This window comes from Pseudomonas graminis (assembly GCF_013201545.1).
GTDB lineage: Bacteria > Pseudomonadota > Gammaproteobacteria > Pseudomonadales > Pseudomonadaceae > Aquipseudomonas.
This window is the reverse complement of the sequence record NZ_CP053746.1, coordinates 4,385,512-4,616,197: the sequence shown is the minus strand read 5'-3', so window position 1 is coordinate 4,616,197 and position 230,686 is coordinate 4,385,512. Positions and strand designations below refer to the sequence as shown.

186 protein-coding genes and 4 pseudogenes (2 of these 190 running past the window's edge) are annotated in these 230,686 nt (G+C 61.9%); 114 read left to right on the top strand and 76 right to left on the bottom strand.

Annotation, left to right across the window (positions count from 1 at the left end):
* The 4 genes from FX982_RS20705 to FX982_RS20690 form a co-directional block, all read left to right on the top strand.
* Window positions 1-751, top strand: the 3' portion of a protein-coding gene (locus FX982_RS20705) for an MFS transporter (RefSeq protein WP_172612331.1). 506 nt of this gene lie to the left of the window's left edge; only the last 751 of its 1,257 coding nucleotides appear in the window; its start codon lies beyond the left edge, outside the window; it ends in the stop codon at window positions 749-751.
* Between the two features lie 82 nt (window positions 752-833).
* The gene (locus FX982_RS20700) at window positions 834-2,129 is read left to right on the top strand and encodes a sensor histidine kinase (protein ID WP_172612330.1); all 1,296 of its coding nucleotides are present in this window, start codon (window positions 834-836) and stop codon (window positions 2,127-2,129) included.
* Window positions 2,130-2,723: 594 nt separating this feature from the next.
* Window positions 2,724-4,118, top strand: a complete 1,395-nt coding sequence (locus FX982_RS20695; protein WP_254074943.1) for an ATPase domain-containing protein — start codon at window positions 2,724-2,726, stop codon at window positions 4,116-4,118.
* 24 nt (window positions 4,119-4,142) lie between these two features.
* Window positions 4,143-4,505, top strand: a complete 363-nt coding sequence (locus FX982_RS20690) for a response regulator (protein ID WP_172612328.1) — start codon at window positions 4,143-4,145, stop codon at window positions 4,503-4,505.
* A 29-nt stretch (window positions 4,506-4,534) separates the two neighbouring features.
* Here the strand turns inward: FX982_RS20690 and FX982_RS20685 are convergent, their stop codons facing one another.
* The 10 genes from FX982_RS20685 to FX982_RS20640 all read right to left on the bottom strand — a co-directional run bounded on the left by FX982_RS20685 (window position 4,535) and on the right by FX982_RS20640 (window position 13,007).
* Window positions 4,535-5,209, bottom strand: coding sequence for a DUF3313 domain-containing protein (locus FX982_RS20685; protein ID WP_172612327.1), 675 nt, complete (start codon window positions 5,207-5,209; stop codon window positions 4,535-4,537).
* A 277-nt stretch (window positions 5,210-5,486) separates the two neighbouring features.
* Window positions 5,487-5,723, bottom strand: coding sequence for a hypothetical protein (locus FX982_RS20680; RefSeq protein WP_172612326.1), 237 nt, complete (start codon window positions 5,721-5,723; stop codon window positions 5,487-5,489).
* Between the two features lie 95 nt (window positions 5,724-5,818).
* On the bottom strand, window positions 5,819-6,610 hold the full coding sequence (locus FX982_RS20675; RefSeq protein WP_172612325.1) for an amino acid ABC transporter ATP-binding protein: 792 nt from the start codon (window positions 6,608-6,610) through the stop codon (window positions 5,819-5,821).
* The gene (gene ehuD, locus FX982_RS20670; protein WP_172612324.1) at window positions 6,603-7,253 is read right to left on the bottom strand and encodes an ectoine/hydroxyectoine ABC transporter permease subunit EhuD; all 651 of its coding nucleotides are present in this window, start codon (window positions 7,251-7,253) and stop codon (window positions 6,603-6,605) included. Before ehuD ends, FX982_RS20675 begins: the two co-directional genes overlap by 8 nt.
* Window positions 7,250-7,930: an ectoine/hydroxyectoine ABC transporter permease subunit EhuC gene (gene ehuC / locus FX982_RS20665; protein WP_172612323.1), complete on the bottom strand. Its 681-nt coding sequence runs from the start codon at window positions 7,928-7,930 to the stop codon at window positions 7,250-7,252. The genes ehuD and ehuC overlap by 4 nt, the downstream gene beginning before the upstream one ends.
* Window positions 7,931-8,246: 316 nt before the next feature.
* The gene (ehuB, locus tag FX982_RS20660) at window positions 8,247-9,119 is read right to left on the bottom strand and encodes an ectoine/hydroxyectoine ABC transporter substrate-binding protein EhuB (protein ID WP_172612322.1); all 873 of its coding nucleotides are present in this window, start codon (window positions 9,117-9,119) and stop codon (window positions 8,247-8,249) included.
* 63 nt (window positions 9,120-9,182) lie between these two features.
* The gene (locus tag FX982_RS20655) at window positions 9,183-10,157 is read right to left on the bottom strand and encodes an aliphatic sulfonate ABC transporter substrate-binding protein (RefSeq protein ID WP_172612321.1); all 975 of its coding nucleotides are present in this window, start codon (window positions 10,155-10,157) and stop codon (window positions 9,183-9,185) included.
* 180 nt (window positions 10,158-10,337) lie between these two features.
* On the bottom strand, window positions 10,338-10,859 hold the full coding sequence (msrA, locus tag FX982_RS20650; RefSeq protein WP_172612320.1) for a peptide-methionine (S)-S-oxide reductase MsrA: 522 nt from the start codon (window positions 10,857-10,859) through the stop codon (window positions 10,338-10,340).
* A gap of 118 nt (window positions 10,860-10,977) precedes the next feature.
* On the bottom strand, window positions 10,978-11,952 hold the full coding sequence (locus FX982_RS20645; protein WP_172612319.1) for a GlxA family transcriptional regulator: 975 nt from the start codon (window positions 11,950-11,952) through the stop codon (window positions 10,978-10,980).
* A 200-nt stretch (window positions 11,953-12,152) separates the two neighbouring features.
* Window positions 12,153-13,007 carry a sensor histidine kinase gene (locus FX982_RS20640; protein ID WP_172612318.1) on the bottom strand — a complete coding sequence of 285 codons (855 nt, stop codon included), beginning with the start codon at window positions 13,005-13,007 and terminating at the stop codon, window positions 12,153-12,155.
* 1,006 nt (window positions 13,008-14,013) lie between these two features.
* On the opposite strand from FX982_RS20640, the gene FX982_RS20635 reads away from it, so the two are divergent.
* The 4 genes from FX982_RS20635 to FX982_RS20620 are packed head-to-tail and all read left to right on the top strand — an operon-like array spanning window position 14,014 to window position 16,916.
* Window positions 14,014-14,679 (top strand): amino acid ABC transporter permease, encoded by a 666-nt coding sequence (locus FX982_RS20635; protein WP_122625491.1) that lies wholly within the window; start codon window positions 14,014-14,016, stop codon window positions 14,677-14,679.
* On the top strand, window positions 14,660-15,319 hold the full coding sequence (locus FX982_RS20630; RefSeq protein WP_172612317.1) for an amino acid ABC transporter permease: 660 nt from the start codon (window positions 14,660-14,662) through the stop codon (window positions 15,317-15,319). Before FX982_RS20635 ends, FX982_RS20630 begins: the two co-directional genes overlap by 20 nt.
* Window positions 15,316-16,077, top strand: coding sequence for an amino acid ABC transporter ATP-binding protein (locus FX982_RS20625; RefSeq protein ID WP_172612316.1), 762 nt, complete (start codon window positions 15,316-15,318; stop codon window positions 16,075-16,077). Before FX982_RS20630 ends, FX982_RS20625 begins: the two co-directional genes overlap by 4 nt.
* Window positions 16,071-16,916, top strand: coding sequence for a transporter substrate-binding domain-containing protein (locus FX982_RS20620; protein ID WP_172613125.1), 846 nt, complete (start codon window positions 16,071-16,073; stop codon window positions 16,914-16,916). Before FX982_RS20625 ends, FX982_RS20620 begins: the two co-directional genes overlap by 7 nt.
* A gap of 196 nt (window positions 16,917-17,112) precedes the next feature.
* Here the strand turns inward: FX982_RS20620 and FX982_RS20615 are convergent, their stop codons facing one another.
* A complete protein-coding gene (locus FX982_RS20615; RefSeq protein ID WP_172612315.1) occupies window positions 17,113-17,424 on the bottom strand; it encodes a cupin domain-containing protein in 312 nt (103 codons plus the stop codon).
* A gap of 305 nt (window positions 17,425-17,729) precedes the next feature.
* On the opposite strand from FX982_RS20615, the gene FX982_RS20610 reads away from it, so the two are divergent.
* Window positions 17,730-18,860 carry an alkene reductase gene (locus tag FX982_RS20610; RefSeq protein WP_172612314.1) on the top strand — a complete coding sequence of 377 codons (1,131 nt, stop codon included), beginning with the start codon at window positions 17,730-17,732 and terminating at the stop codon, window positions 18,858-18,860.
* A 584-nt stretch (window positions 18,861-19,444) separates the two neighbouring features.
* On the opposite strand, the gene FX982_RS20605 is transcribed toward FX982_RS20610, so the two are convergent.
* From FX982_RS20605 to proP, 3 genes are all read right to left on the bottom strand, one after another.
* Window positions 19,445-20,119, bottom strand: coding sequence for an HAD family hydrolase (locus FX982_RS20605; protein ID WP_172612313.1), 675 nt, complete (start codon window positions 20,117-20,119; stop codon window positions 19,445-19,447).
* 90 nt (window positions 20,120-20,209) lie between these two features.
* On the bottom strand, window positions 20,210-20,452 hold the full coding sequence (locus FX982_RS20600; RefSeq protein WP_122624111.1) for a hypothetical protein: 243 nt from the start codon (window positions 20,450-20,452) through the stop codon (window positions 20,210-20,212).
* Between the two features lie 236 nt (window positions 20,453-20,688).
* Window positions 20,689-22,191, bottom strand: a complete 1,503-nt coding sequence (gene proP / locus FX982_RS20595; RefSeq protein WP_122624110.1) for a glycine betaine/L-proline transporter ProP — start codon at window positions 22,189-22,191, stop codon at window positions 20,689-20,691.
* Between the two features lie 394 nt (window positions 22,192-22,585).
* Between proP and FX982_RS20590 the strand changes: the two genes are divergently transcribed.
* Window positions 22,586-23,182 carry a serine protease gene (locus FX982_RS20590; RefSeq protein WP_240356611.1) on the top strand — a complete coding sequence of 199 codons (597 nt, stop codon included), beginning with the start codon at window positions 22,586-22,588 and terminating at the stop codon, window positions 23,180-23,182.
* Here FX982_RS20590 and FX982_RS20585 read toward each other — a convergent pair whose 3' ends face one another.
* The 4 genes from FX982_RS20585 to FX982_RS20570 form a co-directional block, all read right to left on the bottom strand.
* Window positions 23,183-24,391 (bottom strand): HlyD family efflux transporter periplasmic adaptor subunit, encoded by a 1,209-nt coding sequence (locus FX982_RS20585; RefSeq protein ID WP_172612311.1) that lies wholly within the window; start codon window positions 24,389-24,391, stop codon window positions 23,183-23,185.
* The gene (locus tag FX982_RS20580) at window positions 24,388-26,547 is read right to left on the bottom strand and encodes a type I secretion system permease/ATPase (protein ID WP_172612310.1); all 2,160 of its coding nucleotides are present in this window, start codon (window positions 26,545-26,547) and stop codon (window positions 24,388-24,390) included. Before FX982_RS20580 ends, FX982_RS20585 begins: the two co-directional genes overlap by 4 nt.
* Complete coding sequence (locus FX982_RS20575; protein ID WP_438826343.1) at window positions 26,544-27,986, bottom strand: TolC family outer membrane protein; 1,443 nt, start codon at window positions 27,984-27,986, stop codon at window positions 26,544-26,546. The genes FX982_RS20580 and FX982_RS20575 overlap by 4 nt, the downstream gene beginning before the upstream one ends.
* 161 nt (window positions 27,987-28,147) lie before the next feature.
* Window positions 28,148-41,275 carry a BapA/Bap/LapF family large adhesin gene (locus FX982_RS20570; protein WP_172612308.1) on the bottom strand — a complete coding sequence of 4,376 codons (13,128 nt, stop codon included), beginning with the start codon at window positions 41,273-41,275 and terminating at the stop codon, window positions 28,148-28,150.
* 616 nt (window positions 41,276-41,891) lie between these two features.
* On the opposite strand from FX982_RS20570, the pseudogene FX982_RS24605 reads away from it, so the two are divergent.
* Window positions 41,892-42,072 (top strand): annotated as a pseudogene (locus FX982_RS24605) (helix-turn-helix domain-containing protein); the annotation flags it as partial.
* A gap of 361 nt (window positions 42,073-42,433) precedes the next feature.
* Here FX982_RS24605 and FX982_RS20560 read toward each other — a convergent pair.
* Entirely contained in the window at window positions 42,434-44,386 is a 1,953-nt protein-coding gene (locus tag FX982_RS20560; protein ID WP_172612306.1) for a putative bifunctional diguanylate cyclase/phosphodiesterase, read from the bottom strand.
* A gap of 378 nt (window positions 44,387-44,764) precedes the next feature.
* Here FX982_RS20560 and FX982_RS20555 point away from each other — a divergent pair, with 378 nt between their 5' ends.
* Both FX982_RS20555 and FX982_RS20550 read left to right on the top strand, forming a co-directional pair.
* The gene (locus FX982_RS20555; RefSeq protein WP_172612305.1) at window positions 44,765-45,292 is read left to right on the top strand and encodes a hypothetical protein; all 528 of its coding nucleotides are present in this window, start codon (window positions 44,765-44,767) and stop codon (window positions 45,290-45,292) included.
* Window positions 45,293-45,404: 112 nt separating this feature from the next.
* The gene (locus tag FX982_RS20550; protein ID WP_172612304.1) at window positions 45,405-45,677 is read left to right on the top strand and encodes a hypothetical protein; all 273 of its coding nucleotides are present in this window, start codon (window positions 45,405-45,407) and stop codon (window positions 45,675-45,677) included.
* A gap of 92 nt (window positions 45,678-45,769) precedes the next feature.
* Here the strand turns inward: FX982_RS20550 and FX982_RS20545 are convergent, their stop codons facing one another.
* Window positions 45,770-45,955, bottom strand: coding sequence for a general stress protein (locus FX982_RS20545; RefSeq protein ID WP_172612303.1), 186 nt, complete (start codon window positions 45,953-45,955; stop codon window positions 45,770-45,772).
* Window positions 45,956-46,373: 418 nt separating this feature from the next.
* On the opposite strand from FX982_RS20545, the gene FX982_RS20540 reads away from it, so the two are divergent.
* Both FX982_RS20540 and FX982_RS20535 read left to right on the top strand, forming a co-directional pair.
* Window positions 46,374-47,228, top strand: a complete 855-nt coding sequence (locus tag FX982_RS20540; protein ID WP_172612302.1) for an OBAP family protein — start codon at window positions 46,374-46,376, stop codon at window positions 47,226-47,228.
* A 91-nt stretch (window positions 47,229-47,319) separates the two neighbouring features.
* Complete coding sequence (locus tag FX982_RS20535; RefSeq protein WP_122536317.1) at window positions 47,320-47,544, top strand: DUF6555 family protein; 225 nt, start codon at window positions 47,320-47,322, stop codon at window positions 47,542-47,544.
* A gap of 449 nt (window positions 47,545-47,993) precedes the next feature.
* Here FX982_RS20535 and galE read toward each other — a convergent pair whose 3' ends face one another.
* Window positions 47,994-49,019, bottom strand: coding sequence for a UDP-glucose 4-epimerase GalE (gene galE, locus FX982_RS20530; RefSeq protein WP_172612301.1), 1,026 nt, complete (start codon window positions 49,017-49,019; stop codon window positions 47,994-47,996).
* A gap of 313 nt (window positions 49,020-49,332) precedes the next feature.
* Here galE and FX982_RS20525 point away from each other — a divergent pair, with 313 nt between their 5' ends.
* From FX982_RS20525 to FX982_RS20475, 11 genes and pseudogenes are all read left to right on the top strand, one after another.
* Window positions 49,333-50,514, top strand: a complete 1,182-nt coding sequence (locus FX982_RS20525) for a glycosyltransferase family 1 protein (RefSeq protein WP_172612300.1) — start codon at window positions 49,333-49,335, stop codon at window positions 50,512-50,514.
* A complete protein-coding gene (glf, locus tag FX982_RS20520; protein ID WP_172612299.1) occupies window positions 50,502-51,692 on the top strand; it encodes a UDP-galactopyranose mutase in 1,191 nt (396 codons plus the stop codon). Before FX982_RS20525 ends, glf begins: the two co-directional genes overlap by 13 nt.
* Entirely contained in the window at window positions 51,689-52,897 is a 1,209-nt protein-coding gene (locus FX982_RS20515) for a family 1 glycosylhydrolase (protein ID WP_172612298.1), read from the top strand. The genes glf and FX982_RS20515 overlap by 4 nt, the downstream gene beginning before the upstream one ends.
* Window positions 52,887-54,650: an ABC transporter ATP-binding protein gene (locus FX982_RS20510; protein ID WP_172612297.1), complete on the top strand. Its 1,764-nt coding sequence runs from the start codon at window positions 52,887-52,889 to the stop codon at window positions 54,648-54,650. Before FX982_RS20515 ends, FX982_RS20510 begins: the two co-directional genes overlap by 11 nt.
* 219 nt (window positions 54,651-54,869) lie before the next feature.
* Window positions 54,870-55,364 carry a CinA family protein gene (locus FX982_RS20505; protein WP_172612296.1) on the top strand — a complete coding sequence of 165 codons (495 nt, stop codon included), beginning with the start codon at window positions 54,870-54,872 and terminating at the stop codon, window positions 55,362-55,364.
* Between the two features lie 181 nt (window positions 55,365-55,545).
* The gene (locus FX982_RS20500) at window positions 55,546-56,895 is read left to right on the top strand and encodes an APC family permease (protein WP_172612295.1); all 1,350 of its coding nucleotides are present in this window, start codon (window positions 55,546-55,548) and stop codon (window positions 56,893-56,895) included.
* A 505-nt stretch (window positions 56,896-57,400) separates the two neighbouring features.
* Window positions 57,401-60,007: pseudogene (locus tag FX982_RS20495) on the top strand (type VI secretion system Vgr family protein); the annotation flags it as partial.
* A gap of 224 nt (window positions 60,008-60,231) precedes the next feature.
* Window positions 60,232-64,851 (top strand): RHS repeat-associated core domain-containing protein, encoded by a 4,620-nt coding sequence (locus FX982_RS20490; RefSeq protein WP_172612294.1) that lies wholly within the window; start codon window positions 60,232-60,234, stop codon window positions 64,849-64,851.
* Between the two features lie 5 nt (window positions 64,852-64,856).
* On the top strand, window positions 64,857-65,207 hold the full coding sequence (locus FX982_RS20485; protein ID WP_172612293.1) for a hypothetical protein: 351 nt from the start codon (window positions 64,857-64,859) through the stop codon (window positions 65,205-65,207).
* A 545-nt stretch (window positions 65,208-65,752) separates the two neighbouring features.
* Entirely contained in the window at window positions 65,753-66,103 is a 351-nt protein-coding gene (locus FX982_RS20480) for a hypothetical protein (RefSeq protein ID WP_172612292.1), read from the top strand.
* Between the two features lie 91 nt (window positions 66,104-66,194).
* On the top strand, window positions 66,195-66,509 hold the full coding sequence (locus FX982_RS20475) for a hypothetical protein (RefSeq protein ID WP_172612291.1): 315 nt from the start codon (window positions 66,195-66,197) through the stop codon (window positions 66,507-66,509).
* Between the two features lie 161 nt (window positions 66,510-66,670).
* Here FX982_RS20475 and FX982_RS20470 read toward each other — a convergent pair whose 3' ends face one another.
* Window positions 66,671-67,831, bottom strand: coding sequence for a cysteine desulfurase family protein (locus FX982_RS20470; RefSeq protein ID WP_172612290.1), 1,161 nt, complete (start codon window positions 67,829-67,831; stop codon window positions 66,671-66,673).
* Between the two features lie 206 nt (window positions 67,832-68,037).
* On the opposite strand from FX982_RS20470, the gene FX982_RS20465 reads away from it, so the two are divergent.
* Complete coding sequence (locus FX982_RS20465) at window positions 68,038-68,499, top strand: Lrp/AsnC family transcriptional regulator (protein WP_122536251.1); 462 nt, start codon at window positions 68,038-68,040, stop codon at window positions 68,497-68,499.
* Between the two features lie 111 nt (window positions 68,500-68,610).
* Here the strand turns inward: FX982_RS20465 and pcsA are convergent, their stop codons facing one another.
* Window positions 68,611-69,330 (bottom strand): phosphatidylcholine synthase, encoded by a 720-nt coding sequence (pcsA, locus tag FX982_RS20460; RefSeq protein WP_122536229.1) that lies wholly within the window; start codon window positions 69,328-69,330, stop codon window positions 68,611-68,613.
* A 287-nt stretch (window positions 69,331-69,617) separates the two neighbouring features.
* Between pcsA and FX982_RS20455 the strand changes: the two genes are divergently transcribed.
* Window positions 69,618-69,947 (top strand): hypothetical protein, encoded by a 330-nt coding sequence (locus tag FX982_RS20455; protein ID WP_122536230.1) that lies wholly within the window; start codon window positions 69,618-69,620, stop codon window positions 69,945-69,947.
* Between the two features lie 54 nt (window positions 69,948-70,001).
* Here the strand turns inward: FX982_RS20455 and FX982_RS20450 are convergent, their stop codons facing one another.
* Window positions 70,002-71,996 carry a peptidase U32 family protein gene (locus FX982_RS20450; protein WP_172612289.1) on the bottom strand — a complete coding sequence of 665 codons (1,995 nt, stop codon included), beginning with the start codon at window positions 71,994-71,996 and terminating at the stop codon, window positions 70,002-70,004.
* Between the two features lie 122 nt (window positions 71,997-72,118).
* Window positions 72,119-72,499 carry a RidA family protein gene (locus FX982_RS20445; protein ID WP_172612288.1) on the bottom strand — a complete coding sequence of 127 codons (381 nt, stop codon included), beginning with the start codon at window positions 72,497-72,499 and terminating at the stop codon, window positions 72,119-72,121.
* A 450-nt stretch (window positions 72,500-72,949) separates the two neighbouring features.
* Here FX982_RS20445 and FX982_RS20440 point away from each other — a divergent pair, with 450 nt between their 5' ends.
* Complete coding sequence (locus tag FX982_RS20440) at window positions 72,950-73,807, top strand: SDR family oxidoreductase (protein WP_172612287.1); 858 nt, start codon at window positions 72,950-72,952, stop codon at window positions 73,805-73,807.
* A gap of 97 nt (window positions 73,808-73,904) precedes the next feature.
* Here the strand turns inward: FX982_RS20440 and FX982_RS20435 are convergent, their stop codons facing one another.
* The 13 genes from FX982_RS20435 to FX982_RS20375 all read right to left on the bottom strand — a co-directional run bounded on the left by FX982_RS20435 (window position 73,905) and on the right by FX982_RS20375 (window position 84,624).
* Entirely contained in the window at window positions 73,905-74,747 is an 843-nt protein-coding gene (locus FX982_RS20435; RefSeq protein WP_172612286.1) for a DUF3618 domain-containing protein, read from the bottom strand.
* Window positions 74,744-75,175, bottom strand: coding sequence for a phage holin family protein (locus FX982_RS20430; RefSeq protein WP_172612285.1), 432 nt, complete (start codon window positions 75,173-75,175; stop codon window positions 74,744-74,746). The genes FX982_RS20435 and FX982_RS20430 overlap by 4 nt, the downstream gene beginning before the upstream one ends.
* The gene (locus FX982_RS20425; protein ID WP_172612284.1) at window positions 75,175-75,579 is read right to left on the bottom strand and encodes a hypothetical protein; all 405 of its coding nucleotides are present in this window, start codon (window positions 75,577-75,579) and stop codon (window positions 75,175-75,177) included. The genes FX982_RS20430 and FX982_RS20425 overlap by 1 nt, the downstream gene beginning before the upstream one ends.
* Window positions 75,576-75,932 carry a hypothetical protein gene (locus FX982_RS20420; RefSeq protein ID WP_172612283.1) on the bottom strand — a complete coding sequence of 119 codons (357 nt, stop codon included), beginning with the start codon at window positions 75,930-75,932 and terminating at the stop codon, window positions 75,576-75,578. Before FX982_RS20420 ends, FX982_RS20425 begins: the two co-directional genes overlap by 4 nt.
* Window positions 75,933-76,226: 294 nt before the next feature.
* The gene (locus tag FX982_RS20415; protein ID WP_172612282.1) at window positions 76,227-76,445 is read right to left on the bottom strand and encodes a PLD nuclease N-terminal domain-containing protein; all 219 of its coding nucleotides are present in this window, start codon (window positions 76,443-76,445) and stop codon (window positions 76,227-76,229) included.
* Between the two features lie 26 nt (window positions 76,446-76,471).
* Complete coding sequence (locus FX982_RS20410) at window positions 76,472-77,707, bottom strand: zinc-dependent alcohol dehydrogenase (RefSeq protein WP_172612281.1); 1,236 nt, start codon at window positions 77,705-77,707, stop codon at window positions 76,472-76,474.
* A 210-nt stretch (window positions 77,708-77,917) separates the two neighbouring features.
* Window positions 77,918-78,142, bottom strand: a complete 225-nt coding sequence (locus FX982_RS20405; RefSeq protein ID WP_172612280.1) for a DUF2188 domain-containing protein — start codon at window positions 78,140-78,142, stop codon at window positions 77,918-77,920.
* Window positions 78,143-78,162: 20 nt separating this feature from the next.
* Window positions 78,163-80,859, bottom strand: coding sequence for a DNA ligase D (gene ligD, locus FX982_RS20400; protein WP_172612279.1), 2,697 nt, complete (start codon window positions 80,857-80,859; stop codon window positions 78,163-78,165).
* Between the two features lie 75 nt (window positions 80,860-80,934).
* Window positions 80,935-81,177, bottom strand: coding sequence for a hypothetical protein (locus tag FX982_RS20395; protein ID WP_172612278.1), 243 nt, complete (start codon window positions 81,175-81,177; stop codon window positions 80,935-80,937).
* A gap of 142 nt (window positions 81,178-81,319) precedes the next feature.
* A complete protein-coding gene (locus FX982_RS20390) occupies window positions 81,320-81,835 on the bottom strand; it encodes a DUF4142 domain-containing protein (RefSeq protein ID WP_172612277.1) in 516 nt (171 codons plus the stop codon).
* 127 nt (window positions 81,836-81,962) lie between these two features.
* Complete coding sequence (locus FX982_RS20385) at window positions 81,963-82,286, bottom strand: hypothetical protein (protein WP_172612276.1); 324 nt, start codon at window positions 82,284-82,286, stop codon at window positions 81,963-81,965.
* Entirely contained in the window at window positions 82,286-83,272 is a 987-nt protein-coding gene (locus FX982_RS20380) for a methyltransferase (RefSeq protein WP_172612275.1), read from the bottom strand. The genes FX982_RS20385 and FX982_RS20380 overlap by 1 nt, the downstream gene beginning before the upstream one ends.
* Window positions 83,269-84,624: an iron-containing redox enzyme family protein gene (locus tag FX982_RS20375; protein ID WP_172612274.1), complete on the bottom strand. Its 1,356-nt coding sequence runs from the start codon at window positions 84,622-84,624 to the stop codon at window positions 83,269-83,271. The genes FX982_RS20380 and FX982_RS20375 overlap by 4 nt, the downstream gene beginning before the upstream one ends.
* A 368-nt stretch (window positions 84,625-84,992) precedes the next feature.
* Between FX982_RS20375 and FX982_RS20370 the strand changes: the two genes are divergently transcribed.
* The 6 genes from FX982_RS20370 to FX982_RS20345 all read left to right on the top strand — a co-directional run bounded on the left by FX982_RS20370 (window position 84,993) and on the right by FX982_RS20345 (window position 92,116).
* Window positions 84,993-86,921: a bifunctional sugar phosphate isomerase/epimerase/4-hydroxyphenylpyruvate dioxygenase family protein gene (locus tag FX982_RS20370; protein ID WP_172612273.1), complete on the top strand. Its 1,929-nt coding sequence runs from the start codon at window positions 84,993-84,995 to the stop codon at window positions 86,919-86,921.
* Window positions 86,922-87,009: 88 nt separating this feature from the next.
* Window positions 87,010-87,681, top strand: coding sequence for a TetR/AcrR family transcriptional regulator (locus tag FX982_RS20365; RefSeq protein WP_172612272.1), 672 nt, complete (start codon window positions 87,010-87,012; stop codon window positions 87,679-87,681).
* Window positions 87,682-87,730: 49 nt separating this feature from the next.
* Window positions 87,731-89,125 carry a DHA2 family efflux MFS transporter permease subunit gene (locus tag FX982_RS20360; protein ID WP_172612271.1) on the top strand — a complete coding sequence of 465 codons (1,395 nt, stop codon included), beginning with the start codon at window positions 87,731-87,733 and terminating at the stop codon, window positions 89,123-89,125.
* Between the two features lie 139 nt (window positions 89,126-89,264).
* Window positions 89,265-90,032: a 3-hydroxyacyl-CoA dehydrogenase gene (locus FX982_RS20355; protein ID WP_172612270.1), complete on the top strand. Its 768-nt coding sequence runs from the start codon at window positions 89,265-89,267 to the stop codon at window positions 90,030-90,032.
* 14 nt (window positions 90,033-90,046) lie between these two features.
* Window positions 90,047-91,258 (top strand): acetyl-CoA C-acyltransferase, encoded by a 1,212-nt coding sequence (locus FX982_RS20350; protein WP_172612269.1) that lies wholly within the window; start codon window positions 90,047-90,049, stop codon window positions 91,256-91,258.
* 84 nt (window positions 91,259-91,342) lie between these two features.
* The gene (locus FX982_RS20345) at window positions 91,343-92,116 is read left to right on the top strand and encodes an enoyl-CoA hydratase (protein ID WP_172612268.1); all 774 of its coding nucleotides are present in this window, start codon (window positions 91,343-91,345) and stop codon (window positions 92,114-92,116) included.
* A gap of 27 nt (window positions 92,117-92,143) precedes the next feature.
* Here the strand turns inward: FX982_RS20345 and arsH are convergent, their stop codons facing one another.
* Together arsH and FX982_RS20335 are read right to left on the bottom strand one after the other, a co-directional pair.
* Window positions 92,144-92,857, bottom strand: coding sequence for an arsenical resistance protein ArsH (arsH, locus tag FX982_RS20340; RefSeq protein ID WP_172612267.1), 714 nt, complete (start codon window positions 92,855-92,857; stop codon window positions 92,144-92,146).
* A gap of 44 nt (window positions 92,858-92,901) precedes the next feature.
* Entirely contained in the window at window positions 92,902-93,372 is a 471-nt protein-coding gene (locus tag FX982_RS20335; RefSeq protein WP_172612266.1) for an arsenate reductase ArsC, read from the bottom strand.
* 294 nt (window positions 93,373-93,666) lie between these two features.
* Between FX982_RS20335 and FX982_RS20330 the strand changes: the two genes are divergently transcribed.
* On the top strand, window positions 93,667-94,371 hold the full coding sequence (locus tag FX982_RS20330) for a YebC/PmpR family DNA-binding transcriptional regulator (protein ID WP_172612265.1): 705 nt from the start codon (window positions 93,667-93,669) through the stop codon (window positions 94,369-94,371).
* Window positions 94,372-94,640: 269 nt separating this feature from the next.
* Here FX982_RS20330 and FX982_RS20325 read toward each other — a convergent pair whose 3' ends face one another.
* Together FX982_RS20325 and FX982_RS20320 are read right to left on the bottom strand one after the other, a co-directional pair.
* On the bottom strand, window positions 94,641-95,924 hold the full coding sequence (locus tag FX982_RS20325) for a leucine-rich repeat-containing protein kinase family protein (protein ID WP_172612264.1): 1,284 nt from the start codon (window positions 95,922-95,924) through the stop codon (window positions 94,641-94,643).
* Between the two features lie 89 nt (window positions 95,925-96,013).
* The gene (locus FX982_RS20320; protein WP_122624928.1) at window positions 96,014-96,562 is read right to left on the bottom strand and encodes a TetR/AcrR family transcriptional regulator; all 549 of its coding nucleotides are present in this window, start codon (window positions 96,560-96,562) and stop codon (window positions 96,014-96,016) included.
* Window positions 96,563-96,667: 105 nt separating this feature from the next.
* Between FX982_RS20320 and FX982_RS20315 the strand changes: the two genes are divergently transcribed.
* Entirely contained in the window at window positions 96,668-97,873 is a 1,206-nt protein-coding gene (locus tag FX982_RS20315; RefSeq protein ID WP_172612263.1) for an MFS transporter, read from the top strand.
* A 6-nt stretch (window positions 97,874-97,879) separates the two neighbouring features.
* Here the strand turns inward: FX982_RS20315 and tspO are convergent, their stop codons facing one another.
* Window positions 97,880-98,320 carry a tryptophan-rich sensory protein TspO gene (gene tspO / locus FX982_RS20310; protein ID WP_172612262.1) on the bottom strand — a complete coding sequence of 147 codons (441 nt, stop codon included), beginning with the start codon at window positions 98,318-98,320 and terminating at the stop codon, window positions 97,880-97,882.
* 110 nt (window positions 98,321-98,430) lie between these two features.
* Entirely contained in the window at window positions 98,431-99,366 is a 936-nt protein-coding gene (locus FX982_RS20305) for an aromatic alcohol reductase (RefSeq protein WP_172612261.1), read from the bottom strand.
* 47 nt (window positions 99,367-99,413) lie between these two features.
* On the opposite strand from FX982_RS20305, the gene FX982_RS20300 reads away from it, so the two are divergent.
* Window positions 99,414-99,905, top strand: coding sequence for a winged helix-turn-helix transcriptional regulator (locus FX982_RS20300; RefSeq protein WP_172612260.1), 492 nt, complete (start codon window positions 99,414-99,416; stop codon window positions 99,903-99,905).
* On the opposite strand, the gene FX982_RS20295 is transcribed toward FX982_RS20300, so the two are convergent.
* The 5 genes from FX982_RS20295 to FX982_RS20275 form a co-directional block, all read right to left on the bottom strand.
* Window positions 99,880-100,128: a hypothetical protein gene (locus tag FX982_RS20295; protein ID WP_122535199.1), complete on the bottom strand. Its 249-nt coding sequence runs from the start codon at window positions 100,126-100,128 to the stop codon at window positions 99,880-99,882. The genes FX982_RS20300 and FX982_RS20295 overlap by 26 nt on opposite strands.
* Before the next feature lie 88 nt (window positions 100,129-100,216).
* Window positions 100,217-101,239: a sensor histidine kinase gene (locus FX982_RS20290; RefSeq protein WP_172612259.1), complete on the bottom strand. Its 1,023-nt coding sequence runs from the start codon at window positions 101,237-101,239 to the stop codon at window positions 100,217-100,219.
* A gap of 10 nt (window positions 101,240-101,249) precedes the next feature.
* The gene (locus tag FX982_RS20285; RefSeq protein ID WP_172612258.1) at window positions 101,250-102,734 is read right to left on the bottom strand and encodes an ATPase domain-containing protein; all 1,485 of its coding nucleotides are present in this window, start codon (window positions 102,732-102,734) and stop codon (window positions 101,250-101,252) included.
* On the bottom strand, window positions 102,731-103,228 hold the full coding sequence (locus FX982_RS24600; protein WP_254074837.1) for a hypothetical protein: 498 nt from the start codon (window positions 103,226-103,228) through the stop codon (window positions 102,731-102,733). The genes FX982_RS20285 and FX982_RS24600 overlap by 4 nt, the downstream gene beginning before the upstream one ends.
* Before the next feature lie 429 nt (window positions 103,229-103,657).
* Complete coding sequence (locus FX982_RS20275) at window positions 103,658-104,722, bottom strand: aldo/keto reductase (protein ID WP_172612257.1); 1,065 nt, start codon at window positions 104,720-104,722, stop codon at window positions 103,658-103,660.
* A gap of 156 nt (window positions 104,723-104,878) precedes the next feature.
* Between FX982_RS20275 and FX982_RS20270 the strand changes: the two genes are divergently transcribed.
* The gene (locus FX982_RS20270; RefSeq protein ID WP_172612256.1) at window positions 104,879-105,778 is read left to right on the top strand and encodes an AraC family transcriptional regulator; all 900 of its coding nucleotides are present in this window, start codon (window positions 104,879-104,881) and stop codon (window positions 105,776-105,778) included.
* A gap of 146 nt (window positions 105,779-105,924) precedes the next feature.
* Window positions 105,925-107,520 carry a lactate dehydrogenase gene (locus tag FX982_RS20265; protein WP_172612255.1) on the top strand — a complete coding sequence of 532 codons (1,596 nt, stop codon included), beginning with the start codon at window positions 105,925-105,927 and terminating at the stop codon, window positions 107,518-107,520.
* 58 nt (window positions 107,521-107,578) lie between these two features.
* On the opposite strand, the gene FX982_RS20260 is transcribed toward FX982_RS20265, so the two are convergent.
* The gene (locus tag FX982_RS20260; RefSeq protein WP_172612254.1) at window positions 107,579-108,325 is read right to left on the bottom strand and encodes an anti-sigma factor family protein; all 747 of its coding nucleotides are present in this window, start codon (window positions 108,323-108,325) and stop codon (window positions 107,579-107,581) included.
* Window positions 108,322-108,834: an RNA polymerase sigma factor gene (locus FX982_RS20255; protein WP_172612253.1), complete on the bottom strand. Its 513-nt coding sequence runs from the start codon at window positions 108,832-108,834 to the stop codon at window positions 108,322-108,324. Before FX982_RS20255 ends, FX982_RS20260 begins: the two co-directional genes overlap by 4 nt.
* Window positions 108,835-109,020: 186 nt before the next feature.
* Between FX982_RS20255 and FX982_RS20250 the strand changes: the two genes are divergently transcribed.
* Window positions 109,021-110,106 (top strand): catalase family peroxidase, encoded by a 1,086-nt coding sequence (locus FX982_RS20250; protein ID WP_172612252.1) that lies wholly within the window; start codon window positions 109,021-109,023, stop codon window positions 110,104-110,106.
* On the top strand, window positions 110,103-110,648 hold the full coding sequence (locus FX982_RS20245; protein ID WP_172612251.1) for a cytochrome b: 546 nt from the start codon (window positions 110,103-110,105) through the stop codon (window positions 110,646-110,648). Before FX982_RS20250 ends, FX982_RS20245 begins: the two co-directional genes overlap by 4 nt.
* Window positions 110,649-110,739: 91 nt before the next feature.
* On the opposite strand, the gene FX982_RS20240 is transcribed toward FX982_RS20245, so the two are convergent.
* From FX982_RS20240 to FX982_RS20230, 3 genes are all read right to left on the bottom strand, one after another.
* Window positions 110,740-111,828, bottom strand: a complete 1,089-nt coding sequence (locus FX982_RS20240) for a M14 family metallopeptidase (RefSeq protein WP_172613123.1) — start codon at window positions 111,826-111,828, stop codon at window positions 110,740-110,742.
* Between the two features lie 220 nt (window positions 111,829-112,048).
* Entirely contained in the window at window positions 112,049-112,588 is a 540-nt protein-coding gene (locus FX982_RS20235) for a DUF4880 domain-containing protein (protein WP_172612250.1), read from the bottom strand.
* Between the two features lie 437 nt (window positions 112,589-113,025).
* Window positions 113,026-113,493, bottom strand: coding sequence for an Lrp/AsnC family transcriptional regulator (locus FX982_RS20230; RefSeq protein WP_065990584.1), 468 nt, complete (start codon window positions 113,491-113,493; stop codon window positions 113,026-113,028).
* A gap of 211 nt (window positions 113,494-113,704) precedes the next feature.
* Between FX982_RS20230 and FX982_RS20225 the strand changes: the two genes are divergently transcribed.
* A complete protein-coding gene (locus tag FX982_RS20225; protein WP_172612249.1) occupies window positions 113,705-117,190 on the top strand; it encodes an indolepyruvate ferredoxin oxidoreductase family protein in 3,486 nt (1,161 codons plus the stop codon).
* 346 nt (window positions 117,191-117,536) lie between these two features.
* Here FX982_RS20225 and FX982_RS20220 read toward each other — a convergent pair whose 3' ends face one another.
* The 7 genes from FX982_RS20220 to FX982_RS20190 all read right to left on the bottom strand — a co-directional run bounded on the left by FX982_RS20220 (window position 117,537) and on the right by FX982_RS20190 (window position 126,405).
* The gene (locus FX982_RS20220) at window positions 117,537-119,513 is read right to left on the bottom strand and encodes an acetyl/propionyl/methylcrotonyl-CoA carboxylase subunit alpha (protein ID WP_172612248.1); all 1,977 of its coding nucleotides are present in this window, start codon (window positions 119,511-119,513) and stop codon (window positions 117,537-117,539) included.
* A complete protein-coding gene (locus tag FX982_RS20215; protein WP_172612247.1) occupies window positions 119,513-120,364 on the bottom strand; it encodes a gamma-carboxygeranoyl-CoA hydratase in 852 nt (283 codons plus the stop codon). The genes FX982_RS20220 and FX982_RS20215 overlap by 1 nt, the downstream gene beginning before the upstream one ends.
* Window positions 120,365-120,381: 17 nt before the next feature.
* Window positions 120,382-121,989 carry a carboxyl transferase domain-containing protein gene (locus tag FX982_RS20210; protein ID WP_172612246.1) on the bottom strand — a complete coding sequence of 536 codons (1,608 nt, stop codon included), beginning with the start codon at window positions 121,987-121,989 and terminating at the stop codon, window positions 120,382-120,384.
* 16 nt (window positions 121,990-122,005) lie between these two features.
* Window positions 122,006-123,169 (bottom strand): isovaleryl-CoA dehydrogenase, encoded by a 1,164-nt coding sequence (locus FX982_RS20205; RefSeq protein WP_172612245.1) that lies wholly within the window; start codon window positions 123,167-123,169, stop codon window positions 122,006-122,008.
* Between the two features lie 687 nt (window positions 123,170-123,856).
* Entirely contained in the window at window positions 123,857-124,756 is a 900-nt protein-coding gene (locus FX982_RS20200; protein ID WP_172612244.1) for a hydroxymethylglutaryl-CoA lyase, read from the bottom strand.
* A 54-nt stretch (window positions 124,757-124,810) separates the two neighbouring features.
* Window positions 124,811-125,191, bottom strand: coding sequence for a MerR family transcriptional regulator (locus FX982_RS20195; protein ID WP_172612243.1), 381 nt, complete (start codon window positions 125,189-125,191; stop codon window positions 124,811-124,813).
* Window positions 125,192-125,457: 266 nt separating this feature from the next.
* Window positions 125,458-126,405 carry a LysR family transcriptional regulator gene (locus tag FX982_RS20190; RefSeq protein WP_172612242.1) on the bottom strand — a complete coding sequence of 316 codons (948 nt, stop codon included), beginning with the start codon at window positions 126,403-126,405 and terminating at the stop codon, window positions 125,458-125,460.
* A 157-nt stretch (window positions 126,406-126,562) separates the two neighbouring features.
* On the opposite strand from FX982_RS20190, the gene FX982_RS20185 reads away from it, so the two are divergent.
* The gene (locus tag FX982_RS20185) at window positions 126,563-127,795 is read left to right on the top strand and encodes an acyl-CoA dehydrogenase (protein WP_172612241.1); all 1,233 of its coding nucleotides are present in this window, start codon (window positions 126,563-126,565) and stop codon (window positions 127,793-127,795) included.
* Window positions 127,796-128,049: 254 nt separating this feature from the next.
* Here FX982_RS20185 and FX982_RS20180 read toward each other — a convergent pair whose 3' ends face one another.
* Together FX982_RS20180 and xthA are read right to left on the bottom strand one after the other, a co-directional pair.
* Window positions 128,050-129,390, bottom strand: a complete 1,341-nt coding sequence (locus FX982_RS20180) for a substrate-binding domain-containing protein (RefSeq protein ID WP_172612240.1) — start codon at window positions 129,388-129,390, stop codon at window positions 128,050-128,052.
* Window positions 129,391-129,530: 140 nt separating this feature from the next.
* Window positions 129,531-130,343 (bottom strand): exodeoxyribonuclease III, encoded by an 813-nt coding sequence (gene xthA, locus FX982_RS20175; RefSeq protein WP_172612239.1) that lies wholly within the window; start codon window positions 130,341-130,343, stop codon window positions 129,531-129,533.
* A gap of 221 nt (window positions 130,344-130,564) precedes the next feature.
* On the opposite strand from xthA, the gene FX982_RS20170 reads away from it, so the two are divergent.
* The 10 genes and pseudogenes from FX982_RS20170 (at window position 130,565) to FX982_RS20125 (ending at window position 149,634) form a co-directional block, all read left to right on the top strand.
* Window positions 130,565-131,215, top strand: coding sequence for a GNAT family N-acetyltransferase (locus FX982_RS20170; protein WP_122624949.1), 651 nt, complete (start codon window positions 130,565-130,567; stop codon window positions 131,213-131,215).
* A gap of 66 nt (window positions 131,216-131,281) precedes the next feature.
* On the top strand, window positions 131,282-133,012 hold the full coding sequence (locus FX982_RS20165; protein ID WP_172612238.1) for an autotransporter assembly complex protein TamA: 1,731 nt from the start codon (window positions 131,282-131,284) through the stop codon (window positions 133,010-133,012).
* A gap of 5 nt (window positions 133,013-133,017) precedes the next feature.
* A complete protein-coding gene (locus tag FX982_RS20160) occupies window positions 133,018-136,701 on the top strand; it encodes a translocation/assembly module TamB domain-containing protein (RefSeq protein WP_172612237.1) in 3,684 nt (1,227 codons plus the stop codon).
* 103 nt (window positions 136,702-136,804) lie between these two features.
* Complete coding sequence (gene tpx / locus FX982_RS20155) at window positions 136,805-137,305, top strand: thiol peroxidase (RefSeq protein WP_172612236.1); 501 nt, start codon at window positions 136,805-136,807, stop codon at window positions 137,303-137,305.
* A gap of 197 nt (window positions 137,306-137,502) precedes the next feature.
* The gene (locus tag FX982_RS20150) at window positions 137,503-138,843 is read left to right on the top strand and encodes an MdtA/MuxA family multidrug efflux RND transporter periplasmic adaptor subunit (protein WP_172613122.1); all 1,341 of its coding nucleotides are present in this window, start codon (window positions 137,503-137,505) and stop codon (window positions 138,841-138,843) included.
* The gene (locus tag FX982_RS20145; protein WP_172612235.1) at window positions 138,840-141,935 is read left to right on the top strand and encodes an MdtB/MuxB family multidrug efflux RND transporter permease subunit; all 3,096 of its coding nucleotides are present in this window, start codon (window positions 138,840-138,842) and stop codon (window positions 141,933-141,935) included. Before FX982_RS20150 ends, FX982_RS20145 begins: the two co-directional genes overlap by 4 nt.
* A 94-nt stretch (window positions 141,936-142,029) precedes the next feature.
* Entirely contained in the window at window positions 142,030-145,137 is a 3,108-nt protein-coding gene (locus FX982_RS20140) for an efflux RND transporter permease subunit (RefSeq protein WP_172612234.1), read from the top strand.
* 8 nt (window positions 145,138-145,145) lie between these two features.
* Window positions 145,146-146,624: an efflux transporter outer membrane subunit gene (locus tag FX982_RS20135; RefSeq protein ID WP_172613121.1), complete on the top strand. Its 1,479-nt coding sequence runs from the start codon at window positions 145,146-145,148 to the stop codon at window positions 146,622-146,624.
* A gap of 125 nt (window positions 146,625-146,749) precedes the next feature.
* Window positions 146,750-148,840 (top strand): putative bifunctional diguanylate cyclase/phosphodiesterase, encoded by a 2,091-nt coding sequence (locus FX982_RS20130; protein WP_172612233.1) that lies wholly within the window; start codon window positions 146,750-146,752, stop codon window positions 148,838-148,840.
* Between the two features lie 48 nt (window positions 148,841-148,888).
* Window positions 148,889-149,634 (top strand): annotated as a pseudogene (locus tag FX982_RS20125) (SDR family oxidoreductase).
* A 174-nt stretch (window positions 149,635-149,808) separates the two neighbouring features.
* Here the strand turns inward: FX982_RS20125 and mapR are convergent.
* Window positions 149,809-151,245: a GntR family transcriptional regulator MpaR gene (gene mapR, locus FX982_RS20120; RefSeq protein ID WP_172612232.1), complete on the bottom strand. Its 1,437-nt coding sequence runs from the start codon at window positions 151,243-151,245 to the stop codon at window positions 149,809-149,811.
* Window positions 151,246-151,477: 232 nt separating this feature from the next.
* Between mapR and FX982_RS20115 the strand changes: the two genes are divergently transcribed.
* A complete protein-coding gene (locus tag FX982_RS20115) occupies window positions 151,478-152,023 on the top strand; it encodes an MgtC/SapB family protein (RefSeq protein WP_172612231.1) in 546 nt (181 codons plus the stop codon).
* A 197-nt stretch (window positions 152,024-152,220) separates the two neighbouring features.
* Here the strand turns inward: FX982_RS20115 and FX982_RS20110 are convergent, their stop codons facing one another.
* Window positions 152,221-152,397 carry a hypothetical protein gene (locus tag FX982_RS20110; protein WP_163022162.1) on the bottom strand — a complete coding sequence of 59 codons (177 nt, stop codon included), beginning with the start codon at window positions 152,395-152,397 and terminating at the stop codon, window positions 152,221-152,223.
* Window positions 152,398-152,736: 339 nt separating this feature from the next.
* On the opposite strand from FX982_RS20110, the gene FX982_RS20105 reads away from it, so the two are divergent.
* The 6 genes from FX982_RS20105 to FX982_RS20080 all read left to right on the top strand — a co-directional run bounded on the left by FX982_RS20105 (window position 152,737) and on the right by FX982_RS20080 (window position 164,770).
* Window positions 152,737-154,773 (top strand): alpha-1,4-glucan--maltose-1-phosphate maltosyltransferase, encoded by a 2,037-nt coding sequence (locus tag FX982_RS20105; protein WP_172612230.1) that lies wholly within the window; start codon window positions 152,737-152,739, stop codon window positions 154,771-154,773.
* Window positions 154,774-154,789: 16 nt separating this feature from the next.
* Entirely contained in the window at window positions 154,790-158,110 is a 3,321-nt protein-coding gene (gene treS, locus FX982_RS20100; RefSeq protein WP_172612229.1) for a maltose alpha-D-glucosyltransferase, read from the top strand.
* Window positions 158,111-158,112: 2 nt separating this feature from the next.
* On the top strand, window positions 158,113-160,362 hold the full coding sequence (gene glgB, locus FX982_RS20095) for a 1,4-alpha-glucan branching protein GlgB (protein WP_172612228.1): 2,250 nt from the start codon (window positions 158,113-158,115) through the stop codon (window positions 160,360-160,362).
* A gap of 426 nt (window positions 160,363-160,788) precedes the next feature.
* A complete protein-coding gene (locus tag FX982_RS20090) occupies window positions 160,789-161,472 on the top strand; it encodes a TIGR04211 family SH3 domain-containing protein (RefSeq protein ID WP_122535252.1) in 684 nt (227 codons plus the stop codon).
* Window positions 161,473-161,665: 193 nt separating this feature from the next.
* Window positions 161,666-163,393: a gamma-glutamyltransferase gene (gene ggt, locus FX982_RS20085; RefSeq protein ID WP_172612227.1), complete on the top strand. Its 1,728-nt coding sequence runs from the start codon at window positions 161,666-161,668 to the stop codon at window positions 163,391-163,393.
* Between the two features lie 192 nt (window positions 163,394-163,585).
* Window positions 163,586-164,770, top strand: coding sequence for a DUF1624 domain-containing protein (locus tag FX982_RS20080; protein ID WP_172612226.1), 1,185 nt, complete (start codon window positions 163,586-163,588; stop codon window positions 164,768-164,770).
* A gap of 37 nt (window positions 164,771-164,807) precedes the next feature.
* On the opposite strand, the gene FX982_RS20075 is transcribed toward FX982_RS20080, so the two are convergent.
* Complete coding sequence (locus FX982_RS20075) at window positions 164,808-165,950, bottom strand: MalY/PatB family protein (protein ID WP_172612225.1); 1,143 nt, start codon at window positions 165,948-165,950, stop codon at window positions 164,808-164,810.
* A 248-nt stretch (window positions 165,951-166,198) separates the two neighbouring features.
* Here FX982_RS20075 and FX982_RS24595 point away from each other — a divergent pair.
* From FX982_RS24595 to FX982_RS20005, 14 genes and pseudogenes are all read left to right on the top strand, one after another.
* A pseudogene (locus tag FX982_RS24595) lies at window positions 166,199-168,451 on the top strand (type VI secretion system Vgr family protein); the annotation flags it as partial.
* A gap of 1,910 nt (window positions 168,452-170,361) precedes the next feature.
* Window positions 170,362-170,859 (top strand): DUF2931 family protein, encoded by a 498-nt coding sequence (locus tag FX982_RS20065; RefSeq protein WP_241043551.1) that lies wholly within the window; start codon window positions 170,362-170,364, stop codon window positions 170,857-170,859.
* Window positions 170,860-171,097: 238 nt separating this feature from the next.
* The gene (locus FX982_RS20060; RefSeq protein WP_254074836.1) at window positions 171,098-171,595 is read left to right on the top strand and encodes a DUF2931 family protein; all 498 of its coding nucleotides are present in this window, start codon (window positions 171,098-171,100) and stop codon (window positions 171,593-171,595) included.
* A 118-nt stretch (window positions 171,596-171,713) separates the two neighbouring features.
* The gene (locus FX982_RS20055) at window positions 171,714-172,256 is read left to right on the top strand and encodes a hypothetical protein (protein WP_172612222.1); all 543 of its coding nucleotides are present in this window, start codon (window positions 171,714-171,716) and stop codon (window positions 172,254-172,256) included.
* 101 nt (window positions 172,257-172,357) lie between these two features.
* The gene (locus FX982_RS20050) at window positions 172,358-172,891 is read left to right on the top strand and encodes a DUF2931 family protein (protein ID WP_254074835.1); all 534 of its coding nucleotides are present in this window, start codon (window positions 172,358-172,360) and stop codon (window positions 172,889-172,891) included.
* 118 nt (window positions 172,892-173,009) lie between these two features.
* Window positions 173,010-173,555: a hypothetical protein gene (locus tag FX982_RS20045; RefSeq protein WP_172612220.1), complete on the top strand. Its 546-nt coding sequence runs from the start codon at window positions 173,010-173,012 to the stop codon at window positions 173,553-173,555.
* A 125-nt stretch (window positions 173,556-173,680) separates the two neighbouring features.
* Window positions 173,681-174,190 (top strand): DUF2931 family protein, encoded by a 510-nt coding sequence (locus FX982_RS20040; protein ID WP_254074941.1) that lies wholly within the window; start codon window positions 173,681-173,683, stop codon window positions 174,188-174,190.
* A 212-nt stretch (window positions 174,191-174,402) separates the two neighbouring features.
* Window positions 174,403-174,666: a PAAR domain-containing protein gene (locus FX982_RS20035; RefSeq protein WP_122624966.1), complete on the top strand. Its 264-nt coding sequence runs from the start codon at window positions 174,403-174,405 to the stop codon at window positions 174,664-174,666.
* Between the two features lie 355 nt (window positions 174,667-175,021).
* On the top strand, window positions 175,022-175,906 hold the full coding sequence (locus FX982_RS20030; RefSeq protein WP_172612218.1) for a manganese catalase family protein: 885 nt from the start codon (window positions 175,022-175,024) through the stop codon (window positions 175,904-175,906).
* Between the two features lie 77 nt (window positions 175,907-175,983).
* On the top strand, window positions 175,984-176,190 hold the full coding sequence (locus tag FX982_RS20025; RefSeq protein ID WP_172612217.1) for a hypothetical protein: 207 nt from the start codon (window positions 175,984-175,986) through the stop codon (window positions 176,188-176,190).
* Between the two features lie 271 nt (window positions 176,191-176,461).
* Entirely contained in the window at window positions 176,462-177,850 is a 1,389-nt protein-coding gene (locus FX982_RS20020; RefSeq protein ID WP_172612216.1) for an ATPase domain-containing protein, read from the top strand.
* An 80-nt stretch (window positions 177,851-177,930) separates the two neighbouring features.
* On the top strand, window positions 177,931-178,296 hold the full coding sequence (locus FX982_RS20015; RefSeq protein ID WP_172613120.1) for a response regulator: 366 nt from the start codon (window positions 177,931-177,933) through the stop codon (window positions 178,294-178,296).
* Window positions 178,297-178,383: 87 nt separating this feature from the next.
* Window positions 178,384-178,725 (top strand): hypothetical protein, encoded by a 342-nt coding sequence (locus FX982_RS20010; protein WP_172612215.1) that lies wholly within the window; start codon window positions 178,384-178,386, stop codon window positions 178,723-178,725.
* A 99-nt stretch (window positions 178,726-178,824) separates the two neighbouring features.
* Entirely contained in the window at window positions 178,825-178,998 is a 174-nt protein-coding gene (locus FX982_RS20005) for a hypothetical protein (RefSeq protein WP_172612214.1), read from the top strand.
* Window positions 178,999-179,025: 27 nt separating this feature from the next.
* On the opposite strand, the gene FX982_RS20000 is transcribed toward FX982_RS20005, so the two are convergent.
* From FX982_RS20000 to FX982_RS19990, 3 genes are all read right to left on the bottom strand, one after another.
* Window positions 179,026-179,871 (bottom strand): alpha/beta fold hydrolase, encoded by an 846-nt coding sequence (locus FX982_RS20000; protein ID WP_216843219.1) that lies wholly within the window; start codon window positions 179,869-179,871, stop codon window positions 179,026-179,028.
* A 258-nt stretch (window positions 179,872-180,129) separates the two neighbouring features.
* A complete protein-coding gene (locus FX982_RS19995) occupies window positions 180,130-180,498 on the bottom strand; it encodes a histone-like nucleoid-structuring protein, MvaT/MvaU family (protein WP_074883334.1) in 369 nt (122 codons plus the stop codon).
* Between the two features lie 204 nt (window positions 180,499-180,702).
* Window positions 180,703-181,668, bottom strand: a complete 966-nt coding sequence (locus FX982_RS19990) for a tyrosine-type recombinase/integrase (RefSeq protein WP_172612212.1) — start codon at window positions 181,666-181,668, stop codon at window positions 180,703-180,705.
* Window positions 181,669-181,848: 180 nt separating this feature from the next.
* Here FX982_RS19990 and FX982_RS19985 point away from each other — a divergent pair, with 180 nt between their 5' ends.
* From FX982_RS19985 to FX982_RS19970, 4 genes are all read left to right on the top strand, one after another.
* Entirely contained in the window at window positions 181,849-182,856 is a 1,008-nt protein-coding gene (locus FX982_RS19985; protein ID WP_172612211.1) for a DNA-binding protein, read from the top strand.
* Window positions 182,857-182,888: 32 nt separating this feature from the next.
* On the top strand, window positions 182,889-185,474 hold the full coding sequence (locus FX982_RS19980) for a bifunctional diguanylate cyclase/phosphodiesterase (RefSeq protein WP_172612210.1): 2,586 nt from the start codon (window positions 182,889-182,891) through the stop codon (window positions 185,472-185,474).
* 76 nt (window positions 185,475-185,550) lie between these two features.
* Complete coding sequence (locus tag FX982_RS19975) at window positions 185,551-186,906, top strand: MATE family efflux transporter (RefSeq protein ID WP_172612209.1); 1,356 nt, start codon at window positions 185,551-185,553, stop codon at window positions 186,904-186,906.
* A 55-nt stretch (window positions 186,907-186,961) separates the two neighbouring features.
* Window positions 186,962-187,612 carry a TetR/AcrR family transcriptional regulator gene (locus FX982_RS19970; protein WP_122537013.1) on the top strand — a complete coding sequence of 217 codons (651 nt, stop codon included), beginning with the start codon at window positions 186,962-186,964 and terminating at the stop codon, window positions 187,610-187,612.
* Between the two features lie 16 nt (window positions 187,613-187,628).
* On the opposite strand, the gene FX982_RS19965 is transcribed toward FX982_RS19970, so the two are convergent.
* The gene (locus FX982_RS19965; protein ID WP_438826342.1) at window positions 187,629-190,298 is read right to left on the bottom strand and encodes a glycoside hydrolase family 3 protein; all 2,670 of its coding nucleotides are present in this window, start codon (window positions 190,296-190,298) and stop codon (window positions 187,629-187,631) included.
* Window positions 190,299-190,369: 71 nt separating this feature from the next.
* Window positions 190,370-190,621, bottom strand: coding sequence for a hypothetical protein (locus FX982_RS19960; RefSeq protein WP_438826289.1), 252 nt, complete (start codon window positions 190,619-190,621; stop codon window positions 190,370-190,372).
* Between the two features lie 617 nt (window positions 190,622-191,238).
* Between FX982_RS19960 and gspE the strand changes: the two genes are divergently transcribed.
* The 12 genes from gspE to FX982_RS19900 all read left to right on the top strand — a co-directional run bounded on the left by gspE (window position 191,239) and on the right by FX982_RS19900 (window position 203,893).
* Window positions 191,239-192,957: a type II secretion system ATPase GspE gene (gspE, locus tag FX982_RS19955; protein ID WP_172612207.1), complete on the top strand. Its 1,719-nt coding sequence runs from the start codon at window positions 191,239-191,241 to the stop codon at window positions 192,955-192,957.
* Between the two features lies 1 nt (window position 192,958).
* On the top strand, window positions 192,959-194,173 hold the full coding sequence (gene gspF, locus FX982_RS19950; protein WP_172612206.1) for a type II secretion system inner membrane protein GspF: 1,215 nt from the start codon (window positions 192,959-192,961) through the stop codon (window positions 194,171-194,173).
* A 33-nt stretch (window positions 194,174-194,206) separates the two neighbouring features.
* Window positions 194,207-194,635 (top strand): type II secretion system major pseudopilin GspG, encoded by a 429-nt coding sequence (gene gspG, locus FX982_RS19945; RefSeq protein ID WP_122537017.1) that lies wholly within the window; start codon window positions 194,207-194,209, stop codon window positions 194,633-194,635.
* 9 nt (window positions 194,636-194,644) lie between these two features.
* A complete protein-coding gene (locus tag FX982_RS19940) occupies window positions 194,645-195,082 on the top strand; it encodes a GspH/FimT family pseudopilin (protein ID WP_172612205.1) in 438 nt (145 codons plus the stop codon).
* The gene (locus tag FX982_RS19935; RefSeq protein ID WP_172612204.1) at window positions 195,079-195,459 is read left to right on the top strand and encodes a type II secretion system protein; all 381 of its coding nucleotides are present in this window, start codon (window positions 195,079-195,081) and stop codon (window positions 195,457-195,459) included. The genes FX982_RS19940 and FX982_RS19935 overlap by 4 nt, the downstream gene beginning before the upstream one ends.
* Entirely contained in the window at window positions 195,456-196,100 is a 645-nt protein-coding gene (locus FX982_RS19930) for a prepilin-type N-terminal cleavage/methylation domain-containing protein (protein WP_172612203.1), read from the top strand. Before FX982_RS19935 ends, FX982_RS19930 begins: the two co-directional genes overlap by 4 nt.
* Entirely contained in the window at window positions 196,097-196,819 is a 723-nt protein-coding gene (locus FX982_RS19925) for a general secretion pathway protein GspK (RefSeq protein WP_172612202.1), read from the top strand. Before FX982_RS19930 ends, FX982_RS19925 begins: the two co-directional genes overlap by 4 nt.
* Window positions 196,816-197,871, top strand: coding sequence for a type II secretion system protein GspL (locus tag FX982_RS19920; protein ID WP_172612201.1), 1,056 nt, complete (start codon window positions 196,816-196,818; stop codon window positions 197,869-197,871). The genes FX982_RS19925 and FX982_RS19920 overlap by 4 nt, the downstream gene beginning before the upstream one ends.
* Entirely contained in the window at window positions 197,861-198,499 is a 639-nt protein-coding gene (gspM, locus tag FX982_RS19915; protein ID WP_172613118.1) for a type II secretion system protein GspM, read from the top strand. The genes FX982_RS19920 and gspM overlap by 11 nt, the downstream gene beginning before the upstream one ends.
* Entirely contained in the window at window positions 198,496-199,032 is a 537-nt protein-coding gene (locus tag FX982_RS19910; protein ID WP_254074834.1) for a general secretion pathway protein GspN, read from the top strand. The genes gspM and FX982_RS19910 overlap by 4 nt, the downstream gene beginning before the upstream one ends.
* On the top strand, window positions 199,016-201,370 hold the full coding sequence (gspD, locus tag FX982_RS19905; protein WP_172612200.1) for a type II secretion system secretin GspD: 2,355 nt from the start codon (window positions 199,016-199,018) through the stop codon (window positions 201,368-201,370). The genes FX982_RS19910 and gspD overlap by 17 nt, the downstream gene beginning before the upstream one ends.
* Before the next feature lie 150 nt (window positions 201,371-201,520).
* Window positions 201,521-203,893 carry a membrane-bound PQQ-dependent dehydrogenase, glucose/quinate/shikimate family gene (locus tag FX982_RS19900; RefSeq protein ID WP_172612199.1) on the top strand — a complete coding sequence of 791 codons (2,373 nt, stop codon included), beginning with the start codon at window positions 201,521-201,523 and terminating at the stop codon, window positions 203,891-203,893.
* A gap of 311 nt (window positions 203,894-204,204) precedes the next feature.
* Here the strand turns inward: FX982_RS19900 and FX982_RS19895 are convergent, their stop codons facing one another.
* Entirely contained in the window at window positions 204,205-205,095 is an 891-nt protein-coding gene (locus tag FX982_RS19895) for a LysR substrate-binding domain-containing protein (protein ID WP_122537025.1), read from the bottom strand.
* 222 nt (window positions 205,096-205,317) lie between these two features.
* On the opposite strand from FX982_RS19895, the gene FX982_RS19890 reads away from it, so the two are divergent.
* The 9 genes from FX982_RS19890 to FX982_RS19850 all read left to right on the top strand — a co-directional run bounded on the left by FX982_RS19890 (window position 205,318) and on the right by FX982_RS19850 (window position 213,707).
* The gene (locus FX982_RS19890) at window positions 205,318-206,394 is read left to right on the top strand and encodes an ABC transporter substrate-binding protein (RefSeq protein ID WP_254074833.1); all 1,077 of its coding nucleotides are present in this window, start codon (window positions 205,318-205,320) and stop codon (window positions 206,392-206,394) included.
* Window positions 206,395-206,496: 102 nt separating this feature from the next.
* Complete coding sequence (locus tag FX982_RS19885) at window positions 206,497-207,570, top strand: ABC transporter ATP-binding protein (RefSeq protein WP_122537026.1); 1,074 nt, start codon at window positions 206,497-206,499, stop codon at window positions 207,568-207,570.
* A complete protein-coding gene (locus FX982_RS19880) occupies window positions 207,557-208,429 on the top strand; it encodes an ABC transporter permease (RefSeq protein ID WP_172612198.1) in 873 nt (290 codons plus the stop codon). Before FX982_RS19885 ends, FX982_RS19880 begins: the two co-directional genes overlap by 14 nt.
* A gap of 6 nt (window positions 208,430-208,435) precedes the next feature.
* Window positions 208,436-209,233, top strand: coding sequence for an ABC transporter permease (locus FX982_RS19875; RefSeq protein ID WP_172612197.1), 798 nt, complete (start codon window positions 208,436-208,438; stop codon window positions 209,231-209,233).
* On the top strand, window positions 209,230-210,372 hold the full coding sequence (locus tag FX982_RS19870) for an NAD(P)/FAD-dependent oxidoreductase (protein WP_172612196.1): 1,143 nt from the start codon (window positions 209,230-209,232) through the stop codon (window positions 210,370-210,372). Before FX982_RS19875 ends, FX982_RS19870 begins: the two co-directional genes overlap by 4 nt.
* A complete protein-coding gene (locus tag FX982_RS19865; RefSeq protein WP_172612195.1) occupies window positions 210,362-210,745 on the top strand; it encodes a (2Fe-2S)-binding protein in 384 nt (127 codons plus the stop codon). The genes FX982_RS19870 and FX982_RS19865 overlap by 11 nt, the downstream gene beginning before the upstream one ends.
* Window positions 210,742-212,136, top strand: a complete 1,395-nt coding sequence (locus FX982_RS19860; RefSeq protein ID WP_172612194.1) for an NAD(P)/FAD-dependent oxidoreductase — start codon at window positions 210,742-210,744, stop codon at window positions 212,134-212,136. The genes FX982_RS19865 and FX982_RS19860 overlap by 4 nt, the downstream gene beginning before the upstream one ends.
* Before the next feature lie 22 nt (window positions 212,137-212,158).
* Window positions 212,159-213,319: an NAD(P)/FAD-dependent oxidoreductase gene (locus tag FX982_RS19855; RefSeq protein WP_254074832.1), complete on the top strand. Its 1,161-nt coding sequence runs from the start codon at window positions 212,159-212,161 to the stop codon at window positions 213,317-213,319.
* A gap of 37 nt (window positions 213,320-213,356) precedes the next feature.
* Window positions 213,357-213,707, top strand: a complete 351-nt coding sequence (locus FX982_RS19850) for a RidA family protein (RefSeq protein WP_438826341.1) — start codon at window positions 213,357-213,359, stop codon at window positions 213,705-213,707.
* 60 nt (window positions 213,708-213,767) lie between these two features.
* Here the strand turns inward: FX982_RS19850 and FX982_RS19845 are convergent, their stop codons facing one another.
* Window positions 213,768-214,010, bottom strand: a complete 243-nt coding sequence (locus FX982_RS19845) for a hypothetical protein (protein ID WP_172612191.1) — start codon at window positions 214,008-214,010, stop codon at window positions 213,768-213,770.
* A 302-nt stretch (window positions 214,011-214,312) separates the two neighbouring features.
* On the opposite strand from FX982_RS19845, the gene FX982_RS24585 reads away from it, so the two are divergent.
* On the top strand, window positions 214,313-214,855 hold the full coding sequence (locus FX982_RS24585; RefSeq protein WP_254074831.1) for an AAA family ATPase: 543 nt from the start codon (window positions 214,313-214,315) through the stop codon (window positions 214,853-214,855).
* Window positions 214,856-214,910: 55 nt separating this feature from the next.
* Here FX982_RS24585 and FX982_RS19840 read toward each other — a convergent pair whose 3' ends face one another.
* Window positions 214,911-215,465: a nucleotidyltransferase family protein gene (locus FX982_RS19840; protein ID WP_172612190.1), complete on the bottom strand. Its 555-nt coding sequence runs from the start codon at window positions 215,463-215,465 to the stop codon at window positions 214,911-214,913.
* Window positions 215,466-215,625: 160 nt separating this feature from the next.
* Between FX982_RS19840 and FX982_RS19835 the strand changes: the two genes are divergently transcribed.
* The 5 genes from FX982_RS19835 to FX982_RS19815 all read left to right on the top strand — a co-directional run bounded on the left by FX982_RS19835 (window position 215,626) and on the right by FX982_RS19815 (window position 221,729).
* Window positions 215,626-216,153: an AAA family ATPase gene (locus FX982_RS19835; protein ID WP_172613115.1), complete on the top strand. Its 528-nt coding sequence runs from the start codon at window positions 215,626-215,628 to the stop codon at window positions 216,151-216,153.
* A gap of 156 nt (window positions 216,154-216,309) precedes the next feature.
* Window positions 216,310-216,792 carry a (R)-mandelonitrile lyase gene (locus tag FX982_RS19830; protein ID WP_172612189.1) on the top strand — a complete coding sequence of 161 codons (483 nt, stop codon included), beginning with the start codon at window positions 216,310-216,312 and terminating at the stop codon, window positions 216,790-216,792.
* A 157-nt stretch (window positions 216,793-216,949) separates the two neighbouring features.
* Window positions 216,950-217,855, top strand: coding sequence for a LysR family transcriptional regulator (locus FX982_RS19825; protein WP_172613114.1), 906 nt, complete (start codon window positions 216,950-216,952; stop codon window positions 217,853-217,855).
* Between the two features lie 236 nt (window positions 217,856-218,091).
* Complete coding sequence (locus tag FX982_RS19820; protein WP_172612188.1) at window positions 218,092-219,285, top strand: MFS transporter; 1,194 nt, start codon at window positions 218,092-218,094, stop codon at window positions 219,283-219,285.
* Between the two features lie 71 nt (window positions 219,286-219,356).
* Complete coding sequence (locus FX982_RS19815; RefSeq protein ID WP_216843198.1) at window positions 219,357-221,729, top strand: pyrroloquinoline quinone-dependent dehydrogenase; 2,373 nt, start codon at window positions 219,357-219,359, stop codon at window positions 221,727-221,729.
* Between the two features lie 92 nt (window positions 221,730-221,821).
* On the opposite strand, the gene FX982_RS19810 is transcribed toward FX982_RS19815, so the two are convergent.
* Both FX982_RS19810 and FX982_RS19805 read right to left on the bottom strand, forming a co-directional pair.
* Window positions 221,822-222,091, bottom strand: coding sequence for a hypothetical protein (locus FX982_RS19810; RefSeq protein ID WP_172612186.1), 270 nt, complete (start codon window positions 222,089-222,091; stop codon window positions 221,822-221,824).
* Window positions 222,092-222,405: 314 nt separating this feature from the next.
* Window positions 222,406-222,930 carry a cyclophilin-like fold protein gene (locus tag FX982_RS19805; RefSeq protein WP_172612185.1) on the bottom strand — a complete coding sequence of 175 codons (525 nt, stop codon included), beginning with the start codon at window positions 222,928-222,930 and terminating at the stop codon, window positions 222,406-222,408.
* Window positions 222,931-223,502: 572 nt separating this feature from the next.
* Here FX982_RS19805 and FX982_RS19800 point away from each other — a divergent pair.
* The 8 genes from FX982_RS19800 to cheD form a co-directional block, all read left to right on the top strand.
* On the top strand, window positions 223,503-224,717 hold the full coding sequence (locus tag FX982_RS19800) for a methyl-accepting chemotaxis protein (protein WP_172612184.1): 1,215 nt from the start codon (window positions 223,503-223,505) through the stop codon (window positions 224,715-224,717).
* A 9-nt stretch (window positions 224,718-224,726) separates the two neighbouring features.
* Complete coding sequence (locus FX982_RS19795) at window positions 224,727-225,095, top strand: response regulator (protein ID WP_122537040.1); 369 nt, start codon at window positions 224,727-224,729, stop codon at window positions 225,093-225,095.
* Between the two features lie 23 nt (window positions 225,096-225,118).
* Window positions 225,119-225,406: an STAS domain-containing protein gene (locus tag FX982_RS19790; RefSeq protein WP_172612183.1), complete on the top strand. Its 288-nt coding sequence runs from the start codon at window positions 225,119-225,121 to the stop codon at window positions 225,404-225,406.
* A 68-nt stretch (window positions 225,407-225,474) separates the two neighbouring features.
* Complete coding sequence (locus FX982_RS19785) at window positions 225,475-227,529, top strand: chemotaxis protein CheA (protein WP_172612182.1); 2,055 nt, start codon at window positions 225,475-225,477, stop codon at window positions 227,527-227,529.
* A gap of 29 nt (window positions 227,530-227,558) precedes the next feature.
* Entirely contained in the window at window positions 227,559-229,217 is a 1,659-nt protein-coding gene (locus FX982_RS19780; RefSeq protein ID WP_172612181.1) for a methyl-accepting chemotaxis protein, read from the top strand.
* A gap of 36 nt (window positions 229,218-229,253) precedes the next feature.
* Window positions 229,254-229,793 (top strand): chemotaxis protein CheW, encoded by a 540-nt coding sequence (locus FX982_RS19775; RefSeq protein WP_172612180.1) that lies wholly within the window; start codon window positions 229,254-229,256, stop codon window positions 229,791-229,793.
* Between the two features lie 9 nt (window positions 229,794-229,802).
* Window positions 229,803-230,612 carry a CheR family methyltransferase gene (locus FX982_RS19770; protein WP_172612179.1) on the top strand — a complete coding sequence of 270 codons (810 nt, stop codon included), beginning with the start codon at window positions 229,803-229,805 and terminating at the stop codon, window positions 230,610-230,612.
* On the top strand, window positions 230,609-230,686 hold the 5' portion of the coding sequence (gene cheD / locus FX982_RS19765; protein WP_172612178.1) for a chemoreceptor glutamine deamidase CheD. The gene runs 456 nt beyond the window's last position; only the first 78 of its 534 coding nucleotides appear in the window; its start codon is at window positions 230,609-230,611; the stop codon falls past the right edge of the window. Before FX982_RS19770 ends, cheD begins: the two co-directional genes overlap by 4 nt.

Below are 230,686 nucleotides of genomic sequence, written 5' to 3'. Positions count from 1 at the left end.
GCCGCCGCTCATCGGCATCCGCAACACGTTCTTCCTGGCCGGGGGCGTGATCTTTCTGACCTTCCTTGCCACGCTGTTTCTGATGAAGGAGGCGCCTCGGTCCAAGCGTCAGACTGGCGTGGCGAAAGCCCCGGCGGTGCGGGCGTGGGACGTCATCACTGACAAGAAGCCGGTGCTGACCATGCTCGTAGTGGCCTGTCTGGTGATGTTCTCGATCATGTCGATCGAGCCGATCATCACCGTGTACCTGACCCAGTTGCACAGCGAAAACGTCACGCTGATGGCCGGGCTGGTGATGTCGGCGACCGCGCTGGCCAGCGTGTTGTCGGCCTCGCGCATTGGCAAGCTGGCCGACCGTATCGGCCACTGGAAAGTGGTCATTGGCTGTCTGACTGCGGCGGCTGTCTTGCTCATCCCCCAGGCCTTCGTCACTCATGCCTGGCAACTGGTGCTGCTGCGTTTTCTCATGGGCATTGCCTTGGGCGGTCTGTTGCCGTGCATTGCGGCGATCATCCGCCATTCGGTGCCCGACGCCGTGGCCGGACGCATGCTCGGCTATTCCACGTCCTGCCAGTACATCGGTCAGGTGCTGGGGCCGCTGAGCGGGGGGTACCTGGGCGGGCATTTCGGCATGCCGGTGGTCTTCATCGTCACCTGCCTGCTGATGGGCGGGTGCGCGGTCGGGATGTTGCTCATGCGGTCTGTGATTTCCAGTGGGACCGGCCTCAGCCCGAAAGAGGGTGGCATTTGACAAAACCATGACATCCCGCACCGGATAATCGCCGCCGGTGGGGCCACGCCCCGGAGTCGAGTACCGCCATGCACGGACCTTCATGGACATCAAACACAGCCTTAAACAACGGATTGTCATCGTATTTGCGTTGATGAGCGCGCTGGTCGCCGGGGTATTCGCCGCCGGCATCATCGCCACCGTGCACGTGGTTGAAAAGCGCCTGTCGATCATGAGCCTGAAGGGCAATATGCACCGTCTGCTGGCCGTGGACAGCGTCAACGATTGGCGCCACCGGCCGGAAAAAGACGAATTGTTCTACGCCGAAGAGGGCGTTGGCGACCTTGTCATGAGCGATGACCTCAAGGGCCTTCCCTTGGGATTTCAGGAGTTCTTTCGCGGCAAGAAAGCCTATTACGCCATGGTCTCGGAGGTGAACGGGCGCCATTACGTGTTGTTGCGAGATCAGCGCAAATTCCAGAAACGTGAACGGATTCTGTTCGGTGTCGTGCTGGTCGGCTTCTTCCTCAGCGTGCTGTTGGCGGTGCTGCTGGGGCGGCTGCTTGCGTCCCGGGTGATCACGCCGGTGTCGCGCCTGGCCGGTCAGGTGCGTCATCGCGATCAGTTGCTGGAGCTGGCGCCGGTACTCGCCAGCGACTACGCCAACGACGAAGTCGGCGCCCTGGCCAGGTCCTTCGACGAAACCCTGGGCCGGCTGCGGGCCGCGCTGAGCCGCGAGAAGCTGTTTACCAGCGACGTCAGCCATGAACTGCGCACGCCGCTCATGGTGCTGGCGACGTCCTGCGAATTGCTGATGGAATACCCGGCGCTGGACGACCGTTCCCGCACGCAGGTGAAGCGAATCGGCAAGGCGACGGCGGGTATGAACCAGTTGGTCGAAACCTTTCTGCTGCTGGCCCGTACCGAGGGCAAGAACACCCCCCAGGGTCAGCGTTCGACCCTGGTATTGATCGCCGATGAACTGGCGGACACCTGGCGCACGCCCATCGAAGCCAAGGGCTTGCGTTTTATCTATCAGCGTGACGACCGCGACCTTGATGTCTACAACGCGCCGTTGCTGCGTTCGGTCATGGGCAACCTGCTGCGCAACGCCTGGCATTACACCGATCAAGGCTTGATTCAGCTAACCCTGCGCAGCGATGGTTTCAGCGTCGAGGACAGCGGCATCGGCATTCCGCTGGAGAAGCAGCAGGCCATGTTTCAGCCCTTCGTGCGCGGCGACGAACAGCGCGGGGAGGGGCTGGGCCTGGGGTTGTCGTTGGTCCAGCGTATCTGTGCCAACCAGCACTGGACAGTCACGCTGACCAGCCGTGATGACGGCGGATGCTGTTTTACGGTGTTGTTGAAGCTGGATTCAACCGGGGGAAAGCCGGTATGAGCGCTTTCCATTTTCGTTGTGACGCCCGACGCCTTCCCGGCTAAAGCCGGTGCTACAGTCGAGGTCACCGCGAGTCCTGCACGTCGCGCACGACGCTGCTCACTCCACTGGTCCGACGAACCGCACGAATGCGCGGCACCACGCTCCAACGCCGTGCCTACCCCTACGGACCTGCAACCATGTGCCCGATCCGCCCATCATTCGATTGCGGGAGTGCTGACAATCAGCCTGCAGACCGCGACGACACCCCCGAATACCCGCTCTCCGGGCCCATCAAGCCTGATGACCCAGAACGTCGCACTGAGCAGTCTCAGGCGGAGACCGACGGTTGTGCCCCGGAACCTGAAGCCCATGTGGCTGATCGGTAATCACCCGTTCGGGTGGACTCGTTATCACGTCTGTCGGCGAATGTCGGTGCGACTGTCATGGAATTTGACCATTGCCCTTGGAAAGCTCCCTTAAAAACGGAAGAATGTGCGATTAGTCGCGCACTTAACTCGCAATATTCACGACGCCAATACCGTGGCGGAGGAAGCAAATTTGAATCAGCTAAAACGCCTTCAGAGCGGAATTGAAGGGCTTGATGAGCTGCTAATGGGCGGTTTCGTTGCCGGATCCTCGTACATCATTCAGGGGCGACCGGGCTCCGGCAAAACCATCCTGGCCAACCAGATCGGTTTCAATCACATCCGCAATGGCGGTCGCGTGCTGTTTGCAACCCTGCTTGCCGAGCCCCACGAACGGCTGTTTCAGTTCCTCTCCACCATGAGCTTCTTCGACAAGGACCGGGTTGGCGATCAGATCCAGTTCGTCAGTGCGTTCGACACCATGGAAAACGACGGCCTCGATGAAGTCGTCAAGCTGCTGCGCCGCGAGATCGTCCGCCAGAAGTCCACGGTGATGATCCTCGACGGGCTGCTCAATGCCCGCTCCAAAGCCGAATCCACGATCAACACCAAACGCTTCATCTCCGAGCTGCAGGGCCACGCCGCCTTCGCTGGTTGCACGGTGTTCTTCCTGACCAGCTCCCAGCTGGACGACGGCAGCCCCGAACACACGATGGTGGACGGCGTGCTGGAACTGGGTGAAGAACTGGTCGGCAACCGCTCCGTGCGCCGCATCAAGGCCCGCAAGACCCGTGGCAGCGGCGCCATTCCCGGCGCCCATGAATGCGAGATCACCGAAAACGGCCTGGTCGTCTACCCGCGCCTTGAAAGCACCATCACCCACTCGGCGCTCCGTGACAGCGCGGAATTCAGCGTTGTCCCCAGCGGGATCGACACGCTGGATCCGTTGATCGGCGGCGGACTGGTGGAATCATCCGTGACCTTGCTCCTCGGCCCGTCGGGCACGGGCAAGACCACGTTCGGCCTCAACTTTCTTGCGCGTGCTACGCCCGAGGAACCGGGGCTGTTGTTTGGCTTCTACGAATCGCCGCAGCGGCTGAGGGCGAAGGCGGCGGCGCTCGGGCTGGATTTCGAAGCGCTGGAACGCGCCGGTGCGCTGCACATTGCCTGGAGATCACCGACCGCCGAGTTGATCGACAAACTGGCCCTCGATCTGCTGAGGATCGTCGAGCAGCACGGCGTCAAGCGGGTGTTTCTCGACAGCCTCGGTGGCATGGCCCGGGCGTCGGCCGATCAATCCCGGATCCTGGACCTCTTCAGCGCCCTGATGAGCGAGCTTCGCGCCCGTGGCGTCACGGTGGTCTCGAGCTGGGAAATCCGTGGCCTGATCGGCGGCAAGATTGACGCGCCGGCCCCGGACATGTCGGGCATTGTCGACAACCTCATGCTGATTCGCTTCGCGCAATCAACAGCGGGGCTGACCCGGCAGCTGTCGATTCTGAAAATCCGCGATAACCCCTACGACCCGGCCCTGCTGGACGTCTTGATCGGCGAGCAGGGTTTGACTGTGAGAAAGGCTGCTTTCCATGCCCTCGACGATTCAGGCAATGCCACGGCGCTGCAGTCATCGCCGAGCCGATGATCGCTCGTTCGCGCGGAGGGTTGCATGACCACGATTCTGATTGTCGACGATGAATACCTCATCGCCGACATACTGAGCTTCGCGCTGGAAGATGAAGGCTACTTGACCGTCACTGCCGGCAGCGGGCAGAAGGCCCTGGGCATTCTCGAACGCGAACGTCCGCAGCTGATCATCACCGATTACATGATGCCGGGGATGAACGGCATCGAGCTCGCGGAGGCGGTGCGCGGGAATCAGGGGCTCGGGCAGATCCCCATTGTGCTCATGAGCGGTGCGCAGTCCCATCTGGGCATCGCCCGGCCCGACCTGTTCAGCAAGGTGTTCGACAAGCCGTTCGAGATCAGCGCCGTGCTGGAAGCGGTGCGCGCGCTGTTGTGTACTGGCTAGTGCGCGGTCGCGTGGGTCAGGCACCTGACTCAGTGCTTCGTCTTGAGGGTCTCGTAGCTCAGTCGCAGGTCTTTGGCCCAGCCGTCGAGCACCGGCTTGACAGCGTCCAGAGTCAGTTGCGTCTTTTCGTTTTCCAAGGGAGTGCCGCTGCCTTTGCGCACGACCTGGGCCAGCACCTTGTGGGTGTCGGCATCAAGAAACGCCGCCTCGGTGGCGATTGCCACGTCCTGATCCCGACCGCCGGCTGCGGTGTTCACGGCAGCCGCCACCAGCGCGAGGGGCACCACCTCGTAGGGCTTCAGGCCCTGGGTGCTGGTCGACACGGCGGTAATCGCCGGCCGCACGATAAGGGTGTCAGGCCCTGGCCCATTGACGACGCGCAAGTTCTTGCCGAGTTCGCGTTGCAGCGCGGTATCGAAGTAACGGGTGATCGACTGCAGGGTCTGCGCCGAGATCACCGCAGTCGGTTGGGGCCTGGGGTAAAACTGACTGGGTTCGATGTACACCTGGGTGTATTTGCTCAGCTTCACGTCCGGGTCGATCCAGCGCATGACAGGCGCGCCCGTCGCACTCTCCGCCGGCTTGAGGCGGCTGTAATCCTTGAGAAAGCCCGAATACTGACTGGGGTCCACCTGCGAGCTGGCGCAACCGCCGACCCCCAGCATGGCGCAACAGATCAGTGCCTTAAGCACCGGCATTTTCATGGTGTGACTCCCTTCGCTGTGTCCGTTAGATGGTGTCCGTCTGTGCACCTCGCGCCAGGGGCAGCAGGCAGCCCACGCCGGCGCAGCGCATCCGTGCGACGCCTGAATGCTGGGCTGCCGGCCGAGCGCTTCGTGGTGCTCAAGCAACGCTAGCAGTTAATTATTTTGCCGCCAGTGAGCTGAATCGATGAAGGGGAAATACTTCGGGGACGAGAGGGGAGTAACGAGTGGGGATCCGGGCAGCGCTGGGGCCGCCCGGGGGATATCAACTGCTGTATTAACGGCCGTCAGCAACCTTGCGCTCGATCTCGGCTGACTTCTTGTTCAGCTCTTCGACGTCCTGTTCCTTCTCGCGATTGGAGGTCGGGGTGATGACTTCGTCCACCGCGCGGGTGTTGTCGTCGGTGTCGTTGAGGTCTCGCTGTACGACGTTGACGGGTTTGCCGGCGCTGTCCAGGGTTGGCGCGTCAGGCTGGGTGACGTTACGTGGGTCAACCGGGGTGTCTTGGCTCATGGATTCATCCTCGCTGTGGGTATGTAGCTTGGATGTGTCGGAGGTCGGCGAGTTCGGGTTTTTTTCGACCGCGCGCGAACCCGATCCTGCCCCGGTCAACGTTGCTCCACCAGATTGAGAAAGCGTCGCGTGCGCTCGTTGTCCGGATCGACCAGCACTTCGTCCGGCGTGCCGTCGGCGACGATGCGGCCGGCCTCCATGAACAGCACGCGGTCGGCAATGTCCTGGGCAAACTTCATTTCGTGGGTCACCAGCAGCATGGTCATCTGCTGCTCGTGGGCGATAGCGCGAATCACCGCCAGCACTTCACCGACCAGCTCCGGATCAAGCGCCGAGGTGACTTCGTCGAACAGCATCACCTGGGGCCGCATGGTCAGCGCCCGGGCGATCGCCACGCGCTGTTGCTGACCGCCGGAAAGCTGCGCGGGGTAAGCATCGGCCTTGTGACTCAACCCGACCAGCCCGAGGTATTGCTGGGCGCGCTCGAGGGCCTCTTCGCGGCTCAGCTTGAGCACTTGAAGGGGGGCCTCGGTGACGTTCTCCTGCACGGTCAGGTGCGGGAACAGATTGAACTGCTGAAACACCATGCCGACGCGGTGCACCACCGGTGGCTTTTTCGCGCCCGGCCAGTGCCAGCCGCCGGACTTGGCGGGCACCGGCGCGCCGGCCACCTCAATGCTGCCGTGCTGATAGGCCTCAAGGCCCTTGATCAGCCGCAGCACCGTGGATTTGCCCGAACCGCTGGGGCCGATCAGGGCGACTCTCTGGCCGGCGGGAATGCTCAGGTCAAGATGATCAATGACCCGGGTTGCGCCGAAGTTTTTCACCACTTGCTTGAGGATGATCTGCGGCGAAGCGCCGGGCAGAGCGTGTGCGAGATCAGACATGGCTGCGCCTCTCGAAATATTTGAACAACAGGGAGGTCGGCACGCTGATCGCCAGGAACATCAGTGCCATCACCGTGTAGGGCTCGTTGTAGCGGTAGGTCATGCCGGCGATCTGTTTGGCCGCCTGGAACAGCTCGGGAATCGTGATCACCGCCAGCAGCGGGGTTTCCTTGAACATCCCGATGAGGTAATTGCCAAGCACCGGCAGCATCGGCTTGAGGGCCTGGGGCAGGACGATCCGCCGCCATGTGGTGGCGCCGTCGAAATCCAGGGCTCTGGCCGCTTCCCATTGACCGGCCGGCACGCCTTCGATGGCGCCGCGAAAGGCTTCGGCAATGTAGGCGGCGTAATACAGCCCGAGGCCGATGACCCCGGTGGAAATCGCCGGCAGGGTCAGGCCGGCCAGGGGCAGGGCGAAGAACAGCACGTACAGCTGAACCATCAGCGGAGTGTGTCGAAAGAAGCTCAGGTAGCCGGCGCTCAGTCTTTGCACCAACGGGTTATTAGATCGCTGAGCAATGGCCAGCAGCAGACCGAGCAGCACCGCCAGCAGGAAGCCGAGAACCACCACTTGCAGCGTCACCAGCAGGCCCTGAAGCAGATCGGGGACGATGGACCAGGCGAAGGCGTAATCGAAGTTCATCGCGCCACCCCGCGACGCCAGTGAGTGACCCGCTGCTCATAGCGTTTGACCAGCCAGCTGAGCGGCCAGGCCATGACGAAGTAGCACACCAGCACGATGCTCCAGATCAGCGTCTGCTGGCCCAGAGTGGTGATCAACTGGCCGCCGGAGAAGGTCAGGTCGCTGAGGGTGATCAATGACACCAGTGAGGTGGTCTTCAGCAATTCGACCAGTTGGTTGCCCATCGGCGGCAGCATGAACGGCAGCGCCTGGGGCAGGATGACTCGGCGAAACGCGGTCATCGCGTCGAAGTCCAGCGCCTTGATCGCGTCGCGTTGGCCTCGGGCGACATTGCTCAGGGCCGAGCGCACGATTTCCGAACCGTAGGCGGAGAAGGTCAGGCCCAGGCCGAGAATGCCGGTGATCATCGGCGCCAGGGTGATGCCGAACAGCGGCAGGATGAAGAACAGGTAGAACAGCAGCACCAGGGCGGATATGCCGCGCAGGATTTCGACGTAGACCGTCGCGATCCAGCGCAGCGCGCGCCACGGCGACAGGCGCATCAGCGCGATGACAAACGACATCACCACCACGACGATTTGAGCGAAGAAGGTGATTTCGAGGGTGACCAGTGCGCCGTTGGCCAGTTGGCGGGCGATGAAGCGCGCGGTGTCCAGGGTGGAAGCATCAAAAAGCATGGGCCGTACTCGTATGGGTTGGGGCCTTGATATTGCGGGGCGAAAATTGGCAGCGTCAGGTGCTTGCGGTCCTGCGGAATGCACGCGGTCTGTAGGACCGGCTTCAGCCGGGAAGAGGCCCGTGCAGGCGCTCTCCATTTTGCAGTGTGCCCACCGCCGCCTTCCCGGCTAAAGCCGGTCCCACTGAATGCACGCGATCCCACAGTAGGACTGGCTTTAGCCGGGAAGAGGCCCGTGCTGGCGCCCTCCATTTTGCCGTGTGCCCACCGACGCCTTCCCGGCTGAAGCCGGTCCTACAATGGCAACAGCATCGGCATCAGCGGTTGCAGCGCTGCTCGGCGGTCACGTCTGCGGGTGGCAGTTCGTTTTCGGTGTAGCCGTATTTCTGCAGAATCTTCAGCAGGTCGCCGGAAGCGCGCAGTTTCGCCAGTTGCTCGTTGAACGCCTGGATAAACGCCGGATCGTTTTTCGGCAGGCCGTAGGCGTGGTAATTCCAGGTTGGCTTACCGTCGGCATCCGGGATCTGCTCGAACGGCAGCGCCCGTTCAACCGGCGTGCCTTCGGCTTTTTTCAGCAGGCCGATGATTTCGGCATCCGGGAAGTACACCACGTCGACGCGATCGGCCTGCAGCGCGGCGAGGGCTTCGGTGTCCTTGTCGAACAACACGACGTTGCCATTGCTGATGCCGCTGTCCTTGGCTTCCTGCACCTGATTGCTGCCAGGCTGGGTCGCCAGGCGCGCCTTGCCGTTGGCCGCGACGTCCTTGAGGCTGTGCAGCTTCAGCGGGTTGCCGGCCTTGACCAGAAACGCACCGCCGGAACGGGTGACCGGGTTCGAATAGCCAATCACTTTGCAGCGCGCCGGATTGATGAACAGGCCGGCGCCGATCAGATCGAAACGACCTGCTGCCAGTCCCGGCACCAGCGAGCCGAACTCGGTGATGGGCAGTTCAACCTTGGTGACGCCCAGCGGTTCGAGAATGGCCCGGAGGATCTCGACGTTGGCGCCGACGATTTTCCCGTCGGTCCCCACGTACGCGTAGGGTTGCTCGTTGGCGATGCCGGCGGTCAGGCCCTGACTGCGCCCCTTTTCCAGCAGGCCGGCAACGGCAGAGAACGAAAACACGGCATTCAGCAGCAAGGCGGAGCCGAGTGCGGCAGACAGCGACAGCGGTTTTAAGCCTTTCATCAAGTGCGCTCAAGAGTGGGAATGAAGGTCAGGTGCAGCGGTTGGTTACGCCAGGTGCTCCGTTCATGGCGTCCAGATGTCCACGTCCTTGGCATCCACAGCAGTGGGCAACAGCCCGGCATTGAAAAAGGCATCGGCGATCTTCTGTTGCTCGCCCAGTTGGTCTGCCTTCACCGGCTCGACCTGATAACTGCGATGGGCGTTGGCGGCCTCGACGGTGTCCACGTCCAGATTGCCCCACAACGGGCCGAGCACTTGCGCCGCCTCATGGGGGTGGCTTTTGACCCAGGCGCCCGCCAGGTGCAACTGTTCATAAACCCGCTTCAACACCTCGGGATGAGCCTTGGCGTAGGCCGTGCTGGTCAAGTAGTAGCGTTTGTAACTCGCCAGGCCGGCACCGTCAGTCAGGGTGCGCGTCGGCAATTGCCGCTGCACGCTGGTGAGGAAGGGCTCCCAAGTGACCCAGGCGTCGACCTTGTCATTCTCGAATGCCGCCCGGCCGTCTGCCGGGGACAGGTACGCCGGGTAGATATCGGAGAACGACAGCCCGGCCTTGGTCAGCGCAGCGATCAACAGGTAATGGGTGCCGGCTGCCCTGGTCACCGCGATCTTCTTGCCTTTCAAGTCCGACAATTGGCGGATCGGCGAGTCATTGCGCACAACGATGGCCTGGGCGGCGGGCGAAGGCGACTCTTCAGCGAAATAGGTGAGCCTGGCCTTCGCGGCCTGGGCGAAGATTGGCACGGTGTCGGCGACGTCCGCGCTGATGTCGACGTTGCCGACATTGAGTGCTTCAAGCAGGGGCAGACCGCTGGGGAATTCGTGCCAGGTGATGTCGATGTTGTCTTTGCCCAGCGCCTGCTCGAGGGTGCCCTGGGTCTTGAGCAGGGCGATCAGGGTGGAAGATTTCTGATAGCCGATGCGCACCGTTTCTCGCGCATTTGCCGACACTGCAAAACTGCTCGCCACCGCAGCGACCAAACCGATCAGCCAGGCGTGTCGGACGAAAGTGCCTGCGGTTGTGCGTGGAGTGGGCATGGCGGGCTCGTGGCGTGAGTGAGGCGCGGGAAGGCGCAAGCCACAAATCATAGAGTTCTAAAAAGAATTGGCTAAATATCATTTGGTTATGAGGTTATGCACTCTGGCGTCGCATGGCAAAACCGGTGACCAGGGCGGGGACCGCTCTGGCACGGCGGTCCCCGGTCTTGCGGCGCGCAATCAGGCCGTGGTGGCCTTGTCGCGCACAGGCAATGTCCAGTTCGGTCGAACGAAGTGGCAGGTGTAGCCGTTAGGGATGCGTTCCAGGTAATCCTGATGCTCGGGCTCGGCTTCCCAGAACGGGCCGGCGGGGGCGATTTCGGTGACGACTTTGCCCGGCCACAGGCCCGACGCCTCCACATCGGCCACCGTGTCCAGGGCGACGGCTTTCTGCTCGTCGCTGAGGTAGAAAATCGCCGAGCGATAGCTCACGCCCAAGTCGTTGCCCTGACGGTTCGGGGTCGACGGATCGTGAATCTGGAAGAAGAATTCCAGGATTTTGCGGTAGGAAATCTGTTCGGGGTCGAAGACGATCTCGATGGCTTCGGCGTGGGTGCCGTGGTTGCGATAAGTGGCGTTGTCAACGTCGCCACCGGAGTAGCCGACACGGGTCGACACGACGCCGGGGTAGCGGCGCAGCAAGTCCTGCATGCCCCAGAAGCAGCCTCCGGCGAGCAGCGCGGTTTCGGTGTGGGTGGTCATGGGCAAGTCCTTCCAGCTATTAACGGTGTGTGTCAGGTACGCAGTGCAGTGTGCGTGTCTGCGAGCGCGCGGCGCAACGGCCGGCCTTGAAGATCAGATGACTGACGCGCGCACTCGTTCAGTCGCCGCCGAACTGCTGACGGTATTGGCCAGGCGTCACGCCAATGCGCTCGCTGAACGCCTTGCGCATGTGCCGCGCGCTGCCAAAGCCGCAGCGACTGGCCACGACCTTGAGGGGCAGGTCGCTGCCTTCGAGCAGTTTGCGCGCGTGATCGATGCGCGCGTTGAGCAGAAATTGCATGGGCGTCAGGCTGACTTCGCGCTGGAACGCCCGGGCAAAATTGCGCGGGCTCATCGTTGCCAGGTCGGCCATGCGCTGCACGGTGTAGGCCTCATCAATGTGGTCGACGACGTAGGCCTGCACCCGGGCGATCGCGCTGTCATCCCTGGGTACTGCCGCCAACAACGGGCCGTAGGGCGTTTGGCCGCCCTGACGCTTCATGACCACCAGCAGCACTTTGGCCACTTCCAGGGCGATCTCTTTGCCGTGGTCTTCGGCGACGATGGCCAGCGCCATGTCGATGCCCGCCGTGATACCACCCGACGTGATCAGGTTGCGGTCGACGACGTAGATCTGCTCGGTTTCGACGCGGGAGGCAGGGAAACGCCGAGCCAGGCGCTCGACGTAGTTCCAGTGGGTGGTGCAGCGGTAGCCGTCGAGCAGACCAGCGTCACCCAGCAGAAACGCGCCGGTGCAGATCGCTCCGAAACGCCGGGCGGCCTGGGCGGCGGCCGGTAGCCAGGCGGTGAGCTGAGGATGGCTGACACCGTAGGCACCTGGTCCGCCGGGGACCAGCAGCAGGTCAATATCGGGCGGCAGATCGTCCAGCGCCACATCCGCCTGGACCTTGAGCCCGCAGGAGCTGCGGATGAGCAGCGGAGGTTCGGCCACCGTGATCAGTCGATACTGTTTTTCCGGCGCCAGCAGTCGATTGGAAATCGAAAAGACGTCCATGGGGCCGGTCACGTCGAGCATGAGCACGTCGTTGAACAGCACCACCGCCACTGTTTTCTGCCCTGAGATGTCGCGCATGCCTTGATTGCCTTTCTATTACCGCCACTGCCAGCGCAGGGCGACGAGCCTGAATCCAGGCGGCATTCTAGGGGATTGCGCGAATGAATGTGAATGATTGGCGTTTGGAAGCCAATTGGATGAGTTTGGCGGTTTTGTCGCGGTTGATTGAACCGGGCTTGATCAGAGGAATCGGGAGCGGCTGGCTCGATAACAACCTTTCAGTAACAGCAGGTCGGCAGCTGAAAGCGAATGCGTGCGCCACCGCTGGCCGAGGCTTGTGCCCAGATGCGCCCGTGGTGCGCGTCGACCACCGAGCGGCAGATCGCCAGTCCGACGCCGAGGCCACTGGTCTTGGTGGTGTAGAACGCGCCAAAGATCTGCTCGCGACGGTCAGGGGGGATGCCGGGGCCGTTGTCCTCAACGCAGACTTCGACACCGTCGCCGAGGGTAAATGAATGGATGCGCAACACGGCGGCGTCACGGCCGCAGCCGGCCATGGCTTCCACGGCATTGGTGATGAGGTTGACCAGCAATTGCTGCAACTGCACGGCATCGGCAACGATCGACTGGTCAACGTATAGCCCGGTTTCGAGCCGTACCCGCTGGGCAGTCAGCAGCGGCTGGGTAAGGCCGACTGCGTCGCGAATGACGTCGTCAATTTTCAGGATGCGCAGCTGCAAGGGCGCCTGACGGGCCAGCGCACCGAGGGCTTTGACGATGTTGGCGGCGCGTTCGCAGCCGGCGCGGATTTCCTTCAAGCCGGCGATGGCTTCGTCGACGTCCGGCACGTCGCGCTGCAGCCAACGCAGGCTGGCGGCCGCGTTGGCGGCGATGCCCAAAAGGGGCTGGCAGATCTCATGGGCGATGGAGGCGCTGAACTCGGCCATCTTTCGGACGTGGAAGGTTTGAGCATAGTCGCTTTGCGCGGCGGCAACCTGATCGCAGCCCGCCGTGCGGTGCGCTGTCGGGTGCGACAGAGGGGGCAGGGAAGGGTGCCGAATCGCATCCGGCCAGTGCTGCTCCGCTGGCTGCGGGAAGCGCGTGTAAAGAGGAGATTGATGTTCGTCCAGCATCGTAGCCCCCGGCGGTCCGACGTCCTGTGCTTCGTCGCGCTTGAGTATACGCAGCGTGTCCGGCTTGAAACGCAGGCGAGGGCGGTTTGGCAGGAACAGGCACCCGGATGTCTGTCAGAGTCCCCACACAAGCTGAACGGAACCCGGGGCGCGCGTTCCACTGGCACCTTCTCGCAGCACCGTACGGAAATGGTGAGACCGCGATCATCGTAGGACTGGCTTCAGCCGGGAAGGCGCCGGCTGTCACACCACAGAATTGATGGCGTACACACAAGCCTATTCCCGGCTGAAGCCGGTCCCACTGAGTCACCGCGAGCACATGTAGGACTGGCTTTAGCCGGGAAAGCGTAGGGGGTAACACCGCGAAATTGATGGCGTACACACAAGCCTATTCCCGGCTGAAGCCGGTCCCACTGACTCACCGCGAGCACATGTAGGACTGGCTTTAGCCGGGAAGGCGTAGGGGGTAACACCGCGAAATTGATGGTGAACACACCGGCCTATTCCCGGCTGAAGCCGGTCCCACTGAGTCACCACGAGCACATGTGGGACCGGCTTTAGCCGGGAAGGCGTCAGCTATCACACCGCAGCATCAGTGGCGTACACAGATCGCGAAGCGACTTCGGCAAAAAAGCTGCTCATGGCAAGGCCTTGGGTAAGCGCGGTGGCAGCCTGTGCTTCGGACCTCCAACCCTGTCAGCCGCTGACACTGTTGCCTCAGCAACAGCACTCCACCACTTTCCATGGAAAACAAACAGTTACGCCCCTTCACACCCAAAGATTGCCCTGAACCCCCGGGACTTTCCGGCGTGGCATAAAGCCTGCAATGACCCGCAAACGAACCCGCGTCGACCCGCTTATGGCGTCACGTTTTGGCAGTCATTGGCAGGAGTAATTGTGTCTACAGCCCCATCATTAAACCCTCACAACCTTTCAGCGCCGGGACCGGCCGGCATCCATCGACGCCTCGATGGCGATAACCTCATTACCCAGGACCAGGGTTGATATGGCGTTCGATGTTGAATTTGTCGTGTCCACGCTGCCCGCGTTCGTCAGCGCCGTTGGCGTCACGTTGCAGGTCGGCTTCATCGCCATCGGCACGTCGCTGTGCGTGGCGCTGATCAATGCCGCGATTACTGCGTTCGGCGTGCCCATCCTGCGCCCACTGGTACGGGTGTACGTGGAGCTGGCGCGCAATACGCCGTTGCTGATCCAGCTGTTTTTCATCTACTTCGCGCTGCCGACCCTGGGGATCCGCATCTCCGGGTTTGCCTCGGCGATCATTGCCATGACTTTCATGGGCGGCGCTTACCTGACCGAGATCCTGCGCGCGGGCATAGACGCGGTGCCCAAATCGCAGATCGAATCGGGGCTGTCCATCGGGCTGTCGCGCTGGCAGTTGCTGCGCCACGTCATTCTGCCCCAGGCCGGGATCCTCAGCCTGCCGGCGCTGTTCGCCAACTTCATCTTCCTGCTCAAGGAAACCACCGTGGTTTCGGCGGTGGCGGTGCCGGAAATTCTCTACACCACCAAGAGCTACATCGCGCTGTATTACAAAACCTACGAAATGCTCGCGGTCATGACCGGCCTCTGCGTGCTGCTGTTCGTGCCGCTGTCGCTGCTGCTGCGCCTGATTGAAAGGAGGCTCCAGCATGGCCAGTTCGGGTCTTGAATTGCTGTGGGTGTCGGCGCCGCAATTGGCCCAGGGCATCGGCCGCACGCTGGGCATTTCGCTGCTGGCGATCGCCTTCAGCAGTGTAGGCGGTGTGATCTATGGCGTGCTGCGCAACCTTGGCGTGCGCTGGATCGACGGGGTGCTGCTGGTCTACCTGGAACTGTTCAGGGCGATCCCGGTGCTGGTCTGGTTGTACCTGTTCTTCTTCGGTTTGCCGATTTTTCTTGGCTGGAACATCCCGGGTTTCTGGTGCGCGGTACTGGTGTTGTCGCTGTGGGGCGCCAGTGAAACCGGCGAAGTGGTGCGTGGCGCACTGCGCTCGATTCCGAGGGGGCAACGGGAAGCGGGTCTTGCGATTGGCCTGGGGCCGTTGCAGCTTTACGGCCGCGTGCTGCTGCCCCAGGCGCTGCGACGCATGACGCCGCCGCTGATCAACGTCTTCACCCGGCTGATCAAAACCAGTTCCCTGGCGGTGCTGATCGGGGTCGTTGACGTGATCAAGATCGGCCAGCAAATCATCGAACGAACCTATGAGTCGGTGCTGATCTACGGCTTCCTGTTCGTATTCTTCTTTCTTGCCTGTTATCCGCTGTCGGCCGCTTCGCGGGTGCTCGAGCGGCGTTGGAATCATTCATGAGCCCATTGATAGAACTGACCCGCTTCAGCAAAAACTTCGGTTCGGTGCCGGTGTTGCAAGACGTTGACCTGAGCGTTCGCGAAGGCGAAGTGGTGGTGATCCTCGGGCCCAGCGGCTGCGGCAAAAGCACCCTGCTGCGTTGCCTCAACGGTCTCGAACTGGGCCACGCCGGGCAGTACTGGTTCGCTGGTCAGAACCTGCCGGCCAACACCGATTGGCGTCAGGTGCGGCAACAGATCGGCATGGTGTTTCAGAGCTACCACCTGTTCCCGCACATGACGGTGCTGGAGAACATTTTGCTCGGGCCGCTGAGCGTGCAAAAGCGCACACGCGTCGACGCGCAGCAACAGGCCGAGACGCTGCTGAGCCGTGTCGGCCTGCTGGACAAGCGCGACGCCTACCCGCGCGAGCTTTCCGGTGGCCAGCAGCAACGCATCGCCATCGTCCGCGCGCTGTGCATGAACCCCAGGGTCATGCTGTTCGACGAAATCACGGCTGCGCTTGATCCGGAAATGGTCAAGGAAGTGCTGGAAGTCATCCTCGACCTGGCCCGCAGTGGCATGACTTTGTTGATCGTCACCCACGAAATGGCCTTCGCCCGCGCGGTGGCCGATCGAATCCTGTTCATGGACGGCGGCCGTATCGCCGAACAGAGCGACCCCGAATCCTTCTTCAGCGCCCCGCAGACCGCACGCGCGCAGCAGTTCCTGGAGAAATTCTCCTACGTAGAAAACATGCCAAAAAGGAAAGCATCGTGACCCTTAAATCTGCCTTTGTACTGCCACTGCTCGCCCTGGGATTGCTGGTCGGCACGGCTGCCGCCCATGCTGCCGACTCTGCCGCAGGGTCACTGGAAAAAATCAAGGCGCGCGACAAGTTGATTGTCGGCGTTTTCAGCGACAAACCGCCGTTCGGCTTCGTCAACGAACAGGGCGACTACGTCGGCTTTGACACCGATCTGGGGCGGCGCTTCGCCAAGGACCTGCTCGGCGACGAGAAGAAGATCGAGTTTGTGGTGGTAGAGCCCGCCAGCCGGATTCCGTTTCTGCAGAGCGACAAGGTTGACCTGATCCTCGCCAACATGACGGTGACGCCGGAGCGCGCGCAAGTGGTCGACTTCACCCACCCCAACCTGCGCGTCGCCGTTCAGGCGCTGGTGCCCGACAGCAGCCCGGTGAAGACGCTGGACGATCTGGCCAGCAAAACCGTCATCGTCACCACCGGCACCACGGCGGATATCTGGCTGACCAAGAATCACCCCGACTGGAAGCTGCTCAAGTTCGAGAAGAATTCCGAGTCGCTGCAGGCGCTGGCCAACGGCCGAGGCGATGCTTATGCCCAGGATAACCTGGTGCTGTTTAGCTGGGCCAAGCAGAACCCGGGCTACCGCGTGCTGGCGCAGAAACTCGGCGACGAAGCACCGATCGCCCCGGCGGTGAAGAAGGGCAACACGGAACTGCGCGATTGGGTGAACACCGAACTGGCCAGCCTCGGTCAGCAGAAGTACCTGCTCACGCTGTACAACCAGTACGTGCGCGATCAACTGGCGGCGGACACCGATCCGTCGGCGGTGATCGTTGAAGGCGGGGCGTGGTAGCCCTGATGGACTGAACTCGCGAGGGGGCACCGGGAAGCGGCTGTTTCGTTCACCCTCGATTTTGCGGTGTTCCCTCTGAAGCTTTCCGGCTAAAGCCAGTCCCACTGAATGAACGCATGCCGTGAGTGGGACCGGCTTCAGCCGGGAAGGGGCCGGTACGAGCACCCGCGATTTTGCGCTGGTCAGGCGGCTCGTCTCAAACGCTGCCCTCGCTCTCGATCACCAGAACGCGCGCTTCACCCAGCGGGTGGGCAACGTGGGCCGTGCCGATGGAGGCGTAGAAAATATCCCCCGTTTGCAGCACGGTTCTTTGCTCGACGCCGTCCTGCTTGAAGCGCATCTCCACTTGCCCGTCCAGCACCACAAATACCTCCTGACCGTCGTTGACGTGCCATTTGTAGGGCTGATCGGTCCAGTGCAGGCGTGTGGTGATGCCGTTCATGTTGGCGATGTCCAACGCGGCCCACGGGCGCTCACCGGTAAAGTCTTTGCTGCGGATGATGTTCATGGGGAGGTTCGTTCAAGTGCGGGTTGGTGACGATGAACCGCGATGTTGCGGTGTCGGGTTTCCAACGTTCGATGCGCAGGATCATAAGGTCGCGATGACAGGGTGCAACGGGTTGCCAAGGCAGTAGGGGCTAAAAGCGCAAGATTCTGCAAGTGGCGTTGTCGGCCGTCGATGTCCGAAATCATTGCGGATCTGACATTGCCGGGCGTGCGGTTGGCCTTTAGACTCCCGGCCATCCACTAGACGACTGGTCTACGCAGGTCGGTCTGGTCAGAACTTTCAACGACTTAACGGAGTATCACCCTATGGCTACGCAACCCTTGCTCACCCACGTCAACCTTGGTCGGCATGTGCTGAAAAACCGCATTGCCTTCCCGCCATTGACCCGCCAGAGAAGCCTGCAGCCGGGTGATATCGCTTCGGAGCTCATGGCCACCTACTACCAGCAGCGTGCGTCCGCCGGTTTCATGATCACTGAAGGCACCCAGATCGAGCCGCGCGGCCAGGGCTATGCATGGACCCCGGGCATCTACAGCGCCGCACAGGTCGAAGGCTGGCGCAAAGTGACCGACGCGGTGCACGCGGAAGAGGGCGTGATTTTCGCTCAGCTCTGGCATGTGGGTCGTGTGTCCCATCACGCGTTGCAGCCCAACGGCGAAGCGCCGGTTGCCCCTTCGGCGATCCCGGCGGCCAACGCCAAGGCGTTCATCGAAACCGCGCCGGGCGCAGGGCAACTGGTGGTGCCGCCGACGCCTCGCGCACTGACTGTCGAAGAAATCCGCGAGCTGGTGAAGCTGTACGCCCAGGCGGCGAAAAACGCCATCGAAGCGGGTTTTGACGGCGTCGAAATCCACGCGGCCAACGGTTACCTCGTTAATCAGTTCATCTCCGAGCACGCCAACCACCGGGAAGACGAATACGGCGGCTCGCTGGAAAACCGCCTGCGCTTTCTGCGCGAGATCGTCACTGCCGTCGCCGAAGCGGTAGGCGGGGACCGTCTGGGTGTGCGATTTTCGCCACTGTTCGCCAGCACCGATGAAGAACGCGTCTACATCGGCCTGGTGGAAAGCGATCCGCACCACACCTACGTCGAAGCCATCAAGGTCCTGGGAAACGCAGGCGTCGCTTACGTCTCCATCGCCGAAGCCGACTGGGACAACGCCCCCGAGCTGCCGGACACCTTCCGCAAAGCCATCCGCGAAGCCTTCAGCGGACGCATCATCTACGCCGGCCGCTACACCGCCGAACGTGGCAACCGCCTGATCGACGCTGGCCTCGCCGACCTCATCGCCTTCGGCCGCCCCTTCATCGCCAACCCCGACCTGCCGGCCCGCATCGCCAACGGCTGGCCCCTCAACCCCGTCAACCCGGCGACCCTGTATGGCGGGACTGAAGAGGGCTACATCGACTACCCGGTTTATCAGGCCGGCAAGTGAAGGCAGCGGCCCGCAGCTGACTGATGCGACGCAGAGCGTCGGAAGATGCGTTCCCACGCGGAGCGTGGGAACGATCAAATCGGCGGGACTGGCTTCATCGATCAACATTGATGGTGCATGCACTGGCTTCTTCCCGGCTAAAGCCGGTCCCACTAAGAGCAGCGCGTGCATTCAGCAAAATTGGCGGTGATCCCGCCGGCCTCTTCCCGCTTGAAGCCAGTCCTACGAACAGCAGCGGGTGCAGTTAGTGGGACCGGCTTTAGCCGGGAAGCTTTTGATCTGCTTTTGATCTTCGTACACAAAAAGCTCAGTCACCGCCAATCGCGACTTTGGTGCAGGCCGAACGCAGACGATGCGCAGTGGGCCGAGCGGCATGGATGCCGCGAGAGCGCCGCTAGGACATGATGTCCGTTCGGCGCGGGCCCACGGAGCGTCGTCGGAGTGAGGGAACCCGACGAAGTCGGGCCAAACCGAGAGCTAGCACCCTTGGTTACTTGGGGTGCTTTTCCAAGTAACTCGCCGAAGGCGAAACCGAGGCCGTTAGGCCGACGCTCTTGATCTCGACGTTCCAGAGCTGCCGAGCACTACTCCCGCGTCGCGATCTCATCCAGATGATTCAACAGCGCCAGCGGATCCTCATACACCCGCAACGCCCCGGCCCGCTCCAGCTCGCTCGTATCGTACCCACCCGAAAGCAGCCCGATCCCCGTCGCCTTACACCGCCGCGCCGCGAGCATGTCCCAGATCGCATCACCGACCACCAGACAATCCTCAATCTTCGCGTCAATCTTCTTCGCCGCCGTCACAAACAAATCCGGGTCCGGCTTGCCGTTCTTCACATCATCGCGCGTGATCAGATTGATCTGCTCCGGTTCCAGACCCAACGCCTTCAGATTGATCCGCGCGGTCGACATCTCCCCACTGGTCGCGATGCACCACGGGAAGCCCTCATCGTCCAGCGTCTTCAGCAAATCAACAGCGCCGGGCAACGCAATGATCTGATCCTGGGTTCTCTCGTACGCCTCAGCGTGCTTCTTGCTCAACCGATCGGCCTGCGCCTCACTGATCTCCATCCCGGTCTCCCGGGACAGCATCTTCAACATCAAACCGCCGCTCATGCCGATCTTGCGGTGGATTCGCCACATCGCCAGTGGGATGTTCTCCGAATCGAGGGCTTCCTTCCACGCCGTGACGTTCTGATAAACGCTGTCAGTCAAGGTGCCGTCGAGGTCGAAAAGGAAGGAGGTATTGGATCGCATGGTGTGGCTCCGTTGGTACAGATGTCATCCGCTGACAATGGTTAAAAAGGGACGCGCTCTCCGTTCGGAAAGCGCCTCAGCGAAACAGGCTCAGGACAACCCGAGTGTCAGCCGCTTCAAGCGGCACTCCACGACCTTGTCGTAGAACTCGGAAAGCGCTTCGGCCTGCTGCGCGTCAATGCCGCCGCAGCACTGCAGACCGAGCACGAAGCCGTTGGCCTGAGCGCCGTTCTTGACGGCGTCGATGGTCGAGCCGGACGCATGGATATCAGCGAGGATGCGCTCGCTTTGCGGTCGCAGCACCGGGGGCAAGTGATCAATGATATCGGTCATGGGAAGGCTGCCTTTCAGTTCTCTGTCCGCAGGTCTGCGCTTGCACAGATGCGGTTGAATGCTCATGCAAGACCTGACCGGGAGAGGGACGCAGCGGTTCCGACAAATTCTTAAAATGGCCGCGAACGGCAGGGGACAGTGGGACTGGCGTTAGCCGGGAAGGCGTCGGGTGCTACACCACAACACTGATGGTGTACAAACCGGCCTCTTCCCGGCTGAAGCCGGTCCCACCGGAATCAATCTATACGCGGGTGCTGCTGAACCAGGCTCTCGCGTTTGGCTTGCAGTTCAGCAATCTGCGTGTCGATGTCTTCGATCTTCTGCTCGATGTTGTCGTGATGCTCCTGCAGCAGCTCGCGGGCCTCGTTGAGGTCAGATGCCGCTGGCGCTGCGCCACGCAAAGGCTTGTTCGCCGTTTCCTTCATGGTCAGGCCGGTGATCAGGCCCACCACCGCCACCACCATCAGGTAGTACGCCGGCATGTACAGGTCCTGGGTGGTTTCAACCAGCCAGGCGACCACGGTCGGGGTCAGACCTGCAATCAGCACCGAGACGTTAAAAGCACTGGCCAGCGCGCTGTAACGGATGTGGGTGGGGAACATCGCCGGCAGCGTCGAGGCCATCACACCGATGAAGAAGTTGAGGATCACCGCGATCAGCAGCAGACCGGCGAAGATCAGGCCCAACTGGCCGCTGTTGATCAGCTTGAACGCCGGAATCGATAGCACCAGCAAGGCAATGCTGCCAGCGATGATGAAGGGACGGCGGCCGATCTTGTCGCTGAGGAAGCCGATCAGCGGCTGCACGAACAGCATGCCGACCATGATCGCCACGATGATCAGCACGCCACGGTCTTCGCTGTAATGCAGGTTGTGCGACAGGTAGCTGGGCATGTACGTGAGCAGCATGTAGTACGTGACGTTGGTCGCCGCGACCACGCCGATGCAGGTCAGCAGGCTGCGCCAGTGCTTGGTGGCGACTTCCTTGAAGGAGACTTTCGGGCCGTGGGCCAGGCCTTCGCGGTCGCCTTGCTCGAGTTTTTCAACGTGCTGCTGGAACGCCGGGGTTTCTTCCAGAGCATTACGCAGATAGAGACCGACCATGCCCAGGGGCAGGGCGAGGAAGAACGGCAGACGCCAGCCCCATTCGAGGAACTTCTCTTCACCCACCACAGAGGAAATCAGCACAACGACCCCGGCCCCGAGGACGAAACCGGCGATCGAGCCGAAGTCCAGCCAGCTGCCGAGGAAGCCGCGTTTACGGTCCGGCGCGTATTCTGCGACGAAGATCGAGGCGCCGGTGTACTCGCCGCCGACCGAGAAGCCCTGGGCCATCTTGGCCAGCAGCAGCAGAATCGGCGCCCAGATGCCAATGGATTCATACGAGGGAATCAGCCCGATGGCAAAGGTGCTGAGGGACATGATGACAATGGTCGCGGCGAGGACTTTTTGTCGCCCGTACTTGTCGCCGATGGCGCCGAAGAACACGCCGCCGATAGGGCGAATCAGGAAGGGCACGGAAAAGGTCGCGAGGGCCGCGATCATCTGCACGCTGGGGTCGGCGCCGGGGAAGAAGATCTTGCCCAGTGCGTAGGCCACGAAGCCGTAGACGCCGAAGTCGAACCATTCCATTGCGTTGCCCAGCGCGGCGGCCGTGATGGCCTTCCGCATCTTGGCATCGTCGACAATAGTGATGTCTTGCAACCCGATCGGGTTGACGGTTTTCTTGCGTGATCTCATAAAAGTCCCGGCAGCTGGAAGTATGACGTTGTGGCAATCAAAGCCCTGGCTATCGGCGACGCGCGCACTCCGTCGAATGCGGTGCTGTCGCAATAGTGGCAGGCTGATCTGCATCTGATAGGACAAGGGCGTAAATAATTCAGAACGGGCGCCATATATTTTGAACCCGTACAAATGAGTGCCTAATCAACCGGCTCTATCAGTCGATAAACTCAAACAGGTTGGATCCAATGAATTAAATTCATCGGGACTAGACCAGCGGTAGTCTCAGGCTATTGCCAGAGTGATGGCGCAATGACATATTCGCTCCGCCATCCATTCACACCCACGGAACATCATGCGCCCCTTCAAGTCACTTGTTGCAGCCTCAGTGCTGATCAGCGGGTGCAACGGAATGCCCACCGCTTTTACTCAGGACCCTGTATTTGACCAAGCCTTCGTCGTCCACTCCGGTGCGCCGTTGCCCTATCTGATGATGGGCACCGCGATCCAGTGGAATGAAGATTATGCCGTGACGGTCAAGCACCTTCCTTACGTATCCGGTGCGGTCTACCAGGGGCAGGGCGACGTGCAATTCTTCAAGCACAAGGCTAACGGCGTGCCGATGTGGCGTTCGTACCAGCCCGGTGAAGAACTGACTTCCGTCGGTTTCAACTCCGCCTACATGTCGGTGAAAGGCACCGGCCATGCGCTGCCGGCCATGGTTCGTCTGGACGCCAAAGAAGGCAACGTGATGTACGGCACCCATGATGGCCCGGTCGCCAAGGGCATGTCCGGCGGTCCGGTTTTCGCGGCAGACGGCAAGGTGGTGGGGATCACCGTGGCGTTGCTGACCGCCAACGACCTGGCCAGGATCAAGCGCCCTGACCTGGCCAACCAGCCCCGCGTCAGCATCTTCTTGCCGTACAACGAGATCAACCGCGAGTGGACCCGCTACATGGCCCAGGCCAAGCCGGCCACGCCCGTGCCGACGAACCTGGCCGCCAACTGATCACCGCTCGCGCAGGGCTTCTCGGGCGCGGTTGAGGGGCTTGATGAGGTAATCCAGCACGGTCTTTTCACCCGTGCGGATGTCCACGGTGGCGATCATCCCCGGAACGATGGCGAAGGTTTTACCTGCCTTGTTGCGCAGCACATCCGAGTCCGTGCGGATGAACACCCGGTAGTAGAAAATTTCCGGTTTGACTTCATCCTGAATCGTGTCCGGCGAGATGGTCACCACCTTGCCGTCCAGGCTGCCGTAGATCGAGTAGTCGTAGGCCGTGATTTTCACTTTGGCCTGCTGCTCGGGGTGAATAAAAGCGATGTCCCGGGGCGAGATGCGCGTTTCGATAAGCAGTTGCTCATCCAGCGGAACGATTTGCATGAGCTGCCCATTGGGCGGCACCACCCCACCGATCGTGGTGACTTCGATGTCCTTGACGATGCCGCGCACCGGCGAGCGCAGGGTCAGGCGTGACAACGAATCGCTGCGGCCGCGGATCACCGATGACAGCATCTGCGCTTCGGAATTGGCTTTTGCCAGGTCTTCCCGGGCATGCACCATGTACTCCGAACGCGCCTCGGTCGCCTTCAGCTCAAGCTCGGAGCGCTGGCGGTTCAGGCGCAGGACTTCGACCCGGCTGGAAGCGCCGATTTTCGCCAGATTCTCGGTGATGGTCAGCTCGCTGCGCACCAGTTTCAACGAGCTCTCGATGCCGGTCAGCGTTTCGGCCAGGCCTTTGCGGCGGGCGTTGAACAGCTCGGTTTCGGCACGACGCAGCTCCGGGTACTTGTCCAGCGAAGCGTCGAAGGTCAGCGGTTTCTCACTGACTTCGGCCTGCAGCCGGTTGACGCTGGCCAGTGCCGCCCGGTACTTCGCCTCACTCTCACCCACGTTCGATTCACTCTTGACCGCATCCAGCTGCGCCAGCACCTGGCCGCGCTCGACCAACGTGCCTTCGCTGACATTGAGCTCCTTGATGATCCCGCCCTCCATGGATTGAATCAGCTGCTCCCTGGAGCTGGGCACCACCTTGCCGGTGCCGGTGGATACTTCCACGACCTGAAACCAGGCCGCCCAGGCGACGAAGCACGCCAGCATCAGCGCGCAGACCCAGATCACCCGCACGCTCCCGGTGATGCTGCGCTCGTCCTGGCCATCGAGGTAAGTGATCTGGTCGCCGAGCCGAGGCGTTTGTTCGGTGGTCAATGCGTTCATGCCTGCGCTCCTTGCGGCTGCTTGAGTCGGGTGAGGGCGGCGTCGCGGTGGTCGTCGATGACGATGCGGCCGTTGTCCAGCACGATGATCCGTTCCACCAGTTGCAGCAGGCTGACTCGGTGGGTGGCGACGATCAGCGTGCGGCCCTGGCACCAGGTCGAGAGTTTTTCCAGCAACTGGCGTTCGGTGATGTCATCCAGTGACGCCGTGGGTTCGTCCAGCAGCAGTACCTGGGGCTGGCGAATCAGCAGGCGTGACAGCAGCAGGCTCTGGCGCTGGCCGCCGGACAGGCCCAAACCCCCTTCGAGAATCAGGTGGTCCATGCCTTTGGGCATCTGACGGACAAACTCCAGCGCGCCGGTCACTGCCAGGGCGGCGATGATTTCCTGATCGCTGGCCTGGCCCGCGCCGAGGGTCAGGTTGTCCCGCAGCGTGCCGTGGAACAGCCGCGCCTGCTGCGACATCAGGCCGACGTCCCGGCGCAGGTCGGCCGGGTCCAGGTGAGCGAGGGAGATGCCGTCCACAGTGGTCTCGCCGCTGGACAAATCCATTGAACCCGCCAGCGCCTGCAGCAGCGTCGACTTGCCCGCGCCGTTGCGCCCGAGAATGGCGACGCGCTCGCCCGGGCGAATCTTCAGGTTGATGCCGCTCAAGGCAGGCGATGCTTCTTCGCTGTACTTGAAGCCGGCCTGACGGAGCACGTAATCCCCGCGAATGGACGGGAGATGCACACGCTGGCTGCCTTCGGGATGATCGACCGGCATCTGCATCAACCGATTGAGCCCTTGCAGCGCAACTTTTGCCTGTTGCCAGCGGGTCAGCACGTGGGTCAGTTGCGCCATCGGCGCCATCATCCGCGAGGCCAGCATCGAGGCCGCCACCAGGCTGCCGGTGGTGAGGTCGCCGGCAATCACCATTGGCGCGCCGAACACGATGACCACGGCGAACACCGCGCCCTGCACGTTCTGGGTCCAGGCCACCAGGCTGTTGGTCAGCGAACGCAGTTTCAGGCTGCTGTCGGCGGACGCAGCGTTGTAATGATTCCACTGCTGCTGAAAGCGTTGCTCGGCCTGCAGCGCCTTGATGTCGTCCATGCCCTGCACGGTTTCCACCAGCATGGCGTTGCGCAGCGCGGCTTCGCGCATCGACGCATTGGCCAGCCGCGCCAGCTTGCGTTGAGCGAGGATGCCGGGCAGCACCATTGCCACCAGCGCAACCAGAGGAATCAGCACCAGCGCCCCGCCAATCAGGTAGAACACCAGCAGGAACAGGAAGAAAAACGGCATATCCGCCAGCGCCGTTGCAGTGCTTGAGGTGATCAGGTCGCGGATCTGCTCCAGCTCGCGCAGCTGCGAAATGAACGAACCGGTGGATTTCGGCCGGGCCGAGTTACGCAGGCGCAGGGCGTGGCCGAACACCAGGTCCGAGACCCGCAGGTCGGCGCGCTTGCCCAGGACGTCGGTGATGCGCAGACGCATGATGCGCATCACGAAGTCGAACACCAGCGCGAGCATGACGCCACCGAACAGGACGTACAGCGTCGGCAGGGATTCGGCCGGAATCACCCGGTCGTAGACCTGCATCGAGAACAGCACGCCGGCCATGCCCAGCAGGTTCGCGACCAGCGACGCCAGCATCACCTGGCGGTAAGGGCGCAGGTCGCTGAGGACGATGCGCCTGAACCAGTGCTCGTCGTAGGGCTTGATGTAGTCGTCGGTGCGCACGTCGCTCAGGGGCTGAATGGGCCGCAGGATCACCGTGCGCAGCGCCTGTTCGGCGAGCACGGCGGGGTCGATACGGCTTTGCAGGCCCTGATCGCCGCTGTAGGCGATGCCCAGTTCGCCTTGCTCGCTGACGCTTTCGATCACGCCGACCTGGCCGTCGCGCAGTTGCACCAACAGCGGCGTGCGCCAGCGCGACAGGCTTTTACGGTCGTAGTGGGCGAACTTGACGCTCAAGCACGCCTGACGCGCCATGTGTCGCACCACTTCCTCGGCGCGGCCTTCGCTGTTGGTCGACGCCAGACGCACGCTCTCGGGCGAGACGTCCAGACGGTAATGCCGGGCGACGATGAGGATGGCTTCCACCCACGGCGAGTAATCCGGACGATCAGGGCCTGCCGCGGGCGCTTCGGGGATGACGATGGTCTCGGTCATGGCAGGATCTCCACGTGCTGGATGGTGCTGTGATCGATGCCGAACGCCCGGCGCAGCGCACCGCTGTTGTACAGGCAGTCGATTTGCAGACGGCGCAGATCGGCCTGGGTATTGGCCAGGTCGAAGCGCGACTGATGGATTTCCTGTTCGGCGTTGAGCAGGTCGAGCAACGGCCTGGTGCCCAGTTCCAAGTACTGCCGACCGTACAACTCGCGGGCCTCGGTGATGCTGGTCTGCCGCGATTCGAGCGAAGTGAGTCGGCGCGTCAGCCCGGAGGTCTGCGCCTGGGCTTCGCCGAGCCCTTGCCGCGCCTGCAAACGGGCGGCGTCTTCGGCGGAATCGGCGGCGGTCAGCGCGTAATTGGCGGCGCGACTGCGGGCACTGATGGCGCCGCCCTGGTAAATCGGGACTTCCAGATTGAGGAAGATCCCGGCCTGGGTGCGATTGATCCTCGTGTTCTGGTCGTCGTAATGGTCGTCCAGAAACTGGTTGATCGACGGCTGCAACGACAGCGTCGGGTAGGCTTCGGCCTTTGCCTGGGCCAGCTCGGCCTGGGCCTGGGTGCGCTGGGCAGCGGCTTGCAGCACCGCGGGGAGGGCGTCAGTGCCCAGTGGACCCTTACAGGCGTCGGTCATCGAGGTGTCGAACGTCTCACTGACCTCGGGCGGGGTCTGCCGCCCGAGCAGGTTGGTCAACGTCGACTGCCAGCGCGCGTAGAGTGCTTTGTACTCTTGCAGCGTGGCCATGCCGCCCTCGGCGCGGGACTGCGCCTGAACCACATCGGAGCGAGTGCTCGCACCCATGTCGCTGCGCTGTCTGGCGAGTTCGACGATGTCGCCGATGCCGCGAATCTGCTCGCGGGCGACCTCCACCAGACGCTGATAACGCTGGACTTCGATGTAGGCAAATGCGGTGTCGCGGCTGACCTGATCGATCGCCAGCAGAATGCTGGCCTGACTGCGCGCCACTTTGGCCCGGGCCGCCTCGACTGAATTCGAGACTTTGCCGAAGTCGTACAGCATCTGCTTGAGGGAAATGCTTACGGACTGGCTGCCGTCGTCGCTGCCGTAGCCGCTGGTGTAACCGCCTTTTATCCCGCCGGAGATCTGCGGGTAATAACCGGCTTCAGCCACGTTGATGCCCTCGGCCTGCTGATACAAGGTGCCGATCGCTTCGCTGATGCTGGGGTGCCAGTCAACCGCGAGCCTGACCGCCTGTTCCAGACCCAGGGTCGGGCTGTCTTCCTTGACCATGACCGCCCCGGGGGCGGAACCGCCTTTGGCATTGTCTCGTGCACTGCCTTTGGAACTGCCTGCCGTGCCATCGCCCTTGCGCCGCTGGTCCGCCGGCTTTGCCTGCAAGCGCGAAGGACTGATGCTGCGCAGTCCGGGATCAATCTGATCCTCCGCCAGCGCAACGGAGAATATCGGGTGACACAGGCCGAGGGTCAGGACGACCGCCGGCCATTTCTGCTTGCGAACGCGCTCCACATGGCTTCCTTACTGTACGAATACAGAGCTTCCCTTTAGTGAATCAACCGGCCGAGCGCATTGATCGGCCGGTTGAACCCCGCCGCTGGCAGCGCCAGACGGCGGGCTGATCAAACGACGTGAATACCGTTCTGCACCCACAGATGATGGGTTGGATCTTCCTGCGGCGTGTACTGGGTGTAATCCACACCATCGGCCTGTTGCGCACCGCCGGCGACCCAGGTATTGGTCATGTGTACGGTGTCTTCGCTGCTCCCCTTAATCAGCAAGGTGTTGTTGTCTGCCGAGGTAATCGACACCAGGTCCGCCAGGCTGATGGTCAGCGCGACGGCACTGGTGTGGTTCAGGTCCAGCACCTCGATATTGTTGATCCGGTCCTGCAGATCACCCAGGTTGATGGTGGCATCGCCTCCCGCCCAGAGCAGCGTGTCGGTGCCCGTGCCGCCATCGACCGAGGCAAAGTGCTGGTCAGCGATGATCAGCGTGTCGTTGCCGGCGCCCCCTTGCAGCGTGACGGCACCGCCATGGGACCCGTCCAGCGTGTCGTTGCCTGCCGTGCCCTGAATCAGCTCGGCACCGGTGGTGGCAATGGCGGTGGCGCTGTGATCATCAACGCTCGCTACAGTGGACAGCGCCGCAAACGAGGTAGTAACGACGGCACCGGCCTGTTCCAGATCAATGGTCAGCGTCGCCGTGTCGGTGGTGCCGTTGGGGTGCCTGAGCTGGTAGGTGAAGACGTCTTCACGGCCGATGACCGCGTCCGTCTGTCCTGGCGTCAGCGTGTAGGTGTAGCGTCCGTCGGCCTGCACCAGCAACGAGCCGTAGGTGCCGACAATCGTGGTGCCGTTGTAGCCCGGCGTCACGTAATTGCCGGCCGCCAGCACATTGAGCACCGTGTACGCCGAGCCCAGCACATCAGCGCCGCCGCCGGCGGTGTCGGTGAGCAGATTGCCCGCCACCGGCGTGTAGCTGCCGACGACGAACTGATTGGTATAGGTTGCATCGTTGATCAGGCTGATGTTGACCGTACTGGCGACACCGATGCCCCCGGCGGCGAGTCTGACCTGATAGCTGCCGGGCCCCTGGTCATCGAAGCGAGCGGCATAATTGCCGCCGCCCAGGTTCGCCAGCGAGCCGCCGGCGTAGCTCTTGACCAGCACGTATTGGCCGGTGGTGGTGTTGAGCTTGTACAGGCCCAGGTTCAGCGAACCGAGCAGGCTGAGCAGGTTGGAGGAGCTGACCACCACGGTCAGGTCACTGATCGCACCTGCCGCCACGCTGGTGGTCCATGAGCCACTGCCGCCCAGCAGCGGCACGAGGAACGGGCCCAGCGTGGAGGTGGTGATGACCTCCTTGTTGACCAGGGTGATGTCGCTGATCGCGATGTCGTTGGTGGCGTCGACCAGAAAGGCCGGGCTGGCCAGGTTACTGTCGCTCCACACTTCGGAGGCCTGCGGACTGTCGATGCGCACGTACAGATTGGCCGTGTCGCTCAGGCCGTTCGGGTGCACCAGTTGATAGCTGAAGACGTCCACTTTGCCGACGCTGGTCACCGCCCCGTCGGGTCTGTAGCTGTAGTTGCCGCTGGCGTCGATGGTGAGCGTGCCATACAGGCCTTGCACCGTGATGCCCGCGCTGGCCGCGACGTAGCTGCCGTTTTTCAGCACCTGCAACACGGCGCCGTTGTCCGGGCCGGTGACATCCGCCTGGCCGTCAATGCCCGGGTTGGTGATGACGTTCCCGGTCACGGCGGTACCGGCCACCCCGTTGAACTGGGTCAGGCTGGTGACGTCCAGCTGCAGTTGCGTGGTGACGTTGGTCACCACGCCGATGCCGGTGCTGGACACAATCAGCCGGTAGTCGCCACCCAGCAGATCACCGATGTTCACCCGCACGCCCTGGCCGGTCAGCGCCACCAGATCGAGCAGCCCGCCGCTGCCATTGACGTCGAGGGTCACCCAGTTGCCGCTGGCGTTCTTCACTTGCAGCGTGTAGACCACGCCGTCAAGCAGCGACACCAGGCTGCCGGTGGTCAGCGTCAGGGTCGGATCAAGGCGGGTGCCGCTGTTGACGGTGAACACAAACGCCTTGGAGAACCCGGCCAGCAATGTGGTGAAGGAGTCCGCAAAGTTCTGCGTGGTTTTCACCGGCACCAGGGTCACCGTGGCGGTAGCGAGGTTGTCACTGGCGACCACCGGCGTGTTGACGTCGATGTCCGGCGCGGTGACGTTGGCCGTCACGGAAAGATTGCCCCTGATGTCGGTGAGGCTGACCAGCAGGGTTTCGCCGTTGATCTGCGCGGGGGCGAGGGTGACGCTGAACAGCCCCGTGGCGCCGACGGTGCCCGTCCCGAGCACGGCGCCGCCAACGGATTTGATTTGCACCGTCGAACCGATTTCCCCGCTGCCGGTGACCGTCAGGCCATCGACGCTGACCAGCAGCGCGCCGGGGGCAGCAGGGGGTGTCAGATCAGGCGCGATGGCGCTCACTGCAAGGGATACGTTCCCCGCCGCGTCCGCCTGGGTGATGCTCAGCACTTGATTGTTGATCTGCGCGGCGTTCAGTGCCACCGAGAAGCTGCCATTGGCGGCCACGGTCGTTGTGCCGAGGACAGCGCCCAGTGCATTGCGCACGGTCACCGTGGAACCTGCGACACCGGTGCCGGTCACCACCGTACCGCTGGCATTCACCGCAACGGTCGTTGGCGCCCCGGGCGCCGTGGTGTCCGGTGCCAGAAGGCTGCCGGCGGCCGACACGTTGCCAGCGACGTCGACCTGACGCACCGTCAGCGCCTGGCCGTCCAGTTGCGCGGCGTTGAAGGTAACGTTGAACGTCCCGCCAACGCCCACGGTGGTGGTCCCCAGCAGCGTACCGCCCGCGTTGAATACGTTGACCGTCGCGCCGGCTTCACCGCTGCCGCTGAGGGTCAGACCGTTGGCGGCCAATACCAGCGCGGTAGGTGCATTCGGCGCCTGAAGGTCGAGTGCAGTGACCGTCACAACGGCCGAGGCGTTGCCCGTACCGTCCGCTTGCAGAACGTTCAACACCTGGCCGTTCAACTGAGCGGTGGAGAGCAAGACGACAAATCCGCCCGCCGCATTGACCACTGCGCTGCCGAGCACGGCGCCGCCCGCGTTGATCACGCGCACGGTCGCTCCGGCTTCACCGTTGCCGCTGACCTGCAGGCCTGCGGCATTCAGCGCGACGTTGGTCAGCGCAGCGGGTGGCGTAGTGTCGACGGCACTCACGTTGGCCAGCAACGAGACATTGCCTGCGGCGTCGCGCTGACTCACCGTCAGCACCTGGCCATTGAGTTGCGCCGCCGAGAGGTTGGCGTTGAACGTGCCGTCCAGGGCAACGGTTGCGGTGCCAAGCACGACGCCGAGGCTGCTGCGCACCGTCACGGTCGCACCGGCTTCGCCGATCCCGCTCAGCACGGTGCCCGCGCCATTGAGAACCAGCGACACCGGTGCGTTGGGTGCGGTGATGTCGGGCGCAGTGACCGTCACGATGGCGGACGGCTGCGATGCGGCGTCGGTCTGGAACGCGTTGAGGATCTGGCCGTTGGCTTGCGCCGGGCTCAGCGTCACGGCAAAGGTGCCGCCGGCATTGACCAGCGCGGTGCCGAGCGTTGAACCGCCGGCGGTGATGGTTACCGTGGCCCCGGCTTCGCCTCGACCGGTCACCAGGGTGCCGGTGGCGTTGACCTGGAGGTCGGCAAGCACCGCTGGCGGCGTGGTGTCAGCCGCCACGACCGCAGCCAGCAGCGATGCGCCGCCTGCTGCAGTGCTGGCCGTCACGCCCAGGCTTTCGCCGTTGGTCTGCGCAGCGTTGAGGGTGACGCTGAACGTGCCGCCCGCATTGGTGTTCGCTGTACCGAGCACAACGCCTGTCGCGCTGTACACCGTGATGGTGGTGCCCGTCGCGGCGCTGCCGGTGACCGTCAAGCCGTCGGCGCTGACCAGCAGATTGGTCGGCGCATTCGGTGGAGGGGTCACGGGAACGGTGAGGTTGAGCGTCCCGGAGGCGTTGCCGGTGACGTCTGCCTGACCGACCGTGAGGACGTCGTTGGCGGTGATGCCGGCACTCAGCGTGAGCGCGAACGTGCCATTTGCCGCCACTGTCCCGCTGCCGACGGTTATGTTCAGGGCGTTTTTCACCGTCACCAGCGCGCCGGCTTCACCACGCCCTTCCAGCAGCAGGTAATCGGCGCTGATGGCCAGGTTGGTGACTGGATCGGGCGCCTGAGTGTCCGGCACCTGCTGGACCAGCGGCGCGGAATGGTTGTTCGCCGCATCCGTCGCCACGATGGAGATGAGCTGCCCGTTGATCTGCGCCGGATTCAGCGTGATCGAGTACTGCCCACTGGCGTTCGCCTGAGCGGAACCCAGCAGGGTTCCGTTGGCAGACGTCACCGCGATCGTGCTGTTGGGTTCGGCAGTGACTTGCAGGGTCGTGCCGTCGCTGTTGAGCGAGACGAACACCGGGACCGCTGGCGGCGTGATGTCCGGCGCAATGACCGGCACCGGCGTCGAGTCGTTCTGCGCGGCGTCGACTTGCACGACCGTCAACGACTGACCATTGGTCTGGGCGATCGACAGCGGCACGCTGAACGTGCCGTCTGCCCGCACGATGGCCGTGCCGAGCACCGGCGTGCCCGCCACCGATACCGTGACCGTAGCGCCGGCTTCGCCGCGACCGCTGAGGACCAGCCCGTCCCCGCTGACCGACAGGTTGCTGACGGCGAGCGGATCGGTCACGTCTGCCACCTGATAGACCAGCGTGGCGGAGACGTTGGTGGCGACGTCAGTCTGGGTGAGGTTGAGGGTCTGGCCGTTGAGTTGGGCAGACGTCAGCGCGACGCTGAATTTCCCGTCGACCTGCACCGTGGCGCTGCCGAGGTCCACGCCGCTGGCGCTGGTCACCCTGACCGTCGCGCCCGCTTCGCCGGTGCCGTTCAGCGTCAGCCCGTTCACCAGGCCGGTGATCACCGGCAGCGGCGGCGGCGTGAAGTCCGGCGCCGTGACAGGCGCGCCCGTGGAGGGGTTGCCCGCCGCATCACGCTGGACCACCGACAACAGCTCGCCGTTGCTTTGCGGCACCGACAGCGTGACCGCGAAATTGCCATCCACGCCGACCACGCCCGTGCCGACAATGTTGCCGGCAGCATCGGTGATCAACAGGCTGGCGCCTGCTTCACCGCGACCGCTGACCACCACGCCGGTGTCATCGATCTGAACGTTGGTCACGGCGGCGGGCGGCGTCAGGTCGGGTGAAGCGATGGAGCCCGCAGCCGAGGGATTGTTTGCCGCGTCAGTCAGCACGACGAACACGGGCTGACCGGCGTTTTGAGGCGGGGTCAACGTGATCAGAAACCTGCCGTCGACGCCCACGTTGCCGGTACCGACTTGGGTGCCATCGGCCAGGGTGATGCGCACGGCTGCGCCAACCTCGCCGCTGCCGCTGAGCACACTGCCCGAGGCATTGAACTGCAGGTCGGTGGCGACCGCCGGCGGGGTCAGGTCGGGGGCGGTGACCGTCGCGGGCACGCTGACGTTGCCGGGTGGGTCGGCCTGCTGAACGCTCAGCACCTGGCTGTTGATCTGCGGGGTGGAGAGGGTGACGCTGAACGAGCCGTCTGCCAGCACCAGCGTGGTGCCGAGCAGCGTGCCGCCGGCATCGCGGACCGTGACAGTGGCCCCGGCTTCACCGGTACCCGTCACCACCGCGCCTGCCGCGTTGATGCGCACATTGTCGAGCGGATCGGGTGGCGTGAAGTCCGGCGTGGTCAGGCTGACTTGCGGTGACACGTTGCCGACGGCATCCCGTTGCACCAGCGTCAGCACCTCGGCGTTGGAGAGCGCCGGGACCAGCACCAGGGTGAAGGCCCCGGTGCTGCCCACCGTCGCCGTGCCGAGCGGAGTGCCGAGGCTATTGGTAACCGTGACAACCGCCCCGGCTTCACCGCGGCCGGTCAGCGTCGCGCCGTCGCTGGAAATGCCCAGTTGGGTCAGGGCGAGCGGTGCCGTGGTGTCGACCGAGGTCAGGCTGGCGGGCAGGGAGATATTCCCGGCCGCATCGGTCAAGGTCACGGCCAGCAGTTCACCATTGGCCTGGGGTGTGGTGAGGGTGATCTGGAACGTGCCGTCGATGCGCACGCTGCCGGACCCGACGAGGGCGCCGCTGGCGTTGGACACGTTGACCGTCGCGCCCGGTTCACCGGTGCCCGACAGCACCGCGCCGTCTGGCGTCACCGCCAGGGCGAGCGGCGCATCCGGTGCGATCAGGTCTCTGGCAGTCAGCGCGATGCTGGCCGATTCATTACCGGCGGCGTCGGTCTGGCTGATGCTCAGGGACTGGCCGGCAATTTGCGCGGGGCTCAGCGACAGGGTGAAGTTGCCGTTGGCACCCACTTGCCCGGTGCCAAGAATGAACCCGCCTGCGCCCAGCACAGTGACCGTTGCGCCCGCTTCACCTTGACCGGTCAAGGTCAGGCCGTTGGCGGTGAGCACCAGATCGGTGAGCGGCCCTGGAGCGGTGACATCCGCTGCCAGGTAATCGGTCGCCAGCGAGTTGATGCCGTCGCTGGAGGTGGCAATGGCCGAGAGCGACTCGCCGTTGAGCTGCGCGGCATTCAGTTGCGCACTGAACGTGCCGTCGCCATTGACCAGCGCCGTGCCCAGCAGGACGCCGGAGGCGGTGCGGATGCTGACGGTGCTGCCGGCGTTGGCGGTGCCGGTAAGGGTCAGGCCGTCTGCACTGAGGGCCAGATTGACGGGCGCAGGTTCCGCGAGATTACCGGGAGCAACCACCGTGGCGGCATCGGACGCATTGCCGGCGGCGTCGGTCTGAATCACGGTCAAGGTGCCGCCGGCCGCTGCCGCAGGGGTCAGTCCGACCGTAAAGCTGCCGTTGGCCGCCACGATGGCGGTGCCCAGCGCGTTGCCATTGGCATCGCGCACGACCACCGTTGCACCGGCCTCGCCGCTACCGCCCAGGGTCAGGCCATCGGCGCTGATGGCCAGGTTGCTGGCCGCGGAGGGCGCCACGGTGTCAGCGGCCTGATAAGGCGCGGGCACCGAGACGTTGCCAGCCGCATCGGTGGCCGTGACGGTAAGGCTCTGGCCGTTGAGTTGAGGACCGGACAGGCTGACCTGGAACACGCCATTGGTCCCGGCAACGCCAGACCCCAGGACATTGCCCGCGGCGTCGCGCACGGTCACGGTGCTGCCGGCTTCGGCGTTCCCTGCCAGTTGCACGCCGCTGCCGCTGAGCAGCAGGGCGGTCGGGCTTTCGGGTGCCGTCAGGTCAACGGATGTCACGTTGACCGCCGTCGAGACGTTGCCGGGCGGATCTTCCTGGGTGACAGTCAAGACTTCGGCGTTTATCTGCGCCGTGCTCAGCGTCACGCTGAACGCGCCGTTCGCCGCCACCAGCGCCGTACCCAGCAGGGCACCGCCGACCGTGCGCACCGACACCGTTGCGCCAGGTTCGCCACGGCCGACCACCGTCAGGCCGTCGGCGTTCACCGACACCTGAGTGAGCGCGGCAGGCGGGCTGATATCCGGCGCCGTGAGGTTCGCCGACGGCGAGACGTTGCCGCTCGGGTCGGTCTGACTGATGTCGAGGGCCTGGCCATTGTTGGGCGCGGGGGCGAGAGTCACGGTGAAGGTGCCGTCACTGGCCACCAGCGCGGTGCCAAGCTGCGTGCCGCTGGCGTCGAGGACTTTAACGGTCGCCCCGGCCTCACCGGTACCGGTGAGGGTGCTGCCGGTGGCGCTGATCAGCAGGTTTTGCGGCAGGGCCGGTGGCGTGGTGTCCACGGTTGTCAGGCTGGCGCCGGCCGACACGTTGCCCGCCGCGTCGGTCAGGGTGACCGTGAGTGGCGCGCCGGTTGTGACGGCGTTTGGCAGGGTCACCTGGAACTGGCCGCTCTGGTTGACAATGCCGGTGGCGAGAATGTTGCCTGCGGCGTCGCGGACCGTGACGGTCGCGCCGGCTTCGCCAACGCCATTGACCACGGTGCCGACGTTATTGATGGTCAGACCGGTGGCGGCGTCGGGCGGGGTCAGGTCCGGGGCAAGAACGGCCCCGGTTTGCGAGACGTTACCCGCCAGGTCGGTTTGCGTGGCCGTCAGCGGTTGGCCGCCCAGCTGCGACGGCGTCACGATGACAGCAAAAGTGCCGTTGGGCGCAACGGTGCCGGAACCCAGCAACGTGCCGCTGCTGTTAGTGATGGCCACCGTCGAACCGGCTTCACCACGGCCCGAGACCACGCTGCCATCCGGGCTGATGGTGATGCTGGTCGGCGCTTCGGGGGCCGTCAGGTCATCGGCCACCACCAGGGCGGTCACCGAGGTCTGGCCGGCGTCATCGGTCGAGGTGACGTGCAGTGTTTGAGCATTCAACTGCGCGAACCGCATCAGAATGCTGAAACGGCCGAAACTGTTGACCCTGCCGCTGCCCAGGCTGGCGCCGTTGCTGTCGAGAATGTTGACCGTGCTGCCTGCGGTGGCGGCACCGGTGAGAATGAAACCGTCGCTGCTGATGGCCAGGTCGCTGGGGGTCGCCAGCTGGGTGCCGTCCGGCCCTGGGAGGATGACGGCGGTGGAGGCGTTGCCACTGGCGTCGGTGCTGATGACCTCCAGATTGGTGTTGCTGGCAGCAGGCGGATTGAGGCCGATGACGAAGCTGCCATCCTGGCCAACCGTGCCGGTGCCGAGCAGCACGTTGCCGGGCCCGGGGCCGCGAACGGTGACGGTGGTGCCGGGCTCGCCGGTACCGGAAACGACGTCGCCATCGGGGCTGATCGCCAGATCGGACACAGCGACCGGTCGGGTGGTGTCAGGCGCGAGCACAGCAGTGGGCAGCGAGTCGTTGGTGCCATCGGTCGCAACCACTTGCACCGTCTCGCCGTTGCTCAGGATCGGCGTGACATTGAAGGTGAAAGTCCCGTCAGCCAGGGCCACGGCAGTGCCGATCTGAACCCCATTGGCGTCGAGGATGTTCACCGAGCCGAAGGGCACGGTGGTCCCGGTCAGCACGCCGTTAGCGTCCAGATCAAGGTCGCTTGGCGCCAGCGGTGCGGTGATGTCAGGTGCCGTGACGGAACCTGCCGGCGAGGGCAGGGTGCTGGCGTCGGTCTGAGTCACGCTGAGCACCTGTCCGTCCAGCTGCGCCGGACTCAGGGTCACCACAAAACTGTTGTTGCTGGCTACGATAGCCGAACCCAGCAAGGTCCCGTTTCCATCGCGCACTTGCACGGTATCGCCGGGAGTGCCTGTGCCGGAAACGGTCACACCGTCGCTGCTGATGGTGATTCCGGTCGGCGCAGCCGGCGCGGTGGTGTCCGGTGCGGTGAAAGAGGCCGCGGGGGAGAGGTTGCCCGTTGCGTCGTTCTGCCTGACCAGCAGGACCTGGCCGTCGGCCTGAACCGCGTTCAGCGGGACGTCAAAGCGACCGGTCAACGGGTCCACCGTTGCGGTACCCAGCACGTTGCCGTTGGCGTCCCGTACGCTGACGGTGGCGCCGGGTTCGCCCTGGCCGCTCAGCGTCAGGCCGTTGGCGCTCAGGGTGAGCGCGGTAGGCGCGTCTGGTGCCTGGATGTCCGCAGCCAGCAAGGGAACCGCCGGAGAGGCCAGGGTCGATCCATCGACTTGGGTAACGCTGAGATTCTGGCCGTTGATCTGCGCGCTGGACAGGATCACCTCAAAGCGTCCGTCGCTGCCGACCACGGCGCTGCCCAGCGTGCCGCCCGAAGCATTTCTAACGGTGACGGTGGCACCGACCTGGCCGTTGCCGGTGACGATCAGGCCGTTTGCCGACAGATCAAGGCTGGTCAAAGCTGGCGGTGCGCTGAGGTCCGGCGCCGTGACGGGGACGGGCTGGGACTGGTTGCCTGCGGCGTCGGCCTGAGTGACCTGCAACAGCTGGCCGTCGGTCTGTGCCGACGTCAAGGTCAGGGTAAAACTCCCGCCGGCACCCGCCTGGCCGCTGCCGATGATATTGCCCGCCGCATCACGCATCGTCACTGTGGCACCTGATTCAGCGGTGCCGGTAAGGATCAGGCCAGTGCCGTCGAGGGCGACGTTGGTCAGCGCAGCGGGCGCCTGGGTATCCGGGGTGACAAAAGTCACCGGCAACGCCGGGTTGCCGGTGCTGTCACTGGCCCCGATCAGCAGGGTTTGGCCATTGTTCTGCGGGCTGTTCAGCGTCACGCTGAAGCGCCCGTCGGCGGCGGCGATGGCCGTGCCAAGCACGGTACCGCTGATGTTGGTGACGGTGATCGTCGAACCGGCCTCGCCGATGCCGGTCAGCGTCGTGCCGCCGACGTCGAGGCCGATGGCGGAGGGTTGCAGGGGGCCGTCGAGGTCCGGCGCGCTGACGGGCGCAACGGGCGATGGATTCCCGTCCGCGTCGCTCAGCACGACTTGCAGCGCCTGACCGTTGGTTTGCGCCGAAGCGAGGCTGACCGTGAAATTGCCGGTCGCGGACGTCACGCCCGTTCCGATGACGTTGCCTTGGGCGTCACGCACCGAAACGGTCGAGCCCGGTTCGCCACGGCCGGTCAGGGTCAGGCCGTTGTTGGCCACGGCCAGATCAGTGGCGGCAGCAGGGCCGGTGATGTCGGGGGCGGTGACGGGAACGGTGACCGAGCTCTCGCCCTGACCGTCGACCGCCACCACGTCGAGCACTTCGCCATTGGCTTGGGCCGGGGTGATGGCGACGGTGAAGCTGCCGTTGCTGCCGACGGTTGCACTGCCGAGCAGCACGCCGTTGGCGTCGCGCACCTGGACCACCGAACCGGCGCTTGCGGTCCCGGTCAGTTGCGTGCCGTCGCCACTGATGACCAGGCCGGAAGGCGTTGCCGGACCACTGGCGTCAGGCGCCGTGACCACCAGCACGGGGGACGCCAGGCCTGCGGTGTCGGTCTGGCTGATTTGCACCTGATCACCTGGATTGACCGGCGGTGCCAGCGTGGTAGCGAAGGTGCCATTGGCGCCGACCACCGCCGTGCCGATGGGCGTGCCGTTGGCGATGAGGGTGACCGTCGCGCCAGCTTCTCCCTTGCCTGAGACCTGTGTGCCGTCTGCGCTGATGACCACATCGGCTACTTGGGCGGGTGGCGTGGTGTCGGCGGCGTTAAGCTCGGCCGAGGCAGTGTTGCCGGCCGAATCCGTGACGCTGACGTTGAGTGTCTCGCCGTTGGTCTGGGCGGTATCGAGGCTCACGCTGAATGTGCCGTCCACACCGGCCCGGGAGGCGCCGATGACCGCACCCGACGCACTACGCACAAGCACGCGGGCGCCCGCTTCGGCACGACCGGTGAGGGTCAGGCCGTCGGCCGACAGAACCAAAGCCGAGGGTGCCACCGGCGGCGTGGTGTCCGGTGCTTGCAGTGGAACGTTGGCGGAGGTGTTGCCAGCCGCATCGGTGAGGGTGACCTGCAGGACCTGCCCGGCATTTTGCGGGGCGCCGAGACTGATATTGAATAGCCCGTCAGTCCCCACGATAGCGGTCCCGAGCACGTTGCCATTGGCGTCTATGACGCTGGCAGTGCTGCCAGGTTCGCCGCGGCCGCTGACAATCGAGCCACTGCCGCTGATCGCGATGCCAGCAGGTGCATTGGGCGGTGTGACATCGCCGCCGGGCGGCGTGACGTCGATGTCCGGCGCCAGCGCTTGAGCAGGCGGGGAGACATTGCCGGCGGCATCGACCGCATTGACGGTCAGCGACTGCCCATCGGTTTGCGCAGGGTTCAGCGTGAGGCTGAAGGTGCCGTCTGCCGCGACGATGCCGCTGCCCAGCAACGTGCCGTCGGCGGCGCGAACCTGAATGGTCGCGCCGATTTCGCCCGAACCGGTGACGCGCGTACCGTCGGCGCTCACCACAAGGTTACCCGGCGCGTTGGGCGCGGTGGTGTCGACCGGTGGGGTGACGTCGATGTCCGGCGCTAGCGCTTGAGCAGGGGGGGAGACATTGCCGGCGGCATCGACCGCGCTCACGGTCAGCGACTGACCATCGGTTTGCGCCGGGCTCAGGGTGAGGCTGAAGGTGCCGTCTGCCGCGACGATGCCGCTGCCCAGCAAGGTGCCATCGGCAGCGCGAACCTGAATGGTCGCGCCGACTTCGCCTGAACCGGTGATGCGCGTACCGTCGGCGCTCACTACAAGGTTGCCCGGCGCGTTGGGTGCGGTGGTGTCGACAGGTGGGGTGATGTCGATGTCCGGCGCCAGCGCTTGAGCAGGCGGCGAGACATTGCCGGCGGCATCGACCGCATTGACGGTCAGCGACTGACCATCGGTTTGCGGCGGACTCAGGGTAAGGCTGAAGGTGCCATCGGCCGCGACGATGCCGCTGCCCAGCAAGGTGCCATCGGCGGCACGCACCTGAATGATCGCGCCGACTTCGCCGGAACCGGTCAACCGGTCGCCGGTGGGGTTGACCGCCAGGTTGGCCGGCGCAGCCGGAGGTGTCGTGTCTGGGCCCTGGCCCGGGGGTGTCCCGCCGTCGGTATCGGGCGTTGGTGCCTGAGTGGAAGGGGACACGTTGCCTGCGGCGTCGGTGGCGCTCACTGCCAGAGGCTGCCCACTGGTTTGCGGCGGGTTCAGCGTCACACTGAACGTGCCGTCAGGTGCCACAACACCGCTGCCCAGCAGGGTGCCGGCAGTGTTTCGAACCTGGATGGTTGCGCCGGCCTCACTGGTGCCGGTGAGTAACGTGCCGTCCGCACTGACGAGCAGGTTGCCCGGGGCCACGGGGGCCGAGGTGTCCGCGGCGTTCCCACCGCCGCCCCCGCCGCCACCCGCAACGCCGCCTGCCGCTGCCGCTGCACCGCCGGCGCCCAACAGGCCGAGCCCGGCGATCGCAAAAGTAGGCGTCGACCCGCCGACCACGCCGGCGTCTGCGATGAGTTCATCCAGGGAGTTGACTTCGTCGAAGGTAAAACCGTTGAAGGACTGAGTGTCATATTGGGCTTGCCAAAGGGTGCCGTCTTCACCCTGGAACACCATGTCGTTGTTGGGACCTTCAGGCGCGGTGTTGAAGAAGTTGGCGACTTTGATCTGTTCGCCATTCTTCAAGTTCACCACCAGATCTTGCCCATTGCGGGAGACCGAGGACACTTGGCTGGGAGGAACGGGCATTTGAACAACTGACGGCGTATCGAGTGACAGATTTCCCCAGGCTTTGGCAGTGAGTTCGGAGGTTGCTTTATTGGCGACAACAATATTGTCCATTCTGACAGTCCTTTTCTTCGCTTTTAGCACTATAACAACGCGTTTAATGGCGTGTCATACCAGCCGCCTGACCTAGCTAATCAGGCGCAACTTTGTTTCTTACAATGAAAGCCGTTTGCCAGTAATTTAGAATGGAACCCCTCAATATCAATGGAAAATAGTTTGACGTTTATCTGTTTGTAGAATTTTCCAATTCATAGGTCATTGAAATATAAGGATTATTATTGAGTTAGATGGTGATCTACCGGTCGTCGGGGCGTTTGCGCAAAAGCCTCCGTATGGGGGGAAAACGTTTGCTATCTACGGGGTCGATGAGTGGAGGAGTAACAATGGCGCCGGGGATTTGGTCAATCTAGCAACCCACATTCACCTGGATGCACGAACGCGCGTAGAGATACCTTTGTTTTAATCTGGCAACGGGAGATCGGGGGAGGTGGGAGTTCGAAAAACGTAAAGTGGGACGCCAGCCAAATACTTGTTCACTCATGTTGCAAACGCTGTAAGGTGGCGAGTCCCCCTGTACGAGGCTATTTCGCTAACCCAGGAAGCTCGCACTCCAGCCCCCCATTCCACCCACCGGTCCATCGCGTGGCGTGAATTCAGCAGGAGTTTGCTCATGGAAAATCTTGGCACGCGTTTGAGAAAAGAACGCAAACGGTTAGGCCTGACGCAAATCGCGTTCGCCAGAATTGGCGGCGTCGAACCTAACGCTCAAGGTCATTACGAAAGTGGCCATCGATCACCTAAAGCCGACTATCTTCAGCGCGTCTGCGACGCCGGCGTCGATATGCACTATCTGTTTTCCGGTAACAGCCTGATAGGCTCGGTGAACGGACTTGACGCCGAAGATCAGTCGTCTCCGAACAGGGCACTGATCAGCAGTAACCGCGACGTCATCATCTCAAACCGTAACGCGGTGGGAATCCTGGTCACGCTGCACCAGACCCTCAACGACACGACGCAGGTCATCGCCGACGTGGCCACCTGTTTCAGCACTCGCCACCTGGACGTCCGCGAAGAGCAGTTCGCCGCCCAGGTGCGAGATTTTCAGGAAGACTCCCGACGATTCATCGGCCTGGCCATGATGAAAGTCCAGCACAGCGCCTGATCAACACCGCGGGTTGTCATCCTGTCAGTGGCAATGAGCGCCGCTGCCCGTCACAGAACCACTGCCACTGCAGGCTCCTCCGGCGAACCGACCCACTGCATGGTCTGCTCAAGGGGCATCGGTCGTGAAAACAGGTAGCCCTGAACCAGCGTGCAGCCCAGGGTCCGCAACGCCTGCAGTTCCGCTTCGGTCTCGACGCCCTCGCTGACGCACTGCAGGTCCATGTCCTGGCTCAACGCCAACAGGGATTTGACGATCTTGAAGCTCGCGGCGTTCTGGTGAATGTCGGTGATGAACGAGCGGTCGATTTTCAGCTTGGTCAACGGCAGGGCGTGAAGCTGGCTCAGGCTTGAGTAGCCGGTGCCGAAGTCGTCCAGAGAAATGCCGCAGCCCAGTTCACGGAACGCGTTGATGGACCTCTGCGCTTGCACGAGGTCTTTGATAACGGCGGTTTCGGTGATTTCCAGATCCAGTCGCGTGGCGTCGAACGCGCTCTGGCGGATGACGGTGATCAGTTGTTCAACGGCGTCCATGGACGAGCAATCGTGGGCCGACAAATTGAACGCGAGCCTGATATCCGCCGGCCATAACTGCGCCGCGTGCAGGGCTTTTTCCAGCAGCACCGGCGTCAGGCGGTTGATCAGGCCAATCCGCTCGGCCACGCCGATGAAATGCCCCGGCGCGACGCTGCCCAGCTTCGGACTCACCCATCGGGCCAGCGCTTCGAACGCCACCGTGCGCGAGGTGCGGATGTCGACGATCGGCTGAAACACCAGGGTGAACTCTTCGGCGACGTCGGCCTGGCGCAGGCCCTGCTCGGTCAGCACGTCGCGTTTCAGACGCTGATGCTGGCTGGCGGAAAACATGCACAGCTCGCCGGGTGTTTCCCGCTTGCTGGTGTAGAGGGCGTAGTCAGCGAATTCGTAGGCTTCGGTCGAGGTGCTCGCCAGGTCCGGAAACACGACAAGTCCCATGGATGCGCTGATGCTGACCTGAATATCGCCAATGGCGAAGGGCTGGCGCATCGTGCGGCAGAGTGACTGGCCTTGTTTGATCAGTTCGTTCTGATCATCGGCCCTGACGATGATCAGGCCAAACTCGTCGCCGCCCAGCCGGGCCACGTGCAGCTGCTCACTGGCAAACGCGCGCAGGCGCTGGCCGACCTGACGCAGCAGTTTGTCTCCCACGCCGTGGCCGTAGGAGTCATTGATCGGTTTGAAGCCGTCCAGGTCGATCATCCCCACGGCCAGCCTCGTTTCGTCCTGCCGCGCGTGGTCGAGTTCACGGTCGAGCAAGGCGAAAAACTGTCGTCGGTTGGGCAGGCCGGTCAGGCTGTCTTCGTTGGCCAGTCGCTGGTTGTCGTCGCTGAGCTTTTCTGTGCGGATCTGCATGTTCACCAGCCGGGTGAACTCGCCGTAGTGGTTCTGCAGAACCACGATCATCGCCAGCGAAACGAGAAACACGTTGGCGGCCATGGCGGTGTACGTGGCGTTGCCGGCGCTGGCAAAGAACGCTACGAAGGCGATGTTGACCACCGCCGTGGTCATCATCGCCGAGGAGGGCAGGTGCATCAGGCAGAAGATGCACACGATGACCGTAATCGCCATGTAGAAGGCCACATGGGACTTGGTGTACGTATCGCCGTAGGGAAACAGCAGCAGCGCCCAGATCGTGAAGCCAAACGCGATGAACACCGTGAGCTGATTGGTGCGCGTCAGTTTTTTGAAGATCTGCTCGGAGGTGATGGGCTGCCCACGGCTCTGCCACCAGAGCGCCGCCCTCAGGCCGCCTACCAGGGTCAACAGCACCGGGATGTAAACCGTCAGCCAGAGCGGAGCGATGCCGTAATGGGTGGCCGCGAGGGCGAGGGTGTTGATCAGCAGAATCACGTACATCATGGGCAGCTGTCTGGACAGTGCGATGTATTGCGCTTCCATCAGACGGGTGTTGTCCTGCTGGACGCAGACCAGCGCTTTCAATCGATCTAAAGACGGGAATTTCATGACTAGGAACCCAACGCGCGCAATAAGAAAAAACGGCGAACCCCACAACTTGCAGCGCTGCAGAACATGATGACTGTCAGAGGATATCGGCGGCGGGGTTGGTTTCTGTAGCCATGCAGCGGTTGAGACGCCGGGTGATCAGGTCCCTCGGCATGCGGCACTGTGTGGGTATGGAATGGATGACAGCCTCCTGGCAGAGTTCATCGGCATCGGGAGGCGCAGAGAATAAGCGGTCACCCGCGCCGGCCAACTGCGAAAAACTGACCTTTTTCGGCGATGCCGTGCCCAACAGAGCATGCGTAACGCACGGGCGCGTGGCGGGCCTGAAAGTCCCACCGTAATAAACGTCGTGCAAACCTTGGGAAGGATGCAAAAGCAATGGTGATTGCCTGTCTGGGTTGGGGCTCATTGATATGGAAGCCGGACGTACTGCCGATCGCCAGTGAGTGGTTCATGGATGGGCCGGCGTTGCCAGTCGAATTCTCGCGGATAGGTGACGGCGGTGAGCTGGCCACTGCAATCTGTCTCAACGCACCGCCATGCCGGGTCTTCTGGACGGTCCTGGCCACTGATTCACTTGAACAGGCGTGCAGTGCGCTGCGTGAGCGTGAGCAGATCCCGGCACAACGCGAAGACGGCATCGGCGTGTATCTGGCGCAAGGGTCTTCAACGGGCCCGCTGGCTCATTGGGCGAGAGAGCGCCAGGTCGATGCGCTGGTCTGGACAGCACTCCCGCCGCGACTTCACAGCGAGGGGCATCTGCCGACAAGCGAGGACGCTGTGGCGTACCTGCGAAGCCTGACGGGGGAGAAACTCGAACATGCCCGGGATTACATCCGCCAAGTACCGGCCCAGATCGACACCCCGTATCGCCGTGATATCCAGAAGCAGTTGGGCTGGAAGTGACTGCAGTCCATCAGCGTGCCGCTGTCAACTCATGCAGCGGTCAGGTACAGGAAGGGTCATCGGGTTTTAATAAGTATCAACACTCATTTACAGCCGAACCAGGGAGCTTTTCATGTTTGATCGTGGTGATGTTTATCAGCATTGGGTGCAACTAACGGCCGACGACGAGTCGTACAGCGAGGCGGCAGAAAACGGCTGTCAGCTGGAAGTTCGTGCGCGTGCCCATGAAGCGGTCGTTGAAGTACTGGTGTGCGTTTATGCTGCGGACGGCGAAAGAGTGGTCGAAGCGTTAGAAAGACTTCCAGCCTCTGACTGGACCGTCGAGCAGGGGCTCGTCCGAGGGCGCGATCAGGCTGAGCGTATTGCAGGGGGAGAGAACGCGTAACTACCGTACCCTGGCTTGGGGTCGCAGGCGGACGACGGAATGACCGGTAGCGAGTAGGGCGGCGGGACCGCCCTTCAGGCAGGTCGCGCTACTTAATCGGCAGATGATCGACGACCTCCGCCATGGCTGTTCTGGCCGCCTTTTTTCCCCGCTTCGGAGGCCTTGACGCGGTCGTTGGCGAAGTTGCCCCCGGACGCCTGGCCGCCTTTTCTCCCGGCCTGAGAGGCCTTCTCACGATCGTTGGCAAAATTACCCGGATTTTTGTTGGCGGTTGTCATGATGGCTCTCCGATATCAACTAATGAGATGGCGCCCGGTATATCCGACGGACAACTAATCCGATGCGCTTCAATGTTTAATCGTTGAGAAGGTTTGATGAATGGCGGATGAGTGGCGTGGAGCACTAGTTGACGCATTTTTCCCCCTATCCAAATGAATGATTCACACCCGCTCGCGTTATGAATGCATTGTTAGTTGGATAACTCGCACTAAGGGGTCGGTACTCTTTATTAGCCGCTCGTCTCCAATCTTGAAATTTAAGCTGAACATCCGCGATTGTCGGCCGGTCCATCCTTTACCGGCGCATTGTCTGCGCCGGCTTTTAAGCAGCTCCTCGATTCAATGGGTTTACCGCCCAGTTATAACGCGGCACGAAGCCGCCCTTGAAAGCCTGAGGCCTCAGCTATGGAGACTTCCCATGCGGTTATTCCCTGAACGGGTATTGGTGAGTAATGCAGCCCGGGTCAGCCCGAGGCTGGCGCTATCGGCGGCACTGGCCGGCCTGGTGTTAACCGGTTGCGCAGGTGATGACACTCGCTCGAACGTGCCGAGTCCCGGCAAGCCAACCAGTGCAACCCTCAGCGTTCTCGATGCAGGCGCCGCCACGTTACAGTCGCGTCCGCCTGTCGAGGCTCTGAACGCCTATCTGGATGGCTTTCATTTCTATAACGGTCATCCCGATGTGCAAATGGAAGCCCATCACTACTGCTCGGTGCTCAGCGAAGAGTTCATTCAGTGCGTGATTTACGATGGCAATGTGCGAGACGCCAAGTTGATGGGCGTCGAGTACATTATCAGCGCTGACTTGTTCAATCAGTTGCCCGAGGGCGAGAAGCGCCTCTGGCACAGCCACGCCCACGAAGTGAAGTCGGGGCAGCTGGTGGCGCCGGGTATTCCGGCCAGTGCCGAACACGCGTTGATGGCCAAGCTTGCCAATACCTATGGCAAAACCTGGCACACCTGGCACACCGATCAGGACAAGCGCCTGCCATTGGGCGTCCCGCAATTGATGATGGGCTTTACCGCCGACGGCCAGGCAGACCCTGCCATGGTTGAGCAGCGCAACCGCCGCATGGCCATCGATACCGAAAAGAAACGCTCGGAACGCGCGGACATCCAGATCCAGCCGGTGCTCAAGGGCGCCGATGCCTGGCAGCACGGCGATGCAGTGCAGTTGGCAGACCCTACCGGTCGCGCCCACGTCATGCAGCCTGGCAAACCTTCGCCTCCTGGCACCAATAGTCGATCCGCCGCGCCCCAGGCGGATCCCTAGTCTGCAGCGTTAACCTCCCTGCGGTGAGTCAGTCGTCCACCCACAATGGAAACCAAACAACGAAACCGATCCTGTGAACGAGATCAAGACCATGCAACATACCCAACACTACCGCATCGAATACCTTTTCCATGGCAAGCCACGGTGGTTCTACGTGTGCGCCAAGCAAATGGACAACGCTGAGGCGTGGCACTGGGCTGCAGTCGACGCTGGCGTGGCCGACATCCCCAAATACCGGAGCGACAGAGCCATCAAACTGTCCAAGCCCAAGGCCGAACGATTGGGTATCGATGCCGTGACCTGGAAGCCAGCGTAAGGCAGTGAAAGTAGAGGGCGTTCACGCGCGCGCATTCCCGGCTAAAGCCGGTCCCACTAAAAGCACCGCGTACACACTGTGGGACCGGCTTTAGCCGAGAAGCTTTTGATCTGCTCTTGATGTTGATCTTGATCTTGATCTAGATCTTGATCTTCAAACACAAGAATTCCAGACGACATCAATCGCGACTTTGGTGCAGGCTGAACGCAGGTCTCGCGGAGTGGGGCGAGCCGCAGGGATGCGGCGAGAGCGCCGTCAGGACATGGATGTCCGTTCGGCGCGGGCCCACGGAGCGGGACCGGAGTGAAGGAACCCTGAGGAACGAAGGGCCCAACCAAGAGCAAGCACCCTTGGTTACTTGGGGTGCTTTTCCAAGTAACTCGCCGAAGGCGAAACCCGAGGCCGTTAGGCCGACGCTCTTGATCTTAGATGCTCTTGATCTTACAAGCTCAACTCACAAGCGTCGCAGCCTCATCCTGGTGCAAATGGCACTCCCACCGCCAGGCATCCGCCAACATCCGCTCCAGTGATCGCCGCGCGCTCCAGCCCAACTCGCCCAGCGCTTTCTCAGGATCCGCCCAACACCGCGCAATGTCCCCGGCACGGCGCGCCTCAAACACCAGCGGCACCGAAATCCCCGAGACCTTCTCGAACGCCCGCACCACCTCCAGCACCGAATACCCCAGCCCCGTGCCCAGGTTCCAGACATGCACACCGTGCTGATGGCGCAGCGCATCCAGCGCCTTCACATGCCCCTCGGCCAGATCCACCACATGAATGTAATCACGCACCCCCGTACCGTCCGGCGTCTCATAATCACGCCCGAACACACTCAGTGCCGCGCGCTGCCCGCTGGCCACCTGCAACAAATAAGGCAACAGATTATTCGGCGTACTGGTAGGCGCCTCGCCCAGCAACCCCGACATATGCGCGCCGATCGGATTGAAATAGCGCAGCAGACCCACCGACCAGCGCTCGTCCGAACAGACCATGCTCTTCATCACATTCTCGGCCATCAGCTTGGACTGACCATACGGATTGGTCGGCTGCCCGGTGGCGCAGGTCTCGTCGATGGGCATCGTCAAGCAATCCCCGTACACCGTCGCTGATGAACTGAACAACAGCGTGAACACCCCGGCGTGGGCCATGGCCTGACACAGCGTCACAGTGCCGCCGACGTTGGTGTCGTAATAACGCAGCGGCTCGCGGACGCTCTCGCCCACGGCTTTCAAACCTGCGCAGTGGATAACGGCTTCGATGGGGTAATCGGCAAAAATCGTGTCGAGCAGGGCGCGATTGCGCACGTCGCCGAGCACGAATCCGGGGCGGCGGCCCGTCAGGGTGGCGATGCGATCAAGGGTCGAGCGGTAGCTGTTGCAAAGATTATCCAGGATCAACACGTCATCGCCCTGGTTCATCAATTCCAGCGCCACGTGTGCGCCGATGTAGCCTGCACCGCCGGTTATCAAAATCATCTGCAATCCCTCGAACGCACCCCGGCGACATGTGGCCGGGCATCCTGCGATGGGCATGGCGGGCTGAAATCAGCCGACGCAAACCTGTGTCTGTCCAAGTTATGGGCACACCGACCGCGCGGAGTTCAAACACGATGATCCACCGGTACATGCTGTTCATCGGTAATCGCGCGGCTTCGCTGAACGGCCGAAGCGGCGCCGCCTTCCAAGCTTCATGAGTCGCGCAATCAGTCACTGACTGCCGCGCGCTCTTCGATGTTGAAGCCAAGGAAGTTCAGGCCTTCAGCCAGTCTCTTTCAGAAAGGAAGTCGCCATGAATCTTGCCGAACAGCCCGACTCGTTATCCGCCGTCGCCATCGACAATCCGCTGCAGCCCACCCAACGAACGCGCCCGACGCTGTTGTGCCTCTCGCACCTGCGCTGGGGCTTCGTTTATCAGCGGCCTCAGCATGTGATGTCGCGTCTGGCCCGCGATTACGACGTGATCTTTTTTGAAGAGCCTGTGTTTGAAGACCTTGCTGAAGACCGCGCTAAGCCACGTCTGGATCACTCGCAGCCGGCACCGGGCATTGAAGTCATCGTGCCGCGACTGGCCCACGGTCTGAGCGAAGAACAGATTGCCGAGGCCCAGCGTCAACTGCTGGACGAGATGCTGCTGGCGCGGGGCGACGCGGAGCTGTTGCTGTGGTACCTGACGCCCATGAGCCTGGCGTTCACCGACCATCTGAAAGGCAACGTGACGATCTTCGACTGCATGGACGAGCTTTCGGCGTTCCGCGGTGCGCCAGTGCGACTGGTCGACATGGAACGCGAGCTGATGGCCCGTGCCGACGTGGTGTTCACCGGCGGCTATAGCCTGTGGGAGGTCAAGCAACGGCAACACGACAATGCCCACCCGGTGCCGAGCAGTGTCGACATCGCGCACTTCGCCGCTGCGCGCGATGGCCTTGCCGACCCTGTCGATCAGGCCGACATTGCCCATCCTCGCATGGGCTTTTTTGGCGTCATTGACGAGCGCTTCGATATCGAACTCGTCGAGAAGCTCGCCACCCTGCGCCCTGACTGGCAGATCGTGTTGATCGGGCCGGTGGTGAAAATCGATCCGGCAACGTTGCCGCAGCTGCCCAACATTCACTACCTCGGCGGCAAAAGCTACGACGAGCTGCCGGCGTACCTGGCCGGCTGGGACGTCGCATTGATGCCGTTCGCGATCAACGAGTCGACACGGTTCATCAGCCCGACCAAGACGCCAGAGTATCTGGCGGGGGGCTGCCCGGTGGTGTCGACGCCGATCCATGACGTCATCCGCGGCTACGGTCAGAGCGGCGCCGTGACCATCGCCGACACTGCCGGTGCGTTCGTCGCCGCCATTGATGCCGCCCTGGGCCTGAAGGGCTCGGCGGAATTTCTGCAGAGCGCCGACGCCGCCCTCGACGGCATGTCGTGGGACACCACAAGCCGCTTCATGAAGGAGCAGATCGAATGCCTCAGGTAACCCTTGAACAGGCCATCAATGCGTCGTCGCCTTCATCGAAAGGCGGTTATGACTACCTCATCGTCGGCGCCGGTTTTGCTGGCAGTGTGATCGCCGAGCGCCTCGCCGCAGGATTGGGCAAAAAGGTCTTGCTGATAGATCGCCGCGAACACATCGGCGGCAACGCCTACGACCATCTTGATGCCGCCGGGGTCATGGTCCATCGCTATGGCCCGCACATCTTTCACACCAACGCTCAGCGCATCGTTGACTACCTCTCGCAGTTCACCGAATGGCGCCCGTATGAGCACCGCGTGCTGGCTCAGGTCGATGAGCATTTGGTGCCGATTCCGATCAACCTGACCACCCTCAACACCTTGTACGGGTTGTCGATGACGCCGGAAGAGGCCGAGGTGTTTCTCGCCGAACGAGCCGAGCCGGTATCGGCCATTCGTACCTCGGAAGACGTGGTCATCAATCAGATCGGTCGCGAACTGTACGAGAAATTCTTCCAAGGCTACACGCGCAAACAGTGGGGCCTGGACCCAAGCGATCTGGACAAATCAGTGACGTCGCGCATTCCCACCCGCACCACAGAAGACGATCGCTACTTTACCGACGCCTTCCAGATGATGCCCCGCGATGGCTACACGCGGATGTTCGAGCAGATGCTCGATCACCCGAACATCGACATCCTGCTGGACACCGATTTCAAGGCCGTGCGCGAGTCGATCGCCCACCGTCACCTGATTTACTGTGGGCCGATCGACGAGTACTACGAGTTCCGCTTCGGCCATTTGCCGTACCGCTCGCTGCGCTTCCAGCACGAAACCGTGCAGCAAGCCGAATACCAGCCGGTGGCAGTGGTCAATTTCCCGGACCAGAGCGTGCCCTACACGCGCATTACCGAGTACAAGCACCTGACCGGTCAGACCCATCCGCTGACCAGCATCAGCTACGAGTTTCCCTGCGACGACGGCGATCCGTATTACCCGGTGCCGCGCCCGGAGAACGCCGAGCTGTACAAGCGCTATAAGGCGCTGGCGGACGAAACGGCAAACGTCACCTTCCTCGGACGGCTGGGCACCTACAAGTACTACAACATGGATCAGGTAGTCGGTCAGGCGTTGGCGTTGTACCAGCGCATCGAAGAGGGCCACGCCGTGACCGCCGAGGCCGCCGGAGCGGAAGCGTCATGATCGCCCCTCAGCGCCGTTGGGATGGCACCCACGGCGCTGACGGCAATGCGGCACTGTTCAAAAGTTTTCTGATGGCGGGTTACGAGTGCTCGAGCCAGCGCCGTCGCGACGGCAAGCGTCTGGACCTTGCCGACGCAACCGGTCATGCGCGCTGGGCTTCCAACGACTACGCGCAGCTCGCCGGCCTGGGGATCGGTTGCGCCCGCGACGGCCTGCGCTGGCACCTGATCGAATCGCGGCCGGGGCACTATAACTGGAGCAGTTTTCTGCCGATGCTACGGGCGGCGCAGGAGCGGGGCATTCAGGTCATCTGGGACCTCTGCCATTACGGCTATCCGGACGACCTGGACATCTGGCGCCCCGAGTTCGTCGACCGTTTCGCGCGTTTCGCCGGTGCTGCCGCAACGCTGATGCTGGAGGAGGGGGCAGAGATTCCGTTCTATGCGCCGATCAACGAGATGTCGTTCTGGAGCTGGGCAGGGGGCGACGTCGGATACTTCAACCCGGGCGCCCACGGGCGGGGTCTTGAACTCAAACACCAGTTGGTGAGGGCGAGCATCGCCGCCATCGAGGCGGTGCGGGATGTGATCCCCTCCGCGCGATTCATTCAGTGTGATCCGGTGATTCACGTGATCTCCGGTTCGAAGCGCGGGGAGGACCATGAAAACGCTGAACGCCATCGGATGGCGCAGTTCGAGGCGTGGGACATGCTCACCGGGCGGCAATGGCCGGGACTGGGCGGACACGAGAAGTATCTGGACATCCTCGGTGCCAATTTTTACCCGCATAACCAGTGGGTGTTCGGCGGCGGCATGATCCCGCGGGGCAGCCCGGATTATCGCCCTCTGGCCGGCATGCTCAAGGAGTTGCACCACCGTTACCAGCGACCCGTTCTGCTCTCGGAGACCGGGTGCGAAGACGAAGAGCGGGTGCCGTGGTTCAACTATGTCGTAGAGCAGTCTCTGTTGGCGATGGACCGGGGCGTGCCCATGGAGGGCGTGTGCTGGTATCCGTTTCTCGATTATCCCGGGTGGGACGACGGTCGCTACTGTCCGACCGGCTTGTTCGGTTATCCCGACGGCGAAGGCAATCGGGCACCTTTCCACCCGATGCATCTCCAGGCACAGGCGTTGCAGCAAGACATGATGGCCCGTGCCCAGCGCACCCCGATTCGGGAATCCGCCGGAATCGCCCATGAAAAATGACCACTGGCGCCGGCACCCGCTGCCGCTGACGCCCATCGCCTTCCTGTGGCGTTACGTTCGGGTTCGGCCGTGGCATTTCTTCATCATGCTGTTGCTGGTCGTGGGCGCCGCCGGATGCGCGGTGGCGGTGCAGTACGGCATGAAGCTGCTGGTCGACGCCATGGCCGCCGGCCGGGAACACGTCGCGCACGTCTGGCGGCCGTTCACCCTGTTTATCGCCCTGATCGTCATGGAGAACGTGTTCTGGCGTCTCGGTGGCTGGCTGGGCTGTCGCACCGTGGTCGGCAGTTGCGCCGATTTGCGCATCGACCTGTTCACGCACCTGACCGGCCATCCCATGCGTTACTTCACCCAGCATTTTGCCGGGGCACTCGCCAATCGGGTGTCGTCGGCAGGTGCGGCGGCGGGCTCGATCTACGGCGGTCTGGCGTGGAAGATCATCCCGCCCTGCGTGGATTTCGTCGGCGCGGTGATTGTGCTGTGCACCGTGCGCTTGTCGATGGCCTTCGCACTGATTGTCTGCGTGTTCATGGTCGCTGCGCTGATCACCGTGATCGGCATTCGCGGGCGGACGCGGCACATCGATTTTGCTTCGCAATCGGCGCGGGTGGGCGGTGAGATCGTCGACCTGGTGTCCAACGTCTGGACCATCAAGGCGTTCTCGGGACGGGATCGCGAGCGCGCCCGGCTGGAGCGGGAAATCGGCGTGGAAGCCCGGGCGCAACGGCGCAGCTGGATCTACCTGGAAAAAGCACGGGTGCTGCACGACATCTGCCTGTCGATCATGGCGGGCGCCATGCTCGGATGGGCGATTTCGTTATGGCTGGACGCGCAGATCACGCCCGGGGATGTGGTGATGGTCAGCGCCCTGACATTCCGTATTCTGCACGGATCGCGGGACCTTGCCCTGGCGCTGGTGGACACATCGCAGCAAATGGGCGTGATCGCCGAGACCCTGAACATCATCGCCCAGCCCCATGCGCTCAGCGATGCTCCCGAGGAACTGGCGCCACCCCGTGGGCATATTCAACTTGTGGACGTCGGCTACACATACCCCGGCGGCGTGCAGGTATTCAGTCACCTGGGCGTGGACATTCCTGCAGGGCAGAGCGTCGGCATCGTCGGTGCGTCTGGATCTGGAAAGTCCACGCTGATCAGCCTCCTGCAGCGTCTTGACGATGTGGGCCACGGCGCGATCCTCATCGACGGACGCGACATCCGCTCGGTCAGCCAGGACAGCCTGCGTCGGCAAATCGCGGTGGTTCCGCAAGAGCCGGCGCTGTTCAACCGCACCGTGCTGGAAAACATTGGTTATGGCCTGCCCGACGCCAGCGAGGAGCAAATCGTCGCCGCTGCGCGCCAGGCCTATTGCGATGAATTCATCCGCGCATTGCCCCAGGGTTACCGAACGCAAGTAGGGGAGCGCGGTGTCATGTTGTCGGGTGGACAACGGCAGCGCCTTGGCCTGGCCCGCGCGTTTCTGAAGGACGCACCTATCCTGATTCTTGACGAAGCCACCTCGGCGCTGGACTCCGATTCCGAAGCGATCATCCAGCGGGCTCTGGCCGACCTGATGCGCGGGCGCACGGTGCTGGCGGTGGCACATCGGTTGTCGACGATTGCCGGTTTTGACCGGGTACTGGTTCTGGAAGGCGGCCGGCTGATTCAGGACGGCCCGCCTCGAGCGCTGCGGGAGGCGCCGGGTCAGTTTCGCACGCTGTGGCAGCTGCAGAGCATGGCGCCGGAGCGCTGATGCGGGTTCGAGTGGCTCATGGTGATGAGGAGAATGCCGCAAGGCCGCTTCTGAAACGTCTGCTGCGAAGGTGCCGGGCCGCCCCGAACTGGCAGGATTAAGGCGGGCCACTGCCTTTCATCTCCTGATTGTCACGCAATCGCAACGCTGCACCGGCGGCCGGGTTCCAGATGCCTGTATCCACAAGGCAATTCCGCCGTCATAGGGGGGAAGTTAACGATGTCTGCCGAATCCGTTCTGGGCTATCTCCGGGAGCATGCGCTCTTGTTGGCCACAGCCGAGTCCTGCACTGCCGGGATGATCATGGCGCTGCTGGCGAAAGTGCCGGGCAGCGGCTCGCTGGTCGAGTGCGGCTACGTGGTGTATTCGCCCGAAGCCAAGCAGCGTTTGCTTCACGTGAGCCCTGACACCATCGAGCGATGCAACCTCACCAGCGTTGAAGTCGCCGAGGAGATGGCCGTCGGCGCATTGCGCGACAGCCCGGCCAATGTCGCGGTGGCGACGACGGGCGTGTGCGGTCCGGATGACATTGACGGCATTCCCGCCGGCACGGTGTGTTTTGCCTGGGGATTCCTGCATCACGGGGCACTGCGGGTCTCCAGCGAGCAGCGTCTGTTTTCGGGAGATCGGGCGTCGGTGCAACATCAGGCAGCGGTGTACGCGCTTGAGCAGGTCACGCTCCGTCACCAGCGATTGGTCGAAACCCCGCGTTAGATGGACCGAAGCGCAGCGGTGGGGGCGCGCGTTGGGCGTGAACGCATTGGGCGGCGCTTGAACGTCGGCCTTGGGAGATCACCACTCATCGTCGCCGTATCGCCCTACCACAACTTCCCCGTTCTCAACGGGTCAGCCTTAGAATCATTCCTTTACTATCGCAGCACAGCGGAGCGACCCCATGAGCACACCTCCACACCAGCCAAGCAGGGCACTGAAGCGCGCCGTCACTGGCCCGATGCTGCTGCTGTTCATCCTTGGCGACGTCCTTGGTGCCGGGGTTTACGCGTTGGCCGGTACGATTGCCGGTGAAGTGGGCGGAGCAATCTGGGTGCCGCTGCTCATTGCGCTGTGCTTTGCCATGCTCACCGCAGGTTCCTATGCCGAACTCGTCACCAAATACCCCCACGCCGGTGCTTCAGCGGTGTTTGCCGGCAAAGCCTTCAAGTCGCCCTTGATCTCGTTTCTGGTGGGCTTCTGCATGCTGGCGGCAGGCGTGACCAGTGCAGCCGGCCTGTCCCTCGCGTTTGCCGGCGACTACATGGCGCCCTTTATCGATCTGCCGGCTCACGTTGTCGCGTTGATCTTCCTTGTGGTCATCGCCTTGCTCAACGCGCGTGGCATCAAGGAGTCACTGTCCGCCAACCTGGTGATGACGGTGATCGAAGTGTCGGGCCTGCTCCTGGTCATCGTCGCGGCCATCTGGTTCTTCCGCTCCGGCGACGCGGATCTGTCCCGCGCCGTGCAATTCAAGGAGGGGGTCAACCCCGCGTTCGCCGTGCTCGGCGCAGCGTTGCTGGCGTTCTACTCGTTCGTCGGCTTTGAGACCTCGGCCAATCTGGCGGAGGAGGTGCGCAACGTGCGCACCGTCTATCCCCGCGCGTTGTTCGGTGCGCTGTTGATTGCCGGGGCGATCTACATGGGTGTCGGCGTCGCGGCCGCCACGGTCATGCCCATTGAACAACTGGTGCACTCGTCGGCACCGCTGCTGGAAGTGGTCAAGGCGTCGAACCTCGGGATTCCACCTCGGCTGTTCGCCTTCATTGCGCTGGTCGCCGTGGCCAATGGCGCGCTGCTGACCATGATCATGTCCAGCCGTCTGGCGTACGGCATGTCGCGCCAGGGCCTGCTGCCCCACGCGCTGTCGAACGTGCTGCCGGAACGACGGACGCCGTGGGTGGCCATCGTCGCGACGTCCATCGTCGCAATCATCCTGACCCTCACCGGCTCCCTGGCGACACTGGCCGAGACCGTGGTCCTGCTGCTGTTGTTCGTGTTCATCAGCACCAATCTGGCGGTGCTGGTGTTGCGTCGAGACGTGGTCGACGTTGACCACTTCCGCGTGCCGACCTGGGTGCCGGTCCTGGCGATTGTGTCGTGCCTGATCCTCCTGACGCAGCAGAGCGCCGAAACCTGGCTGCGTGCCGGGGCACTGATGCTGGTGGGGGTGGCGCTGTACTTTCTGGCCCGCGTAGGCGGGACGCGGCCGGCATTCAACACCCATCTGGCGGATGCCGACGCCGAGTATTGATCCAGCGTCCTGGAGATCGGCGGTGCAATGCCGCCGATCCTGATCAACCGCTTGGACGGCCGGTAAGCGTGCTCACAGCTCCGTAATTCCCCATCGCCATCATGCGCAAAAAGTTGCGCAGTCCATGCGCAAAAAAAGCCTGACCATCGCCCTGCAGGCCGCGTATTTGGAGCCGTGTAGAGCAGTGCGCAAGAAGTTGCGCAGAGGTGCGCAACTTCTTGCGCACATTTCCCCGGATTCCTCACCGAATCACGCCCTGATCCCCTTAAGCATTTACCGCAAACCCTCGTGACATAAGGCCTGCGCCCGCGCTGGCACGCCCCTTGATATCTCCGTCGTCCTCTGGAAACGCGAATACACCCGATCACTCGCGATTTCCGGAACGCGGAGAGCGCCGTCGACGCCGGCAACGGCAAGGCGGTTCGCTGTCCTTCCACGCATTTGCAGTCGTTGATTGCCCCCCTTGGCATCGACGTCTGCCGCAACAGCGCATAAGGAACACGGGATGTTCGCACCGGCCAACCAAGCCTCATTCAGCCTGACCCTCAACGGGCAGGACACGCTGTTCCAAGTGCTGTCCTTCACCGGCCGGGAGCGCCTCAACCAACCGTTCGAATTCGAGGTGGAACTGGTCAGCGAAAAGGCCGCGCTGGACCTTGAAAGCCTTCTGCACGGGCAGACGTTTCTGCAGCTGGCCGAAGACGGCACCGGTGTCCACGGGCTGGCCTACAGCATCGCCCAGGGTGATGCCGGCAAGCGCCTGACCCGCTACCGGATTTCCCTGCGACCGCAGTTGGCGTACCTGGCCCACCGGATCAACCAGCGCATTTTCCAGCAGATGACGGTGCGGCAAATCATCAGTCAGGTGTTGGAAGAGCACGGCATCCTCTCCATCGACTACCGGTTCCAGCTCGGCGCGACCTATCCCGAGCGCGTCTATTGCGTGCAGTACGACGAATCCGACCTGCATTTCATCCAGCGTTTGTGCGAAGAGGAAGGCATTCACTTTCATTTCCAGCACAGCGCCAAGGGCCATCTGTTGGTGTTCGGCGACGACCAGACGGTGTTTCCGAAACTGGCGCCGGTGCTCTATCAGCAGGACACCGGACTGGTCGCCGACGTCCAGGTGATCAAGCGCTTCGGCCTGCGCATGAACACCCGCACCAGCCGCACGACGCGGCGTGATTACGACTTCACCAAGCCGAAGTTCCAGCTGGAAGGCAGCGCCAACAGTGTGGCCATCCCGGACCTCGAAGATTATGACTACCCCGGCCGCTTCGCCGATCGGGAACGTGGCCGCCATCTGGCCAATCGCGCCCTTGAGCGCCACCGCAGCGACTACCGGCTGGCCGAAGGCAGCGGCGATCAGCCACGCCTGGTCAGCGGTCATTTTCTCGCCCTGAGCGGACACGCCAACCCGCTGTGGAACGACCTGTGGCTGCTGACCGAGGTCTTCCACGAGGGTAAGCAGCCGCAGGTACTGGAAGAAGTCATCACCAGCGACGTCACTGACCTGAAGAGCGATTTCCATCAAGGCTATCGCAACCGTTTCAGCGCCACGCCGTGGGACGTTCATTACCGGCCACCGCTGGAGCATCCGAAGCCGAAGGTGCTGGGCACACAATCCGCCGTGGTCACCGGGCCTGAAGGCGAAGAGATTTACTGCGATCAGCACGGCCGGGTGAAGGTGCAGTTTTTCTGGGACCGGGAAGGGCAGCACAACGACAAGTCCAGCTGCTGGATGCGCGTGGCGTCGAACTGGGCCAGCCAGCACTTCGGGGCGATCAATCTGCCGCGGGTCGGCATGGAAGTCCTGATCACCTTCCTTGAAGGCGACCCCGACCAGCCCCTCATCACCGGTTGCCTGTATCACGGCGCCCACTTGCCGCCGTACAAACTGCCCGATTTCAAGACCCTGGCCACGGTCAAGAGCAAGGAATACAAGGGCAGTCGCGCTAACGAATTGCGCATCGACGATACCACCAGCGAGATCAGCATCGCGCTGCGCAGCGATCATGGCGCCAGTGCCATCAACCTCGGCTACCTGACCCATCCGCGGCCCGCCGGCGGCCAGCCCCGTGGCGAAGGTTTCGAGCTGCGCACCGACCGCCACGGCGCTGTCCGGGCAGCCGCTGGCTTGTTGATCACCACCGAGCCGCGTCCCCACGAATCGAAGCACCACAAGGACCTGCCGGAAACCGCCGAACGCCTGGCCACTGCCGCCGATCAGCAAGACGGCTTCGCGGTGCAAGCCAAGGAATCCCGGGCACAGGAACCTGGGGATCAGGATGACGTCGCCAAAGCCCTGCACGCCCAGCATCAGGGCGTGCTCGGCAGCGGCCCTGCCAACGCAAGTGGCAACGAGTTCCCCGAGTTCACCGAAGCGCATCTGGTGCTCGCCAGCCCGGCGGGCATTGCTTTGACCACACCGCGCTCAAGCCACATCGCCACCGGCGAACACCTGGCGTTGAGCAGCACGGGGCACACCAGTTTTTCCGTGGGTAAACGCCTGCTCGCCAGCGCCAGCCAGGGCATGCGCCTGTTTGTGCAAAGCCTTGGCTGGCGTCTGGTCGCGGCATCCGGCGACATCGACGTGCGGGCCCTGAAGGACAGCATCAACCTGCTGGCCAAACTCAACATCACCGCCAACGCCGAGCGCATCACCCTCACCGCGAAAACCGAGCTGGTGATCCAGGGCGGCGGCAGCGCCACCACCTACAACGCGGCCGGCATCACCCACGTCACCACCGGGCCGTACACCGCCCACGCCGCCAACTTTGCCTACACCTCGGCGCAAAACCTGGCGGGCGTGTTCCCCGAGCCACCAAAGCCGGGGGAGGGCGACCTTGAGTTGTTCAACCAGTACGCGGGGCAGCAAGGCATTCAGGGCGGCGGTTTCGAGGTGATCGATGCCTTGGGTAAACGCGTCACAGGGGCGCTCGACGGCAAGGGTTTCATGACCGTTTCCGGTGCTGCGCCGGGGCCGGGAAGGGTGACCTTTGGCAAAGACCCCGCAGACACCTGGACGGATGGCAGCGTCATCGGCAAGCCCGAATGGCCAGCTACGCCGCCAAGTGCGGGAGCCGTTCCGGCGCAGTTGGAGGCGGCAGTCACGGAGGGGTTGCCGAGCAAGAACTAGGATGTGCTTGAGCACGGATTGGCGGCGATGCAGGGCGCCGGAGCGAGTTTACCGGCGCAGGCCACCGCACTCGCGCCTCTTGTTGCGAGCGTTCTGAGTGGCGTGATCAAAAGCGGCAAGCTCCCGAGCCTGCCGGCGCCAACTGAGCTGGAGAGCCTGCTTGAGGCTCCGGACTTGCTGGCCGGCGAGAAGTTTTCATGAGCGCGAATATGGGGACGCGCGAGCCTCAGGTGGCGGTTGTACCGCTTGATCAGATTCAGGTTGAAGACGTTGGTCTTGGCGCGGCGAATGTCGATGCCTGGCTGCAGGGCATCAGCGGCGGGGTCGTTTCGCTTGAACGGATCAAGAGCGTGGCCGGCGGGCTGCCGGTGGTGGGCAACATCATGGCGCTGGTCGATGCGCTGAATGACATCGCTCGGCTGGCGACCAGTGCCAAGCGCGACCCGTTGGACTGGGTCAGTTTGGGCATAAACCTGATCGGCATGGTCCCCATCCCGCCGGGCATGGCGGCGGCACGGATGAGCCTGCGGCCCATGCTTTTTTTGGTGCGTCAGGAGATGCGGCAGGCCGGCAAGATGGTGCTGGGTGACGCGCTGATCGAGATTCTGATCGGGCACCTCAATGCCACCATCGTCGGGACCCTTGATGATTTCGTGACCCAGGCGCAGGGCAAGCTGCCCGGGATTCTTGAGGATGCCGGGAAGCTGGGCGAAGGCGTGCTGCTTCAGATCGCTGCTGGTCTTGAAACGCTGGTTAACCCGGAGCTGAATGCCAAGGGTGATTTGCTTGAGGCGCAGCAGCTGGTTCAGGCCGCAGGCGATCTTTGGGCCTACGATCCTCAGGCGGCGATTGGCAATATTTTTGCGGCGGCTGCGGATGTTTGCGTTGCTGCGGGCAAGGGTGCGGTGAATGGCGCCGTCGAACACCTTGTGCCTGAAGCGGTTAAAAAGGAGGTGGGCAGGCAGGCCAGGTTATTGCGTGACCTGGCTCCTCAGGTTCGCACGCAAATTAAGGGGCTTGCGGATCCCGGGGCTCAGCATTCCATCGCTGCGTTGCTGGTTACCTTGGAGGGTGCGGTCGTCATTTGGCGTGCGCGCAACGGGCATGGGCAGTCTTTCAACATCAAGCCGGGGGTGATTAATCAGGCCAAGCGACGGGCCGGTGAAGGGAAGCTTGAGGTTGTACAGCATGAGAAGCCTGCCAAGGGTCGACCTAACGAGCTCAAGAATTGTGTCTGCGCCTCTACGGCCAACAGTATTAGTTTTGCGATGGGTTCTGAGTCGGTCAGTCATACCGATTTCAGTTTGCCGGGGCCTTTTCCCATTGAGTGGACGCGGACTTATTGCTCAAGTCTGGATGCCTACGATCATGACGTGGTGGGCGCGCGATGGATTACGCCGTTTACCACGCGCTTTGATCTCGTCGGCGATGGTTTGGTGTTTCATGACTCGGATGGGCGTAGTCATGAATTTCCTCTTCCCAAGGTAAAACTCTTTCACTTCAACGCCATTGAAAACCTGACGGTCGTTCGCCTCAGCAAAGATCGGTTATTGCTGATGCGTGGCCTTGAGCACAGGGAAACCTATGTTCGGCGGGGTGATCGTTTTGTACTGATCAGCAAGGTTTTGCCCAATGCAGCCGGGGTGATGCTGCATTACGAGCATCGACATGATGGGCAATTGGTGCTCTCCGAGCTGGTGACTTACTCCGAAAAAGATGCCAACAAAGTCCATCTTCGCCTTGGCACTTTGATTGATGATCAGGGGCGTCTGACCGGCCTGTGGGAAGTTCGTGACGGCGCCGTCAAACGCCAACTTTGCGCGTATCAGTACGACGATTCTGGCGATCTTGTTCTGGCTCAGGATGAGAACGGCGCTGCGTGGCGCTACCAGTATCAAAACCATCTCATTACTCGCTACACCGACCGCACCAATCGCGGCCTGAACCTGCAGTGGCAGGGAACAGGGCCCGACGCCAAGGCCGTGCGCGAGTGGGCGGATGACGGCAGTTTTGATACTCGGCTGGCGTGGGATGAAAACATTCGTCTGACCTACGTCACCGATGCTCTCGGTCACGAAACCCGGCACTACTACGACAGCTTGGGTTACACCTATCGCATTCGCCATGCCGATGGGCGCTCCGAATGGTTCTTCCGTGATGCGGCGAAGAACATCATTCGCCACGTTCACACCGGTGGCAGCACCGACCGTTATCGCTACGACAAGCTGAGCAACCTGACCGAACACACCCGCGCTGACCACAGCGTCATCAATTATGCGTACGACGATAAAAGTCGTCTGATCAAGATCAGCGATGGCGAGGGCGGCTTGTGGAAGCGGGACTACGACCATCGCGGAAATCTGGTCGAGGCGATCGATCCGCTAGAGAACGTTACCGAATACACCTACAACTCGTTTGGCCTTCCTACAGCAATCAAGGACGCCAACGGCAATACAAAGGCGTTGGCCTACAACGACGCCGGACAACTCCTCAAATACACCGACTGCTCGGGCAAGCTGAGTGTTTGGGAGTACGACGAACGCGGCCAAATGGTTCGCTTTACCGATCCGGCCGGGCACAGCACCACGTACGAATACAAGTCAGGCCAGCTTGTCCTGATCAAACATCCGGACAAAACCGAAGAGCGCTTTAGCCGGGATGCCGAAGGCAGACTTCTCGCCCACTCCGATGGCCTTGAACGCTGCACCACATGGCGTTACACCGCCGCCGGTTTTATCGCCGAACGCGTCGACGCCGCCGAGCAAACCTTGCGTTACCGCTGGGACAAACTCGGTCGTCTCGTTGCGCTGGAAAACGAAAACGAACGCCGTGCGCACTTTCACTACGACCCGGTCGGCAGGCTGCTGGAAGAGCGCGGCTTCGACAATCGCTCGACTCGCTATCAGTACGACCCGCAAACCGGCCGCCTCGCCGAAACCATCAACGGCCAGCGCACGATTGCGCTGACCTTCGACCCAGTGGGCCGCCTGACCGAACGCCGTGCCACCCTCGGCGAAAAGTCCCAGAGCGAAACCTTTGCCTACGACGGCAATGGCCATCTGGTCATGGCCACCAACGCCGCCAGCCGGTTGCAATGGTTCCATGACCCAGCGGGCAACTTGCTACGCGAGCATCAGCATTATTCGAATCTGGATAAGCCGCTGGTTGCCGTCTGGCAGCACGAATACGACGCCCTTAATAACCGCGTCGCGACTGTCCGCCCTGATGGACATCGTGTCAGTTGGCTCACCTATGGCAGCGGTCATCTACTGGGCCTGAAGCTCGACGAGCACGAACTGCTTAGTTACGAACGCGATGATCTGCATCGCGAGATCAAGCGGCATCAAGGCAATAACCTTCTGCAAACCCAGCAATGGGACCCGGCAGGACGTCTGCAACACCAACTACTGGGCCGAGCAGACGACAAATCCACGCTTATAAAACGCGCCTACACCTACGACGCCGCCGGCCAACTCACCGACATCAACGACAGCCGCCGTGGAGTCCTTGCTTATAAATACGACCCGGTCAGCCGCCTGCTCGCCGCAACGAGCCGCCACGGCACAGAAACCTTCGCCTTCGACCGGGCTAGTAATCTGCTCGATGACAGCGCCGACCCCGTCCGCCGTCCGTTAGATCCGGAGCCTGTCCGCCACAAACTGATCGACAACCTGCTGCGCGACTACGCCGGCAACCACTACGAATACGACGAACGCGGCAACCAGACAACGCGCTGGACCGACGGCCTGCGCAGCGAACTGCACTGGGACCTCTTCGATCGCCTCGCGCATTTCCGAGATCCGCGCCTCACCGTCGACTTCGGCTACGACCCCCTCGGACGTCGCCTCTACAAACTCTCCAAAGCCCACTACCGCCCACGCCCCGAAGCCGGCACCGGCTGGAACGAAAACGAACACGCCCGCAAAGAGCGCGAACTCGGTTGCGGCTTCACCCTGTACGGCTGGGATGGCGACAACCTGGCTTGGGAAAGCAGCCCTCCGCCCTACGCCAGCGCACTCGGCCGCACGGTCCATTACATCCACGAGCCCGGTACTTACGTCCCGGTTGCCCAGGCCATCCGACACGAGACCATTCGCCTCGTAAGCCAACCGACTTACGAAGGTCGCTACAACTTCAAAGAAGATCCGCTCTGGAACTACAAACCTGTCGCACTGCCAATCGACGCCCTCGCCTGGTACCAATGCGACCACCTCGGCACGCCCCAGGAAATCACCGACCAGAACGGCAACACCGCCTGGAGCGCTCAATACAAAGCGTGGGGCGAAGCAACCGAACAGCGCTCTGAATTCGCACAACAGGTCAACCTGAGCCAACCGATCCGGTTCCAGGGGCAGTACCACGACCACGAGACCGGCCTGCACTACAACCGGCATCGGTACTATGATCCAAGGGTCGGGCGGTTCATCAGCAAGGATCCGATAGGTTATGAGGGTGGCATTAATGTTTACCAATACGCCCCGAATCCCTTGGTCTGGACGGATCCGTTGGGGTTGGCTGCCCATCGTGGTCGGATCCAGGCTCAAGGCGCAAAGCTTGAGGAGTCGGTTGCCTGGAACCAAGATAAACCCCTCACCGCGAGTGAGGCCAAGCAAATGCTGTCTGAGCTGAAGGAGAAACTTAACAAGAAAGATCTTGCTGCCAGGGAGGACGCTTTCAAAAAGGCCATTAAGTACATTGATAATGCGTGCAGATGTGGCGGAGCAGATTCGTATATCAACCATTCGTTTATGGTGAAAGACACCAAACATGAACGGGTGGACATTGAGGTTATCACCGGTAAGGCTTTCGTGGAGTAAAATATATGTTCAACAGCTACTTAGATAACGCGCAGTCCTACGTTGAGCTGGAAAGACATTTATATGAGTTATTTAGTTCGGAGGGGAAGGTACACGGACTGGACATCGGCAAATTTAAAGTACCGTACTGCAATACAAAATTTTCGGATGGGACGCCGTGCCAGGACGGCAACCCAATATTCTCTGCGAGAAATGAGAGTAACGGTCAAATCCTAAGAATAGTGCTTGATGAGGATATCGACACGCTGGTGTCGTATCATGACAAAGAAATGAATTGTGAACTCGTCTTGGTAGGGAAAGTGGCTTTGCTGGATGAAATAAAAAAAGAAATGTGTAAATGGATTAAATCTCAATAATAATTTTTGCATGTGAAATGGCAGTCATGGAATGAAACCGGTTTGGTGAGTTGAAGGGAACGCACCCCTTTGACTCCCTGAAAAATTTTAGTGTGCGGGGATAGCTGGTCGTAGACGACAGGGATAAAGGGGACGGACCCCTTTATCTCGTAGGGACGCAATGAAGAGCGAGCAGCAACACGCCCAGGTTCCGCGAGTAAGCAAGGCGGAGCACGTTCAGCGGGGACAGATTTATTTACAGCGAGGCGCTGTACATAGATCAGTCCTGTCGGACCAAATGGAAAGACTGGTGCGCAGGCAAAAAAATCAGGCGGAGCAGGGCATGTATTTCATGACTAAAAAGACTTACATTATAAACTGCAAAGTTTGCCCAATCGCTTGGCGATTTAATTATTGGGGCTGTTATCGTCTGGCCAAGAAAAGCAAAGCATTATTTTTTTGATAAAAAACAATCGCGACGATTGTGGAGCATATTCATTCCTGCGAAAAACCTGATGGAGTTGGAGTTGAAATAATTACTGGCATGGGGCTAGCGGAGTAATTGAGTGTTTGACGACTACTTAAGAGAAGAGCAGAGCTATATTCAGCTGGAGCAATACCTGTACGATCGTTTCCTTTTAGCGTGCAATGAGGAGGGAACAGAGATAAAAGAGCTTAAGGCGCCTTTTTATAATACGGCTTTCTCAGATGGCACACCGTTCAGAGACGGAAATCCTGTATTCTCCGCACGAAATGAAATCACCGGTAGAATCCTCAAAATAGTTCTCGATGAGGATGTTGATCCATTAGTTTTGTATCTCGATAAAGATATGGGCTGCGAGCTCGTTATCATAGCTAGGGTGGGTTTGTTGGAACGCATCACCGAAAAAATGGCTGAATGGCTTAGAACTCAGTAAGTTTGCCGCAAACAAGCAAGGTAAATAAGGGAAAGCATTTCTTCAACGTTATTTACTGGCCTACAGTTAGTCCGGAGAGGTTGAAAACGTTATGAGTGATGAGTATAGGCTGGTATTGGCAGACGAAAGTATCTGTCAGCACGTCATGGATTTTCTTAAGTCCAGCGCTTTTTACGTTGAACACTACGAGGGATCTGTCTATCTAAAAGATTGGAGCTTGAAAAACGGAGCTCATTACGAGGTGCGTGTGATTCAGGAGGATCGCCATTCGCTTTGGCTTCAGGTCAATCTTAGAACTCCAGCGTTGCATGGCCTGCTGAAGGCAGCGGTAGGAGACGCCCCATATAAATGTCTAGAGGATGGCGATCTCGATCATGAAGTATCGTTACATGATGCATTGGGTTAGACAGAGACGTGATCGACCCTGTCAATTGCGCAGACGAAAAGGGGCGGGGCGCTGCCCTTGAGTTGGCTTGGAACGCAGCCATCGGGGATTGCTTAATTTACGGTGAAGCGTTGTAAATAAATCGGTCCCCTTTCGCTCCACTTTCGCTCCAGCCAGCTCTCTTACCAAAACGTCGCCGAGGGCGCATTCACCTTACCGGCAATCACCGCAATTGCCTTTTCCACATCACCCACTTCGGTATACCGGCCCAAACTCAGCCGCAAGCTGCTGCCCGCCTGAGCCTGACTCAACCCCAGCGCCAGCAACACGTGGGAAACGCTGCTGCTTGCCGAGTTGCAAGCAGAGGTCGAGGACACCGCCAGTTCACTGGCAAGGCTGGCAACGTTAAACCCCGGGCTGTCGATGCAGACGTTCAGGGTGTGGGGAATGCGCTGTTGTGCATCGCCGTTAAGGCTCACGCCGCTCAAGCCGAGCAACCCTTCACGCAGTTGCGCCGACAAGGCGCTGATACGCCTCACTTCCTCGTCCATTTCAGCGCTGGCCAGTGCGTATGCCGCGCCCATGCCGACGATCTGGTGAGTGGCGAGGGTGCCGGAGCGGTAACCCTGTTCGTGACCGCCACCGTGCATCTGCGCCTCGAGCAGCGGCTGTGAGCGTTCGCCGACGTAGAGTGCGCCGATGCCTTTCGGGCCGTAGGTTTTGTGCGCGGAAAAGGACATCAGGTCCACTGGCAGCGTGCTCAGGTCGATTGCCAGTTTGCCAGCGCCCTGGGCGGCGTCGACGTGGAACAGGGCGCCGTGTTCACGGACCCATTGGCCGATGGTGGCGATGTCGGTCACAGTGCCCAGCTCGTTGTTGACCAGCATCAGCGAGACCAGCAGGGTGTCGTCGCGCAGTGCCTGGCGCACGGCGTCGGGGTGAATCAGGCCGCGATTGTCGGGTTCGAGCCAGGTCACCGGGCAACCGGCTTGCTCGAGTTGGCGCACGGTGTCGATGACGGCTTTGTGTTCAATGGTGCTGGTGATGAGGTGGCGGCGGGCGCCGTTGCGCGGGTTGAGCGCGATACCCTTGATCGCCAGGTTGTTGGATTCGGTCGCGCCTGAGGTCCAGACCAGCGCGTCGGCACTGCAGCCCACCAGTTCTGCAACCTGACGGCGGGCCAGCTCAACGGCCTGGCGGGCTTGATTGCCGTAAGAGTGAGAAGAGGAGGCCGGATTGCCGAAGGTGCCTTCGCGGCCCAGGCACGTGACCATGGCCTGGATGACGCGGTCATCCACCGGTGTGGTGGCGGCGTAATCGAAATAGCAAGGAAGTGTTTTCATGGGAATTTCTGCGCTGTCCGTCGTGCAGAAAATACTACTAGCGTCAGGGTGAAAAAAAATTGATTCATCCACGGAGATTTACCGTATTTGTAGAATCTATTTTCGTTAATGGCGTGCTAAGGGGAATATCATTCCCGGCGCTGCTCATTTTGACCTATCTTTATCACTTCCCGGCATATGACAACACTGAGGCCACCGCGCATTCCATGGACAAATTCGACCAGGCCATCCTGAGCATCCTGCAAAACGACTGCACACGCCCGATTGCAGACGTCGCCGACAGTGTCGGGCTTGGCAGCACCGCGTGCTGGCGTCGAGTGCAGAAGCTCGAAGAGCAGGGCGTGATTCGTGGCCGGGTTGCATTGCTTGACCCGGCGCAGTTGAACGTCGCGGTGACAGTCTTCGCCGCGATCCGCACCAACCAGCACAACGCCCAGTGGCTGGGGCGGTTTCACGACCTGATCGCCACGTTGCCCGAGGTGGTCGAGTGCTACCGCATGGCGGGTGACACCGATTACATGCTGCGAATCGTGGTGCCGGACATTGCAGGCTACGACGCCGTCTACAAAAAGCTCATTCAGCTGTCGGGCATCACCGACATGAGTTCCAGCTTCGCCATGGAGCAGATCAAGTCCACGACCCAGCTGCCGCTGAGCTACACGTCGTGAACCTCGCAGCGCGGTGAATTAAAAACACTTGGTCTAAATACCGCGCAAAAAAAACAGCCATACGACGATGGCTGCTTTTTTATGGCTTGGGGGAAGATGGCTTGGGCGAAATCAGACGCGAGCTTTGTCGATCCACTCCATCGAAGTCCGCCAGATGCAGATCCCCAGGAAGTACGCCGACATCGCCAGCCAGACGAACAAGGTTACCGACGCGTTGTACGGGTGGTTCATGACCAACAGGAAGCTGCAGAAGAACCACACGGCGGTGACCGCGATATTAAGGGCCATGAACCGGCGAACCCGGAAGGGGTGCAGGAACTTCATGCGTGTGACGGTCAGCAGCGCCAGACAGATCACGGTGATAAACGTCAGCCACGGCGCCGGGGAAAGGATGTAGACACACAAGGCGACGACGTTCCAGGCGGCGGGGAAGCCCTGAAAGTAGTTGTCCTTGCTCTTCATCTCTACGTTGCAGAAACAGAACAGCGACGACACCAGGATGATCGAGGTGGTCAGCAGCAGGGTATATTCCGGCAGCGGGATGTAGCGGTAAATGAACAGGGCGGGGATGAATACGTAGGTGAGGTAATCGATCACCAGGTCTAGCACGGAGCCGTCAAAATGCGGCAGCACCGACTGCACGTTGAGCTTGCGCGCCAGTGAGCCATCCACGCCGTCGACGATCAGGGCAAACCCCAGCCACAGCAGGCACGCCTTGGGTTGGTTATCGAACAGGGCAATGGTCGCAAGAAAGGCGAGCACCACCCCCGTGGCGGTAAAACCATGGGCGCCCCAAGCCTTGAGCCAGGCGATGCGTTGGATAGGAATCATGAACGGTCCTTCTGAAAATAAGCGGGTTCGGTCGGGTACGGCAGCGGTCGACAGAACCAGAGGTGCATCTATCGACCGGGGATCGGTCGATAAGGTTCAGACGTAGCCCCTACACGGTAGCAGGCGGCGCAGGCTTTCGTTACTCAAATGTGACGCGAGGGCCTCAGACCACGGCGGCGCAGATGTCATTGGTCGGCTGATCGGGAAAGCAGGCAAAATGCTGGCCCCTCGTTCTGACCTATACGTTCAGAATCCGCGCCTTATCAGTCAGTTAGGCAGGGAATCGCATGTCGTTTATCAGGATCGCATTAACCTTCTGCCTCCTCGCCACGGTGACTTCCCAAGCGCTGGCCCGGAGCCCCAGCAAGAACGAACGCGATGTCTGCACCTGGGGCGCCGGAATGGCAGCCACCGCTCAGCGGTACAAACTGTCCGGCCTGACGCTGTACGGCGCTCGCAAGAAAATGCAGGCCCAGCACTTTGCGCAGCAATGGATGCGCATGAGCGCGCTGGGTATCACCGAGCAAACCTACGACAGCCCGTCGCGGCTGCGGCCGGAAAGCGTCAAACAGGTGTATTACGAAGGCTGCATCAAGCACGAAGTCGCGCGGCGCTGATCCATCGCGCCGCAGCCCGAAGGGGCGCAGCGCGACAAGCAGGTCGATCCAGAATCAGTGCGGCGTGCGGGGAATGGTCTTCAGCAGGTCCGCCGGGCTGATATGGCCCACCACCTGGACGCCGCTGCCTGGGTGCGGCAGTCCGAGGATGTGGCCTTTGATCTTGCCGATCACGTGCATCTCGCACGGCTTGCAATCGAACTTCAGCGTCAGCACTTCATCGCCATGCACCAGCTGCATCGGCGCCACCTTGGTGCGCACGCCTGTCACGCCCTTGGCCTGCTTGGGGCACAGGTTGAAGGAGAAGCGCAGGCAGTGTTTGGTGATCATCACCGGCACTTCGCCCTTTTCTTCGTGGGCCTCGTACGCGGCGTCGATCAGCTGCACGCCATGACGATGATAGAAATGCCGCGCCTTCTCGTTGTAGACGTTGGCCAGGAACGACAGGTGCGCCTCGGGGTAAACCGGCGGCGGCGAGGTCTCCGGCTTGCGGGCTCCGCGCGGATGCGCCTGGATGCGAGCGGCGGTCAGTTTCTCGATAACCTCACGGCGCAAGGCCTTGAGCTGCGAGTTCGGAATGAAGAAAGCCTGCGGCGCGTCCAGCTCGATGGCGGTCGCGTGGTACTCAGTGGTGCCGAGCTGGCCGAGCAGGTCGTGAAGTTGCTCCAGCGCCTGCTCCGGTTTATTGGCAACGCCAAACGGACCGTTCAGCTCGACGCGGGCGCTGATGCCTTCTTCGCTGGTGGCGACCAGCTCCAGACGCTCTTCTCGCAGGCGCGCGACCCATGACAAACCGATGCGGCGTTCGGCCGAAGTCTTCTGCAAGGCCTGCTGCCAGTTGTGATCGAGATTGCGGCTGAGGGAATGGTTGGGCCGCAGTTGCAGGCCTTTGGGCATCTCGTTGGGTTCGACGCGGTAGCGGTAGCGCTTCTCGCCGTCTTCCTCGAACTCGCCCTTGGGCTCGGCGATGTTGGCGCGGAAACCCACCACTTCGCGCTTGACCAGCACATTGAGGCCGTCGCCGTTGGACAGCGGCTCGTGGGTCACCACCTGAAAATCACGCTTGCCGACTTTCTCGACCACGCCGACCAACAGGCCGGTAAAGGTCGGCGAATCGAAGGCACCGATGTCGATCTTGCGGTCGGTGACGAAGTAGTCGGTGCTGCCCCGGTGGAAGGTCTTGTCCGGGTCGGGCAGGAAGAAGTGCGCGGTGCGGCCGCTGGAGGCGCGGGCCAGGTCCGGGCGGTCTTCCAGAATGTCGTCCAGACGCTGGCGGTAATAGGCCGTAATGTTCTTCACGTAGCCCATGTCCTTGTAGCGGCCTTCGATCTTGAACGAGCGCACGCCGGCGTCTACCAGTGCGCGCAGGTTGGCGCTCTGGTTGTTGTCTTTCATCGACAGCAGGTGTTTTTCGTAGGCAACGACGCGGCCCTGATCGTCTTTCAGCGTGTAGGGCAGACGGCAGGCCTGGGAACAGTCGCCACGGTTGGCACTGCGCCCGGTGTGCGCGTGGGAAATGTTGCACTGACCGGAGAAGGCCACACACAACGCACCGTGAATGAAGAACTCGATGGCAGCATCGGTTTCGTCAGCGATGGCGCGGATTTCCTGCAGATTCAGTTCACGGGCCAACACCAGTTGCGAGAAGCCGGCCTGATCGAGAAAGCGTGCGCGCTCCAGGGTGCGGATGTCGGTCTGGGTACTGGCGTGCAGCTCGATGGGCGGAATGTCCAGCTCCATCACGCCGAGGTCCTGCACGATCAGTGCGTCGACGCCTGCGTCGTACAGCTGATGGATCAGCTGGCGTGCCGGTTCCAGCTCGTTGTCGTGAAGGATGGTGTTGATGGTGGTGAAGACGCGGGCGTGGTAGCGGCGGGCGAACTCGACCAGTTGGGCGATTTCGCTGACGTCGTTGGCCGCGTTGTGGCGCGCGCCGAAGCTCGGGCCGCCGATGTAGATCGCGTCAGCGCCATGCAGTATGGCCTCGCGGGCAATGGCCACGTCGCGGGCGGGGCTGAGCAATTCCAGGTGATGTTTGGGCAGAGACATATGTTTTTAGTCGGCACGGTCACGGTCAAGGCGCGCATTGTAGCGGCGAAACGCTTGAGCGGCACCCGTCTGCTGCCCGATGGCGCCTGCGGGTGGAGCGGGGCGCCAGAATCACCGCGTGATCAGGCTTTGGCGGCCATCGCCGTGACTTCCACGCGCATGCCTTCGACGGCCAGCGCGGCAACGCCAACCGCAGCGCGCACAGGCCAGGGTCTGGCGAAAAAGCGTGTGTAGACTTCGTTGAATGCGGCGCGATCGGCCATGTCGGTAAGGTAGATGGTCAGGTGCAGGACGCGGTCCATGGAACTGCCGGCCCTTTCCAGCGCCACTTTCAGCGCCTGCAGGGTGCATTCGCTCTGCTCGACGATCCCGCCCAGTTCCAGACTGCCGTCGGCGCGGGTGGGGATCTGTGTTGAAACCAGCAGACCGCCGAAACCGGCGACGTCCGAGGAGATCGAGTCGGCGTCTGGGTCGGGCGTGAAGGCGATGTCGTGATTGGCCATGGGGGAGGTCTCTTCAACGAGTAGGTGGATGACGGGCCGGGAAACGGCCGGCGGTCATGATGTCCGACTCGGAAGGGAAAAGGGAGGCTTGACAGGGTTTCAGCCGCCCGGTTCGACACGGGACCCGATCAGAACGCTAGCGGATGGACCAAGGGGGCCAGCGCACAAAAGCGAGCCGCCCTCACGTTATCTCTGACGTGAAGGCGGCTCCGGGGGGGTTGTCAAATCGGCGGATTCAACGTGTTTGAAAGTAGCAGTGGGGTATACCGTTAGCTAGCTATCATTTCGCAATACAGTATTGCCGATGCGGAAAGAATCGAGCTCCCTCATTGGCACATCGTGCGAAACCGCCCAGTGCGATCGCTGCAAAAAACTCCGAACTCATCCCCCGGTCGTTCAGTCCACCCTTAACGCTGACCGTTTGCGTTGGACTATTTCGAGGAGAGCCCCATGACTGATTACCCGAAACCGCCTTTCAAACCTCAACAGCAAACCGTGCCTGGCGATCAGAGCAGAATGGACCCTTACCCGGATTGCGGCGAGACCACCTACAAGGGCTCAGGCCGCATGAGCAACAAGATCGCGCTGATCACTGGCGGCGACAGTGGCATCGGCCGCGCCGTGGCGATTGCCTATGCCCGAGAAGGCGCCGACGTGGCGATCTCGTACCTCGACGAGCACGAAGACGCCAAAGAGACCGCGCGCTGGGTGGAGGAGGCGGGTCGTCAATGCCTGCTGCTGCCGGGCGATCTGGCCGAGAAAACCCAGTGCCTGTCTATCGTCGACGAAACCGTGAAGAAATTTGGCCGCATCGACGTGCTGGTCAATAACGCGGCGTTCCAGATGTCCCACAAAACCCTCGAGGAAATCCCTGACGAGGAGTGGGTGAAGACCTTCGATATCAACATTACCGCGATGTTTCGCATCTGCAAGGCCGCCGTGCCCCACATGGCCGCGGGCAGTTCGATCATCAACACCAGCTCGGTCAATTCCGATTCGCCGAAACCGACGCTGCTGCCCTATGCAGCCACCAAAGGCGCCATCGCCAACTTCACCGCCGGCCTTGCCCAGTTGCTGGGTGAGCGCGGTATTCGCGTGAACAGCGTCGCGCCCGGCCCGATCTGGACGCCGCTGATCGTGTCGACCATGACCGACGAAGACGTGAAAAGCTTCGGCGAAGAAACGCCACTTGGGCGGCCGGGTCAGCCGGTTGAAGTCTCGCCGATCTATGTACTGCTAGGCTCCGACGAAGGCAGTTATATCTCGGGGACACGTTATGGCGTGACCGGCGGCAAGCCGATCTTGTAACGGCTCCAACCGCTGCGCATACCTGCTCGGCGAGTAGCGCGCATGAAAAGGGGCTGCCAACGCAGCCCCTTTTTTTTGTCTCTCGTTGCATTCGCCGTCAAACGCCTTTGGCAGTGTTCTTTAGGTCGTCGGCCATGTTCTTGCCGGCGTCCGACACCGTTTCCCATGTCTCGCTAACCGTCGCCTTGGCTTTCTGCGCGAGGTTGTCACTGGCCTTGCCAAACGCCTTGTCTTCCTTTTCGGTGCTCGGCAACGCAGCGCCGAGGGCCGCCCCCAGCGCGATGCCCATCGCGGCGAGCGCCAACGGTTGCTCGCGCAGCATGTACTCGAAGGTGCCTTGCAAATGACGACCCTGACGTAGAAGCGCTTCCTGGGCATTGCCGGCTGACGATGACAGCGTGTTTTTCATCGCCGCCGTCTTTTCGCTGGCCTGATGCTTGAGATCGTCCAGGGTGTGGCTGGCGGACTCACCAAACTGCCCGACCTTGTCGCTGGCCTGGTGCGCCGATTCCCGTGCGTGATCCGTCGCGCCGCTGAACGTCTCGCTCACGCTCTGCGCAGCACCGCTGAGCTTCTCGCCCAGTTGCCCGAACATTGACGCGCCACCGCTGCTGCCTGACGTATGGCCGGGCTTTTGATTCTGCCCAAGCATCAGCCAGGAGATGCCCACCGTGGTCAGCAGCATCGGCATCGGGTTGTTCTTGATCGAGGTGCCGAGGTTGCCGAAAAACTCGCCGCCGTTTTCCCGGGTGAATGCCAGCGCCTGATCGATCAGTTGCCCGGGGGACAGCTTGCTCTCCAAGGCGTCGACCAGGTTTTCAATGTTGGCCCTGCGCGCATCGATGTTGCGCTCGATCGCGTCCGGGCTTTTCGCCAGGAGCGGGTCGGGGATGTCGCGGTTCAGTTCATCTTCGCTGGCAAAGCTGCTGTCGATGCTCATGAGACTTTCCTCTGAATAGCGTCTTTGTCCTTGCTGAGCGAGTTCATCGTGCGCTCAGGGGCCAGTTGGGTGGCTTCAAGGTGTTTCTTGCCGGATTGCACCATCAAGTAGCCGACGAGCATTGCCGCCACGCCCACGATCAGCGCGGCCAGCCAGGGCGCGACAACCATCGCCAGCGCATAGACGGCGGCCAGCAGCAGGATCACCAACCCGGCCATCATGATGACCATGCCGCCGGCGAGGGCCGCGGCTGCCGCTTTGGCAGTGGCGACCGAGGTGCGGATTTCGGCCTTGGCCAGCGCAAGTTCTTCGCTGATCAGCGCCGGGACTTCGTGGGCCAGCTGGCGGATGAGGCCAAGGGCCGAGGTGTCGGTGTCGCCGTTGTGGCTGGCGGTGCCGCGCGGCGGGAGTTCAGAATTGATCGACATTAGAATTCTCCTCGTGGCGCGGGCTTGTCTGGCGCGGGCGTTGATGTGGAAGCAGGGCGGGTTGCCGTGCCAGGGTCAGCATTAAAACTGCCCAGTTCCGCGCCGGATTGCTGAATCCCGCCGTCAACATCTGTGGCGGCTGAACCCTGGGCGGTGGGGTTGTGTGGGGCCAGTGGATCCGGCGTCTGGATCGGTGTGCCGCGGGAGGCAGCACCTTCGTACGGGTGACGAGCATTCAGACCTTCGTCTTCGCCTGCCTTGAAGCCGCCATCGCTTTCCCCTGAAGGGTATTGCGGCGAGTCGGGGGCGGAGGACGACGTGGACGAGGTCGACGCCGTCAGGTCCGGGCTGCTGGCGCGGAAGAATCGGGACAGCCCGAAGCCCACCGCAACACTGCCGGTCACAACAGCGCAGGGTTTTCCCGTGCCAGACGACCCGCCTGCTGCAGCATCTCCTCGGCGCTTTTGCCGCGCATGCTCGTCGCGAACGCGCTCAGGCTCTCGGCGATGTCGCTGATGTAATGGGAGATGCCCAGGGTGTCCTTGTCCTGCAGCTCTTCCGCCGCAGCGCTCGCCGTTTTCGCCAGGTTTTCGATCTGCTCGGCAGCGCTGTCGCGGTAACTGCCAAACTGCTCGGTGCCATGTTCGCGGGCCGTGCCGAGCAGATCCTTCGCGTTGTCTTGCAGAGTGTGCAGCGCCTCGCCTGGAGACGCGGGGCGCGGTTGAGCGCCTGCGGTGTCTTCGCTGAATGTAGGCATTTGATCATCATCCTTAAATCAATCGGGACATCATTCGCGGCAAAGGCACACTCGGGGACGGGCGCGCCTGGCCATTCCACGCTGCATGGAATCTGCGCGCTGTGTAAGGGTGGAGGGGCTTGGCGAAGCGGGAGTTCGGGGGCGGAGACGAACGGTTGCACGGTTGATCCGAATGAGGGAAACGTGCGGGGATAATCGAGCACGTCAGTGCGCAGGTCGATTCAAGTGAGGGGAAGGGCGCAGAAAGCAAAGGCGCGCGATCATTGCGACCGCGCGCCGGATCAAAGGCCAGCCTCAGCCCTTGCTGTGCTCGTTGGACGTTGGCGCTTCGGCGATCCCCCGCGGCCCCGCGATGCCCCAGATAGCGACGCCGATGACCGGGAAGATAAGGATCAGCACCGCCCAGCCGATCTTGGTGCCGGACGATTTGGTGCTGCGCCAGACACTGGCGATGGCCCACACGTCGACCAGAAGGATGATGACCGCCAGGGCGATCGAGAAGAGCGTTTCCATTGCGTGTACCTCTTTTGCGCGAGCGGTTACACGGCAGGGATGCCGGTCACCGTCTGGGTGCCAGTGGCGGTTTCAGTCAGAGGGATTTCAGGGCTGCCGGGGGTCAGGATGACCTTGCGGCAGTCTTCCTGTTTCTTGTCAAAAATCTTGTAACCCTCGGCGGCCTGCTCCAGGGACAGGCGATGGCTGATGATTGCTTCCGGCGCGAGACGGCCGGCTTCGATGTGTTCGAGCAGTTCCGGCAGAAAACGCTGGACATGGGTCTGGCCCATTTTGAAGGTCAGGCCCTTGTCGAAGGCATCGCCGAACAGGAAGCCGTGAATGAAGCCGGCGTACACGCCCGGCACACTGACCACGCCGCCACGGCGAACTGCCGCGATGCACTGGCGCAACGCCTTGCCGCTGCTGCCCTCCATCTTCAGGTTGGTCAGGATGGTTTCCGTGGTGCTGCCCTTGGCTTCGAAACCTACCGCATCGACTACGCCGTCAACGCCGCGCATGCCCTTGGTCTGACGGATGATGGTGTCCGCCGGATCGTCGTCTTCATCGAAATTGATCGGAATCACGCCATAGGTCGCCTGCGCGTATGCCAGGCGGTAGGCGTGGTGGTCGACCATGAAAATCTGATCGGCGCCTAGCATCCGGGCCACGGCCGCTGCCATTAAACCTACAGGCCCGGCGCCGTAGATGGCGATGCTCGAACCCTGGCCGATGCCGGTATTGAGGACTGCCTGATAACCGGTGGGCAGGATGTCGGAGAGGAACAGCACTTTCTCGTCCGACAGCGTGCCGGGGACCTTGAACGGGCCGGTGTTGGCTTTGGGCACGCGCACGTATTCGGCCTGGCCGCCCGGGATGCCGCCGTAGAGGTGGCTGAAGCCAAACAGCGCAGCCCCTGGCGGAATGGCCTTCTTGTTCATGATCGCGCCGCGACCGGTGTTGGTGGTCTCGCAGGCGGCGTACAGGTCCATGTTGCAGAAGAAGCATTCGCCGCAGGCAATGACAAAGGGAATCACGACCCGGTCACCGCGCTGCACGGCGCTCACGGACGAACCGGTGTCTTCGACGATGCCCATGAATTCGTGGCCGAAAATATCGCCGTGTTCAACGGTGGGGATCTTGCCGCGGTACAGGTGCAGGTCAGAACCGCATATCGCCGTGGCGGTCACGCGCAGGATGATGTCGTCAGGTTGCTCGATGACCGGGTCCGGAACCGTGTCGACTTTCACATCATGGGCGCCGTGGTAGGTAAGTGCTCTCATTGTGGTTTTTCTCCGCGATTAAGAATGAACATCTAAATAGCGGAGCAGGCCACGAGGGGTTTAGTTCAGGTCATAGCAGAAGCGGGGGGATTAGCGGTAGGTAAATGCCCCGTCAGCCCTGCCACGGGCCTTCCCGGCCAAAGCCGGTCCTGCCGAACGGCGTATCCGGAGGACCGGCTCTGGCCGGGAAGAGGCGAGCTGGACGCGATCTCAGCCCTTGGTTTTGGTAGGGTCGGCGCTGCGTGGGTAGGTGCGCTCTTCCTGAATGGTGCCGTCCTCCTTGTGAATCTTCAGCGAGGCTGTCTTGCCGTCGAGAAATTCACTTGCCGCACTGATGATTTCAGCCTTGGTGTCGGCGGTTTTCGACGCGCGGGCGGCGCCTTCCCGGGTCAGCGCCCAGCCATTCTCGGATTTTGTGATGTGGTAGTTATCCATAGCATTCTCCAGTTGATGAATCATTTAAGGCCGACGCGCTTGCGCATGTCTGCCGTGATGGTCTGTCGGGTTTTGCCCAGGTCCGCCCAGGGGTCGCTGTCGAGTTCGGCGAGGCGTTCGTGGACGGTGTGGATGTCCCAGGCGTTTGCACCTTTGATTTCCAGCAATTCCTCGCGGTAGATCGGCACTGACACCGGCAGACCCTCCCGTGTGCGCACCGAGTACGCGCAAATGGTCGTAGCGCCGAGGCCGTTGCGCAGGTAATCGATGAAGATCTTGCCAATGCGGTTCTTCGGCCCTGACACCGCCGAAAACCGCTCCGGCAGCAGCCTGGCGATGTGCTTGACGATGGCGTGGCTGAAGTCCTTCACGGCGTCCCAGTCGGCCTTCGGCGTCAGCGGTACGACCACATGAATGCCCTTGCCGCCGCTGGTTTTCAGGAACGATTTGAGCCCCAGTTCATCCAGCACGGCGAGCGTCAGCTGCGTGGCTTCCACCATGGTTTTCCAGGGCAGCGCCGGATCAGGGTCTAGGTCGAGAATGAAACGGTCCGGCCGCTCAAGATTCTTGGCGACCGCGTTCCAGGTGTGCAGCTCCATCGTGCTCATTTGCACGGCGCCGATCAGCGCCTCAACGTTGTTGATCAGCATGACCGGATGGCCGGTGTATTCCTTGCCCATGGTCTCGATGCCGGGGATGGCGAGGCGGTCGGCGTTTTTCTGGAAGAACAGTTCGCCGCCGATGCCCTCCGGCGCCCGCACTAGCGCGACGGGGCGTTGGGCCAGTTGCGGCAGGAGCCAGTCGGATATGCGGACGTAGTAATCGGCCAGATCACGCTTGGTCGCGCCGCTGGTGGGATCGATCACCCGCTCGGGGTGGGTCAGGCGGATCTTGCCGGTTCTGGTATCGGCGGCGTCGGATTCACGCGGACTCTCTTGCGCTTTGACAGGTTTGGATGTCTTCGCGCGCTTGCGTGGGGGCGCAGGTGTTGGCGTGTCTTCCAGCTGCTCTTCTGGCACGTCTGACGCCCGCGCGGACTCCGACGATTGATCGTCAGAAGGCGCCGACGCCGGAAGCTCTTCGGTGATGGACTCCGCAGGTTTGTCGGTGCGCAGGCCATGGAACACCGCGTGGCGCACCGATCCTTCTTTGGTGATCTCGGCGAAGGCGACTTCCGCCAGCAATGCAGGTTTAAGCCAGTGCACGCCTTTGGCCTCGAAACCGGTGGGCGGATTGACCGCCGCGGCCTTCTTCGCGTGGAGCGGTGTCAGCTGGTCGTAAATCGTGCCCAATGTCGCTTCATTGAAACCGGTGCCGACTTTGCCGGCGTACCGCAGCTCGCCACTGTCGGCGTCGTGCAAACCCAACAGCAACGCGCCGAATTTGCTGCGTGCGCCCTTCGGATCGGTATAGCCCACGACAACGAATTCCTGGCGACGTTTGCACTTGAGCTTGATCCAGTCACCGCTGCGGCGCGACACATAAGGGCTGCCGGCGCGCTTGCCGATCAGGCCTTCCATCTTCATCTGGCAGGCGCTGTTGAGCAGGACTTCCGGTACTTCGGCGAAGTCTTCGGAGTACCTGAGCACCTCGTCGTCCGTTCGTTCGAGCACCTTGGACAGCGCGGCGCGGCGCTGTTCCACCGGCACCTCACGCAGGTCCATGCCATTCAGAAAGGGCATGTCGAACAGGTAATAAATGATGTTGCCGCTGCGGCCGGCTTCGAAGGCATTCTGAAGGGCCTGGAAGTCAGGCACGCCGTCATCGTTGGCGACGACCATCTCGCCGTCGAGCCAGGCCGACTCAAGAGCCAGACCGGCGATGGCCTCGGCCTGGCGCGGCAGTTTGTGGGTCCAGTCATGGCCATTGCGGGTGAACAGCTGCACCTTGCCGTCGGCGACCCGAGCCATGACCCGGTAGCCGTCGAATTTGATCTCGTAGCGCCAGTCGCCTCCAGGGGCAGATTCCACCAAAGTGGCCAGTTCGGGCTTGATGAGATCCGGCAGCTCGGCGGGCTCGGCGCCCACCAGCTGCGCCTTGGCGGATTTTTTCCGAGGGGCGGGGACTTTCTCCACGGGCTTTGGCTTCTCAGCCGTGGACTTCGCCGACTTGGCAGACGCTGGCTTTGCGCCGCGCTTTCTGGGAATCAGGGTGCGCTCGCTGAGCACGCTGTCGGGCAGCGCCTTGACCACATCGTAGTCAGCTTCCGGGCGGGCGAATTCGTCCTGATGCTTGATCAGAAACCACTGTTCCTGCTTGCCGGGAATGTGGGTCTTGACCAAGTTCCACACGCCGCCAAGCTTCTCACCCAGCAATTCAAATTTGAGCTTGCCCTTGGCATAGGCGTCGGCAGGGTCGGAGAGGGGTGTCCACACACCGCGGTCCCAGACGATGACGTCGCCCGCACCGTAATGCCCCTCGGGAATGTTGCCCTCGAAGGTGGCGTATTCAACGGGGTGATCCTCGACGTGCACCGCCAGGCGTTTGGCCTTGGGGTCCAGCGACGGACCTTTGGGCACTGCCCAGCTTTTCAGCGTGCCATCGATTTCGAGGCGGAAGTCGTAATGCAGGCGTGATGCGTCATGCTTTTGAATACAGAACTGCAGGGCGTGCGCAGCCTTCCTGGACGAGGCGCGTTTTTTCTTCGTGTTGCCTGACGGCTCAGATGTCGCGTTGAAATCGCGCTTGCGGTTGTATTCGTCCAGTTCGGCACTCATGGAAATCCCTCACACTGCGGCATGTGTCTATTAAACCCAGAGTGCGGGGCACTCGCAGAGTTCCGGTCATAACGCTCAGACAACTCCACGCTGCTCAGTCGCTTCCGCCAACATTGCCAGGGTTTGTTCCATGTCCAGAATGGAGGCTTCCAGGGTCGCGAAACACTGGTTGATGCTCTGTTTATCGTCCACGGTCTGGTGCCCGGTTAATTCCGTGACTTCAGATAGCTCCAACCTGAACAATACGTTCACGCTGCCTCGAAGTTCGTTTAATTGGTTGAGGACAACAGCCATTTGATTGCGGGTGGCATTGCTCATGTCGGGCCTCACATTGGAGTGGCGCGTAGTAGGTCGGGCGTGTAGTGCAATGCCCCTATGACAGATATGAAAAAGGCAGAGTCTCTGGACCCTGCCTTTCTCAACTAAACATTCGAGCCGCCTGTGACAGGCGTGATCCGAATTATTTGGCAGCGTCACCACCGTGCGCCTTGGCCAGGGCTTTAGCATGGGTCAGATGCTCTTCCAGCTTTGGCAGGGTCGCAGTCGCAAATGCTTTCAGATCAGCGTCTTTGCCTTCAGCCGCTTCTTTCTTGAACAGCGCGATGGTTTGTTCGTGAGCAACAACCTGGTTGTTAGCATAAGCCTGGTCAAACGACTTGGCGCTGCGCAGTTCGAGGATCATCGCCTTGGCTTTGTCCATCAGCATGGCGTTGTCGGAGACTTCCAGCTTTTTGGTGTCAGCAATGCCCTTCAGTTTGGCGTTCGCTGCGGTGTGATCTTTGACCATCATTTCTGCGAAGGTTTTAACGTCGGCGGAAGTGCCTTTTTCTATCGCAAGCTTACCGGCTTCGACTTCTGCCACACCTTTGGCGGATGCATCTTCAACAAAGTCATCATTGTCCTGCGCCGCGAAAGCGCCTTGGCTGCCAACAGCCATCAACAATGCGAATGCAGAAGTCTTGAATAGATTTGTCATCGTGAAGTTCCTCTTCTTTTAAAAGTGACGCGGGGTAAGTGCCCGTATTGTTTCCGACTGGAAGCAACGGCCAATCGTTCAGAGAATTTTTAAAAAACACCGCGGATGGGCAAGTTGCGGCGTCCGGTCAGGCGTCTTGCTCTTCCAGTCCCTCAAACCAGTTCCGGTAGGGCGTATTGACCGCCTTGTAACGGTTGAAGTCGGGTGTGCCATCCGACCACCAGACCGGCCCGCGCTCACCCAATGCAATCTTCGCTGCGTTGACCGAGGCGCGTGCCGCCTTGAGTGCGGCAGCGTCCTCGGCGCGTTTCGCGGCTTTGACAGCCTGCCGAGCCTTTATCAGGTCGTTGACCCACGATTGGCGCTCTTCCTCGGCAAGTGCCGGATTGCTACAGCGCCACAGCTGGCCCTTGACGACAAAATAGCGACCGTCCGGCGTGGTCGGATACATCACTGGATTCGCGTGACCGTCAGCACCACCGCCGCAATGCGGTCGGCCTCTTGATAGGTCTCGGTTTCCAGCTCTTCACCAAACACATCAGGGTCCATCTCGCGATAAGACCAGGCGAGGTCAGCCCGGTCGATGAGCTTGCGCGCCTGCTCAAGGAAGAGGTCGACCCCATCGACCGAAGGCGCACCGGTGTACAGCAACACGCTGCCGCCCGGCGCCAGTCGTTCGATGGCTTGGGCGAGAATACGCACGGACAGTTGCGAACCCAACTGATCGCCTCCGTGGCGATAGGCGCGCTCCTGACTGTCCTTCATGTACGGCGGATTGGCGACGATCAGGTCGAATTCGCCTGTGGTGCCCGACAGGATATCGCTGTGATACGCGACCACATTATTCGCCTTGGCCAGTGATGCGTTGACCGCGGTGAATCGCAGGGCCGTCGGATTAATGTCGACCGCGAGCACCTGAGCATCCCGCCGGGCACGCCCGATGAGGATCGCGCCGACGCCACTGCCGCAGCCGATATCAACGGCGGTACGAATGGGATGCGTCGAGGTACGCAAGTGCTCTTCAATGGCTTGGGCGAAGCGGTAGGTGTCAGGGCCGAAGAACACCGAATCGTGAGCCACGGTAGGAAAGGCGGAGTGCACGAACAGTAAGTCGTCCAGGCTCGACCAGCGTACTTCGCTGGCCCACATCCCGGCGTGGGCCCGTAACACCCCGGCGGCCAGCAACGTTTCGAGTTCGGATTCGTCCAGTAAGCCCGTTTCGAAAGGGCGGCTCCAGCCGAACACATCCCGCAGGCTACGCGCCTTGCGGTTCTGCTCGCGCCCGTTGACCCGCTGATGGGTCAGCGGTGTAACGGTCATGAACCGATAACCCTCTGACTGGAGGCGTTGCCCCAACTGCAGCAGGGCGAGGTCGTGGTTTTCGTCTGTCGTTTCCAGCGTATCGAACGTGCTCTCAAGCGCAGTCTGGGTGCTCATCGTGTCAGGCTTCCTTGCGCCAGCTGGCGGGCGTAGATACGGGTCGCCGCCAGACCTTCCGGCGTCGGGTGAGCGTCGGGCGCGATCAGCTCGACCAGTTTCTCGAATGGCAGAGAAGAGGCGTTACGCGGCTGTGGGGCGTCATTGCTCCCCACATGGCGACGACGGAAGCGCGTGCGGAACGGGTTGCTCTGCTCCGACGCCTGCCAGTCGCCAGCGATCCAATCCTTCAGCAGCTGCATTTCATAACCGCTGAACACACCGAACATCACTGCACCGGGTCCATCGATCAACTGCCAGAAACGGCTGTCCTGCGGGTCCTGGTTGCGCTTGATCCAGCCACGGTCTTCCAGCGCGCTCAATAACTGACGACTCTGGCCTGGGGTGGCAAGCCAGTCATTGATCGTGCGGCCTTCGAGGCGGCAGTAATCGGAATGCATGTGCTGGCCGAAGGTGCTCTTGGTCTCCAGCATCGAGACCACTTCTTCTTCCAGATCGAAGGCGCGGACGATGTCGGTCGAGCCAATCCCCAGATCGTTGAGCAAATAGCCGGCGCGCAGACGCTTGAGGAATTCATCCTTGCTGTCGTCATTCGGCAACAGATCCAGCACCGCCTGCACGGCCTTCTGGGCGTGGCCCGAGCTGGCGTTGTCGATGGTCACGTGCAGGGTGAAGTAATAGGGATCGATACCCAATTCACTCAGCTCGAAAGCGGTGATCAGCAAATGCAGCGGCAGTTGCTCGTAGCCCAGGTTGTAGCCGAGCACTTCCGGCAGGAACTCGTCGCTCAAATGACCGAGGCCCAACTGGATGGCGCCTTGCAGATACAGGGCATCGTCGAGGGGCGCGATGGGGGCACAGTCGTGTTCAGTCAGCAGGTTGCGGTACAGGACCACATGGTTCAACGCAGGCTCGCCGTCACCCAGCTCTTCGAGGTAGGTGCGAATCAAGCCATGGTAGCGCCAATCCTCCGCATGCTTGACCGTGCCATACAGCCAGGCGCCGTCCACCAGCTTGCTTGGCGCGACGCTTTGCAGGAAATACAGCGCGTGAGCTTTGTTGGTGAAGAATTGTCGAGGCCCGCCGGCGCGGCGTTCCTCCAGGTAGACGCGGTAACGCTCGGCCACCGCATGACTGTTGCTGGCTACCCAGGTGGACAGGTCGTTCAAGTCAGCAGGCAGGTTCGACGGCAGCGTTTTCGCGATTTCCAGCTGCTCCTGGAGAAAATCACGGACGTTATCCCGCTCTGCTGCCGCCTGTCCGCGCAGCAAACGGGAGTACAGCGAGTAATGGGCACCGGTGGATAGGTGCGCCGTGGCAGAACGCTCGGAAAGTAGCTGTAAAGAGGTCATGGGTAGCCTGCTGACTTTTCTTGATATGTAGGTCAGAGAGAAGCAGTTCCCGAAAATTCCATCGAGTTGCAGCACAGTCGATGATCGACACTTGCGCCAGACGAAAGGCCTGAATTCTCGATTCGATCGACTACTGAATGCACACCGATCGTACAGGACAGGCAACCAACATCTCTCCAAGTCTCAGCCCGGCACATGGCGCCGATACAGGCGGTTAAAACGCAAAGTCCGAGCAGGCGCAAAACTAACCGGACGGTTCATTTCATTTGATCTGCTGCCCAGCGGCGCGAATAATCCCCCGCACACTCGCCAGGCTCGGGCCCTCATTCAGGTGCCGGGCGCCCTGTATTTATCCGGAGTTCCCCCGCATGCAGCGCTCGATCGCCACCGTTTCCTTAAGCGGCACCCTGCCGCAAAAGCTGCGCGCTATCGCCGCGGCAGGTTTCGATGGCGTGGAGATCTTCGAAAAGGATTTGCTCAATCACAACGGCGGCCCCCGCCAGGTGGGGCAGCTTTGTGCTGATCTCGGCATCGCCATCACGCTTTTTCAGCCTTTCAGCGACTTTGAAGGCTGTCGCCGCGAGCATCTGCAGCGCAACCTCGACCGCGCCGAGCAAAAATTCGACCTGATGCACGAACTGGGCACCGACCTGATGCTGGTGTGCAGCAACACCGCCACGGATTCACTGGGCGACCACGACCTACTGCGTGAGGACTTGGGGTTGCTGGCCGAGCGGGCGGGCGCGCGTCAACTGCGCGTGGGGTATGAAGGGCTGGCATGGGGACGTCACGTCAACACCTGGCAGCAGGTCTGGGATCTGGTCCGGCAGGTCGACCATCCGGCCCTCGGCGTGCTACTCGACAGTTTTCACACGCTGTCGCTCAAAGGTGACCCGAGCGCCATCGCGCAGATCCCAGCTGAGAAGATCTTCTTCGTGCAGATGGCCGATGCGCCACTGCTGAACATGGGCGTGTTGGAGTGGAGCCGGCATTTTCGTTGTTTCCCGGGGCAGGGCGAGTTCGATTGTCCCGGTTTTCTCGCGGCGATTCTGCGCAGCGGGTACACCGGCCCACTGTCGCTGGAGATTTTCAACGACGTGTTTCGCACTGCGCCCGCTCAGGCAACCGCCGCCGACGGCTTGCGTTCGTTGTTGTACCTGGAAGAGAAGACACGCGGGCTGCTGGAGCAGCAGCCTCAAGCCGTTGCGCCGTCATTATTGTTCCATCCGCCGGCGCCGAGCCCCTGCCACGGCGTGGAGTTTCTCGAGTTCGCCGTGGATGACGGCCACGGGGCACGGCTGAGCCAATGGCTGCACGGCCTGGGCTTCTGCACGTTGGGTCACCACCGGAGCAACGCCGCGACCTTGCTGGGGCAGGGCGATATCAGGGTTGTGTTGACCGCCGGGCATGATTCCCTCGCTGAGTCGCCCTTCGCTCAACCGCCCTTTGCTCAGTCTGACCTCGAAGTCCACGGCGCGTCGCTGCGCTCAATGGCGTTGCGGGTGGACGACAGCGCTGCCGGGCTGAAGCGGGCGCGTCAGTTCAACGCCGAAATCTGCGGCGGTCCCCTCGGCTCTGATCAACCAGGATTTCCAGCCGTGCGCGCGCCGGACGGCAGCCTGATTTATCTGGTCGAGCCCGCCGCACCGGGGCAATCGTTCTGGGACAGGGACTTCACGTTGAGGTCGCTACCTTCGGCGCACAACGGTTTGCAACGCGTCGATCACGTGGCCATGGCGTTGCCCGCCGACGGCCTGGACAGTCAGGTCCTGTTCTTCAAGAGCGTGCTGGATTTCCAGGCCGATGCCGACGTGCTGCTGTCCGACCCTCATGGTCTGGTGAGGAGTCGGGCGTTGCGCAGCCGCTGCGGCAGCGTGGGCCTGCCGCTGAACACGTCGGATCGTGGCAACACCGCGATCGCCCGCGCGTTGACGAGCTACGGCCGCTCAGGTGTTCATCACATTGCTTTTGCCTGTGACGACATCTTCGTCCAAGCAGCGCGAGCCAAAGCGGCAGGCGTGCCATGGCTGGCGATTCCGCGGAACTACTACAACGACCTGGCGGCGCGCTTCGGTTTTGACGAGGCGTTCCTCAGCAAGCTGGCTGCTCACGACGTGCTGTACGACCGCGACGCCGACGGTGGCGAGCTGTTCCACGCTTACACCCAGGCGTTCGAGGCGCGTTTCTTTTTTGAAATCCTTCATCGCAGGAACGGCTACGCCGGTTATGGCGAGGCGAATGCATCGGTGCGCCTTGCAGCGATGGCCAGGGCTTGCGGCGATTCAGCCTCGCTCTGATGGCTCGCACCGCGTTCGTACGCGCCGCTTCCGTAACGCTCGGGTGCAGCTCATAATCCCGCGATTACCCCGTGGTTGTGAGCCCCGCATGAAAACCGTTGACGACAGCCTCGCCGACCTGCCCGTAGAGGCGCCCCGCAAGACCCGCAAGCACAATCCGGAAAAAACCCGCGACGACATCCTTCAGGCGGCCGTCGCCGAGTTCGTCTCCCAGGGGCTTTCCGGCGCACGAGTGGATGCCATTGCCGAGCGCACGCAAACCTCGAAGCGAATGATCTATTACTACTTCAACAGCAAAGAGCAGCTCTACACCGAGGTGCTCGAGAAACTGTACGGCGACATCCGCAACACCGAGAGCAGCCTCAGGCTGGACGTCCTCGCGCCGGAAGAGGCGATCAGGCGGCTGGTGGAATTCACCTTCGATCACCACGACCGGAACGTCGATTTCGTGCGCATCGTGTGCATCGAGAACATCCACAACGGCGCCAACGTCAAACAGTCCTCGACCATCCGCGCGCTCAGCCGCAACGTGCTTCAGGCGCTGGACGAGACGCTGCGCCGGGGCGAGCAGCAGGGCGATTTCCGCCCGGGCGTACAGGCAGTGGACCTGCACATGCTGATCAGCTCGTTCTGTTTCTATCGGGTCTCCAACCGTCACACCTTCTCGGAAATCTTTCAGATCGACCTCGAAGATGCGCAGATCAAGGCACGCCAGAAGGCCATGATCTGTGACTCGGTGGTGCGTTATCTGACCCCGTGACCAGGTGAGCACTGAAGCGAAACGCCACGCCTGCCTGAGGACCCCGTCAATGTCGCAACGTCAATCCACGCTGATCGCCTTGCTGGTGGCGGTCACTTTTTTCATGGAAAACCTCGACGCTACGGTGATCGCTACGGCGATGCCGGAAATGGCCCGGACGTTCGGTGTCGCGGCGGTGGACCTGAATATCGGCATGAGCGCCTACATGCTGGCAATCGCCGCGTTCATTCCCCTCAGCGGCTGGTTGGCCGACCGACTCGGTTCACGCCGGGTGTTCGGCGGCGCCATCGTGCTGTTCACGGTGGCTTCGATGCTGTGCGGCATCAGCGACAGCCTGGAGACGTTCGTCGCGGCCCGGGTCCTGCAAGGCATGAGCGGCGCGATGATGGTCCCGGTGGGGCGCCTTGCGGTCATGCGCGCCACCGAAAAGAAAGACCTGGTGCGGGCCATTTCGCTGATCACCTGGCCCGGGCTGGTGGCGCCGATACTCGGGCCGCCCCTGGGTGGGTTCATCGTTACCCACGCGTCGTGGCCGTGGATTTTCTACCTCAACCTGCCCCTCGGCATCATGGCGCTGATTGCCACCCTCATCCTCATCCCCAAGCGCAATGAAGTCAGCACTCGGCCGTTTGACCTGAAAGGTTTCCTGCTGCTGGGCGTGGCCTGCACCGCGCTGTTGTTCGGGATGGAGCGACTGGGGCAGGGCCATGGCAGTCAGTGGCCCGGCCTATTGATAACGGCGCTCGGGGTGGTCTGTGGCGTGCTGGCCTGGCGACACATGCGCCGGCACCCGCAGCCGCTGATGAACGTCGCGGTGGTGCACATCCGCACCTTCAGCGTCAGCCTGCTGGGCGGCTCGGTGTTTCGTGTCGCTATCAGCACATTGCCGTTCCTGCTGCCGCTGATGTTCCAGCTCGGCTTTGGTCTGTCCGCATTCGACGCCGGGCTGCTGGTGCTGGGGGTGTTCGCGGGCAATCTGGCGATGAAGCCGTTTACCAGCAGCATCATGCAGCGCTGGGGCTTTCGTCAGGTGCTGTTGGTCAATGGTTGCATCGGCGTGGCAGCGATTGCCGCCTGCGCGCTGCTCGATCAGGCCATGGGCTGGCCGCTGATCCTGCTGATTCTGTTCATCGGCGGGCTGTCGCGCTCGATGCAGTTCACCGCGTTCAACACGCTGGGTTTCGCCGACGTACCCAAGCCGCAGATGAGCGATGCCTCGACGATGTTCAGCATGTGCTTCCAGCTGAGCATGGGCCTGGGTGTCGCCATCGCCGCTTTACTGTTGCGTGGTGCGATGGTCCTGCATGGCAACGACGGGCACGCCGTGACGGCGGATTTCCAGCTGACCTTTATTGGCGTTGCGCTGATCGCCGCCCTGGCCCTGCTGGATAATCGTCGGGTGTCGGCCCAGGCCGGTGCCGCACTGCTGCAACCCAAGGCCTGACCCGCCGACAACCCATTGAGACTGACGCGCCACTGGCCAAAACCACCAGACGTTCTGCGCGCTTTGACTATTGCCCATCGGCGCTGCAGAGCGGAGTATTTCGCCACTCCAACAATAAAAGTGTAAGGACGACACAATCATGCAGATCGAAGGCAAGGTGTTTCTGGTCAGTGGCGGCGCGTCCGGGCTGGGTGCGGCCACCGCACGGATGCTCGTCGACGCAGGGGCCAGCGTGATGCTGGTGGACGTCAACGCCGAAGCGCTCGCGGCACACGTGGAAAAACTCGGCGGCAACGCCCGCGCCAGTGTCAGCGACATCACCCAGGAGAGCGCCGTTCAGGCCGCAGTGGATGCGGCGCGCGGTGCGTTTGGCCAGATCAACGGCGTCATCAACTGCGCGGGCATCGTCGGCGCCGAAAAAATCCTTGGTAAAGAAGGCCCCCACGGCCTCGACAGTTTCAGCCGGGTGATCAACGTCAACCTCATCGGCAGCTTCAACCTGATGCGCCTGGCCGCCGTGGCCATCGCCGAAAGCACGGCGGATGCCGGTGGTGAGCGCGGCGTCATCATCAACACCGCCTCTGTGGCGGCCTATGACGGCCAGATCGGCCAGGCGGCGTACGCGGCCTCCAAGGGCGCCATTGTCAGCCTGACCCTGCCCGCCGCCCGTGAACTGGCGCGCTACGGCATTCGCGTCATGACCATCGCTCCGGGCATCTTCGAAACCCCGATGATGGCGGGCATGACTCCCCAGGTACGCGAAAGCCTGTCCGCCGGCGTGCCATTCCCGCCACGCCTGGGCCAGCCCGAAGAATACGCCGCGCTGGCGCGACACATCATCGAAAACAGCATGCTCAACGGCGAGGTGATCCGTCTGGACGGCGCCTTGCGCATGGCCGCTCGCTAATCGAGGAATCCATTATGTCTTTGAACAAACGCCAGACGTTGAACGACGACCCTGTGGTGATCGTGAGCGCTGCGCGCACGCCCATGGGCGCCTTTCAGGGTGATCTCAAAAGCCTGACCGCGCCGCAACTGGGCGCCGCTGCGATTCGCGCTGCCGTCGAACGAGCCGGCATTGAGCCGGGGCAGGTCGATGAGGTGCTGTTCGGTTGTGTATTGGCCGCGGGACTGGGACAGGCGCCGGCGCGTCAGGCGGCACTGGGTGCCGGGCTCAGCGACGCCACGACCTGCACGACCCTGAACAAAATGTGCGGGTCGGGGATGCAGGCCGCGATCCTCGGCCACGACATGTTGCTGGCGGGCAGCGCCGACGTGGTGATCGCCGGCGGGATGGAAAGCATGTCCAACGCACCCTATCTGTTGGAAAAAGCCCGCAGCGGTTACCGCATGGGCCACGGCCGGATCATCGATCACATGTTTCTCGACGGCCTAGAAGATGCTTACGACCGAGGCCGCTTGATGGGCACCTTCGCCGAGGAGTGCGCAGGGCTGGAAAATTTCAGTCGGGAGGCCCAGGACGGTTTTGCAGTCGCTTCGCTGACCCGGGCCCAGGAGGCCATGACCCGGGGCTGGTTCGACGCTGAAATCGTTCCGGTGGAAGTGACCGTTGGCAAGGAGCGCAAGACCATTCGCCAGGACGAGCAGCCGCCCAAGGCGAAGCTGGACAAGATCCCGCAGTTGAAACCGGCGTTTCGCGAGGGCGGCACCGTCACGGCGGCCAACTCCAGCTCAATCTCCGACGGCGCTGCGGCCTTGACCCTGATGCGTCAATCCGAAGCGCAACGACGCGGGATCAAGCCGCTGGCCGTCATCCATGGCCACGCCGCCTATGCCAACGAACCGGGTCTGTTTCCCACCGCACCGGTGGGCGCCATCGACAAATTGATGAGCAGGACCGGCTGGTCCCTGGACGAGGTCGATCTGTTCGAGATCAACGAAGCGTTTGCCGTCGTCGCGCTGGTCACCATGGCCCGCCTGCAATTGCCCCATCAAAAGGTCAATGTGCATGGCGGCGCTTGCGCGCTGGGCCATCCCATTGGTGCATCGGGGGCGAGGATTCTGGTGACGTTGCTGTCGGCGTTGAAGCAGCGTGGACTAAAACGCGGGGTGGCGGCGATCTGCATCGGCGGCGGCGAAGCGACGGCGATGGCTGTCGAGCTTGTCGTTTGATATCAATGGCTTGCGTCGTCCTTCGCATGTGGAATCTGTGGTTATCGGTATCTTGCTTGCAAACTCAAAAAGGTCTGTAAAACAATGAATTACACAACAATCCTCCAGGAAGTGAGAGGTCGCGTCGCACTCCTGACCCTCAATCGCCCGGAAGCGCTCAACGCCTTGAATGCGCAGCTGATTAGCGAACTCAACCACGCCCTCGACGAGCTGGAGCGCGATCACGGCATCGGCTGCATCGTCCTGACGGGCTCGGCGAAAGCGTTCGCTGCCGGGGCGGACATCAAGGAAATGGCCGAGCTCAAGTACCCGCAGATTTACCTGGACGACCTGTTCAGCGACAGCGATCGGGTGGCTAATCGCCGCAAGCCGATCATTGCCGCCGTCTCGGGATTTGCCTTGGGCGGCGGTTGCGAGCTGGCGCTGATGTGCGACTTCATCCTCGCCGCCGACAACGCGCGCTTTGGCCAGCCGGAAATCAAGCTGGGCGTGCTGCCGGGCATGGGCGGCACCCAGCGCCTGACCCGCGCGGTGGGCAAGGCCAAGGCCATGGAAATGTGCCTGACCGGGCGCCTGATCGATGCCGTCGAAGCAGAGCGTGCCGGGCTGGTGGCGCGCATCGTGCCGCAGGATCAACTGCTGGATGAGGCGATGAACGTCGCGGCCGGCATTGCGGCGAAGTCGTTGCCAGCGGCCATGATGGTCAAGGAAAGCGTCAATCGCGCTTTTGAAGTCAGCCTGGCCGAGGGTATCCGTTTCGAACGCCGTGTGTTCCATGCAGCGTTTGCCAGCGAGGACCAGAAGGAAGGCATGGCGGCGTTCATCGAGAAGCGCGAGCCGGCGTTCAAGCACCGCTGATGGACGTTCCCGAACGCACAGGCTCACTCAGATGGAGCGTTGGTTGACGCGCCTGGACAGTTCGTCGGCCGACTCTTTGCGCTCGGAGTAACGATCCACCAGATAGTCCTGACGGTCGCGCAGCAGCAGTGTGAACTTCATGAGCTCTTCCATGACGTCCACCAGTCGGTCGTAATACGAGGACGGCTTCATCCGGCCGGCCTCGTCGAATTCGGCGAACGCCTTGGCTACCGAGGATTGGTTGGGGATGGTGAACATCCGCATCCACCGACCCAGCACGCGCAGTTGATTGACCACGTTGAACGACTGCGACCCGCCGCAGACCTGCATGACAGCCAGCGTTTTACCCTGAGTAGGCCGTACCGCCCCGATCGCCAGCGGCACCCAGTCAATCTGCGCCTTGAACACGGCGCTCATCGACCCGTGCCGTTCGGGCGAACACCAGACCTGGCCTTCTGACCACTGCATCAGTTCGCGCAGTTCCGCCACTTTGGGGTGCGTCTCCGGGGCATCGTCCGGCAGCGGAAGCCCGGCGGGATCGAAAATCCGGGTGTCGGCGCCGAACTGCTCCAGCAGACGCGCCGCCTCTTGTGTCACCAGCCGGCTGAATGAGCGCTCGCGGGTCGATCCATAGAGCAGCAGAATGCGGGGTTTGTGGAGGGATGGCCCGCGCGGCTCCAGTTGCTGAAGTGACGGGATGTCGATCAGGTCGCTGTGTAGATTCGGCAGTGTGTCGTGCATGTGGACTCCTCGGACGGCCTCGCGAGTGCCGCCTCGGCTGATCGTTAAAGCGTACCGATGCGGTTCAGTTCGGCTTGCAGGGCGGCCGCGCTCATCTCTTTCAGCGGCAATTCTAGAAACGCACTCACCCGCTCGCGGATCTTCGCGAGGGTGGCGTCAAACGCTGCGCTGATCTCGGCTTCGGACCCGGTGACTTCGGAGGGGTCGGCCAGGCCCCAATGGGCCTTCAGGGCAGGTCCGAAAAAGACAGGACAGGCTTCTCCGGCAGCTCGATCGCAGACGGTAATCACCACATCGGGTGGCACGCCCTCGAACGCGCCCGACCCTTTACTGCTCAAGCCCGCCGTGGAGATGCCTGCGGCGGCGAGGGTTTGCAGGGCCCGCTGATTGACCCGGCCGCTGGGGAAACTGCCAGAGCTGACCGCCTCGATACCCGCCGGCGCCAAGTGGGAGAACAGTGCTTCGGAAAGGATGCTGCGGCAGCTGTTGTGGGTGCACATGAACAGGACTTTCATCAGAGAATTCTCGAGTCAGAAACCGGGCGCAATGCCGGGGCAAACGGGTCGATGCGACACAGCCAACGCGTGCATCGGCTGCATGAACCTGGAGCCTATCTAGCCTATAGGGCTGCATCCCTGCGTTACAGGGGTTTCTTCTGGCGCCAGCGTGTATAAAATGCGCCGATTGCCAAGGCTCTGCTGCGGCGTGTCACTATCGATCACCATTATTTCAGCATTTATCGTCATCGTCCGGCGCGCAAGACGCGTCGAATCAGAGCGATCTATCGCCACCGGAACAAGAGAGCAATCATGGGCGCACAGTGGAAGGTCAAACACAAAGAAGCGGCAGCCAACGCCAAGGGGCGTATTTTCGGCAAGCTGTCCAAGGAAATCATGATTGCCGCGCGCTCCGGCGCTGACCCCGACATGAACGCGCGCCTGCGTCTGGTGGTCGAGCAAGCCAAAAAGGCGTCGATGCCGCGCGAAACCCTGGAGCGCGCCATCAAGAAAGGCGCCGGATTGCTCGGCGAGCACGTGCACTTCGAAAAACTCACCTACGAAGGCTTTGCGCCGCACAAAGTGCCGGTCATCGTGGAATGCCTGACCGACAACATCAACCGGACCGTTTCGGAGATCCGTGTGCTGTTCCGCAAGGGCCAACTGGGCGCCGAAGGTTCGATTACCTGGGATTTCGACCATTTGGGCATGATCGACGCCGTCGCCGCCAAAGACGAAGCAGACGCCGACGAAGCCGCCATCGAAGCGGGCGCTCAGGACGTTGAACAAGGCGAAGAGGGCGTTGCGACGTTTTACACCGACACCACCGACCTCGACGCCGTGTGCAAGGCGCTGCCTGAATTCGGCTTCACCGTTGAATCCGCCAAGATCGGCTACCGCCCGAAAAACCCGGTGGAAGGCCTGAGCGAAGAGCAGATTGCCGAGGTGGAAGCCTTCCTCGAAGCCATCGACAGCCATGATGACGTGCAAAACGTTTACGTCGGTCTGGCGGGGTAAGGCTGACCGGGCCAGTTGATTGAATTCGCTGGTTGGAGGACCGGCTTTAGCCGGGAAAGCGTCGGTGGGCACACCGCGAAACTCAGGATGTTCACGCTGGCCTCTTCCCGGCTAAAGCCGGTCCCACAAATTGCGCGGCGTCCTCAGGGCTGGGTCCCACATGTTGCGCGGCGTGCTCATGGCAGGGTCTCACTGACACGCCGCGTGCAGTCAGTGGGACCGGCTTCAGCCGGGAAAGCGTCGGTGGTCACACCACGGATATTCAGCCCTCAAAACTGCCGCTCAATCTCCGCAAAACCAGGCCGCTGCATCACATCAGCCTGCACGCACCGCCGCTGCAACTCCCGCAGGCCGGCCGCTTCCCCATCGCTTGCCTCGCAGCAGTCGAGCAATTCCCCCAGCAATATCCCGAACGCCCGGACTTCGATGCGCTCCAGCCTCCTGCCCGTTTCTTCATCCGGGTAGAACGCCGCCGCGCCGAAATCCCCCAGCAGACTGTCGCCGGACTCGTTCCAGAGAATGTTGTGGGCATACAGGTCGCCGTGGTTGATGCCGTGGCCGTGTAAATGGGCGCAGGCCGCTGCGATCCCGGCGGCCATGCGCTTCACGGTCGAAACGCTCAGCCGTGTGCCTGCGTAAGTGTCGCGTGTGCAGGATTCCAGGGTCGGCGGGCGGGCGAGGGTGACGAAAGAAGGAGAAATCAGCGCCATCACCAGGCCGCGAGCGCCCTGCGGGTGGTCCTGGATCTGCCCGAGCACCGGAATCAGATGGTCATAACGCCCGGCCGCAATGCACGCCTGCATCTCGTTCAAGGGCGAGCCGTCGCTGGTGACGTCGCCCTTGTACAGCTTCACCGCAACGTCCAGCGAGGCGGCCTCTTCATTGGCACGCCATTGCGCCTGCTGAATCACCCCGGACGCACCTTCGCCCAGCACCTTCTGCAGCGCCAGTTGCGGCCACGGAATCTGCCGGATCGGCTCTACGGTGTGGATGTCGTTCAGCGGATTGCCGGCAAACGCCAGCCACGCAAGTGCGGGCATTTCCAGCAGCCAGCGCGGCAGTTCATGGAAATCGTTGACCGCGATCCGCACCAGTTCCAGGCGCTGGCAGCGTGCCAGTGATTCCGGCAATTGCCGCAGCCGGTTCCCTGCCAGCATCAGCTTCTGCAGGTGTGAACAGTCGCCTATCGCTTCGGGCAGGGTCTCGATGCAGTTATCGGTCAGCACCAGCGAGCGCAGCGAGGGTGGTAGCGCTTTAGCAGGCACATTGACGATCTTGCAGGCCTTGAACCCGACGAAGAACAGCTGCTCGCACTGGCCCAGGCATTCCGGCAGGCGGGTAAAGGGATTATTGGAACAGAACAGGATTTTCAGGCGCTTGAGGCGGTGCAGGTCGGCGGGCAATTCGGTCAGCCGGTTACCGCTGAGGTCCAGCACCTCCAGGGATTCGGCGAGGCTGAAGATTTCCTCGGGGAGTTCGCTGAGGTCGGCACTGAGAGTGAGCCGCGTGATGCCTGCCAGTTTGCCGGCACGCAGGTCTGCAAGGGTGTGCATGGGGGTAAGGGCGCCTGTGATCAATGAGCGGCCATGATACCCAGTCGTCGGGGCCAGTGCTCGTTGGTCGCGGCGCGACGGGAGAGGAGTCAGCTCAGGCAGCGGTCCAGCAATTGATGCATCCGCTCAAGGGACGGCGCCGACTCGGCGTACAAAATGCGGTAAACCATGGGCGCCACAACAGCGTCGACCAGTTCATCGGCCGAGGGACTCTGTTCCCCGCGTTCCCGGGCCCGGTCGATGATGATCTGCAGTTGATCGCGAACCATGTTCAGGCACTTGCCGGAGCACAGGGTCGCGCTGCTGGCGACCACGTCGCGCATCATTTCGCGGCCTGGCGCGGAGTTGGTTTCTTCAAGATAGACCTCGACCCAAGTGCGCAAGTCGTCACGCAAGTTGCCGCAGTCCACGGGTTCGTCCGGACGCAGACGCTCGACAGCAGCATCGGCGAGCAGCGAAGTCAGGTCACCCCAGCGCCGATAGATGGTGGACGGCGTGACACCGGCGCGGGCCGCAATCATGGGCACGCTGAGGGCCGAACGCTCCTGCTCCTGAAGCAGATCGCGAACCGCCGCGTGAATCGATGTCTGCACCCGGGCACTGCGGCCGCCGGTGCGAATGCCTTCTTTGATAGCCATGCTGCGGACCCTAACACAAAGTATTTGCTTTAAGCAGACGCTGCTCGCACACTGCTAACGCTAATTCATAGCTTTTGTGGCGTGCTTTTTCGGGAGAGTGTACTCGTGTCTGATTCTTTGCAGAACCCGCAAGTCGATGGTCGGGGGACGAGCCACTTGGGATTCCTGGCGTTCGTGCTGCTGTGTTTCTTCGCGGCGTCCAGTGCGCCTACGCCGCTTTACCACCTCTATCAACAGGCGTGGGGCTTCTCTTCGGTGCTGTTGACGGTGATTTTTGCGGTCTACGCCCTTAGCCTTCTGGCGACGCTGCTGGTCTTCGGCTCGCTGTCGGATTATCTCGGACGCCGCCCGGTCATCTGGATCGGGCTGCTGCTGGAGATCGTCTCGATGCTGTTGTTCATCGCCGCCACCGACGTCACCTGGCTGATCGCCGCGCGGGTGCTGCAGGGCGTGGCGACCGGCATAGCCACCAGCGCGTTGGGCGCCGCGATGCTCGACAGCGACGCGCAGCAAGGGCCACTGCTCAACAGCATCACGCCGATGTTCGGCATGGCGCTGGGTGCGCTGGGCACCAGTTCACTGGTGGAATACGCGCCGCTGCCCATGGGCCTGGCCTATGGTTTGCTCCTCGCGGCGTTCGTGGGCCAGGCGTTTTACCTGCTGCGGGTGGCTGAAACCGTGACGCCGCAACCAGGGGTGCTGAAAACCCTGCGCCCGCGGCTCGCTGTGCCGGCGCAGGCGAGGGGAACGTTGTTAGTGGTGTTGCCGGCCGACATCGCGGCCTGGGCGCTGGGCGGATTTTTCCTGTCACTGGCGCCGTCGCTGCTGACGGCCGCGACCGGTTCGACCTCGGTACTCAACGGCGGCTTTGCCGTGGCAGCGCTGACCCTCAGTGGCGCGATTTCTATCCATACCCTGCGCCTGCGCGCGCCGCGGCTGGCCTTGCTCGTGGGCTGCAGTTTTCTGGCGATCGGGGTTTCGGTGATTCTGGCGGCCGTGAATCTGGGCTGGTTGTGGCTGTTCTTCACCGGCGCTGTGGTGGCCGGGGTCGGCTTCGGGGCAAGTTTCCTCGGCGCCCTGCGCCTGTTGATGCCGCTGGCCCACGCCCACGAACGGGGTGCGCTGATGGCGGCGTTTCTGGCCCTGAGTTATCTGGCGTTCTGCATTCCGGCGCTGCTGGCCGGCGTGTCGATCAAAACGGCGGGGCTGGTGAGCACCACCAATGTCTACGGCGGCGTGGTGGTCTTGCTGGCGGTGTCGGCGCTGGCCGGTCTGCTGATTCAGCAGGCCGGCCGGGCCAGGGCTGCCTGATCCGCGTTACCGGTTATGACGCAGAATCGAAAAATTCAGCGCCGAAGCTACGGTGAGCCACACCAGATAGGGGAACAGGATCAACCCGGTGATGAGGTCCAGCTGAATCCCCAGCACGACCATGGCAGCGACCACCAGCCACAGCAGCGAAATGATGATCATGCCCGCCAGGATGCGGTGGGCGCCAAAGAACACCGGCGTCCACAGCGTGTTCAAGGCAATCTGCGCGGCCCACAACGCCAGCACGGTTTCGCTGCCGGGAATCAGGGTCAGGCGATAACCGGCCCAGGCCAGCAGCAGATAAATCGTCGTCCAGGCCACCGGAAACAACCAGTTTGGCGGGGTGAAACGTGGCTTTTGCAGCGATTCATACCAGCTGCCCGGCTTGAAAATGATGCCGGTGCTGGCCGCTGCGGCGCAGGCGATGAGGAAGATATAGAACGTCATGTGGGGTCCTTTGCTGAAACCATTCGAAGTGCAGGCCGTGGGGCCGTCTCGGCATTGGATACATCTGCGCGGGAAAAATCCTGTGCGTACTCAGAGAGATTGACCGCGAGTCAGCCGCGAGCCAGGTTAGACCGTGCCCAACCCTCGGCATCGGTCACCGCAATACCGTGCCGCCCATTGAACGTCTGCGCCACATCCCATGCCACGCCTTGGCCCAGGGCGAACACCGCCCGGTACTTGCGCAGATTGTCGTCGGGCATTTCCTCAAGGGCCGCCAGTAACTGCTGCACGCTGGAGGCCCGGCGGCAGAATGTCCGTCCGGTGACGCGCTCAAGTACATCCGCCAGATCATCGTAGGTCAGGGTGTCGCCAGCGGTGTACACCACCTGATTGATCAAGCGAGGGCTGTGCAGGACGATCGCGGCGGTGAGGGTGCCGATGTCTTCCGGCGTCGTTACCGTCACCGCCGTGTCCAGACTGCCCAGCGCATTGACCCGCCCGGCCTGCAGATCCACCACCCCGAATGCCGGATCGAACAGAAAGCTGGTGAACATCCCGGTTGAGATAATCAGCCATTCCGTGCGTGACTGGGCGCGCAACAGGTCGCGCACCTCCAGTTGCTCGTCGAAGAGGTCTTGCGGGCTGCCGCGTCCGATCACGTCGTAGTCGACACCGAATTGCCAGGGCACGTAGCGCTTGACGCCCGCGACGAGGGCAGCCTCTGTGAGTTTGCGTTGGGTGCCCCGACCGGCACCGAAACCCACGCAACTGATCACCGTATCGAAACGGCCGAGCACCCCCGCCAGTTCCGCCACCGAGGCGTCGGCGATGTCGGCCACCTCAATGGCTACACCGAGAGACCTGATTGCGGCGATTTCCTTTTGCTTTTCCAGAGACGGACTCTCCACGCGGGTCTGGCGCAGGAGCACGCTGATACTCCCTGATTCAGTCCCGCGCGCGGTCAGTCCTCGCAGTACGGCAAGCCCCAGTTCGCCGGCGCCGAGGACCAGAATGTGTTGTTTGACGTTTGAAATACCAGCCTGCATGGTGAGCCCCTGTTTGACGCACTTAACGTGAGGCTGGGGATCTTGTCATGGACATCGGCGGGCAAAAAGTAGGCACAGCGGTGATACCGAGCGGCCTGGATGCTCAGGAAATCGTCCGGCGTTCGCAGGACGCCTGTCGTGCGCTCAGCGACGATGAGGACGGGCTCAAGCGCGATATCCTCGGCCACTCCGGCAACCGGTGGTCACTGGGCGTGGTGCATGCGCTCGGCGTGAGTAGCCCGTTGCGTCACGCCGAGTTGCGGCGCCAGCTGCACGGCGTCACCCAACGCATGCTGACCCACACACTGCGGCAGTTGGAGCGCGACGGGCTGATCAGTCGTCGTGACTTCGGCGAGAAACCCTTGCGCGTCGAGTACGCGCTGACCGAACTGGGCATGGGCTTGCTGGTGCAGATGATCCCGCTGTGGACCTGGGTCATCGAACAGGCGGAGGGCTTTACGGCTGCGCGCGAACGCTACGACGCGCAGGTGAGGGGGGCTGCGGCCAATCCGGTCAGGACCGATCCGCCAGTTGGCTGAGCCGTTCCTGCACGGCGTCGTCAAAGATCATGTACAACGTTTCTACATCGGCCGGGCGCAGGCGTTTGCTGGTCTCAAGGCTGAGGATGAAGCTGATTTCCATGGCGGCCTCGCGTTCGAGTTCTTCCTTGGTGGTGGCGGCGTTCAACGCGCGCACCAGATCATCGATCGCACCTTGAATGGGTTTGGGAAGCCGAAGTGCAGCGATTCGCTCTTGGGGCATTGCTCAGTCCTGGGGGGTGTCGGGTTTTGCGGCGAACCGAAAGGCGTAAAGCCCTGGAGCCTGGGATTAGGGGCGTATTGTGGCCGAGTTACGGCGCAGATCCCACCAGCGGAAACAAAATAATGAAACGACAGCCTTTGCCTTCGCCCTCGCTGTGGGCCGTCACGCTGCCGCCATGGCCTTCCACCAATTGCCGGACCACGGTCAGCCCGATGCCGAGGCCTGAACCATTGAAGCCGATGGCCTGGGTGTCCTGGACATAAGCATCGAAGATCATCGGCAATGCCTGGGCCGAAATGCCGATGCCGTTGTCGGAGATGACGATCTTCAGGCCTTCGGGAACCGCCTCGGCGCACAGCGCGATCTTGCCGCCGCATGGCGTGTATTTGGTTGCATTGGTAAGGACATTGGTGAAGATCTGCACGATCCTGATGCGGTCGCCGTTGACCAGCATCGGCGCACCCGGAAGGCTGATGTCCATTTGCAGGTTTTTCTTGTGCATCAACGGCGCACAGGCTTCAACCGATTCACGGATGATGTGCACGATGTCGATATGGGCGCAGGTCAGGCGCAGCTTGCCGGTGCTCGCCCGGGCGACGTCGAGCAAGTCTTCAACCATGCGCGCCAAATGTTGCACCTGCCCCTCAATCATCGCGCGCATTTCCGGAAGTTTGTCGCTGGACGCGCGCACCATGCGCTCGGCGATCAGGCTGATGGGCGTCAGCGGGTTGCGCATCTCATGGGCCACTGACGCCATGGCCGTGCGTTGCTGGGACAGGGCCAGTTCGGCCTGGGCCTGCAGCGTCTGCGCGTGGAGCGCGGAAATCACCAGGTGTTCGTTGGCTTCGCGCAGCTCCTGATAGACATCGGCGGGTGCATTGGCAGCGGGGGCCTGCGCCTGCGCCGCAAGCGCCGTCAGCACCAGTTTCTGATTGGCTTGCACCAGCAGCTCAATATGCAAGCCAGTGCCAACAGAAGCTTCGGTCTCGAACAGCTCTCGGCGCAGGGACGCCAGGTGCGCGAGGGCTTCTTCCTTGTTCTGTGCGAGCAGCGCGTAGGCGCGGTCGGTGTCCGCGCGCGCTGCCGGGTCCTTGCTGTCGAACTCATTCATGAGGACGTGCTCATCGGATGTCGTCTGCCGCGTCAGTAAACCCTGGCGCCAGGCGCGTCGGACGCCCGCCCAGCAGGCCTTCCTGATTGTGCAGGCGCGTGCCGATCTGCAAGCCATTGTCGTCGATGCGGTACAGCCGCAGTTCATCCGAGTGGGCGCTGGCCCGGACCTTCACCACTGCCATGATGCGCTGCAAGCGGCTGTCGATTTCGATGTAACGCTGGACGATGATGGCGTCGGTCAGAAATGCCGTGCCGTAAGGGCTGAAGCGCAGATCCGTGTAGCGGTCTTCCAGTTCCGAGGTCATCAGCACACTGACTCCGGCGCTGGTCAACGCATTGACCATGCGCGACAGGGATTCACGGAAGTCCTCGCGAAACGCAGGGGCCACGGCCAGTTCGAAGCCCGACAGCGAGTCGATCACCACACGCGTCGCACCCAGCCGGCGAATTTCCGCGAGCAACTGCTGCACGATCTCGTCGATGGACAGGTCCGGCACGCGTCGGTCGACGACGCCCACTTTGTCCATCTGCACCAGACGCGTGAGTGCGGCGTTATGCAGATGGTTGGGCCGCTGTTCAAAGACCGCGATGACACCCGTTTCGCCATTGCGTGCGCCCTCTTCGAGAAAGGCTGCCGCCAGCAGGCTCTTGCCGGAGCCTGAAGGACCTGCCACCAGCAACGAATAGCCCCGGGGCAGGCCGCCGCCAAGCATATCGTCCAAATGAGGCACGCCCATTTTCAGCCGCTGCTGCGGGCTGCCATCGACAAGCTCGGAGCGGTCCCGAAGTGTGACCGCGGCCGGCGGAAATACCGTGATGCCCGAATCGGCGATACGGAAGGTGTGCAGTCCGGGCAGCGTTGGCTGGCCGCGCATCTTCATGATCTCCATCTTGCGCACCATGGAATTGCGTTGAACGCTCTGGCGCAGCCAGATCAGCCCATCGGCGACGGTGAAGATCGGGTTGCTGTCGAGCTCGTTGAAATACTCCCCCAACAGGAAGGTCGTCGCCTGCCAGGTGGTCATCAGCATGCCCAACTGCTGCACGAACTGCGGCAGGTTGTTGTTGGGATTGCTTGCGGTTTCGCTGGCCAGCACCACCGAGCGAAACGAGTCCACGAACACCAGGGCAGGGCTGTGGGTTTCCACTTCGGCAACGATTCGCCGCAGTACTTCGTCCAGATCCCCGGCCAGGGTGTCGTCCGCCAGGTTGACGTAGCGGATCGAGCGGTTGACCGCTGCGTCGTCGAAAAAGCTGAACTGCTGTTGATAGCGCAGCATCTTCAGCGGCGGTTCGCCGAGCACCGTGAAGAAAATCGCCGGGCGCTCGGGTGTGGCGAGGGCGAACATCATCTGGTGCGCCAGCGTGGTCTTGCCGCAGCCTGGCGGACCGGCGATGAGGTTGAAGGAAAACTCCGGCAGGCCGCCGCCCAGAATCTCGTCGAATCCCGGTACGCCCGTTGCCAGACGGTTGATCGTGACTTTGCTACTCATTGTGAGGTGTCCTGGGCAGGCGGGCCGCTGAAAGAATGTTCCCACACGTCAAGCAGCAGCCGTGCAGCCAGTGATGATCCGATCAGAGTGGCGAGTAGCGCGTAATAGGTGTTCAGAACTTCCTGACCGAACAACAGCGCGTCGGGTATGGACTCTTCGGCCAGCAACGCCTTTAACGCTTGAATATCCATGCCCACCACCAGCATGCCGTAATTGTCACCACGCAGTGGATGCTTCGACAGGTAGAGGTGAAGACTGCGCCGATGCAATGCGGCAACGCCTTTAGGCCCGATGATGGGCGTCAGGGAGGTTTCAATCTCCTCGAACATCGAGACAATTGCTTCAGCGACTTCGGAAACTTCCTCGCTGCCATTGACCCGATGGGTCAGGCATGCGGCGATTCGTTGGCCTGCTTCGCTTTCGGCAAACATGGGAATAAGTTCTGATAAATGTTGGTGGATACTACATCTTCTCGTCAGGCGGGACAGAATCATCAGGCACGCGACGCTTTAGATCGGCGGTCGGCACCCCTGTCTCCCGGGCGTTGGGGCAAGGGCTCCGGACGCTGTGACATTCCATTTGACCCTGGGTTTGATTGTTTAAAAATAAACGGTGAGTTCTTTGTCGGTGCCTGGCTTTAATCGCAGTGAGATCAGCATACCTGTGCTTAATTTTTAAATGACTCACCACAGCACCGTATCCATGTGAGGAGGGAAAGTGTGCGTTCGTTGATAACAATTCAAGTGAGTGAGTTGTCGGGAAAGTTGATTAAGTGCAGGCGGAATGCTCGTCGCTGGATGGTGGATCAATAAATAGAGACAAAAACCATCAGTCGAATGGATTACAGATGCGTTCGCATATGAAAAACGCGTTTACACCATCTGGCAGCTCGCCCCCTGTTTGCAAGGGGGCGATCGACCACTTTACTTCTGCACTGTGGCGCCCCCGAATATCAACTGCTGAACCATCGGCTGGTTGACGAATCGGGCCGGGAATATCGGCTCCGGCGTGCTGGCCTCGTTCAGCCGGGCAATCTGTTCGGCATCAAGCTGCAAGGCGAGGGCGCCCAGGTTGTCGTGGGCCTGGGCAAGGGTTCTTGCGCCCATGACCGGGGCGACGACGGCCGGATTGAGGAGCGTCCACGCCAGAGCCACCTGGGAGGGTGTGGCGCCGATGTCATGGGCGACGTCGACCACGGCGCTGGCGATCTGCAGGGACCGCTCGTTCATATGGCCCGACGAGCTGATCACGCCTTTGCGGGTCGCGGATACGCCGGCTTCGCTCGCTTGCTGCAAATCTTCTCGGTTGTATTTGCCGGTCAGAATGCCGCCGCCCAACGGCGACCACGGCAGCACGCCAAGGCCCATCGCCTGGGCCATGGGCATCAGCTCATGCTCGACACTGCGCTCGACCAGGCTGTATTCGATTTGCAGGGCCGCCAGCGGCGCCCAGCCCCTGAGGGTTGCGAGGGTCTGCAGTTCCGCGACTTTCCACGCCGGGGTGTTACAAATGCCGAGGTACAACACCTTGCCGGCGCGAACGAGGTCATCCAGTGCACGCATGACCTCATCGGCAGACGTGGTGAAATCCCACGCATGCAGGTAGAGCAGCTCGATGCGGTCGGTGTCCAGTTGCTTCAGGCTGGTCTCCACCGAACGAGTGAGGTTCATCCGGTGATTGCCGCCGGAGTTGGGATCGCCCGGGTCGCGAGCCATGGTGTACTTGGTGGCGACCACGAGACGATCCCGTTTGTGCTTGAGAAACTGGCCGAGGATTCGCTCGGACGCGCCGTTGGTGTAGTTGACGGCGGTGTCGATGAAGTTGCCGCCGTGGTCGACGTAGGTGTCGAAAATCTGCCGGGCCTCGGCTTCATCGGAACCCCAGCCCCAGTCGGAGCCGAACGTCATGGTGCCAAGGGAAAGGGGTGAAACGCGCATCCCCGATCGTCCGAGCAGGCGGTAGTGGTCGAGTGCATTGAGAGTGGGCATGATGGCTTCCTTGAGTGATGGAGTGGAATGCTTCAGGGCCTCAGTCTGCCGAACACTGCGAATAACGCCGTAGGCGGATCATCCCGCGCTCTTGCACGATTATCCGATCGGTCGGTTCTTTGCCGGCCTCTGCTTTATCCGTACAACGGAGCAACCATGACCGCGTTGTCCACACTGGTTGACCTCATCAGCCGCCATGCTGCAGACGATGGCCTGCATTCAACGGCCATTCCGGGCGTAAGCCTGGCGCGGGCCGCTGCACCTACCGTGGCGATGCCAGTGGTCTACGAACCGACGCTGTGCCTCATCGCCCAGGGTCGCAAGCGCGTGATCGCCGGCGGCCGGTCCTTTGTCTACGACGCCGCCAGCTACCTGGTGGCCTCAATCGACATTCCGGTCATGGGCTCGGTGATTGAGGCCAGCGAGCGCGAGCCTTACCTGTGTCTGGTGCTTGACCTGGACATGACGGCCCTGAGCGATCTGGCGTTGCGACACCCGGCGCCCGCTGACAGGAGCGCCGTGCCGGCGGCCGGTATCGAACTCAACGACACCAGTCCCGAGCTGTTCGAGGCGGCAGTGCGGCTTGCCCGCCTGCTGGACACGCCCCAACACATCGACGAGCTCGCACCCTTGGCCGTGCGCGAGATTCTCTACCGGTTGCTGACCGGCAGCGGCCACGGCGTGCTCCGCCAACTGGCCAACGCCGACAGCCGTCTGCGCCAGATTGCCAAGGCCATCGCCTGGCTGCGCGGGCATTACACGGAGGGCTGTCGGATCGAGGACATGGCCGAGGTGGCGGGCATGAGCCGCTCGACCTTTCACACGCATTTCAAAGCAGTAACGTCCATGAGCCCGCTGGCGTTTCGCAGTCAATTGCGACTGCAGGAAGCGCAACGGCTGATGGTGGCCCAGGCTGTTGATGCGGCGGCCGCTGGCTACCGCGTCGGGTATGAAAGCCCGTCGCAGTTCAGTCGGGATTACCGGCGCCTGTTCGGTGTGCCACCGGCAGAGGACGCGCGACGTCTGCGTCAAGAGGCGCCGGTGGCCCTGTCCTGAGTTGACTCCGGTTTCAACCTCGAGAGGCCCACCCCACGGCGCTCACCTTGTGCCGGTGTGGTTCGGGTTTGTATCGCTCAAGTTACAAAAGTGTCCGCCGACACCCTGTTCAGGAAGTCTATTACTCACTTGAACAGGGAAGTGCCATGTCAGCGATTTCTTCGGTCATTTCAACCGCCCAGTTGATGCCGGTGGTCAAGCCGGCGGCCACCGTCGCGCTCAATGACAACGCCGCTGCTGCCACCACCACTGCCACGCCGTCGTCCGTTGTCATGCTCGGCCAGGACAACAAGGTCAGCGCCCCGTTGGTCTACAACGTCCGAGGCCTGATGCCCGACGCCAGCGTCCCGCCGGCCTGGGAGTACACCCGGCAGGACAAAGTCTCGCTGGCCATGACGGGCAATTTCAGCACCTCCGCCACCGCGGGTCGCTTCCAGGCCCTGGGTGCAACGCTGCTCAGTCAGTTGGCCCAGAACGGCCAGAATATTTCCCAATCGGTGCTGCGTTCCTCCACCGGTAAAGCGCTGGAGCCTGCAGAGCTCGCTGCTGCCCAGGACCGCCTGCACAGTAATCCGGCCAACAGCATCAGCCTGACCCTGAAAACCGCCAGCGGCAAAACCATCGAGCTGAGCCTTTCCAGTCAGGACGACGGTCTGGCGGTGCAGGCCCAGGTGAGCGGCGGCGACCTCAGCGACGACGAGATGAGCGCACTGAACGCCATGGCGGACGGTTTTCAGTCGGCCATCGACGGCCTGACCTCGAAACCGCCGACCCTGAAGCTGGACGCTCTGACCCATTTCGATGCCAAGGCTTTCGCCTCCGTAGATTTGAAAACCAGCCTCAAGCTTGAAGACGGCAGCGCCCAGACCCTTGAACTGCACGCCGATGCCGACAAGCGTTCGGTGCGCATGAATGGCGCGCTGGGCAATCTCGATCTCTCGGTGGACCTGAAAAACGCGGCCATTCGTGGTGACAGCGGCCAGCAGGCCAAGGCGCTGGAGGGCTATGTCAGCCAGATCGACGCGGCGCGCAAACGCGGTGACGGCGACGCGCAGCTGCTGTCCATGTTCGAGGACGCGTTCAAAACGCTGCACTCCAATTACCCTGACACCCGTGTTTCAGCAGCGCCGCAGACGGTGAGTTCCATCGAGCTGACCGACACGGACCACGGCCTGTTGACCGGGCTGGGCGACTTCAGCGCGTCGGTCAGCGAGAAGAGTGTCGAAGGCAACCCGGGTCGGCCCGGCGAGCTCGATTCCTTTGCCTATACGTTGTCCCAGGCGACCCAGTCCAAAGGCCGCGACCAATTGAATCGCACCATTGTCCAGGACCAGCAATCCCAGCTCACGGCGAGTTTTCACAAGCCACTGCCAGGCGGGCAAAAGCTGGACCTGAGCACCGATCCGAAAACGCAGAATTACCTGTATTACCAGATCAGCGATCAGGCCAGCAGCAAGACCAGCATCGGCTATAAAAAAGGCGAGCTGGTGGACGCGACGGTGAGCCAGTCGGCCAGCCAGTCGACGCGTATTTCCAAGTATGTGCTGGGCCGCCTGGAAAAAGAGACGCACACGCCGATCTCCACCTCCAAGACCCAGAACTTCCTCAGCGTGCTGCAACAGGCGTTGCAACAGGACAAAGAAGCCAGACAGGGCCGCGGGACCTCGACCCTGAAAGACACCTTGGCCGGGATTCATGCCAGGGTGCTGCTGCAAAGCGAGCCGTCGAGGCTCAATGGCTGACAGCGCTACAGCCTCGGTTGTACAGCGCGCTGTCCGACACCTTCCCGGCCAAAGCCGCTCAAAAAGCCCGCCGCGCCGCCTGCGCCGCCGGGTCGTCGGCGGGTCCGACCACTGCGTAGTTATAGCCAGCGCCTGACCAGTAATCCGCTTGCAGGTCGCCGTCGCGACGGGAGCCGCGGGGGAGCAGCTTGTTCAATTCGCCGGGCGGGCGAATGTAAAAACTCAAGGTGCGACCCTGTTCGTCCCGGTACACCACCATGGCCGCCGGGCCCTGTTCGGTGGTGGTGAGGCGTCCGCTGACCGGTTTAAAGCCTGCCGACGCCAGATCCGGCAGCCGATTGGCCCGGGCGAAGTGGGTGTCGAGCCAGCCCTGTACGTCGCGGGTTTTCGTGGCGCTCCAATCGCTTGCCATCTCCGCGTTGCCCGCGAACAACCGATAAGCCTGCACGGCATCGGCCATCGGCGGATTGGCGTGGCCTATGGACATATTCCTCGCTTGCCAGCCGCCGGCGCCGCCGACGCTCACCGCAACCAACAGCACCGCCGCCGTTGCAATCCGACGCGTACGTTGCTGTGCGATCCGCCGGCGAATCGCGCTCGGGTCCAGCTGCGGATTGGGCATCCGATGCAGATCGCCGCTCAATCCGGCGCGCAGGCTGTGGGCGTCCTGCTGCCAGCCTCGAAGCCGTTGTAACAACGCCGGGTTTGCGGCGAGATAGGTGTCCATCGTCGCCCGGTCGGCCTCATTGAGCTGGCCATCGACGTAAGCATGAAGATCGCGTTCGCTAGGGGGCAGTGTGATCATTTGAGTATTCGCAGGGCAGGGGTGGTGATCTCGCCTTCGCTGAGCAGGCGCAACGCCTGACGCGCGCGGGACAAACGAGACATGACGGTGCCAATGGGCACATCGAGCATCAGCGCCACTTCCTTGTAGCTCAAGCCTTCGACCGAAACCGCCAGCAGCAGCGCGCGCTGTTCGGCGCTCAGGCTCTCGAACGCCTGCAACGTGGTCTGAGCCACGATCGTGCGCTCAGCCGACGGCGTGTGCGGGTCGTGCGAATTCCCGGTAAAAAACTCCAGCATCCGGCTATATCGCCGCGAGCGCCGATGGGCGTCGAGAAATTGCCTATAAAGAATGGAGAACAGCCAGGCGCGCAGGTCACCCTCCGGCCGTTTGCCGCTCCAGGATGACAAGGCTTTTTCGAGACTCGACTGGACCAGATCATCGGCACTGCTGGGGTCCCGGGTCAGTGAAACCGCGAAACGGCGCAGGCGTGGCAGCAACTCGCGTAGTTGGTCATCGACATCGTGCATGGGCGTTTCCTGAGCGATCGACAGGATCGGTAGGCCGTAGTAGCGACCTGGCAAAGTAGAAAGACGCACAACGCAGCAAGATATTCCCTTGTTGCAGAAATAAAGTTCGGTGCCTGGAATAAGGACGTGCTCAGTGCGTCCCACATCACCCGCAGTTCAAGAGGCTAGAAGCCCGGAGTGTTATCGATGATTGACCGTGAACCACCATCCCCCCGTAAACCGCCGTTGAGCACATCGGCAAAACTGGCGCGCCTGGGCGGCATTGGCCTGATCGTACTGATTGCTGCAGGTGCGTTCGCCTACGTCAATGGCAGCCTCGACCCACAGCGACTGACGCCGGCGCGCGTCGTTGACGTGTTCGAACGCAACAATGGTGTCCACCCCGGTTACCGTCGCAACCACCCGAAAGGCATCTGTGTTGCTGGCTACTTCGAGAGCAACGGCGCCGCTGCCAGCCTGTCCAAAGCTGGAGTTTTCGCCAGCGGGCGTACGCCGGTGATCGGGCGTCTGGCGGTGCCCACCGGCAACCCGTACTCCCCCGACAGCGCCGCGCCGTTGCGCAGCTTTGCCGTGCAGTTCACCCAGCCCAACGGCCAGCAATGGCGCACCGGCATGAACAGCATGCCGGTGTTTCCGGTGGCGACGCCCGAGGCGTTTGTCGATCTGCAGATCGCCACCGGGCCTGACCCGAAAACCGGCAAGCCCGACCCGGCGAAACCCCAGGCGTTCTTTGCCGCGCACCCGGAAGCCCAGCCGTTTCTGGCCTGGGTCAAGACCGCCAAGCCTTCGGCCAGCTTCGCCACTGAAACTTACAACAGCATCAACGCATTCGTGCTGGTGAATGCCAGCGGCAAGCGTCAGGCCGTGCGCTGGAGTCTGGTGCCGGAAGCCACCGATGCGGCGCCTGCGCCCGACGCGAAGGACTATCTGGACAAGGACCTCAGCGAACGACTCGCCAGTGGTCCCCAACGCTGGAAGCTGGTGCTGACGCTGGCCAACCCTCAGGACCCGACCAACGATGCGTCCAAGGCCTGGTCCGGTGAGCACAAGACCGTCGACGCCGGGACGCTGGTCGTCAATGCCGACAGCCCGCAACTGAGCGGCGACTGCCGCGATATCAATTACGATCCGCTGATCCTGCCCAATGGTATTGAAGGCTCGGATGACCCGCTGCTCGCTGCGCGTTCGGCCGCCTACGCCGCGTCGTACATGCGTCGCACCGGTGAAGTCGATCAGCTGAAAGCCGAACCTGCCCAGGAGAAACAGCCATGAGTACGCCCGTCAAGCATTTCGCCCCACTGGCGCGGCTGTTGCACTGGCTGATGGCGCTGATGGTCATCGCCATGCTGTTCATCGGCGCCGGCATGGTCGCCTCGGTGTCCGAGCGGCACCAGTGGCTGCTGAACCTGCACAAGCCCTTGGGCATCGCGATTCTGCTGCTGGTCATCGTCAGGATCATCGTCCGTGTGACCACTCAGACGCCGCCGCTCCCGGCTGACTTGTCGGCCGTGCAGGCACTGGCGGCCAAGCTGTCCCATTACGTGCTGTACGCGCTGATGCTGGCGATGCCGCTGATTGGCTGGGCGATGATTTCCGCCGCCGGGGATCCGGTCATGCTCGGCAGTTCGGTGCGCCTGCCGTCCATCGTCTCGGCCAACCCGGACACCTTCGCGCTGCTGCGCAAGGCCCACGCCTATTTGGCGTACCTGTTTTTCCTGACAATTCTGGCGCATCTGGCCGCCGCGCTGTTTCACGGCTGGGTGAGGAGGGATGAGGTGCTGGACAGCATGCTGCGGGGGAAATCGCGGGATTAATGCGTGTCGTCACTGTGATTGACGCCATCGCCAGCGGGCACACCCTGCTGCCGATGGTGTTTCTGGAAGCTGAGAACTGTCAGCTCACGCCTCAGCGCAGCACCGACACCATCTGCCCCAGCGTGGTCAGCACATCACGGGCCAGCTGTTTCGAGCGCTGGCCTGACCAGCCGGTGACGACATCCGGCGCGTCATCGTTGTCCTTGAACGGCATTTCCAGGGTCAGCGACAGGCACTTGTAGCGCTCGCCAACGCTGTTGCACGCCAGGTTCATGTTGGCCTGGCCCGGCGCCGATTTCGGATAGCCATATTTGCTTTGAAAGTCCCGGGTCAGGCCGCTCAACCGCGCGCGGAAATCCGCTTCCAGTTGCGCCTGCTTGTCGGTGTACCCCGGATTGCCTTCGCAGGCAGCGGTGAAGACGTAGGGGATTTCCTCATCGCCGTGGACGTCGAGGAACATGTCCACGCCATATTTTTCCATCTGCGCTTTGACGAAAAACACTTCCGGGCTGAGCTCGGGGGTCGTGTCCTGCCATGCGCGATTGAGGTCCTTGCCGTGGGCGTTGGTGCGCAGATGCCCGTGGAACGAACCGTCCGGGTTCATGTGCGGCACCAGATACAGGTCCGCCGAGGCCAGCAAGGCCTGCAACTCAGGGTCGTTTTCCTGTAGCCGTTCGATGATGCCTTCCATGAACCACTCGGCCATGTGCTCGCCGGGGTGCTGCTGCGCGATGATCCAGATGTTGCGTTTGCCCGCAGCGCCGTCGCCCTTGCGCAGCAGCGGAATGTCTCGGCCCTCGACGCTCTTGCCGGTGGCCAGCAGCTCGGTGCCGGCCTTGTTCAGCGCCTCTTCCACCAGCCAGTCGTGGCGCTCGCGGCTGTAGGGTTCGAAGTAGGCGAACCACACCTGGGATTCGCTGGGCGTCAGCTCGAAGTTCAGCGCCTTGCCGTTGAACTGGCTCGGTACGCGGAACCAGGTTTTCTGGTCGTAGGAGGCCACTGCGTTGTAGCCGGTCCAGGCGTCGTTGTAGCTGGACTCGCCGGCGTTGGTCAGGCTGAAGCCGTGGGGCTCGCCGATGTGCAGGCCTTCAACCTTGAAATGGAACCACTGGAAGTGCGCGCTCTTGGTGTCAGGGCGAATCGCCAGTTGCACCGCTTTCGGGTTGCTGGCGTCGAGCATGACGATGTTACCGCTGTCGAAATCGGCGGAGATGGTAAGGGCGGTTTGAGTCACGGGAGCGTCCTGAGTACGTGGTTATCATTGCGAGGCCGTCGCAACGCCATCGGGAGGCAATCGACGCAGGGCCTGATTGTCTCGCTGGGCTGTTATGACGGTTACTTTACACGCATCAGGTTGAAGGACCGCGACAGAATATTTCGCGAAAGAGTCAGGGTTTGCCTCAGCTGTAGGCCTCGGCGGTGACCAGCAGACCACACAGCAGCACCGTGACCAGCAACCAGCCGACGTAGGCACGCGGTTTGCGCCGATGCCAGCCACTGGCACCCAGAATCGCGGCCGGTGCCTGCAGCGTGCGCCAGAACTGCTCGCTGTGCTGAAACGCCGCCAGATGCCTGGGGTCGGCGTCGAGCCAGTGACGAAACTCGATGCGCTGACTGGCCGTGGCCTGAGGACTTTGCAGGTGCACGTACCAGCGCAAGGCTTGCAGCAGAATCCCACGGGACGGGTCATGTCCGGCGGGCTCGCTGACGCAGTGCTCAAGCACAACCGTCATGCAGCGTTCGACGGTGCTGGCGTCCACGTCAAGCAGGCGGGCGATATCGGTGTAAGAAAGGTCGTCGAGGCGGCTCAGCAGAAAGACCTGCTGAACCCTGCGCGGCAGACGCTGCAGACGGCGTCGGTACAGGTCGGTTTCGGCGCTCGTGCCCAAGGCGGGCGACACGGGAGAGTTGGTTATCAACGAGTCGAGGAGCTGAGTCATGGCGTCTTGCTCACTGTTTGAATAGCGGCGGTCGCGGAAAACAACGTCGTGAATTCGGAAGTTCTTACTGAATGTGTCAATTTTTGACAGCGGCAAGAGCCCATCGCTCGATCCATTTGCTATGATGCGCGCCATCGAAAAGACAGTTCACTGTCGAACCCTCTTCATTAGCCTGAAGACGCAACACCCGACCGAACCCAGACCCGAAAAGGGCATAAAAAAAGACCCGGCTATAAGCCGGGTCAAAAACCGTGATTAGCCTGATGAGGAGATAATCCGGAAGCCGACCTAAGGCTTCTGGGTTACCAACCAGTCTCGCGACCGGTTGCGCTCAATAATAATCATTCCCATTTGAGAGTCAATGCTTTTTTCGTGCCCCAGTGAAAAGAGTTTTTCCCCGTGGGCGGCTTTTGCCTCCGCCTCGGTCCATCGGCAGCCTAGTCGATCGGCAATTCTGTCGTGCGCTTCACCACACTCATTGCAATGTTCGAATGCGCTTCCTGCACATGGGGGCTCTGCAGCAGGTGATCGCGCAGGAATCGTTCGTAGCTGGCGATGTCCTGCACCACCACCTTCAGCAGGAAGTCCATGTCGCCGGCCATGGTGTAGCACTCCAGCACTTCGCGAAATCCGGTGATCGCCTCTTCAAATTCGGTCAGGTATTTGCGCCCGTGGCCGGACAGCTTGACGTCGACGAACACGGTCATGGTCAGCCCGAGCTTGGCCGGGTTGAGCAGGGCGACCTTGCGTTCGATGATGCCCTCTTCTTCCAGACGATTGATGCGCCGCCAGCAGGGGGATTGGGAGAGTTCGACACGCTCGGCGATCTCCGCGGCGGAGAGATTGGCGTCGTGCTGCAACAGACGGAGGATCTTGCGATCGATGGGGCTGAGCTTGACCTGCATGAATTGACCCTTTTTTATTCTTGAACGGGAACGGGCATGCACGATATGAGCAGATTCGCATCGATTTAGGAAGAAAAAGCCTCCGTCGGGCAGGCAGTATTTTGTCTGTGACCGTTGGGCTGAACCGTCCTGACGGCGAGGCGCTGGCAAGGCTGCAAACGCCGCTGGCGCCGCATTCAAAACGCACTAATAAAAATAAAGGAGTGCCTGAATGTCCCTGGCTGATATTCGTCTGGACGATAAGTACCGACTCGCAACCGGCAATCTGTACCTGACCGGAACCCAGGCGCTGACTCGCCTGCCGATGCTGCAGAAGCAGCGCGACGAAGCCCGCGGGCTCAACACCGCCGGCTTTATCTCAGGCTATCGCGGCTCGCCGTTGGGCAACCTCGACAAGAGCCTCTGGGACGCCAAGGATTATCTCCAGCAGAACGCCATTCATTTCCAGCCAGGCGTCAACGAAGAGCTCGCCGCGACGGCGGTCTGGGGCAGTCAGCAAGTCAACCTGTTTCCCCACGGCAAATACGACGGCGTCTTCGCCCTGTGGTACGGCAAAGGTCCGGGCGTTGACCGCTGCGGCGACGTGTTCAAGCACGGCAACTCGGCCGGCGTCGCCGAAAAGGGCGGGGTGCTGATCCTCGCCGGGGACGACCACGGCTGCAAATCCTCGACCATTGCGCACCAGAGCGAGCACGCCTTCATCGCCTCGATGATCCCGGTGCTCAACCCCAGCAACGTCCAGGAAATTCTCGATTACGGCATCATTGGCTGGGAGCTTTCGCGCTACAGCGGTTGCTGGGTGGCCATGAAGACCATCGCCGAAAACGTCGATTCCTCGGCTGTTGTTGAGGTCGATCCGCTGCGCATCCAGACGCAGATACCTGAAGACTTCCAGATTCCCGAAGGCGGCCTGCACATTCGCTGGCCCGATCCGCCCCTCGCCCAGGAGGCGCGCCTCAATACCTATAAAATCTACGCCGCCCGCGCGTTCGCCCGGGCCAACAACCTCAATAAAGTGGTCATCGATTCGCCGCAACCGCGGCTTGGCATCATCACCACCGGCAAGTCGTATCTGGATGTGCGTCAGGCCCTCGAGGAGCTTGGCATCGACGAAGACCTCTGCGCGTCGGTGGGCATTCGTGTGCTTAAGGTCGGCATGAGCTGGCCGCTTGAGCCGGTGTCGGTGCACGGCTTTGCGGAAGGCCTGGACGAGATCCTTGTGGTCGAGGAAAAGCGCAGCGTCATTGAGGATCAGCTTACCGGCCAGCTGTACAACTGGCCGGTGGATCAGCGTCCCCGTGTGGTCGGTGAGTTTGATGAAGAAGGCCGTTCGCTGTTGCCAAACCTGGCCGAACTGACGCCGGCGATGATCGCCCGGGTCATCGCCAAGCGCCTTGCGCCGATTTACAGCAGCCCGAAAATCGACGCGCGTCTGCAATTTCTGGCCGACAAGGAAAAGGCCCTTGCTGCGCCGCTGTTCAACACCCAGCGCACCCCGCATTTCTGCTCAGGCTGCCCGCACAACACCTCGACCCGTGTGCCGGAGGGCAGCCGCGCCCTGGCCGGGATCGGCTGCCATTACATGACCATCTGGATGGACCGGGAAACCGAGACGTTTACCCAGATGGGCGGCGAGGGCGTGACCTGGATCGGCCAGGCGCCGTTCACCGAAACCCCCCACGTGTTCCAGAACCTGGGTGACGGCACCTACTTCCACTCCGGGCATCTGGCGCTGCGGGCGGCGGTCGCCTCCAAGGTCAACATCACTTACAAGATTCTCTATAACGACGCCGTCGCCATGACCGGCGGACAGCCCATCGATGGCGTGCTTCGGGTGGATCAACTGAGCCGCCAGGTGTTCAACGAAGGCGTGCAGCGCATTGCGCTGGTGTCTGACGAGCCAGAGAAATACCCAAGCCGCGAGCAGTTCGCGCCGATTACTACTTTCCACCACCGTAGCGACCTTGATGCCGTGCAGCGCGAGCTGCGCGAGTTCAAGGGCGTGTCGGTGATCATCTACGACCAGACCTGCGCCACGGAAAAACGCCGTCGCCGCAAACGCGGCACGATGGTGGATCTGGACAAGCGCGCCATCATCAACCCGGCCGTGTGCGAAGGCTGTGGCGATTGTGGCGTCAAGTCGGGCTGTCTGTCGGTGCTGCCGAAGGAAACCCCCGAAGGGCGCAAGCGCGAAATCGACCAGAGCGCGTGCAACAAGGACTTCAGCTGCGTCGAAGGCTTCTGCCCGAGCTTCGTCACGGTGCATGGCGGCAAGCTGCGCAAGCCGCAGTTGCCGAAACAGGCCCAGGCGTTCGCCGAACTGCCGCAGCCGACCCTGCCGAGCCTCGCGCAGCCGTACAACATTCTGCTGCCGGGCGTGGGCGGGACGGGCGTGACTACCGTGGGCGCTATGTTGGGTTACGCCGCCAATCTGGAGGGCAAGGGCTGCAGCGTGCTCGACCAGGCCGGTCTGGCCCAGAAGTTCGGCCCGGTGGTCAGCCACATTCGTATCGCCGCGCGCCAGGAAGATCTGTTCGCCGTGCGCATCGCGGCCGGTGAAGCGCATCTGCTGCTGGGATGTGATCTGCTGGTGGCCTCAGGCCCTGACGCCATCGCCAAGCTCAACAGCGCAAAAACCCATGCGGTGATCAACAGCCAGCAGACGCCGACCGCTGAGTTCACCCGAAACCCCGACGCGGAGTTTCCCGCCGAAGCGATGATGCAGACCATTCGCGAAGCCGTCGGCGCCGACAAAACGCACTTTGTGCAGGCGACGGACCTGGCGACCAAATTGATGGGCGACAGCATTGCCAGCAACCTTTTCATGCTGGGTTATGCCTTCCAGCTGGGGCTGATTCCGTTGACCTCTGCGGCCATCGAAAAAGCCATCGAGCTTAACGGCGTGGCGGTCAATCTGAACCAGCAAGCGTTCTTGTGGGGGCGTCGTGCAGCGTTTGACCTCCCTGCGGTGCAAGCGGCGGCCAATCCGCAGAGCCAGCCAACGCCGGACCCTGAGCATCTGACCCTGGAAGAGCGTGTCACCCGCAACGTCCACGCCTTGATCGCTTATCAGAACGGCGCGCTGAGCGAGCGCTACCTGACGCTGGTGAACCGTGTGCGGGACGCCGAGGCACGGCTGTTCCCGGGGCAACCGCCTGCGTTGACCGAGGCGGTGGCGTTCAACTACTTCAAGCTGCTGGCCTATAAGGACGAGTACGAAGTGGCGCGGCTGTACAGCAACGGCGATTTCACCCGTCAGCTTGAAGCGCAATTTGAAGGGGATTACCGCATCGAGTTTCATCTGGCACCGTCGTGGCTGGCCAAGCGTGATCCGAAGAGTGGCGTGCCGCGCAAACGCAGCTTCGGGCCGTGGATGCTGAAGGCGTTCGATGTGCTGGCGCGTTTCAAATTCCTGCGCGGCACCGCGCTCGATCCGTTCGGCCGCAGCGTCGAGCGACGCCAGGAGCGCGAGCTGATTGATGCGTACGTGGGCGATATCGAGCTGATCCTCGGCCACCTGAGCGCGAGCAACCGGCACACGGCACTGAGTCTTGCGCGGCTCCCGGAACGCATTCGCGGTTATGGTCACGTCAAGGAAAGCGCCATGAAGGCAGCGGCACTGCAGGCGGCGCGGATGCGCCAGAGCCTGGTCAGTGGCGAAGTTGAAGTGCTTAAGTTGTATGAGGTAGCGGCATGAGGAATGGGAGGAGGTCGGTCAGGCCTCCTCCTACCGCAATGGATGCATCGCTTGGTAGGACTGGCTTTAGCCGGGAAGAGGCCAGTGTGCGAACCCTCAATCTCGCGGTGCAACGACTGCCGCCTTCCCGGCTGAAGCCGGTCCTACATTTGAGTTCACGCTCGATCTCATTGTATGCCCGCGATGCGTGGGTGAAACCCACACAATCTCACTGGCTGCACGCTGTGCAATAGTAGGACCGGCTTTAGCCGGGAAGAGGCCAGTGTTAACACCCTCAATTGTGTGGTGTCCCCACTGCCGCTTTCCCGGCTGAAGCCGGTCCTACATTACGGGAGTCGGCAGCCTGTCATTCGCCGTCTACCACAGCGGCGAGCTCCACCAGCACTGTCCCTTCCTTGACCATCTCGCCTTCGGCACAATGCAGCGCTGCCACGGTACCCGCTGCGTTCGCGCGGATGCTGTGTTCCATTTTCATTGCTTCCAGCACTACCAGCGGCGTGCCGATCTGCACCTGTTCGCCCACGCTGACCAGCACCCGAACGATGCTGCCGTTCATGGGGGCGGTGAGGCCGCCTTGATGACCTTGGCTCACATCCACCTCGGCAATCGGGTCAACCGAGCGGATCGCATGCACATCGCCCTGCCATTGCAGGTAAAGCGTGCCGGCCCGACGGATCGCAATGGTCTGCCGGCGCACGCCATCCCGCTCGATCAGCAAGTGCTCGCCGCTCAAACGAACGCCTTGCTGCGAGTCACTCCGCATCACCATGCTTCGGGACTCTGCACCACACGCCAGGTGCAGTGTCACTTCGCTTGGGCCGCCAAGGCGAAGACCGCGGGTGGTCGACCACGGCGAATGGGCGTCGTCGGATCTGATCGTCACCGCTGCAGTGCTCAGGTACGCCTGCGCCGCCAGCTGCCAGAACTCCTCCGTCAAGCCCTCTGCCGCTGGCAGCAGATCTTCCTGGTAACGAGGGATAAATCCGGTGTCCAGCTCGGCTTGGGCGAAGGCGGGGTGCGCGATAATGCGGCGCAGAAACGCAAGATTGGTCCTCAGGCCGCCGATGGCGAATTCGTCGAGCATCGCCAGCAGCCGCAAGCGCGCTTGTTCACGGGTCTCGCCCCAGGCGATCAGTTTGCCGAGCATCGGGTCGTAGAACGGCGAAACTTCGTCACCTTCCGCGACGCCGCTGTCAACGCGGCGTCCCGGCCCCGGCGACGATTCGCGATACAGCGCCAGCGTCCCGGTGGCGGGCAGGAAGTCGTTGGCCGGGTCTTCCGCATACAACCGCACTTCAATCGCGTGACCGTTCAGCGGCACTTCGGCCTGGGTGATCGGCAGCGGCTCGCCCTGGGCCACCCGAATCTGCCAGGCCACCAGGTCCAGCCCGGTAATCGCCTCGGTCACCGGGTGCTCGACTTGCAGGCGCGTGTTCATTTCCATGAAGAAGAAATCGCCCCGGGCGTCCAGCAGAAACTCCACCGTGCCGGCACCGACGTAGCCAATCGCCTGAGCCGCACGCACCGCCGCTTCGCCCATGGCCTGACGCATCTGTGGTGTCAGGCCCGGCGCCGGGGCTTCTTCGACGACCTTCTGGTGACGGCGCTGAATCGAGCAGTCGCGCTCGTTGAGGTACAAGCAGTGCCCGTGCTGGTCAGCGAATACCTGAATCTCCACGTGGCGTGGCTTGAGCACGTACTTTTCGACAAGCATGCGGGAATCGCCGAACGACGACTGCGCCTCACGTTGTGCCGAGGCCAGCGCTTCGGCCAGATCCTCGTCGCGCTCAACCACCTTCATGCCCTTGCCGCCACCGCCGGCCGTGGCCTTGAGCAGTACCGGGTAGCCGATGCGGGCGGACGCTTCGCGGAAGGTTGCGGCGTCTTGCGCATCGCCGTGATAGCCGGGCACCAGCGGCACGCCAGCGGTTTCCATCAGCGACTTGGCCGCCGATTTGCTGCCCATGGCGTCAATGGCCGAGGCGGGCGGGCCGAGGAAGATCAGGCCTGCCTGCTCGACAGCGCGGGCAAAGCCTGCGTTTTCCGAGAGAAACCCGTAACCGGGGTGGATGGCCTGGGCGCCACTGGCCTTGGCGGCTGCAATCAGCTTGTCGATTTGCAGGTAACTCTCGCTGGCCTTGCTGCCACCGAGGTTCACCGCGACGTCGGCCTCGCGTACGTGCCGAGCGTTGCTGTCCGTGGCGCTGTGCACGGCGACGGTGGTCAGGCCCATGGCCTTGGCCGTGCGCATGACCCGGCAGGCGATTTCGCCCCGGTTGGCGATCAGCACCGAATTCAGCGGTTGTGTGTGGGGGGCGCTCATCAGTGCGACTCTCCTTGTGGGGCACGCAGGTCTTGTGGTGTTTGAGACAGCGTGCCGGGTTTGCCGCGCCAGGCCGGTTCGCGCTTTTGCAGAAACGCCCGCAGACCTTCCTGGCCTTCGGCGCTGACGCGAATGCGTGCGATGGCGTTCTCGCAATAGCGGCGCAGGGCAGGGGTCAGCTCACCATCGGCAACTTCACGCAGCAGGTCTTTGCTGACGCGCATGGCCTGGGGGCTGTTGAGCAGCAGGTTGACGATCCAGTGTTCCAGGTGCTGCTCCAGATCGGCGGCGGGGTAACACTCAGCCAGCAGGCCGATTTCCCGCGCCCGGGTGCCGTCGAAGCGTTCGGCGGTCAGGGCATAGCGTCGCGCGTGACGTTCGCCGATGGCTTGCACCACGAACGGGCTGATCACCGCCGGGGCGAGGCCGATCTTCACTTCCGACAGGCAGAACTGCGCGTCTTCAGCGCCAATGGCCATGTCGCAACAACTGATCAGGCCCAGTGCGCCGCCATAAGCAGCGCCTTGCACCACGGCGAGGGTCGGCGCCTTGAACTTGGCGAGGTTGTACATCAACTCGCCCAACTCCCGGGCGTCGCCCAGGTTGGTGTTGTAATCGAGGTTGGCCGACTCCTGCATCCAGGCGAGGTCTGCACCGGCGCTGAAATGTCGGCCGCGTCCGCGCAACAGCAGAAAACGCAGGCTGTCGTCCTTCTGCAGCTGATCCAGAGCAATGATCAGCTCGCGAATCATCTGCGCGTTGAAGGCGTTGTTTTTCTCCGGCCGGTTGAGCCAGAGCGTGGCGAACCCTCGTGGGTCGAGGGCGATGTCGAGGGTGGCGAAATCATTCATGGGGCGATTCTCTCGGGTCACATCCGGAACACGCCGAAGCGGGTCGGTTCGATGGCGGCGTTGAGGGAGGCGCTGATGGCCAGGCCGAGAATGTCGCGGGTCTGGGCGGGGTCGATCACACCGTCGTCCCATAGCCGGGCGCTGGAATACCAGGGATGGCCCTGATGCTCGTATTGATCAAGGATCGGCTGGCGCAGCGCGGCTTCTTCCTCAGCGCTGAAGGTCTGGCCGCTGCGTTCAGCTTGCTCGCGCTTGACCTGCACCAGCACACCGGCCGCCTGTTCGCCACCCATGACGCCGATCCGCGCGTTGGGCCACATCCACAGAAAGCGCGGGTCATAGGCGCGGCCGCACATACCGTAGTTACCTGCGCCGAAGCTGCCGCCGATGATCACCGTGAACTTGGGGACTTTCGCACAAGCCACGGCGGTGACCAGCTTGGCGCCGTGCTTGGCGATACCGCCGGCCTCGTACTTCTGGCCAACCATGAAGCCGGTAATGTTCTGCAGAAACAGCAGCGGAATGCCGCGCTGGCAGGCCAGTTCGATGAAGTGCGCGCCTTTCTGGGCAGCCTCGGCGAAGAGGATGCCGTTGTTGGCGAGGATAGCGATCGGGTAACCGTGCAGGTGGGCGAAGCCGCAGACCAGCGTGGTGCCGAACAGCGCCTTGAATTCATCGAACACCGAACCGTCCACCAGCCGCGCGATGACTTCGCGCACGTCGAACGGCTGCTTGGCGTCTGCCGGGATCACGCCGTACAGCTCGTCATCGGCATACAGCGGTGCCTGGGGCGGGCGGGTCTGCAACTGGCCAAGCTTGCGCCAGTTCAGGTTGGCCACGCAGCGTCGTGCCAGGGCCAAGGCGTGATCATCGCTGTCGGCGTAGTGATCAGCAACGCCGGAAACCCTGCAATGCACATCGGCCCCGCCAAGGTCTTCGGCGCTCACCACTTCGCCTGTGGCGGCTTTCACCAGCGGCGGCCCGGCAAGGAAGATGGTCGCCTGCTCGCGGACCATGATGGTTTCGTCGGCCATGGCCGGCACATAGGCGCCGCCAGCGGTGCAGGAGCCCATGACCACGGCGATCTGGGCGATACCCTCGGCGCTCAGGTTGGCCTGATTGAAGAAGATCCTGCCGAAGTGTTCGCGGTCCGGGAACACTTCGTCCTGGCGGGGCAAGTTGGCGCCACCGGAGTCCACCAGATAGATGCACGGCAAGCGGTTTTGCTGGGCGATGGTCTGGGCGCGAAGGTGTTTTTTCACCGTGAGCGGGTAATACGTGCCGCCTTTCACCGTCGCGTCGTTGGCGATGATCATGCATTCGACGCCTTCAACCCGGCCAATGCCGGCGATCAGCCCGGCGGCCGGGACGTCTTCGCCATACACGTCATGGGCGGCGAGCTGGCTGAGTTCGAGGAAGGGCGAGCCGATGTCGAGCAAGCGATTGATTCGCTCCCGGGGCAGCAGCTTGCCCCGGGAGGTGTGGCGTTCCTGCGCCTTCGCACCGCCACCTCGCTGGACGTGGTCGAGCAGGCTGTGCAGGGCGTCGAGTTGCGTGCGCATGGCGTCACTGTTGCTGGCGAATTCCGGCGAACGCGGGTTGATCCGGGTGTGCAGAATGGTCATGGGGCCTCCGGCGCGGTCAGCGGGTTTCGTTGAACAGCTCGCGGCCGATCAGCATGCGGCGGATCTCACTGGTGCCTGCGCCGATCTCGTAGAGCTTGGCGTCACGCAGCAGTCGTCCGGCCGGGAATTCGTTGATGTAGCCGTTGCCGCCGAGAATCTGGATGGTGTCCAGGCCGAACTGGGTCGCCCGTTCGGCGGTGTAGAGGATCACCCCGGCGGCGTCCTTGCGCGTGGTCTCGCCGCGCTCGCAGGCCTGGGCCACGGCGTACAGGTAGGCGCGGCTGGCGTTGAGCTGGGTGTACATATCGGCGACCTTGCCCTGGATCAGCTGGAACTCGCCGATGCTCTGACCGAACTGTTTGCGGTCGTGAATGTACGGCAGCACCACGTCCATGCACGCCTGCATGATCCCGACCGGCCCGCCCGAGAGCACGACGCGCTCGTAATCCAGGCCGCTCATCAGCACCTTCACGCCACCGTTGAGCGCCCCCAGCAGGTTTTCTTCCGGTACCTCAACGTCATCGAAGAACAGCTCGCAGGTATTGGAGCCGCGCATGCCGAGCTTGTCGAACTTGTTGCCCCGGGAGAAGCCGTGCCAATCGCGCTCGACGATGAACGCGCTGATGCCGTGGGCGCCTTTTTCCAGGTCGGTCTTGGCGTAGATCACGTAAGTGTTGGCATCAGGGCCGTTAGTGATCCAGGTTTTGCTGCCGTTGAGCACGAAACGGTCGCCGCGTCGGTCTGCGCGCAGCTTCATCGAGACCACGTCGGAACCGGCGTTGGGTTCGCTCATGGCGAGGGCGCCGACGTGCTCGCCGTTGATCAGCTTGGGCAGGTAGCGGGCTTTTTGTTCGGGGGTGCCGTTGCGGTTGATCTGGTTGACACAGAGATTGGAGTGGGCGCCGTAGGACAACGCCGCGGAGGCAGAGCCCCGGCTGATTTCTTCCATGGCGATGACGTGGGCTAGGTAGCCGAGGCCGGCGCCGCCGTATTGCTCATCGACGGTAATACCCAGGAGGCCCATGTCGCCGAACTTGCGCCACATGTCGGCGGGAAAGAGATTGTCTTTGTCGATCTGGGCAGCGCGCGGGGCGAGCTCGGCGGCCACGAAGGCGCGCACCTGGTCGCGCAGCATGTCGAGGGTTTCGCCGAGGCCGAAGTTGAGCGTGGGGTAATTCATGAACTGCATCCCGTGTTGTTATTGGAGGGCTGTCAGGAGGGAATAAACGGTGTCACCTTTACGTTAACGTAAGCCTGCGGTCGGGTTGATGTCAACGGGGGCGAGGTGCTGGCCGCTGGAATAGGTAGAAGGGGAGGTTTACGAATGCCGGATAGCACGAAGGGGAGCCTGGGCTCCCCTTCAATTTCAACTGCATGCTCTTGTTATTATTAGGTGGCCTGTTGTTATTTTTGGCAGCCAGCCTTTTTTGCTTTTTTTGAGCGACCCCATAGGGGGCCAAGAGCAAACGTATTTTTTTGAGCGCTGATACGCTTCGATCTTTCGATCCGACTCGTCTGGTAGCTGCCTGAACGCAGTTTTATTGTTCTCAGTACGGTCGTGAGGCCAAGGCCTCAAGTAGAGCGATCCACTCCAAAAAAATCAGTTAGCTGCGTCTCTGTCCGTGTTGTTCTTGTTGTGTCAGAGCCGATACGTCTTGTTTTTATTGGGTTATTGCATTTGTTATTTTTGTCGTACGTAAGACATAGCAGAAGCCATGCCAACTTTGCTGAGGTCCCGGTTCGCGGGGCTTTCCGGAATTCACCGGCGTGGATTCAAGACCGAATCTGTCGCCAGGTGTTTCCGTGTTACCCGTTTCCCTGAACGTGATGGCGGGCAGGGTAACATTGTGTGACAACTTGTCGCACATCAAGCCGACAAACGTGCCTTTGCCACCCGCGAGCCGTTCGCTCGACCGAGGATGTCGCTAATGCGTTGACCGGCGGTAATGAGCTTGTCCAGATCGATACCGGTTTCGATGCCAAGGCCCTGCAGGAGGTAAACCACGTCCTCACTGGCCACATTGCCGGTCGCGCCTTTGGCGTAAGGGCAGCCGCCGAGGCCGGCCACGGAACTGTCGAACACCTGAATACCTTCCAGCAGGCTGGCATAGATGTTGGCCAACGCCTGACCATAGGTGTCGTGGAAATGCCCGGCCAGTTTGCCGCGCGGAATCTGCCCGGCGACCACGTCGAACAGCGTGCGGGTGGCGCCCGGCGTGCCGGTGCCGATGGTGTCGCCGAGGGACACCTCGTAGCAGCCCATCGCGAACAGCTCGTTGGCAACTGCCGCCACTTGCTTCGGCGCAATGTCACCTTCATAGGGGCAACCCAGCACACAGGACACGTAGCCGCGAACGCTGATGCCGTGCAGGCGCGCGGCCTCCATGATCGGCAGAAACCGATCCAGGCTTTCGCTGATTGAGCAGTTGATGTTGCGCTGGGAGAACGACTCCGACGCGGCGGCGAACACGGCGATTTCCTTCACGCCGGCGGCCAGCGCGTCTTCGAACCCGCGCAGGTTGGGGGCCAGCGCGGCGTAGATCACGCCGTCCTTGCGCTGAATGCCGGCGAACAGTTCAGCGGAGCCGGCCATCTGCGGCACCCATTTCGGCGACACGAAACTGCCCGCTTCGATGTAGCTCACGCCAGCGTCGGTCAAATCCTGAACCAATTGAAGTTTGTCGCTGACGCTGACTGGGTGGGATTCGTTCTGAAGGCCATCCCGAGGGCCGACTTCAACCAGACGCACACGTTGAGGGAGAGACATAGCGGCATCGTTCCTGAGAGTTTTGACTTTAGGTTCTTGTGCTAGCGGGTTGCATCAACTGGATGTTTCCAGTGCGGCCTTGCAGCGTTCCTCTGCCGTGTCGAGCTCCAGCTGCATCTGCTGAATGTCCAGAAGTTGCTGATCCAACTGCGCGCGACGCTCGGCGATTTTCTCCAGCATGGTGCTCAGTTGTCTGTGATTCCCGCCGGCGGGGTCATACAGGCCAATGAGGTCGCGGCATTCCGCCAGGGAAAAGCCGATGCGCTTGCCCCGCAGAATCAGCTTGAGGGTGACCTTGTCGCGGCCCGAATAAACCCGCTCCAGCCCACGGCGTTCGGGGCTGAGCATGCCTTGTTCTTCGTAGAAGCGAATGGTGCGGGTGGTGATGTCCAGCTCGCGGGCGAGGTCGGAAATACTGTAGGTGGTCGCGGTCATGGCAGTGCTCGATACAGAAGGCATGGGCGTAACGTAAGTTGGGCTTTACGTTAACGTCAAGGGGCGTATCACTCTCATCACCTTCTTCCCGGCTGAAGCCAGTCTCACTGGATCGCCGCGTTCATCACTGGATGATCGCATTCCAATTGTAGGACCGGCTTCAGCCGGGAAGGCGTTGGCGGCAGCACCTCAAAATTGATGGTGTTCATACCGGCGGCTTCCCGGCTAAAGCCGGTCCTACAGTGGCCGGATGCGCCGCTGAACGCCTACTTCACAGCTGCTTCAAGGGTCTTCCCCAACTTGCGCTCCTGCGCAGTCACCAACTGACAAAGCTCGATGATCTGCTCGCGCATCCAGCGGTTCGCCGGGTCCTGGTCGGTGCTTTCGTGCCAGTACAGGTGCGTCTCCACGGTCGGCACGTCGTTCACCGGCAAATACACGAAATGCAGGTCATTGCGTCGGGCGAAGCGCTCGGGGACGGTCATCACCATGTCGGTCTGCTGCAACACTTGCGAGGCCATCAGGTAGTGCTGCGAACGCAACGCGACCTTGCGCTGAATGCCCATTTTTCCCAATGCCAGGTCCACATAACCCAGGCCGCTGCGTCGACTGGAAATATGAATGTGCGCGACACCGAGGTAGTCATCCAGGCTGATGGCCTCCTTGTTTGCCAGCGGATGGCCCCGGCGCATGGCGCACACGTAGTGGTCTTCCATCAGCTTGACGTGGCGCACCTGCGGGTCAGTGTTCAGCGGCGCATCCACGGCAAAATCCAGCCGGCCCGCCGCGAGTTCCTTGGTCGTCTCCCGGCGCTTGGACAGAAAGCTTTCGATGGTCACGGTGGGCGCCAGACGCCGCAGCCGCTGGAACAGCGCCGGCAGAATCACTGCCTCGGTGAGGTCGGTCATGCTGATGCGGTAATTCTTGCTGGCCTGCAGCGGATTGAAAATCCGGCTCTCCTGCACCGACACCCGCAGCAGCGACAGGGCATTGCGTACCGGGCCGATGATGTTCTGCGCCATGGGCGTTGGCACCATGCCCTGAGCCGTGCGCACGAACAGCGGATCGTTGAAGGTTTCGCGCAGGCGAGACAAGGCGTTGGACACGGCAGGCTGGGTGATGCCGACGATCTGGCCGGCGCGGGTCAGGTTGGCTTCAGTGTAGATGGCGTCAAACACAATAAAGAGATTGAGATCGACCTTGCTCAGGTTCATTGCCGTGCGCCTCGTGCGGTTCTTGTTGTTTGGAATGCGCCGAATCATATATCGGTTATGAATGTTTATACACGGCGAGAATAGGTTAGATAAATGGGGAGCGCTGTTCTAGCATCGGATCACGACCTGACAACACCTCACAGAAGGCAGCTGCCCCATGGATTTCGCTTACTCCCCCAAGGTTCAGGCACTGCGCGAGCGCGTGACCTCCTTCATGGACGCCTACGTGTATCCCGCCGAGCCGGTGTTCGAGCGTCAAGTGGCCGAAGGCGACCGCTGGCAGCCGACGGCCATCATGGAGGAACTGAAAGCCAAGGCAAAAGCCGAGGGGTTGTGGAACCTGTTTCTGCCCGAATCCGAGCTCGGGGCAGGGCTGTCGAACCTCGAATACGCGCCGCTGGCGGAGATCATGGGCCGCTCGCTGCTGGGGCCGGAGCCCTTTAACTGTTCCGCGCCGGACACCGGCAACATGGAAGTGCTGGTGCGCTATGCCAATGACGCGCAGAAGCAAGAGTGGCTAGAACCCTTGCTGCGCGGCGAGATTCGCTCGGCGTTTGCGATGACCGAACCCGACGTGGCGTCCTCGGATGCCACCAACATGGCCGCTACAGCGGTGCGCGATGGCGATGAGTGGGTCATCAACGGCCGTAAATGGTGGACCTCCGGGGCCTGCGACCCGCGCTGCAAGATCATGGTCTTCATGGGCCTGAGCAACCCCGACGGCCCGCGCCACCAGCAGCATTCAATGATTCTGGTGCCGACTGACGCGGCCGGCGTGAAGATCGTGCGACCGCTGCCAGTGTTCGGCTACGACGATGCGCCCCATGGCCACGCCGAAGTGCTGTTTGAAAACGTGCGCGTGCCGTACGAAAACGTTCTGTTGGGTGAAGGACGTGGCTTCGAAATCGCCCAGGGTCGCCTTGGCCCGGGAAGGATTCACCACTGCATGCGCTCGGTCGGCATGGCGGAACGGGCACTGGAACTGATGTGCAAACGCTCCGTGCAGCGCACGGCGTTCGGGCGGCCATTGGCGCGATTGGGCGGCAACATCGACAAGATCGCCGACTCGCGGATGGAAATCGACATGGCCCGCCTGCTTACCCTGAAGGCGGCTTACATGATGGACACCGTCGGCAACAAGGTGGCGAGAAGCGAGATCGCGCAGATCAAAGTGGTCGCACCGAATGTTGCGTTACGGGTGATCGACCGGGCGATCCAGATGCACGGCGGAGCCGGGGTATCCGGCGATTTCCCGCTGGCCTATATGTACGCCATGCAGCGCACCTTGCGCCTGGCCGACGGCCCGGACGAAGTGCACCGCGCGGCCATTGGCAAATTCGAGGTCGGCAAGTATGTGCCGAAAGAGATGATGCGCAGCGAGCACCGGTGACCGACGGGCGGAGTCGCCAGCGAGCGGGGTTTCATCGAGCGCGGCGGCACCGCAAATTTTTCTGATGACAAGCAATTTGTGGGAGCGAGCTTGCTCGCGAAGAAGTCGGCAAATCTTTCAAGTTTTCAGCGCCTGAAATGCCTTCTTCGTGAGCAAGCTCACTCCCACATAGACCCCGTTCGCAGCGCGATTGCGGAGGTATCCCACGACAGGATAGTGAATGGTTTGCACAGTAACTGCGTGCCTCAACCGCATCACTCCACCCAAACCTCCACCCGGCGGTTCTTGATCCGGCCTTCATCGCCATCATTGGCCGCCACGGGCATTTCGTCGCCGAACCCACGCACGTCACGCAGCACCACCTGATGTTTCAGCAGTTCCCGGCGCACCGCCATGGCGCGCAGTTTTGACAGCAATTGCGCCCGCGCGGGATCGCTTTTGGCATCGCCAAACCCCGCCAGCGTCACCTTCTGATCCAGCTTGTCATGGGCCTTCAGGTACTCGACCACGCGCTTGAGATCGAGCATTGCCTTGGTGTCCAGCGTCGCGCTGCCCTGGGCAAAACGGAAGTTTACCGACAGCCGCTCGGCCACACGGGCAAGGTTCTGGTACGCCAGCGGCATCTGCGCCGTCGCCCGCACCTTCACCGCTTGAACCGTCTGCGCCACAAACCCGTTCTGCGCGACGATGGACTGGCCCTGTGGACTCTGGGCGAACCGCACCAGCGCCTTGGCCCAGCGCTGCCTCGAGTCGGGCGGCAAGTAGAAGTACAGGCGGCGAGACAGAGGGTAATCTTCGGTGGCAATCAAGCTGGCGGTGGGCAGCATCGGTTTCGACTTACCGTCGATGATCGCCACGGCTTTGGCCTGGCGAATATAGGGGAGCCCGATGAAGCCAATGCCCTGACGGTCCTGACTGACTTGATCGGACAATTCCTCGCTGGACTCGAAGCGCCTGGCCTCCTTCGACAGCGTCTTGCCTGACCTGGCCAGCACCAGCTCGTTGAAGGTGTCGTACGTGCCGGACTGGTGATCCCGTGCGTATAAATGGATAGCCCCGGCCGGGCCGCCCAATTGCTCCCAGTCGCGGATTTCTCCGGAAAAGATCTTCGCCAGTTGCGCCGTGCTCAGCTCGCGGAGCGGGTTGCCGGGGTGAAGGATCACTGCAACGCCGTCGATGGCGATCACCTGTTCGGCCTCATGACTGCGCAGATCGCCAAGGGCCGCCAAGTCGATGGCCTCGTTGTTCTTGATGGGGCGTGAAGAGGCGGCCACATCGGCAAGCCCGTCCTTCAGCGCCACGAACCCGGTGCTCGATCCGTGGGCCGCGATCTCGATGCTGACGTCCTGGCCCGAGGGCAACCGGGCGATAAGACGCATCTCGTTGGGGTTCGGGCCGGGTTGTTCCTGTACTCCCAGCGCGCCTTGCCGAGCCAGCAAGCCTTTGACCAGCGCCGGCCCGAGCTGCGCGCCAATCGTGTTAGAGCCCTGAATACGCAAGGCCGGCGCGCCATCAGTGGGCGCGGGCAGGGCCGCCGCGTGCGTGTCTATTGCGAGAAGCGAAGCGAGCAGAACGAATACACGAGTGCGCAGCATGTGCGGCATCTTTATGGGAAATGAAGTGGTCGGAGAATAAGACAGGCGAATGACGGCCAGATGACAGCTCGCGGCTTGTTGCGCGTTGGACGATCGAGCCGCAGGCACGGCGCCGCGCGGCTCATCGCTTAATGGTTCAGTTACTCCAGCTCAAGCCAGATCGGCGCGTGGTCGGACGGTTTGTCCATCGACCGCAGGTGATAATCCACGCCGGCGGCCTTGATGCGCGGTTGCAGCCCGTGGGACGCAAGGATCAGGTCGATGCGCAGGCCGCGCTTGGGCTCGTCTTCAAAACCGCGACTGCGGTAATCGAACCAGCTGAATTGATCGACCACTTCCGGGTACAGATGGCGGAAGCTGTCCACCAAGCCCCAACTCTTGAGTTTGCCGAGCCACTCGCGCTCTTCCGGCAGGAAGCTGCACTTGCCGGTTTTCAACCAGCGCTTGGCATTGTCGGCGCCGATGCCGATGTCGCTGTCCTCGGGGGAAATGTTGACGTCGCCCATCACCACCAGCGGCTGGTCATTGCTGAAACGCGTCTCCAGCAGGTTCTGCAAATCCGCATAGAAACGCAGCTTGGCCGGGAATTTGGTCGGGTGATCACGGCTTTCGCCCTGTGGGAAATAGCCATTCATGACCGTCACCGGATTGCCGTTGCGATCGGCGAACGTGCCCCAGATGAAACGGCGCTGGGCGTCCTCATCGTCGTTGTCGAAGCCCTTGTGAATCGACAGTGGCGCCTGACGCGAGAGGAGGGCGACGCCGTAATGACCTTTCTGACCGTGGAAATGCACGTGGTAACCCAGCGCTTCGATATCGGCCTGGGGAAATTGCTCGTCGGAGACCTTGGTTTCCTGCAAGCCGATGACGTCGGGTTGATGCTTCTCGATCAACGCCGCCAGTTGATGCGGTCGGGCGCGGAGGCCGTTGATATTAAAAGACACAATTTTCATGGGCGGCGCTCCTGGCAGCTCCTTACAAATACAAACGGCGATGCTAGCCGACCTGCCGGGCGACGGCCAGCGCCCGGTTCGCTCGGCAGGAGCACAGATGGCGGGTAGGCATTTCTGAACGATGGCCACATCGCGGGAACTGCGCTTGTAGACGGCCACTCGAAGCCTTGAAGACCACCACCCGAGCGGCCGCCCCGGGGCTCATCAAAAGGACGAACACCATGCCAGAACTGCCTAGCGAAACGGCGGAGATCCGTCAGCTCGACAGCGGCTACTCCCGCGAAACCCGCTCGCTGCTGTACCTCGCCTACCGCCAGGAGCCAAGCTTCGCCCACCTCTTCGAATCTGGCCGATCCGGTTACGAGCACCGGGTCAGGTCGACCATCCGCCAACTGGTCAAGCAGCACTTTCTTCAGGAAATGCCGGCGCTGGGCCTGTTCGTCGCAGACCGGCTGGTAGGCGCTGTGCTGATTGCCCCGCCCCAACGGCGGCTGGGCATCACCGAAAGCTGGGCCTGGCGCATTCGCATGTTGATGAGCACCGGCCTGCGGGGAACCCAGCGCTATCTGGAGTATTACCACGATGTGCTGGCCTGCGCGCCGTCCGAAGCGGTTCACGTGCTGCCGTTGTTCGGTGTCCACCCTGATTTCCAGGGCCAGCGCTACGGCGAGCAGTTGTTGCATGCCCTGCATGACTGGTGTGCCGAGGATAAGAACTCGGAAGGGATCGTCCTCGACACCGGTAATGGCCACTATCTGGAGTTCTATCAACGACAGGGTTATGAGGAAATCGGTGAGGTCGCAGTAGGACCTGTCCGAGAACGCATATTTTTCCACCCAAACCCTCATGTTTCATTGGGTTCTGTGGCTTGAGCTACGCAAGCTCCTCAATTTCAGCGGGTTCCAGCAGCCCGCGTTGCTCGTGTAGCATTCTCGCCTATGAAGTTTCCCCGTCGATACACCAGTGGCTTTGTCTTGATGTTGTCCAGCTGCGCGGCATTCGCCGATGCGCAGCTGGAGGTCCGGATCAAGCCGTCCAATGCCGCGCTCAAATCCAACATCGAAGGGTATGTGGGCAGTCTCGGCGAGCGCGACGAGCCGGCCCTCGAACGCTTCAGCGTGGGGGCCGTCGAGCAGGCGCTGAAGGCTGCTCAGGCCCTTGGCTATTACCAGGCGCAGATTGACAGCGAAGTCCGCCACGTCGACAACAACCTGCAACTGCTGCTGAAGGTCGAGGCCGGCGAGCCTGTCCACCTGCGCAACGTGTCCATCCGCGTAACCGGGCAGGCCACCCAGCTCAAGAGCTTCCGCGTGCCTAAAGGCGACGCCCTGAAACCCGGCGCAGTACTCAACCATGGTGTCTACGAGGACGCCAAGCACCTGATCGAAACCCAGGCCGCGCGCTATGGCTTTTTCAATGGCCGATTCGTGACCCAGCGCCTGTCCGTTGACCCCCGTGCTGGTGTCGCCGACATCGAGCTGGTTTACGACAGCGGGCCACGTTTCTCGCTGGGTAAAGTGATCTTCAGCGGCGACGCGCCTTTCGATGAAGACCTGCTGCAGCGAATGGTGCCTTTCAAGCAGGACACGCCCTACGACTCCGAACTCATCGCCGAACTCAACCAGGCCATGCAGGCGAGCGGCTATTTTGAAGGCGTGCGAGTCAATGCAGCGCCTACAGACGCCCAGGCTCAGGTTATTCCGGTCGACGTCCAACTGCAGACCCGCAAGCCGCGGACCATGGGACTGGGCGTGGGCTATTCGACCGACGTCGGCCCACGGGTGAAGGCCAACTGGACGCGCCACTGGGTCAATCCACAAGGCCACAGTTATGGCGCTGAAGCCGAAATCTCCGCCCCTCGGCAGAACGTCGGCCTGTTCTACGACATTCCGCTGGACCCGCCCCTGACCGACAAACTGCGTTTCGCCGGCGGCTATCAATATGAAGAGATCGCCGACACGGACAGCCTCAGCAAACTGCTGACCGTCGGGCCCGAATGGCACAGCAAGCTGCCCAGCGGCTGGGAGCGGGTGATCTCGCTGAAGTGGCAGCGCGAAGAATACCGACTGGGCAACGACTCAGGCCTGAGCACGTTGCTCATGCCCGGCGTCAGCTATTCATACCTGCGCAGCGATAACCGCATCGACCCGCACAATGGCTACCGGCTGCAGTTCGACACCCAGGTCGCCAAGGAAGGGCTGGGCTCGGATGCCAACCTCTTGCACGGTACGGTCATGCTCAAAGGGCTGACCACCGTGGCGCAGAATCACCGCTTCCTCGGCCGGGTGCAGGTCGGCGGCAGCGCCACCAACGGCTACAAATCCATCCCGCCGTCCCTGCGCTTTTTTGCCGGTGGCGACCAGAGCGTGCGCGGCTATGACTATCAATCGCTGTCACCGGAAAACTCCGACGGCGACAAGATTGGCGGCCGCTACATGATCGCCGGCAGCGCCGAATATCAGTACTCGATCGCCGAAAAGTGGCGCGTGGCGGCATTCGTCGATCAGGGCAACTCGTTCAATTCTCTGGACCTGCCAAGCCTCAAGACCGGCGTGGGCATCGGTGTGCGCTGGGTGTCACCGGTCGGGCCGCTGCGGCTGGACCTCGCCCACGCGCTGGATGAAGAAGGCGGTATTCGTCTGCACTTCTCGATGGGATCTGAACTGTGACGAACATGGCTTTGTTGAAACGCACCCTGGCCATTACGGCGGTTACGCTGCTGTCGCTGGTAATCCTTGTGGGGCTGACATTCATGCTCCTTCTCGGCACTCAAAGCGGCAGTCGATGGGCGTTGGGGCTTGTTCCGGGCCTGTCGGTCGAGGGGTTTTCGGGTCGGCTCGGCGGCGCATGGCAGGCCGATCACCTGGTCTGGCAGCAAGACCAGAGCAAGGTCGAAGTCGACGCGCCGGTATTCGACTGGTCCCCGGCGTGCCTCGCCCGCATGACGCTGTGCATCGACAACCTGCAAACCGGCGACATCCGCCTGCAATTCCCGCCTTCGAGCGACGAAGTCAGCAGCGGCCCCATTAAACTGCCGGATCTCAAGCTGCCCCTGGCGTTGCAACTGGGGCGCGTGCAGGTCGGCAGCCTGCACCTGGACGGCACCGAACAGGTCCGCGACGTGCAACTGGCGGCGCACTGGACTGCTCAAGGCCTGAAAATCGACTCGCTGCACGCTGGTCGTGATGACATCGCGCTTGACCTGACAGGGCTGCTCAAACCAGAGGGGGACTGGCCGCTGACCGCCGAGGGGCAGCTGAAACTGCCAGACGTCAGCGGTCAGCCGTTATCTATGGCGCTTAATGTTCAGGGCGATCTGCTCAAGACATTGACGCTCAATGCGCAGAGCAAGGGCTACATTGACGCTCATCTCGTCGGTGAGCTGCAGCCCTTGGTTGAGCACCTGCCTGCAAATATCGCCATCACCAGCGACGGGTTCAAACCGAGTGCCGATTTGCCGGACACGCTGCAGCTCAATCAGTTGGTTCTCAACGCCAAGGGCGACCTTTCTCAAGGCTATGCCATCACTGGCAGCGCAAGCCTGCCTGCTGAAAAAGGCTCGGTGGCGTTGGCGTTGCAAGGCCGGGTCGACGCCAAGGGCGCGGACATCGCGGCGCTGGACCTGACCGCTAGTGACACCCAGCGTCTCAAGGCCAGCGGCAAGCTGGACTGGCAACAGGGCCTGCGCGCCGACGCAAAAATCGACTGGCTCGACTTCCCCTGGCATCGCCTGTACCCGCTGATCGACGAGCCGCAGGTCAGCGTGCACGCGTTCACTGGGGAGGTGTCCTACACCGACGGTAAATACCTCGGCCATTTCTCCGGTGACTTCAAAGGCCCGGCCGGCCCCTTCACGTTGCAAAGTCCGGTCAGCGGCGATCTGCAGCAGATCTTCCTGCCTCAGCTCGAACTGGCAGCCGGGCAGGGCAAGGCCAGCGGTCATCTGAACCTGCAATTTGCCGACGGCATTGCCTGGGACACGGCGCTGGATCTCAGCGCCATCGATCCCGCGTACTGGGTCGCGGAACTGCCAGGCTCCCTGGCGGGTCCGCTGCGCAGCAAAGGGTCGCTGCGTAACGAGCAATTGAACCTGAACGCCGACCTGGATCTGAAAGGTCGCCTGCGTGGTCAGCCTGCGGTGCTGCAGGCCAAGGCCGATGGCGCCGACAACATATGGAATCTCAACGGCCTTGAGATTCGCCTGGGCGATAACCGGATTCAAGGCTCGGGCAACCTGCAGCAGAAAATCGCCGGAAAGCTGGACATCAACCTCCCGCGACTCGGTCAGCTGTGGCCCGGGTTGCAAGGCCAGATGAAGGGGCGCGTCGACGTTGCCGGCACCGTGCAGGCGCCCCAGGGGCAACTGACTTTGCAGGGCACTCAACTGGCCTTGGAGGCGAACAAGCTGCAGGCGCTTACGTTGGCGGCCAAGCTCGACAACGCCCAGCGCGCGACCTTTGATCTGAAGACCACCGGCATTCAAGCGGGCGACACCGCGCTGGGTGCCTTGAATGTGAACGGCCAGGGCGACATCAAGCGTCAACAAGTCAAATTCGATCTTAAAGGGCCGCTGCTTAAACTGGCCCTTGCGCTGGATGGCAACCTGGACAAAGGCAACTGGCGCGGGCGTCTGGCCAGCGGTGACATCCAGAGCGGCGGGCAGGACTGGAAGTTGCAGCAGCCGGCCAAACTGGAGCGCCTGGCAGACGGCAAGGTCAACTTCGGTGCCCATTGCTGGGTCTCGGGGCCTGCGAGTCTGTGCGGCGAAGATCAGCGTCTGATGCCTGAGCCGCGCCTGCGTTACCACCTCAAGCGCTTCCCGCTGGAAAGCCTGGCGCAATGGCTGCCCAAGGATTTCGCCTGGAAGGGTGCATTGAATGCGGATATTCAGCTGGACGTGCCGGCTGCCGGCCCCAATGGTCAGGTGGTCATCGACGCCAGTGGCGGAACACTGCGGGTCAAGGACAAGCGCCAGTGGCTGGACTTCCCCTACGACACGCTGAAGTTGACCAGCAGCCTGACGCCGAAGAAAGTCGACACCAGCCTGAATTTTCGTGGCGGCAAGCTCGGCGAGTTGTTGGCCCGACTGAGCATCGACCCGATCGCCAAAAACAAGCCCGTCACCGGCGAATTCACCCTGAGCGGCCTGGACGTGTCGGTTGCACGGCCGTTTGTGCCGATGGTGGAAAAACTCAATGGCAAGCTCAACGGCAGCGGCCGGGTTTCGGGCAGCCTGCTGGCGCCGCAGATCAACGGCAATGTGGCGCTCACCGACGGCGAAGTCTCCGGTCCGGAGGTACCCGTGAGCTTTGAAAACCTCAACGTTCAAGCCCTGATTGCTGGCGAGCGCGTCGATTTGACCGGCAAATGGAACAGCGGCCCGACAGGCCAGGGCAGCATTGGCGGGCATGTGGCCTGGGCCGACGCACTGGATGTCGACGTAGCGTTGAAAGGCACGCGCCTGCCGATAACGGTTGAACCCTACGCCAAGCTGGAGGCGGCCCCGGACCTGAAGATCACCCTGCAGGGCGACCGGCTTGCGGTGTCGGGCAAAGTCCTGATTCCGAAAGGCGAAATCACTGTGCGGCAGCTGCCGCCGTCGACCGTGAAAGTCTCTGATGACACGGTGATCGTCGGCCAGCAGACCAAACAGGGCAAAACCCCGCTGGCCATCGCCATGGACGTCAACGTCGAAGTGGGCCAGGAGACCTTGAGCTTCACAGGCTTCGGCCTGACCGCCAATCTCGCCGGCCACGTGCACATCGGCGACAACATGGACACGCGGGGCGAGTTGAACCTCAACGACGGCCGCTACCGCGCGTACGGTCAGCGCCTGACCATCCGCAAGGCCCGCCTGTTGTTTGCAGGGCCGGTTGATCAGCCGTATCTGGACATCGAAGCCATCCGCCAGACTGACGACGTGATTGCCGGCATCCGCCTGAGCGGCAGCGCCGAACAGCCCACCACCACGGTGTTTTCCGAACCGGCCATGAGCCAGGAGCAGGCGTTGTCCTATCTGGTGCTGGGCCGTCCGCTGAGCACAAATGGTGAAGACAGCAACATGGTCGCCCAGGCTGCGCTGGCACTGGGCCTGGCCGGCGGTTCGTCGACGGCGGGCAAGCTGGCGTCCGGGCTGGGCATTCGGGATTTCGATCTGGACACCTCGGGCAGCGGCGACAAGACAGCGGTAGTCGCCAGCGGCAAGATCACCGACAAGCTCAGCCTGCGCTATGGCGTTGGGGTATTTGAACCGGCCAACACCCTGACCTTGCGCTACCTGTTGAGCAAGAAGGTGTATCTGGAGGTCGCAGGCGGCGTGGCGAGCTCTCTGGATATTTTTTACAAGCGTGATTTTTAACGGCCGCGGCACTGTCAGAATATTCATTCCCGGCGGTAGGTGACCCTGTGTTTTCATGGTTAACTTCCGCCCTTGCATGCCACCTCAAACAAGGAATCAGCTCATGCCACAAGTGACTCGTAAAGGCTCCCCGGTACAGATCAGCGGCGAACTGCCGAACGTCGGAAGCAAGGCGCCCGCCTTCACGCTGGTGGCGGGCGACCTGTCTGACGCAACCCTGGAAACCTTCGCCGGCAAGCGCAAGGTGCTGAACATTTTCCCGAGCGTCGACACGCCGACCTGCGCCACCTCCGTCCGCAAATTCAACGCCCAGGCCAACGAGCTCAGCAACGCTGTTGTGCTGTGCATCTCCGCCGACCTGCCGTTTGCCCAGGCACGTTTCTGTGGTGCGGAAGGTCTGGAAAACGTGAAGAACCTGTCCACCATGCGCGGCGCGCAGTTCATGCAGGATTACGGCGTTGCCATTGCCGACGGCTCCATGAAGGGCCTGACCACCCGTGCCGTGGTGGTGCTGGACGAAAACGATATTGTCCTGCATAGCGAGCTGGTACCGGAGATCGGCCAGGAGCCGAACTACGACGCAGCACTGGCCGTATTGAAGTAAGCTCCCTCACGGCGTATTGCCATCATCGGACGGCAATACCCGGCAACCTCCAGGCGGCCTGACTCCCTCAGGCCGTTTTTTATTGGTACGTCAGCACCTTATCCAAAGTAAGCACTAGGTAAATTGCCGGTAAAGGCCCTTTGCCCCGCTGATTTCTGTGCTTATTGTTCAGCTTCCCGAAGACGCTCACGCGCACACTGGTTGATTTATTCATGCAATCGTCTGGCCCCCGTAATTCCCGTCGCTGGCTGATAAGCCTGTTGGTTCTGTTGATCGTCGCTGGCCTGTGCTGGCGCTTCTGGCCAGGCTCTGCGTCGAAGCCGGACGCTGCCGCGCAGAAAACCGATCAAGCCCAGTCCAGCGCGAGCCGCAGCAGCGGGAACGGCAAAGCGGCGGCCAAGCGTCCCGGTTTCGGCGGCTCGACCGTCCCGGTGCCGGTGCGGGTGGCGGCTGCCACCACCGGTGATTTCCCCATCTATTACAAGGCCCTTGGCACCGTGACGGCGCTGAACACGATTAACGTGCGCAGCCGCGTGGCGGGTGAATTGATGAAGATCAACTTCCAGGAAGGCCAGCAAGTCAAGGCCGGCGATCTGCTGGCGGTGATCGACCCGCGCAGCTACCAGATCGCGCTGCAGCAGGCCGAGGGCACGCTGATGCAGAACCAGGCGCTGCTCAAGAATGCTCAACTCGACGTACAGCGTTATCGGGGCCTGTACAAAGAAGACAGCATTGCCAAGCAAACCCTGGACACTGCCGAATCCCTCGTGGGCCAGTACCAGGGCACGATCAAGACCAATCAGGCGGCAGTGGGCGATGCCAGGCTCAATCTGGAGTTCTCGCAGATTCGGGCGCCGATCTCGGGTCGTATCGGTCTGCGCCAGCTGGACGTTGGCAATCTGGTGGCGGCCAATGACACCAACCCGTTGGTCGTGATCACTCAAATCAAGCCAATCACCGTCAACTTCACGCTGCCGGAAAAAGACCTGGCAGAGGTGCTCAGCCGCTACCGCAGCGGTGACAAACTGCCGGTCGAAGCGTGGGATCGCGGTGACCTCAAGCTTCAGGCCACCGGCGTGCTCGCCAGCATCGACAACCAGATCGACATCACCACCGGCACGTTGAAGTTCAAGGCGCGTTTCGATAACGACAACGAAGCGCTGTTCCCCAATCAGTTCGTTAACGCGCGCCTGCTCGCCAATACCCTGAAAAACGTGGTGCTGGTGCCGTCGGCCGCCGTGCAGTTCGGCGTCAACGGCACCTTTGTGTACGTGATGGACGGCGACAAGACCGTGCGCATTCGCCCGCTCAAGACCGGGCCGAGCGACGAGAACTCGACGGTGATCACCGAAGGTCTGGTGGCCGGGGACCGCGTGGTGCTCGAAGGCACCGACCGCCTGAAAGACGGCAGCGCGGTAGACGTGGTCAACGACAGCAAGGACGTTCCGGCCACGCCGGGCCAGCAGTTGCAGGGCAAGCCCTCGAAGGAGCCCGGTGAGTCGGCCAATGCCGGGACGGCGAAGAAAGGCAACGTATGAACCTGTCACGGCTGTTCATCCTCAGGCCGGTCGCCACCACCCTGAGCATGCTTGCCATCGTGCTCGCGGGTCTGATCGCGTACACGCTGCTGCCGGTGTCGGCATTGCCCCAGGTGGATTACCCGACCATTCGGGTGATGACGCTGTACCCGGGCGCCAGTCCACAAGTGATGACCAGTGCCGTGACCGCGCCTCTCGAGCGCCAGTTCGGGCAGATGCCGGGCCTGACCCAGATGGCCTCGACCAGCTCTGGCGGCGCCTCGGTCATCACGCTGCGTTTCAGCCTCGACATCAACATGGACGTGGCCGAGCAGGAAGTGCAGGCGGCGATCAACGGCGCGACCAACCTGCTGCCAAGCGACTTGCCGGCGCCGCCGACGTACAACAAGGTCAACCCAGCCGACACACCGGTCCTGACCCTGGCGATTACGTCGAAGACCATGCTGCTGCCCAAACTCAACGATCTGGTCGACACGCGCATGGCGCAGAAGATCGCGCAGATCAGCGGAGTGGGCATGGTGACCATCGCCGGCGGCCAGCGTCAGGCGGTGCGGATCAAGGTCAACGCTGACGCACTGGCGGCCAACGGCCTGAACCTGGCAGACGTGCGCACGTTGGTCAGCGCATCCAACGTCAACACCCCCAAGGGTAATTTCGACGGCCCGACGCGGGTGTCGATGCTCGACGCCAACGACCAGCTCAAGTCCCCCGAGGAATACGCCAACCTGATTCTGGCGTACAACAACGGCGGCCCGCTGCGGCTCAAGGACGTCGCCGAGATCGTCGACGGCGCCGAAAACGATCGCCTCGCCGCCTGGGCCAACGAAAACCAGGCTGTGCTGCTGAATATCCAGCGTCAGCCGGGTGCCAACGTCATCGACGTGGTCGACCGGATCAAGGCGCTGCTGCCCAGCATCACCGAAAACCTGCCCGCCGGGCTGGATGTCACCGTGCTGACCGACCGCACGCAGACCATCCGCGCCTCGGTCAGCGACGTGCAACACGAGCTGATGATCTCCATCGTGCTGGTGGTGCTGGTGACCTTTCTGTTCCTGCGGCGCTTCAGCGCGACGATCATTCCGTCGGTGGCCGTGCCGCTGTCGTTGATCGGCACTTTCGGCGTCATGTACCTCGCTGGTTTCTCGGTCAACAACCTCACCTTGATGGCGATGACCATTGCCACCGGTTTCGTGGTGGACGACGCCATCGTCATGCTGGAGAACATTTCCCGGCACCTGGAGGAGGGCGAGACCCCCTTGCAGGCGGCGCTCAAAGGCGCGCGACAGATCGGTTTCACCCTGATCTCGCTGACCATTTCCCTGATCGCCGTGCTCATTCCGCTGTTGTTCATGGCCGATGTGGTCGGGCGGCTGTTCCGCGAATTCGCCATCACCCTTGCGGTGGCGATCCTGATTTCCCTCGTGGTGTCCCTCACGTTGACGCCGATGATGTGCGCGCGCCTGCTCAAGCGTGAGCCGAGAGAAGAAGAACAGGGCCGCTTCTACCGGGCCAGCGGTGCGTGGATCGACTGGCTGGTGGCCGCCTATGGGCGCAAGTTGCAGTGGGTGCTCAGGCATCAGCCGCTGACCCTGCTGGTGGCCATCGCCACCCTCGGCATTACAGTGCTGCTGTATCTCGCCGTGCCCAAGGGCTTCTTCCCGGTGCAGGACACCGGCGTGATTCAGGGCATTTCCGAAGCACCTCAGTCGGTGTCGTTCGCCTCCATGAGCCAGCGTCAGCAGGCCCTGGCGAAAATCATCCTCAAGGATCCGGCCGTCGCCAGTCTGTCGTCTTACATCGGCGTCGACGGCGACAACGCGACCCTCAACAGCGGCCGTATGCTGATCAACCTCAAGCCCCATGGCGACCGGGATGTCACGGCGTCCGAAGTGATCCAACGCTTGCAGCCCGAGGTCGATCAGCTGTCGGACATCCGCCTGTTCATGCAGCCTGTGCAAGACCTGACCATCGAAGACCGGGTCAGTCGCACTCAGTACCAGTTCAGCATGTCGTCGCCGGACGCCGACCTGCTCAATCTGTGGAGCGGCAAGCTGGTGGAGGCGCTGGTTCAGCGTCCGGAATTGACCGATGTCGCCAGCGACCTGCAGGACAAGGGTTTGCAGGTGTTTCTCAACATCGACCGAGATGCTGCCAGCCGGCTGGGCGTGACCGTTGCCAACATCACCGACGCGCTGTACGACGCCTTCGGCCAGCGGCAGATTTCCACTATCTACACCCAGGCCAGCCAGTACCGCGTGGTGCTGCAAGCGGATTCGCGCAGTGAACTCGGCCCCGAGGCGCTGGAGCAGATTCACGTCAAGACCACCGACGGCGGGCAGGTCAAGCTGTCGAGTCTGGCCCGGGTCGAGCAGCGTCAGGCGCAACTGGCAATCGCCCACATCGGGCAGTTTCCGGCGGTGATGATGTCGTTCAACCTGGCGCCGGGCGTTGCCCTGGGCAAGGCCGTGGAAGTCATCGAGCAGGTGCAGAAAGACATCGGCATGCCAATCGGCGTGCAGACGGAATTCCAGGGCGCGGCCGAAGCCTTCCAGGCCTCATTGTCCAGCACGCTGCTGCTGGTGCTGGCGGCGGTGATCACCATGTACATCGTGCTGGGCGTGCTCTATGAGAGCTATATCCACCCGATCACCATTCTGTCGACCCTGCCGTCGGCGGCCATCGGTGCGCTGCTGGCGCTGATCATCAGCGGCAACGATCTGGGCATGATCGCCATCATCGGCATCATCCTGCTGATCGGTATCGTCAAGAAGAACGCGATCATGATGATCGACTTCGCCCTCGACGCCGAACGCAACCGTGGGATCGACCCGCAGACCGCCATCTACGAAGCGGCGCTGCTGCGCTTCCGGCCCATTCTCATGACGACCCTGGCGGCACTGTTCGGCGCGATCCCGCTGATGTTCGCCTCGGGTTCCGGCGCCGAGCTGCGCCAGCCCCTGGGTCTGGTGATGGTCGGTGGCCTGCTGGTCAGCCAGGTGCTGACGCTGTTCACCACGCCGGTCATCTATTTGTACTTTGATCGGTTGGGGCGTCGGTTCCAGCGCAAAGAGAGAACCGAGGTGGCGGTATGACCGGCAGCGCCAAGCTTCAAGCGGCAAGCTGCAAGAGGAGTGCTCGCCGCCGATTCGCTTGCAGCTTGAAGCTTGCCGCTTGGAGCTCCCGCCCATGAATCTGTCCGGGCCCTTCATCAAACGCCCCGTGGCCACCATGCTCCTGAGCCTGGCGATCATGCTGCTGGGCGGGATGAGCTTCGGTTTGCTGCCGGTGTCGCCGCTGCCGAACATGGATTTCCCGGTGATCGTGGTCAGCGCCTCGCTGCCCGGCGCCAGCCCGGAAATCATGGCGTCCAGCGTGGCGACGCCGCTGGAGCGCTCCCTCGGGGTGATTGCCGGGGTCAACACCATGAGCAGCCGTTCGAGCCAGGGCTCGACGCGGATCATTCTGCAGTTCGACATGGACCGCGACATCAACGGTGCTGCGCGGGAAGTGCAGGCGGCCATCAACGCATCGCGCAGCCTGCTGCCCAGCGGGATGCGCAGCATGCCGACCTACAAGAAGGTCAACCCGTCCCAGGCGCCGATCATGGTGCTGTCGCTGACCTCCGACGTGCTGGAGAAGGGCGAGCTGTACGACATGGCCTCCACGATCCTGTCCCAGAGCCTGTCCCAGGTGAACGGCGTCGGCGAAGTGCAGATCGGCGGCAGTTCGCTGCCCGCCGTGCGCGTGGAGCTGGAACCCAAGCTGCTGTCCCAGTACGGCGTGTCGCTGGATGAAGTGCGCACCACCATCTCCAATGCCAACGTGCGCCGCCCGAAAGGCTCGGTGGAGAACAGCGAGCACAACTGGCAGGTGCAGGCCAACGACCAGTTGGAGAAGGCAAAGGATTACGAATCGCTGATCATCCATTACGCCAATGGCGCGGCGTTGCGGCTCAAAGACGTCGCCAAGGTCAAGGACTCGGTGGAAGACCGCTACAACAGCGGCTTCTTCAATGACAAAGCCGCTGTGCTGCTGGTGATCAACCGCCAGGCCGGCGCCAACATCATCGAAACCGTGGCGGCGATCAAGGCGCAGTTGCCGGCGTTGCAGGCGGTGCTCCCCGCCAGCGTCAAGCTCGACCTGGCCATGGACCGCTCGCCGGTGATCAAGGCCACGCTGCACGAAGCCGAGATGACTTTGCTGATCGCCGTGGTCCTGGTGATCCTGGTGGTGTTCCTGTTTCTCGGAAACTTCCGCGCCTCGCTGATCCCGACCCTGGCGGTGCCGGTGTCGCTGGTCGGCACCTTCGCGATCATGTACCTGTACGGTTTCTCGCTGAATAACCTGTCGCTGATGGCACTGATTCTCGCCACCGGGCTGGTGGTCGACGATGCCATCGTCGTGCTGGAAAACATCTCCCGGCACATCGACGCAGGCGTGCCGCCCATGGAGGCGGCTTATCTCGGCGCCAAAGAAGTCGGCTTCACGCTGCTGTCGATGAACGTCTCGCTAGTGGCGGTGTTTATCTCGATCCTGTTCATGGGCGGGCTGGTGGAGAGCCTGTTCCGCGAGTTTTCCATCACGCTGTCGGTGTCCATCGTTGTTTCGCTGGTGGTCTCGCTGACCCTGACGCCGATGCTCTGCGCGCGCTGGCTCAAGCCCCACGTGCCGGGCACGGAAAATCGCCTGCAACGCTGGAGCCAGCGGGTCAATGATCGCATGGTCGCAGGCTACGACCGCAGCCTGCGCTGGGTGCTGCGCCACCGGCGCCTGACCCTGCTGACGCTGCTGTTGACCATCGTCGGCAACGTCGCGCTGTACGTTGTGGTGCCCAAGACCTTCCTGCCGCAGCAGGACACCGGCCAGTTGATGGGGTTTGTGCGGGGGGATGACGGCCTGTCGTTCTCGGTGATGCAGCCGAAGATGGACACGTTCCGCTCGGCGATCCTCAAGGACCCGGCCGTGGAAAGCGTTGCGGGCTTCATCGGCGGCAACGGCGGCACCGGCAACGCGTTCATCATCGTCCGTTTGAAGCCGATCAAGGAACGCAACATCGGCGCCATGGCAGTGGTCGAACGGCTGCGCAAGGAAATGCCCCTGGTGCCCGGGGGGCGCCTGTTTCTGCAACCCGATCAGGATTTGCAATTGGGCGGCGGTCGCGAGCAGACCACTTCGCAATACCAGTACATCCTGCAAAGCGGCGACCTGGAAACCCTGCGCCTGTGGTACCCGAAGATCGTCGCGGCACTGAAGTCACTTAAGGAACTGACTGCCATCGACGCCAACGACGGCGGCGGTACCCAGCAAGTGACGCTGATCGTCGACCGCGATGCGGCCAAGCGCCTTGGCATCGACATGAACATGGTCACCACGGTCCTGAACAACGCCTACAGCCAGCGTCAGGTGTCGACCATTTATGACCCGCTGAACCAGTATCAGGTGGTCATGGAGGTCAACCCGAAATACGCCCTCGACCCGACCACGCTGGAGCAGGTTCAGGTGATCACTGCCGACGGCGCGCGGGTGCCGCTGTCGACCATCGCCCGTTACGAGCGCAGTCTGGAGGACGACCGGGTCAGCCATGACGGCCAGTTCGCCTCGGAAAACATCTCCTTCGACCTGGCCGATGGCGTCACCCTCGATCAGGCCAACGTCGCCATCGAACGCGCAGTCGCGGCGGTGGGCCTGCCCGAAGACGTGATCGCCAAGATGGCCGGGACCTCCGACGCCTTCGCCGCGACCCAGAAGAACCAGCCATGGATGATCCTCGGGGCGCTGGTGGCGGTGTATCTGGTGCTGGGCATTCTCTACGAAAGCTACATCCACCCGCTGACCATTCTCTCGACGCTGCCCTCGGCCGGGGTCGGCGCGCTGTTGAGCATCTACCTCACCGGCGGGCAATTCAGCCTGATCTCGCTGTTGGGCTTGTTTCTGCTCATCGGCGTGGTGAAGAAAAACGCGATTCTGATGATCGACCTCGCGTTGCAACTCGAACGCCAGGGCGGCATGACCCCGGTGGAATCGATTCGCAACGCCTGCCTGCAGCGTCTGCGGCCCATTCTGATGACCACGCTGGCGGCGATCCTCGGTGCCGTGCCGTTGCTGCTGAGCAGCGCCGAAGGCGCGGAAATGCGCCGGCCACTGGGCCTAACCATTATCGGCGGGCTGATCCTCAGCCAGATCCTCACGCTGTACACCACGCCCGTGGTTTACCTTTATCTCGACCGTCTGCGCCATCGTTTCAACACATGGCGCGGGGTGCAGACGGATGCTGCCCTGGAAACTCCGCTATGAACGACTCGATGAAAACGCCTGACCTGCAGCGGACGTTGCCGTTTCGCCGGAGCTTCGGCGTGGCCCTGTGCGCGCTGCTGCTGAGTGCCTGTGCCGTCGGCCCCGATTACCAGACGCCGGACATGCCGACCCCGGCGCACTTCAAGCAAGCCGAGGGCTGGACCCAGGCCAACCCGAGTGATGCGATAGCGCGCGGCGCGTGGTGGGAAATCTATGGCGACGCCCAGCTCAACGCCCTGGTCGAGAAGCTCAACACGTCCAACCAGACCGTGGCGCAATACGAGGCGCAGTACCGGCAGGCTGCGGCACTGGTGCGCAGTGCGCGTGGCGCGTTTTTTCCGACCCTGGGCCTGACCACCAGCAAAAACCGCTCAAGCCAGGGCACCGGCAGCAGCAGTTCGAGCCTGAGCAGTTCCAGCAGCGGCATCCGGGACACCTACAACGCACAGTTGGGCGTGAGCTGGGAAGCCGACGTGTGGGGCAAGTTGCGCCGTGGCCTGGAAGCCGACAAGGCCAGCGCCCAGGCCAGCCTCGCCGATCTGGCGTCGATGCGCCTGAGCCTGCAGTCTCAACTGGTGCAGAGCTACCTGCAACTGCGGGTAATCGACGAGCAGAAACGTTTGCTCGAAGCAACGGTCGATGCCTACCAGCGCTCGCTGACCATGACCCAGAACCAGTACCGCGCCGGGATTTCCGGCCGTGATGCCACCGCCCAGGCGCAGACGCAACTCAAGAGCACCCAGGCCGACCTGATCGACCTGCAATGGCAGCGCGCCCAGTTCGAAAACGCGATTGCCGTGCTGATGGGCCAGGCGCCGGCGGACTTCAGCCTCGCGGCCACAACGTCGATTCCGGCGGTGCCGCAGATCCCGGCGCAGCTGCCGTCGCAATTGCTTGAGCGCCGCCCGGACATCGCCGCTGCCGAGCGATCGGTGATGACCGCCAACGCCAATATCGGCGTGGCCAAGGCCGCGTATTACCCGGACCTGACCCTGAGCATGAGCGGTGGTTACAGCAGCAGCACGGTCAGCAACTGGATTTCCCTGCCCAACCGCTTCTGGTCGGTCGGCCCGCAGTTGGCGATGACCCTGTTCGATGGCGGCCAGCGCGCTGCTGAAGTGGACCGCACCGAAGCCGTCTACGACCAGACCGTCGCCCAGTACCGCCAGACCGTGCTCGACGGTTTCAAGGAGGTCGAGGACTACATGGCGCAGCTGCGCGTGTATGAGCAGGAAGCGGGCGTGCGTGACGAGGCCCTGCAATCGGCGCGTGATTCGTTGCGCCTGACCAACAACCAGTACAAAGCCGGGCTGATCGGTTATCTGGACGTGGTCAACGTGCAGACCACGGCCTTGAGCAACGAACGCAGCGTGCTGAACGTGCTGGAAAGCCGGCTGGTCGCCAGCGCACAACTGATCGCGGCACTCGGCGGTGGCTGGGACGTGGCGACCGGGCTGACGCCGGGCAAGGACATATCGGAGCGCTAGGTGCTTGCGTAGCGATGTGCCATCTTTGCGACGGAGTGTCGGGACTTTTTCGCGAATTTCGGTACAATCGCCGCCCCATTCATCAGGGCTGAAAAGCCGAATTCCGTTGAGCCAAGGGCCAGCCCATGTTGATAGGCCATTACACCTACTCGCTGGTTCTGATTTCAGTCCTGGTAGCGATTCTCGCGTCCTATACGACCCTTGATCTGGCGGGGCGCATTGCCTCGGCCAGCGGTCGGGCACGAATGCTGTGGGTGTGCGGCGGCGCGCTGTCGATGGGTGTCGGCATCTGGTCCATGCATTTCATCGGCATGCTTGCGTTCACGCTGCCCATCCCGCTGGCGTACGACATCCCGCTGACACTGCTGTCGCTGCTGATCACCATCTTTACTTCCGGTCTTGCGTTGTGGCTGGTCAGTCACGATCGCGTTCCCGTGTTGAACATTGTCCTCGGCGCATTCGTCATGGGCCTGGGCAGCAGCACCATGCATTACACCGGCATGGCGGCAATGCGCATGCAGCCGGGCATCGACTACGACCCCACCTTGTTCGGCCTGTCGCTGGTGATTGCCGTCACCGCGTCAGCCGCAGCGCTAAGCATCGCCGTGCGGCTGCGCAAGGAAACCCCTTACGTGCGTCTGGCCCGCAGCGGCGCGGCGGTGATCATGGGCTTCGCCATCCTCGGCATGCACTACACCGCCATGACCGCCGCCAACTTCCCGGCCGGCAGTTTCTGCGGCGCGATTCCCGGTGGCTTGCTTCCCGACGGTCTGGACAAGCTGGTATTGATCGCCAGCCTCACGGTGCTGGGCATTACCTTGTTGACCTCCGTACTGGATGCGCGCATGGCGGCGCGTACTGCCCAATTGTCGCTGTCGCTGAAAGAAGCCAATCGCGAGCTGACGCAACTGGCCCTGCACGACAACCTCACCGGGTTGCCTAACCGCATTCTGCTGGCCGATCGCATTGATCAGGCCATGCACAAAGTGGACGCTCAGGGCGGCATGTTCGCGCTGATGTTTCTGGATCTGGACGGCTTCAAACCGGTCAACGACGCATTCGGCCATCACGTCGGCGACCAGCTCCTGCGGGCGGTGGCCGTGCGGATGCGCGAAAACTTCCATCGCCACGACACCCTGGCGCGCATCGGCGGCGATGAATTTGTGCTGCTGGTCGAACTGGATGATGGCGAAGAAGCGGTCAGCGTCGCCTCGCGTCAGGTAGCCCTGGTCAGCCAGCCGTTCAGCGTGCAGGAACATGACCTTCAGGTGACGGTGAGCATCGGCATCAGCCTGTACCCGGGCAACGGCCGCACCCAGCAGGAACTGCTGATGAACGCCGACGCCGCCATGTACCACGCCAAGAGCGCCGGGAAGAACGGCTACAGCTTCTTCGACGCGTCGATGAACACCAACGCGCGCAATCAGTTGCAGCTGTTGCAGGACCTGCGCCTGGCGCTGCGCGAAGGGCAGTTCTGCCTGCATTACCAGCCAAAGTTCTCTGCAGGCACCCACCGGCCGATCGGTGCCGAGGCATTGATGCGCTGGAATCATCCGCAGCTCGGGCTGCTGATGCCGGATACATTCATGGGTCTGGCGGAAAAAACCGGGTTGATCATCCCGATCGGCGAGTGGGTACTGAACGAGGCCTGCCGGCAGATGAAGCGCTGGTACGACGCTGGCTACACCGACTGGCGCATCGCGGTGAACCTGTCGGCGTTGCAGTTCAGTCACGTCGGGCTGGTCGAAACCGTCACAGACGCACTGGCCACCCATGGGCTGCCGGCCAATTGCCTGACCCTGGAAATCACCGAAACCACTGCCATGAGTGACGCCGACGCCAGCATGACCGTGCTGCAGAAGCTGTCGGACATGGACGTTGACCTGTCCATCGACGATTTCGGCACCGGTTATTCCAGCCTCATGTACCTCAAGCGCCTGCCGGCCAACGAGTTGAAGATCGACCGCGGTTTCGTCCGCGATCTGGAAGACGACAGCGATGACGCCGCCATTGTCTCGGCCATCGTTGCGCTGGGCCAGGCCCTGAACCTGCGCATCGTCGCAGAGGGTGTCGAGACCGCCAGCCAGCAAAGTTTTCTCACGCGACTGGGTTGTGACTCGTTGCAGGGTTTTCTGTTGGGTCATCCGCTGCCGGCCGAGCGCTTCATGGCGGACATTGAAGCCTGCCGGCGTCGACTCAGCGAAATCACCAATTGAGTGTTAATGCCCACCCCACCTCTACGCAATGATCGACTGGGAACGTTTATGGATAAAAATCTCCTCATCACGGGCGGCTCCCGGGGCATCGGGCCGCGACGGCGGTTCTGGCAGCGGCGCAGGGTTATCGCGTGTGCATCAACTATCTGTCTGATCACGCGTCGGCCGAGCGGCTGTGCGGGCAGATTCGCGAAACGGGTGGGCATGCCATTGCGGTGCAGGCAGACGTCAGCAACGAGGACGAAATCATTCGGCTCTTTGGCCGGGTCGATTCGGAGCTGGGGCGGATCACTGCATTGGTCAATAACGCCGGCACGGTGGGCGAGGCCTCGCGGCTGGACACGATGTCCGAATTTCGTCTGCTGAAGATCATGATGAGCAACGTCGTCGGGCCGATGCTGTGCAGCAAACACGCGCTGCTGCGTATGCTGCCTCGCCATGGCGGTCGCGGCGGCAGCATTGTCAACGTGTCGTCCGTGGCCGCACGGCTCGGCTCCCCCGGCGAGTATGTGGATTACGCGGCGTCCAAAGGCGCGCTGGATACCTTCACGGTCGGGCTGGCCAAGGAAGTCGCGGGCGAGGGCGTACGAGTCAATGCCGTACGCCCCGGTTACATTTTCACCGAATTCCACGCCCTGAGCGGCGACCCCCACCGTGTCAGCAAGCTGGAGCCGACCATTCCCATGGGCCGTGGCGGACTGGCCGATGAAGTGGCGGAAGCGATTTTGTGGCTGCTGTCCGACAAGGCGTCTTATTCGACGGGTTCGTTCATCGACCTGGGCGGCGGTCGCTAGGTGATACCCCTGACTCACCCGCTTCATCCCCAAAGAGGTGCGTCGACTTGCTATCCCGATCAGTGCGTCGAACCTGTGGGAATGAGCTTGCCCACAAAGGGGCCGGAACATTCAGCCAATGCTCTGGAGGCTGAAAGCAGGCCTTAGCGGGCAAGCTCACCACACTCGCAATGGCTAACCCATCATCGAGCGAATGATCTTCCCCAGCGTCTCCATCGCCCGTTCAGACGTTTCACCCCAAGGGCTGCCGTAGTTCAAGCGGATGAAGTGTTTGAAGCGCCGCGTTGGCGAGAACATCGGCCCGGGCGCGATGCTGATGCCCTGGGCGAGTGCGGCCTGGAACACCTTGAGCGAGTCGATCTGTTCCGGCAGTTCAACCCACAGGAAATACCCGCCGGTGGGCTGGCTGACGCGGGTCTGCGCGGGGAAGTGCCGGGCGATGGCGCCAAGCATCGCGCGCTGCTGATCTTCCAGGCTGTGGCGCAACTTGCGCAGGTGGCGGTCGTAACCGCCGTGCTGCAGGTAATCGGCAATGGCGGCCTGGGCGGGCATTGAGGCGCACAGCGAGGTCATGATTTTCAGCCGCTCGACCTTCTGCGCATAACGCCCGGCGGCCACCCATCCCACCCGATAACCAGGCGCGAGGCTCTTGGCGAACGAGCCGCAATGCAGCACCAAACCTTCGGTGTCAAACGCCTTCGCCGGTTTCGGCGCGTGCTGGCCGTAATACAGCTCGGCGTAGACGTCATCCTCGATCAGCGGCACTTCATGCCTGCGCAAAAGCTCGACCAGCTCCCGTTTGCGCAACTCGGGCACCGTCGCCCCGGTCGGGTTCTGGAAACTCGTCATGCTCCAGCAGGCCTTGATCGGGTAACGCTCCAGCGCCTGTTCCAGCACCGCCAGGTCAATGCCCTGTTGCGGGTGCACCGGAATTTCCACCGCTTTGAGCTTGAGCCGTTCGAGCACCTGCAGGCAGGCGTAGAATGCCGGGGCCTCGATGGCCACCAGATCACCGGGCTCGGTCACCGCTTGCAGGCACAGATTCAGGGCCTCGAGGGCGCCGTTGGTGATCAACAGTTCGTCCATGGGCAACATCTGCCCGGAGACCATGTAACGCAGCGCGATCTGCCGGCGCAGGGCCGGATTGCCGGGTGAGAGGTCGCTGACCACCATGCTGGGGTCCATGTCGCGGGTGGCGCTGGCGAGAGAGCGGGCCAGGCGCTGCAGCGGGAACAGCCCGGCGCTGGGAAAGGCGGAGCCGAATGACACGATGTTCGGGTCCTTGATCGATTCAAGCACCGAGAACACCAGGTCGCTGACGTCGACTTCGGTGGATTCGCTCACTTGGGGCGCAGGGCGCGCATCCTGCTCCGGCGCCGGATCGCCCAAGCCTTGCAGGCGGACGCTGTCGTTGACGAAGTAGCCTGAACGCGGGCGCGCCCGGATCAGACCCCGCCGCTCCAGCAGATAATAGGCCTGGAACACCGTCGACGGGCTGATGCCGTGGGTCTGGCTGGCATAGCGCACCGACGGCACGCGCTGACCTGCAGCCAGCACCCCAGTGCGAATCAGCTCGGCAATGTCATCGGCAAACTTTTCATAACGCTTCATGGTGGGCTCGTGCAGAGTGGCTTTAGGCTGCAGCAGCCATGCATGGCCGGCCAGCGGAAGGGCGGACGACCCGTTTGCAGTGTCGAAATATGCTCGCGACGCGCGGATTAGTACAGATGCAGATTGGCGCACAACAACCGGATCAGGCGCCAGGGCTCGATAAGGCTTCCTGCACTCTCGAACCGCGCTGCGGTCCATACCGCACTGACGGTGAATGAGGGGGAATGCACTGATGAATGCCTGGTGGGAAGAAGTCGTAGAAACACTGCAGGCCGAGTTTTCTGATATCACGGATGCCGGGCAGATCACCCGCGTGACCATACGCCTGGTGATCGCGGCCCTGCTGGGCGGGATTCTGGGTTTCGAGCGGGAGCACAAGGGCAAGGCCGCCGGGGTTCGCACCCACATGCTGGTGTGCATGGGCGCCGCATTATTTGTGCTGGTGCCCCGTATGGCCGGTGCCGACGACGCCGCACTCAGCCGGGTAGTGCAGGGGATTGTCGCGGGGATCGGCTTTCTCGGAGCCGGGACCATCCTCAAGGGCGATGCTCTCAATGCGACACAAGTGAAGGGCCTGACCACGGCAGCCGGCCTGTGGATGACGGCGGCCATCGGTATCGCGGCGGGAATGGGCAGGGAAATGACGGCGGTGCTGAGCACATTGCTGGCGCTGGGGATTTTCAGTCTGATGCCGCGGATTGTGAGGCGCTTTGAATCGCCGGAAGAACGCGCCAAGGACCCGGCCCGCCGCACCGGTGGCGATGCGCAGGAGCCGTGAGCCAGCGGTCATTCGGCAAGACCGAGGGTGTGTCTACCGAGCTATTCCCGGCTAAAGCCAGTCCTACAGGAACACGCGCATTGTGGGACCGGCTTTAGCCGGGAATAGGCCAGTTTGCGCACCCTCAACATCGCGGCATGCTGTCTAAAAGCTTCCCGGCTGAAGCCAGTCCTACAACACCGCGTCGGGTCAAGGAATCACTCAGGAAACGTGTCATCCAGAATCGCCGGGGGCTCGCCGCTCGGCGGATCACCTACCGGCGGCTCGATCACCGGAGGCATGAGCGGGGAAGGTGGCTCCTCGGGCTTGGGCACTGGCAGTTCGGGATCGTCTATGTTCGGATCGGGCGTTTCTGCGGGCACGGGAATGCTCATGGTCGTCGCTTCCTTGGGTTCGTTGAGAGGGGCGTGTCAGGTGACGCGGCACACACCTGCCATCACGCAAACATGTCGACCGCAGCGCCCTGACAATGATTCACTCAATCCGCGCGGTCACCCCGCGGCGCCGGAGCACTTGGCCTGCCATTATGGCCGCGGTGGCCTGATCAAACGTCACGCAAGCTGTTTGAACTTTTGCCCGACGCTGGCGTTCGGAACCTATGCTGCCACGTCCGGATGCGTTGATCCCGTGGCTCTCTCTTATGTTATGGACAAAGACGCTGAAGCAATGGACGCCCCACGGTGGGCGTCCCTGGGCGTGAGGAGTGATGCTCGATGAATGATACTGCTGATCAGCCGTACGGTCCGGATTCCCTGGCCAACGATGTTCTCCACTCTATCCACCCGATACCCCTGACCCAAGCCTTGCAGCTGCCGCGGATCGTGATCGAGGACACCCAGCCGGTGATCGATAACGGTCAGCTGGCGGCCAAGGCCGTTGTCGGTCAGCCGGTCACGGTCACCAGCAAAATCTACGCGGACGGCCACGACAAGATGGCCGTACGTATCGTCTACCGTGCCGTTGACGATGAAGAATGGCAGTCGGTGCCCATGCGCGAGCTGGGCAACGACAGCTGGGTGGGCGAATTCACCCCGCCGACCTTTACCCGCTATGTCTATCGCCTTGAAGCCTGGATCGATCAGTTCGGCAGCTACCGCTACGAGCTGGAAAAGAAATACGCTGCTGGCGTGACCATCGATCTGGAGCTGGAAGAAGGGCGCCTGCACCTGGTGCACGCCGCCGAGCGCAGCACCCTGGAATTGCGCGGCCAGCTCGACAGCCTGATCAAGCGCCTCGGTGAAGCTACGGAAAACGAGGCCAAAGTCGCTTTGCTGTTGAGCAGTGAAGCCGCTGCCATTATGGCGAAGGCGGATAACCACGCGTTCCTCAGCCGCAGCCTGGAATTCCCGCTGGACGTCGAACGTGAGCTGGCTCAGTTCGCCAGCTGGTACGAGCTGTTCCCGCGCTCGATCACCGACGACAAAAAGCGCCACGGCACTTTCAAGGACGTCCACTCGCGCCTGCCGATGATTCGCGACATGGGCTTCGACGTGCTGTACTTCCCGCCGATCCACCCGATCGGCCGCGCTCACCGCAAAGGCCCTAACAACTCCCTGACCGCCGGGCCGGATGATGTGGGCAGCCCCTACGCCATCGGCAGCGAGGAGGGGGGGCATGACGCGATTCACCCGCAATTGGGTACCCGCGAGGACTTCCGCGAACTGGTCGCCGCAGCGGCTGAACACGGCCTGGAAATCGCCCTGGATTTCGCCATCCAGTGCTCCCAGGACCACCTGTGGCTCAAGGAACACCCGGGCTGGTTCTCGTGGCGTCCGGACGGCACCATCCGTTATGCGGAAAACCCGCCGAAGAAATACCAGGACATCGTCAACGTCGACTTCTATGCGCCGGACGCGATTCCGGGCCTGTGGACCGAGCTGCGTGACGTGATCCTCGGCTGGGTGAAGGAGGGCGTGAAGATCTTCCGCGTCGACAACCCGCACACCAAGCCGCTGCCGTTCTGGCAATGGATGATTGCTGACGTGCGCAGCAAGCACCCGGAGGTCATGTTCCTGGCTGAAGCCTTCACCAAGCCGGCGATGATGGCGCGCCTGGGCAAGGTCGGTTATTCCCAGAGCTACACCTATTTCACTTGGCGCAACACCAAGGCCGAGCTGAGCGAGTACTTCACTCAGCTTAACGAGTCGCCATGGCGCGAGTGCTACCGCCCGAATTTCTTCGTCAACACGCCGGACATCAACCCGCCGTTCCTGCACGATTCAGGGCGCCCGGGCTTCCTGATCCGCGCGGCGCTGGCGACCATGGGTTCAGGCTTGTGGGGCATGTATTCGGGCTTCGAACTGTGTGAATCAGCGCCGGTGCCAGGCAAAGAGGAATACCTGGATTCAGAGAAGTACGAAATCCGTCCTCGCGATTTCACCGCACCCGGCAACATCATTGCCGAGATCGCCCAGCTGAACCGCATTCGCCGTCAGAATCCGGCGCTGCAGACGCATTTGGGCCTGAAGATATACACCGCGTACAACGACAACATCCTGTACTTCGGCAAGCGCACCGCGGATGGCAGCAACTTCATTCTGGTTGCCGTGAACCTCGATCCGCGCAACGTGCAGGAAGCGACGTTCGAGCTGCCACTGTGGGAAATGGGCCTGCCTGATGATGCCGCGACCTTGGGCGAAGACTTGATGACCGGGCATTCCTGGACCTGGTATGGCAAGTACCAGTTCATGCGCCTGGACCCGTCTTACCAGCCGTTCGGTATCTGGCGCATCAAAGCCACAAACCAATAATTCAAAGGATGTGGTCATGGCAAAGAAACCCCGCAACGCTGCCTTTATCGAAGACCCGCTCTGGTACAAGGATGCGGTGATTTACCAGGTCCACGTGAAATCGTTTTTCGATTCCAACGACGATGGCATCGGTGACTTCCCCGGCCTGATTGCCAAGCTCGACTACATTGCCGAGCTGGGCGTCAACACCATCTGGCTGCTGCCGTTCTACCCGTCGCCACGCCGCGACGATGGCTATGACATCTCCGAATACCGTGGCGTGCACAGCGATTACGGCACCATGGCCGACGCGAAGAAGTTTATCGCCGAGGCCCACAACCGCGGTCTGCGGGTGATTACCGAACTGGTCATCAACCACACCTCGGACCAGCACGCGTGGTTTCAGCGCGCGCGCCACGCCAAGAAGGGCTCCAAGGCGCGGGATTTCTACGTCTGGTCCGATGACCCGCAGAAATACGACGGCACCCGGATCATCTTTCTCGACACCGAGAAGTCCAACTGGACCTGGGACCCGGTGGCCGAGCAGTATTTCTGGCACCGTTTCTATTCCCACCAGCCGGATCTGAACTTCGACAACCCGCAGGTCATGAAGGCGGTGATCGAGGTCATGCGCTACTGGCTGGACATGGGCATCGACGGCCTGCGTCTGGATGCGATTCCGTACTTGATCGAGCGCGACGGCACCAACAACGAAAACCTGCCGGAGACCCACCAGGTCCTCAAGCAGATCCGTGCCGAAATCGACGCCAACTACCCCGACCGCATGCTGCTGGCCGAAGCCAACCAATGGCCGGAAGACACTCAGCTGTACTTCGGCGATCGCAAGGGTAAGGACGGCGACGAATGCCACATGGCGTTCCACTTCCCGCTGATGCCGCGCATGTACATGGCGGTTGCCCAGGAAGACCGTTTCCCGATCACCGATATCCTGCGCCAGACCCCGGAAATCCCGGAGAACTGCCAGTGGGCGATCTTCCTGCGTAACCACGATGAGCTGACGCTGGAGATGGTCACCGACCGCGAGCGCGATTACCTGTGGAATTACTACGCCTCGGACCGTCGCGCGCGGATCAACCTGGGCATTCGTCGTCGCCTGGCGCCGCTGCTGGAACGTGACCGCCGCCGCGTGGAGCTGCTGAACAGCATGCTGCTGTCCATGCCCGGCACGCCGACCCTGTATTACGGCGACGAAATCGGCATGGGCGACAACATTTACCTCGGCGACCGCGACGGTGTGCGCACGCCGATGCAGTGGTCGATTGACCGAAATGGCGGCTTTTCCCGCGCCAACCCGGCGAGCCTGGTGCTCCCGCCGATCATGGACCCGCTTTATGGTTACCAGTCGGTCAACGTCGAAGCGCAGGATCATGACCCGCATTCGCTGCTGAACTGGACCCGGCGCATGCTCGCCGTGCGCCGGCAGCAGAAAGCCTTCGGCCGTGGCACCCTGAAAATGCTCTCGCCAAGCAACCGCCGCATCTTGGCCTACACCCGCGAATACACCGGGCCGGACGGCAAGACTGAAATCATCCTATGCGTCGCCAACGTTTCGGCCGCGTCCCAGGCTGCCGAGCTTGAACTGGCGCCGTACGCCGGGACAGTGCCGGTCGAAATGCTCGGCGGCAGCGCCTTTCCACCCATTGGCCAGCTCAATTACCTGCTGACGTTGCCACCTTATGGCTTCTACTGGTTCTTGCTGGCCGCGGAGAATCAAATGCCCAGCTGGCACGTTGAACCGGCCCAGAGCATGCCGGACTTCCCGACCCTGGTGCTCAAGCAGCGCCTGGAAGAATTGCTCGAAGAACCCCTGCGCCAGACCATGGAGCAGCAGTCGCTGTCGGTCTATCTGCCGAAACGCCGCTGGTTCGCCGGCAAGGGCACGGCCATCGACAGCATTCACATTGCCTACGCCGTGCGCTTCGGCTCCACGGTGCGGCCGGCGTTGCTGAGCGAAATCGAAGTGACCTCTGGCGGCGAAACGGTGCGCTACCAGTTGCCGTTTGGCCTGTTGCCGGAAGACGACATCAGCAGCGCGTTGCCGCAACAGTTGGCCCTGTCTCGCGTGCGTCGTGGCCGCCAGGTCGGCTTGATCACCGATGCGTTCACCCTCGAGCCGTTCATTCGCAACGTCATCAAAGGCATGCAGGACAATACCGTGCTGGCGACGCCGGACGGTGAGCTGCAGTTCCAGAGCACGTCGCAACTGGCGCCACTGGGGCTGAACGAAGACGCCGAGGTGCGTTACCTCTCGGCCGAGCAGTCCAATAGCTCGGTGGTGGTCGGCAAGAAGCTGGTGCTGAAAATGATTCGCCGTGTCGCGGCCGGTACTCACCCGGAACTGGAAATGGGCGCGTACCTGACCGAAGCCGGCTACCCGCACATCTCGCCGCTGATGGGCGCGGTCGTGCGCGTCGACGGGCAGGGCGAGAAGAACCTGCTGATGATCGCCCAGGGTTACCTGAGCAATCAGGGCGATGCGTGGGAATGGACCCAGAACAACCTCGAACGCGCCGTGCGCGATCACATGGCCCACGGTCAGTCGGCGCTGGAGCAGCAAGCCAATGCGCTGATCGAGCTGAAAGACTTTGCCGGCCTGTTGGGCCAGCGTCTGGGCGAGATGCACGTGATCCTCGGCGCCCCGACGGATAACCCGGACTTCAAGACCGAAGTCACCAGCGTCAAGGACAGCGAGGCCTCGGCGAAGAGCGTTTCGGCGCAGATCGAGCGCGCCTTGCAGCTGCTTGAACAGCACCGCGACTCTCTGGAGGCCCAGGATCAGCAGCTCATCACTGAACTGCTGGGCAAACGCAAAGCGCTGCTGGCCCAGGTCAAAACCCTGGCGAAGCAGTCAGTCGGCGGCCTGAGAATGCGGGTGCACGGCGACCTGCACCTCGGCCAGATGCTGGTGGTGAAGGGCGATGCCTACCTGATCGACTTCGAAGGCGAGCCCGCGCGTCCGCTGCAGGAACGTCGGGCCAAATACAGCCCGTTCAAAGATGTCAGCGGCGTACTGCGCTCGTTCGACTACGCTGCGGCGATGGCCCTGCGCAACGCGCAAAGTGCCGACACGTCGGTGCAGGCTGAAACCGCCCGCCAGCAAGTGGCCGAGACGTATTTGAAGCAGGCGCGCGAGGCCTTCCTCGACGGCTATCGCAAGGCCACCGTTGAAGTGGGTCACGACTGGAAAGATGCCAAAGGTGAGGCTGCTGCGCTGGCGCTGTTCACCCTGGAAAAAGCCGCTTATGAAGTGGCCTACGAGGCCGAGAATCGGCCGACATGGTTGTCGGTTCCGCTTCAAGGCTTGCGCGGGCTTCTAGACCTGTCTGATGGAGAATGAAAATGAGTGCGTCTGACCAATTCGGTAATGGCAACCACGCGATATTGCCCAGCGCCGTCGACCTGGACGCGTTGATCCGTGCGGAGCACCGCGACCCGTTCTCGATGCTCGGCCCCCACAGCGATGGCGCTGAAGGCCAGGTGATCCGCGCCTATCTGCCCAACGCACTGGCGGTGCGCGTGCTGTCTCGCGACGGCGAACGTGACCTCGGCCAGTTGAGCATGACCGACAAACCGGGCTTCTTTGCCGGGCAGTTTCCGGTGCGCGAACCCTATCTGCTGAAAATCTCCTGGGCCACCGGCGAGCAAATCACCGAAGACCCGTACAGCTTCGGCGAGCAGCTGGGCGAGATGGACTTGTACCTGTTTGCCGAGGGCAACCACCGCGACCTGAGCAGCGCCTTGGGCGCGCAGGTCAGGAATGTCGATGGCGTCGACGGCGTGCGCTTCTCGGTGTGGGCACCGAATGCCCGCCGTGTTTCGGTGGTCGGCGACTTCAACAGCTGGGACGGCCGTCGTCACCCGATGCGCCTCCGTCACCCGACCGGTGTGTGGGAAATCTTCATCCCGCGCATCGGCCCGGGCGAAGCGTACAAGTACGAAATCCTCGGCCAGCACGGCGTTCTGCCGCTCAAGGCTGACCCGATGGCCCTGGCCACTCAGTTGCCACCTGCTACCGCTTCGAAAGTCGCGGCGCCGCTGGCCTTTGAATGGCAGGACCACGACTGGATGCAGTCACGGGGCGACAAGCACGACATTCATCAGCCGCTGTCGATCTACGAGCTGCACGCCGGCTCGTGGCAATGGCACCACGGCGGCGATGACGAGCCGGATCGCCCGTACGACTGGCGCGAGCTGGCAGAGAATCTGATTCCTTACATCAAGGAACTGGGCTTTACCCACATCGAACTGATGCCGATCATGGAGCACCCGTTCGGCGGTTCATGGGGCTACCAGGTGTTGTCGCAGTTTGCACCGAGTGCGCGCTACGGCAAACCGGAAGACTTCGCCGCATTCGTTGATGCCTGCCACCGTAACGACATCGGCGTGATTCTCGATTGGGTGCCGGCGCACTTTCCGACCGATGCACACGGTCTGGCCCAGTTCGACGGGACCGCGCTGTACGAATACGCCAACCCCCATGAAGGTTTCCATCAGGACTGGAACACCCTGATCTACAACCTGGGGCGCACCGAAGTCCACGGCTTCATGATTGCCTCGGGTATCCATTGGCTGAAGAACTTCCACGTTGATGCGTTGCGCGTGGATGCGGTGGCGTCAATGCTGTATCGCGACTATTCCCGCAATGCCGGCGAATGGGTCCCGAACCGTTATGGCGGCCGTGAAAACCTGGAAGCCATCGACTTCTTGCGCCACCTTAACGATGTGGTGGCGATCGAAGCACCTGGCGCGTTGGTCATTGCCGAGGAATCAACCTCGTGGCCGGGCGTTTCTCAGTCCACACAACAGGGCGGTCTGGGTTTCTCGTACAAGTGGAACATGGGCTGGATGCACGACACGCTCAAGTACATCGAGCAGGACCCCATCCATCGCCAGCACCACCATTCCCAGCTGAGCTTTGGCCTGGTCTACGCGTGGTCCGAGCGGTTCGTGCTGCCGATTTCCCACGATGAAGTGGTGCACGGCAAACATTCGCTGATCGACAAAATGCCTGGCGACCGCTGGCAGAAATTCGCCAACCTGCGCGCGTACCTGTCGTTCATGTGGACCCACCCCGGCAAAAAGCTGCTGTTCATGGGCTGCGAGTTTGCCCAGTGGCGCGAGTGGAACCACGACACCGAGCTGGACTGGCATTTCTTGCAGTACGCCGAGCACAAGGGCGTGCACACGCTGGTCAGCGACCTCAACCGGTTGTATCGCACGGAAAAGGCGCTGCACGAGCAGGACTGTCAGCCACAGGGTTTCCAGTGGGTGATTGGTGACGACGCCGGCAACAGCGTCTATGCCTACCTGCGCTGGAGCAAGGAGGGCGAGCCCTTGCTGGTGGTCGCCAACCTCACGCCGGTGCCGCGAGAAGCCTACCGCGTTGGCGTTCCGTTCAGCGGCAAGTGGGCCGAGCTGTTCAACAGCGATGCGGGGGTCTATGCCGGTTCCAACTTTGGCAACGGCGGTGGCGTGCGCACCGACGAGATCAAGAGTCACGGCCAGGCGTTCTCGCTGTCCTTGAACCTGCCGCCGCTGGGCGTGGTGATTCTCAAGCCGACGGTGGAGCAGTTGCAACACGATGAGTGATAACGCCTTGCATTGAGCCGCGTTTTTCTCGACGCAGCGCAATGGCCGAGTAGCAACTGAGTAGCAAACCTGTGGGAGCGAGCCTGCTCGCGAATAGCTTTCCATCAGTCGACCTGGTCGCCTGATAAGGCATTCGTCAGCGGACTCGCTCCCACAGTCGTTTGAAGTCTTCCGACAATCGTTGTGGGACGTTTCCCGGACGAATGTCATCCCTCGCCACTGAACCTGACATCTTTTCAATGGTCTGTTGACCACTGCGCGCGCAGTACGCCCGGGTTACGGCCCGCGACGTCCGGCTGAATTTCGCCCGCGCCAGATGCCTATTCCAGCAGTTGCAGCGCGTTGTTCGGCGCTGTCCGATCAGGCGTTATTCCCTTGCATGCGGCCCGCCCATCGGCCTTCTTTTCAATTTGTCGAAGATTATCCATGCCTATTTCTCCCTCCGATGCCTCCCTTCGCTTGACCCCTGTGCCGGGCGTTCGACGCCGTTTGCTCAATGCCGGCCTGCTGACCACCTTGATAACCGCCGCCGTTGCCAGCCCGTTCGCGCTGGCCGAAACCACGAGCAAGGATCGCTGGGTCAGTGACACCCTGAGCACTTACGTACGCAGCGGTCCCACCGACGGCTACCGCATCGTCGGCACCTTGAAGTCCGGACAGAAAGTCGAGCTGATCAACACCCAGGGCGACTACAGCCAGGTGCGCGGCAGCGCCGGCGACAACGTCTGGATTCCCACCGCGGACCTGCAGGAAGTGCCGGGGCAGGCCGAGCGCTTGCCGCAATTGACCCAGAAGGCCGCTGACCTCAGCGCGCAACTGAAGACCATCGACGACGACTGGAAGACCAAGGTTCAGGGCATGCAGGAAACCCTGGAGTCGCGCAAGAAACTGGTCGACGAGCTCGAAGCACGGACCAAGGACCTGAACGCGCAGCTGGCCAGCGCCCAGTCGGATTTGCGCACGACCCAGGCAAAGCTGGGTGACGAAAACAATCAGGTGCTGATGCGTTACATGGTGTACGGCGGCAGCATCGCCGGCGCTGGACTGTTGCTGGGCCTGATCCTCCCGTCCCTGACCAAGGGCCGCAAGCGCAACGATCGGTGGTTCTGAGTCCGCTTCGTCCTACCTTCTACACGCGCACTGAACCCGGCATTCCCCATGCCGGGTCTTATCCCGGGTCTCGGGCAAAAACTGGCCCGGGTCTCTGGCAATAACTGGCAACTTTTCCCCCATGCGCTATTTTAGTGCGGGGCACCTTCTGCCCACCGCTGTCTCCCACCACAAGAAAAAAGAGAAACTGCCCATGAAGTACCAACCCTTCGCCCAGTCGCTCGTTGCGACGGTGCTCACCCTTGGTCTGTCCTGCGCCCACGCCGCTTCCGTGGCCCCGGCCGCTGCTGAAAACGGCATGGTCGTCACCGCTCAGCATCTGGCCACCCATGTGGGTGTCGACGTGCTCAAATCCGGCGGCAACGCGGTGGATGCAGCCGTTGCCGTGGGTTACGCCCTGGCGGTGGTCTATCCCGCCGCCGGCAATCTGGGTGGGGGCGGCTTCATGACCATCCAGCTGGCGGACGGACGCAAGACCTTCCTCGACTTCCGCGAAAAAGCGCCGCTGGCAGCCACCGCCAACATGTACCTGGACAAGGACGGCAACGTCGTGCCGGACCTGAGTTCCAAGGGGCACCTGGCCGTCGGCGTGCCCGGCACTGTGTCCGGCATGGAGATGGCGCTCAGCAAATACGGCACCAAAAAACGCGCCGAAGTCATTGCGCCGGCGATCAAACTCGCTGAAAACGGCTTCGCCCTGGAGCAAGGAGACGTCGACCTGCTCGGTACCGCCACCGATGAGTTCAAGGCCGATGCAAAGGATCTCGGCACGATCTTCCTGAACAAGGGGCAGCCGCTGCAAGTCGGTGACACCCTCGTGCAAAAAGACCTCGCCAGGACCCTCAAGGAAATCTCCGCCAAAGGCAGCGATGGTTTCTACAAGGGCTGGGTGGCCAAGGCCATCGTCGATTCCAGCCATGCAGGGAAGGGCATCATCACCCAGGCGGATCTCGACAAATACGCAACCCGCGAAATGGCGCCGATCGAATGTGATTACCGCGGCTACCACGTGGTCTCAGCGCCGCCACCGAGTTCCGGCGGCGTAGTGATTTGCGAGATTATGAACATCCTCGAAGGCTACCCGATGCAGGAACTGGGCTATCACTCCGCCCAAGGGCTGCATTACCAGATCGAAGCCATGCGTCACGCCTACGTCGACCGCAACAGCTACCTGGGCGATCCGGATTTCGTCAAAAACCCGATCAGTCATCTGCTTGACCGCGACTACGCCGGCAAGCTTCGTGCCGCCATCGAACCGCAGAAAGCCGGCATCTCCCAGAACATCAAACCCGGCGTCGCGCCCCACGAAGGCAACAACACCACCCACTATTCCATCGTCGACAAGTGGGGCAACGCGGTTTCCGTCACTTACACCCTCAACGACTGGTTCGGCGCTGGCGTAATGGCAAGCAGCACCGGCGTGATCCTCAACGATGAAATGGACGACTTCACCTCCAAGGTCGGCGTACCGAACATGTACGGCCTGATTCAGGGCGAAGCCAACGCCATCGCCCCGGGCAAGTCGCCGCTGTCGTCGATGAGTCCGACCATCGTCACCAAGGACGGCAAGACGGTGATGGTCGTCGGCACGCCGGGCGGCAGCCGTATCATCACCGCCACCTTGCTGACCATGCTTAACGTCATCGACTACGGCATGAACATCCAGGAAGCAGTCGATGCGCCTCGCTTCCACCAGCAGTGGATGCCGGAAACCACCAACCTGGAAACCTTCGCCGTGAGCCCTGACACCCAGAAGATCCTCGAAAGCTGGGGCCACAAGTTTGCCGGTCCTCAGGACGCCAATCATCTGGCCGCCATTCTCGTTGGCGCGCCTTCCCTCGGTGGGAAGCCAGTGGGGAATAACCGTTTCTACGGCGCCAACGATCCGCGTCGCAGCACGGGGTTGTCGCTCGGTTATTGATCTGCGCGACAGCCGAGTCACCGGACGGGGCAGGGTGCTCATGGCCGGTGACGAGGCACGGCGGTGGTCTCGGGCCACACCCTGCGCGTGATTTTGATTGCGCGCTGGGTGCTCTCAAGTGTTATGTTATAACTCGTTTTTGCAGGTCTATCATGGGCCTGTCGGTTATCGCGCTTCGAGAGTCCACCGCGTATGCAAACTCTGTCCGTCCCCCTGCAATCTCCTGTCACCTCCATCGCCCATCCCGGCCGTTTGCAATCGATCGATGCCCTGCGTGGACTGATCATCGTGTTCATGCTGCTGGATCACGTGCGCGAGACCTTCTTTCTGCACCATCAGGTCAGCGACCCGATGGACGTCGCCCACACCAGCGTCGACCTGTTCATCAGCCGCACCCTCGCGCATTTCTGCGCGCCGCTGTTCGTGTTTCTTACCGGTCTTTCAGCCTGGCTGTACGGCGAACGGCATGCGGGCAAGGGCGCGGTGGCGGGGTTTCTGTTCAAGCGCGGGCTGGTATTGATCGCGCTTGAACTGACCCTGGTGAACTTCGCCTGGACGTTCCAGTTTCCGCCGACGGTGATTTACCTGCAGGTCATCTGGGCGATTGGCCTGAGCATGATTGCGCTGTCAGCGATGGTGGTACTGCCGCGCGGGGTGCTGGCGGCGCTGGGACTGGCGATCATCGCCGGGCATAACCTGCTGGATGACGTGCACTTTGCCGTGGGCTCGGCGATGCACATTCCGTGGGCGATTCTGCATGACCGCGGCTGGATCGAGGTCGGCGACAGTCTGCGCCTGCGCACGTCGTACCCGCTGCTGCCGTGGATCGGCGTGATTGCCGTGGGTTACGCCGCCGGGCCGTGGTTTGGTCGCGACGCGAATGGGGAAAAGCGTGAGATCAACCTGATTGCCTGGGGGTTTGGCGCACTGACGCTGTTTCTCGCCCTGCGCGGCATCAACGGCTATGGCGAGAAACCTTGGGTGGAAGGTGACACCACCGCGCAGACCCTGATGAGCGTGTTAAACGTGACCAAGTACCCGCCGTCGCTCCTGTTCATCAGCCTCACGCTGGGTGTCGGCTTGCTGGTTCTGGCCTGGCTTGAGCGGCAACAGGGTCGGGCCTGGCTGCGACCACTGGTGACCTTTGGCGCGGCGCCGATGTTTTTCTACCTCCTGCACTTGTATGTGCTGAAGTTGCTCTATGTCGGCGCGGTCGCGATCTGGGGCACCACCCAAGGCCAATACTTCGGGTTCACCTCGGTATTGGGCCTGTGGGGCTGCGCCGCCATGCTGACCGTCGTGTTATGGCCGGCGGTGAGTTGGTTCGCGGCGCTCAAGGCGCGTCGCCGGGACATCGCCTGGCTCAAGTACTTCTGAGCACGGCCATGTAGGACCGGCTTTAGCCGGGAAGGTGTCAGATGTCGCGCAGGCTGCGTTCCATGCGCGCCAAGCCTTCCTCCAGCATTGGCCGTGGGCAGCCGAAGTTCAGACGTACGAACTGGCCGCAGTCGTCGCCGAATTCCAGTCCGTCGCTGAGCGCAACTTTGGCGTGTTCGAGGAAGAACTGCTGCGGGCTGTCAAGCCCCAGGCCGGAGCAATCCAGCCACGCCAGGTACGTGCTCTGGGGCAGGTGCATCGTGATCCCCGGAAAGCGGTTTTTGATGGCATCGGCCAGGTAATCGCGGTTGTCCTGCAGATACGCCACGACTTGTTCCAGCCAGGGAGCGCCTTCCCGATAAGCGACTTCGGTAGCCTCCAGGCCCAGTGCGTTGACGCTGTCCACCAGCCCCAGGCGCCCGGCATTGAAACGCTGTCGCAACTCGGCGTTCTGCACCACGGCGAATGCAGTCTTCAACCCGGCGATGTTCCACGCCTTGCTCGCCGACATCAGCGTCACGCTGCGCGCCGCGATCTCCGGGCTCAGGGAAGCAATCGGCGTGTGCTGACGACCGTCGAACAGCAGGTCGGCGTGGATCTCGTCGGAAATGATCAGCGCATCACGCCGCACACAGGCTTCTCCGATGGCGAGCAATTCGTCGCGTTCGAATACCTTGCCCAGCGGGTTGTGGGGATTGCTCAGCAGCAGCGCGCCATGGTCGGGCAGGGCGCGTTCCAGCGCCGCGACGTCGGTGGGGTATTCGCCCCGGGCGTCGACATGGAAGGGCAGATCAATGCGCGGCAGTTTCCAGTTGGCCGGCGCATGCAGGAGCGGCGAGTAGTTGGGCGTCTGCACCAGCACCGCGCTGGACGGCGAGACCAGTGCATGGAGCGCCATGTTCACGCCGGGCTCGACGCCGGGCAGAAACACCAGGTCCTGCGCCTCAATCTGCCAGCCGTACCGGTCAGCGAGATGCTTGACCAGGGTTTCCCGCAGCGCTTGCTGGGGCACGGAATAACCCAGCAGCGGGTGCTCCAGACGGTTCTTCAGCGCCTGCACAATGGGGGTGGCCACGGGGAAATCCATGTCTGCCACCCACATCGGCAGCACGTCTTCGGGGTACTGGCTCCACTTCTTGCTGCCGGTGTTCAAGCGCTGAAAAACGTTATTCAGATCCATGTTCTGGCCTGTCCTGCTCGAAAAAAGAGGGGATTGTGCCAGAGAAAGCGGGGTTGGGTTTGCTGCCGATTTTGGGTTTGTAGGATTAGTCCGTAAATGCCGCTGGAACCGTCTCCTTCGTGCCTCCCCCTCTGGAGTCACACTTTGAAATGCCGCATCTTCGCCCGCTTCAGCCCCTGTCATGGATGAGTTGATCGGTCCTTTATGGACCGGTCGGGGGCGCATTTTCCTGCCAGGGACGCTCATTCATGCTTAACGCAATGCCGCCTTTCTTCGATAACAGTCGCCATAAGCTTGTTGTTCATCGCCTTCCTTTTTCGCTTGATGTGCTGGCGTTTGAGGGTGAGGAGCAGCTGAGTCAGCCATTTCTCTACCGTGTGGAATTCACCTCCGTCGAGCAGGACATCGGCGCCGAGCGGATGCTGGGGAAGACCGCTCAGTTCAGCCTGCATGCTGCGGCACATACGTTGCCTGTTGCGATTCGTGGGTTGCCGGTCCCTCGGGTTGAAGTGTTGCGGACGTTGCATGGGGTGGTCACCGGGTTCAAGCGACTGTCGGGTTCTGCTGACGAAGCGCGCTATGAAGTGACGCTGGAACCGCGCTTGGCGTTGCTGGCGCGCGGGCGGCAGTTTCGGATTTATCAGCATCAGTCGGTGCCGCAGATTGTCGAGAGCATTCTGCGTACGCGGCATGATTTTGAGGGGCAGGATTTTCTGTTTTCGCTGGTGCGGGAGTATCCCAAGCGCGAGCAGGTGATGCAGTACGGCGAGAGTGATCTGGCGTTTATTTCGCGGCTGCTGGCTGAAGTGGGGATCTGGTATCGATTTACCAATGACGAGCGATTGGGGATTGCGGTCGTCGAGTTTCATGATGATCAGCGGCATTACGTTCGGCCTCGGATCAGTCTGCCCTACCGGCCTCAGTCGGGGCTGGGCAGCAGCGGTGCGGACGGGGTTTGGGGGCTGCAGGTCAGTCATGGGGTGGTGGAGCAGAGCGTTCACTTTCGGGCTTATCACCATCGGGATGCGAACGCATGGCTGGATGGCGATGTGGACCAGACGCGGGGTGACACCACAACTTATGGCGAGGCGTATCACTATGCGGAGCCATATCGCGTATTGGGCGACAAGCTGGATCAGGATGAAGATCTGCTGGGGGAAAGCGGGTTTTTCTATGGGCGGTTGCGGCATGAGCGTTATCTGAATGATCAGACTCGGCTGAGCGGTATCAGCAGCAGCGCTTCGTTGGGATTGGCCCAGGTGCTGCAGACTTCCGGTGGCGCACCGCAGGCGTTTGAGCCGGGGGCGGTGATCACACGATTACGGTTACGAGCCGCGCGGGATCGCAGTTTTAAGCTGAGCTTTGAGGCGATTCCATATTCGGAGAGCGTGTGTTTTCGGCCGCCTTTGCTGACCAAGCCTGAGATAGTGGGCACTGTTCCGGCCCGTGTCACCAGCTCGCTGGCCAACGATCCCTACAGCCACATCGACAGCGAAGGTCGTTACAAGGTCGGCTTTCTGTTCGACCGCGATAGCTGGAAACTCGGTGAGGAAAGTCTGTGGCTGCGCCTTGCCCGTCCGTATGCCGGCGACACCCACGGCCTGCACCTGCCGCTGATCTGCGGCACCGAAGTAGCCATCGCGTTTGAGCAAGGCGACCCGGACCGGCCCTACATCGCCCATGCCCTTCATGACAATCGCCATCCTGACCATGTGACGCTGCTGCGCAGCGATTACAAACGCAACGTCCTGCGCACTCCCGCCAATAACAAGCTGCGAATGGAAGACGATCGCGGCAAGGAACACATCAAACTCAGCACCGAACACAGCGGCAAGAGCCAGCTAAACCTTGGGCATCTGGTCGACAACGAGAAGGATAAGCGCGGCGAAGGCTTTGAATTGCGCACCGATGGCTGGGGTGCGATTCGGGCGGGAAGCGGGCTGTTTATCAGTGCGGATGAACAGACCAGGGCCCACGGGATGCAGCTCGACATGGACGCTGCAATCGACCAGCTGGAAACCGCGCTGTCCCTGGCGCGCACCATGGCCCAAGCCGCAAAAAGTGCGGGCGCCATTCCCGCCGATACGAGCGGCCAAACGCAATTGAACGATGCGCTCACCCATCTCACCGAACCCGGACTTCTGCTGCACGCGCCGGCCGGCATCGGCATGGTCAGCCCCGAAGCGATCTGCCTGTCGTCCGGTCGCGAAAGCGTTGCCATCACCTCATCACGCTCAACCGACATCAGCGCGGGACGCAACATCACCGGCACTGCCGAGGGTGCAATCAGCCTGTGCGCCGTCACCCAAGGGCTGCAATTAAAAGCGGTTCAGGGCGACGTTCAGCTTCACGCCCAAAGTGCCGCACTGCATGCGCTCGCCCAAGACGACATCAAGATTGAAAGCCTGGCCGGCCGGATAGAAATCAGCGCCCCGAAGGAACTCGTCCTCAGTTGCGGCGGCGCGTTCATCCGCATCAAGGATGGCGAGATCGAGCTGGGCGCGCCGGGGAACATCTATCACCGTGCCGTTTACGTGCTAAAGGGCGGTGCCACCACGCTGACCACCCCGGTGACGCCGATACCTTATGGCTATGGGGCGGGGTACACCCTGGTCGACGCGCAACAGGCCGCCGCACGCTTTGTCCGTTACCGGATCACCACCCAGAACGGCGAAGTATTCAACGGCGTGACCGACAAGGACGGCAAGACCATGCCCGTCCACACGATGTTGCCTGGAAACATCGCGATCGACTTTCCACAGCCCGAAGAATGGCTAACGCCGCGTCCCGCACCTGAACTGGAGGAGGAAGAAGAGGAAGAGGAAATCACCGAAGGCATCACCCTGCGCATCGGGCTGTTCTTTGATGGGACGGGGAATAACCAGAGCAATGCGGCGGCGACGGCGCAGTGCCGACGGCAGGATCTTGAGAGCTTTAGCAGTGAAGAGCTGGAGAGCATCGCCGCGACGTGCAAGCAGTATGGGTTTGGAGAGTTTGACGGGAGTGCGTTCAACAGCGCGCCGAATAACAGTTACGGAAATGCGCCGAGCAATGTGGCGTATTTGTATGACTTGTATCCGGATAACAGTACTACTCCATTCAACAAAGACCAAAAGATCGCCTACCTATCCGTCTACATGGAAGGCATCGGCACACGTAGTGGCGGCAAAGATGACAGGCTGATTGGTCAAGGCCTCGGGCAGGGTGAAACTGGGGTGGTGGCTCGTGTCAAACAGGCACCAATATCCATCAAGAACCAGCTCAGCTTTTTCGGCGAAATCAATCCGGGAACTTCGATTCAAAAAGTTGAGCTCGATATTTTCGGATTCAGCCGCGGAGCAGCTGCAGCGCGTCACTGCGCAAATGAATTCCTCAAGCCGCAGTGCGGCATATTCGCCGAAGTGCTCAAGGCCGGAAACTTCGGTCTTAAGAAAGGGTTTGACGCTTCGACAGACGCATGCATTAACCTGATTGACCTTTTCGATACCGTTGCGGCCATCTCAGACCCTCTGCATGGCGACCTCAGTCCAGGCGATGACGTCAATCGTGGCGTCAATCTCTACCTACCACCCGACTGCGCTCGGCAGGTTATTCACCTTCAAGCGCTCGACGAATATCGCGCCGACTTTTCTCTCAATAATGTTCACCACACGCACCTTCAGATAGGCCTGCCGGGCGCTCACTCCGATGTCGGCGGGGGCTATCTCCCAAGAGCAAGAGAAAAGCTGTGGATGACGCAACCCTGCAAGGCCAGCGTTCCGGCCGGCCAAAGGGTTGAGTCCCACGCGGCCTGGGCGCGTGCAGAGGCAGACGCCAAAGCATTGCGCGAATCAGGCGTCGCTCGCGATGGCTACATTGCTGTGAAAGCCTGGCCTGCAGCAACTAACCCTCGCGGCAAAGCTGCGTCGGTCATGGAGGACTACTGGATAACCGTGCTGCTCGAACGCCCCGTACATGGCGAACTGAGCTTGATTGCACTGCGTGTTATGCGTGAACTGGGGATACGTCACGGCGTGCCCTTCAAGGGTCTGGAAGCGCGGCCTGAACTCGCAGTGCCAGAGGAGCTTATGCCTATCGCTAAGCGAATCTTGCAGCAGGTCATGACAGACCGACTCGTACGCCTGGAGCCTGCTCAAGAGGCGTTGCTACGAGCGCGTTACATCCACATGTCCGCTCACTGGACCCCTGAGGGTCCCTTTCTATTGAGCAAACCGGCGCCGCTGAATAGTAGGAATGTGCACCTCAATCGACCGCAAGAAGGTTACCCAGAATGAGACGGCTAATTTGCTTAGCCGGCATGCTGCTGAGCCTTACCGCGTGCGCGAGTGGGCCCAGACTCCCCCCGTTTCCTAAACTGCCGTATCCAGCGTGGTATATAGGGTTGGCCGCGCCAGAGCACATGGAAGTGTGGGTGGAGACCGTAGATGTTTTAGATCAGCGTGGCCTTGCATTTTTCCGAGTCCATGGCGGGGTCGCGAGCTACACCGGGAAAGTGGAAGGCTGGCATCAAGGAGGGGGCAAGTCGAAGCCTATAAATAACGTAGATCTGCCTGCCCAAATCTTTCTGCGCTGGCAGTCACTAGTTGAGCCGCAAGCTTACAAGGCCAGAATTCCCATCCCTCAGTGGGTACGCGCTGAAATGGTTAGGCCAGAGCGGGTCTACTGCCGCGGCTCAAAAGAATGGATAGATGGCTACCGTTTCTCGATTGCGCTGGGAATGGCTCCGGGAGGCATTGTGAAAGTCTGGGTTGGCGGGCCATGTTTAGGCTTCACAGAAGTCGGCCGTTACCAAGCCGAAGTCGAACCGCTCGGCCCCTATCGTGGCGCAAGCAAGGGCAAGTACATCCCGCTCGAACCGGAGAATAAAGCTTACGTAGAACAGCACGGAATTCCCTATGGCAGTTGGTAACTCGGCCATGAGTGCTAACAAGGAGCATCACGGCACGCGACGGCTAGCGCACTTGCGGCTTTGTTCAAGGCTTCCATTTGTAGACCGGGTTTCCCAAATGAGGCACCTGGTCTTTGCGGTCGGATTCCTGATCAGCTTAAGTGCCTGCGCAACGGGAGGCTCAGTACCCCCACCTGTCAAGCTGCCTTATCCGGCGTGGTACATAGGTTTCGCCGCGCCAAGGCACATGGAGGTGTGGGTGGAAAGCGTCGACGTGCTCGATCAGCGGGGATACGTTTTCTTCAACGTGCATGCGGGAGTCGCCGGTTACACGCGTAAGCCCGAGGGCTGGCACAAGGGCACATCTGGTGGCAAACCCATCAACAACGTCGACTTACCAGACCAACTCCTTCTGCGCTGGCAGTCACTAGTGGAGCCTCAAGCTTACAAAATCAGCATTCGGATACCGCAGTGGGTCCGTGATGAGATGATCAAACCAGAGAAAGGATTTTGCCTCTGGGCTGGCGAGTGGAAAGAAGACTTTCGCGACACCATCACCTTAGGAATGGCGCCAGGGGGAATTGTAAAAGTGTGGTTAGGCGGATCGTGCTTGGGCTTTAAAGAAGTCGGCCGTTACCAGGCGAAAATCGAGCCGCTGGGCCCCAACCAAGACGGAAAAGGGTTGTTTTACCGAGCACCCAATCCAGCGGCGCAAGCCTGGATAGACCAACACGGCATCCCCTATGGCAGTTGGTAATGCTACTGCGGACTCGCGACCATCACGCCACCGCACAAATGAATATCTCAGAACCCAATGCGGCGCTCACTCCGATGTCGGCGGGGGCTATCTCCCACGAGCACGAGAAAAGTTGTGGATGACGCAGCCCTGCAAGGCCAGCGTTCCGACCGGCCAAAGGGTTGAGTCCCATGCCGCTTGGGCCCGTGCAGAAGCGGACGCCAACGTCTTGCGCGAATCAGGCGTGGCCCGCGATGGCTACGTTGCGGTGAAAGCCTGGCCCGCAGCAACTAACCCTCGCGGCAAAGCCGCGTCGGTCATTGAGGACTACTGGATAACCGTCCTGCTCGAACGCCCCGTGCATGGCGAACTGAGCCTGATTGCATTGCGTGTCATGCGTGAGCTGGGGATACGTCACGGCGTTCCCTTCAAAGGTCTGGAGGAGCGGCCGGACCTGACACTGCCGGGTGAACTCAAGTCCATCGCCGAGCGAATTTTGCAGCAGGTCATGGCGGATCGGCTCGTAAGACTTGAACCGGCGCAAGAGGCATTGCTACGAGCACGCTACATCCACATTTCCGCGCACTGGACCCCGGAAGGTCCCTTTCTTTTCAGCAAACCGGCACCGCTCAAACGCCGGAACGTGCACCTCAATCGCCCTCAAAAAGGTTATCCAGAATGAGGCGCATGGTCTGTACAGTGGTGTTGTTAGTGAGTCTAAGTGCGTGCGTGAATGGCTCAGGATTCCCGCCCGCCCCCAGGTTGCCGTACCCGGCTTGGTACGTGGGCTTCGCCGCGCCAAAACACATGGAAGTCTGGGTTGAGACCGTCGATGTGCTGGACAAGCGCGGACTTGCGTTTTTTCGAGTACACGGCGGGGTCGCGAGTTACACCGGAAAGGTAAAGGGCTGGCACCAAGGGGCGTCAGAAGGAAAGCCAATCAATAACGTCGACCTGCCTGACAAGCTCTTACTTCGATGGCAGTCCCTGGCAGAGCCGCAGACTTACAAGATCAAAATACAGATACCACAGTGGGTACGTGAAGAGATGGTTCGGCCCGAGCGCGTCCTTTGCCCGTGGAATCAGCAATGGAAAACCGACTATCGAGAGATGATCACGCTAGGCATGGCGCCCGGCGGAATTGTAAAAGTGTGGATAGGCGGATCGTGTCTGGGCTTCACAGAAGTCGGCCGTTACCAAGCCGAAGTCGAACCGCTCGGCCCCTACCGTGGCGCAAGCAAAGGCAAGTACATCCCGCTCGAACCGGAGAACAAAGCCTACGTCGACCAGCACGGCATTCCGTATGGCAGTTGGTAATTCTGCTGCGGACTCGCAACCATCACGCCACCGCACAAATGAATGTCTCGGAACCCAGTGCGGCGCTCACTCTGATGTCGGCGGGGGCTATCTCCCACGAGCACGAGAAAAGTTGTGGATGACGCAGCCCTGCAAGGCTAGCGTTCCGACCGGCCAAAGGGTTGAGTCCCATGCCGCTTGGGCCCGTGCAGAGGCGGACGCCAAGGCATTGCGCGAATCAGGTGTGGCCCGGGATGGCTACATTGCGGTGAAAGCCTGGCCTGCAGCAACTAACCCTCGCGGCAAAGCTGCGTCGGTCACCGAGGACTACTGGATAGCAGTGCTGCTCGAACGCCCCGTGCATGGTGAACTGAGCTTGATTGCACTGCGTGTCATGCGTGAGCTGGGGATACATCACGGCGTTCCATTCGACGTAATCACCGATACGGATAAACGATTCATGTTGCCCGATGAACTCGTGCCAATCTCGAAGCGAATCTTGCAGCAGGTAATGACAGACCGGCTTGTACGACTTGAACCTGCGCAGCAGAAATTACTCCGAGCGCGTTACATCCACCTGTCCGCGCACTGGACCCCTGAGGGTCCCTTCCTATTCAGCAAACCGGCACCACTTAATCGTAGGAATGTGCATCTCAACCGTCCGCAAGAAGGTTACCCCGAATGAGGCACCTGATATTTGCGGTTGGTTTATTGATCAATCTCAGTGCCTGCGCGAGTGGGCCAAGATTACCACCAGCCCCCAAGCTGCCGTATCCGGCCTGGCACATAGGTTTCGCTGCACCCAAGCACATGGAAGTCTGGGTGGAAACCGTCGACGTTCTGGATACGCGTGGACTCGCCTTCTTCAGGGTGCACGGCGGCGTCGCGAGTTATACAGGGAAAGTCGAGGGCTGGCACCAAGGGGTGTCAGGAGGAAAACCTATAAATAACGTCGATCTACCCGACCAGATCTTCCTGCGTTGGCAGTCACTGGTAGAGCCTCAGGCTTACAAGATCAAAATACAAATACCCCAGTGGGTACGCGAAGAGATGATTCGGCCAGAGCGAGCGTTTTGTCGATGGGCAGCCGAGTGGAAGGAAGACTATCGAGAGACGATCACGCTAGGCATGGCACCTGGCGGGATCGTCAAAGTCTGGTTAGGCGGATCATGTCTGGGCTTCAAAGAAGTCGGCCGCTTTCAGGCCGAAGTTGAGCCTCGCGGCTTTTATCTGAACAATAAAGGGCTGTATTACAGAGCACCAAATCCAGCGGCGCAAGCCTGGATAGACCGGCACGGCGTTCCTTATGGAAGTTGGTAATTCGATTGTCAACGTTCCAAGACGCCGCTTGCGAGTTAATCGTTCTGGCCGTCAGACGCCCTAGGATCGCATTGCCTGATACAACGCGTTCGCCAGCAAGCCAGCTCCTACATTACGGGTACTACGAAATAGTTGGCAGCGCTGAGCAGCTTATAACCAATCACCGTAGACAGATAATTACTCAATCAAACTAACCGAGAGTCTTCACAACTATGAAAGACATCATCCGCCTAGGCGACCTCACCACTCACGGCGGCGTTGTGCTTCAGGCCTTTTCGCACACCGACCTCAACGGCAAGCCCATCGCCGGTGTAGGACACAACGTCAGTTGCCCGTTATGCAAAGGTATTTTCCCCATCGCCGAAGGCAGCAGCACGTACGCGGTGGATGGAATCCCCGTTGCGCTGGACGGCATGAAAACCGCGTGTGGTGCGGCCCTCATTGCCAGTGGCCCAAAGGGCGCCGTTACCAGCTGAAATCAACCTGCGCTGGCCATCAAAGGGGCTTGCTAAAAAAAACACGGGGGAATCGACGGTGCAATGCCGTCGGTTTCTCACTGCTCGCCGCTGATTCAGGTCCCTTGGGGTCGCTCCTCCATGGTTGGCGGAGCCTCCAAGGAATCAACACGCCGCCTGTCGGAACACAATCGACCGTTATTAAACTTTCGGCGCCAAACCACCGGTCGGGTCCGCCCACGCTTTCCTGAATTCGAGCTTCAGGCACCTCTCTTTATATCTGTGCGTTCTGCTTAGTTGACCGATCGCCGTAATCGAAACATGAACTTGTCGTTAAAAACCCTGATACGAATTAGCCTGAGAAGGGAGTAACACTATGTTCCTGCACAATAAGCGTCTTCAATACACCGTTCGCGTCGCGGAGCCTAATCCGGGTCTGGCCAATTTGCTCCTGGAGCAGTTTGGCGGCGCCCAGGGCGAGCTGGCAGCGGCCACCCGTTACTTCACCCAAGCGTTGGCTGAAGAAGATCCAGGCCGTAAGGATCTGCTGATGGACATCGCTACCGAGGAGCTGAGCCACCTCGAGATTATCGGCTCGATCATCGTGATGCTTAACAAAGGCGGCAAAGGCAAACTGGCCGAAGGCGTGCAAGCGGAAGGCGAGCTTTACCGCGATATCAACGGCGCCGGCAATGATTCGCACATCACCCAGATTCTCTACGGCGGTGGTGCACCGCTGGTGAACTCTGCTGGCGTGCCATGGACTGCAGCTTACATTGACACCATCGGTGAGCCGACGGCCGACTTCCGTTCGAACATCGCTGCTGAAGCGCGGGCCAAGATCGTCTACGAGCGCCTCATTAACGTCACCACCGATCCGGGCATCAAGGACGCGCTGGGCTTCCTGATGACCCGTGAAATCGCGCATCAGATTTCCTTCGAGAAAGCGTTGCACTCGATCCAGCCTAACTTCCCGCAAGGCAAGCTGCCAGGCATGCCAGAGTTCTCCCGGACTTACTTCAGTATGTCCAACGGCGAGCCGAACGTACGCGGGCCGTGGAACAGCGACGCTGATTTCGAATACGTCGAGAATCCAAGGCCGGCGGTAGACGGTGGTGATGGCACCGCTTCGGTCACGTTGAGCGAAGACGATTCGGTCACCCTGACTATGATGAAGGAGCGCCTGAAGTCTGACCTGGACGCTGACCCGATGACCGGTGCTGATCTCGGATCAGGTCTGGCACAGGGCAAAGCTGAGTAAACCTTGAGGGTAGGGCCGGTGCACAGCCGGCCCTACGGTCTACGTGATCACAACCGCGTACAGCATGGAGAATTCTAATGAGCCGTTTATTAGAAGATTCGACGCTCAATGGAGTCAGCGAATTGTTCAGCGATAAAGCCCAGCCGGACTTCACCTCATGTTTGGTTCGCTTTGAAGCGGAAGCAGCGACGCTGGGGCGTGGATTCAGAACGGCGTTGTTCGTTCAGCAATTCAAAGCCGGACTCTTGCCGAAATCCGTGAAAGGGGTAGACAGACTTCATTGAGCCCCGGCGTTTCTGTGGCTATTTCACAGTAGCGCTTGCGGGCTGGACTGCTTCATCCCCTATGACTCCATCGGTTTTGCCCGCGAAAGCGGGCTTTTTTTTGTGCCTGTCGAGGGCGCGGAACGGGATCCCGAAGCAGCAGCGGCACCTCCCGCAATCGGCCGCATTGCGACACGCTGGACTGATCCGCGATTACCCGCCACTGTATCGGCCTTCGCGCGTGAGCAATGCGTATTTTCAGGCCTGATGCACATCGGGAAAGGGAGCGGATTTGAATCAGCTAAAACGCCTTGAAAGCGGGATCAAGGGCTTCGACGCACTGCTCAAAGGAGGCCTCGTTGCCGGCGCCTCGTACATCATTCAAGGGCGCCCGGGGTCGGGCAAGACAATCCTTGCCAACCAGTTGGGGTTCAACCATGTCAGGCAAAACGGCCGCGTGTTGTTCGCAACGTTGCTCGCCGAACCCCATGACCGGCTGTTTCATTTCCTCTCCACCCTGAGCTTCTTTGATCGCGCGGCGGTGGGCCAGAGCATCCAGTTCGTCAGCGCGTTCGACACCCTTGAGAACGATGGTCTGGACGAAGTCGTGAAGTTGCTGCGCCGCGAGATCACCCGCCAGCATTCCAGTCTGCTGATTCTGGACGGTCTGCTCAACGCGCGCTCCAGGGCAGAAACGCCTCTGGACACCAAACAATTCATCTCCGAGCTGCAGGGGCACGCCGCCTTCGCCGGCTGCACGGTGCTGTTCCTGACCAGCTCGCAACTGGACGATGGCAGTCCCGAGCACACCATGGTCGACGGCGTGATCGAGATGGGCGAAGACACCATCGGGTCGAGCACGGTGCGTCGGATCAAGATGCGCAAGACGCGGGGCAGCGGCGCGATCCCGGGCGCTCATGAATTCGAAATCAACGAGCAGGGCATTTCCATTTATCCGCGTCTCGAATGCATGCTGACCCGAAGCGACGCCATGCCCGAATACCCCCACGCCATTCTGAGCAGCGGCATCAAGGGGCTGGACGCCCACATCGGTGGCGGTCTGGCCCGGTCTTCGGTCACGCTGATCATGGGGCCTTCAGGCGCCGGCAAAACTTCACTGGGCATCCAGTTTCTGGACGGCTGTTCCGCAAAGGAACCAGGGCTTTACTTTGGTTTTCACGAGTCGCCGCAGCGGGCGATGACCAAAGCGCGTTCTCTCGGCGTGGACTTCACGGCACTGCAGGCGTCGGACGCGCTGCACATCGTTTGGTCCCCGGCCTCGGCAGGTCTGATTGATCGCGCCTGTTACGACTTGCTCGACAGGATAGAGCGACTACAGATCAAACGCGTGTTCATCGACAGCCTCAACGCCCTGGGCCGGGCGGCCGCCGATCAGAGTCGGGTGCCAGACGTGCTTGACGCCTTGCTCAGCGAACTTCGCGCCCGTGGCGTGACGGTGATGGCGGCCTGGGAAGCGCAGCGATTGTTCGACCACCCCGTGAGCCTTCCTGCACCGGATATCTCCGGCGTGGTGGATAACCTGCTGCTCGTCCAGTTCGTACAGCATCGGACTGAACTTCAACGGCAGGTTTCGATTCTGAAGATCAGAGACAATGCCTACGATCCCTCGCCACTTGAAGTCGTGATGAGCAACGCTGGAATCACCATGAAGAAGGTCTGAGATATGCGATTCGCAACGTGGGGGTGGTCATGTTCAAGCAGCTGCCTGGCCCTCGCGACAGTGTGGGACGTGCTCATCTGATGCCGACCATTCTGATCATTGATGACGAATACCTGATTGCCGATATCCTTAGCTTCGCCCTGGAGGACGAGGGCTTTCAGACGGTGGTGGCCGGCAGCGGGTCCAAGGCGCTGGACATTCTCGACCGCGAGCGGCCCGACCTGATCATCACCGATTTCATGATGCCGGGCATGACCGGTCTGGAACTCGCCGAGAGCATCAAGGCCCGCGAGATGTACACGTCGACGCCCATCATGCTCATGAGTGGCGCACAGGCTTACATGGGGGCCGAGCGGCCAGACCTGTTTGACGAAGTGATTGAAAAGCCATTTGATATCGACCAAGTTATCGACAAGATCCACGCCCTGTTTCAAGCTCGCCTGTGACGTTCTCCCAGTCCATCGTCATTGCCGTTGAACGAATCGATTCAGCCCAGGGTCGATACTGATAACGCTTACGAGATGGGCAGTGCAATGAATACCTGGTACAGCAGATCGTTGGGCGAAGGCACCGTTGTCTACCGCCGCTTGCGCGTGTTGAACGAACTTCGTCATCACGTCTGTCCGGCCGTTCCCTGTCCGTACTCGCTGTATATGGACGCGGACAGCGGAGAAACCATTGTGCTGTTTGACCCCGAGCAGATTGTGCTGGCCACTGCATTTGGCGCATTGCCGCGTGGACAGCCCCTGATCAACGGCGTTCGCCTGATCGATCTTGAGTATCGCCCGCTGCCTGTCACTTTTCAAAGTGCACAGATGTTTAGCGCGTCACCGATACACCCTCAATCTCGGTCGTACGCTGAATACCGTGCGTGATGAGCGGCGTCCTTGAACCATAAAGCTGATAGTAGATGTGAAGAGGTTCCAGCGTGAGCGGGTCCGATTGCTGTCAGTATTGCTTACAGGAGAATCATAATGGCTGTGGCCGTTGTCAGACTGGAAGGTGAAGATATTCCGCTCGAACATCGGCAGTCCGGTGCGACTGCTGTCTTCCGCGTAAAGGATGATCAGGGCGCCGAACTGTATTTTGAGGATGAAGTTGAAGCGGCCAAGTCGGCCGTCGAGTTAAGCGACGCCGAGCAATCCTGAATCACCAGCCGTTCGGGCAATCTGTACTTAGTTATTTCTAAGCAGGCTCAATATCGCATCGGTAAATTCTGCCGGCGCTTCTTGCGGCACATTGTGGCCCACTCCCGCTATCACCAGCCGTCGTACTGGCCCTGCAAAGCCCTTCACCGCAGAACGTTCATCGCGTTTCGATGAGACCCCATCGTCTGCACCCGCCAGAATGACTGCAGGCACCGTGATCTGTGGCTTTTGCGCAAGCCGCTCCTGAATAAAGCTATAGCCGGGATCGCTGGGTGCCAGTCCATAGCGATGGCGATAGGAGTGCACCACGACGTCAACGAAGTCGGGGTTTTCGAACGACTGCGCGGTATCCGTGAATGTGGATTCTGCGAATGGCCATGTCGGCGACCAGAGCTTCCACAGCAATCGACAGAACTCAGCTCGATTGGCTGCAAGGCCCGCGCGGCCGCGTTCACCATGGAGGTAAAACTGGTACCACAGGCGTCGCTCGGTTTCAGGCGATGCCGGAGTGTTTGCCGAGGCAATGTCTTGAATGTTGTAGCCAGGGTCACAACTGACCAGCCCCGTCACCCGTTCCGGCCACAGCGCGGCTACCACACACGCGGCGCGCCCGCCCCAGTCATAACCGGCGAGAATCGCTTTCGGGATATTCAATGCATCCAGCAGCGCCAGCAGGTCTGCCCCCAGTGCCGCCTGTTCGCCTGAACGGGGCGTCGCTGCATCGAGAAAGCGGGTAGGGCCATACCCCCTCAGGTACGGCACGATGCAGCGACAGCCCGCCTGGACAAGCCGCGCCGACACGTCGTTGTACGCTTGAATGTCATAGGGAAATCCGTGGAGCAATACGACAACAGGGCCATCGCCAGGGCCCATGTCGCGATAGGAAACATTCAGCACGCCAGCCACTATGTTCTTCACGGCAGTACTCCAGCAGACAGTACAAGCGAAGCCCTGGCGAATGCCGGGCTTATTTATGAGCTGTATAGGTTCGAACGATTCAATTGCGCGATTGGCAACTGCAGACTAACGAGAGTGCGATCATCCAATCACCGATGCCGCGCAACAGGCGCGTGCATCGGGAGATCAGCAACGGAGCGACGGTTTATATCCCGTTCCCCGTTGACAGGCCGATCAGGAAACCCAGGATTCGACCGTGTCGGAACCGTGTTCGGCTTTCCATTCTTTCAAGGTTTTGTGATTGCCACCTTTGGTTTCTACGACTTCACCCGTGTGCGGGTTTTTGTAGACTTTAACGGCGCGGGCTTTGCGAGTGGTCTTCTCGGGCGCGCTGGTGTTCTTGCCCTGTTTCGATCCGGTTGGGTGATCCAGGATCGAAATAATGTCTTTCAGGCTCTTGTTGTATTCGCCGAGCAGCGTACGCAATTTGCCTTCGAATTCGATTTCCTGTTCCAGGCCTTTATCACCTTTCATGGCTTCGAGGGCAGCGAGCTGGTCGGCAAGGTGACGTTCGAGCTGGCGGTATTCAGCAAGTTTTGACATTGGAACTCCATGTTTCGGTTTGTTGATACTGACGTGCGGCGTTAGCACTGGCGAACATTGGAGCGCACGGTGGTTACTGGTGTAACCGTAGACACTGTAGTGCGAGTGGGTGCATGGATGCCAGTACTAACAGCAAACTTTTCTGACTTAACTCCCGGGTTGTCGATGGCTGGGCCGCAGGTCGCTTTAAAACATGGGAGCCGATCAGGCTTGACCCAGCACTGCAGGCTGCAAGGCCGCGTTCAATGCGGGTTTCAATGCCAGTCCGCCAAACGAGGTGGTGGGGTCTACATATCGCAAGGCCGACTTAATGTCTTTCCAGCCGACGTAATTCATCAGGCTTTTAATATCCCAGCCGTTGCCAGCCGCCCAAGTTGCAAATCCTCGGCGCATGGAGTGGCTGCTGTAAAGGTCGTCGGGCAAACCGGCGTCTTTGAAGATGCGCCGCAACATCGGCACCAGGCTGTGGGAATTGATTGCCTCTACCGACAAGTTACCCCAGCGGTCGATCCGCCGAAACACTGGCCCCTGAGTCAGGCCGGCCACGGTGATCCAGTTGATATAGGCATTGACCGGGCAGAGTGTCTTCAGCGCCGGGGTGCGGAACGTGGCGCCCTCATGCTGGCGATCACCTTTGCTGTACGGCAGGTAAAAGCTGATGCCTTCGCCGGCCTGCGCCTGGGTGTTGCCGATGTCCAGCCTGGCCAGCTCATCGCCGCGAAACCCTCGCCAGAAACCGATCAGCACCAGGGCGATGGAGCGTCGATGGCGCATCAGCGTCTTGTGATCGCCGCGCTGCCAGGCGGCGTCGGCCTCGTTCTCCAGCCAGGCGACCGCTTGCTCAAGGTGGCGCAACAGCAACGGTGCCGCCTGTTTGGCCTGCGCCGGATGCACGACGCGGATGCCTTTGAGCAGTTGCCGTACGGTGGGCGTTTTGGTCGGGTCCGGGAATCCCTGGGTGACGTGCCACTGGGCGAGGGCCGCCAGACGCTGCTTCAGCGTGCTGATGGCGTGCTTGTCCGCGTACTCGGCGAGATAACGCACGATGCCATCGCCCGTGGTGGGCAGATAACCGCCCCAGGCCACTTCGAAATGCTCGATCGCGGCCCGATAGCTGCGACGTGTGTTGGCTCGGGTGCCTGCTGACAGGTATCGATCTGCTTTTTCCATATATCCCTCGATCGGCGTGACACAGGCGTTTTACAGGCTTTGGTCGCCGCTTAACCGAATGAGAGGCGATAAAACACTATTATCGGCTGCTGGTGGAAACATTTCCACACAACGTTTTAGCTGATAATGTAGCCTGTAATAACATGTTACGTAGCACGGTACGAAATTGTAGGGGTGGACATGGCACGCGGAGGCATCAACAAGGCGGTGGTAGAGCGCGCGCGACAGGCGTTGCTGAGCAAGGGCGCTTACCCGAGCATCGACGCAGTACGGGTGGAACTGGGTAACACCGGGTCGAAAACCACCATTGCCCGGTACTTGAAGGAACTGGACGTCCAGGCGCCGGCCGAGGTGTCGTCGCGGGAGCGCATGAGTGAGGAGCTGAAGGCGCTGGTTGAAAACGTGCTTGACCGGCTGACGGAGGAGGGCGCGGAGGTCGTTGCCCAGGCGCAAGCTGACTTTGATCGCCAGCGGGAGGCCTGGGAAGCTCGATTGGAAGCCCTTGAGGTGGAGCTCAAAGCAGCCAGGCATCAGTGCGAATCGCAACATGCCGCGTTGACCGACCAAGGCGCTCAGCTGCAGACGACCCATTCCTCCTGGCAGTCGGAACTGACGCGAAATGCCGGTCTCAGTCAGCAGTGCCAGGACCTTGAGGTGCGGATACGGGACAGGGACGTGCAAATTCAGTCCCTCGAAGAAAAGCATGTGCACGCCCGGGCGGCGCTGGAGCACTACCGCGAGGCCATCAAGGAACAGCGCGAGCAGGATCAGCGTCGTCACGACGCCCAGCTTCAGCAGATTCAGCTTGAGCAACGAAAACTACAGGAGACGCTGATCATCAAGCAGGATGAATCTACGCGCCTGAACCGCGACAACGAGCGCCTGCTCGGCGAATTGCGCCAACAGGCGCGGGTGCTCACGGATCAGCAAGACCAGGCGCAGCGCCTCGCTGCGGAACTTCGCACTGCCCAAATGGCCACCGCGAAAGCCGACGGCGCCCGTGAGCAGCTGCAAGAGCAATTGGCGGCCATAAAGGCGGAAAGTAAATCCCTGGCGAAAGCGCTGGCATTGGCCAATGAGCAATGGGCGCAGGCCAATCAACGGCTTGCGGTTTTGAGCGAGGACAACGACAGCCTGCGCGCTCAGGTGCAGCTCAACATTGCCACACCGCCGCCGATACAGCCGTAAGCGACCCACCGGTCTTCAGTTTGCGGAAATCCATGTCCTATCAGCCCAACCCCGATGTCATCAAGCCCGCCACGCCCTCGACCGTGGCCTTGGCGCGGGGCTCGTTGTTCAAGTTTGTGTTCCTGCTGGCAGGCGTGTTTCTGCTGGCCGCTTACTTGTTGATGTTCCTCGCCCGTGACCTTGATCACACCGAGGAACTCGAAAGCGCCTTCTATACCGAAAAAGCGATGCGCTCCCTGGAGAAAACCCTGACCGTCACGGTCAAGGACTACGCCTTCTGGGGCGATGCCTACCGCTATCTGCATCTGAAGGTCGACCCCGACTGGGCATTTGTCCGTCAGAACATCGGATCGACGCTGTACAGCGATTTCGGGTTTCAAGGCGTGTTTGTCATTGATGACGCCGATCGCACGGTGTATGCCGTGGTTGAAGGCGAACTGGAAAAGGCCGATGCCGAGCCGTGGCTGGGCCCTGCCAGGGACCTGCTGCTGGCCAGGGCTCGGGAGGGCGCCGAGACAGAAACCCCGTTCACCGCTTTCATCGACCTGAACGGCACACCCGCGCTCGTCGCCGCAGCCGCCATCACGCCCGGCACCGACCCAAGCGTCAGCGCGGACGACCGGCTGCACTCGGTGTTGATCTTCGTCGACGTGCTGGACGACGCCAAGCTGGCCGTTCTGGGCAAGGAGTACGGCGTGGAGGGGCTGCATGTCGCCACGCCGGACGAGCGCCAGCAAGTGTCGATCTTCCCGCTGGGTGAAGGCGGGGCTGCGGGTGCTTTGCACTGGACGCCGCCCGCGCCGGGGCAGCGGTTGCTGGCCCTCGGTCTGCCACTGATCGGGCTGGCCGCCGCGCTGGTGTGCCTGATGACCTGGGCGATTTTGCGACGCACCACTGCTGCCGCGCGGTCCCTTGACGACAGCTATGCTTCCCTGCAGAAAAGCGAGAGCGCGCTCGCCACCAGTGAAGCGCGCTTTCGTGACGTGGTGGAGGCCAGTTCGGACTGGGTCTGGGAAATCGACAGCGAAGGCCGGTTCACTTACCTCTCTGACCGCTTCGAATGCGTGACTGGCCTGCACCGTACACAGTGGATCGGTGCCCTGATGGACGACCTGCTGCAAACCGAACTCGGTCAGGTGTCCCAGTGGCTGGCGATCCCTAACCGTCGCCCTGACATCACCATCCAGTGCCGCTATCTGGAGACCTGCGGCCGCGAACGCATCAGCCGCCTCTCGGCGCGGGCCATGGTCGCAGGAGGCTTCCGCGGCACCGCAACCGATGTCACTGAGGAAGTGGAAGCCCGTCGACGCATCGAATTTCTCTCCCAGCACGACGCCCTGACCGGGCTGCCCAATCGGGTCCGGTTGCAGGAGTTTCTCGATGGCAAACTGAAAGCGCTCCCGACACTCGACTCGCCACTGGTGATGCTGAGCATCGACCTTGACCGCTTCAAGCCGGTGAATGACCTGCTCGGCCACGCCGCCGGCGATCGGGTGCTCAATGACGTGTCCAGTCGGCTGTCCGATTGCGTACGCCATGGCGATCTGGTCGCGCGGGTCGGCGGTGACGAATTCGTGCTGATCCTCAGCGAGGCCCAGACTCAGGACGAAGTCGAATCACTGTGCCGGCGGCTGATCGAGTCCATCGAACGCCCGGTGCTGATCGACGACCAGGAGATTTTCGTCAGCGCCAGCATTGGTATCGCCATGGCGCCCACCGATGCCCGCGAAGCTGCCGAACTGCTGCGGTACGCGGACATCGCGCTGTATGAGGCCAAGGCTGGCGGCCGTGGCACCTGGCGGTTTTACGCAGGCGACATGAACGCCAGGATCATCGAACGCCGCCGTCTGGAAAGCGACTTGCGCTACGCGATCAAACACAACGAACTGCGTCTGCATTTCCAGCCACGCTTTCGCATTGCCGATGGCGAAATGGTCGGCGCCGAAGCGCTGGTGCGTTGGCAGCACCCGCAGCGCGGCCTGATTCCGCCGGACACCTTCATTCCCATCGCCGAAGAAAGCGGATTGATCATCCCCCTCAGCGACTGGGTCATGACCCAGGCATGCAGCGAAGCCGCGCGCTGGCCGAAACAGCTGTTCATTTCCATCAACCTGTCGCCTGCCGAGTTCAAGCGCGGCAACCTGCCGGCGCGGATTCAGTTCGCCCTCAAGGCCACCGGCATCGAACCGTCGCGGGTCGAACTGGAAATCACCGAAGGGGTGATGATCGAGGACGCTGTCGGCGCGCTGGACGTCATGCGGACCCTGAAGCAGCTGGGGGTGCGCATCGCCATGGATGACTTCGGCACCGGGTATTCGTCGTTGAGTTACCTGCGTACGTTCCCCTTCGACGGGCTGAAAATCGACCGCAGCTTCCTGACCCGGCTCAGCGAAAGCGAAGGCGACCGCTCCATCGTGCAGGCCATCGTTGGGCTGGGGCGCGCGCTCTCCCTCACGGTCACGGCCGAGGGCATTGAAACCGCCGAGCATGTTCAGTTGCTCAAGGAGGTGGAGTGTGAGGAGGGTCAGGGCTATTTCCTCAGTCACCCGCTGACCACCTCGGACTTCCACGCGCTGTTGGCGGCGAGAAATACGGCGGCGCTGGGCACAAACGTATAAAGTGCGCGCGCTGTCCTTGCAGCGCTTGCATCACACCTGCTGCCGCACCCGGCCACTGTTTATTTCTGGAGTGTTCATGACCCGACCGCGCGCTGTTTTCACCGAAGGCTCGGTGGCCCGGCACGTGTTGGTGATGTCGAGCACCAGTGCGTTGAGCCTGCTCGCGGTATTCCTGGTGGACATCTTCACGCTGCTCTACGTCTCGATGCTCCACGATCCGTTGCTGCTCGCCGCGACGGGGGTGGCGAAGGTGCTGATCTTCCTCAACAGCGCGGTGTCCAGCGGACTGATCATTGCCGCGGCGACGGTGCTGTCCGAGCGGATAGGCCATCGCGCCTCGAAAGCGTCATCCCGGCTGATCGCGCACTTGATGCTAATGGTGGTGATCGCGGCAGGCGCGGCGGCGGCGTTGCAACTGGCGCTGCTGGTGCCGCTGACCCATTGGCTCGGCGCGGACGCCAGCACCTACGAAGCCGCGCGAATTTTTATCTGGCTGACCCTACCGTTCAGCGTGTTGCAGTCTGCCATGCAGATGTCGGCGCAGATCCTGCGCACCGCCGGCGACAGTCGCCGCGCCCTGTGCGTCGTATTGTCAGGCGCCGCAACCCTGGCCCTGGCGGACCCGCTGTTCATTTTCGGGCTTGGCCTCGGGCTGGAGGGCGCGGGGATTTCCTATGCGCTGTCGGCCCTGGTGTCCCTCGGGCTGGGCATCTACTGGTTGCGCGCCCAACTGGCGATGCCGTTTTCCCTCCGCTGGCGGCTGCTACGCCTGCACACGCGCAAGGTCATGCAGGTCGGCTTGCCGGCCATGGTCGGTAATCTGGCCACGCCCGTGGGGCTGACCTATCTGGTCTCGTCCATAGGCGCCTACGGCACCTCGGCGCTGGCGGCCATGTCGGTGATGGACCGGGTCATGCAATTCGCCTACTGCGTGTTCTTTTCCCTGCCCAGCGCACTGGCGCCGGTGCTGGGGCAGAACATCGGCGCCCAGCGCAACGCTCGCGTTGCCTCGGCCATAGGTTTCAGCCGCAAGCTGGTCATCCTTTATGGCCTGCTGGTCTGGGGCGTGCTGCTGCTGGCGGCCAATCCACTGGCCGACACCTATGAAATGGAAGGGGTCGGGCGGGCAATCTTTCTGGCGTTCTGCCACGTTGGCGGCGGCCTGTGGGCGCTGATCGGGCTGGACTTTGTCGCCATCGCGATGTTCGTCACCCTGGGCCGGCCGTGGCTGGTGGCGCTGTTCGCCTGGCTGCGGGCGACGCTGGGCACCGTGCCGTTCGTACTGGGCGGGATTTCTCTGTTCGGCGCGGCCGGTGCGTTCCCGGCCATGCTGACCGGTAACGCATTGATCGCCGTGACTTCGATTACAATCGCGTCCCTGACCGCCAGACGGTTTTTCCAGCGCCGGGGCGACGCCCCGGCAGTGGCGTGAGCAGGCCGTTGCCGCGCTCGGTCAGGCTTTATCCGAATCAACGAGACAAGGTGTTATGACAGACGACGAATCAGGGAATGACTCGCCCGAGGTGGCCTCGCCGAAACGGCGTCGTGCGCCCAAAGGTGAAATGCGTCGTGCCGCCTTGCTCGACGCGGCGACAGTGATCTTCGCCCGCAACGGTTATTCCAGCGCGTCGATGAAGGATGTCGCGCAGCTCGCCGGCATTACCACGGTCGGCCTGCTGCATCACTTTCCGAACAAGGAAGCGTTGCTCAATGCCCTGCTGGAGCGCAGGGATCAGCGGGTGGTGTCGCGGTTCAGTGAACTGACCATGGAGATGACGCTGGAGGGGTTCGTGCGCTTTCTGAAGCAAAGCATGAGCTTCAGTGTGGAGAGTGCCGGGGAGTGCCAGGCAGCGATGGTGCTGAACACGGAGAGCCTGTCGAATCTGCACCCTGCATTCAACTGGTACAAAGAGCGGTTTCACATCACTCATCATCACGCTCAGGGCCACCTGAAGGCGTTGATCGAGGCGAAAGAAATTCGTGAGGACATTGAGGTGAGCGCGCTGGCTCAGGAGATTTTCTCGGTGATGGATGGCTTGCAGATCCAGTGGCTGCGGGCACCCGATGAAGTGGATGTGATGGCCGTGTTCGATATCTATCTACGGCGCCTGAAAGCGGATATTCAAGCTCGTCCCTGAGCTTGAATCGTGCGGCTTAGTAGGTCTGGGCGGTGCTGACCTGTACTGCTTTGCGCAGTGGTGACGGCAGCGGGTTGCTGTCGCGGGTGGTCAGGTGTTCCGGGAACAGCGTGATCAAGGTGCGATCCAGCGGCAGGTCCTCGGAATCAGGCCCTACGAGGATCTTGAACTTGCCGGCGTCGACATCCCAGCTGTCGGTCTTCTCGACGTAGTACGCCAGGGAGCGCGAATCGATCGGGATGCTCACGGTCTTGCTTTCGCCCGGTTGCAGGTAAACCTTGGTGAAGCCCTTCAACTCTTTCTCAGGACGGTCAACTGCAGGGTTTGCAGGGTGAACGTACAGCTGCGCGACCTCGAAACCGGCCTGGGAACCGCTGTTGGTGACGGTGAATTTCACGTCAATCGTGCTGCCCGGCGCCATCACGTTGGTCGACAGCTTCAGGTTGCTGTAGTCGAACGTGGTGTAGGACAGACCGTAGCCGAACGGATACAGCGGCTTGGCGTGCTTCTTGTCATAACCGCGATAGCCCAGGTAGATGCCTTCGCTGTAGTTCATCTCGGTCAGCGCGTTGTCACCCAGGTACTGCTTGGGATCGGAGTACGACGGGTAGCTCGGGTTGTCCTCGATCTTCTTGTCGATGGTGATCGGCAATTTGCCCGACGGGTTGACCTTGCCATAGAGAATCTCGGCCAGAGCCTGACCGCCTTGCTGACCCGGGAACCAGGCGTGCAGGCTGGCGCCCACTTTGTTCGCCCACGGCTGCATGTCCAGCGCGCCGCCGCTGTGCAAGACCACCACGGTGTTGGGGTTGGCCTTGGTGGCGTAGGTGATCAGGTCGGACTGGTACTCAGGCAACGCATAGTCGTGGTCGTTGGACTCGCCTTCGTACTCGAAATTGGTACCGGCAGCGATCACCACAGCATCGTACTTGGACAGGTCCTTCGGTGGACGCAGAGACGCCCAGCTCATTTGAACGCCCGCCATGCCGCCCAATACCGGCGTGAAGTTGCCTTGCAGGCGACGGTATTCCAGCTTGACCGTGTATTCCTTGCCAGCTTGCAGTCGCGCGGTTTTGCCGGAGGTGACCAGTGCGTTGATCAGGTCGAAAGACTTCTGGGTGCCGTCGTTTTCCAGCACCAGTTCGTCGTTGACCCACAACTTGAACGCACCGTCGGCACGCACTTTGAAGACCTGCTCGCCGGAAATGCTCGGCTTGATCTTCGAGGTGAAGCGTGCAGAGAACGCGCCTGGCGTGGTGTTGAAGCCAGACACCGCAGTGACGCCGCTATCGGTGGTGTTGGTGTTGGTGGTCCAGCTCAGATTGACGCCCGGCTCGACGCGGGTCGTGGCAGGAGAACCGGCCAGCTCGGTGTTGGAGAAGTACTCGGCCTTCACACCAGTGTTGCTGATGCCGTTCTGCCCGGTGCTCGGCTGATACCAGACGGACGCCTTGGGATTGAGGCTCATCTCGCGCAGGTATTCCACGTTCGCGCCGTTAGAGGCCAGTTGCTGCAGGCCGCTGAGTTCGGTGACGTAGGTGTTCGGTGGCGAGTTGGGTGTGCCGAATGGCGAAGTCGGCGGCTGCAGGGCCAGGTCGCCGATCACGGCAATCTTCGCATCGCGTGCCAGCGGCAGCAGGGGCTTGCCCGCCGAGGTCTTCTCGTTGCGCAGCAGGACAATGGATTCCCGCGCCATGTTCAGCGCCGCACGTTGACCGTATTCCGGATGATCAAGTGTCTGGGCCTTGTTCAGTTGCTTGTCGAAACCGTAGCTCACCAGCGCGCGCAGGTTGCGCTTGACCTTGTCGTCGATGACGTTCTGGGTCAGCTGACCGCTCCAGAGGTAAGGCAGCAGCTTGGCTTCGGTGAATTGCAGGCCTGACGGCATGTCGATGTCAGTACCGGCCCAGGCGCCCTTGAACGCATCCTGCACCGAGTTGAAGTCGCTCATTACGTTGCCTTGATAGCCCCATTCACCCTTGAGCACTTCGGTCAGGAAATGATGGTTTTCACAGGCGTAATCGCCGTTGATCTTGTTATAGCCGCACATGATCGACGCGACGTTGGCGTTCTTCACCAGCGACTCGAAACCCGGCAGATACAGCTCACGCAAGGTGCGCTCGTCGGCCTTGATGTTGACGTAGTGACGGTTGGCTTCCTGCTCGTTGGCGAGGAAATGCTTGCCCGCTGCCTGAATGCCCTGGGCCTGGATGCCGTTGGCGATGGCCGGGCCCATGACGGCGCCGAGGAACGGGTCTTCGCCGCTGACGTATTCGGCGGAGCGACCGCCAAACGGTGTGCGGTACAGGTTGACGCCCGGGGAGAGCATTTGCTGACCGCCGGAGATCCGCGTTTCGTAACCGATCGCCAGACCGAATTCCTTGGCGCGGTTGATGCTCCAGGTCGCGGCCAGGGCAGACTGCGCCGGGTATTGCGCGCCGAACGTGGCGTTGTTGACGTGCACGCCCATCGACGAGTCGTAGGCGATGGTGCCTTCCATGCCCCATTTCGGCAGGCGAGGGATCATGTGGCCGTCGTCGACCCGGGTGAAGTTGATCTTCTCCGAGATGTTCATGTTGTCGAGCACCGCGCCAACGCGCGCTTCAACCTCGTTGCCGGTCATCGGCGTGGCGGCGTGAACGAGGGTGGCCTGGGCGACGCTGATGGCCAGCAGGCTCAATGCCATGGTCTGTTTGAAAGCTGACAAGGGCAACGTCCTCGTGGGCGGGTGGCAGTTCGTGATGTCGTGGCGGTCGGTCATGGCTTCTGCACCAGTACCGGCGCATCACCGGTGTCGACCGGCGCATCGAGCACGGCGGACGAAGTCTGGGTGGTTGGCACAGCAACTTTGTCAACGCCGGAAAGCTGGTCGCGCTGTTTCTCTACCTGGGCGCGAATTGTTTCTGCAGAAGTTGCGTTTTGAGTGGACGTAGAGTCCGCCGCAACAGCAGCAAAACTGCAGGCGCCGAAAAGCACGACGCTGCAAACAGACAGCAGGGGTCTATTCATCGATTGTTTCTCGATTGATGGGGTGTGGAAATTAAATGAACACGCAAACCCGCCCTGTGGGAACAGGACGAACGTTAAGTCCGGGGAATCTACTGATTAGTTCAGCGTTTGCAAGATTATTTTTTAATTAGACGACCGGTGATCGAAAAGGCACGTTTAGCGGGGCCGTGCAGGAGTGACTGCTGCTGGTGAGTAAACGAATAGAGGCTGTTTACGGCAATAATTCACTAAATTCCACGTACTAAATGGCTGTATTGGTCCTGTAATTCGAGGTTTTGTCTATTTTAATTGCAATGTCAAAAACCTAATTGCTATTAGGTTTAGCTTGCTGGTAAGCTTTCTCCGCGCTGAGGAATCCTCGACCAATCAGACGACTGCATAGCCGCCTTAGTTGTCGACGCACACTCGCCAGCTTTGGCGGCTAATAGCAATCCGTGCTCCGCTAATAAGCCGTTAGATGCACTAAAGTTAAATGTCACCTGTATGGCAGCCGTGGGATTAATTGCCCACGGCTTATAACCCGTGGGCGCTATTAAACAGTCCGACTCCGTTATTAATTAGTCAACGCCGTACACCGTTATCCATCCAAGCCTTATCCATCCAGACCTCTAGCCACCATGCCGCTCAACCCGCTCGACGCCAGACAACTGAAGATTCCGGACGCCGAGCAGGTCTGCGCGTGGCTGTCGACGAACGCCGGGCTGAAGGCTGCTGATCTGGAGCGGGCGCGGCGCTTGATGGCCGAATCCGAAGGCGCCGGGCTGCTCGCCTTGCTGACCCGCCTGGGGCTGGTCTCGGAAACCGAGATGGCCCGGGCCTGGGCAGCGCTGCTGCAGACGCCGCTTGTGACACTCGACGCTGCGGCCGACATGCTCGATCCGTTGCCGGCCTTGACCGAGCGCTTCATGCGGCATTTCCAGGTCGTGCCCCTGGCGTGGCGTGAAGACGGTCTGCACGTGGTGTCGGCCAACCCCTGCGAGCCCTATGCGTTTGAAGCCATTGCCTATTGCTGTCAGGTGCCGGTGTGGCTGTCGATCGGTTCGCGCAATGACGTCGACACGCTGATCGAGCGCTATTACGGCCAGGGCCGTAGCGCCATTGGTACGCTGATTGAATCCCTCGACGACAGCAACGGCTCGCCCGAAGACATCGAACACCTGAAGGACCTGGCCTCGGAAGCGCCGGTGATACGCCTGGTCAACCTGATCCTGCAGCGAGCCGTCGAGCAGCGCGCCTCGGACATTCACATCGAGCCGTTCGAGAGCCAGCTGAAAGTGCGTTATCGCATCGACGGCGTGCTCCACGAAGCCGAAGCGCCGCCGTCCAGTTCCTCGGCAGCGGTGATCTCCCGTCTGAAAATCATGGCGCGCCTCGACATCGCTGAACGGCGCTTGCCCCAGGATGGCCGGATCATGCTGCGCATTCAGGGCAAGGAGCTGGACCTGCGGGTGAGCACCGTCCCCACCAGTTTCGGCGAGTCGGTGGTGATGCGCCTGCTCGACCGGCAAACCATCAACTTCGATTTCCCCAGCCTGGGTTTCGACGGCGAGCGTCTCGATGCCTTTCTGGCGGTGCTCGAACGGCCCCACGGCATTCTGCTGGTGACCGGGCCGACCGGTTCGGGCAAAACCACCACGCTGTACACCGCGCTGTCGCGGCTCAACACCGCCGAGCGCAAGATCATCACCGTCGAAGACCCGGTGGAATACCAGCTCGAAGGGATCAACCAGATTCAGGTCAAGCCGACCATCGGCCTGGACTTCGCCGGGGCGCTGCGCTCCATCGTGCGGCAAGACCCGGACGTGATCATGATCGGCGAGATGCGCGATCTCGAAACCTGCCGCATCGCCATTCAATCGTCTCTAACCGGCCACCTCGTGCTGTCGACGCTGCACACCAACAGCGCCGCGGCGAGTATCACGCGCTTGCTGGACATGGGCGTCGAGAGCTACCTCATCGCCTCGACGGTCAACGGCATTCTCGCCCAGCGCCTGGTGCGCCGCCTCGATCCGCTCACCCGCGAAGCCTTCGAAGCACCCCAGGCGCTGATTGACGAACACGAGCTGGGGCGCTTCACCGACGAGCGCCCGATTCTTCTCTACCGCCCGCGCACCGATGCGCCCGGCGGCGGGTATCGGGGCCGCAGTGCGATCACTGAACTGCTGGTGATGAACGAGGAACTGCGCAGCCTGCTGATGAGCCGCGCCGATGCCTCGACCCTTGAGCACGCCGCGCGCCGTGCCGGGTTGCGCACCTTGCATGAGGAGGGTTTGCGGCAGGCGGTGGCGGGGATTACCTCGCTGGAAGAAGTCCTGCGCGTGACCCGAGGCGAATGACATGACCCCGTTCAAATACCGCGCACTGGACGGACAGGGCACTGAACAGAACGGGCTGCTGGACGCCGCCGATCGCGACGCGGCCATCGCCCTGCTGCACAAGCGCGGCTTGATGGTCTTGCAGGTCGAGCCGTCGAGCCTGGGCGGGCTGCGTCAGGCTTTGGGCCGCGGCACGTTGAGCGGCGCTGCTCTCATGAGCTTCACCCAGCAACTGGCGACACTGCTCGGCGCCGGCCAGCCCCTGGAACGCTCCCTGACCATTCTGCTGCGCCAACCCGGCCAGTCCCGCAATCAGATTCAGACCCGCGCGCTGATCGAGCGCATTCGCGAACAGGTCAAGGCCGGAAAGCCGCTGTCCGTGGCGCTGGAAGAAGAGGGCCGGCAGTTCTCCCCGCTGTACATCAGCATGGTCCGCGCAGGCGAAGCCGGCGGCGCGCTGGAAAACACCCTGCGTCAGCTCAGCGAATACCTGGAACGCAGCCAACTGCTGCGCGGGGAGGTGATCAATGCGCTGATCTACCCGGCGTTTCTGGTGGTCGGCGTGCTCGGCTCCCTGGCGCTGCTGCTGGCTTACGTGGTGCCGCAGTTCGTGCCGATCTTCCGCGACCTCGGCGTGCCGATTCCCTTCATCACCCAGGCGATTCTCTGGCTAGGGCAGTTCCTCAGTGACTACGGGCTGATGCTGCTGGCCGGCACTATTACGCTGGTCTGGGTCATCGCCTTGCGATCCCGCGACCCCCAACGGCGGTTGCGACGTGACCGGCGCCTGTTGCGCATGGGGGTGATCGGTCCCTTGCTGCAGCGCATCGAAGCGGCCCGGCTGGCGCGCACCCTCGGCACCTTGCTGAACAACGGCGTGGCGCTGCTGCAGGCGCTGGTTATCGCCCGGCAAGTCTGCAGTAACCGGGCGCTGCAGCAGCAGGTCGAGCAGGCCAGTGAATCCGTGAAAGGCGGCGGCACGCTGGCCAGTGCGTTCGGCGAACAGCCGCTGCTGCCGGACTTGGCCCTGCAAATGATCGAGGTCGGCGAACAGGCCGGCGAGCTGGACACCATGTTGCTGAAGGTGGCCGACGTGTTCGACGTCGAGGCCAAACGCGGCATCGACCGCATGCTCGCCGCGCTGGTGCCGACCTTGACTGTGGTCATGGCGGTGCTGGTGGCGGTGATCATGCTGGCCATCATGCTGCCGCTGATGAGCCTGACCAGCAATATCTGAAGCCCGAACCCTTTTAATCAGAGAACCAGACCGATGCGCCGCACTCCGTTTACCGCTGCAACCCGCCGCCAGCGCGGCTTCACCTTGCTGGAGATGCTCGCGGTCATCGTGCTGCTGGGCATCGTGGCGACCATCGTCGTGCGCCAGGTCGGCGGCAACGTCGACAAGGGCAAATACGGTGCCGGCAAGGCGCAACTGGCGAGCCTTAGCATGAAGATCGAAAGCTATGGCTTGGACCTGGGTTCGCCGCCGAAAACCCTGCAGCAACTGGTGGAAAAACCGGCCAACGCCTCAGGCTGGGCCGGGCCCTACGCCAAACCTTCAGACCTCAAGGACCCGTTCGGGCATGCCTTCGGCTACCGGTCCCCGGGTCAGCACGGTGCGTTCGACCTGATTTTCTACGGTCAGGACGGCCAACCCGGCGGCGAAGGCTATAACGCCGATCTGGGCAACTGGGAGTAATCGGCGAGCATGAACGCGCCTGGGGCAAGCCGTGGTTTTACCCTGCTGGAGATGCTGGTGGTCATCGTCTTGATGAGCATCGGCATCGCTGTGGTCGGGTTCGGCTTGCACAAAGGTTTGCAGCAGGCCGCGGATCGTCAGTTGCTCGGGCAAATGGTTCAGGCCCTGCGCACGACCCGTAGCGCGGCGATCATCAGCGGGCAGCCTCGGGAGACCACCTTTGACCTGAACCATCGCACCTTCAAGGCCCCCGGTGAGCGAGCGCAACAATGGCCCATCGAGGTCGGGGTGCAGCTGAACACGGCGGCGGATCTGGATGCAGCTGTCGCGTTCTACCCGGATGGCAGTTCCAGCGGCGGCAATCTGCAGGTGTTCCAGGGCGAGCGGCGTTGGCGCATTGACGTTGGCTGGCTGACCGGCAGCGTCAAGAGCCGGTCTTTGCCATGACGGCCCGCTCCGGTCAGGCCGGTTTCACCCTGCTGGAAATGCTCGCCGCGCTGGTGGTCATGGCCCTGTGCAGTGGCGTGCTGCTGATGGCGTTCGGGCAAAGTGCTCGCTCGTTGCAGCAGGTTGATCGCGCGGACCGGCTCAGCCAGGCGGCGCGTTCGGTGCTCGATGATCAGGCCGTCGGCCTGTTGCAGCCGGGGCAGAGCAACGGCGTGATGGACGGCGGCATTCGGTGGGCCATGGGCGTCTCGGCGTTGCCTGCCAACGCTGGGCAGCCACGCCTGTTGCGGGTGGAGCTGACGGTCAGCGAAGGGCGGCGTGAGGCACACTTCAGCACGCTGCGGCTGGTCAATCCGGCGAAGGCGGGCGCCCAGTGAACAATCAACAACGCGGCTTCACCCTGCTGGAAATCATGATCGTGCTGAGCCTGCTGGCGGTGCTGCTGACCCTGGTCGGCGGCGCGCTGGTGGGTGCCAACCGCGCGGTGATCAAGGCCGATCACTACACCTCACGCCTGGATGAGCGGCGGGCTGCCCAAAGTTTTCTGCGTCAGGCCATCAGCCAGGCGCTGCCGCTGGATCTGTCGGAAAACGATCATTCCGGCGCCGGGCTGTTCGTGGGTACGGCGCAACGCATGCAGTTTGCTGCGACCCTGCCGGGCAACCTGGGGGGCGGCATTCAGCGGCACACCCTGGAAGTGTCCGGTCCGCCAGCGGACCGTCGCTTGCAGATCGCTTTCGCCCAGGTCCAGGAAAACGTATTGCGCGCCTGGGGTGAGCCGCAGGTGCTGCTTCACGGCGTGAAAGGCTTGTCTTTGAGCTATCGCGGCATGACGCCAAAAGGTGAGGCCACCGGCTGGCTGAATGAATGGCCGTGGCCCAACCGTTTGCCTCACGCCGTGCGCGTAGAGATGCAGATGGACGGCCCGGTGAACTGGCCCAGCGAAGTGGTCGCCCTGCGTCTGGATCTGTCCGGCGGGGCTTCCGGTGCTGCGCCAGCTGCGGGAGGCGCGCAATGAATCGGCAGCGCGGCGTGGCCTTGTTGCTGGTGCTCTGGGCAGTGGCGACGCTGAGCCTGTTGCTTGGCGGTTTGGCCGGCTGGGTGCAGTTGGAAACCCGCCAGGCGTTATGGCAGCGACAGCATACCCAGGCGCTGCTGGCCGCCCAGGCCGGCATGAATCTGGCGTTGCAGGCATTGCTGGACGGGAATCACCGACCGCGCTGGATCGCCGATGGCCGCGCGGTGCCGCTGGCATTCGACGCCGCGCGGATTGTGCTCAGCGTCAGCAGCGAGCGCGGCAAGCTGGATCTGAATGCGGCCAGCAACGACGACATCTCCCGCGTCGCCCAGGCCTGCGGCGCTGATCGCGATCAAGCGACGCAGCTGAGCCGAGCCTTGCAGGCGCGTCGCGACGGCAGCGCCGCGCCGTTGCGGGTTATCGAAGAACTGCGCCAGGTGCCGGGGATGACCCAACACCTGTACCAGCGCATGGCGCCAGAAGTGACGCTGTGGAGCGGCCTGTCGCGGCCGGACGCTGCATTCGCCTCGCCATTGCTGCGCAGCGCCCTGGACCTGCCAAAACAGACAGCCACGGGCACCGACCCCGGCAGCGTGCTGAGCATCGACAGCCAGGCACAACTGCCGGACGGCGTCATCGCCCGGCTTCAGACCACCGTTCTACTGTCCCCATCGGAGGGTAGCGCTCAGCCGTATCGGGTGCTGCGTTGGCAAGAATGAATTCACCTTTTTCAGTCCCTGCGCCGCTTCGGGCGTACCTGGCCAGTGGCGAACAGCGCTGGCAGGGCAGTGCGGCGCAACGGTTCTGGCAGCGTTGGCTCGCGGAATTGCGCGGTTGCGTGCCGGTGCGGTTGCGTCATCGGCTCAGCCCCCAGATTACCGTGCAGAACCATCGCTGGCCGATCGTGACGCCCACGTCTGAAATCCAGGCCAGCGCCCGCCATGTGCTGATGCTGCCGACCACTGTGGTGATGATCCATCGCCTGCAATTGCCGACAGCGGCCGCGCGGGATCTCACTGCCGTGGTCGGCTATGAGCTGGACAAATACACGCCGTATCCCCGCGATCAATTGTTCTACGTCGTGCGCCAGGACGGCCGCAGCGCAGGCGGGTTGAAGATCACCCTGATCGCCGTCCTCCGTGAGCGCATGCACGCGATTCTGGCGGAGTGCGCTGCCCAGAGCCTGACGCCGCAACGGGTGGACGTCTGCTCAGAGGACGGCACGCCGCTGGGGATCGATCTGCTGCCCGAGTCCGCGCGACCGGTAAATCACCGCGGTGGCGGGGACCGGCGTCGTGTGCTTGTCGGCTTATGCGCCGTGCTGCTCGTCACGCTGATGGGCCTGTGGCTGCACGATCGTCAGCAACGCCTGGAAGGCATGCGCGCGACGGTGCAGTCGCTGAAAGGCCAGGTGGCCCAGGTTCAGCAGCTTCGTCAGCAACTGAGCAACACCCTCGGCGCCGCCGATTACCTGACCCGGCACAAGGCCGCGCGCCCGACCATGGTTGCGCTGATGAGTGAATTGACCGCCTGCCTGCCCGACGACACCTGTCTGGAGCAACTGGAAATCGATGCTGACGACGCGTCGTTTTCCGGCCAGAGCGTGCGAGCCAGTGCGCTGATCAGCCATTTGAAAGACTGCCCCAGCCTGGACAACCCGCAGTTTCAGGGCGTCATCCAGCCCGACGCCGACAGCGGCAAAGAGCGCTTTTCCCTCCACGCACGCTTGCATCAGGAGGCCGCCGATGCGCCGAACGCTGATACCCCGTGAATTGACGCCCCGTGAACGTCGCGGCGCTGCGTTGATCGTGCTCGCCCTGGTGACGGCCACAGGCTACTGGCTGCTCATCGACAGCTGGTTCGCCGGCCCGCTGCGGGACATGGGCGAAGAGACCGAGCAGCTGAAGTCGCAACAGCAGCGCTACGCCGGCGTGCTGCAGCAGCGCGAAAGCCTGAACGCAGCGCTGGAAACCGCCGCGCAGGACCCGGCCAGCAGCGCGAGCCTGTTGACCGGCGAAGACCCAAGCGCGGTTGCCGCCGATCTCATGCAGCACGTCGCGGACGTCATCACGGCCCAAGGCGCGAACGGCGCCGGCTGCACCCTTACTCAACGGATGCCGATCACCCCGGAGCAGGACGGCAGCGAGCCGTTCCGCCAGGTCAAGGTCAGCGTCACCCTGGAATGCGCCATCGAGCCGTTGATGGCGGTGTTGCACGGGCTGGAATATCAGCGACCGTTACTGTTCATCGATCACATGAGCGTGCGTCGCGCGAGCAATGCGCCGGGCAAAGGCGGGGCAGGGCGACTGACTGTGCAACTGCTGATTCGCGGCTATCTGCAGCCGGTTGCTTCAAAGGCAACGGCCGATCAAACCGACCCAGCGCAGGCCACCCCGTGACGCGCTTCCCGCTCACACTCGAGCGCGTGCTGATGGCCGTCGCCCTCGTACTGCTGGCGCTGATCGCCCTGGTACTCACTGGCACCTGGCAGTCGGCGGACTGGCTGCCTGCCGAACCGAGTCATCGCCCGGCCGTCGCGGCAAAAGCGCCGACATTACCGCGCGAGGAATTGCCCAGCCTGGCCAACAGCTGGCAGACCCCGCTGTTCAGCGTCGATCGCCGGCCGGACCTGCAACAGTCTGGCACTCAGGCAGCGGCCAGCCTGGCCGGGCTGACCCTGACCGGCGTTCTGCTCGACGGCACGGTGCAGCTGGCGTTCATCAAACCGGCCAACGGCCCGGCGCTGAAAGTCCGCCTCAACGGGCCGCTGCCCACCGGCTGGACCCTGCGCGCGATCAGCCCGACGAGTGCCACGTTTGGCCTCGGCGAGCGCAACGAAACCCTCACTGTCCGGCGCCTGCGATTGCCAGCGCCGTCGACCTCACCACCGCTTTCCCTTTCCCGTGAAGACCTCCATGAACCTGCCCCGTAATCCTTCCCTGCGCCGTGCCTCTAGCACGAAACCCGTCGCGACGCTGGGTTCGCCCTTGTTGTGCCTGGCAGCGGCCGTCGCCTTGAGCGGCTGCACCACTGCGCCGACGACCCTTGAGCCGGACAACGGCATGCTGCGCGAGGCGCTGGACGGAACCGGCACCCAGCGGCGGCCGGTCGACCCGCGCAGCGAGCAAATGCCGGTTCAGGCGCAAGCCAGCCCCGCGGACAGCTCGGCGGCGACTACCGGCACCCGGCAGATCATCCGGGGCACCCAGCGCTTCGTGAAAACACCGGCGCCGGCAACCGCAACGCCCCGGGCAGCGGAAGGCGACATCGTCTTCAACTTCGCCAACCAGCCCATCGAAGCGGTGGTCAACAGCATCCTCGGCGACATGCTTCACGAGAGCTACACCATTGCCCAAGGGGTGAAGGGCGAGGTGAGTTTCTCCACGTCCCGGCCGGTCAACCCGCAGCAGGCATTGTCGATTCTGGAGACCCTGCTGTCATGGACCGACAACGCGATGATTCGTCAGGGCAATCGCTACGTCATCCTCCCGGCGAGCCAGGCGATTGCCGGCAAGCTGGTGCCGGAAATGGCCGTGGCCCAGCCATCTGCCGGGTTGTCGGCGCGGCTGTTCCCGCTGCGCTACATCTCCGCCACGGAAATGCAGAAACTGCTCAAGCCATTTGCCCGGGAGAACGCGTTCCTGCTGGTGGACCCCGCCCGCAATGTGCTGAGCCTGGCGGGCACCACCGAGGAGCTGGCGAACTATCAGCAGACCATCGACACCTTCGACGTCGACTGGCTCAAGGGCATGTCGGTGGGCGTGTTCGGTCTGCAACGGGCCTCGGTCAGCGAGCTGATGCCCGAGCTGCAGAAGCTGTTCGGACCGGACAGCGGGATGCCGCTGGCAGGGATGGTGCGCTTCCTGCCCATTGAGCGAACCAACTCGGTGGTGGCGTTTTCTTCCCAACCCGAATACCTGAACGAGGTGGGCACGTGGATTCGCACCATTGACGAAGGCGGCGGCAACGAGCCGCAGTTGTACGTGTACGACGTGCGCAACATGAAGGCCACCGACCTGGCGAAATACCTCAAGCAGATCTACGGCACGGGCGCAGTAAAGGAGGAGAGCGCCGCCAAGGTGGCGCCGGGATTGCGCACGCGCTCGATGTCGTCGCTGACAGGCGGCACGTCAGGCGGTACCTCTGGAGGGCTGGGTTCGAGCAGCGGATTGAGCGGCAGCGCCGGTTTGAACAGCAGCGGCCAGGGCGGCATGTCCCAAAGCGGGCTTCAAAGCACGGCAGCTTCGGACGACGAGCCGGAACAAGACGCGGACGCCAGCAGTGACAGCGGTGCCGACGACAGCAGCTCATCGGCCACTGCTGCCTCGGGTAATGGGCAGAAAGGCCTCGACTCAACCACCCGCATTTCGGCGCAGAAAAGCAGCAACCAATTGCTGGTGCGTACGCGCCCGGCGCAGTGGAAGGAGATCGAAGCAGCGATCAAGCGCCTGGACAATGCGCCGCTGCAAGTGCAGATCGAGACGCGGATTCTCGAAGTCAAGCTGACGGGCGAGCTGGATCAGGGCGTTCAGTGGTACCTCGGCCGCCTGGCCGGCAATTCCACCAGCACCACCGTCGCCAACACCGCCGGCAGTCAAGGTGCGCTCGGTGGCGGCGGGGCCGGTCTCGGGGCCACTGATTCGCTGTTCTATTCCTTTGTCAGCACCAACCTGCAAGTGGCCATTCATGCCCTGGAAACCAACGGCCGCACCCAGGTGCTGTCGGCGCCGTCGCTGGTGGTGATGAACAACGAAAACGCGCAGATCCAGGTCGGCGACAACATCCCCATCAGTCAGACGACGGTCAACACCGGCGTCTCGAACACCACCCTGAGCAGCGTCGAGTACCTGCAGACCGGCGTGATCCTCAACGTCGTGCCGCGCATCAACCCGGGCGGTCTGGTGTACATGGACATTCAGCAGCAGGTCAGCGACGCCGACGGCACGGTGACGGTGAACGGCAACCCGCGCATTTCAACGCGCTCGGTGTCGACCCAGGTGGCGGCGCAAAGCGGGCAGACCGTGTTGCTCGGCGGGCTGATCAAGCAGGACAACAGCGACAGCGTCAGCGCCGTGCCCTATCTGGGCCGGGTGCCCGGGCTGGGCTGGCTGTTCGGTAATCGCAGCAGATCCAAAGACCGCACCGAGTTGCTGGTGCTGATCACCCCGCGGGTCATCAACAGCAGCAGCCAGGCGCGCCAGGTCACCGACGATTATCGTCAGCAGATGCAGCTGTTGAATGGCGCCGGTGCCCCACAAGCCTTGCGCTAGACGCTTGCGAGGGTGTAACAAAGTTTTCCGGGGCGCGGGGTGTGGGCGTTAATATGGGCGGGAACGCTTGCGAACGGGTGGCTCGGACCTCCCGCTTTCGCCCACTTCCCACCCGGGCGCCATCACCGGCCCCCACACGGAAAACCAACAATGATCTTGAGAGTGACTGGGGTGGTGATGGCGATTTTCGCCATTGCCCTGTTGTACATGGGTGCGCAACTGGTGGCCGCCGGCGGCTCGGCGGCATACTCGATTATCGCCCTGGCGGTATTGGCCTCGGCGGTGCTGCTGATGCTGAAAAAGAAGTCGGCGCTGACGGTGTATGCGCTGCTGATGTGGGCGATTCTGATCTGGATCCTCTACGAGGTCGGCTTCGACAAATGGCAGTGGATTCCGCGCGGCGACCTGTTCGCGCTGCTGGGTCTGTGGCTGGCGCTGCCGTGGGTGGTGCGTCCGCTGTACAAGGCACAGAACCCGGGCGACACGCGCCGCTTCCACCCGTTTCTGGGTGGCACCGTGGGCGTGATGATGCTGATCGTGCTGGCGGTGATGTTTTACGACCCGTACCCGGTGGCCGGCAAGATCGACGCCCCGCTGGCAGCGCGCAGCACGGGCGAAGCCGCTGACGACTGGGTCGCCTACGGCGGCACCAACAACGGCCAGCGTTTCTCCAGCCTCGACCAGATCAACGCCGGCAACGTGAAGAAGCTTTCCGTGGCGTGGGAATACCACACCGGCGACCTGCGTGATGCCGCCAAAGACGCCGGCGAGTACACCTTCGAAGCGACGCCGCTGAAGGTCAACAACCGGGTCTACGTCTGCACGGCGCACAACGAAGTGCACGCGCTGAACCCTGAAACCGGCGCGCTGGACTGGAAATGGGCGCCGGAGAAGAACCGCTCGTACCTGCAGCAGCACCAGACCTGCCGTGGCGTCAGCTACTACGCGCCGGCGGCAACGGCTGCGGCCGATTCCTCACCGAGCCAATGCACCAAGCGCATCATCACCGCCACCGCAGACGCAAAACTGGTGGCCCTGGACGCGGACACCGGCACGCTGTGCAGCGATTTCGGTACAAATGGCGTGGTCGATCTCAGCGCCAACATGGGCGAGATCCGTCCCCATGCGCTGATGCAGACCGCCGCGCCGCTGGTCGCCGGCGACTTGGTCATCGTCGGCGGTTCGGTGATGGACAACGGCTACAACGATGGCAACCCGTCGGGTGTGATCCGTGCCTACAACGCCGTGACCGGTAAGCTGGTGTGGAATTTCGACCCGGCCAATCCTGAGGTGACCCAGCCCATCGCCGCCGACCAGAACTACCCGCAGGACACGCCGGTGGCATGGGGCACGCTGAGCGCCGACATGAAAAACGGCCTGGTGTTTGTGCCGTTCGGCAACGCCTCGCCGGACGAACTCGGCATCAACCGTGATCCGAACAGCAACACGGAAAAATTCCGTGACACGCTGGTGGCGCTGGACCTGAACACCGGCGCGTTCAAGTGGAAATTCCAGTCCTCGAACAACGACCTCTGGGACCGCGATAATCCGTCGCAGCCGACCTTGATGGACGTGGGCAAGGAGGGCAGCAAGCAGCCGGCGCTGCTGTTGCCGACCAAAGTGGGCAACATTTTCGTGCTGAACCGACTGACCGGCGAGCCGATTGTCCCGGTCGATCAGGTCAAGGTGTCGACCCAGGGCGGCGTGCCGGGCGAGCATTTCGCGCCGACTCAACCGGTGTCGAAGATCAACTTCATTCCGGAAGCGCTGAGCGAAAAATCCATGTGGGGCCTGACGCCGTTTGATCAGATGTCCTGCCGCACGACCTACAACAGGCTGCGCTACGACGGCAATCCATGGACGCCGAGTACCGAGCAGGACTCGCTCATCTTCCCGGGCAACATCGGGGCGTTCAACTGGGGCTCGGTGGCGGTTGATCCGGATCGGCAAATCCTCATCGCTGCGCCGGTGCGTCTGGCCTACACCTACAACCTGATCAAGCGCACCCCGGAAACCGCCGAGAAGCGGCTGTTCACCCAGGACGGCACGCCGTACTGGAACGAGAACTTCAAGGGCGATTACGCGATTCGCATCAAGCAATTCGCATCGGAGCTGGGCGTGCCGTGCATTGCGCCACCGTGGGGCCGCATGGTCGGGGTTGACCTGACCACCGGCAAAACAGAGTGGATGCGTCGCACCGGCACCACTAAAAACCTCAAGACCGCCTTCCTGCCTGGCCGCTTCCCGATTGGCTTCCCGATGGGCATGGTCGCCCACGGCGGTCCGCTGGTGACGGCGGGCGGCGTGGTGTTCCATGGCGCCACGGCGGACAATTTCATCCGCGCGTACGACATCAACACCGGTGACGTGCTCTGGGAGAAGGAGCTACCGGCGGGCGGTCAGGCGACGCCTTCGACCTACCTGGGCAGCGACGGCAAGCAGTACGTCGTCATCTCGGCCGGCGGGCACGGCTCGCTCGGCACCACGTTGGGCGACAGCGTGATCGCGTTTCGTCTGGATTGATGGGCTGATCGTGTGACCAAGGCCGTGACGCAGTGGTGCGTCACGGCTTTTTTTGTTATGGCATCCCGCACATTCGAGGGTGCTCACACCGGCGTCTTCCCGGCTGAAGCCGGTCCCACTAGGGATATGCGTTCGCCCTGTAGGACTGGCTTTAGCCGGGAAGGCGCCGGATGTCACACCGCTGAATATGTGTCGCTCACACTGGCCTGTTCCCGGCTGAAGCCGGTCCTACTATGGGTATGCGGTCCTACCCTGCTGCATATGTCGCATCACGGAGCAGCGGCGCTCCCGCAATGCAGCCGCATTCAGCCCTAAAAAACGATGTTCCGGTAGAACGCCTTGAGCGTATCAACGAATTCTTCGGACAATTTCGTCCGCGTCTGGGCGGGTGCCCACATGACGTAGGTGGGGAAGAGGATCTGTGGCACGAACGGGCGGATGACGATGTCGCGGTGGCGAAAATCCCGGGCCACCAGCGGGTGGGCGAGGGTGATGCCCATGCCCAGTGCCACCATCTCGCAATTGATCGCGCTGTACTGCGCCTCCACGGTCATGACCCGCTCCACGCCCGCCTGCTCGAACAGGCCGTCCACCAGCGCCCGGGTGCCGTCGCCATGGCACAGCGACACAAAGGTTTCGCCTTCCAGGTCGGTGAAGGTGATTTCTTTTTGGCTCGCCAATGGATGAGCCGCCGGCAGCACGCAGACCGCCGCCACTTCGCTGAGCAGCTCGATCTGCTGACTATCGACATCGCCGGGGTGCACCACAATCCCCACGTCGCAGAACTGCGACTTCACCCACTGCTCAACAGTGGGCGAGGAGTTCACGTGGAGGGACACGGTCAGCTCCGGTCGCGTCTCGGTGAACGCCTTCAGCACTCGGGGAATCATGCTCAGCCCGGTCGACGGCACCGCCGCCACCCGCAAGCGCCCCGTCCCCAGATTGCGGATGTTCTTCGCCGACAGCTTGAGGCTGTCCAGCCCGACATAGGCGCGCTCGACCTCCTGAAAAAACGCCTGACCTTCCTGGGTCGGAATCAACCTGACGCCGGCGCGCTTGAACAGGGTCAGCCCGGTGCTGAGTTCCAGTTGTGCGATCAGCCGGCTGATGTTGGGCTGCGAGGTAAACAACACCTCGGCGGCGGCGGTCATGGAGCCCAGGCGCATGACGCTGCGGAAGGCTTCGATCTGTCTCAGGTTCATGTCGCGCTCCATATCAAATATGAATAACTAAGCCGTATATCCGTATTTGACCATATGGACGCCCCGTCGCAATACTCGAACCCGCCACCCATAGCGCACATGAAGATGCGCCACCCCGCGATGGACTCGCCGGGAGCATGCACGCTGCATGCAAGGCTTCGGTTCATGCCGAAGCGACTGACGCATTGTTCGATCTGCCCCCATGCACTTCGGAGATAGTCTGTGAATAGCCTTGACCTTCCCTCAGCAGCACGACCGTTTCGTCCCTTCCATCGCAGTGCCGTGGCCATTGCCCTGACGCTCGCCGCCATGGGAAGTGCGCCGGCCTTCGCCGAGACCACGCTGTACGTGGCCGGCGTCGGCGGCTCCACCGAGCAGATGTACAAGAACCGCGTCATCCCGGCCTTCGAAAAGCAACACAACGTCAAAGTCGTCTACGTCGCCGGTAACTCCACGGAAACGCTGGCCAAGCTGCAGGCGCAGAAAGGCCGTCAGCAGATCAACGTCGCGATGATGGACGACGGACCGATGTATCAGGCGTTGCAGATGGGCTTGTGCGAGAAGCTCACTGACGCGCCGATCTACAAGGACCTTTATCCGCTGGCGCGGCTGAGCCCGGAGGCCACGGGGATTGGCGTGGTGGCCACCGGCATCGGCTACAACGAAGAGGCCTTCAAGAAGCGCGGCTGGGCGGCACCGGATTCCTGGGAAAACCTCACCGACCCACGCTTCAAGCAGCTGCTCGGCATGCCGCCGGTGACCAATACCTATGGCCTGCACACACTGGTGGAAATGGCCCGGCTGAGGGGCGGCGGCGAGAAAAACATCGACCCCGGCTTCAAGGCGCTGAAGGATGAAATCGGCCCCAACGTGCTGGCGTGGGTCTCGGCCCCGGGCGAGATGGACGGCATGATGCAGAACGGCGACATCGTCATGGCGGTGTACGGCAGCGGTCGGGCCGTGGCGTTGCAGGGCACCGGCTTTCCGCTCAAATTCATCTACCCGAAGGAAGGCGGCATCGCACTGCAGGTCGCCGCGTGCAGCGTGACCCCCAACGCGCAATCCGAGCTGGCCCAGGCGTTCATTCAGTACGTGCTGTCACCAGAAGTGCAGGAAATCCAGGCGCGGGAGAATGGTTTTGCGCCGGTCAACCAGACCGTCAAGCTGCCGGATGATGTCGCCGCGCGCATGCCGTACGGGCCGGAGAAGGTCAACGCGCTGATCAAGGTCGATTGGGAATCCATCAACCCGCAGCGCAGCGAGTGGACCACGCGCTGGAACCGCACCGTCGAGCGCTAGGGTCACCGATCGCTTGCGCTGACTGACAGTCGCTGATCGACCTACCAGCCGATCTCCCCGAGCATCCTTCTGGAGACGCAGGTCCGCCTGCGTGGCACGCCCATGGCATTTCTCACCCTCGAAGGCATCGTCAAGACCTACGGCACATTCAGGGCCATTGACGGTTTGAACCTGGAAGTCCGGCACGGCGAGTTCATCGCCTTGCTCGGCCCGTCCGGGTGCGGCAAGACCACCACCCTGCAGTCCATCGCAGGCTTCGTGCAGCCCACCGAAGGCCGCATCGTCCTCGACGGCCGCGACATCACCCACGTGCGCCCCGAACAGCGCGGGCTGGGCATCGTCTTCCAGAGCTATGCGTTGTTTCCGCACATGACCGTGGCGCAGAACATCAGCTTCGGCCTGGAAATGCGCGGCGTGCCCAAGGCCGAGCGCGGCAAGCGGGTCGACGAGGCACTGGACCTGGTGCGGCTGGCCGGCCTCGGTGAGCGCTACCCGAAAGCGCTTTCGGGCGGCCAGCGCCAGCGTGTGGCGATTGCCCGCGCCCTGGCGATCCGGCCGAACCTCCTGCTGCTCGACGAGCCGATGTCCAACCTCGACGCCAAGCTGCGCGAAGAGATGCACATCGAGCTGCGGGCGATTCAGCGCGAGTTGGGCATCACCACCATTCTGGTGACCCACGATCAGGTCGAAGCGATGACCATGAGCGATCGCATTGCGGTGATGCAGAAGGGCCGCATCGTGCAGATCGACACGCCGTTCGAAGCCTACGAGCGGCCCCATTCGCCCTTCGCGTCGGCGTTCCTCGGCAAGACCAACGCCTTTGCCGGCGCGGTGCAATTGCGCAACGACCGATGCTGCCATGTGCAGGTCCACGACACACTGATGCACGTGCCCCACGAAGACCGCGCGCTGGGCAATGACGTCAACGTCTACATTCGCCCGGAAAAAATCCGCTTGGTCGCGGTGGGCAGCGGGCGGTTTTCCGGGCGCGTCCGGCTGCGGGTGTTCCTCGGCAACCTATGGTTGATGGCGGTGGAAAGTCGCCTGGGGCTGGTGCACATGACCCTGCCGAATCTCGGCACGCCGCCGCCGGAGGAGGGCAGTGAGGTCGGGCTGGACTGGTCCGACGACGACCTGCGTCTGCTCGACCGGGAGGTCGCCCATGGCCAGGTATGACGCCGAACGGGTGGGCGTGGCGCCCTGGTTACTCAGCGGGCCGGCGTTACTGGTGTTCATCGCGCTGTTGCTGGCGCCCTTGCTGCTGACCGCCGTGCTGTCGTTGAACCTGTTCAGCGACACCGAGGGCGTGGTGCAGAGCTACAGCCTTGGCAATTACCTGGAGGTGTTCAAGGACGATTACTTTCACGAGATTTTCCTGCGCACCGGCGGCATGGCGCTGGCCGTCACGGTTTTGTGCGTGCTGTTGGGCATCCCGGAAACCATCATCATTGCGCGCATGGCACCGCGCTGGCGGTCGCTGTTCCTGCTGGTGGTGCTGGGGCCGCTGCTGATTTCCGTGGTGGTGCGGACCCTGGGCTGGGCGATTCTGCTGGGCAACAACGGCCTGATCAACGATGCGCTGCAAGCCCTGGGCATCACCGATCAACCGGTGAAAATGCTGTTCACCCAGGTCGGTGTGATCATTGCGCTGACCCATGTGCTGGTGCCGTTCATGGTCATTGCGCTCTGGGCAACCCTGCAACGGCTGGACCTTCAGGTCGAGTGGGCGGGCCTGTCCCTCGGCGCGTCGCGGCTGACGGTGTTCCGCCGGATCATCCTGCCGCAGATCATGCCCGGCGTTTTGTCCGGCTCGATCATCGTTTTTGCCCTGGCCGCCTCGGCCTTCGCCACCCCGGCGATCATCGGCGGTCGGCGCCTGAAAGTGGTGGCCACGGCCGCTTACGACGAGTTCCTCGGCACCCTCAACTGGCCCCTCGGCGCGGCCATCGCGATGCTCCTGCTGCTGGCGAATCTGATCATCATTCTGGGTTGCAGCAAACTGGCCGAGCGCCGGTTCAAGCAAGTCTTCGAGTAGCCGACCATGCACAAGAACGGATTTTTCTCGCTGCTGTTCCATGCCCTGTTCGTCACCTTCATCGTCGCGCCGCTGGTGGTGGTGATGGCCATGGCGTTCACCAGCAAGGGCTACCTGTCGCTGCCCACCGAGGGCCTGTCACTACGGTGGTTCCGCGCGCTGGCGGACAACCAGGAAATGCTCGACGCCTTCGCCTTGTCGATCAAACTCGGCCTGGCCTCGGCGACCATCGCTGCACTGCTGGCGATTCCGGCGGCGCTGGCCATCAGCCGTTATGACTTTCCCGGTCGTGGCGCGGTGACCGGGTTTCTACTGTCGCCGCTGATGATTCCATCGGTGGTGCTGGGCATCGCGTTCCTGCGCTTCTTTTCCCTGGCACAGATCGGCGGCTCGTTCTGGGCACTGACCCTGACCCATGTGATTGTCGTGCTGCCCTATGCGCTGCGCCTCACGCTGGCCTCCACCATCGGTCTTGAGCGCGACATCGAGCAAGCGGCGCTGTCCCTGGGCGCCAGTCGCTGGACGGCGTTTTACCGGGTGGTGCTGCCGCGGATTCGCACCGGCGTGGTCGGTGGCTGGATGCTCGCGTTCATCCAGAGCTTCGACGAACTGACCATGACCGTGTTCGTCGCCACCCCCGGCACCACCACGCTGCCGGTGGCGATGTACAACCAGATTTCCCAGACCATCGACCCGCTGATCACGGCGGTTTCAACGGTGCTGATCGTCGGCACGTTGCTGCTGATGCTGATATTGGACCGAATGGTCGGATTGGACCGGGTGTTGATCGGAGAAGGCAAATGAGCCAGGGCACACAAAGGGACATTCAGTCGGACGTGATCGTCATCGGCGGAGGGCTGGTGGGCACGGCAGTCGCTTACGGCCTGGCCCGCAGCGGCGCCGACACCGTGGTGCTTGACCAGGGCGACGATGCGTTTCGCGCCTCGCGGGGCAATTTCGGGCTGGTCTGGGTCCAGGGCAAGGGCCACGACCTGCCGGACTATTCGCGCTGGACGCAGTCGTCGGCGACCCGCTGGCCTGACTTCGCTCGGGCGCTGATGGCCGACAGCGGCGTGGACGTGCAGCTCCACCAGCCCGGTGGCTTCCATATGTGCTTCAACGACGAGGAGTTGATCGAGCGGCAATCGCGCCTACAAACCCTGCAGGACGCCCTCGGCGAATACCCGTTCCAGATGCTCGACGCCGCTGAGCTCAAAGCGCGACTGCCGTTGATCGGCCCGTCTGTGGTGGGCGCCAGCTACACCCCCCTGGACGGCCACGTCAATCCATTGAAGCTGTTGCGCGCGCTGCACACCTCGGCCCAGGCCAAAGGCGCGCGGTTTTACGGCGGCATTCAGGTGGATCGCATCGACGGCGCCACCGGCGAGTTCTGCGTCACCGCCGGCCATCAACGCTTCATCGCGCCAAGAGTGGTGCTCGCTGCCGGACTGGGCAATCCAGGGCTGGCCCGGCAAGTGGGCCTGCATGCGCCGGTGGCACCCAATCGTGGCCAAGTCCTGGTGAGCGAGCGGGTCCGGCCGTTTCTCGACCACCCGACGGTCCATGTCCGGCAAACCGACGAAGGCACCGTTCAGCTGGGCGACTCCATGGAGGAGGTGGGTTACGACGACAGCACCTCCACCCAGGTGCTCGAAGCCATCGCCCGGCGTGGGGTCGCGACGTTTCCGCTGTTGCGGGAGGTGCGGCTCATCCGGGCCTGGGCGGCGCTGCGCGTCCTGAGCCCCGACGGCTTCCCCATTTATCAGCAATCGGCCAGCCACCCGGGCGCCTTTGTGGTGACCTGCCACAGTGGCGTGACCCTGGCCGCTGCCCACGCCCTGCGCATCGCGCCGTGGGTGATGGGTGGCGCCATGCCTGACGAGCTCGGCGCGTTCGCCGGCGAGCGTTTCCTGACTGACAAGGTGTTTTCCCATGTGCACTGATCCGCTGTTTCAACCGGTCACGAGTGAAGTCAGGTCGACGCGAACTGTCAGCCTCAGCTTCAACGATCAAGCCTTTGAGGTGCCGGCGGGCATCAGCGTGGCAGCGGCACTGCTCATGTCGGGCGTCAACCGTTTCCGCGCGACGCCGGTGAGCGAATCGCCCCGGGCGCCGTATTGCATGATGGGCGTGTGCTTCGAGTGCCTGGTGGACATCGACGGCGTGCCCAATCGCCAGAGCTGCCTGATCGAAGTGGCGCAGGGCATGCGCATCCGCTCCCAGGAAGGCGCACGGGACCTGATTTTTCAGGCCGGCAACGTGCAAACCGGCAATGAGCAAACCGCCAGTGTGCAGACCGTCGAGGTGCAGTCATGAGTGATCATTTTGGCGGTGGCGTGGAGGCTGTGGACGTGGTGGTCGTGGGCGCAGGTGCCGCCGGCATGGCAGGCGCCGTGGCCCTGGCCGGGCTTGGCTTGCAGGTGGTGTTGCTCGACGAGCAGGGCAGCCCGGGCGGACAGATTTATCGCGGGATCACCCTTGCGCCGCTGTCCAGACGAGACCTGCTCGGCGCGGATTACGCCCACGGCAACGTGCTGGCTCAGGCCCTGGCGTCGTCATCGGTGCGCTATGAAAAAGGCGCGGCGGTCTGGCAAGTGACCCGGGATCACCAGGTCAGCTACCTGCGTGACGGGCGTCTGCGCACGCTGCAGGCCAAGGCGGTGTTGCTTGCGACCGGGGCGATGGAACGACCGTTTCCGATTCCGGGCTGGACCTTGCCCGGCGTGATGAGCGCAGGCGCCGCGCAGATTCTGCTGAAAAGCGCAGGTCTCGCGCCGACCGAGCCGGTGGTACTGGCCGGCTGCGGCCCGCTGTTGTACCTGCTGGGCTGGCAATACCTGCGCGCGGGCGTACCGATCAAGGCCTTGGTCGACACCACGCGCCCTGAAGATTACTGGCGCGCACGGCGGCATCTGTTCGCAGCGTTGCGTGCCTGGCCGTATTTGCGCAAGGGGCTGGAGCTGATGCGCAGTCTGCGCAGCGCGCGCATCCCGCACCACACCGGCGCCGAGCAACTGGCGATCGAGGGTGACGAAGCCGCCACTGCGTTGACCTTCACCGTCGGCGGCCAGGCTCAGCGTATCGCCGCGCGCTGCATACTGCTGCATCAAGGCGTGGTGCCGAACATTCAATTCAGCCAGTCGTTGCGCGCACGCCATCACTGGGATGTGGACCAACTGTGCTTCAGCCCGGTGATCGATCCCTGGGGTGAGCTGGACGTGCCGGGGATGTTCGTCGCCGGTGACGGCGCCGGCATCGGCGGGGCTCAGGCCGCGGCCGTGCAGGGCGAGTTGGCGGCGCTGGGCATTGCCCGACGGCTGGGCACGCTGGATGCGGGTCAGCGTGATCAGCGAGCCGATGGATTGCGCGAGAAGCTGGCGTTGAACCTGCGTATTCGGCCGTTTCTCGATGCTCTGTATCAGCCGAAGGAAGCGAACCGCATTCCCGCCGATGAGGTCATCGTCTGCCGCTGCGAGGAAGTCACGGCGGGGGACCTGCGTAAGTTCATCGCCCTGGGCTGCGCCGGACCCAACCAGGCCAAATCGTTTGGTCGCTGCGGCATGGGTCCCTGTCAGGGGAGGATGTGCGGGCTGACGGTGACGGAAGTGATCGCCGAGGCTCGCGGCGTGTCGGCGGCGGAAGTGGGTTACTACCGCATTCGTCCGCCGATCAAGCCCATCACCCTGGGGGAACTGGCCGGTGAGTGAGGCGCGGGCAAGACACAGCGACGTGCTGGTGATAGGCGGCGGCATCCATGGCTTGAGCACTGCACTGCATCTGGCCCAGCGCGGCGTTGAGGTGACGGTGCTGGAAGCTGATTACTGCGGCCGTCATGCCTCCGGGGTCAACGCGGGCGGGGTTCGAACCCTGGGCCGTCACGAGGCGGAAATCCCGCTGGCGCTGTCGTCCCGCGATCTCTGGCATGACCTTGTCCAGACGCTGGGCGACGACGGCGGTTTCGTGCCCAGCGGCCAGCTCAAGCTCGCGGAAACCGCTGCAGAACTCGACGAGTGCCGCCAGCGCGTCGAGCACTTGCAGCGACGGGGTTTCACCCATGAAGTGCTGATCGACGCCCAACAGGTATTTGAAATCATTCCCACCGTCGCCCGGCATGTGGTGGGCGGCATCTGGGTCAAGGATGACGGCTACGCCATTCCCTACAAAACCGTGACGAGTTTTCGGCTGGCCGCAGAGAAGCTCGGCGTGAAGGTGCTTGAAACGACGCCGGCGCAGCGCATCGAGCAACGCGGCAGCGGGTGGCAGGTCACCACGCCCGCCGGAGTATTCAGCGCCGGGCATCTGGTGATCACCGCCGGTGCCTGGGCGAGGGAGCTGGCAGAACAAGTCGGCGAATCGGTGCCGGCTCATCCCGAGGGCCTGATGCTGATGGTCACTCACCGCGTCGCGCCGTTTTGCGCGCCGGTGCTGGGGGCGACCGGTCGCTCGCTGTCGTTCAAGCAATTCGCCAACGGCACGGTGGTGATTGGCGGCAAGCTGATTGGCAGTGTGGATTTCCCGGCGCGCCATGGTGAGGTCGATCTGGCGCGCCTGGGCATCAGCGCGAGGACCGTCACCGACCTGTTTCCCCACCTCAAGCACCTGGGCGTCAACCGGGTCTGGGCCGGCGTCGAAGCGTTTACCGCTGACGACTTGCCGGTGATTGGCGCCAGCCGCAGAGCCAGCCATCTCAGTTATTCGTTCGGCTTCTGCGGCAGCGGTTTCCAGATGGGCCCCGGCACCGGCAAGCGTCTGGCGCAGCAGATCCTTGGCGAGCACTCGGACATTTCGCTGGAGGCGTTCGACATAGGACGTTTTGATACCGCAAGGCTCGATGAGACGCGTTCAAGCGGCTCCCACATCCCGACACACTTACCTTTAGTTGCCCGTTAATTCCTCACACCCTCCCACCACATCAGGAGTTCACATGCTGGAAATCAACCGTATCGAAACCAACCAACGCATGAGCCGTGTCGTGCAGTGCAATGGCTTTACCTTCCTCGGCGGCCAGACCGCAACGGACCGCTCCCTCGACATCAAAGGTCAGACCGCGCAAGTGCTGGAGAAAATCGACAACTACCTGGCCAAAGCCGGCCTGGACAAGACGCGGATTCTCACCGCCCAGGTCTGGCTCTCGGACATCGCGGCGAATTTCGCCGGCATGAATGAAGTCTGGGACGCTTGGGCACCGGAAGGGCAAGCACCCGCGCGGGCCACCGTGGAATCACGTCTGGCAGCGCCGGATTTGCTGGTGGAAATCACAGTGGTTGCGGCGGGCTGAATCATCTGCTGCAGGAATGAACTGCGCCGGGCCGGGTTATCCCCGGCCCGGCGCTGTCGCTCAAGGGCGGACAGACGCTTCGGCGGAGTTGGTCACCAGGTGGTTCTGGGTGGCGCGGCGCTGCTGGGTGATCAACACCTGTGGCACCGACGAACAGCGGTATTTGATGCCCTTTCGGGTCGGCATCACGGCAACACTCTCCATGCACTCCGCCCGGCTCGAATACGCGGTCGGCTGGCTCTCGTCCAGACATCCTTCCGCACCGGAACACATCGTCATTACAACCACAAAAATGCTCTTCATTGCTCACATTCCTTTCAGGCAAATCACGGCGCGGGACAGCGGGTGTGTGGCGATTTTGAGGGGTGGTGATGGCAGAAGGCAATGGCGGTTCAGTGCATTTCGTCGGGAATATGACGCTTTTGGATTTTTTGTGAATTAGCACGTCGGTTGGTAGTCGGTAAATTGACGTCATGTTTTTCAAAAGGATCGTCTTTGTTTAAATCTGCAGCCAGTTCTTCGGCGGTTCCAGAGCATTAAGCAGGTCAGATCCCCTCAAACATCTTTAAACTTCAGCCAGTTTTTTCGCCGAGGAGGGGGCTCACATGCAGCGGGTGATGATCGTCGGGCAGCCGGGGTCTGGCAAAAGCACGTTGGCTCGGAGATTGGGCCAGCTGACCGGGATTCCCGTCGTTCACATCGACACGATTCATTGGCAACCTGGATGGGTCGAGCGAAGCGCGGCGGAGAAGACTCGCCTGTGTCTTGAGGTTGAAGCCCGCGATCAGTGGATTTTTGAAGGGGGACACTCGACCACGTGGGCCCACCGCATTGGCCGGGCGGATCTACTGGTATGGATTGATCGTTCAACGGCGCTGCGATTCTGGCGCGTGCTGGTCCGCGCTGTGAGGCACCGGGGACGGACTCGGCCAGACCTTCCCGAGGATTGCCCGGAGCAGCTTGGCAAACTTGGGGAGTTATTCCGGTTCATGTGGACGACCCGCAAGGTGTCGCGGAAAAAGATGCAGCAACTTGCCGCAACGGCGCCACCGGGATGCCGGGTAGTCCGACTGCGCTCAAACCGACAGACCCGCAGGTTTCTCGCGACGATAGAGGCAGGGGCTGCTTACTCTCTCAATCGGTTCTGATTCATGCGCATTCAGCAGCTAAATACATCAGACCCTTTTAGGAACAAAGGCCGGTCTAAACAATACGCAACCAGTCCCAGCGTGCCTGATAGCTCTGCGCCTTTTTGCGGAACTGCTCCGGTTGCGGGAAGTTCGGGTTCATACGCAGAAGCCCATGTTCGAGCTCATTCAGCCCATGGGGCGCGTAGAGCTTGGCAGTGTCGAGGCACAACCCAACGCAGGTCGAGCTAATGAGGAAACGGTCGATGCCATCCTTGGAGCATTCTAGCGGCGGGTATTCAGTGCCGAACCGCGCTGCGAACCACAGGTGCACACGCGCCTGGTTGCGCAATTCCACCTTGACGTCCAGATCCTGGAAGAGCGCCTGCGCAGCAAGGATGACGCGGTTTTCCGCTTCCCATGAAAGGTCGTCGTCGAAATAGAATACATCGTAGTCATTCACTCCCCAGCCCGGCGGACGACCGGATATCCGATTCCAGACCGCCTGAAACAGGCAGCCTGCTGTTAGCAGGGTCTGGTCGAGCCCGAGCAATGGCAGTCGCTCGACCAGTTGAGCGTTGACCGGGTTGGATAAGGCCAGATCGATGAGGGCGGAGGCGGTCAGTGTCATTCCTGGTTCCTGGGTGGCGCAGCTTTGGCAGCGAGCTCAACTCAGCATGTTGTATTCAAAGGGGCTGATTTATTTGATCTTGAACACCACCAGCGGCGTTGGCATCCCTCATATGAGTAAATTAGCCTGCTTTAACAGCACATCCTATGGGGAGTCTCAAATGCTCATTGTCTTCAGTGGTCTCCCCGGTACCGGTAAGACGACCATTGCCAAGGGCCTGACCGCAACGCTGGGTGCCGTATATGTGCGCGTCGATACGATTGAACAAGCCCTTCGTGATTCGGCGGATTTTGCGGGGGATGTGGGTCGCACGGGTTATCTGATCGCCTACGAGTTGGCGGCCAGCAACCTTGGTTTGGGCGGCTCGGTGGTTGTCGACTGTGTGAATCCCGTGATGGAAAGCCGCAGAGCGTGGAGCGCCATATCCTCTCGCTCTGGCGCGCCATTGGTGAATCTTCAGGTCATCTGTTCCGACAGGACGGAGCATCGACGCAGGGTGGAAACCAGGCAGGTCGATATCCCGGGGCTGGCGCCTCCCACCTGGCAATCCGTCATGAGCCATGACTATGAGCCTTGGGATAGAGAACCCTTCACGGTCGATACCGCGCTCATCTCCCCGGCACAGGCATTAGCGGCGATTGCCGATTACTTGAAACGGTCTGATTTATCCACCCCTGACCAGGGCTAACATCGCTCGTAGTTATGAGCACCTGCACAGCAGCCAGCATTTCCGAACAGGGATTCATGAGCATCGCTCACTGCTGTTTGTCACAGGGCCCTGTAGTACATCGGTAACGCGTGAATTAGGTTGAAGGCCAAACCTCTTTCACCCAGGAGCTCGCTCATGAACGCAGTTGCAGCACTCTCGACACTGGCGATGACGCTGATGGTCGCCAACGCTGTGGCGGACGACAGCACACCCGCCATGACGCTGGTCCCGAACGGCTCGCAAGCCTCGATTCTCGGGAGCCCGGCGATGTTTGTCGGCACGGTGCGCATCGATCCATTGGTCTCCGCGAATGAGCCGTCCCGGGTCTCGGCGGCCTATGTCACGTTCGGGCCCGGCGCGCGTTCCGCCTGGCACACGCACCCGTTGGGGCAAACGCTGGTGGTGACCGCAGGCACGGGCTGGGTTCAGCAGCAAGGCGGGGAGAAACAGGTGATTCGTCCGGGGGACGTCATCTGGACGCCGCCGGGCGTCAAGCATTGGCACGGCGCCACGGCACAGACAGGCATGACCCACATGGCGATCCAGGAATTTCTCGATGGCAAGAATGTGGAATGGATGGAGCCCGTTTCCGATGCCCAGTACGAGGCCTCCCGATGATCCTTACCCGACACGCGTTGACTGCTGAGTGATGCTCAGCTCACTTATGAGCTGCGCTCATCCAAAGAGCGCGGCGAACCCGGATATACTCGCCCAATCCGCGTGTTCGGGATCAACCCGTCCCATGCCGTTCGAGACGCCCTTGCGTAGGTAGATGATGCAGCTCACCCGTGCCAACCTCGCCGATTTCATGTACTTCCTGGCCGTTGCCCGGCATTTGAGTTTCAGCCGTGCGGGATTGGAAGTCGGCATCAGCCCGTCGGCCCTCAGTCATGCGATCAAGGCGCTGGAAGCCAGGCTTGGCGTGCGCTTGCTGAACCGGACAACCCGCAATGTCACCTTGACCGCTGCCGGTCAGGAGCTGCTGGCGTCGATTCGTGAACCCATCGACCGCATCGACCAGGCGATGGACGTGCTCAACCGCTATCGGGACGAGCCGACGGGGAGGATCAGGCTGAATGTGTTCAGCGATGCCGCGCTGTTGCTGCTGGCGCCGGTATTACCGCTGTTCGGTGAGCGTTACCCGGACATCGAAGTGGATATTTCAATCTCCAACAGCATGGTCGATGTCGTGGAAGGCGGCTTCGACGCCGGCATGCGCTTTGGCGCAACGGTGCCTGAAGGGATGATCGCGCACCGCCTGTCCCCGGACGTGCGCTGGGTGGTCGCCGGCACGCCCGACTACCTGCGCAAATGGGGCACTCCCGTTCACCCTGAAGACCTGAAGCAACATCGCTGCCTCAAGTTCAAGGTCGGCACCGGCAAAATATACGACTGGGAGTTCGAAAAAGAGGGCCTGCAGCTCGCGGTCCCGGTGTTCGGTGGCGTGATTCTCGACGAGACGCGGATGGCGATTGCACTGGCCTGCGAGGGCAGTGGACTGATATACGCCGCTGAACCGATCCTCGCGCCTTACGTGAAAAGCGGTTCCCTTGAGTTGGTGCTTGAGGACTGGGCGTGCGTAAGTCCGGGGTTCCACATCTACTACTCCAGCTATCGCCAGCAACCGCTGGGGCTGCGCCTCCTGATCGACATGATCCGGGACATTGCCCCGCTGGGGTGATTTGCAACGGCTCAACCGGGACGCCTGACGCTCTCCCGGCTAAAGCCGGTCCCACAGGGTGCTCCCGCTTTCCTTCATTAATGAGCAATGCTCATCACCGCATCACACGCACCCCGATAGGCGAGGGCTGACGTCGTCTGTAGCGTGACGCCACTCAATCCATCAAAACCGGCGCTCGTCGCACATCACCCTGGCGTGAGGCGATTGCACGGGCCGGACACGTGTCGAGGGTATTAATGCGTACTGCTGAGTTACAAAGAACCGAACCTGAAATCGCCAGCCCCGATCGGGGTGTGTGGAGCGCCGTGGGCGCGATGGCCATGTGCGTGTCCATGCTGATCGCCTCCGAGTTCATGCCGGTCAGTCTGCTGACCCCGATTGCCTCGGACCTCGGCGCGACCCAGGGGATGGCCGGCCAGGCTATCTCGATTTCGGGACTGTTTGCCGTCTTCACCAGCCTGTTCATGTCGGTCATCGCCGGGCGCATTGATCGTCGGTACGTGTTGATCGGCTTGACCAGTCTGATGCTGGCCTCGCTGATCCTGATTGCCGAGGCGCCGAGCTTCCTGGTCCTGATGATTGCGCGCGCCGTGCTGGGGATCGCCATCGGCGGGTTCTGGGCACTGTCCACGGCGACCGTCATGCGGCTCGTTCCTTCCGATACCGTGCCCAAGGCCCTCGGCATCATTTTCACCGGCAACGCCATTGCCACGGCATTTGCGGCACCCATCGGCAGCTACCTGGGCGGCATCATCGGCTGGAGAGGCGTGTTCTGGGGGCTGGTTCCGCTGGTGCTGATCAACCTGCTGTGGCAGTGGATCAGCCTTCCGTCGATGCCGCCCAAGTCGGCGGGCTCGGTCCGTCAACTGTTCGCGCTGCTGCGTCGTCGCCACGTGGCGTTCGGCATGATGGCGGTGATGTTGACCTTCGCCGGTGCGTTCTCGGCGTTCACCTACTTTCGCCCGTTCCTTGAAACCTACACGCATGCGACCACCCCGCAGCTGTCGTTGTTCTTGCTGGGGCTCGGGGTCGCGGGTTTTGCCGGCACCTATGCGGGTACGGCGCTGGTGAATGAGCGGATGTATGCGCTGTTGCGCTGGCTGCCATTGCTGCTGGCAGCGGTGACGCTGTTGATGCTGCTGTTCGGCCACCTCAAGCCAGGCGTTGCCGTGGCGATGATTTGCTGGGGCGGGCTGAACGCCGCGATTCCGGTGGCCTGGTCGACCTGGCTCAGCAGAAGCGTCAGTGATGACCCGGAAAGTGGCGGCGGCTTGCTAGTCGCGGCGATTCAGCTGTCGATCATGGTCGGTGGCGCTTTGGGCGGCTTGCTGCTGGATCACGTTTGCATTGCCGCGACATTCATGGGCGCGGCCGCATTGCTGGTGCTGGGCGCCTTGATCGTCGGTAACGGCACTCGCTTGCGCGGCTGAATCCGGCTTCGAAGCCCAGCCCAGCCCCGACCGCAGCACTACAGACCATCACAGACAGGCACATCATGCGCATGGAAAACAGAACAGCCCGACTCTTCAGGCAGGGCGTTGGCGGGTTATTGGCTATTTTGGGTGTCGCCATGACGCTGGGCGGTGCGGTATTGCTCAGTGACGGCGGATCTGCCTGGTACGGGGTCGCAGGCATCGTCTGGGTCATCTGTGCCATCGGCGTGTTCCGGCGCGACCATCGCGTCATCCTGCTCTACGGCGTTTTATTGGCCGCAACGGTGGCATGGAGTGTCTGGGAAGCGGGGTTTGACGGTTGGCAGTTAATGCCACGGCTCGGACTGCCTGTGCTGCTGGCCGTTCTGCTGGTCGCCAGCACCGTGGGGTTTCGAGCTCCGCGCCGATCGGCATGGCTCGGCTCGCTGGCGGTGTTACTGGTGAGCGTGGCGGTGAGCGCTGTGCTGCATGGCCAGTCGGGCGAGGCATCTGACCCGCTGCTGCGCGCAGGTGTATCGAGCAGTTATCCCCCGGCGAACGGCATGACAGAGGCGGCCGCTCGCCAGGATTGGCCTGCATTCGGCAATGATCAGGGCGGCACACGGTTCAGCCCGTTGACGCAGATCACGCCCGACAACGTTCAGCAATTGCAAGTCGCCTGGGAAGCTGAGACAGGCCCTATGGGGCCGGGACCGGAAGGTGGTCTGGAAGTGGTGCCGATCATGGTCGGCGATACGCTTTATGCGTGTAACGATCAGAATCGCGTCACTGCGCTTGATGCGGAAACCGGCAAAGAGCGCTGGCATCAGGACATTTCAGGTGGCACGGCGGCATCCGGCAAACCCTGCCGAGGCGTCGCTTTTTACCAGCTGCCTAATGCCGAGGGACCCTGCGCTCAACGGATCATCGCACCCAATCAAATGCCCGGGCTGGTGGCCCTTGATGCGCGTACTGGCGAGTTCTGCGAGCACTTCGGCGACAAGGGTTTCGTCGACCTGCGAGAGGGCATCAAGGCCTACCCCCACGGCCTGTATTACGTCAGCTCGGCGCCGCAGATCATTCGCGGCAAGGTGGTCGTCGGGGGCGGAATTTCGGACGGTCAGTACTGGGGCGGGCCGTCCGGAGTCATCCGCGCTTTCGATGCAGAGACCGGCCAACTGGCATGGGCCTACGACTCCGAGCAGCCTGATCGTAAGGGTGCTCCGCCCAGTGGCGAGGTTTACTCACCGTCCTCACCGAACAGCTGGGCACCGATCAGCGCCGATGAAACCCTCGGCCTGGTCTATCTGCCCATGGGCAATGCAACCCCCGACAACTTTGGCGGTTTGCGTCGGCCGGGTGACGATCAGGTCTCCAGCTCGGTCATTGCGCTGGACGCTGAAACCGGCCGGTTGCGCTGGCATTTCCAGACCACCCATCACGACATCTGGGATTACGACGTGCCGGCTCAGCCGACGCTGGTGGATTTGCCCGTGGACGGCGTCATCCGCCATGCGCTGATTCAGGCGACCAAGCGAGGCGAGGTCTTCGTCCTCGATCGAGAGACGGGCACACCGATTGCGCCCGTTCAAGAGCAGGCAGTGCCTCAGGGCGGGCTAGCGAAGGGCGAGCGGTTGTCGGCGACTCAGCCTGCGTCGATCGGCCTGCCTGCGTTTCGCCAGCCGACGCTGCAGGAACGTGACATGTGGGGCATTACCCCGCTGGACCAGATGCTGTGCCGGATTCAGTTTCGCCATTCTCGCTACGAGGGGCACATGACGCCGATTACCCTGGGCCAGCCCGTGCTGATCGCGCCAGGTTCGGCTGGAGGGATCAATTGGGGCGGTGTGTCGGTGGACCTCGACCATGGCGTGATGGTCGTCAACTGGCTGCGAATGGTGGACCGCGTCGAACTGGTCAGCCGGGAGGAGGCGGTTGAACGCAAGTTCAGGCTGTCGGACGGTCAGAGCCCGGGCGGTGATGCCCAGCGGCCCATGCTCAACACGCCTTACGGCGCGTACGGCACCACTTTCCTGTCCGTACTCGGCACGCCCTGCAATGCGCCGCCGTGGGGGCTGATTTCGGCAGTGGACCTGGCCAGCGGCAAACTGCTCTGGTCCAGGCCGCTGGGGACGGCAAGAGACACCGGCCCGCTGGGCATCCCGTCGATGTTGCCCGTGACGGTGGGTACGCCGATGACCGGCGGCTCGGTCAGCACCCGCAGTGGTCTGATCTTCATTGCAGCGACCGCCGAACGCACGATTCGCGCACTGGATGTGCACAGCGGTGAAGAGCTCTGGTCGGCGCGGCTGCCGGGCGCAGGCAATGCGAGCCCCGTGACTTATATCGGCCCCCGCAGCGGCAGGCAGTTCGTGGTGATTGCGGCAGGGGGCAAGAAGGCGCTCAAAACGCGGCTGAGCAACACGATTGTGGCGTTCGCGTTGCCGGCGCCCAAACCCTGAAACGGCAGCGTGGCACCCACACATTTGCTGGGTGCCACGCTCGACGGGTTCAGTCCCCAATGCCTGCCGGACCGATTGGCTGGATTGGCTGATTAAAGGCAAGGCACCTTGCCGGCTTGAGCCACCGCAACGCCTCGACTGTCCAGCAGCGACACCTTGACCTCTGCATCCGCTCGGCTCTGTACCAACGTGTAGCGCTCATCGGCCGCAAATCCGTCGTAGTCCAGCGTTGCCGTGCAGCGACGATGACTGTTCTGATACCCGATTATCACAATCCCCATTTCCATCGAATGCCTGCCTGGCGAAACAATGAAATGATTCAAGCTGTTGGCCTGATTTCCGTCGAGACGTCTTGCGATCATGTCGTCTCCTGCGTGGGCCTCAATGTCGACGATGGACCTTCCCAGGTTCAGCGCGCGGTGTTCCAGTGGTACAGCCGGCTATCGCCGCGACAGACAATAAGGCTGTCGCAAAAGTACGTAATTTCATGAGGTGCCCGTTCATTAATTGGTTAATGTCTTTAACTATTTAACGCGCACAACGCTTCGCCCGCGGCGCTCGACATGACGGCAGGCGCCGTCACTCAAGAATCGCAACGTGAGTGCTTTCGTTATAAAAACGATATCCACCAGTGGGCCGTCAAAAAGCGCAGCCGTTTGAGAAAAATCGTCTGACGTTATTGTTTTGAAAAAGTGATGCGTACTGCATCGCTGCCAAAGACGCGGGCCAGTTCGGCGGCATTGTCGATGCGGCCCAAACGAGTGTAGGAATAGGGCGATGAGAAAGTAGCGTAGAACGCGACCAGCGTGCGTGACCCGTACAGCATCAGATCGCCGCTGTGGATCGTGCCGGGGCGAATCGTACTTGTCGGCAGCGATGTCGGCAGTTCGGCGTGCTTCTCGTTGTTGTTCAGGTCAGGCATGTCGATGGAGAGTGGGAGCAGGGCGGCAAATGCCCGTGCCGCTTGTGTATCCGCCAGGGTGATCGCGAAGCGCGTGTCGCGAACCGTCATCCAGATACGGGATTCCGGAAGCTGCACGGTGGCTGACGTGGCCGCGGGAGCAGAGCCCACGGGGGTCGCAGGCGAGGCATTGCTTTCGCTCAACGCTGTCAGGCCTAACAGAAGTCCGAAGGCCCGCGTCAGTCCCCTTGCGCCCCCGACATGAGTTTGGGTGAATAGGGCGAATCGTTTGTCGCGCATCCTGTGGGCACCTTATGCAGTGGGGTGATTCGGAGAAAGTTAATCAGCCGTGATGGAGTAAGTGGTCAGCAATCTCATCGCTTTCGCGTCCAATCCCCATCGGATACCTGCTGTCACAACACTGTACGTCGGGGTATTGGCCCGAACCATACGGCTCTCCAGAATGCTTTTATGAACAAACTTCACCAATGCCGGAAAGTTGCAGGGCAGGGCTCGTCAGTTGCCCGGAGAAGCGCGTTTCAATCTCCAGACTTTTATATAAGTCTTAATCAGGATGTTGACGATGGTCGATCTTTGCCGGGCCCTCATCCCATCATCCTGCCAATGCGATAGCAGGGAGTTCGGACACTCTGCGCATCGTGCCGCAACAAAAAAGTCTACGATTTTGCACGTTGGAATTACTCTCAATCGGGTCATCGCGGCCGGCGGTTACAAGGAGCGCAGGCATCTTCAGCGTCACGCGACGGTCATAAACCGGACGGAAGGCAGAGGGGGATGACTCAAGTTGTGACGCACTGGGCAGATAACCGTGATGTCAGTTACATACGCAAGTTTGTTCAAGGATCGAACCCATGACCCAGCGTCAATCCATTCGCATTGCCCCTTCCGCTCATCCGCGTGTTCTCTGGTTCGCTTTGATTCCGGTCGTGCCTGCCGTTGCATGGATACTCGCCCAGTCAACCTCTCTCCCCAACCTCATCGCGTGCGCAGCGCTGGTTTTGATCGGCCTCGGCGCAGGTGCCTGGAGTGCCGGTTCCCAGCGTAACGTGGTGCTGCGAGCCACGGCTCGGGCGCAGGCGGAGCAGTCAGAGGCGGACGCGGCGAGCAACGGCATGACCTCGGGCGTACAACTCAATGAGGTGTTGCTGGGCGCCATGCCGATCTGGGCCCGGCAGGTGGAAAGCTCTCGGTATCAGACCGAAGAAGCGATTGTGAATCTGACCAACCGGTTCATCGGGATCGCCGCGCGATTGCAGGAAACGGTTCACGCGTCCCAGCGCGCTGCCGGCGAACTCGACGGGCAAACGGCAGACGGGGCGCTTGAAGTGCTGTCACTCAGCGAAAGCGATTTAAGCCAGGTGATCAACTCACTCAAGGCCGCTCAGACCAGCCGTGACCAGACCCTGGCCCAGGTGCGCGGCCTTACCGCTTATACCGGCGAACTGCGCACCATGGCCGCGGACGTAGCGGCGATCGCCGCGCAAACAAACCTCCTGGCCCTCAACGCAGCCATTGAAGCGGCGCGTGCCGGTGAAGCCGGTCGCGGCTTTGCCGTGGTGGCCGACGCAGTGCGCAGCCTGTCGAGCAAATCCAGTGAAACCGGCCAGCAGATGTCGGCCAAGGTCGACATCATTAATAACGGCATCACGCAGTTAGTGCACGCCGCATCGAGCAGCGCCGATCAGGACAGCCAATCGGTGGCCGCGTCAGAAAACAGCATTCAAGTCGTGCTCGAGCGTTTTCATAACATCACCGGGCGCCTGGCCGAATCGGCGGACCTGCTCAAGCAGGAAAGCCGGGGCATTGGCGATGAGATGACGGAGGTGCTGGTCGACCTGCAATTCCAGGACCGTGTGAGCCAGATCCTCAGCCACGTGCGGGACAACATGGAAGATTTGCATGGCCACCTGCTCCAGGCGAACGAGACCCCGGATCAGGCGACGTCCCTTGATGCCCGCCAATGGCTGGCGCGCATGGACGCCACCTACGCCACCGACGAGCAGCGTCGCACCCATCGTGGCGAGACGCCCGTGCAGCAGAACTCTCAAGACATCACCTTCTTTTAGGAGCTCATCATGGCGAAGAATGTATTAGTGGTCGACGACTCCAGCAGCGTGCGGCAAGTGGTAGGCATTGCCTTGAAAAGCGCAGGTTACGACGTGATCGAGGCGTGCGACGGCAAGGATGCGCTGGGCAAGCTCACCGGGCAGAAAGTGCACCTGATCATCAGCGACGTGAACATGCCCAACATGGACGGCATCACCTTCGTCAAGGAGGTCAAGAAACTGGCCAGCTACAGGTTCACGCCGATCATCATGCTGACCACCGAGTCCCAGGAGTCGAAGAAGGCCGAGGGGCAGGCGGCGGGCGCCAAAGCGTGGGTGGTGAAGCCGTTTCAGCCCGCACAGATGCTGGCAGCCGTGTCGAAGCTGATCCTGCCCTGAATCCTTGCGCGGAGGAGGCTGCGATGCCGATCACCCTCGAAACACTCGACGACAGCACCTGCGTCAGCATTGACGGAGAGCTGACGATCTACACCGTAGCCGAGCTGGCGGGCGCGCTGTTGCCGCAGATGGGCGGCGCGGCGCGCCTGATGCTGGACCTCTCGCAGGTCACAGAAATGGATGGCGCGGGGCTGCAGTTGCTCGCGGTCATCCAGCGTGAAGCCGAGAACGCTGGCACCGCCTTAAGTGTCACCGGCCAGAGCCTGGCGGTCACGCAGGCCCTTGAGCTGTGTCGCAAAGCGGCCTCATAGCCAGGCCGCCGCCGCGCCAACCCCAGCCACGTTCATTGCACGTTCATTGATAGACAAGGAAGGTCCAGGTGAGCATCAATCTCGACCAGGCATTGCAGACATTCATCGTCGAGGCCCACGAACTGTTGCAGGTCATGGAGCAATCCCTGCTGCAACTGGAAACCGAACCTGACGACCAGGATGCCATCGGTGCGATTTTTCGTGCCGCGCACACCATCAAGGGTTCGGCCGGCCTGTTCGGCCTGAACCCGGTGGTCAGCTTCACGCACATCGTTGAGGACGTACTCGACCGCCTGCGCGACGGCAGTGTGGCAGTCGACTCTCGGCTGATCGCGGTGCTGCTCAAGTGCGGCGATCATATGCTGGAGCTGATCAACGTTGTCGCCAGTCGCGGAGAGACGCTTGAGCCTGTGGCCCTGGAGCGTGAAGCGGCGTTGCGCGAGGCGTTGAGCAGCTATCAGGCGGCGCACCCTGTCCCCGATACCAGCGCTCAAAACACTGAAAAACGCGTTGATGGCGGCGCAGACACGTCCGCCGAGGTGCTCTGGCATATCTCCCTGCGCTTCGGAGTGGACGTATTTCGCAATGGCATGGACCCGCTTTCGTTCCTGCGCTACCTGGAAACCCTGGGGCAGATAACGCAGGTCACGACCCTCACCGACAGCCTTCCGGCACTGAACAGCTGGGACCCGGAAAGCTGCTATCTGGGTTTCGAGATCGACCTGCGCTCGACGGCCAGCCACGCCACCCTCAACGAAGTATTCGACTTTGTGCGGGATGACTGTGAGGTGCGCATCGAGTCCATCGATGAAGCGCCCCACAGCGCTGTGACCATCGGCAGCGAGTTGGTTGCTCAGGCAGAGCAGGGGCCACTGACGGCTTCGGTGCAGCGTCTGCCGGCGGCCAGTGAGCCGAAAGCCCGGGACGGCAACTACGTGCGCGTCAATGCCGACAAGCTCGACGAACTGATCAACCTGGTCGGCGAACTGGTGATAGCGAGCGCGGGTGCCAGCCTGTTGGCTCGTTCCTGTCACAACGACCCGCTGCAAGAGGCGACGTCGACGGTCTCGGGACTGGTGGAGGAGATCCTCGATGGCGCACTGCACTTGCGCATGATTCCCATCGGCGACACGTTTAACCGCTTCCGCCGCGTGGTTCGCGACATCAGTCAGGAGCTGGGCAAGGACATCGAGCTGAGCATCAGCGGTGCCGAAACCGAACTGGACAAGACCGTCGTCGAGAAAATCGGCGACCCCTTGATGCACCTGCTGCGCAACGCCATGGACCACGGCATCGAAAGCGCCGATGCCCGGCGCGCTGCCGGTAAGGCGGGGAAGGGCCATCTGAGCCTGAATGCCTACCACGACTCGGGAAGCATCGTCATCGAAATCGCCGACGACGGCAACGGACTCAACCGCGAACGAATCCTGGAGAAGGCTCAAGAGCGCGGACTGGTCGCCAGCGGTGCAGTGCTCTCCGATCAGGAGATCTACAACCTGATCTTCGAGCCGGGCTTCTCAACCGCCGAGGCGGTGACCAATCTGTCGGGCCGTGGCGTCGGCATGGACGTGGTCAAGCGCAACATCACGCTGCTGCGCGGCACCGTCGATCTGGACAGTCGCCCGGGGCAGGGCACCGTGGTGCGCATTCGTTTGCCGCTGACCCTGGCGATCATCAATGGCTTTCTGGTCGGCATCGATACATCCACCTACGTGATTCCGCTGGACATGGTTCAGGAATGCATCGAACTGGATGAACACCAGCGCCAGTCAAGCCGTGACAAGGGCTACCTGGACCTGCGTGGCGAGGTGTTGCCGCTGGTGGACCTGCGCGACCACTTCAGCCACGAAGGCAGCGCCGGCCGACGCCAGAATGTGGTGGTCGTGCGCTACGCCGAGCACAAGGCCGGGCTGGTCGTCGATGACCTGCTCGGAGAATTCCAGACCGTGATCAAACCGTTGGGCAAGTTGTTCGGCGCACTGCGCGGCATCAGCGGCTCGACCATATTGGGCAGTGGCGCGGTGGCGCTGATCCTCGACATACCGGCATTGCTCAATCAAATCGTACAACTGGAAGCCCGCACGACCCAGGCGCCTTATTCGCCGACCGTTGTCGCTCGCTGACGTATTTGCAACACCATGGAGGTTTCACGATGAAATGGTTCTACGATCTAAAGATTTCCACCAAGTTGATCAGCTCATTCCTGGTGGTCCTGGCCCTCACTGCCGCAATGGGCGTCTTCGCCATTCATCAGCTAGGGGGCGTCAATCAGGCTGCTCAGGACATCCGGGGTAACTGGATGCCCTCCATGCGCGCAGCGGCAGGCATGCGTTTTTTTGCCGCCAGCTATCGCCTGAAAGAAAATCGCTCCATCGGTACCGATGTCGCCGAAGAGAAGGCCCAGGCCGAGCGGGAAGCCACCGAAGCCCGCCAGCAGTTTGAAACCCGCATGGGCACCTATGAGAATCTGCTCTCGAACGAGGAAGATCGTCAGCTTCTGGCGGCAGCGAAAGGCGCTTGGGCTACCTACCTCGCAACCAGCAATCAGCTGTTCGAACTGTCCCGGCAGAACCAGGAGGACCAGGCGCGCAGCTTGCTCAGGGGTGAGTCGAAGGCGCGTTTCGAAGACTTGACCAACCGCCTGCAGAAAATGGTCGAGATCAATGACGCCGGCGCGACGGCTGCTGGTGACAAGGGCTCTGCGCTGTACGAAGGCGCCCGCTGGGCGATCATTGCGGCGCTGATCGCTGCGTTAGTGATCGGCCTGGGCCTGGCCGTGTTCATCGCGCGCATCATCTCGCGTCCGCTGAGACAAGCCGCCACCGCCGCCGAGCAATTGGCTGAAGGTAATCTCAGTACGCCCATCGAACCAGGGACGAAAGATGAAACCGGCATGGTGCTCAACGCCATGCGCAACATGGTCGGCAAGCTGGGACACATCATCGGCGAAGTGCGCAACGCCGCTGACAACCTCGCCAGCGCCTCCGAGCAGGTCAGCGCCACTGCGCAATCGATGAGCCAGGCGACCAGTGAACAGGCCGCCAGCGTCGAGGAAACCAGTGCCTCGATCGAGCAGATGAGCGCCAGCATCAACCAGAACACCGAAAACGCCAAAGTGACCGATGGCATGGCCAGCAAGGCCGCCAAGGAAGCCACCGAAGGTGGCGATTCGGTGCAGCAGACCGTCGTGGCGATGAAGAAAATCGCCCAGCGCATCAGCATCATCGATGACATCGCCTACCAGACCAACCTGCTGGCCCTCAACGCCGCTATCGAGGCCGCTCGGGCCGGTGAGCATGGCAAGGGTTTCGCGGTGGTCGCGGCCGAAGTGCGCAAGCTGGCCGAACGCAGCCAGGTCGCCGCCCAGGAAATCGGCGAGCTGTCTTCCAGCAGTGTCGACATGGCGGAAAAGGCCGGCAAGTTGCTCGGTGAGATGGTGCCGTCCATCAACAAGACCAGCGACCTGGTGCAGGAAATCAGCGCAGCCTCCGAGGAGCAGGCCGCCGGCGTCGCGCAGATCAATACGGCGATGACCCAGCTCAACCAGGTGACTCAGCAGAATGCGTCGAGCAGCGAGGAGCTGGCCGCCACCGCCGAAGAAATGAGCAGTCAGGCCGAACAGCTGCAACAGGCCATGAGTTTCTTCGTGCTTGATTCAACGCCCAGGCCCGCTGCCCAAAGCAGCAGCGTGGACAACGCCGGCAGCAAGCCTAGCCATCAGCCGCCACGGGTGAAACCGCAGCCGCCGCGCAAAGCGTTTGCGTACAGCATGGCCAGCGCCCCGGATGAATCGGAATTCACCCGCTTCTGATCACAAGCATCAATGCGGGATTACAGGGAGAACGACATGGGCGCAGTGACGACCACTCGGCAAACCGCGGTTGCGGTGGATGAGGACGCGCAGTACCTGACCTTCATGCTCGGCGGCGAAATGTTTGCCATCGGCATTCTGGGGATCAAGGAAATTATCGAATACGGCAGCCTGACCGTGGTGCCCATGATGCCCGCCTTTGTGCGCGGGGTGATCAATCTGCGCGGCGCGGTGGTGCCGGTGGTTGATCTGTCGGCGCGCTTCGGACGGGCCAACTCTGCAATCACCCGGCGCTCCTGCGTCATCATCATTGAGGCGAGCACCGACGAGGGGCAGGCGCAGGACATCGGTTTGCTGGTCGACACCGTGTCTGCGGTGCAGGAGATTCCGTCCACACAGATTGAGCCGCCGCCCAGCTTTGGCGCGCGTATTCGATCCGATTTCATCAGCGGCATGGCCAAGGTCGATGGCAAGTTCGTGATTGTGCTGGACGTGGACAACGTGCTGTCCATCGATGAGATGTCCAGCCTTGCCGAAGCCGGTCAGGCCCCGGCCCTTGATCTCGATCCACGTTGAGGCCCGAACATGGCAGACACCGCTACCATCGATGATCGTGAGTTCGGTCAGTTCCAGAGCTGGCTGTATCGCGCGGCCGGCATCAACCTGTCGCCCGCCAAAAAAGCACTCGTGGCAGGGCGCCTGTTCAAGCGCCTCAAGCATTACGAGCTGCAGAGCTACGGCGAGTACTTCAAGCTGATCATGAAGGACGAACGCAAGGGCGAACTGCAGGTTGCCCTGGATTTGCTGACCACCAACGAAACCTATTTCTTTCGCGAGCCCAAGCACTTCGACTTCCTGCGTCAGCAGGTGCTGCCCAAAGTCGCGCCGGGCAAGGTGTTTCGGGTATGGAGTGCAGCCAGTTCCTCGGGTGAAGAGCCCTACAGCCTGGCGATGACCCTGGCCGAAGGCCTGGGGACCACGCCCTGGGAAGTGGTCGGCTCGGACATCAGTACCCAAGTGCTGGCAAAAGCGCGCAGCGGCCACTACGCCATGGGGCGTGCCGAGACGTTGCCTCAGCCGCTGCTGGTCAAGTACTGCCTCAAAGGCATCGGTCGCCAGGAGGGCACCTTCCTGGTCGACAAGGCATTGCGCAGCCGCGTCAACTTTGTCCAGGTCAACCTCAACGAAGCGCTGCCCGCCCTGGGTGAGTTCGAGGTGATCTTCCTGCGCAATGTGATGATTTATTTCGACCAGCCAACCAAGACCCAGGTCGTCGCACGCATGCTGCCGCTGCTTAAACCGGGCGGCTACTTGATCATCAGTCACTCGGAAAGCCTCAACGGTGTTAACGACACCCTGAAGCTGGTGGCGCCCTCGATTTATCGCAAGCCATGAAAATGCCTGTCGGCGCCGCCGAAGTGGTATTGGCCCCGGGCCAGGTCAGTTTCGCGACGCGTCCGACGCGCTTG

Coding starts and splice junctions, on each gene's coding strand:
- FX982_RS20700 (WP_172612330.1), top strand. CDS start 834: ATGGACATCAAACACAGCCTTAAACAACGGATTGTCATCGTATTTGCG.
- FX982_RS20695 (WP_254074943.1), top strand. CDS start 2,724: ATGGGCGGTTTCGTTGCCGGATCCTCGTACATCATTCAGGGGCGACCG.
- FX982_RS20690 (WP_172612328.1), top strand. CDS start 4,143: ATGACCACGATTCTGATTGTCGACGATGAATACCTCATCGCCGACATA.
- FX982_RS20685 (WP_172612327.1), bottom strand. CDS start 5,209: ATGAAAATGCCGGTGCTTAAGGCACTGATCTGTTGCGCCATGCTGGGG.
- FX982_RS20680 (WP_172612326.1), bottom strand. CDS start 5,723: ATGAGCCAAGACACCCCGGTTGACCCACGTAACGTCACCCAGCCTGAC.
- FX982_RS20675 (WP_172612325.1), bottom strand. CDS start 6,610: ATGTCTGATCTCGCACACGCTCTGCCCGGCGCTTCGCCGCAGATCATC.
- ehuD (WP_172612324.1), bottom strand. CDS start 7,253: ATGAACTTCGATTACGCCTTCGCCTGGTCCATCGTCCCCGATCTGCTT.
- ehuC (WP_172612323.1), bottom strand. CDS start 7,930: ATGCTTTTTGATGCTTCCACCCTGGACACCGCGCGCTTCATCGCCCGC.
- ehuB (WP_172612322.1), bottom strand. CDS start 9,119: ATGAAAGGCTTAAAACCGCTGTCGCTGTCTGCCGCACTCGGCTCCGCC.
- FX982_RS20655 (WP_172612321.1), bottom strand. CDS start 10,157: ATGCCCACTCCACGCACAACCGCAGGCACTTTCGTCCGACACGCCTGG.
- msrA (WP_172612320.1), bottom strand. CDS start 10,859: ATGACCACCCACACCGAAACCGCGCTGCTCGCCGGAGGCTGCTTCTGG.
- FX982_RS20645 (WP_172612319.1), bottom strand. CDS start 11,952: ATGCGCGACATCTCAGGGCAGAAAACAGTGGCGGTGGTGCTGTTCAAC.
- FX982_RS20640 (WP_172612318.1), bottom strand. CDS start 13,007: ATGCTGGACGAACATCAATCTCCTCTTTACACGCGCTTCCCGCAGCCA.
- FX982_RS20635 (WP_122625491.1), top strand. CDS start 14,014: ATGGCGTTCGATGTTGAATTTGTCGTGTCCACGCTGCCCGCGTTCGTC.
- FX982_RS20630 (WP_172612317.1), top strand. CDS start 14,660: ATGGCCAGTTCGGGTCTTGAATTGCTGTGGGTGTCGGCGCCGCAATTG.
- FX982_RS20625 (WP_172612316.1), top strand. CDS start 15,316: ATGAGCCCATTGATAGAACTGACCCGCTTCAGCAAAAACTTCGGTTCG.
- FX982_RS20615 (WP_172612315.1), bottom strand. CDS start 17,424: ATGAACATCATCCGCAGCAAAGACTTTACCGGTGAGCGCCCGTGGGCC.
- FX982_RS20610 (WP_172612314.1), top strand. CDS start 17,730: ATGGCTACGCAACCCTTGCTCACCCACGTCAACCTTGGTCGGCATGTG.
- FX982_RS20605 (WP_172612313.1), bottom strand. CDS start 20,119: ATGCGATCCAATACCTCCTTCCTTTTCGACCTCGACGGCACCTTGACT.
- FX982_RS20600 (WP_122624111.1), bottom strand. CDS start 20,452: ATGACCGATATCATTGATCACTTGCCCCCGGTGCTGCGACCGCAAAGC.
- proP (WP_122624110.1), bottom strand. CDS start 22,191: ATGAGATCACGCAAGAAAACCGTCAACCCGATCGGGTTGCAAGACATC.
- FX982_RS20590 (WP_240356611.1), top strand. CDS start 22,586: ATGCCCACCGCTTTTACTCAGGACCCTGTATTTGACCAAGCCTTCGTC.
- FX982_RS20585 (WP_172612311.1), bottom strand. CDS start 24,391: ATGAACGCATTGACCACCGAACAAACGCCTCGGCTCGGCGACCAGATC.
- FX982_RS20580 (WP_172612310.1), bottom strand. CDS start 26,547: ATGACCGAGACCATCGTCATCCCCGAAGCGCCCGCGGCAGGCCCTGAT.
- FX982_RS20570 (WP_172612308.1), bottom strand. CDS start 41,275: ATGGACAATATTGTTGTCGCCAATAAAGCAACCTCCGAACTCACTGCC.
- FX982_RS20560 (WP_172612306.1), bottom strand. CDS start 44,386: ATGAAATTCCCGTCTTTAGATCGATTGAAAGCGCTGGTCTGCGTCCAG.
- FX982_RS20555 (WP_172612305.1), top strand. CDS start 44,765: ATGGTGATTGCCTGTCTGGGTTGGGGCTCATTGATATGGAAGCCGGAC.
- FX982_RS20550 (WP_172612304.1), top strand. CDS start 45,405: ATGTTTGATCGTGGTGATGTTTATCAGCATTGGGTGCAACTAACGGCC.
- FX982_RS20545 (WP_172612303.1), bottom strand. CDS start 45,955: ATGACAACCGCCAACAAAAATCCGGGTAATTTTGCCAACGATCGTGAG.
- FX982_RS20540 (WP_172612302.1), top strand. CDS start 46,374: ATGCGGTTATTCCCTGAACGGGTATTGGTGAGTAATGCAGCCCGGGTC.
- FX982_RS20535 (WP_122536317.1), top strand. CDS start 47,320: ATGCAACATACCCAACACTACCGCATCGAATACCTTTTCCATGGCAAG.
- galE (WP_172612301.1), bottom strand. CDS start 49,019: ATGATTTTGATAACCGGCGGTGCAGGCTACATCGGCGCACACGTGGCG.
- FX982_RS20525 (WP_172612300.1), top strand. CDS start 49,333: ATGAATCTTGCCGAACAGCCCGACTCGTTATCCGCCGTCGCCATCGAC.
- glf (WP_172612299.1), top strand. CDS start 50,502: ATGCCTCAGGTAACCCTTGAACAGGCCATCAATGCGTCGTCGCCTTCA.
- FX982_RS20515 (WP_172612298.1), top strand. CDS start 51,689: ATGATCGCCCCTCAGCGCCGTTGGGATGGCACCCACGGCGCTGACGGC.
- FX982_RS20510 (WP_172612297.1), top strand. CDS start 52,887: ATGAAAAATGACCACTGGCGCCGGCACCCGCTGCCGCTGACGCCCATC.
- FX982_RS20505 (WP_172612296.1), top strand. CDS start 54,870: ATGTCTGCCGAATCCGTTCTGGGCTATCTCCGGGAGCATGCGCTCTTG.
- FX982_RS20500 (WP_172612295.1), top strand. CDS start 55,546: ATGAGCACACCTCCACACCAGCCAAGCAGGGCACTGAAGCGCGCCGTC.
- FX982_RS20490 (WP_172612294.1), top strand. CDS start 60,232: ATGAGCGCGAATATGGGGACGCGCGAGCCTCAGGTGGCGGTTGTACCG.
- FX982_RS20485 (WP_172612293.1), top strand. CDS start 64,857: ATGTTCAACAGCTACTTAGATAACGCGCAGTCCTACGTTGAGCTGGAA.
- FX982_RS20475 (WP_172612291.1), top strand. CDS start 66,195: ATGAGTGATGAGTATAGGCTGGTATTGGCAGACGAAAGTATCTGTCAG.
- FX982_RS20470 (WP_172612290.1), bottom strand. CDS start 67,831: ATGAAAACACTTCCTTGCTATTTCGATTACGCCGCCACCACACCGGTG.
- FX982_RS20465 (WP_122536251.1), top strand. CDS start 68,038: ATGGACAAATTCGACCAGGCCATCCTGAGCATCCTGCAAAACGACTGC.
- pcsA (WP_122536229.1), bottom strand. CDS start 69,330: ATGATTCCTATCCAACGCATCGCCTGGCTCAAGGCTTGGGGCGCCCAT.
- FX982_RS20455 (WP_122536230.1), top strand. CDS start 69,618: ATGTCGTTTATCAGGATCGCATTAACCTTCTGCCTCCTCGCCACGGTG.
- FX982_RS20450 (WP_172612289.1), bottom strand. CDS start 71,996: ATGTCTCTGCCCAAACATCACCTGGAATTGCTCAGCCCCGCCCGCGAC.
- FX982_RS20445 (WP_172612288.1), bottom strand. CDS start 72,499: ATGGCCAATCACGACATCGCCTTCACGCCCGACCCAGACGCCGACTCG.
- FX982_RS20440 (WP_172612287.1), top strand. CDS start 72,950: ATGACTGATTACCCGAAACCGCCTTTCAAACCTCAACAGCAAACCGTG.
- FX982_RS20435 (WP_172612286.1), bottom strand. CDS start 74,747: ATGAGCATCGACAGCAGCTTTGCCAGCGAAGATGAACTGAACCGCGAC.
- FX982_RS20430 (WP_172612285.1), bottom strand. CDS start 75,175: ATGTCGATCAATTCTGAACTCCCGCCGCGCGGCACCGCCAGCCACAAC.
- FX982_RS20420 (WP_172612283.1), bottom strand. CDS start 75,932: ATGCCTACATTCAGCGAAGACACCGCAGGCGCTCAACCGCGCCCCGCG.
- FX982_RS20415 (WP_172612282.1), bottom strand. CDS start 76,445: ATGGAAACGCTCTTCTCGATCGCCCTGGCGGTCATCATCCTTCTGGTC.
- FX982_RS20410 (WP_172612281.1), bottom strand. CDS start 77,707: ATGAGAGCACTTACCTACCACGGCGCCCATGATGTGAAAGTCGACACG.
- FX982_RS20405 (WP_172612280.1), bottom strand. CDS start 78,142: ATGGATAACTACCACATCACAAAATCCGAGAATGGCTGGGCGCTGACC.
- ligD (WP_172612279.1), bottom strand. CDS start 80,859: ATGAGTGCCGAACTGGACGAATACAACCGCAAGCGCGATTTCAACGCG.
- FX982_RS20395 (WP_172612278.1), bottom strand. CDS start 81,177: ATGAGCAATGCCACCCGCAATCAAATGGCTGTTGTCCTCAACCAATTA.
- FX982_RS20390 (WP_172612277.1), bottom strand. CDS start 81,835: ATGACAAATCTATTCAAGACTTCTGCATTCGCATTGTTGATGGCTGTT.
- FX982_RS20385 (WP_172612276.1), bottom strand. CDS start 82,286: ATGTATCCGACCACGCCGGACGGTCGCTATTTTGTCGTCAAGGGCCAG.
- FX982_RS20380 (WP_172612275.1), bottom strand. CDS start 83,272: ATGAGCACCCAGACTGCGCTTGAGAGCACGTTCGATACGCTGGAAACG.
- FX982_RS20375 (WP_172612274.1), bottom strand. CDS start 84,624: ATGACCTCTTTACAGCTACTTTCCGAGCGTTCTGCCACGGCGCACCTA.
- FX982_RS20370 (WP_172612273.1), top strand. CDS start 84,993: ATGCAGCGCTCGATCGCCACCGTTTCCTTAAGCGGCACCCTGCCGCAA.
- FX982_RS20365 (WP_172612272.1), top strand. CDS start 87,010: ATGAAAACCGTTGACGACAGCCTCGCCGACCTGCCCGTAGAGGCGCCC.
- FX982_RS20360 (WP_172612271.1), top strand. CDS start 87,731: ATGTCGCAACGTCAATCCACGCTGATCGCCTTGCTGGTGGCGGTCACT.
- FX982_RS20355 (WP_172612270.1), top strand. CDS start 89,265: ATGCAGATCGAAGGCAAGGTGTTTCTGGTCAGTGGCGGCGCGTCCGGG.
- FX982_RS20350 (WP_172612269.1), top strand. CDS start 90,047: ATGTCTTTGAACAAACGCCAGACGTTGAACGACGACCCTGTGGTGATC.
- FX982_RS20345 (WP_172612268.1), top strand. CDS start 91,343: ATGAATTACACAACAATCCTCCAGGAAGTGAGAGGTCGCGTCGCACTC.
- arsH (WP_172612267.1), bottom strand. CDS start 92,857: ATGCACGACACACTGCCGAATCTACACAGCGACCTGATCGACATCCCG.
- FX982_RS20335 (WP_172612266.1), bottom strand. CDS start 93,372: ATGAAAGTCCTGTTCATGTGCACCCACAACAGCTGCCGCAGCATCCTT.
- FX982_RS20330 (WP_172612265.1), top strand. CDS start 93,667: ATGGGCGCACAGTGGAAGGTCAAACACAAAGAAGCGGCAGCCAACGCC.
- FX982_RS20325 (WP_172612264.1), bottom strand. CDS start 95,924: ATGCACACCCTTGCAGACCTGCGTGCCGGCAAACTGGCAGGCATCACG.
- FX982_RS20320 (WP_122624928.1), bottom strand. CDS start 96,562: ATGGCTATCAAAGAAGGCATTCGCACCGGCGGCCGCAGTGCCCGGGTG.
- tspO (WP_172612262.1), bottom strand. CDS start 98,320: ATGACGTTCTATATCTTCCTCATCGCCTGCGCCGCAGCGGCCAGCACC.
- FX982_RS20305 (WP_172612261.1), bottom strand. CDS start 99,366: ATGCAGGCTGGTATTTCAAACGTCAAACAACACATTCTGGTCCTCGGC.
- FX982_RS20300 (WP_172612260.1), top strand. CDS start 99,414: ATGGACATCGGCGGGCAAAAAGTAGGCACAGCGGTGATACCGAGCGGC.
- FX982_RS20295 (WP_122535199.1), bottom strand. CDS start 100,128: ATGCCCCAAGAGCGAATCGCTGCACTTCGGCTTCCCAAACCCATTCAA.
- FX982_RS20290 (WP_172612259.1), bottom strand. CDS start 101,239: ATGAATGAGTTCGACAGCAAGGACCCGGCAGCGCGCGCGGACACCGAC.
- FX982_RS20285 (WP_172612258.1), bottom strand. CDS start 102,734: ATGAGTAGCAAAGTCACGATCAACCGTCTGGCAACGGGCGTACCGGGA.
- FX982_RS24600 (WP_254074837.1), bottom strand. CDS start 103,228: ATGATTCTGTCCCGCCTGACGAGAAGATGTAGTATCCACCAACATTTA.
- FX982_RS20275 (WP_172612257.1), bottom strand. CDS start 104,722: ATGCCCACTCTCAATGCACTCGACCACTACCGCCTGCTCGGACGATCG.
- FX982_RS20270 (WP_172612256.1), top strand. CDS start 104,879: ATGACCGCGTTGTCCACACTGGTTGACCTCATCAGCCGCCATGCTGCA.
- FX982_RS20265 (WP_172612255.1), top strand. CDS start 105,925: ATGTCAGCGATTTCTTCGGTCATTTCAACCGCCCAGTTGATGCCGGTG.
- FX982_RS20260 (WP_172612254.1), bottom strand. CDS start 108,325: ATGATCACACTGCCCCCTAGCGAACGCGATCTTCATGCTTACGTCGAT.
- FX982_RS20255 (WP_172612253.1), bottom strand. CDS start 108,834: ATGCACGATGTCGATGACCAACTACGCGAGTTGCTGCCACGCCTGCGC.
- FX982_RS20250 (WP_172612252.1), top strand. CDS start 109,021: ATGATTGACCGTGAACCACCATCCCCCCGTAAACCGCCGTTGAGCACA.
- FX982_RS20245 (WP_172612251.1), top strand. CDS start 110,103: ATGAGTACGCCCGTCAAGCATTTCGCCCCACTGGCGCGGCTGTTGCAC.
- FX982_RS20240 (WP_172613123.1), bottom strand. CDS start 111,828: ATGCTCGACGCCAGCAACCCGAAAGCGGTGCAACTGGCGATTCGCCCT.
- FX982_RS20235 (WP_172612250.1), bottom strand. CDS start 112,588: ATGACTCAGCTCCTCGACTCGTTGATAACCAACTCTCCCGTGTCGCCC.
- FX982_RS20230 (WP_065990584.1), bottom strand. CDS start 113,493: ATGCAGGTCAAGCTCAGCCCCATCGATCGCAAGATCCTCCGTCTGTTG.
- FX982_RS20225 (WP_172612249.1), top strand. CDS start 113,705: ATGTCCCTGGCTGATATTCGTCTGGACGATAAGTACCGACTCGCAACC.
- FX982_RS20220 (WP_172612248.1), bottom strand. CDS start 119,513: ATGAGCGCCCCCCACACACAACCGCTGAATTCGGTGCTGATCGCCAAC.
- FX982_RS20215 (WP_172612247.1), bottom strand. CDS start 120,364: ATGAATGATTTCGCCACCCTCGACATCGCCCTCGACCCACGAGGGTTC.
- FX982_RS20210 (WP_172612246.1), bottom strand. CDS start 121,989: ATGACCATTCTGCACACCCGGATCAACCCGCGTTCGCCGGAATTCGCC.
- FX982_RS20205 (WP_172612245.1), bottom strand. CDS start 123,169: ATGAATTACCCCACGCTCAACTTCGGCCTCGGCGAAACCCTCGACATG.
- FX982_RS20200 (WP_172612244.1), bottom strand. CDS start 124,756: ATGTCTCTCCCTCAACGTGTGCGTCTGGTTGAAGTCGGCCCTCGGGAT.
- FX982_RS20195 (WP_172612243.1), bottom strand. CDS start 125,191: ATGACCGCGACCACCTACAGTATTTCCGACCTCGCCCGCGAGCTGGAC.
- FX982_RS20190 (WP_172612242.1), bottom strand. CDS start 126,405: ATGAACCTGAGCAAGGTCGATCTCAATCTCTTTATTGTGTTTGACGCC.
- FX982_RS20185 (WP_172612241.1), top strand. CDS start 126,563: ATGGATTTCGCTTACTCCCCCAAGGTTCAGGCACTGCGCGAGCGCGTG.
- FX982_RS20180 (WP_172612240.1), bottom strand. CDS start 129,390: ATGCTGCGCACTCGTGTATTCGTTCTGCTCGCTTCGCTTCTCGCAATA.
- xthA (WP_172612239.1), bottom strand. CDS start 130,343: ATGAAAATTGTGTCTTTTAATATCAACGGCCTCCGCGCCCGACCGCAT.
- FX982_RS20170 (WP_122624949.1), top strand. CDS start 130,565: ATGCCAGAACTGCCTAGCGAAACGGCGGAGATCCGTCAGCTCGACAGC.
- FX982_RS20165 (WP_172612238.1), top strand. CDS start 131,282: ATGAAGTTTCCCCGTCGATACACCAGTGGCTTTGTCTTGATGTTGTCC.
- FX982_RS20160 (WP_172612237.1), top strand. CDS start 133,018: ATGGCTTTGTTGAAACGCACCCTGGCCATTACGGCGGTTACGCTGCTG.
- tpx (WP_172612236.1), top strand. CDS start 136,805: ATGCCACAAGTGACTCGTAAAGGCTCCCCGGTACAGATCAGCGGCGAA.
- FX982_RS20145 (WP_172612235.1), top strand. CDS start 138,840: ATGAACCTGTCACGGCTGTTCATCCTCAGGCCGGTCGCCACCACCCTG.
- FX982_RS20140 (WP_172612234.1), top strand. CDS start 142,030: ATGAATCTGTCCGGGCCCTTCATCAAACGCCCCGTGGCCACCATGCTC.
- FX982_RS20135 (WP_172613121.1), top strand. CDS start 145,146: ATGAAAACGCCTGACCTGCAGCGGACGTTGCCGTTTCGCCGGAGCTTC.
- FX982_RS20130 (WP_172612233.1), top strand. CDS start 146,750: ATGTTGATAGGCCATTACACCTACTCGCTGGTTCTGATTTCAGTCCTG.
- mapR (WP_172612232.1), bottom strand. CDS start 151,245: ATGAAGCGTTATGAAAAGTTTGCCGATGACATTGCCGAGCTGATTCGC.
- FX982_RS20115 (WP_172612231.1), top strand. CDS start 151,478: ATGAATGCCTGGTGGGAAGAAGTCGTAGAAACACTGCAGGCCGAGTTT.
- FX982_RS20110 (WP_163022162.1), bottom strand. CDS start 152,397: ATGAGCATTCCCGTGCCCGCAGAAACGCCCGATCCGAACATAGACGAT.
- FX982_RS20105 (WP_172612230.1), top strand. CDS start 152,737: ATGAATGATACTGCTGATCAGCCGTACGGTCCGGATTCCCTGGCCAAC.
- treS (WP_172612229.1), top strand. CDS start 154,790: ATGGCAAAGAAACCCCGCAACGCTGCCTTTATCGAAGACCCGCTCTGG.
- glgB (WP_172612228.1), top strand. CDS start 158,113: ATGAGTGCGTCTGACCAATTCGGTAATGGCAACCACGCGATATTGCCC.
- FX982_RS20090 (WP_122535252.1), top strand. CDS start 160,789: ATGCCTATTTCTCCCTCCGATGCCTCCCTTCGCTTGACCCCTGTGCCG.
- ggt (WP_172612227.1), top strand. CDS start 161,666: ATGAAGTACCAACCCTTCGCCCAGTCGCTCGTTGCGACGGTGCTCACC.
- FX982_RS20080 (WP_172612226.1), top strand. CDS start 163,586: ATGCAAACTCTGTCCGTCCCCCTGCAATCTCCTGTCACCTCCATCGCC.
- FX982_RS20075 (WP_172612225.1), bottom strand. CDS start 165,950: ATGGATCTGAATAACGTTTTTCAGCGCTTGAACACCGGCAGCAAGAAG.
- FX982_RS20055 (WP_172612222.1), top strand. CDS start 171,714: ATGACGCAGCCCTGCAAGGCCAGCGTTCCGACCGGCCAAAGGGTTGAG.
- FX982_RS20045 (WP_172612220.1), top strand. CDS start 173,010: ATGACGCAGCCCTGCAAGGCTAGCGTTCCGACCGGCCAAAGGGTTGAG.
- FX982_RS20040 (WP_254074941.1), top strand. CDS start 173,681: ATGGAAGTCTGGGTGGAAACCGTCGACGTTCTGGATACGCGTGGACTC.
- FX982_RS20035 (WP_122624966.1), top strand. CDS start 174,403: ATGAAAGACATCATCCGCCTAGGCGACCTCACCACTCACGGCGGCGTT.
- FX982_RS20030 (WP_172612218.1), top strand. CDS start 175,022: ATGTTCCTGCACAATAAGCGTCTTCAATACACCGTTCGCGTCGCGGAG.
- FX982_RS20025 (WP_172612217.1), top strand. CDS start 175,984: ATGAGCCGTTTATTAGAAGATTCGACGCTCAATGGAGTCAGCGAATTG.
- FX982_RS20015 (WP_172613120.1), top strand. CDS start 177,931: ATGCCGACCATTCTGATCATTGATGACGAATACCTGATTGCCGATATC.
- FX982_RS20010 (WP_172612215.1), top strand. CDS start 178,384: ATGAATACCTGGTACAGCAGATCGTTGGGCGAAGGCACCGTTGTCTAC.
- FX982_RS20005 (WP_172612214.1), top strand. CDS start 178,825: ATGGCTGTGGCCGTTGTCAGACTGGAAGGTGAAGATATTCCGCTCGAA.
- FX982_RS20000 (WP_216843219.1), bottom strand. CDS start 179,871: ATGGGCCCTGGCGATGGCCCTGTTGTCGTATTGCTCCACGGATTTCCC.
- FX982_RS19995 (WP_074883334.1), bottom strand. CDS start 180,498: ATGTCAAAACTTGCTGAATACCGCCAGCTCGAACGTCACCTTGCCGAC.
- FX982_RS19990 (WP_172612212.1), bottom strand. CDS start 181,668: ATGGAAAAAGCAGATCGATACCTGTCAGCAGGCACCCGAGCCAACACA.
- FX982_RS19985 (WP_172612211.1), top strand. CDS start 181,849: ATGGCACGCGGAGGCATCAACAAGGCGGTGGTAGAGCGCGCGCGACAG.
- FX982_RS19980 (WP_172612210.1), top strand. CDS start 182,889: ATGTCCTATCAGCCCAACCCCGATGTCATCAAGCCCGCCACGCCCTCG.
- FX982_RS19975 (WP_172612209.1), top strand. CDS start 185,551: ATGACCCGACCGCGCGCTGTTTTCACCGAAGGCTCGGTGGCCCGGCAC.
- FX982_RS19970 (WP_122537013.1), top strand. CDS start 186,962: ATGACAGACGACGAATCAGGGAATGACTCGCCCGAGGTGGCCTCGCCG.
- FX982_RS19965 (WP_438826342.1), bottom strand. CDS start 190,298: ATGGCATTGAGCCTGCTGGCCATCAGCGTCGCCCAGGCCACCCTCGTT.
- FX982_RS19960 (WP_438826289.1), bottom strand. CDS start 190,621: ATGAATAGACCCCTGCTGTCTGTTTGCAGCGTCGTGCTTTTCGGCGCC.
- gspE (WP_172612207.1), top strand. CDS start 191,239: ATGCCGCTCAACCCGCTCGACGCCAGACAACTGAAGATTCCGGACGCC.
- gspF (WP_172612206.1), top strand. CDS start 192,959: ATGACCCCGTTCAAATACCGCGCACTGGACGGACAGGGCACTGAACAG.
- gspG (WP_122537017.1), top strand. CDS start 194,207: ATGCGCCGCACTCCGTTTACCGCTGCAACCCGCCGCCAGCGCGGCTTC.
- FX982_RS19940 (WP_172612205.1), top strand. CDS start 194,645: ATGAACGCGCCTGGGGCAAGCCGTGGTTTTACCCTGCTGGAGATGCTG.
- FX982_RS19935 (WP_172612204.1), top strand. CDS start 195,079: ATGACGGCCCGCTCCGGTCAGGCCGGTTTCACCCTGCTGGAAATGCTC.
- FX982_RS19925 (WP_172612202.1), top strand. CDS start 196,097: ATGAATCGGCAGCGCGGCGTGGCCTTGTTGCTGGTGCTCTGGGCAGTG.
- FX982_RS19920 (WP_172612201.1), top strand. CDS start 196,816: ATGAATTCACCTTTTTCAGTCCCTGCGCCGCTTCGGGCGTACCTGGCC.
- gspD (WP_172612200.1), top strand. CDS start 199,016: ATGAACCTGCCCCGTAATCCTTCCCTGCGCCGTGCCTCTAGCACGAAA.
- FX982_RS19900 (WP_172612199.1), top strand. CDS start 201,521: ATGATCTTGAGAGTGACTGGGGTGGTGATGGCGATTTTCGCCATTGCC.
- FX982_RS19895 (WP_122537025.1), bottom strand. CDS start 205,095: ATGAACCTGAGACAGATCGAAGCCTTCCGCAGCGTCATGCGCCTGGGC.
- FX982_RS19885 (WP_122537026.1), top strand. CDS start 206,497: ATGGCATTTCTCACCCTCGAAGGCATCGTCAAGACCTACGGCACATTC.
- FX982_RS19880 (WP_172612198.1), top strand. CDS start 207,557: ATGGCCAGGTATGACGCCGAACGGGTGGGCGTGGCGCCCTGGTTACTC.
- FX982_RS19875 (WP_172612197.1), top strand. CDS start 208,436: ATGCACAAGAACGGATTTTTCTCGCTGCTGTTCCATGCCCTGTTCGTC.
- FX982_RS19870 (WP_172612196.1), top strand. CDS start 209,230: ATGAGCCAGGGCACACAAAGGGACATTCAGTCGGACGTGATCGTCATC.
- FX982_RS19865 (WP_172612195.1), top strand. CDS start 210,362: ATGTGCACTGATCCGCTGTTTCAACCGGTCACGAGTGAAGTCAGGTCG.
- FX982_RS19860 (WP_172612194.1), top strand. CDS start 210,742: ATGAGTGATCATTTTGGCGGTGGCGTGGAGGCTGTGGACGTGGTGGTC.
- FX982_RS19845 (WP_172612191.1), bottom strand. CDS start 214,010: ATGAAGAGCATTTTTGTGGTTGTAATGACGATGTGTTCCGGTGCGGAA.
- FX982_RS24585 (WP_254074831.1), top strand. CDS start 214,313: ATGCAGCGGGTGATGATCGTCGGGCAGCCGGGGTCTGGCAAAAGCACG.
- FX982_RS19840 (WP_172612190.1), bottom strand. CDS start 215,465: ATGACACTGACCGCCTCCGCCCTCATCGATCTGGCCTTATCCAACCCG.
- FX982_RS19835 (WP_172613115.1), top strand. CDS start 215,626: ATGCTCATTGTCTTCAGTGGTCTCCCCGGTACCGGTAAGACGACCATT.
- FX982_RS19830 (WP_172612189.1), top strand. CDS start 216,310: ATGAACGCAGTTGCAGCACTCTCGACACTGGCGATGACGCTGATGGTC.
- FX982_RS19825 (WP_172613114.1), top strand. CDS start 216,950: ATGCAGCTCACCCGTGCCAACCTCGCCGATTTCATGTACTTCCTGGCC.
- FX982_RS19820 (WP_172612188.1), top strand. CDS start 218,092: ATGCGTACTGCTGAGTTACAAAGAACCGAACCTGAAATCGCCAGCCCC.
- FX982_RS19815 (WP_216843198.1), top strand. CDS start 219,357: ATGGAAAACAGAACAGCCCGACTCTTCAGGCAGGGCGTTGGCGGGTTA.
- FX982_RS19810 (WP_172612186.1), bottom strand. CDS start 222,091: ATGATCGCAAGACGTCTCGACGGAAATCAGGCCAACAGCTTGAATCAT.
- FX982_RS19805 (WP_172612185.1), bottom strand. CDS start 222,930: ATGCGCGACAAACGATTCGCCCTATTCACCCAAACTCATGTCGGGGGC.
- FX982_RS19800 (WP_172612184.1), top strand. CDS start 223,503: ATGACCCAGCGTCAATCCATTCGCATTGCCCCTTCCGCTCATCCGCGT.
- FX982_RS19795 (WP_122537040.1), top strand. CDS start 224,727: ATGGCGAAGAATGTATTAGTGGTCGACGACTCCAGCAGCGTGCGGCAA.
- FX982_RS19790 (WP_172612183.1), top strand. CDS start 225,119: ATGCCGATCACCCTCGAAACACTCGACGACAGCACCTGCGTCAGCATT.
- FX982_RS19780 (WP_172612181.1), top strand. CDS start 227,559: ATGAAATGGTTCTACGATCTAAAGATTTCCACCAAGTTGATCAGCTCA.
- FX982_RS19775 (WP_172612180.1), top strand. CDS start 229,254: ATGGGCGCAGTGACGACCACTCGGCAAACCGCGGTTGCGGTGGATGAG.
- FX982_RS19770 (WP_172612179.1), top strand. CDS start 229,803: ATGGCAGACACCGCTACCATCGATGATCGTGAGTTCGGTCAGTTCCAG.